The following is a 224,749-nucleotide window of genomic DNA, read 5'->3' as shown; positions in this document are numbered from 1 at the left end:
TGCAGGACCAGGGCGGCATCGGCCACGAGGCGCTCATGGCCGCGCGCAACCAGCTGCTCGGCATGGCCGCGCAGAATTCCAAGCTGATGCAGACCCGCCCCAACGGCCTCAACGACGAGCCGCAATTCAAGCTCATCGTCGACGACGAGAAGGTGCGCGCCCTGGGCCTGTCGCAGAGCGACGTGAACCAGACGCTGTCCATCGGCTGGGCCTCCAGCTACGTCAACGACTTCATCGACCGCGGTCGCGTGAAGAAGGTGTACCTGCAGGGCGAAGCCAGCGCGCGGATGAATCCCGAGGACTTCAACAAGTGGTACGTGCGCAACAGCGCCGGCGAGATGGTGCCGGTGTCGGCCTTCGCCCGTGGCGAGTGGATCTACGGCTCGCCCAAGCTGGAGCGCTACAACGGCATCTCCTCGCTGGAGATCCTCGGTTCCGCGGCCCCCGGCTACAGTACCGGTGACGCCATGGCCGAGATCGAGCGCATGGCCAAGGACCTGCCGCAGGGCGTGGGTATCGCCTGGACCGGTCTGTCCTACGAGGAGCGGTTGTCGGGCTCCCAGGCGCCGGCGCTCTATGCGCTGTCGCTGCTGGTGGTGTTCCTTTGCCTCGCGGCGTTGTACGAGAGCTGGTCGATCCCGATCGCGGTCATCCTGGTGGTGCCGCTGGGGGTGGTGGGGGCCTTGCTGGCCACCTACTTCCGTGGCCTGGCCAACGACGTCTTCTTCCAGGTCGGTCTGTTGACGACCATCGGCCTGGCGGCGAAGAACGCCATCCTGATCGTGGAATTCGCCAAGGAGCTGCACGAGGGCGGCAAGAACATCGTCGATGCGGCGGTGGAAGCCTCGCGCATGCGCCTGCGGCCCATCATCATGACCTCCATGGCCTTCATCCTGGGCGTGGTGCCCCTGGCGATCTCCTCGGGCGCGAGCTCCGGCAGTCAGCACGCCGTGGGTACCGGCGTGATCGGCGGCATGCTCACCGCCACGGTACTGGCGATCTTCTGGATTCCCATGTTCTACGTGGTGGTCAGCAGCCTGTTCAAGGACAAGGCCACCAAGGACCAGGAAGCCCATGGCAAGGAAGGACACTGATATGAAGAAGTCTCTCTTGGCGGTGGTCGTGGGCCTGCTGGCCGTGTCCGGCTGCAGCCTGATCCCCGATTACCAGCGGCCCAATGCGCCGGTGGAGAATGCCTGGCCCCATGGCCAGGCCTACGATGCCCTGACGGTCAATCGCGACCAGCAGGCGGCCGACATCGGCTGGCGCGATTTCTATCGCGACCCGGCCCTGCAGCAGCTGATCCAGCTGTCGCTGGACAACAACCGCGACCTGCGCCAGGCCGCGCTGAACGTGCGCCTCTACCAGGCGCAGTACCGCGTGCAGCGCGCCGAGCTGTTTCCCGACATCGCGGTCAGCGGCACCGGGACCCGTACCCGCCAGCCGGAGGACCTGAGCCAGGTCTCCGCCATCCGCGAACTGCTCGCCGGCAACAGCGCCAATGGCGCGGGTGGCGGCGGTGGCGGCAGCATCAGCAGCCAGTACAGCGTGACCCTGGGTTTCACCTCCTATGAGCTGGATCTCTTCGGTCGCCTGCGCAGCCTCAGCGAGCAGGCGCTGCTCAACTACTTCGCCACCAGCGAAGGACGCCGCAGCACCCAGATCTCGCTGGTCTCGGAAGTGGCCAACGCCTACTACGCCTGGCTCACCGACCAGCGCATGCTGCAACTGACCCGCGAGACCCTGGCGGCCTATCAGCGCTCCTACGACCTGACCCGCCAGACCGTGGAGAACGGCGTGGCCAGCGGCCTGGACCTGCGCCAGTCGCGCACCGCCCTGGAAGGGGCGCGGGCGAATCTGGCGCAATACACCCGCCAGGTGGCCCAGGATCGCAATGCCCTGACCCTGCTGCTGGGCACCTCGATCCCGGCGGAGCTGCCGCAGGGCAAGGGCCTGGATGGCACCGATCTGCTCGCCGACCTGCCCGCCAACCTGCCGTCGGATCTCCTGCAGAAGCGTCCGGACATCCTTCAGTCCGAGTTGCAGCTGCGCGCCGCCAACGCCAATATCGGCGCGGCCCGGGCAGCCTTCTTCCCGCGCATCAGCCTGACCGCCCAGGGCGGTACGGCCAGCCGCGATCTGAACGGCCTGTTCGACGCCGGCTCCGGCTACTGGACCTTCTCGCCGAGCATCAACATCCCGATCTTCACGGCCGGCAGCCTCAAGGCCAGCCTGGATGCGGCCAGGATCCAGAAGGACATCAACGTCGCCACCTACGAGAAGTCGATCCAGACCGCCTTCCGCGAGGTGGCCGATGCCCTGGCGGCGAAGGGCACCTACGACGACCAGTTGCAGGCCCAGCAGGACCTGGTGCAGGCCAGCCAGGAATACTACGACCTGGCCAACCTGCGCTATCGCCAGGGCATCGACAACTACCTCACGGTGCTCGACGCCCAGCGCTCGCTGTACAGCGCCCAGCAGCAGCTGATCACCGATCGGCTCAACCAGCTCAACAGCGAGGTCACCCTGTACAAGGCCCTCGGCGGTGGCTGGCTGGAACGCAGCCAGACGCGACCGCCACTGGCCGCCAAGCCCTGACCCTGCTCCAGCAGACGCCGGCCCCGTGCCGGCGTCTGCTGGTCCGGGATACCGGTCTATCGACGCCGCTGGGGGGCTGGGTATACTGCCCCCTGTCCCTTTCTTCGGAGTCTCTGCATGCGCTATCGCCTGTTGCTCGGCCTGCTCGCCGCCACTGGTCTGACCCTGGCCGGCTGCGCCAGCAGCCCTCAGCAATTGAGTCCGCAACCCCAGATCACCGCGCCGATCGCGCCGGTCGGCCAGGGCCAGCCGGTCTCGGTCCGGGTGGTCGACGGCCGTTCCTCCTTCACCCTCGGCACCCGTGGCGGTCTCTATCCCGACACCAGCGTGGTGGTGGTGCAGACCCAGGACGTGATTCCCAAGCTGCAGGCCGAAGCCGAGAAGGCGGTCCGCCAGATGGGCTTCACCCCGTCGCCCAATGCCGGTCCCGGTGCGCCCCAGCTGACCCTGACCCTGGCCGAACTGAACTACCAGTCGCCCAAGGAGCTGTACGTCACCGCCTCCGACGTCGCCGCGGCCTTCCAGGTCGACGTGCGCAACAGCCAGCGCGGCTACCGCGGTCGCTATGGCGCCAGCCTCAACCAGCGCTTCGGCATGGCGCCCAACGCCGAGGCCAACACCAAGCTGGTCAGCGATGTGCTGAGCGACGCCCTGACCCGGGTGTTCAAGGATCCGACCGTGGTCCAGGTGCTCAGCGGTCGCTGAAAACCCATGACCCACGAAAAAGCCCGGCACTGCCGGGCTTTTTCGTGGATGGCTGACCGCTATTCCAGGCCGGCCAGCACGCGGTACTTGTTCAGCACCGGCTGGGCGTACTGGCGCACCAGTTGCGCCTGGTATTCCGCCGGGCACTCGGCCAGGCGCTTTGCCCATTCGCCGCGGGCGACCTCGACTTCCTCGCTGGGAAACAGGGTGTCCACCGCGGGCACGGTCAGGTCCGGATCGCGGCCCTCCCAGGCGGCATAGGCCAGGTAGCTGGCCGGGAACAGCCGATAGTTGCCGAGGATCTGCCGGTCCATTTCCTGGGCCAGCGCCTTGGCATCCTCGAACTCACCCGTGACCGGCTCGCCAAAGGCCACGTGCACCCGGCCCTTGTAGCCGGTGATGCCCCGCGCGATGCTGACGTCGTCCTCGCCCGGCGCCTTGGCGTAGCTGCCGGTAGTGGCGCGGATGTGCAGTTCGCGGGCCTTGGCCTGGTCGCAGGGATCGAATTCGTAGCTGATCGACACCGGTACGATGTTCAGCGCCTTGACCAGCTCGGCGAAGGGCTCGTCCTTGCAGCTCATGTGGAACATCTTGAGGATGGCCGAATCGGTGCGGTCGTCGCCGTCCTTGGCCCGGCCCTCGGCCTGGGCGATCCAGATGGACTGGCCGTCCTGGCGGATCGAGTGATTGATGTAGGCGGACAGATTCTGGTAAGCCGCCAGCTTTTCGCGCCGGCCGCTGATGGAGCGGTGCACGATGAAACTCTTGTTCAGCCGCATCAGGTCGCTGACGAAGGGCTTCTGCAGGAGGTTGTCGCCGATGGCGATGCGCGGCGTTGGCAGACCGGCGTGGTAGACGGCATAGTTGACGAAGGCCGGGTCCATCACGATGTCGCGGTGGTTGGCCAGGAACAGATAGGCGCGACCGCTGCGCAGCTGGTCGATACCGGAGTAGGTGACGCCGTCCGAGGCCTTTTCGATGGCGCGATCCACATAGGGTTCGAGCTTGTCCTGCAGTGCCGCGACGCTCTGGATGTCGCCCAGTTCCTGGCGCAGGCGGGTGCGCAGCAGGGGCCGCACGATCCAGCCGAGTCCCTTGGACAGGCGCGGGAAACGGTAGCCGGCGAGGATGGCGATGAAGTGGTCGTCGTCGATCAGGCGGGCCAGGACCCCGGGGACTTCCGCGTCGTTATAGGGTCGAATGGCTTCGAACTCGCCCATGGTGTTCTCTTGTAGAAATTCCGGCGGCCATAGTAGTGGGCGTGGCGCCAGATGCAAGCGCCAGGGGCCGGATGGGCGGCAGGTTGGCGGTCAAGGAGTGCAGGCAGATGCTGGAAAGCCAGGAATACGATTGCCCTTATTGCGGCGAACCGGGCGAAGTGGTGCTCGACCTCAGCGGCGGTGATCAGGACTACTACGAAGACTGCGCCGTCTGCTGCCGGCCGATCCGCTTCGGCCTGCATACCGATGGCGAAGCCTGGCATCTCGAGGTTCGGCGGGAGGACGACTGATGCGCCGCATCTACGAGCCGGGTTCGCTGCACGAGGGCGAGTTGCTCCTCGCGGTGCTGGCCAGCGAGGGCATCAGCGGCTTTCTCGCCGGGCGCCATCTGCTCGGCGGTATCGGCGACCTGCCGGCGGCCGGGCTGCTCGGCCTGCTGGTCGAGGATGAGGAGGCCCTGCGCGCGCAGGCGCTGATCGCCGCGTACAATGCCGCCACGCCCCTGCCGGGAGAGGATCCTTCCCCCGAGCAGGGCATTCTCGTCTGCTAGCAAGGTTTTCATGTCCGGACGCTACGCCCTGTTCCGCTGGCCCGCCGAATTCGCCGCCCTGCCGGGATTCCCCGAAAAGCATCCGCCGCGCTGGAACATCTCCCCCCATCAGCAGGTGCTGCTGCAGCGGCGAACCGCCGAGGGCGAGCGGGTCGACAGCGGCCGCTGGGGGCTGACCCCGCCCTGGCTCACCGATCTCTCCCGCACCCCCACCCATGCCCGCGCCGAAAGCCTGGCCACCCAGCCGATGTTTCGCGAGCCCTTTCGCCTGCGGCGTTGCCTGCTGCCGGCCAACGGCTTCTACGAATGGCGCGGCAATCACCGCAAGCGGCCCTACTGGATGCTCAATGGCGAACCCCTGGCCTGGTTCGCCGCGCTCTGGGAGGCCTATCCGGCCGGGGATCAGCTCTGGCTGTCGGTGGCCATGGTCACCCAGGCCGCCGGTCCGTTGCGGCGGCCGATCCTGCTCGATGAAGCGGGGCGCGCCCTCTGGCAGGATCCGGACAGCACGCCCGAAGCCCTGCAGCAGCTGTTGGCCGCGGGCGGCATGCCGCTGCGCGAGCGGGTGTTGGCCGATATCGTCAACCGGCCCGAGGTGGACGGACCGGAGTGTCTGACACCGCTGTAGACGGGACCCTCACCCCGGCCCTCTCCCAGGGGGAGAGGGGGTGGCTCGGCACCTGAGGGGAGGGGGCTAGACCCGGAATCGTCCCGCCAGCTGGCGTTGCTGTTCGGCCAGTTCGCGCAGCTGCTGGCCGGCGCGGGAGGCGCTGTCGGCTTCGCCGTGGACCGCCTGGGCGCTCTGGCCGATGTTGACCACGTTGCGTTTGATGTCCTCGGCCACCGCGCTCTGTTCTTCCGCCGCGCTGGCGATCTGCAGATTCATGCTGGTGATCTCGCCTACCGCCGCCAGGATGGTGTCCAGGGCATGCCGGGTGGCTTCGGTCTGGGCGACCTGGGTGCTGGTCTGGGCGCCACTGGCCTGCATCACCGTCACCGCCTCGCGGGTGCCCTGCTGCAGGCGCTGGATCATGCTCTGGATCTCGCCGGTGGCCACCTGGGTCTTTTGCGCCAGGTTGCGCACCTCGTCGGCCACCACGGCGAAGCCGCGGCCCTGCTCGCCGGCGCGCGCCGCCTCGATGGCGGCGTTGAGCGCCAGCAGGTTGGTCTGCTCGGCGATGCCGTTGATGGTGGTCAGGATGGAACCGATGTTCTCGCTGTCCTCGGCGACCCGGCGGACCTGTTCCACCGCACGCTCGATCTCCTGGGCGAGGGCGGCGCTGCTGGCGACGTTCTGCTGCACCAGGCGCTGGCCCTGGTTGACCGCGCCGTCCGCCTCGGTGGCGGCCCGCGCCGCGCGCCCGGCGTTGCCGGCCACGTCCTGGGCGGTGGCGGTCATCTCCTGCATGGCGGTGGCCAGCTGCTCGATCTCCTGCAGCTGGCGCTCCACGCCGTCGCGGGTGCGCTGGGCGATATGGGAGGTGTGCTCGGCGGCCGAGGCCACCTCGCCCACCGAATGGATCAGTTGGCCGATCAGGCCCTGCAACGAGGCCAGGAAACGGTTGAAGCCGCCGGCCATGGCGCCGACCTCGTCGCGGCGCTCGGTGGCCAGGCGCTGGGTGAGGTCACCGTCGCCCTGGCCGATGGCGTCGAGCATGGTCACCATCTGCCGCAGCGGCCGGGCGATGCGCAGGCTGATCAGCCAGAGCACCAGCAGACCGGCACCGGCGACCGCCAGGCCCACCAGCAGCATGCCGACCACGTCCTGGTGGCGTTGGCTGCCGAGGGTGTCCTTGAGGCTGTAGAGGTCGGCCAGCACGGCTTCGCGGGGCAATTCGATGATCAGCGTCCAGACCTGGCGGTTGTCGCCGGCGAAGCGCAGCGGCAGATAGACCTGGTAGCGCTCGCTCCGGGCGTCGAAGCGGCGGGTGACGCCGTCGCCCAGGTCCTTGAGGCCGGCCAGGGCCGCGCCCAGCGCCGGTTCGGCCGGCTTGCCCAGCTGGCTGGCATCGGCGGTGTAGGCGACCAGGGTGCCACGGCCGGCCACCAGGGCCATGCGGCCCACGCCGCCATAGAGGCGGCCGTTGGCCTTGACCAGCTGGCGCTGGATGAAGTCCAGCGGCACGTCGGCACCGACCACGCCCTTGAAGGCGCCGCCGACCAGGATCGGCACGTTGAAGGAGGCGATCAGCACCTGCTGTTCGTTGACCGTGTCGGGCATGGGATCGAGCACGCAGGTCGTCCGATTTTCCCGCGGACAGAGGTAGTACTCGCCTTCGCGCACGCCCGAGGGCAGGCGGGTCTGGCTTTCCACGGTTGGCCCGATCGGCTCCACCGTCACGTCGCCGTCGAGGGTCTTGTGCCACCAGGGGGTGAAGCGCCCCTGCTCGTCGTAGCCGGCCGCGGCGTCGCCTCGATGGCGGTCGTCCTGGCCGTCGATGGCATTGGGCTCCCAGACGGTATAGAGGCTGAGCAGACCGGGCTGGCGCTTGAGGGTCTGGCCCAGCAGGCGCATCAGGCCCTGGCGATCCAGGCCGACCTGCTGCTCGCCCGGGCTGCCCATGGCTACGTTGAGTTGCGCCAGCTGACTGGCCAGTTGCAGGGGGATGTCCAGCTGCCGCTGCAGCTGATTGCCCACGGCCTCGGCCTCGGCCGTCAGCCGGGCTTCGGCAGCCGTGGCGGCCAGGGCCTCGGTGTGGCTGTCGACCAGGGCGCGGGTGCGCTGACCGGCGAACAGGGTGTAGGCGATCAGGGCAGCGACCACCGCCAGGATGCAGGCACCGGCCAGCAGGGTGATGGAGGTGCGGATGGAGCGGGACTTCATGGGGGACTCCGGGAACGTTCGATGCCGGGGCTATCGGCGGTGACGCCTATCCATTGAGGCCTCCGGTCGCCTGGCAGGAGAGCGTTGCCGGGCGTTACCGGACGTTGCCGGGTCTGACGCCCCTCTCTAGACTGTATCCGCCTCGATACCTGGAGATTCACATGCGCCGTATCCTTCCCCTCGCAGGCCTGTCCCTGAGCCTGCTGCTGGTCGCCTGCCAGACCGTCAACACCACCTCGGGTGGTGCGGTCGGGGTGCAGCGCAAGCAGTACATGTTCAGCATGCTGTCCGAGCAGCAGGTCAACCAGATGTACGCCCAGTCCTATGCCAAGACGGTCAGCGAGGCCCAGTCCGCCGGCAAGCTGGCCAACGACACGGCCGACGGCAAGCGTGTCGCCGCCATCGCCAAGCGGCTGATCCCGCAGACCGCGGCCTTCCGCCCGGATGCGGTGAACTGGGACTGGCAGGTCAACCTGGTGCAGAGCGACGAACTCAACGCCAACTGCGGCCCGGGCGGCAAGATCTTCGTCTACAGCGGGCTGATCGATCAGCTCAAACTGACCGATGACGAACTGGCCGCGGTGATGGGCCACGAGATCGCCCACGCCCTGCGCGAGCACAGCCGCGAGCAGATGTCGCGGGCCTATGCCATCCAGATGGGCGAGAACCTCGGTGGCGCCCTGCTGGGCGTGGGCCAGGGCGGCATGCAGCTGGCCGACCAGGTGTCCCAGGTGGCCCTGACCCTGCCGTTCAGCCGCGGCAACGAGAACGAGGCGGATCTCATCGGCCTGGAGCTCTCGGCGCGCGCCGGCTACAACCCCAATGCCGCCATCACCCTCTGGCAGAAGATGGCCCAGGCCAGCCAGGGCAAGCAGCCGGCGGAATTCCTCAGCACCCACCCCTCCGACGCCAACCGCACCAAGGCCCTGCAGGCGGCGATCCCCAAGGTGATGCCGCTGTACGAGGCAGCGAAGAAGGGTTGAGGGCTTGGGGAGGGGGTTTCCCTCACCCCAGCCCCCTCACAGAGGGAGAGGGGGCTCCACCGTTGCCCCGGTTCACTACGACCTGTTGGGCTTCGACGATGGAGCCGTTTCAACCCAACCTACGGCTGCCGCGTAGGTTGGTGCTGAGCGCAGCGAAGCCCAACGCCCAAACTTGTCGCTACCGCCGCCGGGCGCTGTAGACCTTGAAGCCGTCGCGTTCGGCCAGGGTGCGGCAGTTGCCGAAGGCCGCCTCGATCAAGGGTGGATAACGCAGGAAGCTGTTGGCCACCAGGCGCAATTCGCCGCCGGGACGCAGATGACGCACCGCCTCGGCCAGCAGGGTCTCGGTGGTGCGATAGTCGGTCTTCACGCCACTGTGGAAGGGCGGATTGCTGACGATGGCGGCGAGGCCGGTGGGCGCCGCGGCGATGCCGTCGCCGGCGATCACCGTTCCGGCCAGGCGATTGGCCGCCAGGGTCCGGCGACTGCTGGCCACGGCGAAGGCATCCACGTCGAGCAGGTGCAGGCTGCTGGCGGGATAGCGGCGCGCCAGGGCGGCGCCGACCACGCCGGCGCCACAACCAAAGTCCAGCATCGCGCCTTCGGGCAGATCGTCGAGCTGCTCCAGCAGCAGCGCCGTGCCCACGTCCAGCCGGCCATGGCTGAACACGCCCGGCAGGCTGAGAATCTCCAGCTTCACCCCCGCCCGCTCCAACAGGTGACGTTGCAGCCAGGCGTCCGGCTGCGGATCGGCCGAGGTACGCGGGCCGTGCACCACCCACAGTTGGCAATGGCGGGCGCTGTCGAGCTTGCTGGCCTGGCCCAGGGCGCCCAGCTGGCGCGCCGCGCGTTCGATGCCGGCCTTCTTTTCCCCGACCAGGAAGAGACTGCCATCGGCCGGCAGGCGCTGGCTCAGGGCGGTGAGCAGGAAGTCGGTGGCCTCGCGGGACTTGGGCAGGAACAGCACGGCATTGGCGAAGTCGCCCGCCGGGGGTTCGATCCCCAGGCTGACGCGCCCCGGATAGCGCCGCGTCAGGTGTTCGGCCTCGCCCGCATGCCAGCTCCAGCCGCTGGCCGCGGGCAGGGTGCCGAGCAGGTCATCGGCCGGCAGGCCGGCGAGCAGCAAGGCGCCGCCAAAGCGCTCGGGGTGACGGAGGAGGACTTCGCTGCGCGGATCCATGGGGCTACCTGGCGAAAAAAGCGCGAACTTTAGCAGACCACTCGTTGCGGCGTGCCGGCGAAATGGCCTTCGGCATTGGCGGCGAGCTGGCCGATGATCCGCTGGCGCGCCTCGCGACTGCCCCAGGCGTTGTGCGGGGTGACGATCAGTCGCGGAATGTCGCCGGCCAGCAACGGATTGCCGTCGCGCGGGGGCTCGACGCTGAGCACGTCGGTGGCGGCGCCGGCCAGGTGGCCGCGTCTCAGGCAGTCGGCCAGGGCCTGTTCGTCGACGATGCCGCCGCGGGCGGTGTTGACCAGGAAGGCCGTGGGCTTCATCGCCGCCAGTTCCGCCGCCCCGATCAGGCCACGGGTCTGCTCGGTCAGCGGGCAGTGCATCGTCAGGGCATCCACCTGGGGCAGCAGCTCGGCCAGCGGCAGGCTGCCCGGGCGGGCGGGACGACCGGGCAACTGGCCCACCAGGGTCTGCATGCCGAAGGCTTCGGCCAGCCGCTTGACCGCGCTGCCCAGTTCGCCGAGGCCGAGCAGGCCGAGGGTCTTGCCTTCCAGCTCGACGATGGGGTGATCGAGCAGGCAGAACTGGCTGGCGGTCTGCCAGTGACCGGCACGCACGTCGGTCTGGTAGTCCGGCAGCCGGGTGGCCAGGGCCAGCAGCAGCGCCAGGGTGTGCTGGGCGACCGAGGCGGTGCCGTAGCCCTGGCAGTTGCAGACGCGCACGCCCTGGGCGCGCGCGGCTTCCAGGTCGATGTTGTTGGTGCCGGTGGCGCTGACCAGTACCAGCTTCAACTCGGGGCAGGCGGCCAGGATGGCGGCGTCCAGCACCACCTTGTTGACGAGGGCGACCTGGGCGCCGGCCAGCCGCGCCGCGACCTCGTCCGGGGCGCTCGCCGGATGCAGTTTCAGCTCGTCGAACACCGCGCGCAAGGGCGCCGGGTCCAGATCGCCGAGGTCGAGAGAGGCATAGTCGAGGAACACGGCGCGAACGGGCATGACGACTCCAGCGGAAAGGGAAGGGAGGTCCGAGCCTAGCAGCCGCGGGTCGTCCAGGAAAACCGCCCGGGCGCGGCTGGAGTATGCTGAAGGGATGAATTATCTCGCGCACCTGCACCTGGGCGGCCCCAGCCGCGAAGATCGCCTCGGCAGTCTCTATGGCGATTTCGTCAAGGGCTCGGCGGACGCCTGGCCCGCCGGAATCGCCGCCGGTATCCGGCTGCACCGGCGCATCGACGTCTATACCGACGACCATCCCCTGGTGATCCGGGCCAAGACCCGGTTGCCCGCGGCGCGGCGGCGGGTGGCCGGACTGCTGGTGGATGTCTTCTTCGATCACTGCCTGGCGCGCCTCTGGCACGACTATGCCGAGCAGCCGCTGCCGAATTTCGTCGCGGACTGCTACCAGACCCTGCTGGAGGAGCCGGAGCTGCCGCCCCGGCTGGCCCGCATCGCGCCCCTGATGGCGCGTCAGGACTGGCTGGGCAGCTACACGGACTTCGCCGTGCTGGAGCGGGTGGTGGAAGGCATGGCGCGACGGCTGTCGCGCCCGGAACTGCTGGCCGGCGCCTTCGCCGAGCTGGAGGCCGTCTACGATGGCCTGCTGGCAGATTTTCGCGACTTCTATCCGCAGCTGCAGGCCTTCGCCGCCGCCGAGCGCGCGGCGCGCGTTTCCCGCTGAATCCCGAGGCAGTCGGCGATGGCCGCCTGGCACTGACCCGCCAGCACCTGGCGCGCCTGGCCCTGGGACAGGATGGCTGGCAGTAACTCGATCCTCAGGGTGGTCCCGCCGTTGTCCAGCAGTCGCAGCAGATGACTCACCAGGTCGTCGTCGCCGATGAAGGCCGCGGCCCGGTCAGGCTCGCCGTGGCGCCAGTAGCTGAGCGCCACGGGTTGCAGCGGGGTGCCGGTGGCGATGGCCGGACTCAGCAGCCGGCCATGAAAGGTGCGCAGCACGCTGCCGTCGGTGGTGGTGCCCTCGGGAAAGAGCGCCAGCGACAGGCCCTGGGTCAGGCGCGCGGTCAGGGCCTCGCCCAGGGCATCGCCGCGTTCGGCGCCACGGCGGATGAACAGGGTGCCGGCCTGGCGCGTGAGCCAGCCGGCGAACGGCCAGTCCGCCACCTCCGCCTTGGACAGGAAGCCCAGCGGTCGCAGGCTGCCGAGGGCGACGATATCCAGCCAGGACACGTGATTGGCCAGCCAGAGGTGGGTGCCGCGTGGCACCTCGCCCCGGACCTCCAGGCGCAGCCGCAGGGCCCGGGCCAGCCGCTGGAAGAAGCGTCGCGTCAGCCGTTGCCGCAGCCCCAGGCAGGGCCGGCGACTAAGCGCTATCGCGAGTGCCACCGTTAGGGCGAACAGCGCCCCGAGCAGTAGCGCGGCCAGTACCGGCAGCAGCCGCACGGCGAGGCGCAGTCGCCTCATACCGCGGCCTTGAAGTGGCGGGCATAGCGCGGGCAGAGGTCTTCGCGCCTGAGCAGGATGAAGACGTCGGCCACGCCGAATTCCGGATCCCAGCAGGGCGCGCCGCAGACCTGGGCGCCCAGCCGCAGATAGGCCTTGAGCAGGGGCGGCAGCTGCACCACCAGGTTGTCGGGCACGGCGACGAAGGGCAGCGGGCGCCGCGGCGTGGCGCGGATCGCCGGAATGCGCTCGTCCCGCGCGGCCTGGCGCAGCAGGGCGGCGGCCTGCAGACCGCCATCGGCCATGGGCACGCTGGCGCAGCCCATGAGGTAGCGATAGTCGCCACAGGCCATGATCTCCGCCAGTTCCGCCCACAGCAGGGCGATGGCGGCACCGGTGCGATGCCCGGGTGCCACGCAGGTGCGGCCGATTTCCAGCAGCGGACCCTGCAGGCCGTCCAGGCCTTCCAGCTGGAATTCGCTTTCGCTGTAGAGACTGCCCAGGCGCTCGCGGCGGCGGCCGTCGAGCAGTCGCGTGGTGGCGATCAGCTCGCCGCTGCGCAGGTCGCGCACCCCCAGGTGCAGGCAGTGGGCGTCGTAGGCGTCCTGGTCGAGGTTGTCGGCGAAATGCACGCCGTAGGTGCTGCCGAAGACCGCGGCGCGCAGGCGCTGGGCGGCGCGGATATCCGCGGCGGTCGACAGGCGTTCGGCGCGCAGCGCGGGCGGTGCGGACACTGGAATCGGCATGGCAGGGCTCCGGCAGTGGGGATGCAGCAAACCCTAGGTAGCCGGGATGACAGCCCCGTGAAGCGGCCATGGCGATCTCGTGACGAGCGGTCGGGCACCGTTGCAGGGGCGCCCTCCAGATGCCTCCGGGCGCCAGGGGACTGACCGAACGCATTCGCAATTGCTAGGTTGGACGCGTAGACTGATGCGTCAATCCTATTTTTTCCCAGCATGAAGGTTCTGGCCATGCAGATCGCGGCGAACACGGCAGTATCCATCGACTACACCCTGACCAACGACGCCGGCGAAGTCATCGACAGCTCCGCTGGTGGTGCTCCGCTGGTATACCTGCAAGGTGCGGGCAACATCATTCCCGGCCTCGAGCGCGCCCTGTCCGGCAAGCAGGCTGGCGACGAGCTGAAAGTGGCCATCGAGCCGGAAGACGCCTACGGCGAATACACCCCGGAACTGGTTGCCACCCTGGGCAAGGAAATGTTCGAAGGCGTGGACGAGCTGGAAGTGGGCATGCAGTTCCACGCCTCCGGCCCGGACGGCGCCATGCAGATCGTCACCGTGCGTGACATCGACGGCGACCAGGTCACCGTCGACGGCAACCATCCGCTGGCCGGCCAGCGTCTGAATTTCGACGTCAAGGTGGTCAACGTGCGTGCGGCCAGCGACGAAGAAATCGCTCATGGCCACATCCATGGCGAGGGTGGTCACCAGCACTAAGCCTGGCGACCGCTTTCCACCACGCCCGTGTCCGGCCTTGCCGGCGCGGGCGTTGTCGTTTGTGGCGTCCGTGCAGTGCGGCCCTCACCCCCAATCCTCGCCCCGGGGGAGAGGGAGATGATCGGGTGGTGTGGACGGGAGGCGCCGTAGGTTGGGTTGAGGCGGCTCCATCGCCGAAGCCCAACAGCCGGAAACGGTGGTGTCCGGTGTGATGGCCTGGTCGTTGGGCTTCGCTGTGCTCAACCCAACCTACGGCGGGGAGCTGAGCGGGCGGGATTCAGGAACGCACCACCAGCGCCTGGTCGCCCCCTTCACGTACCCAGAACAGCGTGGCCCCGGCCACGGCGGCGGGCATGAACAGGGCGTTCAGGCCGGGCACCAGCAGCGCCAGGTAGGTCACCCCGCCAAAGCCCAGGCAGCGCAGGCGGCGGGTACGCAGCCAGGTGAGCATGCTGCGGAAATCCAGCTTGTGGTTGTCGGCGGGGAAGTCGATGTACTGCACCGCCATCATCCAGACGCCGAACAGGATCCACAGCGGCGCGGCGATCAGGTTGAGACCGGGGATGAAGGTCAGCACCAGCAGGCCCAGGGCGCGCGGCAGGTAGTAGCCCAGCTTGCGCAGTTCGCGCTGCAGGGTGCGCGGCACCATGGTGACCAGTTCGGCGAGATTGAACGGCGGGAAATCGTCCTGGCCACGCACCATGACCTCGACCTTTTCCGCGAGAAAGCCGTTGAAGGGCGCCGCCACCAGGTTGGCCAGCATCGTGAAGGTGAAGAAGATGATCGCCAGCAGCAGGAGTACGAACAGCGGCCAGAGCAGCCATTCGACGAAGCTCGCCCAGGCCGGCAGGCTCGGCATCAGTTGCTCCAGCCAGCCCTCGAAGCCGCGCACGGCAAAGGTGAGGATGGCGGCGTAGAGCAGCAGGTTGATGGTGAGGGGGATGACCACGAAGCGGCGCATGCCGGGGCGAGTCACCAGGCGCAGCCCTTCGGCGAAATAGGCGGAGCCGGACAGCGGAGCGACAGCCATGAAGATTCCTGACAGATGGCGGGAATGCACAGCTTACCTCAGGGCTCCATTGCCGAAGCGGTCGACATAGGCGCGCCCTATGGTCTGGATTTAGAATGGTCGCTTCTGTGAAGGGGCGGCACCCGTTAGGCTGAGCCCCATCCCTGGACCCGGTGTCCGCCTATCGGCGCCGGTCGCGCCGTCGCCAGGAGCGACCGGCGCTTGCGGAACGGCTCCGCACGCACACCGGCCGGCATGCCCAGAGGGCGCGCCGGCCACTCTACTCTTAGGTCTGCCGGAGACCCCGGCAGGGAGAATGTCATGTCTGAAGCCAGCACCACGCGCCATTCGCGCCTCATCATCCTCGGTTCCGGTCCGGCCGGTTACACGGCCGCGGTCTATGCCGCCCGTGCCAACCTCAAGCCGCTGCTGATCACCGGCATGCAGATGGGCGGCCAGCTGACCACCACCACCGAGGTCGACAACTGGCCGGGTGACCCCCACGACCTAACCGGTCCGGCGCTGATGGAGCGGATGCGCGAGCACGCCGAACGCTTCGAGACCGAGATCGTCTTCGATCACATCAACGCCGTGGACTTCGGTGGCAAGCCCTACACCCTCAAGGGTGACAGCGCCACCTACACCTGCGATGCCCTGATCATCGCCACCGGTGCCAGCGCCCGCTACCTGGGCCTGGCCAGCGAAGAGGCCTTCATGGGCAAGGGCGTGTCCGCCTGCGCCACCTGCGACGGCTTCTTCTATCGCAACCGCGAGGTGGCGGTGGTCGGCGGCGGCAATACCGCGGTCGAGGAAGCCCTGTACCTGGCCAACATCGCCAGCAAGGTGACCCTGATCCACCGCCGCGAGACCTTCCGCGCCGAGAAGATCCTGCAGGACAAGCTGCGCGCCCGGGTCGCCGAAGGCAAGATGGCGCTCAAGCTCAACGCCAGCGTCGACGAGGTGCTGGGTGACAACATGGGTGTCACCGGGGTGCGCATCAAGAACAACGATGGCAGCAGCGAAGAGCTGCAGGTGGCCGGTCTGTTCGTCGCCATCGGCCATACCCCCAACACGGGGTTGTTCGAAGGCCAGCTGGAGACCCACGACGGCTACCTGGTGGTGAAGGGCGGGCGCGAGGCCAATGCCACCGCCACCAACGTGCCGGGCGTGTTCGCCGCCGGCGACGTGGCCGACCACACCTACCGCCAGGCCATCACCTCGGCCGGTGCCGGCTGCATGGCGGCGCTGGACGCCGAGCGCTACCTGGACGGGCTGGGCGATCTGCAGGTCCTCTAGGGCTTAGCTGCAAAAGAAAAACCCCGGCACTGGCCGGGGTTTTTCGTTTCCGGGGTCTTCCGGCGTGCGGCAAGGTCTGGCTTGGCTAGCTGGGCGACCCCTCTGGAAATGCCAAAAGCCCCGGTTGTTTGGCCGGGGCTTTCGGTTGTCGGGGTTCCCTCACCCCAACCCTTTCCCTGGGGGAGAGGGGGAAGGCGTGCCTCTTACTTGCCGTATACCGGCAGGCGGGCGCAGACGGCCTTGACCTTCTCGCGCACGGCGTCGATCACCGACTCGTCGCCCATGTTGCCGAGGATGTCGCAGATCCAGCCGGCCAGCTCGCGGCACTCGGCTTCCTGGAAGCCACGGGTGGTGACGGCCGGGGTGCCGATGCGCAGACCGGAGGTGACGAAGGGCGAGCGCGGATCGTTCGGCACCGAGTTCTTGTTCACGGTGATGAAGGCGCGACCCAGGGCGGCATCCGCGTCCTTGCCGGTGATTTCCTGCTTGATCAGGCTGAGCAGGAACAGGTGGTTGTCGGTGCCGCCGGAGACGACGTCGAAGCCGCGCTCGATGAACACGCCGGCCATGGCCTGGGCGTTCTTGATCACCTGCTGCTGATAGGTCTTGAACTCGGGCTGCAGGGCTTCCTTGAAGCACACCGCCTTGCCGGCGATGACGTGCATCAGCGGACCGCCCTGGGCGCCAGGGAAGACCGCCGAGTTGAGCTTCTTCTCGATGGCTTCGTTGGCCTTGGCCAGGATCAGGCCGCCGCGCGGGCCGCGCAGGGTCTTGTGGGTGGTGCTGGTGACCACGTCGGCGAAGGGGACCGGGTTCGGATAGACACCGGCGGCGACCAGACCGGCGAAGTGGGCCATGTCGACGAACAGGTAGGCACCCACGGTGTCGGCGATGGCGCGGAAGCGGGCGAAGTCCAGCACCTGGGAGTAGGCGGAGTAGCCGGCGACGATGACCTTGGGCTGGTGCTCGCGGGCCAGTCGCTCGACTTCGGCGTAGTCGATCAGGCCCTGCTCGTCGATGCCGTACTGCACGGCGTTGTACAGCTTGCCGGAGGAGGACACGGTGGCGCCGTGGGTCAGGTGACCGCCGTGAGCCAGGCTCATGCCGAGGATGGTGTCACCGGCTTCGATCAGCGCCAGGTACACGGCCGAGTTGGCCTGGGAGCCGGAGTGCGGCTGGACGTTGGCGTAGTCGGCGCCGAACAGCTGCTTGGCGCGGTCGATGGCCAGTTGCTCGACCACGTCGACGTATTCGCAGCCGCCATAGTAGCGCTTGTGGGGATAGCCTTCGGCGTACTTGTTGGTCAGCACGCTGCCCTGGGCTTCCATGACCGCCGGACTGGTGTAGTTTTCCGAAGCGATCAGCTCGATGTGATCTTCCTGACGCTGGGCTTCCTGCTGCATGGCGGCATACAGGTCGGCGTCGAAGCGGGCGAGGGTGGTTTCACGGCTGAACATGGCGGCAGGGTCCCCTGAGGCATGGCGAAGAGCGAGCCCGATCGGGCTCGTGAGGGGCAACATTCTACCCCATCGCGGGAACTCTGAGGTATGAGCGCCGGTCATGCAGCGCCGCCATTGGTCTCATGTCAGGACCGGAAACAGCCCCTGATGCTCCAGTCGTTCGCGCAGCAGATCCGGCGGCAGCGGACGGTCGAAGAGGAAGCCCTGCACCTCGTCGCAGCCATGCAGGCGCAGGAATTCCAGTTGCGCCGGCTCCTCGACGCCCTCGGCGATCACCGAGAGATTGAGGCTGTGGGCCATGGCGATGATGGCCCGGGCGATCTGCGCATCTTGCTCGCCGTGGGGCAGGCCGTCGACGAAGCTGCGATCGATCTTGAGGATGTCGATGGGGAACTGCTTGAGGTAGTTGAGCGAGGAATAGCCGGTGCCGAAGTCGTCCACCGCGATGCACAGGCCCAGGCTCTTGAGTTCGCCGAGCAGCTGCAGGGCCTCGCCGACGTCGCGCATCAGGATGCTCTCGGTCAGCTCCAGTTCCAGGCAGGCCGGCGCCAGGCCGGTCTCGGCGAGGATCTCGGCGATGCGCTGGCCGAGCTGGCCGTCGCCGAACTGGCGGGCGGAGAGATTCACCGAGACCTTGGGAATGCGCACCCTGGCGGCGTGCCATTCGCGCATCTGCCGACAGGCCTCGCGGATCACCCAGTCCCCGACCTGGACCACCAGGCCGATCTCTTCCAGCACCGGGATGAATTCCGCCGGCGAGACGTGGCCGCGCACCGGATGCTCCCAGCGCAGCAGCGCCTCGACCCCGGTCAGGCGCCGGTTGTCGCAACGGTACTGCGGCTGGTAGTGCAGGCGGAATTCGCCCTGCAGGAGGGCGTGCCGCAGATCGGCTTCCAGTTCCAGGCGTTCCAGGGCGCGGGCGTTCATCTCGGCCTGGTAGAACTGGAAGTTGTTCTTGCCCATCTCCTTGGCGTGGTACATGGCCGTGTCGGCATTCTTCATCAGCTGGCTGAGTTCATGGCCGTCCTGGGGCGAGAGGGCGATGCCGATGCTGGCGGAGACGAAGAATTCGCGGCCTTCGAGCACGAAGGCCTCGGACAGCTGGGTGAGGATCTGCTCGCCGACGCGGATCGCCTGGGCCAGGGCGACCTCGCGGGTTTCCAGGCCGGACAGCAGCAGGGTGAATTCGTCGCCACCCATGCGCGCCACGCTGTCCTCGGTGCCGACGCAGGCGGTCAGGCGCATGGCCACGTCCTTGAGCAGACGGTCGCCGGCGGCGTGGCCGAGGCTGTCGTTGATCGGCTTGAAGCGGTCGAGGTCGAGGAACATCAGCACCACCCAGCTGCCGTTGTGGCGGCTCTGCTGCAGGGCGTTGTGCAGGCGGTCCTGGAACAGGGTGCGGTTGGGCAGCAGGGTCAGGGCGTCGTAGTAGGCCAGGCGGTGGATGCGTCTTTCGCTGGCCTTGCGCTCGCTGATGTCGACGAAGAAGCAGACATAGCTCATCAGGTCGCCGTCGTCGTCGCGGATGGCGGTGATGCCGACCCAGGAGGGATAGGGCTCGTTGTCCTGCCGGCGCTGCCAGAGTTCGCCTTCCCAGCTCTCCTGGGTACGCAACTGCTGCATCACGTGCTGCAGCTGGTTGGCTTCCTGCTTGTCCGCGCAGAGCATCATCGGCTGCTGGTCGAACACCTCTTCGGGGCTGAAGCCGGTGATGCGGGTGAAGGTGCGGTTGACCCGCACGATGTAGCCCGCCGGGTCGGTGACCAGGATGGCGCCGGCCGAGTGGTCGAACACCGTGGCCGCCATGCGCATGTCCTTTTCCGTGCGGCGCTGGGCGGAAATGTCGCGGCAGATGCCGAGCAGGCCGGCGAAGCGCTCGTGGTCGTCCCACAGCGGCTTGAGGCGCAGCTCGATCTGCAGGGTGTGACCCTGGGCGTGCAGGCAGTCGAGCAACAGCGGCGCGAAGTGTTCCCGGCGCAACTCGGCCAGGGCGCGCGGATCGTCGAGGCTGCGCAGCAGCCGCTGCAGGGTGCGGCGCACCGCCTGCCACTGGCGCGAGTGCACCACCAGTTCGGCCAGGGTGCGCTGTTGCAGCTCGCCGACGGGATAGCCGAGCAATTCCTCCACCGAGGGGCTGATGTAGTTGAGCACCAGCTGGGCGTCGGTGGTGAAGATGACGTCGCTGATGCTTTCCGCCAGCTGCCGGTAGCGATTCTCGCTCTCGCGCAGGCGCTCGCTGGCCCGGACCATGTCGGTGACGTCCAGGGCCAGCCCGACCACGCTCGCCGCGGTGCCGTCCGCCGCCCGGGCGAGGCGCTGCTCGCGCACGTCGAACCAGCGCCAGCCGCCGTTGCGGTGCTGCCAGCGCAAGAGACTGCTGCTGGGCTGGTCGGAGAGCGTCGGCCGCATGCTCACCACCCGCTCGTGCAGTTCGAGGTCATCCGGGTGCAGGCGCGCGCGACCGAGGCTGGCGAAGGCCTCCGGCGGATAGCCGAGCTTGAGCGCCAGCGAATGACTCTCGTAGGTCAGCTCGCCGCTGGCCACGTCATAGGTGTAGAGGGTGTCGGGGATGGCGCTGATCAGATTCGACCAGAAGCTGTCGCGCTCGAGCAGGCGCAATTCGCCGAGCTTGCGCTGGGTGATGTCGTTGAGGCTGAGCAGGGTGGCGTCGAGGTGCCGGGGGTCGGCCGGCAGGTGCATGGTCAGCCAGAGGTGCCGTTCGCCTGCGGCAGTGCCGATGCAGGTCTCGAGTTCCAGTACCTGCTGCCCCGAGAGCAGGCCGGCCAGCAGGCGGTATCTCTTGCCACCGAGCTGGACGCGGGAGTCACCCACCAGCCGCGCCCAGGCCTGGTCGAGGTGATCGATGCCGAGCATTTCCAGGGCGCGCTGGTTGATCTCGGTGATGCGCACCTGGCGACCCAGGCTATCCAGGACCTCGGGCTCGCGGGCGAACAGCTCCGCCAGTTGCTCGGGGCGCTCCAGGCCCAGGGCCTGCATGTGGGGCTGGACGGCGCTCAGGTCCACCACGCAGATGCCGGTGTGCACCCCATTGAAGATGCTCTCGTAGCGCTGCCGGGTGGTCTGGATGGTCTCCAGGTTGCGCTGCTGCTCGGTGACGTCGCGCAGGACCCAGACGAAGCCGTCCTGGGTCTGGGTGCGGTCGCGCAGGACCCGGGCACTGGGCTGGCTGTCCGCTAGGGCGTGGCAGCTGACCGCGAAGCGGCGCGGCTGGCCCTCCACCGTCAGGGTGACCAGGGCGCCGCTGTCCTGCTCGGTGGGCGTCAGGGCGACCAGCTCGGGCAGCAGGCTGGCGAGGAAGAATTGCTGGGCGTCCTCGGCGGCGATGCCCAGCAGGCGGGCGGCGGTGGCGTTGACATGGACCAGGCGACCGTCGGCCTGGGTCATGCAGACGGCTTCCTCGATGCCGTTGAGCGCGGTGCCGGCGAGGCGCAGGTCCCGCCGCGAGGCGAGGGTGAGGGCGCGCAGGCCCTGTTCTTCGCGCAGCAGCAGGTAGAGCAGGATGGCGGCCACCAGGCCGGACAGGCTGAACAGCGCCAGGCGGCCGAAGGAAGCCCCCAGCAGGGTGGTGCCCACGTCCTCGGCGGGATGGCTGCCCACCACCTGCCAGTTGCTGTAGGCCAGTTCCTGGCGTACCTCGTCGAGGCCGTTCGCCGCCGGGGTCGCCCCACCGCGGAACAGCAGGGTGCCCTGGGAGCGATCTTCCAGCCGCCAGGCGAGGCCGGACGGTACCCGGGTCGGCCGCCACAGGGGTTCGAGCAGGGGCGCGCTGGTCAGCACCCACCAGCCGTCCTGACGCTGCGGATCGCCGGCGAGCAGCACATAGAGGGGCGCGGCGGTGGCCTGAGCGTTGTAGCCGTAGCGGAAGTCGGCCTGACCGGCGCGCGCGATCAGTTGCTGGATGAAGGCGGCATCTGGCGTATCGCCCAGGCGCGCCGCGCGCAAATTGGTGTTGGCCGGCAGCCAGCGTACCTGTTGCAGTCCGGGAAAGAAGTCCTGGAGGCCGAGCAGCAGATTGGGGGCCAGTGGCAGGGTGGGGTCCAGCGACCAGCGCAGGGTGCTGCGCACCGCCTGGGCCTTGAGCGCCAGGCCGAATTCGACGGTGTTGGCCAGTTGTCGGGTCAGGCCATCGAGCTGTTCGCGCCGCAGCGACTCGCGCTCGGCCACGCTGGCGAAGGCCTGCCAGAACATCAGGGCCAGCATGGCCACCAGCGAGAGGATCAGCAGGCCGCGGGTCAGGCGTCGCGAAGCGGGGGCGAGCGGCTCTTCCGGCAGCGAGGAGGGCGGGCTGTTCACGACGGACTGCGTTCCTGCAGAGGCGATGGCCGTTCGGCTGCGCCCGGTTCCGCGGGGCAGGGATGGCCTATGATAAGGGACCGGACGGTGTCTCCGCCGGTTTTTTCCGCGTGATCAGCGCCGGCGCTTTCGTCGCGCGGGGTTTCGACAGCGTTCGCTGCTGACGCCATACTGTGTCCCCTGTTTTTCATTCCGGTCCCAAGGTCCCACCATGGCTCAATACGTCTACACCATGCATCGGGTCGGCAAGGTCGTGCCGCCCAAGCGTGAAATCCTCAAGAACATCTCCCTGTCGTTCTTTCCCGGCGCCAAGATCGGCGTGCTCGGTCTGAACGGTGCGGGTAAATCGACGCTGCTGCGCATCATGGCCGGCGTCGATACCGAGATCGAAGGTGAAGCGCGGCCGATGCCCGGTATCAATGTGGGTTATCTGCCGCAGGAACCGAAACTTGATCCCGAGCAGACGGTTCGTGACGTGGTCGAGGAAGCGGTCGGTCAGATCAAGCAGGCCCAGGCCCGGCTGGACGAGGTCTATGCCGCCTATGCCGAGCCGGATGCCGACTTCGACGCCCTGGCCGCCGAGCAGGCCAAGCTGGAAGCCATCCTCCAGGCCGCCGACGGCCACAACCTGGACCGCCAGCTGGAAGTCGCCGCCGACGCCCTGCGCCTGCCGGCCTGGGACGCCAAGGTCGGCGTGCTCTCCGGTGGCGAGAAGCGTCGCGTGGCGCTGTGCCGCCTGCTGCTGTCGGCCCCCGACATGCTGCTGCTGGACGAACCCACCAACCACCTGGACGCCGACTCCGTGGCCTGGCTGGAGCACTTCCTCCACGACTTCCCCGGTACCGTGGTGGCCATCACCCACGACCGCTACTTCCTCGACAACGTCGCCGGCTGGATCCTGGAACTGGACCGTGGCCAGGGCATCCCCTTCGAGGGCAACTACTCCGGCTGGCTGGAATCCAAGGCCGCGCGCCTGACCCAGGAAGCCAAGCAGGAAGCCGCCCATGCCAAGGCCATGAAGGCCGAACTGGAATGGGTACGCTCCGGTGCCAAGGCCCGCCAGTCCAAGTCCAAGGCCCGCCTGCAGCGCTTCGAGGAAATGCAGTCCCAGGAATTCCAGAAGCGCAGCGAGACCAACGAGATCTACATCCCCGCCGGCCAGCGCCTGGGCGACAAGGTCATCGAGTTCAAGAACGTCAGCAAGGGCTATGGCGATCGCCTGCTGATCGACGACCTGAGCTTCGTGGTGCCCAAGGGCGCCATCGTCGGCGTCATCGGTGGCAACGGCGCGGGCAAGTCGACCCTGTTCCGCATGATCATGGGCAAGGAGCAGCCGGATTCGGGCAGCATCGAGATCGGCGATACCGTGCAACTGGCCAGCGTCGACCAGAGCCGCGAAAACCTGTCCGACACCAAGACCGTCTGGGAGCAGGTCTCCGACGGTTCCGACGTGATCAAGATCGGCAACTACGAGGTGCCCTCGCGCAGCTACGTAGGTCGCTTCAACTTCAAGGGCGCCGACCAGCAGAAGTTCGTCAAGGACCTCTCCGGCGGTGAGCGTGGTCGTCTGCACCTGGCGCTGACCCTCAAGCAGGGCGGCAACGTGCTGCTGCTGGACGAACCCTCCAACGACCTGGACGTGGAAACCCTGCGTGCCCTGGAAGACGCCCTGCTGGACTTCCCTGGCGCGGCCATCGTGATCTCCCACGATCGCTGGTTCCTCGACCGCATCGCCACCCACATCCTCTCCTACGAGGATGATTCCAACGTGGTGTTCTTCGAGGGCAACTACACCGAGTACGAAGCCGATCGCAAGAAGCGCCTGGGCGAGGCCGCGGCCCAGCCCAAGCGGGTGAAGTACAAGAAGCTGGCCTAAGCGCCAGGACCAGCGCCGGCGGGGCAACCTGCCGGCGTTTTCTTTTGTGCCCTCTGCAGACGCCAGCGTCCTACGGCTGCAGCGGGGCTGCCTGCCCGATGGAGCCGGATCCGATGATCTCCAGCCGTTCCCGCCTGTTGCTTTCCCTGCTCACCGCGGCCCTGGCCACCCCGGCCCTGGCCGACGAGGTCCAGGTCGCCGTGGCCGCCAACTTCAGCGCGCCGCTCAAGGCCATTGGCGAACAATTCGCCCGGGACACCGGCCATCAGGTGGTGATTTCCAGCGGCGCCACCGGCCAGCTCTACACCCAGATCAGGAATGGCGCGCCCTTCGCAGTCTTCCTCTCCGCCGACGACAGCACCCCGGCCAAGCTGGAAAGCGAAGGCGCGGCGGTCAAGGGTTCGCGCTTCACCTATGCCATCGGCACGCTGGCGCTCTGGTCGCCCAAAACCGGCTATGTGGATGGCGAAGGCGCGGTGCTCAAGCAGAACGCCTTCACCCACCTGGCCGTGGCCAATCCCAAGACCGCGCCCTATGGCCTGGCCGCCGCCCAGGTGCTGGCCAAGCTGGGCCTGACCGAAGCGGTCGCGGCCAAGCGGGTGGAAGGCCAGAACATCACCCAGACCTACCAGTTCGTCGCCACCGGCAATGCCGAGCTGGGCTTCGTCGCCCTGTCGCAGATCTACGGGGACGGTAAGGTCAAGGACGGCTCGGCCTGGATCGTGCCGGCCGAGCTCTATGAGCCGATCCGCCAGGACGCCGTGTTGCTGGACAAGGGCCAGGATCAGCCGGCGGCCAAGGCGCTGCTGGCCTATCTCAAGGGACCCCAGGCGGCCACGGTGCTCAAGGCCTACGGCTACCGGCAGTGATCCCATGAGCCTGAGCGCGGCGGACTGGGCGGCGATCCGCCTGACCCTGGAGCTGGCCAGCGTGACCACGCTGCTGCTGCTGGTGCTGGGTACGCCCCTCGCCTGGTGGCTGGCACGCACCCGCTCCCGGCTCAAGGGCCCCGTCGGCGCCCTGGTGGCGCTGCCGCTGGTGCTGCCGCCCACCGTGATCGGCTTCTACCTGCTGCTGGCCATGGGGCCGGAGGGCTGGGTAGGGCAACTGACCGAGGCGCTGGGGCTGGGGCGCTTGCCCTTCACCTTCGCCGGGCTGGTGGTGGGTTCGCTGTGCTATTCGCTGCCCTTCGTGGTGCAGCCGCTGCAGAATGCCTTCGAGGCCATCGGTCCGCGCCCCCTGGAAGCAGCGGCCACCCTCAGGGCGAGCCCCCTGGATACCTTTTTCCACGTGGTGCTGCCGCTGGCGCGACCGGGCTTCGTCACTGCCGCCATCCTCGGCTTCGCCCATACCGTGGGCGAATTCGGCGTAGTGCTGATGATCGGCGGCAACATTCCCGGGCGCACCCAGGTGGTCTCCACCCAGATCTTCAATCACGTGGAAGCCATGGAATATCCCCAGGCGCACCTGCTGGCCGGCGGCATGCTGGCCTTTTCCTTCGTGATCCTGCTGCTGCTCTATGGCCGCCGCGGGCGGTCGGCCTGGACATGAGTCTCGTCGCGCGCTTCGAACTGCGGCATGCCGACTTCATGCTGGATGTGGACCTCGCCCTGCCCGGTAGCGGCGTCACCGCACTGTTCGGCCCTTCGGGCTCGGGCAAGACCAGTTGCCTGAGGTGCGTGGCCGGACTCGAACCCGCCGCCCGTGGCCGCCTGGTGGTGGCGGGGGAGACCTGGCAGGATAGCGACCGCGGCCTGTTCCTGCCGCCCCACAAGCGCGCCCTGGGCTATGTCTTCCAGGACGCCAATCTGTTCGAGCACCTGGACGTGCGCCGCAACCTGCTGTTCGGCTGGAAGCGGGTGGCGCCCGCCGCACGTCGACTGGAACTGGAGCAGGTCGTCGAATTGCTGGGCATCGAGGGGCTGCTCGCGCGGATGCCGGCGCGCCTCTCCGGTGGCGAGCGCCAGCGGGTCGGCATCGCCCGCGCGCTGCTGACCAGTCCACGGCTGCTGCTGATGGACGAACCCCTGGCGGCGCTGGACGCCGAGCGCAAGGCCGAGATCCTGCCCTACCTGGAACGCCTGACTCTCGAGCTGGCGCTGCCGATCCTCTATGTCAGCCATGCCCCCGACGAGGTGGCGCGGCTGGCCGATCACCTGGTGTTGCTGGAGCGGGGCCGGGTGCTGGCCAGTGGGCCGACCAGCGAGGTGCTGGCGCGCCTCGACCTGCCCATCGCCCTGGCCGATGACGCCGGGGTGGTGCTGGCAGGGCGGGTGCTCGGCCATGACCCGGACTACGGCCTGCTCAGCCTGGGCCTGGCCGGCGACCAGCGCGTGCTGCTGGCCCATGCCCCGCTGCCGCCCGGCCAGGCGTTGCGCATCAAGGTGCTGGCGAGGGATGTCAGCCTCAGCCTGGAACGCCAGCACAGCAGCATCCTCAATGTGCTGCCGGCCACCATCGCCGAGATCGCCCCGACCCGTTCGCCAGCGCAGGTGCTCTTGCGCCTGGACCTGGGCGGCACGGCGCTGCTGGCACGGATCACCCGCTATTCGCTGGAGCGGCTGGCGTTGCAGCCGGGGAGTCGGGTCTGGGCGCAGCTCAAGTCGGTGGCGGTGCTAGCCTGACCCTGGGGCCGGTCCGAGCCGCTCCAGCAGAAAGTCCACCAGCGCCCTGACCGCCGCCGGCAACTGGCGATCCGGCGGATAGAGCAGCCAGGCGGTGCCCTGGTAGGGGCCGAGGTATTGCCAGTCGGAGAGCACCCGCCGCAGGCGGCCGTCGGCCAGGCCGGCTTCGGCGGCGAAGGCCGGCAGGCAGGCGATGCCCAGGTCGGCGAGGGTGGCCTCCAGGCGCACGCCGCTGTGGTTGCAGGCCAGGCGGCCGCGCACCGTCACGCTTTCCACCCGGTCGCCGCGGCGCAGTTGCCAGCGCTGGTCGCCCGGGGTTTCGCCAAGGTAGAGGCAGTCGTGCTCGGCCAGCGCCTGGGGCTGCTGCGGCATACCGCGGCGCCCGAGATAGGCCGGGCTGGCGCAGAGCACGAAGTCCATCTCGCGCAGCGGCCGGGCGACGAAGCCGGCGGGTGGCTGCTCGGTGATGCGCACCAGCAGATCCTGGTCGTCGGCGATGGGGTCCAGCGGGCGATCGTCCAGGCGCAGTTGCAGATCCACCTGCGGATAGCGCTGGAAGAACGCCGGCAGCAGCGGGGCGATCAGCCGGTAGCCGACCGCCTTGGGCACTGCCAGGCGCACCTGGCCGCGCGGTTCCTCGCTGTGCTGCAGGCCGCTGTCCAGCGCGGCACCGGCGGCGGCCAGCAACTGGCGGCAGTGGCCGAGCACCTCGCGGCCGGCTTCGCTCAGGCGCAGCTGGCGGGTGGTGCGCTGCAGCAGGCGCACCCCCAGCTCCCGTTCCAGGCGCGCGACCTGACGACTGACCGCCGAAGGCGTGGCGTCCAGCAGGCGGGCGGCAGCGGTGAAGCTGCCGGTCTCCACCACCTTGGCGAAGGCGACCATGCAGGGCAGCAGGGGAAGGGCGCGCAGGGGATCCATGCCAATGTCCGCAGGCAGCAATAGGGTTGGAAAGGCTGCCATTGCTTCCCTGGAGGAACAAGAGCTATGCACGCCGACGGGCTTATCGCGCCTGTCCGGGGTGGGCACACTGGCGGCCTGATCCAGGGAGAAGCCGTCATGTCGCCACGCCCCACCTTCGGCCTCGCCGAAGGCCTGCTGCTCGCCACCGCCCTGGTCTGGGGGACCAGCTACGCCGTGGTCAAGGACGCCGTGATGCTCTATCCGGTGCTCGGTTACCTGGCGCTGCGCTTCTGTCTCACCGCGGCGCTGCTGTTGCCCACCCTGAGGGGCGAGGGCCGACGCGCCTGGCGACCCGGGGTGCCGACCGGTCTGCTGCTATTGGCGATCTTTCTCGCCGAAACCTATGGCGTGGCCCTGACCAGCGCCAGCAACGCCGCCTTTCTCATCAGCCTGTGCGTGGCCCTGACGCCCTTCGCCGAATGGTGGCTGCTCGGCCAGCGCCCCGAGGCCCGTGCCCTGGGCGCCGCGGGGTTGGCGGTGGCGGGCGCCGGGCTGCTGACCCGCGGCGTGACCCTGAGCTTCAACCTGGGTGATGGCCTGATCCTGCTGGCCGCCGTATTGCGTGCGATCAATGTCTGCGTGGTGCGCCGGCGTCTGCAGCGGGCCAGCGCCCCGGTGCCGGCCCTGGCGCTGACCGCGGTGCAGACCGGCGTGGTCGGCCTGGCCTGTCTGCTGCTGTTCGCCCTGGGCCCGGGTCTGGCGCCGCTGCCCGTGCAAGCGGGCTTCTGGCTCGCCACCGGCTACCTGGTACTGTTCTGCACCCTGGGCGCCTTTCTCGCCCAGAACTTTGCCCTGGGCCGCACCAGCGCCACCCGCGTCGCCCTGCTGATGGGCGCCGAGCCGCTGTTCGGCGCACTGTTCGCCAGCTTCTGGCTGGACGAACGCCTGGGCCTCTGGGGTTGGCTGGGTGGCCTGCTGATCGTCATCGCCTCGCTGTGGGGGACGTTGCCGCGGCGCGCGCCAGACCACTCGGTCCCGGTTATTCGAACACGATCCGCGGAAAATAGAAGCTGACCACCCAGTTGGGCACGTCGACGATCTCGCTGATGCGCAGATCGCCGCAGACCGAGCAGAGCAGATAGGCCTGTTCCGCCGGCAGGTTGCGGGTCTGCCCGAGCCAGTCGATGGCGCCGCTGACGGCCATGCGCGCCGCCGCCAGCAGGTCGGGCCCGATCCCGGTGAAGACCTCGTAGCCGGCGCCGTCGAGGTGCCGGGTGACCGGTCCCGGGGTGCTGAAGCGTGGCATGGCCAGCGGTTGCCCCTTGATCAGCTCGAAGGTGGCGGTGACCGCCATGGCGGTCTCGATGGCGGTGCCGCAGACCTCGCCATCGCCCTGGGCGGCATGGGTGTCGCCGATGGAAAACAGCGCCCCGGCGACCTCCACCGGCAGGTAGAGGCTGGTGCCGGCGGCCAGGTCGCGGATATCCAGATTGCCACCCACCCGTCGCGGTGGCACCACCGAGTGCAGGCCCGGCGCCGCGGGCGCCACCCCCAGGGTGCCGGCGAAGGGCTTGAGCGGGACCCGCGCCAGCTCGCCGAAGGCGGCCGGCGCCTGACCGCCGCGGTCGTAATGCCAGAGCTGCAGCACCGGGTCCGGAAACTGGTCGGCGAGCAGGCCGAAGCCGGGAATGTTGGCGGTCCAGCCAAAGCCGCTGGGGGTGAAGCTGTCCAGCGTCACCTTGAGCACGTCGCCCGGCTCGGCACCGTCGATCCACAGCGGACCGCAGACCGGATTGACCCGCTCGAAGGGCAGGGTGGCGATGTCGGCGGCGCTGGACTGGCCGTGGAAGTGGCCGTCCGCCGCGTCACGGCAGGCAAAGCTGACCGTCTCGCCCGGCGCGACCTCCAGCGCCGGGGCGAGGCTGTGGTCCCAGCCGCAATGGCAGTGCTGGCTGTGCAGGGTCTTGATCATCTGGAGCCTCCGCGGCGGGTCTGTGCCTAATGGACGGCGTCGTTGGCCTTGAATTCCGTGGTCCGGCCGCTGAGCCTGAGGAACGCCAGCACGGCCAGACCCAGCACCATCCAGCAGCTGCCGCCGACCTTGGCGTAGACGTCGGCGTTGAACAGCACATAGGCGAGGATGATGAAGCCGACCAGCGGGACCAGCGCATGGAGCAGCGGGCGACCGGCGCCGCGATGGTGCCAGGCCACTGCCACATGCAGGAGCAGGAAGGCACTCAGCGCACCGAAGTTGCACATGGAGGCGAGCAGATTGATCTGGCCGACAAAGAACAGCCCCAGTACCAGGCTCAGGGCCGCCACCAGCAGGATGGCGCGCTGCGGCACCCGGGTCACGGGATGGATCTGGCGCAGGAACTGCGGCATCTGGCGATCACGGGCCATGGCGAACAGCAGACGCGAGGTGGCGGCCTGGGCCACCAGGGCGTTGGCGATGGCGGCGCCGATGGCCACCGCCAGGGCGATCACTACCTGCAGCCAGGGGCCGGCGATCAGCCGACCGATCTCGTAGAAGGCGTTGTTCGAGGCGTCGGCGTCGGGATACTGGATCAGGTTGGGTTGCAGCAGGGCGGCCAGCCAGGTCTGCACCATGAACAGCGCAGCTACCAGGGTCAGGGCCAGCAGGGTGGCGCGGCCCACCACGCGGCTGCCGCCACGGGTTTCCTCGGAGAGGGTGGAGATGGCGTCGAAGCCGAGAAAGGACAGCACCGCCACCGACAGCGCACTGAAGATCAGCGGCAGGGAGAATTCCTGGGGGTTGTACAACGGCTTCAGGCTCCACTCGGCGCCGTTCACGCCGTGGCTGATGGCCAGCGACGCCAGCACCACGAACACCAGCAGCACCGCCAGCTGGCCATAGAGGAACAGCCGGTTGGCGCGGGCGGTGGTCTCGATGCCGCGCAGGTTGACCAGGGTGTTGAGGCCGACGAAGAAGAGGATCCACAGCGGCTGGGGAATCGCCGGGATGACGTTGGCCATGGCGTTGGCGCCGATCACATAGAGCAGGGTGGGCACCAGCAGGTAGTCGAGCAGGATGGCCCAGCCGGCGAGAAAGCCCAGGGCCGGGTGCAGGCCGCGGCCGACGTAGGCATAGACCGAGCCGGCCACCGGGAAGGCGCGCGACATCTGCTGGTAGCTGACCGCGGTGAACAGCATGGCGACGAAGCCGATCAGGTAGGTGAGGGGCACCATGCCGTGGCTGGCGTCGAACACCCCGCCAAAGATGGAAAAGGGTGCGATGGGCACCATGAACACCAGGCCGTAGATGAGCAGGTCCTTCAGCCCGAGCTGGCGTTTGAGTTCCTGGGTGTAGCCGAAGCGAGCGAGGTCGGCGGTGTCGCCGGACGGAGCGTGCTGAGTCATGGGGGCTTCCTCGAAGGGGCGGGGTAGGCTCGACTCTAGGCCAGGGGGAGGGCCGGCCCCATCCACAAAAGTGCTAGGTTTGCAGTCGGCCGGGGACGACTGGCAGAGCCTTTGCTTCGCTTTGCCCATCGCCATCAGGGAGGAGCTCCAAGATGCATGCCGATCTGCTCGCCGTCAGCAGCCGCCTCGCCGGGCTGCCCACGCTCGACGCCTGTCTGGATGCCGTCCAGGCCAGTGCCGACCACCTGGGGTGCAAGGCGCTGATCTACGACTATGCCCCGGTGCCCCTCAGTCACGACGGCGTGCTCATCACCCCCTCGGTGTTCAAGGTGCGCAACGCCCCGGCGGACATGCAGGCCTTCTGGTGCGAGCGCGGCTACTACCAGATCGATCCGGTGCAGCAATGTGCCAGTCGGCGCGCGGCGCCCTTCGTCTGGTCGTTTCGCAGCGAAACCCGCAGCGCCCTGCGCGAGTACCTGGGTGACAGTCATCGACCGGTCACCTGCTATGTCCGCGACAGCGGCCTGGCCACCGGGGTGACGGTGCCGCTGCACCTGCCGGGCGGTGCCTTCGCCACCCTGACCGGCATCCTCGATGCCGATGCGCGGGATGCCGAGGCCGCCGGCGAAGCCTGCCTGGGCGCCTTCCTGGTGCTGGCCCACGCCTTCCAGGCCCGGGCCGACGAATTGCTCGCGCCCGCCGAGCGCCGCTGCGGCCAGGTCCGGCTGACACCGCGCGAGCGCGAATGCCTGCAATACTCGGCCAAGGGCCTGACCGCCAAGCGCATCGCCGCGACTCTCAATCGATCCACCGCCACGGTCAACCTGCACCTCAACTCCGCTGCCGGCAAACTGGGCGCACGCAATCGGGTGGAGGCGGTGGTGAGGGGCTTGCACTATCGCCTGGTCGAGGTCTGAGCGACTTGGCCGGATTCGTGGGCCGTTCGACCTTGTGACACCTCCGCTGGGGCCCGACACTGGGGCCTCATCTGCCCCAGGAGAGTCCCATGAGCGCCGCCCGTCCTCCCGTCCCGCCTTTCACCCTCGAATCCGCCCAGCAGAAGGTCCGCGCCGCCGAAGACGGCTGGAACAGCCGTGATCCGGCCAAGGTGGCCCTGGCCTATACCGCCGACAGCCGCTGGCGCAATCGCAGCGATTTTCTCCAGGGCCGCGCCGCCATCGAGGCCTTCCTCACCCGCAAGTGGCAGCGCGAGCACGAGTACCGGCTGATCAAGGAACTCTGGGCCCATGACGGCGCGCGCATCGCCGTGCGCTTCGCCTACGAATGGCGGGACGAAGATGGCCAGTGGTACCGCGCCTACGGCAACGAGAACTGGCACTTCGACGACCAGGGCCTGATGGCCGAAAGACATGCCAGCATCAACGACCTGCCGATCACCGCGGCCGAGCGCCTGTTCCATTGGCCCCAGGGGCGGCGTCCGGATGACCATCCCGGCTTGAGCGACCTGGGTCTCTAACCCGAGGCGGGCGGCTACCCCGGGCGGGCCGGGTCCTGTACAAGGACCTCTGGCCGCCAGGACCCCAAGACGATGCACTACCGCAACCTGCTCCGCCGCCTCGACCTGGTCTCGCTGCAGCTGCTGCTGGCGGTGCACGAGGAGGGCACCCTGACCCGCGCCGCCGAGCGCGAGATGATCGCCCTGTCCGCCGCCAGCAAGCGACTGCATGACCTGGAGCGCTCGCTCGACATCGAGCTCTTCGAGCGCAACGCCAAGGGCACCACCCTCACCCCGGTCGGCGAGACGCTGCTGCATTACGCCAAGCGCATCCTCGCCGACGTCGAGCGCATCAGCATCGATGTCGGCGAACACCTGCAGGGCGTGCGCGGCTACGTGCGGATGATGGCCAACATCTCCGCCATCATCGAATTCCTCCCCGAGGACCTGCAGGCCTTCACCGTCGGCCATCCCCAGGTCAAGGTCAGCCTGGACGAACGACCCAGCGCCGGGGTGGTGAAGGGCGTGCTGGAAGGCGCCGCCGACCTGGGCATCTGTTCCTCGGACACCGACACCCGTGGCCTGCTGGCCGTGCCCTACCGGCAGGACACCCTGGTGGTGGTGATGCGCCCGGATCATCGCCTGGCCGCACGCGCGCGGCTGGCCTTCGCCGAGACCCTGGACGACGACCACGTCGGCCTGCACGCCGACAGCTTCATCAACCTGCGCACCAAGGCGGCCGCCCGCAGTCACGGCAAGGCCTTGCGCCTGCGCATCCATGTGCCTGGCTTCGATGCCGTGTGCCGCATGGTGCAGGCGGGCTTCGGCCTGGGCGTGCTGCCGCTGCAGGCCTTCGAACTCATCGGGCGACCGCTCGGACTGATCGCCGCGGCGCTGGATGACGACTGGTCCCAGCGCAGCCTGGCACTGGTGGTACGCGACGTCGAGACGCTGTCGCCGGTCAGCCGGCTGCTCTACGACCACCTGCTGGGCGTGTGAATCGGGTCTTCGCGATCTGCGAAGACCCCTTGCCGAAAGACGTTAACCACCGGCTGCACTATTGTCCTAGCATCGGCCTCATTCCAATAACAAAGAGGCTCGCCCGCCATGACGGCTCTCACCGGACTCCGTGTCATCGAGATCGGCACGCTCATCGCCGCCCCCTTCGCCGCCCGCCTGCTGGCCGAATTCGGCGCCGAAGTGATCAAGATCGAAGCCCTGGACAAGGGCGATCCCCTGCGCAAGTGGCGCAAGCTGCACGAGGGCACCTCGCTCTGGTGGTACCTGCAGTCGCGCAACAAAAAGTCGCTGGCCCTGAATCTGCGCTCCGCCGAGGGCGTGGCTCTGGTCAAGCAGCTGGTCGAGGGCGCCGACGTGCTCATCGAGAATCTGCGCCCGGGCGCCCTGGAAAAGCTCGGCCTCGGCTGGGACGTCCTGCACGCCCTCAATCCCAAGCTCACCCTGGTGCGCATCTCCGGCTACGGCCAGACCGGCCCCTATCGTGATCGTCCCGGCTTCGGTGCCATTGGCGAGGCCATGGGCGGCATCCGCTACACCACCGGTACCCCGGGCGTGCCGCCGGCGCGGGTCGGGGTCAGCCTGGGCGATTCCCTGGCTTCCATGCACGCGGTGATCGGCGCCCTGATGTCGGTGCTGCGGGTCAAGACCGGCCAGGGCGACGGCCAGGTGGTCGATGTCTCCCTGGTCGAGAGCGTGTTCAACGTCATGGAAAGCCTGGTGCCCGAATACTCCATGCTCGGCCATGTGCGCGAGCGTACCGGCGGGGCCTTGCCCGGTATCGCGCCATCCAACACCTATCCCACCGGCGACGGCGGTTTCGTGGTGATCGCCGGCAACAGCGACCCGATCTATGTCCGGCTGATGCAGGCCATCGGCCGACCCGATCTGGCCGAGCGCCCGGACCTTGCGCAGAACGACGGGCGCGCCCGCCACTGCGAGCTGATCGACGAAGCCATCGCCGCCTGGACCGGCAGTCGCGGCATCGACGAGGTGCTGGAGATCCTCGAAGGCGCCGAAGTGCCGGCCGGCCGCATCTATTCCGCCGCCGACATCGTCGCCGATCCCCATTACCAGGCGCGGGAGATGCTGCTGGACACCACCCTGCCCGACGGCGCCACCCTGAAGATGCCGGGCATCGTGCCCAAGCTGTCGGCCACTCCGGGCCAGGTCAACTGGCAGGGTCCGACCCTCGGCCAGCACACCGATGGGCTGCTGGCCGAACTGGGACTGAGCGAGGCGGATATCCAGCGACTGAGAAAGGGCGGGGTGGTGCAATGAGTGCCGAACGCCTGATCGTCCAGGAAGTCGCCCCCCGCGATGGCTTGCAGATCGAGCCGAGCTGGGTGGACACCGCCGACAAGATCGCCCTGATCGACCGGCTATCCGCGCTGGGTTTCTCGCGGATCGAAGCCGGCTCCTTCGTCTCGCCCAAGGCGGTGCCGATGCTGCGCGACGGCGAGGCGGTGTTCCAGGGCATCGCTCGCCGACCCGGGGTGACCTATGTCGCCCTGGTGCCCAATCTCAAGGGCGCCCAGCGTGCCCTGGCGGCAGGCGCCGACGAGCTGAATCTGGTGCTCTCCGCCAGCCAGACCCACAATCGCGCCAATATGCGCATGAGTTGCGAGCAGTCCCTCGCCAGCTTCGCCGAGGTGGTGCAGCTGGCCCAGGGGCAGGCGGTCTCGCTCAACGGCACGGTGGCGACCACCTTCGGTTGCCCGTTCGAGGGGCGCATCGACGAAGGCTGGGTGTTCGAACTGGTGCAGCGCTACCTGGCGCTGGGCATGACCGGCATCACCCTCGCCGACACCACCGGCATGGCCAATCCGCGGCAGGTCGCGCGGATCGTCCGCCAGGTGCTGGAACTGATCCCGGCGTCCGCCCTGACCCTGCACTTCCACAACACCCGCGGCCTGGGGCTGAGCAATGTCCTGGCCGCCTACGAAGCCGGCGCCCGGCGCTTCGACGCCGCCCTCGGCGGACTTGGCGGCTGCCCCTTCGCCCCGGGCGCCTCCGGCAACATCTGTACCGAGGACCTGGTGAATCTCTGCGCCGAGATCGGCGTGGACACCGGCATCGATCTGCAACGGCTGATCGAGTTGTCGCGCACCCTGCCGGCCCTGCTGGGGCACGACACCCCCGGCCAGGTGGCCAAGGCCGGGCGCAATTGCGATCTGCATCCGCCGCCCGCGGCCACTGGCTGAGCCGCACCCGCTTTCATTCGTTCGCCCTGACTACAACAACAAAGGAGCGCCAGCCTGGCCGCTCCCGGGAGACCGCTATGCCCTTATCCGCAACCTCCGCCGCCGCCGTGGCGGCCGCCGAACAGGCCATCGTCCGCAAGGTCGCCTGGCGGCTCATGCCGCTGATCATGGTCTGCTACCTGTTCGCCTTCTTCGATCGCATCAACATCAGCTTCGCCAAGTTCCAGCTGCAGGCCGACCTGTCGCTGAGCAACACCGCCTATGGCCTGGGCGCGGGACTCTTCGTGGTGGGCTATGTGCTGTTCGAGGTGCCCAGCAACATGATGCTGTACAAGGTCGGCGCCCGGCGCTGGATCGCGCGCATCATGATCTCCTGGGGCATCGCCACGGCGCTGATGATGTTCGTCACCGCCGACTGGCAGTTCTATGTGCTGCGCTTCCTCATCGGCGCCATGGAAGCCGGCTTCGCGCCGGGCATCCTCTACTACCTGACGCTGTGGTTTCCGCAGAGCTATCGCGGGCGCATCACCTCGACGCTGTTTCTCGCCTCGGCCTTCGCCGGGCTGATCGGCGCCCCGGTCTCGGGGGTGATCCTGGGGCAGATGGACGGCCTGCTCGGCATGCGCGGCTGGCACTGGCTGTTCCTGGTCGGAGGCATCCCCTGCGTGCTGCTGGGCGTGCTGGTGCTGCGCCTGCTGCATGACCGCATCGCCGATGCGCCCTGGCTCAACGCCGACGAGAAGACCTTCCTGGCCAGCCGCATCGCCCGTCATGAAAACAACAGCCATGGCTCGCTGCTGGCAGCGGTCCGGTTGCCGGGCTTCCTGCTGCTCGGACTGATCTACTTCCTGATCCAGGTCGCCTCCTATGGCCTCAACTTCTGGGCGCCGCAGCTGATCCGCAGCGCCGGTACCGAAAGTCCGACCGTCATCGGCCTCCTGACCGCCGTGCCCTATGTCTTCGGCGCCATCAGCATGGTGGTGGTGGGACGGCTGTCGGACGCCAGCGGCGAGCGGCGCAAATTCGTCTGCGGCCTGGTGATCGCCGGCGCCCTGGGATTCTTCAGCGCGGGACTCTTCGCCGACCACACCACCTTCCTGATCCTCTCCCTGGCCCTGATGGGTGCCGGCATCATCGCCGCCATCCCGACCTTCTGGTCGCTGCCGCCGAAACTGCTGGCCGGTGCGGGCGCAGGCGCTGCGGGAGGCATCGCCCTGATCAACACCCTGGGGCAGCTCGGCGGCATCGTCAGTCCGGTGATGGTGGGCTACATCAAGGACCTGACCGGCAGCACCACCCCGGCGCTCTACCTCATCGGCTGCACCAGCCTGCTGGCTGCCGGGCTGCTGTTCTGGGCGCTGCCACAGAGCCTGCGGACCTCGGACAAGATCGGTGCCCGCAAGCCCGAGCCCGCGCCGGTCGAGGACGCCGCGCTGCTGGGCGACAAGCGTCCCCACAATGCCTGAGGCTAGAGGTCCGGCGCGCGCCAGCGCCGGACCAGCCGCAGCACCAGCACGAAGAACACCGGCACGAAGACCAGCGCCAGGGTGGCGCTGAGCATGCCGCCGATCACCCCGGTGCCCACCGCCTGCTGGCTCGCCGAGCTGGCTCCGCTGGCCAGGGCCAGGGGCACCACGCCGAGGATGAAGGCCAGCGAGGTCATGACGATGGGCCGCAGGCGCAGGCGGGCGGCGCGGCAGGTGGCCTGGTACAGGTCCATACCTTCGTCGTGCAGGCGCTTGGCGAATTCGATGAGCAGGATGGCGTTCTTCGCCGTGAGACCGATCACCGTGATCAGGCCGACCTTGAAGAAGACGTCGTTGGGCATCCCCCTCAGGGTCACCGCCAGCACCGCGCCGAGCACGCCCAGGGGCACCACCAGCAGCACCGCGGTGGGAATCGACCAGCTCTCGTAGAGCGCCGCCAGGCAGAGGAACACCACCAGCAGCGACAGCCCCAGCAGCACGGGCGCCTGGCCGGCGGAGAGGCGTTCCTGCAGCGACAGCGCCGTCCACTCCAGGGCGAAACCACGGGGTAGCTCGGCGGCCAGGCGTTCCAGCTCGGCCATGGCCTCGCCGGTGGTGTGACCGGGCAGCGGCTCGCCGGCCAGGCTGATGGCCGGGTAGCCGTTGTAGCGCGACAGCTGTGCCGGGCCCTGGGTCCAGTCGGCGCTGACGAAGGCGGACAGCGGCACCATGCGCCCGCGTTCGTTGCGTACCTCCAGGCGCAGCAGGTCGTCCACCTGGCTGCGGCTGCCCAGTTCGGCCTGGACGATCACCTGCTGCATCCGGCCGCGATTGGGGAAGTCGTTGACGTAGCTGGAGCCCAGGGCGGTGCCGAGGGTCTCGCCGAGGGCGGCGAAGCCTACCCCAAGGGCGGCGGCCTGGCGGCGATCCACCACCAGCTGCACCTGGGCGCTGTCGGCCAGGGCGGTCTCCCGCACGTAGGCGATGATCGGATTGCCCGCCAGGCTGGCCTGCAATTCGTCCCGCGCCGCCTTGAGCGCCGCCTGGCCGCGGTTGGACCTGTCCTGCAGGCGCACCTCGAACCCGCTGGAGGTGCCCAGGCCTTCCACCGGCGGCGGCAGCACGGCAAAGCCCTGGGCTTCGCTCTCGCCGGCCAGGGCGGCGTTGGCGCGCGTGGCGATGGCCGCGGCGGAGTCGGTCGGGCCGCGGGCGGACCAGTCCTTGAGGGTGGTAAAGGCCAGGGCGGCGTTCTGGCCGCTGCCGGAAAAGCTGAAGCCGAGCAGCACCAGGTCGTTGGCTACCCCGGGTTCGGCGGCGTAGTGGCGCTCCAGGCGTTCGAGCACCTTGAGGGTGCGCTCCTGGGTGGCCCCCGGCGGCAGCTGGATGTCGGTGATCAGATAGCCCTGGTCCTCGGTGGGCAGGAAGGCGCCGGGCAGGCGGCCATAGAGCGCCACCAGGGTCGCCAGCAGGACGGCGAACAGCAGGAGATTGGGCAGCAGCCGGCGGATGGCGCGGGCCACCCAGCCTTCGAAGCCGCCGGTCAGGCGCTCGAAGCCCCGGTTGAAGGCGCCAAAGAACCCGCCGCGGGCATGGGCGCCCTGGGGAATCGGCTTGAGCAGGGTGGCGCACAGCGCCGGGGTCAGGCTCAGGGCGAGAAAGGCGGAAAGCAGGATAGCCACCGCCATGGACGCCGAGAACTGGCGATAGATGACGCCCACCGAACCGCTCATGAAGGCCATGGGCACGAAGACCGCGGTCAGCACCAGGGTGATGCCGACGATGGCGCCGGAGATCTCGCCCATGGCCTTGCGCGTGGCGGCACGCGGATCGAGGCCTTCGCTGGCCATCAGTCGCTCGACGTTCTCCACCACCACGATGGCGTCGTCCACCAGGATGCCGATGGCCAGCACCATGCCGAACAGCGTCAGCACATTGATGGAATAGCCCAGCGCCAGGAGCACGGCGCAGGTGCCCAGCAACGCCACCGGCACCACCAGGGTCGGGATCAGGGTGTAGCGCAGATTCTGCAGGAACAGGTACATCACCGCGAACACCAGCGCCATGGCCTCCATCAGGGTATGGATGACCTGGGTGATGGAGATCTCGACGAAGGGCGCCGTGTCGTAGGGGATGTCGTATTTCATCCCCGGCGGAAAGTACCGGGACAGTTCGGCCAGCTTGGCGCGCACCGCCTTGGCGGTGGCCAGGGCGTTGGCGGTAGGCGCCAGCTGCAACCCGACCGCCACCGAGGGTTTGCCGTCCAGGCGGGTGCCGAAATTGTAGCTCTGGCTGCCCACCTCGACCCGGGCGACGTCGCCCAGGGTCACGCTGGAGCCATCGGCCCCGGCGCGCAGCAGGATGCCGGCGAATTCCGCCGGATCGCTCAACTGGCCCTTGATCAGCACCGGCGCGCTCAGCTCCTGGCCCGCGGGCGCGGGCAGCTCGCCGAGACTGCCGGCCGCCACCTGGACGTTCTGCTCGGCGATGGCGCGGGTCACGTCGGCCGGGGTCAGGCCGACCGCCACGAGGCGACTGGGATCGAGCCAGACGCGCAGGGCGTGCTCGGCGCCGAACAGCTGGGCCTTGCCCACCCCGTCCAGCCGCCGCAGTTCGTTGACCACGTTGCGCGCCAGGTAGTCGCTCAGCGCGGTGGTGTCGAGGCGCGCATCGGTGGCGGTGAGGGTGACGAACAGCAGGTAGCCGGCGGAAGTTTCCTCGATCTGGATACCCTGCTGGGTGACCGCCCGCGGCAGGCGCGGCTCCACCACCTTGAGGCGATTCTGGATGTCCACCTTGGCCAGCTCCGGATCGGTGCCGGGCTGGAAGGTCACGGTCAGGGTGGCGCTGCCCTGGCTGCTGCTGGACGAGAAGTAGAGCAGGTGATTGACGCCATTGAGCTCCTGCTCGACCAGGCTGACCACGCTTTCGTCCAGGGTCTGCGGCGAGGCGCCCGGATAGCTCAGGGTCAACTCGATCTGCGGCGGCGCCACGTTGGGATACTGGGCCACCGGCAATTGCGGCAGGGCGAGCAGGCCGGCGAGCAGGATGAACAGCGCCACCACCCAGGCGAACACCGGGCGGTCGATGAAGAAATTGGCCATCAGCGCGCCTCCGCCGGGGCGGCCTGGGTTTCCTGGGGTTCCACCAGCAGCCCTGGCTGCGCCTGTTGCAGGCCCGAGAGCAGGACCCGCTCACCGGCGGCCAGGCCGGATTCCACCACCCAGCGACCCTCCACCACTGGTCCCAGGCGCACCTCGCGCAGGGCGAGCCGGTCTTCGGCGTCCACCACCCAGACCTGGGCCTGGCCACCGGCGCTGCGCTGCACCGCCCGTTGCGCCACGCTCAGGCCCTGGTCGAGGCGCGCCTGCTCCAGACGTACCCGCACGAAGCTGCCCGGCAGGAGCTCGCGGCGGGGATTGGGAAACTGGCTGCGCAGGGTGATCTGGCCGGTGCTGGCATCCACCGCCAGATCGGCGAACAGCAGGCGGCCGCTCTCCGGGTAGGGGCTGCCGTCTTCCAGCAGCAGGGTCACCCGCGCCTGGTCCGGCGCCACCTGCTGCAGCCGGCCGTCGCTGAGGGCATCGCGCAGCGCCTTGAGCTGGCGGGTCGACTGGGTGACATCGGCATGGATGGGGTCCAGCTGCTGGATGAGCGCCAGCGGCGTGGCATCGCCCTGGCCGACCAGGGCGCCTTCGCTGACCAGCGCCTTGCCGATGCGCCCGGCGATGGGCGCGGTGACCGTGGCATAGCCCAGATTCAGCCGTGCCCGCTTGAGCGCCGCCTGGGCGGCCGCCACCTCGGCCTGCGCCTGCAGACTGGCACCCTGGGCATCGTCCTGCGCCTGGCGACTGATCGCCTCGCTCTCCACCAGCGCCGCATAGCGCTCGGCCAGCCGGCGGGCCTGGAAGGCGCTGGCCTCGGCCTTGCGCAGGGCGGCCGCGGCGCTGTCCACCTCGGCCTGCAGCGGCGCCGGATCGATACGGAACAGCACCGCGCCGGCCTTGACCTCGCTGCCCTCGCGAAACACCCGCTGCAGCACGATGCCGGCGACCCGCGCCCGTACCTCGGCGGTCCGTGGCGCCACCAGGCGGCCACTGAGTTCGCTGGCAATGGCCAGGGGCGTGGGGTGCAGCGTCTCCACCTGCACCCTGGGCGCCGGCGGGGCGGCGGTATCCGGGGCCGGACGGTCGCAGGCGGCGAGCAGCAGGCAGAGCAGCGCGAGGCTGCCGAGGGCAGGGCGGGGCAGGGACATCGGGGCTTCCTCCAGGAGAGCGCCATGGTAGGCGTCTCGCTCGGGCCTCCCTGTAAACGTCTGTAGGTCTCTTGTGAAAGAGTGTTAAGCCCGGCGCCCGCCTGCCCGGGGCTCGGCTATGCTCGGCACTTTCCCGCCACGAAGACCTGCCGTGATCCCCTTGCTCATCGTCGAAGACGACATCGCCCTGGCCGAGCTCATCGCCACCTACCTGGGCCGCCAGGGCTATGCCGTGACGGTGATCGGTCGCGGCGACGAGGCGCTGGCCGCGGTGCAGCGCCTGCGCCCGCAACTGGTGGTGCTCGACGTCATGCTGCCGGGGCTGGACGGCCTGCAGGTCTGTCGCCAGCTACGCGCCGCCCAGCCCAGCCTGCCGATCCTGATGCTCACCGCCCTGGACGACAGCCACGACCAGGTGCTGGGGCTGGAAATCGGCGCCGACGACTATGTCAGCAAGCCCTGCGAACCGCGGGTGCTGCTGGCACGCATCCGCACCCTGCTGCGCCGCTGCCAACTGGTCGAGGCGCCCGCCGATGACCGCCTGACGATCGGGCAGCTGCAGCTGCTGCCGGGCGAACGCCAGGTCTGGTGGCGCGACCAGCTGGTGGAGCTGTCATCCACCGAATTCAACCTGCTGGCGATCCTCATGCGCCATGCCGGCGAGGTCCTCAGCCGCGACCAGCTGATCCAGCAACTGCGCGGCATCGAATTCAACGGTGTCGACCGCTCGGTGGACGTGGCCATCTCCAAGCTGCGCCGGCGCTTCGAAGAGCATCCCGGCGACGCCCGGCGGATCAAGACCGTCTGGGGCAAGGGCTATCTCCTCTCCCGGGCCGAGTGGGAATAAATGCTCAAGATCCTCGTCCGCCTCTATCTCATCCTGCTGGTGACCTACGGCGCCGCCAGCTACCTGGTGCCCGAGGCGCTGCTCCAGGTGTTCTCCGAGCGCTACAGTCGCTACACCCTCGAGCAACTGCACGGCCCGCTCAGTCTGGTGCAACGCACCTTCAACCAGGCGCCGTCGGAGCGCTGGCCAGCCCTGCAGCAGGAGTTGGCCGGGGAACTGGCGCCCATCAGCCTGCGCCTGGTCTCGCGCGACGATCCCGCGCTCAGTCCGGCGGAGCGCGCGGACCTGGCCGCCGGTCAGCGGCGGGTACGGCTGGGCGACTATGGCGAACCCAGCGCGGCCCTGGTGCCGCTGCCGGCGGATCAGGTGCTGTGGATCGGCATCCCCGAGGCCCCCACCGACATCGCCCTGACCTACTGGGCGATGAATGCCCTGATCGGCGCGGCCCTGCTGGTCTGTCTCTATGTCTGGCTGCGACCGCACTGGCGCGACCTGGAGCGGCTGCGGCGTACCGCGGCGCGGCTGGGCAAGGGCCATCTGGGCGAGCGCACGGCCATCTCGCCGCGCTCGGACATCGGCGAGGTGGCGCGAGCCTTCGACGACATGGCCCAGGAGCTGGAGGCGCTGATCGTCCAGCAGCGCGACCTGCTCAACGCTGTCTCCCACGAATTGCGCACGCCGCTCTCGCGCCTGGAATTCGGCCTGGCGCTGTTGCAGGCCGATCCGCTGCCCGCCGAGACCCACCGCCAGCTGGAACAACTGGTGCGTCATGTCCGCGAACTGGATGCCCTGGTCGACGAATTGCTGTCCTTCGCCCGCCTGCAGAGCAGCCAGCAGCCGCCCGAACGCCTGAGCCTGGAACTCGAGGCCTTTCTCGACAGCGTGCTGGCCGACTTCGCCGAGGAGCAGGAGCGCCGTGGCGTCGCGATGCACCTGGACGTGGCGCAGGCGCCGAGGCAGGTCGAGCTGGCGCCACGCCTCACCGCCCGCGCCCTGCAGAATCTCGTCGGCAATGCCCTGCGTTACTGCCAGCGCGAGGTCTGGGTAACGGTCCGCGGCGATGGCGAAGCGCTGCTGATCGCCGTCGAAGACGATGGCGAAGGCATTCCCGCGGCGGAGCGCGAACGGGTCTTCGAACCCTTCTACCGCCTGGATCGCAGTCGCGACCGCGCCACCGGCGGCTTCGGTCTGGGTCTGGCCATCAGCCGGCGCGCGGTGGAAAACCAGGGTGGCCGGCTGGACCTGAGTGCCGGCGCTAAGGGCGGCGCTCGATTCGAGATCCGCCTGCCGCTGCCGCCGCGCCTGGGGCTCGCCTGAGGCCGCCTCGGCCCCTACACTTGGCGCCCCCGCCCGTTTCGGAATCGTCATGGCAGAGCCCTTCGACCGCCACCCGCTGCAACCCCTGCTCGACCGTATCGCCGCTGCCGCGCCGCGCCATTTCGGCGAAGGCGAGGTGGCCGACTACATCCCGGCCCTGGCCGAGGTGGCGCCGGATCAATTCGGCATCGCCGTCTGCGACGTCAAGGGTCAGGTCTGGCGCGCCGGGGCGGCCGACACGGCCTTTTCCATCCAGTCCATCTCCAAGGTGCTCAACCTGGTGATCGCCATGCAGCGCCTGGACGAGCCGGACATCTGGACCCGCGTCGGCCGCGAGCCCTCTGGCCATGCCTTCAACTCCATGGCCCAGCTGGAAGAAGAGAAGGGCGTGCCGCGCAATCCCTTCATCAATGCCGGCGCCGTGCAGGTCTGCGAATTGCTGGTGTCGCGCATCATGTCGATCCACTGGATGATGCGCGAGCAGGCGCGGCGTCTGGCCGGCAATCCGGCGATCAACTTCGACGACCGCGTGGCCCGTTCGGAGATGGACCACAAGGCGCGCAACGCCGCCCTGGCCTATCTGATGAAGGCCTACGGCAATCTGCATAGCGAGGTCGATGACGTCCTCGACGTCTATTTCCACGGCTGCGCCCTGGCCATGAGCTGCGTCGACGTGGCCCGCGCCTTCGCCTTCCTCGCCAACGGCGGGGTCAATCCCCAGGATGGCCAGGTCGTGGTGACGCCCCAGCAGACCCGCCAGCTCAACGCCCTGCTGCTGACCTGCGGCCTCTACGATGCGGCGGGCGATTTCGCCTGGCGCGTCGGCCTGCCGGGCAAGAGCGGGGTAGGGGGCGGCATCGTCGCCATCGTGCCGGGGCAGATGAGCATCTGCGTCTGGTCGCCACGGCTGGACAGCTACGGCAACTCGGTCGCCGGCCTGCGCGCCCTGGAGACCCTGGTGGAAGGGCTGGGCGTGGCGCCGCTGGGTTAATAGGCCATAGACAGGCTGAGGGTCACCTGGGGCACCACGCCGTCGGTCTCGCCCTCCGGACCGCTCAACTCGCGCAGGGCGCCGTCGCGATAGAGCGCCAGGGCTTCGGCGCGAGCGCTCCAGCGCGTCTCGCCCCAGCGAAAGGGCTGCTCCAGCGCCAGGCCGGTACGGGCGTAGAGACGGTCGCCGGAATCCGGGCCATAGAAGCCGTTCCAGCCCACCCCCAGGGCACTGGGGAAACTCAGGCGCAGGCCGCTGGCCGAGAGATCCAGTCCGGGTTCCAGGCTGCCCTGGGTGTAGAGACCGCTGTCGCCCTGGGTGCGGGTGGTCACCGCCAGACCCGGACGCCAAGCGCCCAGGCCCGACTCGGCCTGGTAGGCCAGGGTCAGGCTGGCTTCCTGAGTGGTGGCGGCGACGTCGTTGGGGCTGCTCTTCACCGTATAGACGAAGCCGACCCTCAGGCCCTTGGCCGGTGACACCACCAGGCCCACCAGGTTGTTGCTCTCGTACCAGCGCCGCGGGCTGACCCGCTCCTCGCTGGAGGGGCTGTGCAGGCCATTGCTGCTGCTGAACACCAGCCAGGCATCGGCATTGCCGTCGCTTCCCTGGTGCAGATCCAGGGCGAAGCCTGCCTGCAGGTGCAAGGGGATGCGATCGAGGCTGGACGCGTCGTCATCGTAGTTGCCGCGGGAGAAGTCGCCGTTGCGCACGTCCACGCCGAGTAGCGGATGGAAGCGCCCGGAGGTCTCGCTGACCTCCACGCTGCCCAGGGCGGCGTCTTCGCTCTCGATGGACGGTACGCTGCGGGGCGCGGCCTGGGCCGCCGCGGCCAGGCAGCTGGCTAGCAGACAGACGCAACGCAAGGGTGAAAAGGATGGCATGGCGGGCGACTCCGGGGGCGCGGGGCGCTCCGGGCGCGGCGCCATGAGCTATCGGACCGGACCGTCGCAGAGCGGGTTCCGAGGCCCTAGAGCACCGGCGAAAACACCCGCGCCACCCGCATGGCCACCCGCCGCCAGCGGCGCAGGGCGGCGTTGTCCTCGGGGGTGAGTTCACGCGAGCGACTGAAGTCCTGCTCCAGCATCTTGCGCACCTCCCAGGCGAAGGCGACGTCCATGACCATCACCATGACCTCGAAGTTGAGGCGGAAGGAGCGGTTGTCCAGGTTGGCGCTGCCCACCGCGGCCACGTCCTCGTCGATCAGCACCACCTTCTGGTGCAGGAAGCCTGGTCCGTAGCGGAACACCCGCACCCCGGCATGCACCGCTTCGAAGGCATAGAGATAGGAGGCGGCATAGACCACCTTGTGGTCCGGTCGCGAGGGCAGCAGGATGCGCACGTCGACCCCGCGCAGGGCGGCCAGGCGCAGGGCGGCCGAAACGGCTTCGTCGGGAATGAAGTAGGGCGTGGTGATCCAGACGCGGTGGCGCGCCGAGTGGATGGCCTCGACAAAGAACAGCGAGCAGGTTTCCTGATCGTCCGCCGGCCCGCTGGGCACCACCTGGCAAAGCACGCCGCCCTCTTCGTAGCGCTCCGGCAGCAGCAGGGTGGGCAGCTTTCTGGTCACCCAGTACCAATCCTGGGCAAAGGTCTCCTGCAGGGTGGCCAGGGCCGGGCCGCGCAATTCCAGGTGGGTATCGCGCCAGGGCGCCAGGGGCGGCTTGAGCCCCATGTATTCGTCGCCGACGTTGAGTCCGCCGGTAAAGCCCACCTCGCCATCGACGATGACGATCTTGCGGTGATTGCGGAAATTCACCTGGAAACGGTTGATCAGTCCGCGGCGGTTGCTGAAGCCCTTCACCTCGCAACCGGCCTCGCGCAGCTTTTCCACATAGGCGCGCGGCAGCGCATGGCTGCCGATGGCGTCATACAGCAGAAAGACCTGGACCCCGGCCCGGGCCCGGTCGAGCAGGGTGTTCTGCAGGGCCAGGCCGAGGGCGTCGTCGTGGATGATGAAGAACTGCACCAGCACCACCTTCTGCGCCCCGCGGATGGCCGTGAGGATGGCGGCGAAGGTTTCCTCGCCGTTGATCAGCAGGCGCACCTGGTTGTTGGCGACGCAGGGGGTGCCGGTGAGGGCGGTCATGGCCTTGAGCTTGCGATTGGCCGCGCTGCACTGCTGGGCGGCCATGGCCTCGGCGATCCAGGGCCGCCAGTCCAGTTCGGCGGCCTGGCGCGCCATCTCCTCGTCGGCCTGGCGCCGCGCCTTCACATAGCTGTCGAAGCGCCGCCGGCCAAAGACCAGGTAGGGGATCAGGCTGAGAAAGGGCATGAACACCAGCGCCATGGCCCAGGCCATGGCGCCTTGGGCGGTACGCACCGTGATGATGGCGTGGATCGCCGCGCTGATGCCGATCAGTTCGAGGGCCAGGGCGATGTAGTGGAGATCGAGGGGCAGGGAAGGCACGCGGGCAGCTCTCGCTCCGGGGTGGATGTCAGAGAGGTTGGACCGCCCTGAGCACCACGAATTTCGGCGTGGCCGCGATCTGTTCGACGCGCTTGAACAGCCGCTTGAGCTTGACGTGGTAACCCAGGTGGCGATTGCCCACCAGCCAGAGTTCGCCCTGCTCAGTCAGCGCCGCTCGCGCCTGCTGGAACATGCGCCAGGCCAGGAAATCGCCCACCACCTGCTGCTGGTGGAACGGCGGGTTGCAGAGGATCAGGTCCAGCGACCGCGGCGGCTGGTCGGCCAGGCCATCGGCCGCGTGGATCGCCACCGTTCGCTCGCCGAAGGCCGCGCTCCAGTTCTCGCGTGCCGACTGCACCGCCATGTAGGACTCGTCCACCAGGGTGAATTGCGCCTCGGGGTTGGCCAGGGCACAGGCCAGCGCCAGGACGCCGTTGCCGCAACCGAGATCGGCCACCCGGGCCTGGCCCAGCTGCTGGGGCAGGTGCGGCAGGAAGGCCCGGGTGCCGATGTCCAGGCCCTCGCGGCAGAAGACGTTGGCGTGGTTGACCAGGGTCAGCGGCGGGACGTCCAGGCGATAACGACTCGGGTAGGGCGAGGCCAGCGCCGGCCGCGCCTCGGGGGTGGCGAACAGCAGCCGCGCCTTCTTCACCGCCAGTGAAGCCTGCACCGGGCCGATATGCCGCTCCAGCAGGTCGCCGGCGGCGCGGGGCAGGTGCTTGAGCATGCCGGCGGCGATCACCCGGGCGCCCGGTGCCAGTTGGCCCCGCAGGCGGATCAGTTGTTCCTCCAGCAGCGCCAGGGTCTTGGGTACCCTTATCAGCACCAGATCGAAGGGACCGCTGGTCGCCTCGCTGGCCGGGACGAAGGTCACCGCCTCGGCGGCAAGGCCGTTGCGCGCCAGGTTGGCCGCCAGCGCCAGGGCCGCCAGGTGCGAGTCGCCACTGGAGGTCACCCGGGCATGGCCGGCGAGACTGGCGGCCAGGGCGCCGAAACCGTCGTTGAGCACCAGCACCCGGGCAGCGGGGTCCAGGCCGCTCTCGGCGACCTGCTGCAGCAGGTATTCGTCGGCGGCGTCGAAGGCCTGCAGGGGATCGTCGCGGCGTGGTGGCTGACGGTCGAGTTCGAGGATGGCGAAGGGCGAGACGAGAGAAGGCATGGTTTCTGTCGGTGTTTATCGGCGGCTCAGTGCGGGACAATGGCGCAAAGAACCTGCTTACGATCTGCTGCGCGTCGGCCAAACGGCGTTGAAAATAGCTTCGGAATGCTCATTTACCACTCGTAAACTCCGCTTCCTCAGCTATTTTCGCCTTGTTTGGCTCTAGCTCGCGAGATCGTAAACAGGCTCTAAGCAATCGGGAAAAGAGGCCAGTATGACCGCCACCGAAGACAAGTTCACCCGCGAGACGATCACCGCCGTCTGGCCTTGGAGCGACAACCTCTTCAGTCTGAGGACCACCCGCGATGCGCGCTATCGCTTTCGCGCCGGCCAGTTCGCCCGGCTGGGCGTGCGCAAGGCCGATGGCGACATCGTCTGGCGGGCCTACTCCATGGTCTCGGCGCCCCACGATGACTTCCTCGAATTCTTTTCCATCGTGGTGCCGGGCGGCGCCTTCACCAGCGAACTGAGCCGCCTGCGCGAGGGCGACGAACTGCTGGTGGAAAAGCAGCCCTATGGCTATCTCACCCTGGAGAGATTCGGCGGCGGTCGCGACCTCTGGCTGCTGGCCACCGGTACCGGTCTGGCACCCTTCCTGTCGATGCTGCAGGAACCCGACACCTGGGAGCGCTTCGAGCGCATCGTGCTGGTCTACAGCGTGCGCGAAGCCCGCGACCTGGCCTACCAGGAGGTCATCCGCGGTTACGGCCAGGTGGAGCACCTCGAAGGCCTCACCGACCGCCTGGTCTATGTCCCCGTGGTCACCCGCGAGGAGCATCCCGGCGCCCTGCGCGGCCGCATCACCACCCTGATCGAAAACGGCGAGCTGGAACGCGCCGCCGGCGTCGAGCTCTCGCCCGAGCACTCGCGCATCCTCATCTGCGGCAATCCGGAGATGGTCGACGACACCCGCCAGCTGCTCAAGACCCGCGATCTGCAACTGGCCCTGAGTCGCCGACCCGGCCAGGTAGCCGTGGAGAACTACTGGTAAAGACCGCGTCGCACCGGCGTCTTTACGTTTTCTTCACAATTGGAAAAGGTTGGGCCTTTAGTTTTGGGCCCGCCTTGCTCTAGGATCGGAATTTCCAAGACTACCTTCCGAGTTCCGATGAGCAGTGACAGATCCGAGCCGCCCCCGGCCCTTGTGCCAGGTGCGGCTGACACCCCCTCCCGCCTTATTCCCTCCGTGGCCGTTCGGCCCCTTCAGACGGAGGTCCGCTGCTGATGGAATGGATCGCCGATCCCACCGCCTGGTTGGGACTTCTCACCCTGATCGTCCTGGAAATCGTCCTGGGCATCGACAACCTGGTCTTCATCGCCATCCTCGCCGACAAGCTGCCGCCCGCGCAGCGTGACAAGGCGCGGGTGATCGGCCTGTCGCTGGCGCTGATCATGCGCCTGGGCCTGCTGGCCAGCATCTCCTGGATGGTGACCCTCACCGAACCGCTGTTCGAGGTCTTCGGCAAGGCCTTCTCCGGCCGTGACCTCATCATGCTGTTCGGCGGTATCTTCCTGCTGTTCAAGGCCACCACCGAGTTGCACGAACGCATCGAGGGCCATACCCACAAGACCGGTGGCAATCGTGCCTACGCGGCCTTCTGGCCGGTGGTCGCGCAGATCGTGGTGCTCGACGCCGTGTTCTCGCTGGACGCCGTCATCACCGCCGTGGGCATGGTCGAGCACCTGAGCGTGATGATGATCGCCGTGATCATCTCCATCGGCCTGATGCTGGTGGCGAGCAAGCCGCTGACCGCCTTCGTCAACGCCCATCCCACGGTGATCATGCTGTGCCTGGGCTTCCTGATGATGATCGGTCTGAGCCTGACCGCCGAAGGCCTGGGCTTCCACATTCCCAAGGGTTATCTCTATGCCGCCATCGGCTTCTCGATCCTCATCGAGCTGGCCAACCAGGTGGTGCGCTGGAAGCGCAAGCGCCAGTTGCACGAGCGCCTCGGCATGCGCGAGCGGACCTCCCAGGCGGTGTTGCGCCTGCTTGGCGGTCGCCTGCGCGAAGACGAGGTGGACGAGGACATCGCCGAGCTGATGGAAGGCGAGAAGGGCGAAGGCCCGGTCTTCGATCGCCGCGAGCGGCTGATGATCAGTGGCGTGCTGCAACTGGGCGAGCGTCCGGTGCGCACGGTGATGACCGCCCGCGCCGACGTCGACATCCTCGATGCCGATGCCGCCCCGGAGCGCCTGCGCGAGCAATTGCTGGCCTCGGCCCACTCGCGCCTGCCGCTGGTGGTCAACGGCAACATCGATGAGCCCCTGGGCTATGTGCACAAGAAGGAGCTGTTCGCCGACATCCTCCAGGGCCAGTCGCCGGACCTGCGCGCCCGGGTGCGCACCCCCATCCACCTGCCGGCCCAGGCCACGGTGCTGGGCGCCCTGGAACAGCTACGCGCCGCCTCGACCCACGTGGCCTTCGTGGTCAACGAATTCGGTGGCTTCGAAGGTCTGCTGACCCTGACCGACATCCTCGAGGCCATCGCCGGCGAAATGCCGGACGCCAGCGAGGAAAGCCTGCCGGAGCTGGAAAAGGTGGAAAACGGCTATCGCGCCAGCGGTGGCCTGACGCTGCATCCCCTGGCCCAGCGCACCGGCTTCCAGATCGCGGAAAACGAGGACTATCAGACCCTCGGCGGTCTGGTCGTGGACCTGCTGGGGCGCCTGCCGGTGGCTGGCGATCGCCTGGAATACCAGGGCTGGCAACTGACGGTGGAGTCGGTCAAGGATCGGCGGATCGGCTGGATCCGCCTGGAGCGACCCGCCTCCTAGCGAGGCGGGTTCGACGCGGACACTACAGCGGGTTGACCGGCGGTTCCTGCTTTACCACAGGGGCCGCGGTCGCCTGGCTGTTCTGTTCCTTCAGCAGGTCACGGATCTCGGTCAGCAGCACCTGATCCTTGGTCGGACCGGACGGCGCGGCATCCTGGTGCAGACGCAGGCGGTTGAGCACCTTGATCGCCATGAAGATGGCGAAGGCGATGATCACGAAGTCGAAGATGGTCTGCAGGAACTTGCCGTAGGACATGACCACGGCCGGCTGGTCACCCACGGCGGCCCTCAGGGTGATCGCCAGTTGCGAGAAATCCACGCCCCCCAGCAACAGGCCCAGCGGCGGCGTGATGATGTCGGCTACGAAGGACGACACGATCTTGCCGAAAGCCGCGCCCAGGATGATGCCGACCGCCAGGTCGACCACGTTGCCTCTCATGGCGAATTTCTTGAACTCGGCAATGATGCTCATGCTGCACTCCTTTGGATGGTTTCGAAGAGACGATAGACGATTGTGCTCGCTTCGCTCGGGTTTGGAACCCTGCGAGCGGTCCGGAGGTTCCCCGGCAGCGGCAAATCGCCGCGGAATCGGCAGCTGGTCGTGGCTGTCGCACTTTGTCCAAAGGGCCGGGTCCACCCCTTACGTCGAGGGCTGCAACCCTCGCGACTTCCACCTCTCGCCTCAAGGAGCCCCTGATGGTTGCCAAACACGACCTGCACAAAGACTTTCCCGAATACGCCGAGCAGCTGGACAGCCGTCCCCAGACCGATGCGGCCTTCGCCAAGCTGCTGGAAGACTACGCCAAGCTCGACCAGCAGATCCTCGATCTGGAGGAAGTGGAGGAGTCCAGCGGCGACGAGGAATTGGGTCGCCTGCGTCGCGAACGGGTCCTGCTCAAGGACAAGATCGCTCAGCAACTGAAATACCCGTCCTAGCCGTGCCGGGCTCGGCCTGTGGTGCCGAGCCCACGTTTATGCGATTGGCAAGGGCCGCCGGCGTTGCCATCATGGCCTCCTAGGAGAGGACCGATGACCGACGAAGTGGCGATGTACCAGCAGTGGCACCTGTGGATCACCGAGGCAGCCGTGGAAGCCCAGCGCCGTCGCGTGCAGCTCGAATTCGCCGAATACAGCCGCCTGCTGGCCAACCTGCAGCTGCTCGAACAGGAGCGCTGGCAACAGGCATTGCCGGTCTGGCTACGGGGCGACGTGGAGATGGTGTCGACGCTCAAGCACTAGCGCCAGAACCTCGCGGCAGACACTGATGGCCAGGCGCTGAACGACCGGCGGTACCTGGCGGTCAATGGGGTACCCCAGGCGAATTTCGCCGGGTGAGCGAGGTTTATCCGGCCTACCTGGCCCTCCCAACGAGGATGTCCCCATGAAGCGTACCGCCCTGATCGCCCTGATGATGTTCGCCGCTGCACCCGTATTCGCCAAGGATCTGTGTGCGGTCCAGCTGCAGAAGCTGGACGACGCCAGCAAGATGAAGACCAACATGATCGGCCCGGGCAGCTCCCAGGCCCAGCAGATCGCCAGCTTCCGCAAGAACGCCATGGAAGCGCAGAAGGCCGGCGACGAGAAGAAGTGCATCGCCCAGGCCAACCAGGCCCTGACCATGCTGCGCCAGCCGGGTGGCGAGGGCAACTAAGGCTCTAGCCCAGGATTCGGAGAGGCGCGCTCCCCCCGGGAGCGCGCCTTTTTACTGTCTATGCATCCAGTCGTGATATGCTGGGAATCTTCCCTTCTCGACTGGAGAATTCCGCCATGGCCAAGGCCAAGCGTCTCTACGGCTGCACCGAATGCGGCGCCACCTTTCCCAAGTGGGCGGGCCAGTGTGGCGAGTGCGGTGCCTGGAACACCCTGGTGGAAACCGTCGTCGAGACCTCCGCCGTCCCTTCCGGTCGCGCCGGCTGGGCTGGGGCGCAGGCGACCATCAAGACCCTGGCCGAGGTCAGCGTCGAGGAAACCCCGCGCTTCACCACCGACTCCACCGAACTCGACCGGGTACTGGGTGGCGGCCTGGTGGATGGCTCCGTGGTGCTGATCGGCGGCGATCCCGGCATCGGCAAGTCCACCATCCTGCTGCAGACCCTCTGCCACCTGGCCGCGCGCATGCCGGCGCTCTATGTCACCGGCGAGGAATCCCAGCAGCAGGTAGCCATGCGCGCCCGCCGCCTGGGGCTGCCGGAAGACAAGCTCAAGGTCATGACCGAGACCTGCATCGAGACCATCGTCGCCACCGCCCGCCAGGAAAAGCCGCGGGTCATGGTGATCGATTCCATCCAGACCATCTTCACCGAGCAACTGCAATCCGCCCCCGGCGGCGTGGCCCAGGTGCGCGAGAGCGCGGCGCTGCTGGTGAGATTCGCCAAGCAAACCGGCACCGCCATCTTCCTCGTCGGCCATGTCACCAAGGAAGGCGCCCTGGCCGGACCGCGAGTGCTCGAGCACATGGTCGATACCGTGCTCTATTTCGAGGGCGAGTCCGACGGCCGTCTGCGCATGCTGCGAGCGGTCAAGAACCGCTTCGGCGCGGTCAACGAACTGGGCGTGTTCGGCATGACCGACAAGGGCCTCAAGGAAGTCTCCAACCCCTCGGCGATCTTTCTCAACCGTGCCCAGGAAGCGGTGGCCGGCAGCGTGGTCATGGCGACCTGGGAGGGCTCGCGGCCGATGCTGGTGGAGGTGCAGGCCCTGGTGGACACCAGTCACCTGGCCAATCCGCGGCGGGTCACCGTGGGCCTGGATCAGAATCGCCTGGCCATGCTGCTGGCGGTGCTGCACCGCCACGGCAGCATTCCCACCTACGACCAGGACGTCTTCATCAACGTGGTCGGCGGGGTCAAGGTGCTGGAGACGGCAGTGGATCTGGCGCTGATGTCGGCGGTGATCTCCAGCCTGAGGGACCGCGCCCTGCCGCACGACCTGCTGGTGTTCGGCGAGATCGGCCTGTCCGGCGAGATCCGCCCGGTGCCCAGTGGCCAGGAGCGTCTCAAGGAAGCCGCCAAGCACGGCTTCAAGCGTGCCATCGTACCCAAGGGCAATGCCCCCAAGGATCCGCCGCCCGGTCTGCAGGTAGTGGCCGTGACCCGGCTGGAGCAGGCGCTGGATGCGCTCTTCGAATAGCCTTGGGCAGCATTTGTAATATTTTTTAAAACTCTCGGTGGGGCAGGGTGGTCTATCAGGCGCTTCCACGAACCCGGATACCCGCCATGTCCCGTCTGCTCCCGCTTTCCCTGTTCCTTGCCGGCCTTGCCGCCAGTGCCCTGGTCCAGGCCGCCGATCCCAGCAGCTCTGCTCCGGCCAGCCTGGAGGTGGATCAGCTGGAGTGGCAGCATGCCGACGAAGGCAGCGTCTTCAACTGGGACCTGGAAGGCTGGGTCCTAGGCGGCGGCGCCAATCGCCTGGATTTCCGCAGCCAGGGCGAGCGTACCAACGGCCACACCGAGCAGGCCGAGGTGCAGGCGCTCTGGGGACACAGCCTGGCCAAGGGCTGGGGTAGCGTGGCCGGCATCCGCCAGGATTTCAAACCCGGCTCGCCGCAGACCTGGGCCGCCCTGGGCATCCAGGAACACGATCCCGAGGATCTCGACATCGAGATCACCGCCTTCTTCGGCGAGAACAGCCAGACCGCCCTGCGCCTGGAAGCCGAATACGACTGGGCCCTGACCCAGCGGCTGATCCTCCAGCCCCATACCGAACTCAATTTCTACGGTCGCAACGACGAGTCCCGCGGCCAGGGCGCCGGCTTTGCCGAAAGCGAGGCGGGCTTGCGCCTGAGATACCAGGTGACCCCGGAGGTCGCGCCCTATGTCGGGGTGTCCTGGAACGCCACCCACGGCAATACCGCCGCCATGGCGCGGGAAGAGGGCGAAGACACCCACGACGCGCGGCTGGTCGTAGGTCTGCATCTGGAGTTCTAGACCTCGTTGGGCTTCGCTTTCGCTCAACCCAACCTACAAGGCTACCGATACCGTAGGTTGGGTTGAGGCGGCTCTATCGTCGAAGCCCAACAGGCGGATTCAAGCCCAAACACCGTTGGGCTTCGCTTTCGCTCAACCCAACCTACGCGGCTACCGTTGCCGTAGGTTGGGTTGAGACGGCTCCACCGTCGAAGCCCAACAGGCGGATTCAAGCCCAAGCACCGTTGGGCTTCGCGTTCGCTCAACCCAACCTACACGGCTACCGTTGCCGTAGGTTGGGTTGAGACGGCTCCACCGTCGAAGCCCAACAGGCGAATTCAAGCCCAAGCACCCTCGGGCTTCCCTTTGCCTTAACCCAGCCTGCCAAGACCTCGCTCAGGGCGTGCCCAGCGCCGCCAGCTCGCGCTCCAGCAGGTTCTCGTCGCCCAGGTTCAGCTCCACCAGGCGGCGCAGGTGGCTGATGGAATCCAGGTCGATCTGGCGGCAGGCGAAGGCCAGCTGCTCGGGGGTTTCCCGCACCAGTTCCACGTCCATGGTCACCTGGGTCTCGTCGTTCAGCAGGATGCGCAGCTGATAGGCGGCGCTTGGCTGGGCCGACCAGTCGGTGGGCCGCGCCAGCAGCACGCCCTTGAGCGAGATGTCGTCCACGGGCGCTGCCCACTGGTGCTCACCCTGGTGCAACTGCGCAGGGGCATCGAAGGTGAAGCGGGTAAAGCGGCGACGCTCGTTGGTGTCGTTCATGGAAAGGCTTCCTGAGGTTTCCTGATCACTGTAGACGACCGTGGCCGTCCCGTATCGACTGCGCCTGGAAGGGTAGCCGGCTGCGGCCAGTGGAGCCACAACGAGAGGGCTCATTGGTCGCCAGGGTGCGAGCAGTGGCCTCTGGTCAGACGTTGGACGTGCCCTCGGGGCGCCAGCCGTACTCGCGCGCATGGCGGACAAGGTCGGCCGGCTTCTGGATGTCCAGCTTGCGGCGGATGCTCAGGCGATGGGTCTCCACCGTGCGCACGCTGAGCCCCAGTTGCTGGGCCATGGTCTTGTTGTTGAGACCCTGAGCCATCAGCAGCAGCACCTGGCGTTCCCGCGGGGTGAGGTCGCCCTCGCTGGCGCCGCCTTCGCCCAGGCGGGCGGCGATGGCGCTGCTGTAGAAGCGCCCGCCGACCGCCAGGGCTTCCACGGCGGCGATGATCTCCTCCGAGGGTGCATCCTTGAGCACATAGCCGGCCGCGCCGACCCGCAGCGAGGTGCTCACGTACTCGCGATTGTCGTACATGCTCAGGATCAGTACCCGGGCACGGGGGGCGCGCTCGGCGATCAGCGCGGTCAGCTCGAGGCCGTTGATGTCCTTGAGGCCGATGTCCACCAGCAGGATGTCCGGATCGAGACGCGCCAGCAGGTCGAGGGCTTCCGCGCCGCTGCCGGCCTCGCCGACCACGACGAAGCGCTCGATGGTGCCCAGCAGCGCCCGCACGCCGGCGCGGACCAGGGCATGGTCGTCGACCAGGAGGATGCGGATGGGCGTCATGTCGGGCTTTCCTCGTCGGCCGGGAGGTCCGAGCGTAGCAGAACCACGTCGAGGGTCGTGCCGCCGGGCCCGGACTGGATGGCGCAGCGACCGCCGAACAGCTCCACCCGCTCGCGGATGTTGCGCAGGCCGATGCCGCCGCTGAGGCGCTCCACCTGGCCGGTATCGAAACCGCGGCCGTCATCGTGCACGGTCAGGCAGATCCAGCGCCCGCGCCGTTGCAGGTCGATGACCACCCGCCGGGCCCCGGCATGGCGTTCGATATTGGTCAGGGCCTCCTGGACGATGCGAAACAGGGCGACGTCCATGTCGCCGCCGGCGGGACTGTCGTCCAGGGTCTGCCGGTAGTCCACGTCCAGGCCGCTGCGCTGGCGGAATTCCTCCACCAGCTGGCCGAGCGCGGCGGGCAGGCCGAGGGTGTCCAGCAGGGAAGGGTGCAGGTCGTGGGAGATGCGGCGGATCTCGCCGATGGCGGCGGCCAGGCGCTGGGTGCCCTCGCGCAGGGTCTCGCCGGCGCTGGGCTTGCCCGCGCCCAGTTCGCGGCTGGCCAGCTCGAACTGGAACTTGATGGATACCAGCAACTGGCTGATGCCGTCGTGCAACTCGCGCGACAGCCGCGACCTTTCCTCTTCCTGGGAGGTGATGAGTCTCTGGGTCAGCTGCTTGAGCTTGCGATCGGCCAGGCGGTGTTCGCTGACGTTGAGCGTCAGGCCACCGGCGAACACCAGCAGCACCGCCACCAGGGCCACCCCGGCGCTGGCCAGCAGGGTGGTGCGGATGCCGGCGGCCACGTCGTGGCGGACCTGGGCGAGGGCGGCGTCCACGTCGTCCAGGTAGAGACCGGTGCCCAGCACCCAGCCCCAGCGTTGCAGCTGGGTCACGTAGGCGAGCTTTTCCGCCATCTGCCCGCTGGAGGGCTTCTGCCAGCCATAGCGCTGGAAGCCGTCGCCTTCGCGGGCGCTCCTGAGCAGCGCCTGGATCACCAGCAGGCCGGTACCGTCGGTCAGCTGCCAAAGATCCCGGCCGACCAATTCGGGCTGGCGCGGATGCATGAGATTGCGGCCATGCTGGTCGTAGACGAAGAAATAGCCGTCGCTGCCGAAATTCAGACTGGCCAGCAGCGCCAGTACCCTGGCCTTGGTCTCCTCGTCGTCGCGACCGCTGCCGTACAGCGGCTGGATGGCACTGACGCCCATCTCCACATAGTTGCGCAACTCGGTCTTCTTGCTGCCGAGGATGCTGTGTTCGAGCAGCCGGGCCTGCTGCTCGCCCAGGCGCTGGCTCTGTTCCAGGACCACCAGGCAGACCGCGGCCACCGCCAGCAGCAAAGGCAGCAGTCCGAGGGCGACCATCTTGTATTTGAGTTGCATCGGCACCTGTCCGGACTACCCGCTACGTAGAACTACGTAGCGGGCCTTGGGTAGTTCTGCGAATTTCGCTGTCGCGTCGAGCCGCCGATAGTAATATGGCTCCGCTGTGGGCTCTCACAATAACAAGTATCGCCGCGGCCACTGGTGCGCGGCAGGAGAACAAGCATGACCCGAATGGCCAGCCATCTTGCCTGGTTCGCCGTTGCCGTACTGGGCGCCTTCGCGCTGGGTACCGTGGCGCTGAGTCGAGGCGAAGCGATCAACGCCCTCTGGATCGTGGTCGCCGCCGTGGCGATCTACCTCGTTGCCTACCGCTACTACAGCCTGTTCATCGCCACCAAGGTGATGGGGCTCGACGCCAGAAGAGCCACGCCCGCCGTCCTCAACAACGACGGCCTGGACTACGTCCCCACCAACAAGCACATCCTCTTCGGCCACCACTTCGCCGCCATCGCCGGCGCCGGTCCGCTGGTCGGTCCCGTGCTCGCCGCCCAGATGGGCTATCTGCCCGGCACCCTCTGGCTGATCGCCGGAGTGGTCTTCGCCGGCGCGGTGCAGGACTTCGTGGTGCTGTTCCTCTCCACCCGCCGCAACGGTCGCTCCCTGGGCGACATGGTGCGCGAGGAGATGGGCCGCATCCCCGGCACCATCGCCCTGTTTGGCTGCTTCCTGATCATGATCATCATCCTCGCGGTGCTGGCGCTGATCGTGGTCAAGGCCCTGGCCGAGAGTCCCTGGGGCATGTTCACGGTGATCGCCACCCTGCCGATCGCCATGTTCATGGGCGTCTACATGAGATACATCCGCCCCGGGCGCATCGGCGAGATCTCGCTGGTCGGCGTGGTGCTGCTGCTGGCTTCCATCTGGGCCGGTGGCGTGGTCGCCGCCGATCCGGTCTGGGGTCCGGCCTTCACCTTCACCGGCGTGCAGATCACCTGGATGCTGATCGGCTATGGCTTCGTCGCCGCCGTGCTGCCGGTCTGGCTGGTGCTGGCGCCGCGTGACTACCTGTCCACCTTCCTCAAGATCGGCACCATCATCGCCCTGGCCATCGGCATCCTGGTGACCATGCCGATGCTCAAGATGCCGGCCCTGACCCAGTTCGTCGACGGCACCGGTCCGGTGTGGAAGGGCACCCTGTTCCCCTTCCTGTTCATCACCATCGCCTGCGGCGCGGTGTCCGGCTTCCATGCCCTGATCAGCTCGGGCACCACGCCCAAGCTGATCGCCAAGGAAACCCACGCCCGCTACATCGGCTACGGCGCCATGCTGATGGAGTCCTTCGTCGCCATCATGGCCATGGTCGCCGCCTCGGTGATCGAACCGGGCGTCTACTTCGCCATGAACAGCCCGGCCGCCGTGGTCGGCGCCGACGTGGTCTCGGTGGCCGCCAAGATCAGCACCTGGGGCTTCGTGGTGACGCCCGAGATGCTGCAGGCCACCGCCGCCGAGATCGGCGAGCACACCATCCTGGCCCGTGCCGGTGGTGCGCCGACCCTGGCGGTGGGCATCGCCCAGATCATGCACAACGTGCTGCCGGGCGAGAACACCATGGCCTTCTGGTACCACTTCGCCATCCTGTTCGAGGCGCTGTTCATCCTCACCGCGGTGGACGCCGGCACCCGCGCCGGCCGCTTCATGCTGCAGGACCTGCTGGGCAGCTTCGTGCCAGCGCTGAAGCGCACCGATTCCTGGACCGCCAACGTCATCGGCACCGCCGGTTGCGTCGCCCTCTGGGGTTGGCTGCTGTACCAGGGCGTGGTCGATCCGCTGGGCGGCATCAACACCCTCTGGCCGCTGTTCGGCATCTCCAACCAGATGCTCGCCGGTATCGCCCTGATGCTGGGCTCGGTGGTGCTGATCAAGATGAAGCGCCAGCGCTATGTCTGGGTCACCCTGGTGCCGGCGGTGTGGCTGCTGATCTGCACCACCACCGCCAGCCTGATCAAGCTGTTCGATTCGAATCCGGCGGTCGGCTTCCTGGCCCTGGCCAAGAAATACAGCACCGCCATGGCCCAGGGGCAGGTGATCGCCCCGGCCAAGAGCATGGAACAGATGCAGCACATCGTCTTCAACGCCTACACCAACGCCACCCTGTCGGTGCTGTTCCTGGTGGTGGTGATGAGCATCCTGTTCTTTTCCATCAAGGTCGGTCGCGCCGCCCTGGCCAAGCCCGAGCGCAGCGACCGCGAGACCCCGTTCCAGCCGGCCACGGGCGTTTAAAGGAGAATCCTCATGTTCAATGACCTGGGTCGCATGGGTAAGTACCTGGGGCAGGCCGCCAAGATGCTGGTGGGCATGCCCGACTACGACACCTATGTCGAGCACATGCGCGGCAAGCATCCGGACCAGCCGGTGATGAGCTACGAAGCCTTCTTCCGCGAGCGCCAGGAAGCGCGCTACGGTGGCGGCAAGTCCGGCGCCATACGCTGCTGCTGACCCAGGGTCACCCTCAGAACCTGTTCACGATCTGCTGCGCGTCGGCCAAACGGCGTTGAAAATGCCTTCGGAATGCTCATTTACCACTCGTAAACTCGAGCGCGAGTCCGATCCGCTTCCTCAGGCCTTTTCGCCTTGTTTGGCTCTAGCTCGCGAGATCGTGAATAGGTTCCAAGGCCGGGCTCCAAGCCCGGCCTCTTTCTGTCTGGAGTCCTTTCATGCGTGAACCCATCCCCGTCACCGTCCTGACCGGCTTTCTCGGTGCCGGCAAGACCACCCTGCTCAAGCACATCCTGCAGGCCGAGCACGGCCTCAGGATCGCCGTGATCGAAAACGAATTCAGCGCCCTCGACGTCGACGGCGAACTGCTCGAAGACGCCGGCGCCGTGCAGCTGATGAAGGTCGCCAACGGCTGCGTCTGCTGCACCGGCAGCAAGGACCTGGCCTATGCCCTGACCGTGCTGCTGGAGCGGCTGGACAGCGGCGAACTGGATTTCGAGCGGCTGGTGGTGGAATGCACGGGCCTGGCCGATCCCGGTCCGGTGGCCCAGACCTTCTTTACCGACGAGCTCTTGCGCGAACGCTATCTGCTCGACGGGGTGCTGACCCTGGTGGACGCCGTCCACGCCAGCGAGCAACTGAGCGATCCGCTGCTGCAGGCGCAGATCGGTTTCGCTGATCGCCTGCTGCTGACCAAGCTCGACCTGGCCGAGCCGGCCGCCGTCGAGGCGCTGGAGAACCGCCTGCAGCGCATCAACCGGCGCGCCCCCATCCGCCATGTCGATCACGGCCGCATCGAGCTGGCCGAGTTGCTCGACATCCGCGGTTTCAACCTGCACGACGAGGACCTGGCACCGCCGACGCTGTTCCGTCCGCTGCGCCCGGTGTCGGAAGCCGTCAGCCTCACCGAGCGCATCCAGTCCATCGCCATCCGCGAGTCGCGTCCCTACGACCAGGACAAGATCGGCAAGGTGATGGAGATGCTGCTCGATACCCTCGGCTGCGACCTGCTGCGCTACAAGGGCCTGCTCAACATCGCCGGCGAGGAGCGCCGCCTGCTGTTCCAGGGCGTGCAGCAGATCTATGCCGCCGACTGGGAGCGTGACTGGCTGGCCGACGAGGAACGCGAGAGTCGCGTGGTGCTGATCGGCATGGACCTGCCGGAAGAGCGCATCCGCGCCGCCTTCGAGCGGGCGGTGGCGCGCGCCTGAGGCGGGCTGGGCCACCAGCAACAGAATCAGGACGGGTAGCGCGGCGGGGCGAAGAACCCCAAGGCGCCTTCGATGCGGGCTTCAGCGATCCGGGCTTCCGTCCATGCCTGAGCGCGGTGTCGGCCCAGGGAGGCGGCGTGGCGGGAACCCGATCGATGGCGACGGGCGAGGCATAGCGCCACCGAACGAAATATCCCTCACCGAGGACTCTGCATGCTCCTGCTATGGCAAGCCCTGGCCACCGGCGGCCTGATCCTGCTGGGCGCGCTGCTGATCGATCACCTGCTGCCGCACCGGGAGACGCGCGCGCGGCGCTGGTGGCGGCGGATTGCCCTGGTCGTCATGGGCAGTCTGGCCGGTATCGCTGGGCGGCTGTTGGTGGGCTGGCCTTAGGCGTCGCTGTCCGCGGCCTGGCCGGTGCGGCTGGCCAGCCGCTCCAGGGCGGCCTTGAGCTTGGGGTCGCGGATCCCGGCCGCGACTTCGCGCAGGCTGTCGGCGCCCACCTGACTGACCTGGCGCACCGGTCGGGCGCGGGTGGCAACGCCGGGATTCGGCTGCATCTTGAACTGCAGGCGCATCAGGCCGGCGAATTCCGGCGCCTGCTGCAGCAGTCTGAGCAGGCGCCGCTGCTGATAGCGCAACCGGGTCGCCCAATGGGCGTCGTTGACCACCAGCAACAGGGTGCCCTCGCGCCAGCTGGCCACCCGGCAATGGGGTCGGGCGGCGGGTTGCAGCTGTTCTTCCAGCAGCTGTTGCAACCGGCCCAGTCGCTCGGCCTCGCGAAACAGCGCCTTGAGCGGTTTGGCCTGGCGCAGCAGGGCGGCGGGAGCGACGGCGGAGAGGGGGCGAAAGGCCATGCGCAGGACTCGCGATGGGCGAAGAGGAGACGCCGATGGTAACAGATCGCTCTGGCGTCCTGGCGGCCGGGGGCCCGTCGTTCTTTCCTCATCGGCATTTCCGAGTAGAATGCCCGATTACCATCGCGGGACACCGCGGGTTTCAACCCCCGCGCCCAGGCGTCTGGCCAGGCTCTGCAGAGGCCTTGCCGCCCGTTTCGCTCCCCTCATTCCAGCGGAAGAATTCCAGTCGATATGTTTGCGCCTTTGTTGAAGAAATTCTTTGGAAGCAAGAACGAACGAGATGTCAAACGCCTAGGCAAGGTCGTGGTGGCCACCAATGCGTTGGAATCCCAGATTGCCTCCCTGAGCGACGAGCAACTGCGCGCCAAGACCGAGGAATTCAAGCAGCGCGTCGCGCAGGGCGAGTCCCTCGACGTGCTGATGCCCGAGGCCTTCGCCGTGGTCCGCGAGGCCGGCAAGCGGGTCATGGGCATGCGCCACTTCGACGTCCAGCTGATCGGCGGCGCCGCGCTGCACGAAGGCAAGATCGCCGAGATGCGTACCGGTGAGGGCAAGACCCTGGTGGGCACCCTGCCGGTCTATCTCAACGCGCTGTCCGGCAAGGGCGTCCACGTGGTCACGGTGAACGACTACCTGGCCCGCCGCGACGCCAACTGGATGCGGCCGCTGTACGAATTCCTCGGCCTGTCGGTCGGCATCATCCTGCCGTTCCAGCCGCCGGAAGAGAAACGCGCCGCCTATGCCTCGGACATCACCTACGGCACCAACAACGAATTCGGCTTCGACTACCTGCGCGACAACATGGCCTTCAGCATGGCCGAGAAGTACCAGCGCGAGCTGAACTTCGCGGTGGTCGACGAGGTGGACTCCATCCTCATCGACGAAGCCCGGACCCCGCTGATCATCTCCGGCCAGGCCGAAGACAGCTCCGAGCTCTACCAGAAGATCAACCTGCTGATCCCGCGCCTGCAGCAGCACATCGAGGAAGAGGAAGGCAATCCGACCCAGGTCGGTCACTACACCATCGATGAAAAGACCCGCCAGGTGGAGATCACCGAGCTGGGTCACCAGTTCATCGAGGAGATGCTCACCGAAGCCGGACTGCTGGCCGAGGGCGAGAGCCTCTACTCCGCGCACAACCTGGGCCTCCTGACCCACGTGTTCGCCGGCCTGCGCGCCCATACCCTGTTCCATCGCAACGTCGAGTACATCGTCCAGCAGGACCAGGTGCTGCTGATCGACGAGCACACCGGCCGGACCATGCCGGGCCGTCGCCTCTCCGAAGGCCTGCACCAGGCCATCGAGGCCAAGGAAGGACTGCCGATCCAGCCCGAGAGCCAGACCCTGGCCTCGACCACCTTCCAGAACTACTTCCGCCTCTACAACAAGCTCGGTGGCATGACCGGCACCGCCGACACCGAGGCCTTCGAATTCCGCCAGATCTACAACCTCGACGTGCTGGTCATCCCGACCCACCGCGAAGTCGCCCGTAAGGACTTCAACGACCTGGTCTATCTGACCCAGGCCGAGAAGTACCAGGCCATCATCGAGGACGTGAAGCAGTGCCAGGCCGAAGGCCGTCCGGTGCTGGTGGGTACCGCCTCCATCGAGAGTTCCGAGTACGTCGACCAGTTGCTGACCCAGGCCGGCATCGAGCACAAGGTGCTCAACGCCAAGTACCATGAACGCGAAGCCGAGATCATCGCCCAGGCCGGTCGTCCGGGCGCCGTGACCATCGCCACCAACATGGCCGGTCGCGGTACCGACATCCTGCTCGGCGGCAATTGGGAAGTGGAAGTCGCGGCCCTGGAGAGCCCCACCGAGGAGCAGATCGCCGCGATCAAGGCCGCCTGGCAGGCGCGCCACAAGCAGGTCATCGATGCCGGCGGCCTGCACGTGATCGCCTCCGAGCGCCACGAATCCCGCCGGATCGACAACCAGCTGCGCGGCCGTGCCGGTCGCCAGGGCGACCCGGGTTCCAGCCGCTTCTACCTGTCGCTGGAAGACAGCCTGATGCGCATCTTCGCCTCCGACCGGGTGAAGAACTTCATGAAGGCCCTGGGCATGCAGGGCGGCGAGGCCATCGAGCACCGCATGGTCACCAACGCCATCGAGAAGGCGCAGCGCAAGGTCGAGGGTCGCAACTTCGACATCCGCAAGCAGCTGCTGGAATACGATGACGTGGCCAACGAGCAGCGCAAGGTGATCTATCACATGCGCGACACCCTGCTGGCCAACGAAGACGTCGGCGACACCATCAAGGGCTTCCGCGAGGAGACCCTGACCCAGGTGATCAACGAGCACATCCCGCCGCAGTCGCTGCCCGAGCAGTGGGACGTCCCCGGCCTGGAAGCCGAGATCTACAGCGTCTTCGGTCTGCAACTGCCCATCGGCCAGTGGCTGGACGAGGACGACAAGCTGTACGAGGACACCCTGCGGGTGAAGATCCTCGAGCAGCTCGAAGCCGCCTACATGGAAAAGGAAGACATGGCCGGGCGCGAGGCCCTGCGCAACTTCGAGAAGCAGATGCTGCTGCGGGTGGTCGACGACCTCTGGAAGGACCACCTCACCACCATGGACCACCTGCGCCACGGCATCCATCTGCGCGGCTACGCCCAGAAGAACCCCAAGCAGGAATACAAGCGCGAGTCCTTCACCCTGTTCCAAGAACTGCTGGACAGCATCAAGCGCGACACCATCCGCGTGCTGTCCCATGTCCAGGTACGCCGCGAGGATCCGGCCGAGGAAGAGGAGCGCATGCGCCGCGAGGCCGAGGCCATGGCCGAGCGCATGCAGTTCCAGCATGCCGAGGCGCCTTCGCTGGTCGACCCCGAGGTGCTCGAGGACGAGCAGGGCGAAGACACCGTGGTGCCCTTGCAGCCCCAGCGCAATGACCAGAAGATCGGTCGCAACGAGCCGTGCCCCTGCGGTTCCGGCAAGAAGTACAAGCAGTGCCACGGCAAGCTCGACTGAGGGCCTGCCCAGGCAGCCGGGGCGACGGCAGCCTGTCGGCATAGCCGCCGACAGGCTGTAAACTCCACCCGCTAGGCTGTCTGCGCCCCTTGCCCAGGCTGGGCGAGGCGGGCGCGGGAAGGCTGCTTTCCACGCCGCGACCGGTTTTCCGCTCGCGGCGTTTCCTTTTCTTTCACTGGAGTTTTCCCATGGCTGTCGGTCTCGGTCCGCTCTCCACGCTGCACCCGGTTCCCGGTTTCGAACTCGGTATCGCCTCCGCCGGCATCAAGCGTCCCGGGCGCAAGGATGTGGTGGTGATGCGCTGTGCCGAAGGCTCCAGCGTGGCCGGGGTCTTTACCCTGAACGCCTTCTGCGCCGCGCCGGTGATCGTCTCCCGCCAGCGCTTCGCTGGTCCGGTGCGTTACCTGCTGACCAACACCGGCAACGCCAACGCCGGTACCGGGCAGCCCGGTCTGGCCGCGGCCGAGCGCACCACCAAGACCCTGGCCACCCTGGCCAGCGTCGGCGAGGAAGCGGTACTGCCGTTCTCCACCGGGGTGATCGGCGAACCGCTGCCGGTGGAAAAGATCGAAGCCGCGCTGCCGGCCGCCCTGGCCGATCTGGCCGAGGACAACTGGGCCGCCGCCGCTACCGGCATCATGACCACCGACACCCTGCCCAAGGGCGCCAGCCGCCAGTTCCAGGTGGACGGCGTGACCGTCACCGTGACCGGCATCAGCAAGGGCGCCGGCATGATCAAGCCGAACATGGCGACCATGCTCGGCTACGTGGCCACCGACGCCAAGGTCGCCCGGGGCCTGCTGCAGGATCTGCTGGCCGACGCCGCCAACCGCTCCTTCAACCGCATCACCATCGACGGCGACACCTCCACCAACGACTGCTGCATGCTGGTGGCCACCGGCCAAGCGGCCATGGCGGAAATCACCCAGGCCAGCGGCGCGGCCTTCGAGCAGCTGCGCGACGCGGTGTTCGCGGTGTTCGCCGAACTGGCCCAGGCCATCGTGCGGGATGGCGAGGGTGCCACCAAGTTCGTCACCGTGCAGGTCAATGGCGGTGGCAATGCCCAGGAGTGCCTGGACGTCGGCTACGCCGTGGCCCATTCGCCGCTGATCAAGACCGCGCTGTTCGCCTCCGATCCCAACTGGGGGCGCATCCTGGCCGCCGTCGGCCGGGCCGGCGTGCCCCAGCTGGACGTCAGTCTGATCGACGTCTTCCTTGGCGGCGTGCAGATCTGCCAGCAGGGCGGTCGCGCGGCCACCTACACCGAGGAGCAGGGCGCGCGGGTCATGGCCCAGGCGGAGATCGAGATCCGCATCGAGTTGGGCCGTGGCAATCACAGCGAGACCATCTGGACCACCGACCTGTCCCACGACTACGTGAAGATCAACGCCGAGTACCGTACCTGACGGCTATCCGACGCCTTGGCGTCCGCTCCAGCGGGCGCCTGCGGCGGTCCTCGCGGGCCGCATCGTTTCGAGGAATCCCCGCATGTCCCAGCTGCAACTCGTGATCGGCAACAAGAATTTCTCCTCCTGGTCGTTGCGGGCCTGGCTGGCCATGGAGCTCAGCGGCGCCGCCTTTGAGGAGGTGTCGATTCCGCTCTATGCGCCCAACAGCCGCGCCCTGCTCAAGGCCCAGTCGCCCACCGGCAAGGTGCCGGTGCTCAAGCTGGCCGAGGGCACCATCTGGGATTCCCTGGCCATCGTCGAGTATCTCGCCGAAGCCTATCCCGATGCCGGGCTGTGGCCGACGGACACCCTGGCCCGCGCCCATGCCCGGGCGCTGTGCGCCGAGATGCACAGCGGCTTCCTGGCCCTGCGCCGCGAGCTGCCCATGGATCTGCGCCGTCGCCAGCGGCTGAAGTCGACCACCGCCGAGGCGGTGGAAGACATCCAGCGCATCCAGCGCCTGTGGCGCGAATGCCGCGAACGCCATGGCCAGCAGGGCCCCTATCTGTTCGGCACGCCGACCATCGCCGATGCCTTCTATGCCCCGGTCGCCAGTCGCTTCCGCAGCTACGGGGTGGAACTGTCGGCCGAGGCGGCCGCCTATGTCGAAACCATCTACGCCTGGCCGGCCTTCCAGCGCTGGCTGGCGGAGGCCGAAACCGAGGAGCAGAGCGCATGACCCGTCTGCATGTCGTCGCCGCGGTGATCCGCGACCCCCAGGGGCAGATCCTTATCGCCCAACGCCCCGCGCACAAGCACCAGGGCGGCCTCTGGGAATTTCCGGGGGGCAAGGTCGAGGCCGGTGAAGCGCCGGCCGCAGCCCTCGCGCGCGAACTGGCCGAGGAGCTGGGCATCCAGGTGACAACGGCGCGGCCGTTGCTGCAGGTGCGCCACGACTATCCCGACCAGGCGGTGCTGCTGGATGTCTGGCAGGTGGATGCCTTCACCGGCGCCGCCCATGGCGCCGAAGGCCAGCCGCTGGCCTGGGTCGCCCCGCGTGACCTTGCCGACTACGACTTCCCGGCGGCCAACCGGCCCATCGTCCAGGCAGCGCGGCTGCCGGAGCGCTACCTCATCACCCCCGGCGAGCTGACCACCGCGGAATTGCTCAATGGCCTGCACCGGGCGCTGGACAGCGGTATCCGCCTGGTCCAGCTGCGCACGCCGGACAATTTCGATCCGCAGTACCGCGACCTGGCCGGCGACGTCCAGGGGCTCTGCACCGGGCGCGCCCAGCTGATGCTCAAGGGGCCGCTGGAGTGGCTGGGCGATTTTCCCGCCGCGGGCTGGCACCTGACCGCCGAGCAGTTGCGCCGCTATGCACCCAACGGCCGGCCCTTCCCGGCGCAGCGCCTGCTGGCGGCTTCCTGCCATGACGCCGAGGAGCTGGCCCTGGCCCAGCAGATGGGGGTGGATTTCGTCACCCTGTCGCCGGTGATGCCCACCACGAGCCATCCCGGCGCCCCGACCCTGGGCTGGGTCAAGGCCCAGCAGCTGCTGGCCGACTGCAACCTGCCGGCCTATCTGCTGGGAGGGCTGGGCGAAGACGACCTCACCAGCGCCTGGCAGGCCGGTGCCCAGGGCGTGGCGGCGATCCGGGCGTTCTGGCCTGGCCCCGCGTAGATCGGGTTGAGCGCAGCGAAGCCCAACAGGGATGCACCGTGCCCTTGATTGTTGGGCTTCGACGGTAGAGCCGTCTCAACCCAAACTACGATTTAAGCCGTAGGTCGGGTGGAGCGCAGCGAAGCCCAACAGGGATGCACCGTCCGTGATTGTTGGGCTTCGACGATGGAGCTGTCTCAACCCAACCTACGATTTCGGCTATAGGTTGGGTTGAGCGCAGCGAAGCCCAACAGGGATGCACCGTGCCCGTGATTGTTGAGCTTCGACGATGGAGCTGTCTCAACCCAACCTACGATTCCTGACGTAGGTTGGGTTGAGCACAGCGAAGCCCAACGGGGGTGTAGCGTGCCCGTGACTGTTGGGCTTCGACGATGGAGCCGTCTCAACCCAACCTACGATTTCAGCCGTAGGTTGGGTTGAGCGCAGCGAAGCCCAACGCGGACAGACCGTGCCCATGCCCGCGACCTTTGGGCCTCCGCGGTAGAGCTATCCCAGCCATCTGCGAAGCCCAAGAAAAAGCCCGCCAATTGGCGGGCTTTTTCTGGCGGCGGGAAAATTACAGCCGCGGATAGTCGATGTAGCCCACCGGGCCCTTGCTGTAGAAGGTGTCCGGATGCGGCTCGTTCAGCGCGGCGTCCTGTTCCAGGCGCTGCGGCAGGTCCGGGTTGGCGATGAAGGGCACGCCGAAGGCCACCGCATCGGCCTTGCCTTCGTCCAGCCAGGCATTGGCCTTGGCCTTGTCGAATTTCTCGTTGGCGATGTAGACGCCACCGAAGGCCGCCTTGAGGTCCGGGCCGAGGCTGTCGCTGCCGGCCGCTTCGCGGATGCAGATGAAGGCGACCTGGCGCTGGCCGAGCTCGCGGGCGACATGGCCAAAGGTGGCGGCGGGGTCGTTGTCGCCCATGGTGTGCATGTCGCCACGGGTGGACAGGTGCACGCCGACGCGATCGGCACCCCAGACGTCGATGCAGGCATCGGTCACCTCCAGCAGCAGCCGGGCGCGATTCTCGATGGAGCCGCCGTAGTTGTCGGTACGCTGGTTGGTGTCGCTCTGCAGGAACTGGTCGAGCAGATAGCCGTTGGCCCCGTGGACCTCGACGCCGTCGAAGCCGGCGCGCTTGGCGTTCTCGGCACCATGCCGGTAGGCGGCGACGATGCCGGGGATCTCGGCGGTTTCCAGCGCCCGCGGGGTGACATAGTCACGCTTGGGACGCAGCAGGCTGACGTGGCCCTGGGCGGCGATGGCGCTCGGTGCTACCGGCAATTCGCCGTCGAGGTAGCTGGGATCGGAGATGCGGCCCACGTGCCAGAGCTGCAGCACGATGCGGCCACCGGCCTTGTGCACGGCCGTGGTCACCCGCTGCCAGCCGGCCACCTGCTCGTCGGACCAGATGCCGGGGGTGTCGGGATAGCCCACGCCCATGGGATCCACCGAGGTGGCCTCGGTGATGATCAGGCCGGCGGACGCGCGTTGCACGTAGTACTCGACCATCAGGTCGCCCGGGATCCGGCCCGGTTCGGCACGGCAGCGGGTGAGGGGCGCCATGATGACGCGGTTGGGCAGTTCCAGGGCGCCGATCTTGATCGGGTCGAACAGCTGAGTCATGGCTAGCTCTCTTGATTAGCTGGCGGTCGCCAGGCCGCTCTTGCGGGCCTGGCTGGCGGTCAGCAGGGTGGCGATAAGGGCCAGCAGGGCGAGCCCGCTGGCGGCAAGGGGTACCGCGGTAAGGCCCAGGCCGTGGTCGATCACCAGGCCGCCGACCCAGGCGCCGAGGGCGTTGCCCACGTTGAAGGCGCCGATGTTGAGGGTCGAGACCAGATTCGGCGCGTCCTTGCCAAAGGTGACCACGTTGATCTGCAGGGCTGGCACGGCGGCAAAGGCGGCCGCGGCCCAGAGGAAGAGGGTGACCTCGGCGGGCAGGAAGGCATGACCGGTCCAGCGCAGGGCGGCGGAAGTCAGCGCCAGGGCGACGAAGATGCCCACCAGGCTGGTGGCCAGGCGCCAGTCGGCCAGGCGACCGCCGATGAAGTTGCCCAGGGTCAGGCCCAGGCCGATCAGCAGCAGGGTGCCGGTGACGCCCCGCGGCGACACGCCGGTGACTTCCTGCAGCAGCGGCGCCACATAGGTGAAGAGGGCGAACATGGAAGCGGCGAAGAACACCGTCATCGACAGCGCCAGCCAGAAGCCCAGGCCGCGCAGGGCGAGCAACTCCCGGCGCAGGTCGGCGCGCGGCTGGTTGCGGTCGGTCGGCAGGACCCGCCAGAGGCCGATCAGGGCGACCACGCCGATCACCACCACCGCCCAGAAGGTCGAGCGCCAGCCGGCCGCCTGGCCCAGGGCGGTACCCAGGGGCACGCCCAGCACATTGGCCAGGGTCAGGCCGGTGAACATCAGGGCCACCGCCGAGGCACGGCGATTCTCCGGGACCAGGCTCGCGGCGACGACCGCGCCGATACCGAAGAAGGCGCCATGGCAGAGGGCGGTGACCACCCGCGCCAGCATCAGCATGTTGTAGCCGCTGGCCACGGCGCAGAGCAGGTTGCCAAAGATGAAGATGCCCATCAGGGCGAGGAGGGCACGCTTGCGCGGCCAGTGGGCCGTGGCCAGGGCCATGAAGGGGGCGCCGACGGCCACGCCCAGGGCATAGCCGGTGACCAGCCAGCCGGCGCTGGGGATGGACACGCCGAGGTCGGCGGCGACATTGGGCAGCAGCCCCATGATGACGAATTCGGTGGTACCGATGGCGAAAGCGCTCAGCGCCAGCACGATGAGAGAAGCGGGCATCAGGATTCCTTGCAGACTAGAGTTCGCGGGCGAGACGTTGCAGAAAGGCCTGGATGGCGGCCTCGTCGCGTTGGTAGAACACCCATTGACCAATGCGCCGCGTGGTGACCAGGCCGGCCCGGGTCAGTACCGCCAGGTGCGCCGAGACCGTCGACTGCGACAGCCCGGCACGGGCCTCGATCTGCCCGGCGCAGACGCCCGTACCCAGATCGTGGTCCTGGTGCGGGAAGTACTGCCGGGGATCGCGCAGCCAGCCAAGGATCTGGCGGCGCAGGGGATTGGCCAGGGCTTTGAGGATCTCGTCCATCACGGTCGCATCGTCATCTTGGGTTGTAGCGAACCTTAGATCGTAAAAAATCGATATGCAAGCTATCCATTTTCGATTCTGCCTATCGTGGACTTAGAGGCTCACTATCGCGATAAGTGTCCGTGGGCGCCGCTTCGTTCAGTTGCGATTCAGATCGGCCGGCTAGAATTGCCAGGTGCGGCCCTGTCCGCCGCGATGGATCTTCAAGGAGTAAAGACATGGCGCTGCCCACCCGTATCCTTCTCGCCAGCCTGGCCCTGGCCACCCTGGCCGGATGCGCTTCCCCCAATCCCTACGAAAACCAGGGTCAGGCCAGCGGTGGCACCTCCAACACCGCCAAGTACGGCGGCCTGGGCGCTCTCGCGGGCGCCGTTGCCGGTGCCGCCATCGATCACAACCATCGGGGCAAGGGGGCGCTGATCGGCGCCGCGGCCGTGGGCGCGGCGGCAGCGGGCTACGGCTACTACGCCGACCGCCAGGAAGCCGAATTGCGGCGGCAGATGGAAAACACCGGCGTCGAGGTGCAGCGCCAGGGCGACGACATCAAGCTGATCATGCCCGGCAACATCACCTTCGCCACCGACTCGGCCGACATCGCCAACAGCTTCTACAAGCCGCTGAACGACCTGGCCAATTCCTTCAAGCAATTCGACCAGAACAGCATCGAGATCGTCGGCTATACCGACAGCACCGGCAGCCGCGCCCACAACGTCGAGTTGTCCCAGCGCCGGGCGCAGAACGTCGCCGGCTACCTGACCGCCCAGGGCGTACCGGCGGCGCGGCTGAGCACCCGGGGCGCCGGTCCCGATGCGCCCATCGCCAGCAACGCCACCGCCGATGGCCGGGCGCAGAATCGTCGCGTCGAGGTCAATCTGCGGCCCCTGCCGGGAGCCACCGGTACCCCCGCCCAGTAACGACCGCTCGTCGCCCGCGCTCTGCAGTTTCCGCGCCCTTGTGAAGCGCGGCGGAAACTGCTTTGCCATTTTGCGCTCTGATAGACGTCGCAAAGGGAGCCTCCCGCCGATTGGCAGGAGGCAGGCCCCTGTCCGGCTGCTACGCTAGTAGGGTTGAGAGCGACGCCCTTCTTGGGGTCACGACGGGAAGAGGTAGCCAGCCCGCATGGCTGCTGCACGGCGGCAGAGGCCGCGGGGAGAAAAGGCTTGATGGAGTGCCCGTTGCCGCAGACAGAGCAAGGTCCGGTATTGCTGGTGGTCGACGACCGCCTGGAGAACCTGCTCGCCATGCAGGCGGTGCTGGAGGTCGGGAACTGGCGGGTGATCACCGCCGCCTCGGGCGAGCGCGCCCTGCAATACCTGCTCGACGAAACCGTGGACCTGGTGCTGCTCGACGTCCAGATGCCGATCATGGACGGCTTCGAGGTGGCGCGCATCATGCGCAGCAACCTGCGCACCCGCTTCACTCCTATCATCTTCGTCTCCGCCGAAGCCCACTCCTACGAATCGGTCCTGCGGGGCTATGCCACCGGCGCGGTCGACTATCTGCTCAAGCCGGTCGATCCCAACATCCTCAGGCACAAGGTGCGCTCGCTGCTCGACCACGAGCGCAATCGTCGCGAATTGCTGCAGGCCACCCAGCAGCTGGAGCTGGCCAAGTCCTTCAGCGACTCGCTGCTCGACAATGCCGCCGAGGGCATCCTCACCGTCAACGAGCAGGGCCGGGTGACCTTCGCCAACGCCGCCATCGCCCGCATGCTGAGATGCAGCGTCAGTGACCTGGTGCATGCCAACTTCCTCGATTTCCTCGAAGGCGGCAGCGGTCTCGACGACTGGCAGACCTCGCCCTTCATGGAACACTACGACCGCCGCGAGACCTATCGGCTGCACGACGCCCGCCTGCGCACCAACCGCGGCGACAGCCTGCCGGTGGCGCTGTCCTGCGCGCCGCTGCCGCGCATGCAGCGGGCCATGGTCATCATCGCGCTGGACATGTCGCGTATGCGCGAGCTGCAAGACCAGCTGGAATCCCAGGCCGTCACCGATGCCCTGACCGGCCTGCTCAATCGCCGCGGCTTCAACCAGACCCTGGAAGCGGCGCTGGCGCGCAGCGGCCGCAACGGCAAGCGCATGGCCGTGCTCTACATCGATCTCGACGGCTTCAAGCGCATTAACGACTCCCTCGGTCACGAGGCCGGGGATCGGGTGCTGTGCATCGTCGCCGAGCAGCTGAAGAGCTGCATGAGACCCTACGACATCCTGGCGCGCATGGGTGGCGACGAATTCACCGCGCTGCTCGATTCCCTGGAGCATCCCGAGGATGCCGCCCGGGTCGCCGAGAAGCTGCTGGAGCTGCTGGCCACGGTGCATCGCATCGACGGCATGGAAGTCAGCCTGGGCGCCAGCATCGGCATCGCCAGCTATCCCGATTGCGGCCATACCGTGGACGGCCTGCTGAGATCCGCCGACATCGCCATGTACGAGGCCAAGCGCGGCGGCCGTCAGCAGTACCGCTTCTTCTCGCCGGAAATGAACGGCCGCGCCCGTTCCCGGCTGATGCTCGAAGAAAGCGTACGCAACGCCATTGACAACAAGGATTTCGTGCTCGCCTACCAGCCGCAGGTCTATCTGCGCGATGGCCGCCTGCGCGGCTTCGAAGCGCTGCTGCGCTGGGAGCACACGGTGGCCGGCAAGGTCTCGCCGAGCGTCTTCATTCCGCTGCTGGAGGAGACCCGGCTGATCAACCGCATCGGCGACTGGATCTTCCGTGAAGGCGCGACCAAGCTGCAGTCATTGCAGGAGATCTATGGCGACGAACTGCTGCTGAGCATCAACCTCAGCCCGGTGCAATTCGGCATGCCGCAACTGGCCGAGAGTCTGCGCCAGATCATCGAGACCCATAATCTGCGACCCGAGCAGATGGAGATCGAGGTGACCGAATCGGCCTTGATGCACGACATCGACTACACCCGGGCACAGCTGTCGCAACTGCGCGCCCTCGGCGTGCGCATCGCGGTGGACGACTTCGGCACCGGCTACTCCTCGCTGGCCTATCTGCGCCACTTCGAGCTGGACACCCTCAAGATCGACCAGCTGTTCATCGCCAACATGCTCGATTCCTCCCGCGACGCCGCCATCGTCAGCACCATCCTGGAACTGGGCCGCAATCTGGATCTGGAGGTCATCGCCGAAGGCGTGGAGACCCTGGAACAGCGTGACTGGCTGATCGAGCATGGCTGCGAGATCATGCAGGGCTTCCTGGTGTCCCGCCCGCTGAGCGCCGAGGTGACCGGTCGTTTTCCCCAGCAGGTGGACTGGACCGCCCGACGTCCCGAGCCCTCGCTATAGGCGCGTTGACGGCCTGCTACGAGGGCAGGCCTCCGTCCATCGGCGCACGCCGCCGACCAGGCGCCGCGCCAGAGCCGACGGTTCTTCCGTAGCCGGCGTCTGGCCAGCCAAACCACTCCCGCCACTGAACGAACCCTCGTCCGAGCCTTCTTATGCAAGGGCCACAGGCACGGAGTAGGAAGCATGCGGGGCGCCGTCTTTCCATGGCGGGAAAACAACAGGTTCGAATTGCTGGTGGACGGCGGTCGGTTCTTTCCGGCCATGCTCGAATCCATCGCCGGCGCCAGTCGCCAGATCGATGTCGAACTCTATCTGGTGGAAGCCGGCAGCTGCGCCGAGCAACTGCTCGTGGCCCTGACCGAGGCGGCCCGGCGTGGTGTCGCGGTGCGCTGCCTGTTCGATGGCTTCGGTACCCTGCGGATGGACGCCGGCCTGCGCCGGCAGCTGGAGGAAGCGGGCGCCGAGCTGCGCGTCTTCAATCCCGTGCGCTTCGGTCACGGCCTGCACAATCTGCACCGCGATCATCGCAAGATCTTCATCATCGACGGCGAAGAAGCCTTCGTCGGCGGTAGCGGCGCGACCGACGACTTCTGGGACCCGGCCAAGAGCGACTGCAACTGGCACGAGGTGATGGTGCGCATCCAGGGTCCGCTGGTGCAGGACTGGCTGGCGCTGTTCGAGCGCCAATGGGAAGCGGTCGGTCGCCGTCGCGCCTGGAAGCCGCGTCCGCGGCGGGGACGCGAGCGTCCGCCGCCACCGCCGGTGGCCCAGGAAGGGCAGGGCCGGGTCGCCTATGCCGATGCTCGCCAGCACCGCGACATCCTCCAGGCGTTGATTCGTGCCCTGGTGGGTGGCCAGGAGCGCATCTGGTTCGCCACCCCCTATTTCCTGCCGACCTGGCGCGTGCGCTGGGCGCTCCGACGCGCGGCCCGGCGCGGTGTCGACGTGCGCCTGCTGCTCACCGGTCGCCACACCGACAATCCCCCGGTACGGTTCGCCGGCCAGCGCTACTACCGCAGCCTGTTGCGCGCGGGAGTGCGTATCTACGAATACCAGCCGAGATTCATCCACGCCAAGATGGTGCTGGTGGACCACTGGGTCAGCGTCGGCTCCTGCAACTTCGACCACTGGAATCTGAGATTCAACCTGGAGGCCAATGTCGAGGCGGTGGACCGCGGGCTGAGTCAGGCGGTGGCGGCCAGCTTCGTCAAGGATTTCGCCCAGAGCCGGGAGATCACCCTGGAGTTCTGGCGCAGTCGCCCCTGGTGGCGTCGCGCGCGCGAGTGGCTCTGGGGTTCGCTGGATCGCCTGGTGATCGGTGTACTGGGGCGCGGTTAGCAGCCCCGGTTGTCAGGTGCGGGTAACATAACCGATCCGGTGCCGCAGGCCGGACCCATCGTCCCGCGGACGAGGCCAGACGAGTAACGCCTTAGTGCAGACTTTAGATAAACACCGCTTCATCGGTCTGGAGTGGCTCAGATTCCTGATGGGTTTCTATGTGGTCGTCTACCACACCATCCATTTCTATCCCGAGCGCAAGACCATTCCCCTGCTGGACGAGATCACCAGCATGGGCTTCTTCGCCACCAGCACCTTCTTCGTGCTCTCCGGTTTCCTGCTCGCCCATGTCTATTGCGGCCGCGGCAGCCTGCGCGAGCCGGCGCGCAGTTTCTGGATCAAGAGGTTCGCCAATCTCTATCCGATCCATATCTTCGCCCTGCTGCTGGCGATGGCGGTGGTGACCTGGATCGGCAGTCTGGGCATTCCGCCGGGCGCGGCCACGGCCAGTATCCGCTTCGTGGTGTTCGACACCAACGAGCCCCTGGCCCGGACCAACCCCGAGCTGTTCCAGCACTTCATGACCAACGCGGAGCTGGCCTTCAATGCCGTGCTGCAGCTGTTCATGCTGCAGGCCTGGAATCCCTACTACCTGACCTTCAACGCGCCGCTCTGGTCGATCTCGGCGCTGTTCTTCTTCTACCTGACCTTTCCCAACCTGGCCCCCCGGCTGATGACCAGCGAGCGTCCCTGGCAGCTGTTGCTGCTGGTCTGGGTGCTCTATCTGATCCCGCCGCTGCTGGTGATCCTGCATCAGAACTACGGCATGCCCTTCACCGGGCTCCTGCAGCGGGTACCGCTGTTCCGCCTGCCGGAATTCCTTGCCGGCATCCTGCTGTATGCCCTCTTTCGCCGCCAGCACGCGCGGGGCTGGGCGCCTTCGGAACGGCAGCGACTGCTGCTGGCGAGCTACCTGATCCTGAGTTTCGCCCTGGGCACGGCCCTCTTCACCCACGGGCCCAAGTTCTGGTACTTCCTGTTCCACAACGGCCTGTTCCTGCCGTCGCAGCTGATCCTGGTCTATCTGGCCGCGCTGGCGCAGGAACCGGCCAGCGAGCGCATCCGCCACTGGTCGCCGCGACTCGGCGGTGCTTCGCTGTCGATGTTCGCCCTGCATGTACCCCTGTCGGGGATCTACATGACCCTGGAACAGCTGATCGGCGGCGACCTCAAGGCCTGCCTGAGCGGCAATCGCGAGGTCTGCATCGCCGCCGCCGGGGCCTACACCAACTCCATCGCCTGGTACTGGCTGTTCCTGCTGGCGGTGGTGGTGCTCTGCGTGCTGTTCCAGGAGCGGCTGGTGGTGCCGACCCGCAAGCGCATCCTCGCGGTGCTGCTGCCGCGGCTGGCGCCGCAGCAGAAACCACCCCAGGCTAGCGGCGGAAGCCTTCGGCCATGACGAAGAAGCGCGCGTTCAGCGCCGCCAGCGGCTCGCGCAGCTGCTCCAGCTGATCGGCCGCACCGAACACCTCGAAGCGTTCCAGGGTGGCGATGGCCTGGGCCTGCTCCAGCAGGTCGCCGACGTTGTCCAGGTGCGCCAGCAGCGCCTGGGCATCGCGATAGCCTTCGCGGCAACGCGCCGTGGTGCCGTCGTAGCAGAAGCCGTAGTAGAGGCAGCCGGGTTCGTTGCGGGTGCGCTGCAGCATGGCCTCGCCCAGGCGCTTGAAGGCTTCGAGCTGATCGGGCTGGACGGCGAAGACGGGGGCCAGGCTGCAAACGGAATCGCTGGAGAGAGTGGGCATGGGGGCTCCGGGGTCGGGGATGGTCTGCATGCGACCCCGGCCGATCGGCAAGGCTCCCGCCGGCTGACGGACGTGCGCCCAAAGAAAAAGCCCAGCACGGGGCTGGGCTTTTCTACCGCGACGAGCGCTTAGATCTCGACGGCGAGGCTGTCGGCGATCTTCTTCTGCCAGACCTGCGGACCGGTGATGTGCACCGATTCGCCACGGGTGTCCACGGCCACGGTCACCGGCATGTCCTTCACCTCGAACTCATAGATGGCCTCCATCCCCAGTTCCGGGAAGGCCAGCACCTGGGCGCCCTTGATGGCCTGGGCCACCAGGTAGGCGGCGCCGCCGACGGCCATCAGGTAGACCGCCTTATGGTCCTTGATCGCCTCGATGGCGATGGGGCCACGCTCGGACTTGCCGATCATGCCCAGCAGGCCGGTCTGGTCGAGGATCTGGCGGGTGAACTTGTCCATGCGGGTGGCCGTGGTGGGACCGGCCGGGCCGACCACCTCGTCGCCCACCGGATCGACCGGGCCGACGTAGTAGATGAAGCGACCCTTGAGGTCCACCGGCAGCGACTCGCCCTTGTTGAGCATGTCGACCATGCGCTTGTGGGCGGCATCGCGACCGGTCAGCATCTTGCCGTTGAGCAGCACGGTCTCGCCCGGCTGCCAGCTCTGTACCTCTTCCGGAGTCAGGGTGTCGAGATCCACGCGCCGGGCGCTCGGACCGGCTTCCCAGACGATTTCCGGATAGGCGTCCAGCGGCGGCGCTTCCAGGCTGGCGGGACCGGAGCCGTCGAGCACGAAATGGGCGTGACGGGTGGCGGCGCAGTTGGGGATCATGCACACCGGCAGGGAAGCGGCGTGGGTCGGGTAGTCCTTGATCTTGACGTCCAGTACCGTGGTCAGGCCGCCCAGGCCCTGGGCACCGATGCCCAGCTGGTTGACCTTGTCGAAGATCTCCAGGCGCAGTTCTTCCAGGCGATTCTGCGGACCGCGGGCCTTCAGCTCATGGATGTCGATCTCGTCCATCAGCGATTCCTTCGCCAGCACCGCGGCCTTTTCGGCGGTACCGCCGATGCCGATGCCCAGCATGCCCGGCGGGCACCAGCCGGCGCCCATGGTCGGCACGGTCTTGAGCACCCAGTCGACGATGGAGTCGGACGGGTTAAGCATGGCCATCTTCGACTTGTTCTCGGAGCCGCCGCCCTTGGCCGCGACATCGATCTCCACGGTGTTGCCGGGGACGATCTGGTAGTGGATCACCGCCGGGGTATTGTCCTTGGTGTTCTTGCGGGCACCGGCCGGGTCGGCCAGGATCGAGGCGCGCAGGACGTTTTCCGGCAGGTTGTAGGCGCGACGCACGCCCTCGTTGATCATCTCGTCCAGGCTCAGAGTGGCGCCGTCCCAGCGCACGTCCATGCCGACCTTGGCGAAGACGGTGACGATGCCGGTGTCCTGGCAGATCGGCCGGTGGCCGGTGGCGCACATCCGCGAGTTGATCAGGATCTGGGCGATGGAATCGCGCGCGGCGGCGGATTCTTCGCGCAGATAGGCCTCGTGCATGGCCTGGATGAAATCGACGGGGTGGTAATAGGAGATGAACTGCAGGGCGTCGGCAACGCTCTGGATCAGATCATCCTGCTTGATCACGGTCATGTACGCGCTCCTCTTGGCGGTTTCTTGCGTCTCGGCCACGGGCGGTGGCGAGACGGGCGCGCAATTCGGGTCGCACGGACCGGGCCGCGAAGGAGCCCGATCGGAGGGGTGGCCTGACACACTGAGAGAGGCCCACCCGGCCAGGGCGGCCGACCCGAGAGCGGCGCGGCAGTATAGCCTTTAAGCGGCCGGACGGCACGCCACCTGGGGCGACGGTGGGCGATCAGCGCCTAGCGGCGGTCCAGGGCGTCCGGATTGACCAGGTCGGTCGGGCGCTCACCGGTGAGGGCAGCGATCAGGTTGTCCACTGCGCGTTCGGCCATGGCGTAGCGGGTCTCGTGGGTGGCCGAACCTATGTGCGGCAGGGTGACCACGTTGGGCAGCTCGAACAGCGGCGAGGCCTCCAGCGGTTCACGGGTATAGACGTCCAGGCCCGCGCCGCGGATCTGGCCCTGGCGCAGCGCCTCGATCAGCGCCGGCTCGTCGATGACCGGGCCGCGCGCCAGGTTGATCAGGATGGCGCTGGACTTCATCAGCCCCAGTTCGCGGGCGCCGATGAGGCCTTCGGTGGCAGCCGACAGGGGCACCACCAGGCAGACGAAGTCGGCTTCCCCGAGCAGTTGGTCCAGCTCGCGGCGCTGGGCACCCATCTGCTCTTCCAGCTCGGGCTTGGCGCTGTTGGCGGTATAGAGGATCGGCATGTCGAAGCCGAAGTGGCCACGCTTGGCGATGGCCGCACCGATGCGACCGGCGCCGACGATGCCCAGCGTACGGCCATGGATGTCGGTGCCGAAGTGTTCTTCGCCGATGCCCTTGCGCCAGTGTCCGGCCTTGACGAAGGCGTCCAGCTCCGGCACCCGCCGGGCGGCGCTCACCAGCAGGGTGAAGCCGAGGTCGGCGGTGGTGTCGGTGAGCACGTCCGGGGTGTTGGTGAGCAGGATGCCGCGCTCGGTCAGGTAGTCCACGTCATAGCTGTCGTAGCCGACCGAGACGCTGGCGATGGCTTCCAGGGTAGTGGCCATTTCCAGTTCCTTCTCGCCCAGCTTGCGACTGGCGCCGATCAGGCCCTGGGCCTTGGCTGCGGAAGCGGCGAACAGGTCGATGTTGGCACTGGCGGGAATCACCTCGACGGTGAAGTGTTCGCGCAGGCGTTCCACCAGCTGTTCGGGCAGGCGGTTGAAGACCACTACGTGCTTCTTGCTCATCGATACCTCGGCGTGTGGGAAAAGGGGTCAGGCGAGACCGGCGGCCGCGAAATGCGGCAGCGCGGGATGCTGCTCCAGCAAGGCGGCGAGACCTTCGCGGGTGGGCTCCTCATTGAAGTCCAGGCCCAGGGCCTCGCGGTGGATGCCGGTGGCGGCCAGCCACAGGCAGTCGATGTCCGCCGCCACCGCGCCGGGCACGTCGGTCACCAGGGAATCCCCCACGAACAGCAGGCGATGGGCGCCCCGGGTGGCCAGTTCCCCGGCTGCGCAGCGGAAGGCATAGGGATCGGGCTTGCCGTACCAGGTGACCTCGCCACCCAGGGCGGCGAAGCGATCGGCCAGCTTGCCGGCCGCATAGAAGGGTAGACCCCCGGACACCACGTTGCGATCCGGATTGGCGCAGAGAAAGGGCTTGTCCAGGGCGGCGGCCAGGGGCGCGAAGCGGGCTTCCAGCTCGTCTTCCGGGAAGCTGCCGACGCCGAGGATGATGGCTGCCTGGTCGATGTCCTCGACGAAGCGCGCGCGGATTTCCGCGGGCCAGCCCGTCTGGCCGGTACCGGGGCCGGAGAGGTAGATACCGCCTGCGCGGAATTTCGGGTCCTGCTGAAAGGCGTCGATGGCCAGCTGGCCCGAGGTGGTGATGCCGGCGAAGAGCTCGCGCGGCACGCCCAGCTTGCCCAGTTCTTCGACCATGCCGTCCGCATCGCGCGAGGCATTGCTGAGGAACCACACCGGCTTGCCCTCGGCGGCGCGACGCTCCAGCCAGGCGCGGGCGCCGGGAAAGGTCTCGTAGCCGTCGATCAGCACGCCCCAGAGGTCGAGGATGAAGCCGTCGTAGGCGGCCAGGGCCTCGTCCAGTTGATCGAGGCGGAGCAGGGTGGGAGCGGTCATGCGGCGGATCCGATGGCGAAAAGGGGAAAGGACAAGCCTAACCCGTTTTGCCGAGCGGCTGCCGAAAACACAGACACCGGCCTGGGCCGGTGTCTGTTTGGTGCCAACTGGCGGTGCTTAGCGCGTGGGCGCCTTGCCAGCCTTGGCGACTTCCAGGGCCTGGGTGTCGACGCGGCCGTAGATGTCTTCGAAGCGGACGATGTCGTCCTCGCCCAGGTAGCCACCGGACTGCACTTCGATCAGCTCCAGCGGTACCTTGCCGGGGTTGGCCAGGCGGTGCACGGAGGTCATCGGCAGGTAGGTGGACTGGTTCTCGGTCAGCAGGAAGACCTTGTCGTCACAGGTGACCTCGGCAGTACCGGAGACCACGATCCAGTGCTCGGCACGGTGGTGGTGCATCTGCAGCGACAGCTGGGCGCCCGGCTTGACGGTGATGCGCTTGACCTGGAAGCGCTGACCCATGTCGATGGAGTCGTAGGAACCCCAGGGACGGAAGACTTCCTGGTGGGCCTTGACCTCGTTGCGATTCTGCTTCTCGAGGGTGTTGACCAGCTTCTTGACGTCCTGGACCTTGTCCTTGTGGGCGATCATGACGGCGTCCTTGGTTTCCACCACGACTACATCGTCCAGACCGACCAGGGTCACCAGCTTGCCATTGCCGTGTACCAGGCAGTTGCGGCTGTCATGCAGGACGACGTCGCCCTTGATGACGTTGCCGTTGCTGTCCTTGGCATGCACGTCCCACAGCGCGGACCAGGAACCGACATCGTTCCAGCCGGCGCTCATGGGCACCACGCAGGCGCGGGTGGTCTTTTCCATCACGGCGTAGTCGATGGAATTGTCCGGGCAGACGGCGAAGGTGGCGGCATCGATGCTGATGTTGATGCCGTCGATGCTGCTGCGCTCCAGCGCCAGCAGGCAGGTGTCGTAGATGTCGGTGTCGTGCTTCTTCAGCTCTTCCAGGAAACGGCTGGCGCGGAACAGGAAGATGCCGCTGTTCCAGCAGTAGTCGCCGGAGGCCACGTATTCGGTGGCGGTGACGGCATCGGGCTTCTCGACGAAGCGCTCGACGCGGGACACGCCCTGGGGCAGACCGTCGTTGGAACCGGTCTTGATGTAGCCGTAGCCGGTCTCGGGCGCAGTGGCCGGAATGCCGAACAGCACCATCTCGCCACGCTCGGCGGCGGCGGCGGCCTGTTGCAGGGCGGCCTTGAATTCGGCTTCGTCCTCGATCACGTGATCGGCGGGCAGCACCAGCATCAGGTCGTCCTTGCCGTCAGCGACCAGTTGCATGGCGGCGATGGCCACGGCCGGCGCGGTGTTGCGACCGAAGGGCTCCATGATCAGCGCCTGGGGCTTGCACTCGACGGCCTTGAGCTGCTCTTCCACCAGGTAACGGTGTTCGGCGTTGCAGACGATGATGGGGCAATCGATGCTGCCCTCGCAGCCCAGGCGATTGATGGTCTCCTGGAACATGGTCTGTTCGCTGGTCAGCGCCAGGAACTGCTTGGGATAGAGTTTGCGCGAGAGGGGCCAGAGTCGCGAACCGCTACCACCGGACAGGATGACGGGAATCATGGGCGTTACTCCTTCAGCGTCTGCTGATTTGTGGCCGCTGTCCCTGAGGTCGGGACGAAGCGTCCATGCTTCGAAAGATCAACCGGCCGAGATGTCGACCGGTACAAATTGAACGTGCGGACTGATTGCCATTGGCCAGCATGACCCAGGGCAAGGACCAGACAAAGACAGAATCAAACGAAAGTGGTTCTCAGCGAATTTTCCTTTTTCCGGAAAGGCAGCGGTTTTGAGATGTCCGGCAACTTTTCGCGCCTGAAACGTCTCCGCTACGGGGCTGAAACCTTTTTTATTGGAGGGAGATGACAGTCTTTCACGGATGGCAGGCGTCGAATGTGACCCTCTAGCCAGTTCGATGGCCCGGCAAGCGGGCAATTGTGCCATCCGTCGATTCTCTCGGCTAATCCGCCGCTGTCTCGCGCAGGAACACCAGCTTGTCCGCCGAGGAGCGCTCGGTCGAGTAGCGGTAACCCTGCTCGTCGAAATCGCGCAACTCGTCCACCGCGGTGACGCGCTGTCTGATCACGTGCCGCGCCATCAGGCCCCGGGCCTTCTTGGCGTAGAGGCTGATGATCTTGTAATCGCCATTCTTGAGATCGCGAAACTCCACATCCACGACCCGGGCCTGCAGGCGCGCGCGGCGTACCGCGCTGAAATACTCGTTCGAGGCCAGATTCAGCAGGACCTCGTCACCCTGGGCTGCAAGATCGGCGTTGAGCCAGTCGCTGATGCGCTCGCCCCAGAAGGCATAGAGATCCTTGCCCCGGTCGTTGGCGAAGCGGGTGCCCATCTCCAGGCGATAGGGTTGCATGAGGTCGAGAGGACGCAACAGGCCATAGAGACCGGACAGCATGCGCAGGTGCCGCTGGGCGAAGTCGAAGTCGTCCTCCTGGAAGTCCTCGGCGGCAAGGCCGGTGTAGACGTCGCCCTTGAACGCCAGCAGCGCCTGCTTGGCATTCTCCGGCGTGAAATCCGGGGTCCAGCTGCCGAAGCGGGCAACATTGAGGGTGGCGATCTTGTCGGATACGCCCATCAGCGCGGCGACCTCCGCCGGTGCGAGCTGCCTGAGCCCCTCGATCAATTCGCAGGAGTGCTCCAGGTATTGCGGCAGGGTATGGCGGGACGTGCTCGGCGGTGTGCTGTAGTCCAGCGTCTTGGCGGGGGAAATCACCATCAGCATCGGCTTGGCTCCTCTTGGCGAGGCGCCATTCTAGAAGCCTCCGCCGCTGGGCTCCAGTGGGCCTTGCCGATGGGATCGATAGGTATTGACCACGTTCCCGGAGCGAGGTTGCCAGGCCAGGCGGCAGTAAATACCGGTCCGCGAAAAAAACCGGGTGCGGCCAAAAAAAGCCTTTGTGCCCCCGGTCTTTTGCGTTATTACCGAAGTGTCCGTCGCATCTCTCGGGTCCCGTGCCCTCATGTTGGCCGGTCCGTGAACCCGTTGCTGGAGCGACGGCACCTTTCGCAGCGGAGCGTCGTCTGGCGCTCCGTCGACAGGCTTGCGAGTCAAGCGTTTCTACGAGGTGACCGAGTATGGATGATCACGGACGTTCCCGCCCCACCCAGCCCACCCTCTATGTGCTCGACACCAACGTACTGATCCACGACCCCAACGCGCTGCTCAATTTCGAGGAGCACCACGTTGCCATTCCCATGACGGTCCTGGAGGAACTCGACAAGCTCAAGACCGGCAAGCACAACGTTGCCGCGGAATGCCGGCAGGCGATCCGCCTGATCGACAGCGTGCTCGCCGAGTCCTCGCCCGAGGACGTCGAGCGGGGCGTGCCCATCCCCCGTGGCAAGGGCGAGGCCAAGGGGCGCTTGTCCATTCTCATGAGTCGCCGCGCCGGGCCCATGGCCTGCCTGCCGGACGACATCAACGACAACCGCATCATCAACCAGCTCGTCGAACTGCGCACCCAGCATCCCCAGGAGCGGGTGGTCCTGGTCACCAAGGACATCAACATGCGCCTCAAGGCGCGTGGCTGCGGCATCGCCGCCGAGGACTACCAGACCGACCAGTTGCTCGACGACGTCTCCCTGCTGTCCCAGGGTTACCACAATCTGCCGGGCTCCTTCTGGGACAACGTGAGCAAGGTGGAAAGCCGGCAGGAGCTGGGTCGCGTCTGGCATCGCGTGCAGCTGACGGCCGAGATGCCACCCTTCAACGTCAATGACTTCGTGCTCGACGAGCAGGGTTTCGTCGGCTGGGTCAAGGCGGTGCGCGACGGCGAGGTCATCCTGCTCGACATGCACCAGGAGCCCCTGATGCACCAGGAGGCCTGGGGGCTGAAACCGCGGGACATCTACCAGGCGCTGGCGCTGTTCGCCCTGCTGGAGCCTGACATCCACCTGGTCAACCTGACCGGCGCGGCGGGTTCGGGCAAGACCATCCTGGCGCTGGCCGCGGCCATCGAACAGACCATGGTCACCAAGAGGTACCGGCGGATCATCGCCACCCGCAGCGTCCAGGGCCTGGACGAGGACATCGGCTTCCTGCCCGGGACCGAGGCCGAGAAGATGGAGCCCTGGCTGGGCGCCATCACCGACAACCTCGAAGCCCTGCACATGGATGACCACAATCCCCACGGCAGCGTGGACTACATCCTCAGCAAGGTACCGCTGCAGTTCAAGTCGCTGAACTACATCCGCGGTCGCAGTTTCCAGCAGAGTCTGATCCTCATCGACGAATGCCAGAACCTCACCCCGCACCAGATGAAGACCATCATCACCCGCGCCGGCAGCGGCTCCAAGGTGATCTGCCTGGGTAACCTCGCGCAGATCGACACGCCCTATCTCTCGGCCACCAGCTCCGGCCTCACCTACCTGTCCGAGCGCTTCAAGGGCTTCAACCACGGGGTGCACATCACCCTGCAGGGCGTGCCCCGGTCCATCCTCGCCGAGTACGCAGAGTCCCATCTGTAACGTCCCTGATCCCCGTCCGGTCACGGGCGGGGATCAAATCCCCAGCCGCGGGTCTACAATGGCAGGTCCTTTCCAGGAGTCATGCCGTGCTGACCCATCTCGATTCCCAAGGCCGTGCCAACATGGTCGATGTCACCGACAAGCAGGTGACCTTCCGTGAAGCCACCGCCGAAGCCCGGGTGCGCATGCGTCCGGAAACCCTCGACCTGATCCAGAGCGGCGGCCACCCCAAGGGCGACGTCTTCGCCGTGGCGCGTATCGCCGGCATCCAGGCAGCCAAGAAGACCGCCGACCTCATCCCGCTCTGCCATCCGCTGATGCTGACTGGCGTCAAGGTCCAGCTGGTCGCCGAAGCCCCCGATGGGGTGCGGATCACCGCCACCTGCAAGCTGTCCGGCCAGACCGGAGTGGAGATGGAGGCCCTGACCGCCGCCAGTGTCGCGGCCCTGACCCTTTACGACATGTGCAAGGCGGTCGATCGGGGCATGACCATCGAGGCGGTACGGCTGCTGGAAAAGAATGGCGGCAAGAGCGGTCATTTCCGCGCCGAGGAGCAACCGGCATGATCCGCGTGCAATTCTTCGCCCGCTATCGTGAAGTGCTGGGCCTCGCCGAGGACAGCCTGCCCTGGGAGCCTGGACTGGCCACCGTTGGCGACCTGCGCGAACATCTGGTCCAGCGCGGCGGGGTATGGGCCGAGACTCTGGGCGAGCGGGGGTTGATGTGCGCCCGCAACGAGGAGCTCTGCGGGCTGGCCGAGCCGTTGCGCGAGGGTGACGAGGTCGCCTTCTTTCCGACCGTGACCGGAGGTTGAGCATGGCTATCCGTGTGCAGGCCGCCACCTTCGATCCCGGACAGGAACTCAACGCCCTGCATGCTGCCAACACCGGCGTCGGTGCCGTGGTGGGCTTCGTGGGCTACGTACGGGATTTCAACGACGGCCGGGACGTCGGCGGATTGTTTCTCGAGCACTTTCCCGGCATGACCGAAAAGGCCCTGGCGCGCATCGTCGAAGAAGCGAATCAGCGCTGGCCGCTGCTCAGGATCGACATCCTGCATCGCATCGGCCGACTGGAGCCAGGCGAGCCCATCGTCTTCGTCGGTACCGCCAGCGCCCATCGCCAGGCCGCCTTCGAGGCCTGCAATTTCGTGATGGACTATCTCAAGACCCGGGCACCCTTCTGGAAGAAGGAAGACACGTCCGAAGGACCGCGCTGGGTGGAAGGTCGCGCCAGTGACCAGGATGCCGCCGGGCGTTGGGCAAAGCGGTGACAAGGTAGCGTGGAAAACCGCGTTGGCCTTTTCCGCCTGGCACCCAACGGGCCAGGTGGATAAAGCTGCGCCGTTATCCACCCTACGGAGGTGCCGGCTGCCCTGGCGAGACCGGCAGGCCACCCTGCGGCAGTGACGCTGGTTTCAGCGCTGCCGCGGCACCGGCTTGAGCAACTCGGCCGGAGGCATTTCGCAGGAGATCTTGCGGCCCAGCAGGGTTTCGATGGGCGGCAGGGCGAAGGCGTCGTCCTCGCCGGCGAAGCTGATGGAGGTCCCGGTGGCGCCGGCACGACCGGTACGACCGATGCGGTGCACGTAGTCGTCCGGATCTTCCGGCAGGGTGAAGTTGATCACGTGGCTGATACCGTCGACGTGAATGCCGCGACCGGCCACATCGGTGGCCACCAGCACGCGGATCTTGCCGGCACGGAAGCCTTCAAGGGTCTTGATGCGCTTGTGCTGAGGCACGTCGCCGGACATCTGGGCGGCGCTGATGCCGTCCTTGGTCAGGCGTTCCTCGATGCGCCGCACCTCATCACGCCGGTTGGCGAACACCATCACCCGCTCCCAGTTGTTCTGGGCGACCAGGTTGTAGAGCAGCCGGTACTTGTCGCTGGAGGACACGGCATAGACGTGCTGCTCGACGGTGTCGCTGGCCACGTTCTCCGGCTCGATCTCGACGATGGCCGGGTCGGTGGTCCACTGCCGCGCCAGATTCATCACGTCTTCGGTGAAGGTGGCGGAGAACAGCAGGGTCTGGCGTTCGCTCTTGGGCGGGGTCTGGCGAATGATCTGGCGAACCTGGGGAATGAAGCCCATGTCCAGCATGCGGTCGGCCTCGTCCAGCACCATGACCTCGACCATGTCCAGGTGCACCTCGCCGCGCTGGTTGAAGTCCAGCAGGCGGCCAGGGGTGGCGACCAGGATGTCGCAATAACGCGCTTCCAGCTGCTTGAGCTGCTTGTCGAAGTCCATGCCGCCGACAAAGCTCATGACGTTGAGCCCGGTGTACTTGGCCAGGTCGAGGGCATCGTTGGCGATCTGCACCACCAGTTCGCGGGTCGGCGCGATGATCAGTGCCCGCGGCTCGCCCATGTATCTTTCCTTGGGCGGCGGAGTGGTCAGCAACTGGGTGATGGTCGAGATCAGGAAGGCAGCGGTCTTGCCGGTGCCGGTCTGGGCGCGGCCGATGGCGTCCTTGCCCTTCAGGGTGAAACCCAGCACCTGCGCCTGGATCGGCGTGCAGTAGGGAAAGCCGAGGTCATGGATGCCGTGCATCAGCCGCGGATCCAGCTTGAAGTCATGGAAGCGCGTCTTGCCTTCCTGCGGCTCGACCGCGAAGTCTTCCAGTTTCCAGGTGTCGACCGGCTTGGGCTTGCGCGGGCTGCGCTCGCGGCGCGGCTTGGCGGATTTTTCCGCCTGGGCGCGAGGTTCCTGTTTTTCGGCCTGGGCACGAGGCTCCTGGCTGCGGGCTTCGTCGGGATTGCGCGGTTTGCGTGGCGCACGCTCGGCCTGCGCTTCGGGCGCCACAGCGGCGGGGGAGGAGTGAGCTGCTACAGCGACGCTGGGGGTAGCTTGGGGCGCAGGGGAGGGAGTCGGCTGAGCGACCTCCTGATCCTTGCCCAGAAATTTTTTGAGTGCCTTGAGCACGGAGGGTCTCGATCATCGAAAGCGGAATGAGACCGCAGTGTAAAGCAACCTACGTGCCCGGCAACAACTACCTGCCGAACGCAAGCGCAATCCGCTCAGCCACTGATCCGATTGCGCCCGGCATCCTTGGCCTGGTAGAGCGACTTGTCCGCACGTCCGACCAGCTCATCCAGGGAGTCGGCCTTGCGCATCTGGGCCAGACCGATGGAGACGGTCACCCCCGGCAGCCGGCCGCAGGGCGAATAGAAGTCCTTGACCTCGGCGAGGCTCTGGCGCAGGCGCTCGGCGATGGCGATGGCTTCGTCGCGATCGATTTCCGGCAGCAGGATGACGAACTCCTCGCCGCCATAGCGCGCCATGCTGTCCTTGGGTCGCAGCTGGTCGCGCAGGGTGTTGGCGACCAGGCAGAGGGCATAGTCGCCCGCCAGGTGGCCATGGGTATCGTTGTAGCGCTTGAAGTGATCGACATCCAGCATCAGCAGGCTCAGCGGCTGCCGGTTGAAGGCACAGCGGGTGCTCTCACGCTCGAACAGCTGCTCGAGGCGCCGACGGTTGAAGAGGCCGGTCAGGGTGTCGACATTGGCATTGCGTTCGGTGTCGACGATCAGCTGGTTGCCGCGCCGCATCCGCTCGCAAAGGATGCCGAGCAGGTTGTGCATGGCCTTGGCGGAGCGTTCGATCAGCTCCAGCACCAGATCGCGATGCAGGCAGAGCACCAGGGTGTCGGCTTCGGCGATGACATGGGCGCTGGGCCGCTCGCTGTCCATGAAGCTGATTTCGCCCGAGCACTCGCCCGGACCCAGCAGATAGATGGGCGGATTTTCCGGCGAGCCCAGATGGACCCGCAGACGACCTTCCAGAATGAGGTACATGTACTGGTTGATCATCGCGGGCGAGAGCAGGCACTCACCGGCAACCAGGCTACGGGTAGCCGAGCGGGCGATCAGGGCTTCCAGCAGATGAGTCTCCACGCCCTTGAACAGGCGCAGGTCCTTCAGGGAAGCGACCGGTACTTCGGTCAGCCAGACCGATAAGGGGGCAGCCATCAAAGGATCACCCCGGGGACTGAAAGGAAAACTCGGGCCATAGCTGCTCCATGCACATCACGACCTTCAGGCACCCCTACTGGACCGGACGGGTACCCCAAAGTTCGTTCGCCTGGCCCTTTCCAGCCCTCCATTCGCCCCCGGATTCCGCAATTTGTCGACCGGTTTCCAAAAACGAAGCGGTCCGGTGATTCGCCCTTTATTTTCCGCCGAGACGTGCCAGCAGCCAGTCCTGGATATCCTGAATTTCCGCCGGAATCACCTCGTGGCGCATGGGATAGCTGTGCCAGAGCGCTTTCACGCCCGCGGTCACCAGTGCCTCGTAGGCTGCGCGTCCGAGGGCCAGGGGAACCACGTCGTCCTGACTGCCATGCAGGCACAGCACTGGGGTGGTCCCGCCGCGATTGACCTGGGCGTCTTCGAAGCTGGGCGCGTAGGTCGACAGTGCCATGACGCCGCCCAGGGTGGGGCAGGGAGTGTTATAGGCGGTATGCAGCACCACGGCGCCCCCCTGGGAGAAACCGGCCAGCACGATGCGCTCGGCGGGAATTCCCTGGGCCCGCTGGGCCTCGATCAGGGCCCGCACCGTGGCGGCCGAAGTTTCCAGCTGGGCGCGGTCGATGGCCCGGGCCGGATTCATGGCCAGGATGTCGTACCAGGACGGCATGGCCCAGCCGCCATTGATGGTGACTGCCTGGGTCGGTGCCTGGGGCAGGACGAAGCGGGTCGAGGTCAGGGTGCGCTGCAACAATTCGGCAACGGGTTCGAAGTCATGCTGGGTTGCACCCAGGCCATGCAACCAAATGACGCAGCTATCGGCGGTTCCGCTGGGCGATTCCAGCACAAGAGGCGAATTTTCCAAGGCTTTGCTCCAGTTTGGTGCCACTGAAAATGGGTGTGGTAACAGATGGTGCACAAAACGCGTGTCGCATTTTCGTAATTTAGTTGTTCGGTTTTTTGCTGGAAGTCAGATGACTGCCGGGTTTGAGCCAAGTGAGCAGCTGTCGCCTTCACTGGTCCGCAAATTGCCTCACCTAGCATGCGGCCAGGTAGTGCACTAACAGGTAACACTGACTCACTGCTTCGTCATGCCTTCCAGTGCGTCTCCTTCTTCCCTTGATGAAGGACGCCCAGGGATCGGGTGGGCGGGTTCCACGGCAATCAAGCGAGAGACATCGTGCTGCCGTGCGACTGGAACGTAATTCATAAACAAAGTGGAGCTTATCGATGAAGATGGTGAAGTCTACCCTGGCAATTCTGACCACCGCCGCTGCTCTTGGCCTGTCCGGCATGGCTCACGCAGGCGCTACCCTGGATGCGGTGAAGAACAAAGGTTTCGTGCAATGCGGCGTCAGCGATGGCCTGCCGGGCTTCTCCTACACTGATTCCAAGGGTGACTACAAAGGCATCGACGTCGACGTCTGCCGCGCCGTGGCCGCTGCGGTCTTCGGTGACTCCACCAAGGTTCGCTTCACCCCCCTGACCGCCAAGGAGCGCTTCACCGCGCTGCAATCCGGCGAGATCGACGTGCTGTCGCGCAACACCACCTGGACCAGCTCCCGCGATGGCGGCATGGGCCTGATCTTCGCCGGCGTCACCTACTACGACGGCCAGGGCTTCCTGGTGAACAAGAAGCTGGGCGTGAAGAGCGCCAAGGAACTGGACGGCGCCACCGTGTGCATCCAGGCCGGTACCACCACCGAACTCAACCTGGCCGACTACTTCCGTTCCAACGGCATGAAGTTCACCCCCATCACCTACAGCACCTCGGACGAGAGCGCCAAGTCCATGGAAGCCGGTCGTTGCGACGTGCTGACCTCCGACCAGTCCCAGCTCTATGCCCAGCGCAACAAGCTGGCCAGCCCGGACGACTACGTCGTGCTGCCCGAGGTGATCTCCAAGGAGCCCCTGGCGCCGGCCGTCCGTCGTGGCGACGAAGACTGGCTGACCGTGGTCAAGTGGTCGCTGTTCGCCATGGTCAACGCCGAGGAACTGGGTCTGACCTCCGCCAACGTGGAAGCCCAGGCCAAGGATTCCAAGAATCCTGACGTGCGTCGTCTGCTGGGTGCCGATGGCGAATTCGGCAAGGATCTGAAGCTGCCGAAAGACTGGGCGGTGAAGATCGTCAAGCAGGTCGGCAACTACGGCGAAGTCTTCGAGCGCAACGTCGGCATGGGTAGCGATCTGAAGATCAAGCGCGGCCTCAACGCCCTGTGGAATGCAGGCGGTCTGCAGTACGCCCCGCCGGTCCGTTGATCTCGGCGCCTTAGTCGCCGACCACCTTCCGGATGTGCAGATTCTCGCCCTGCAGCGCTCCCCGCGCTGTGGGGCGAGAATTTAATGAGGCTTCTAGTAGATGCAAAACGTTAGCAAACCGTCCTCGCCGGTCCGTGGGTCGCTGCTCACCGATCCGCAGGCACGCTCCTGGCTGTTCCAGATCGTGGCCGTGGTCGCCGTCGTGGCCTTCGGCTGGTTCCTGTTCAGCAACACCCAGGCCAATCTCGCCAACCGGGGTATCACCTCCGGCTTCGGCTTCCTGAACAACACCGCCGGTTTCGGCATTCCCCAACACCTGATTCCCTACAGCGAAGGCGACACCTACGGGCGGGTCTTCCTGGTCGGGCTGCTCAATACCCTGCTGGTGTCGGTGATCGGCATCATCCTGGCGACCATCATCGGCTTCAGCGTGGGTGTGGCACGCCTGTCGAACAACTGGCTGCTGCGCAAGGTCGCCACGGTCTACATCGAGACCTTCCGCAACATTCCGCCGCTGCTGCTGATCTTCTTCGTCTATTTCGCCGTGCTCGCGCCCCTGCCGGGCCCGCGTCAGAGCCTGAGCCTGGGTGGCGCGCTGTTCGTCAACAACCGCGGCCTGTACATGCCGGCGCCGATCGCCGATGCCGGCTTCGTGCCCGGTCTGATCGCGCTGCTGATCGCCATCGTCGCCAGCGTGGTGGTGGTGCGCTGGGCGCGCAAGCGCCGGCACGCCACCGGTCAGCGCTTCCCGGTGCTCTGGACGGTATTGGCGCTGCTGATCGGCATCCCGCTGCTGGCGACCCTGGTCTTCGGCAAGCCGCTGCACTGGGAGGTGCCGGAACTGCAGGGCTTCAACCTGCGTGGCGGGTGGGTGATCATTCCCGAACTGGTGTCCCTGGCGCTGGCCCTGTCGGTCTACACCGCGGCCTTCATCGGCGAGACGGTGCGGGGCGGCATCCAGGCGGTCAGCCATGGCCAGACCGAGGCGGCCAGCTCCCTGGGCCTGCGTCCGGGTCTGACCCTGCGGCTGGTGATCATTCCCCAGGCCCTGCGGGTGATCATTCCGCCGCTGACCAACCAGTATCTGAACCTGATGAAGAACTCTTCGCTGGGCGCCGCGGTGGGCTATCCGGAGATGGTGGCGCTGTTCGCCGGCACCGTCCTGAACCAGACCGGTCAGGCCATCGAGACCATGGCCATCACCATGAGCGTGTACCTGGCCATCAGCATCAGCATCAGCATCCTGATGAACTGGTACAACAAGCGCATCGCGCTGATCGAGCGTTAAGGAGCGCGTATGAGTAATCAGACCCATACCTTCAAACCGGACCTGCCGCCACCGCCCTCCAGCGTTGGTGCCTTGGCCTGGATCCGTGGCAACCTGTTTTCCAGTGTCGGCAATACCATCCTGACGCTGTTCGGTCTCTACATCGTCTGGCTGATCGTGCCGCCGGTGGTGAACTGGGCCTTCCTCAACGCCACCTGGAGCGGCAGCACCCGTGCCGACTGCGTGCCGGGCGGCGCCTGCTGGGTGTTCATCAAGGAGCGCTTCGGCCAGTTCATGTACGGCTTCTACCCCGGCGATCAGCGCTGGCGCGTGGATCTGACCGTGGTGATCGCCGTGGTCGGCGCCATCCCGTTGTTCCTCGACAGCTTCAAGCACAAGGCCCGCTACGGCCTGGCGCTGCTGGTGATCTATCCACTGGTGGCCTTCTGGCTGCTGTATGGCGGCTTCGGTCTGCGCGTGGTGCCCTCCAGCGAGTGGGGCGGCCTGATGCTGACCGTGGTGATCGCCGCGGTGGGCATCGTCGGCGCCTTGCCGCTGGGTATCCTGCTGGCCCTGGGGCGACGTTCCAAGCTGCCGGCGATCAAGGTCATCTGCGTGACCATGATCGAGTTCTGGCGTGGCATCCCGCTGATCACGGTGCTGTTCCTGTCCTCGGTGATGCTGCCGCTGTTCCTGCCCGACGGCATGAACCTGGACAAGCTGCTGCGCGCCATCGTCATGGTGATCGTCTTCGAAGCGGCCTATATCGCCGAGGTGGTGCGGGGTGGCATGCAGGCCATTCCCAAGGGGCAGTACGAAGCCGCCGCCGCCATGGGCCTGGGCTACTGGCGGACCACCGGCCTGGTGATCCTGCCGCAGGCGCTCAAGCTGGTAATCCCGGGCATCGTCAACACCTTCATCGCGCTGTTCAAGGATTCGAGCCTGGTGGTCATCATCGGCCTGTTCGACCTGCTCAACAGCATCAAGCGCGCCACCTCCGACCCGGCCTGGCCTGGTCTGTCCACCGAAGGCTATGTGTTCGCCGCCCTGGTCTTCTGGATTTTCTGTTTCGCCATGTCCAGCTACTCCTCCCGTCTGGAGCGCAAGCTGAACACCGGCCACAAGCGTTAGGAGTCAACAGATGAATGTAAGCAACAAGCAGCCGGTCGACAGCAGCAAGGTCATGATCCAGCTCAAGGACGTGAACAAGTGGTACGGCCAGTTCCACGTACTCAAGGACATCAACCTGACCGTCACCCAGGGTGAGCGCATCGTCCTGTGCGGACCGTCCGGTTCGGGCAAGTCCACCACCATCCGCTGCATCAATCGCCTGGAAGAGCACCAGAAGGGCCAGATCATCGTCGACGGCACCGAGCTGACCAACGATCTCAAGCAGATCGAGACCATTCGCAGCGAAGTCGGCATGGTGTTCCAGCACTTCAACCTCTTCCCGCACCTGACCGTGCTGCAGAACTGCACCCTGGCGCCCATGTGGGTGCGCAAGTTGCCGAAGAAGCAGGCCGAAGAGATCGCCATGCACTACCTGCAGCGGGTGCGCATTCCCGAGCAGGCCAACAAGTTTCCGGGCCAGCTGTCCGGCGGCCAGCAGCAGCGCGTGGCCATCGCCCGGGCACTGTGCATGCAGCCGCGCATCATGCTGTTCGATGAGCCGACCTCGGCGCTGGATCCGGAGATGGTGAAGGAGGTGCTGGACACCATGATCGGTCTGGCCCAGGACGGCATGACCATGCTCTGCGTGACCCACGAGATGGGCTTTGCCCGCACCGTGGCCAACCGGGTGATCTTCATGGACAAGGGCGAAATCGTCGAACAGGCCGCACCGGACCAGTTCTTCGACAACCCGCAGAACGAGCGTACCCGCCTGTTCCTAGGGCAGATCCTGCACTAAGCGCAGCCGGGGCGGAGGCCTGTCCGCCCCGGTCGTCCTGCGAACCCAGTCACGGGCGTTCGGCGGGAAGGCGGGCAAAGGACGGCAAGGCGCGGTATCCTCGATGTTTGGCGCCCGGTTTCCGGGGTCGGCGGTCAAGGCCCGCCTTGCCGTTCACCGGCTTCATTGTCGATTTCGTAGCGTATTGCCAGAACAGGCGGTGCGCTGGGCAGTCGAAGCCGTCATCATAGAGAGACGCCCGTGAACTCCATTTCCCATCCGCTCATGCTGACAAAAGCCAAGGCCTGGGGCGCCCATGCGGTGACCTCCAGTGGTGTGATCCTGGCGCTCCTGGCGCTGCTCGCTCTGGTCGACGGTCAACCCAAGGGTTGCCTGATGTGGCTGGGCATCGCCCTGCTCGTCGACGGTCTCGACGGCACCCTGGCGCGCAAGTTCGAAGTCAAGCGGGTACTGCCCCATTTCGACGGCTCGGCGCTGGATCTGGTGGTCGACTACCTGACCTATGTGTTCATTCCGGCCATCTTCATCTATCGCTTCGTGCCCTTGCCTCCACACTTCGAGCTGGTGGCGGTGGGCATCATCCTATTGTCGTCGCTGTTCTGTTTCTGCAATGTGAACATGAAGAGCGCCGACAACTATTTCGTCGGCTTTCCCGCGGCCTGGAACGTGGTGGCGCTGTATTTCTACGTGCTGGACCTGGCGCCCTGGTTCAGCATGGCGGTGGTGCTGGTGCTGGCCGCCCTGACCCTGACCCGGGTCAAGTTCCTGCATCCCTTCCGCGTGCGTCAGCTGATGGCCCTGAACATCGCCGTGACCTCCATCTGGCTGCTCAGCAGCGCCATGATGGTGTTCGTGCATCCCGACAAGCCGCTGTGGTTGATGGTCCTCTGGTTCGCCAGCGGCATCTACTTCGTCGGCGTGTGCGTCTGGCGTACCGCCCGGGAGTGGTTCGCCTGACGGTGAGCGACGACCCCCTACCACCCGCGCGCACCTGGTATGTCTACCTGGTGCGCGCCGAGAATCAGGCGCTCTATTGCGGCATCAGCGATGATCCCGAGCGCCGTTTCGCCCAGCACCGCAGTGGCCGCGGTGCCCGCTTCTTCGCCTCCAGCCCGGCCCAGGCGCTGGTCTATGTGGAAGCCTGTGGCGACAAGTCGGCCGCGCTGCGCCGTGAAATCCAGATCAAGAAGCTACCCAAACGAGCCAAGGAAGCCCTGGTGCTGGCCCTGTCCGGCACCTTGCCCGTGGCTGATTCAGGAGTGCTGTCATGTCCGAGCTGATTCTGCATCACTATTGGCAATCGCCTTTCGCCGAGAAGGCGCGCCTGCTGCTGGGCTTCAAGGGGCTGGCCTGGCGTTCGGTGATCATTCCGCGGATGCTGCCCAAGCCCGAGCTGGTGGCGCTCACCGGCGGCTATCGCAAGACGCCGGTGCTGCAGGTGGGCGCCGATGTCTATTGCGACACGGCGCTGATCGCCCGCCGCCTGGAGGCGGAGAAGGCGGTGCCGGCGCTGTTTCCGGAAGGCCAGGAAGCGGTCGTGGCCGCCTTTGCCGGCTGGGCGGATTCGGTAGTGTTCCAGCACGCGGTGGCGTTGATGTTCCAGCCGGAGATCATGGGACCGCGCCTGGCTAGCCTGCCGCCGGAGCAGGCCCAGGCCTTCATGGATGACCGCAAGGCGCTGTTCAGCGGCGGTAGCCTGAGTCGTTTGACGCCCGAGCAGGCCCGGCAACAGCTGCCGACCCTGCTGACCCGGCTGGAGACCCAGCTGGGGCGCAGCGCCGGCGAATTCCTGTTTGGCGCGCCTTCGGTGGCCGACATCGCCCTGGCGCACAACTTCTGGTTTCTCAAGAGCACGCCGCAACTGGCGCCTCTGATCGACGAGCGTCCCGAGATCGCCGCCTGGTTCGCTCGGGTGCTGGGGTTCGGTCATGGTACCCACGAAGAACTCGGCGCCGCCGAGGCGCTGGAGATCGCCAGGGCCGCGGAGCCGCTGGCCTTGCCGCGCGACCAGGCCGTTGCCGTGGAAGGCTTCGCCTGGGGTGACCGGGTGAGCGTGGCGGCGACCGACTACGGGGTGGATCCCGTGACGGGCGAACTGGTGCATGCCGACAGCGAAGCCCTGGTGATCCGCCGCCACGATGAGCAGCTGGGAGCTATCCAGGTGCATTTCCCGCGACTGAATTTTCGCGTCAGCGCGGCGGGCTAGCGAGCCTGGAATGCAAAACGGCGCCTCAGGGCGCCGTTTTGCATTCCAGGGCCAACCGCTCAGTCGGGGCGCCGCATGCGGAACAGCGCGGCCTCGGTGATCTCGAAATAGTCGGCCGGGCCACCACCGCGCACGATGGGGCGAGCGGCCGCGGTCTGGTAGATGCCGTCCTTGAGCAGGCGCTTGTCGATATGGGCGGCGACCACCTCGCCCAGCACCAGCCACTGATCCAGTTCATCCCCGGCGGCGGTCTTGAGGCGGACGATCTGGCTCAGCTTGCACTCGAAGGCCACCTGGGCACGGGCGACACGCGGCACCTTGATGACACTGGAGGGCGCGGGTTCGAGGCCAGCCAGGGCGAATTCGTCCACCTCGGGCCCGACCATGGCGCTGCTGGTGTTCATCTCCTCGGCCAGTTCGCGGGTGGCCAGATTCCAGACGAATTCGCCGGTGCGCTCGATGTTGGCGACGCTGTCCTTGTAGCCCTGGCTGGAAAAGCCGATCAGCGGCGGCTTGTAGTTGAAGGCGTTGAAGAAGCTGTAGGGCGCCAGGTTGAGGACGCCGCTTTCGCTCTGGGAGGAGATCCAGCCGATGGGGCGCGGCGCGATGATGGCGTTGAAGGGGTCGTGGGGCAGGCCGTGGCCCTGGCTGGGTTCGTAGAAGTGGTAATCGATGCTCATCGGGATTCCTTCAAGGGGTGAGTTTTAGGATCTCGGCCTGGATCTGGCCGGCGTCCAGGGTCAGGCGACCGACGCTGATCGGCAGTCGGAAACGCCGTGGGCCAGCGCTGCCGGGGTTTACGTAGAGTACGCCAGCCCGCTCTTCGATCAGCGGCTTGTGCGAGTGGCCGCTGACTACCACCCGCACCTGGGCGCCAGCGGCCGCCAGGTCGAGCTCGGGCAGGATGTGCAGCATATGGATGTCGACGTCGGCCAGGGTCAGGGTGACGCGCTCGGGGATGTCGTCGGCCCAGGGCACGTCGTCGTTGTTGCCCCGGACCACCGCCAGCGGCGCCAGCTCGCGCAGGGCGTCGAGGATCTCGGGCTTGCCGATGTCACCGGCGTGCAGGATGAAGTCGCTGCCGGCCAGGGCTTCCAGCGCCTGGGGCCGAAGCAGGCCATGGGTATCGGCGATCAGGCCGACGCGATAGGGATTGGCCATTACAGCTCCTTTAGTTGGCCTGGACGATGTCCAGGGCCTCGGCGCGTCCCAGCGGCTGACGCATACGCTGGGCCAGGATGGCGGTGGCGCGTTCTCGCTGGCAGGCCACTACGCCCACCACGAGGTCCTCGGCCAGCAGCAGGGCGACAAAGGTCTGGTCGCCCAGGCTGCCGTCGAGATGCATGTCGTCCCACTGACGGGGATGGCCGAGGTATTCGTAACGCTTGCCATGATGCAGGGTCCAGAAGAAGGGCACATCCGCGTAGTTTTCGGCGTGGCCCAGCAGGTTGCGCGCCGCCAGGCGGCCGTGTTGCTGGGCCAGGCGCCAGTGTTCGATACGGGTGGGTTGGCCGGCATGGGGAAAGGTGGCCAGATCGCCAACGGCATAGAGCCCCGCGGCGGCCTGGAGCTGGGCATCGACCGGGACGCTGCCGTCGTCCGCCAGGGGCAGATTGGCCAGGAAAGCGGTCGCCGGGGCGATGCCGGTACCCACCAGTACCAGGTCGGCGGGCAGTTGGGTGCCGTCCTTGAGTCTGACCTGGCGCACCTGATCGTCGCCGGCAAAGGCCACTACCTCATTGGGGGCGTGGAAGGTCACGCCATTGGCCTCGTGCAGGGTCTTGAAATGTTGGCCCAGGGTCTCGCCCATCTGCCTGACGAAGGGCAGGGAGGCGGGGGAGACCACGTCCACCGCCAGGCCCTGCTTGCGCAAGGCGGACGCGGCTTCCAGACCGATGAAGCTGGCACCGACGATCACCGCGCGGCCTCTTTCAGGCAGGTCGGCCAGGATGGCGGCCGCGTCGGCGCGGGTCCGCAGCAGGTGGATGCCCTTGAGCTGGGCACCCGGCACGTTCAGTGGCCTGGGTTCGCCACCCGTGGCGAGCACGCAGCCGTCGTAGCTCAAGGTCTGGCCGTTGGCGAGTTCCAGCTGGCGGGCCTGGGGATCCAGGCGCGTCACCTCGGCGTGCAGGCATTCGATGCGCTGCTGGCGGAAGAAGTCGGCTTCGCGCAACGCAGTGGCTTCATCGGGAGCCTTGTCGCCCTGGAGGACGAATTTGGACAGGGCGGTCCGGTCATAGGGCTCGCCTGGTTCGCGGCCGATCAGCAGCAAGCGCCCGCCATAGCCGAATTCGCGCAGGGCGGCGGCCGCAGCGGTACCCGCGGCGCCAGCGCCGACGATGACGAACAGACGGTCGTCGGCCGGGGTTTCGGCCGCTTGCGCGGGCAGGGGGTCGCGGCCGACCCGCACCTCGCCATCGCGCACCTCCACCGGATAGCGCTGCAGGGCATCCAGCGCCGGCGGTTCGCACAGGCTGCCATCCTCGATGGCAAAGCTCGCCTTGTGCCAGGGACATACCAGGCGACCCTGGCAGACCGCGCCGTCGGCTAGCGGCGCGCCGGCGTGGGGGCACTTGGCCTGAAAGGCGTGCACCTCGTCACCGACGCGCAGCAGCAGGATCTCGGTGTCTTCGATCTTGACCGCGGTGCCACGGTCTTCGCGCAGGTCGGCGAGGCGCGCGACCGGGTGCATGGCTTTCATGGTGGACTCCGGCGCCGTCTGGGGGGCGCTCTCAAATCAGGCTCAGCAGATTCGAGAGAGCGCAGCGGCGCCGGGTTCCGCTCAGGTGGCGGGCGGCAGCGGATGACGGTGCGGAACGTCGGGTGCGTCCAGCGGATCGGCGTGGACCAGCACCTCCGCCTGGGGGTATTCGGCGCGGATGGCGGCTTCCACCTCGTCGCACACCACATGGGCGCGGGACAGGCTCATCTCGCCGGGCAGCTCCAGGTGCAACTGCACGAACCAATGATTGCCGGAGAGGCGGGTACGCAGGTCGTGGGCGCCCTCCACCCCGGGGACTTGGCAGGCCAGCTGCAGCATGTGCTCGCTGATGTCGGCGGGCAGTTCCTGGTCCATCAACACGCCAAAGGAGTCGCGGGCGATGCCGTAGGCGCTCCAGAGGATGTAGAGGGCGATGGCCAGGCCGAACAGCGGATCCAGCCAGTACCAGCCGAAGCCGGTCAGCGCCAGGGCGACCAGGATGCCGACGTTGAGCAGCAGGTCGGAGCGATAGTGCAGGGCATCGGCGCGGACCACTGTGGAGTCGGTGAGGCGGATGACGTGCTGCTGGTAGGCCACCAGCACGGCGGTCAGGGCCAGGGAAAACAGGGTGACGGCGATGCCCAGGGCGTGGGCGCCCAGGGGCTCGGGTTGCTGCAGGCGCCCGATCGCCTGCCAGGCGATGAGCACGGCGCTGACGCCGATGAAGACCGCCTGGGCGATACCGGCGAGGGACTCGGCCTTGCCATGGCCATAGCGGTGGTCGTCGTCCGCCGGCTTGAGGGCGTAGTGTACCGCCAGCAGGTTGAACACCGAGGCCAGGCCATCGAGCAGCGAGTCGGTCAGGCCGGCGAGCAGGCTGACCGAGCCGCTGAACCACCAGGCCACGGCCTTGGCCAGGATCAGCGTCATCGCCACCGCTACCGAGGCGGCGGTGGCGCGACGCAGGAGCCGCTCGGTGCCGTGCGGGTCGCTCATCAGGCGCGTGGGGCGAGGCCCAGGCTGGCGAGTTGCTCGTTGCTGCCGCTGCGCTGCAGCAGGCGCGGATCGTCCAGCGGCAGGCTGTGGCCGGTGGCCTGCTGGATGATGGCCTTGAGGCGCGCGCGATCGACGCTGCCGTCCGGATTGACCGCCTTGTTCAGCTCGCCCGGATCGACCTCGGCGCGCTTGTTGTCGGGCAGGTAGATGGCGCCGGTGGCGAAGTCCACGCCAAAGGCGATCAGGCCGGGAATGATGTAGAACAGTAGGCCGATGGCATCGAGGGCAACGATGCCCGGATCGATCCGGCCACTGCCGGTGATCTGGCCGCGGCGCTCGGGATAGAACAGCGAACCGCAAGCGGTCAGCTGAGTGAACAGGGCGGCGGCGAGGACGCCACACACCGCGCGGGTACGCATCGACATAGACAACCTCCGGTTGGATGAGGCCGCCACTATAGCGGCCGGAATCACGGCGGGCGAGACGCTTTAGAGCGACAAACAAAACTACTGCGCGTCTGCCATACAGGCGCGTGCAGTGCTCGGAATCCTCATGTACCGCTCGTACACTGCGGTTCCTGCGCGCCGCGCGCACCTGCCTGACAGCCGCTCGCTACATTTTGTTAGCCGCTCTTATACTGCCCGCCCCGTTGAGACCACCGGCCGTGCCCAATGACGCCCTTGCCCATCGATGTTGTCCTGCCCGCCCTGCGCCAGGCCCTCGCCCACCGCGACGACTGCGTGCTGGAAGCGCCGCCGGGGGCTGGCAAGACCACCCGGGTGCCGCTGGCGCTGTTGCAGGAACCCTGGCTGGCCGGCCAGCGCATCCTGCTGCTGGAACCGCGCCGGCTGGCGGCGCGCGCCGCCGCCGAGCGCCTGGCCGCGGAACTGGGCGAGGGCGTCGGCGAGACGGTGGGCTATCGCATCCGCCTGGAAAGCCGGGTGGGTCCGCGCACCCGCATCGAGGTGGTCACCGAGGGCATTCTCACCCGGCGCCTGCAGGACGATCCGGCGCTGGAGGGTGTCGGCCTGGTGATCTTCGACGAATTCCACGAGCGCAGCCTGGACGCCGACCTGGCCCTGGCGCTGACCCTGAGCGGCCGCGAACTGCTGCGTGACACCCCGCTCAAGCTGCTGGTGATGTCGGCCACCCTGGAAGGCGAACGCCTGGCTGCTCTGCTTGGCGGCGCGCCGGTGGTGCGCAGCGAAGGCCGGATGTTTCCGGTGACGACCCGCTGGAGCCGGCCGCTCGGCCAGGACGAACGCCTGGAGGCGCGGGTGGCCGCCACGGTGGTGCAGGCGCTGGACGAGGAAGCCGGCAGCCTGCTGGTGTTCCTGCCCGGCCAGGCGGAGATCCGCCGCACCGCCGAGCGCCTGGCGGACCAGCTGCCCGCCGGGGTATTGCTCTGTCCGCTGCACGGCGAGCTGGAGCTGGCGGCCCAGCGCGCGGCCATCGAACCGGCGCCAGCGGGTGCGCGCAAGGTGGTGCTGGCCACCAATATCGCCGAGACCAGCCTGACCATTGAAGGGGTGCGGGTGGTGGTGGACGCGGGCCTGGCGCGGGTGCCGGCCTTCGATCCCGGCAGCGGCATGACCCGCCTGACCACCCGCCGCATCTCCCGTGCCTCGGCGACCCAGCGCCAGGGCCGCGCCGGCCGCCTGGAGCCGGGGGTCTGCTATCGACTCTGGTCGGAAGAGCTGCACCAGCAATTGCCGGCCTACGACAGCGCCGAGATCCTCCAGGCCGATCTGGCCGGCCTGGCCCTGCAACTGGCGCGCTGGGGCATGAACGCCGAGGAGCTGGCCTGGCTCGATCCGCCACCCGCCGCCGCCCTGGCCCAGGCGCGCGATCTGCTGCTGCGCCTGGGCGCGCTGGACGAACAGGACGTGCTCACCCCTCACGGCCAGGCCATGAGCGGCCTGCCGGCCCATCCGCGGCTGGCACACCTGCTGCTGCGTGGGCAGGCCTGGGGCCTGGCCGAGCGCGCCTGCGAGATCGCCGCATTGCTGGGCGAGCGCGACCTGACCCCGGGGCAGGGCGCCGATCTGCATACCCGCCTCTTGCTGCTGGCCGGTGAAGGCCGTGGTCCGCGTGGCGGCGTGGCGCGCATTCGGCAACTGATCCGCCAGTATCGCGGCCTGTTGCGTGGCCCGGCCGGGCAGCCGGTGGCCGATCCCGAGCACCCGCGCTGGACCGGTGCCCTGCTGGCCTGCGCCTATCCGGATCGCATCGCCCAGCAGCGCAAGGCCGGCGGCCAGGACTATCGCCTGGCCAATGGCCGGGCCGCCAGCTTTGGCGAACCGGACGGGCTGATGAAATCGCCCTGGCTGGTGGTGGCCGACCTGGGCAGTCGCCAGGGACAGCGCGAAGAGCGCATCTACCTCGCCGCCGAACTGGATCCGGGGCTGTTCGAGGGGCCGCTGGCCGAGCAGGTGGTCGGTCACGACGAACTGGACTGGGATGACCGCGAAGGGGTGCTGCGTGCCGAACGCCAGCGCCGGATCGGCCAGTTGGTGCTGAGTCGCGAACCCCTGAAGAATCTGGACGCCGCCGCCCGCAGCCGGGCGCTGCTCGGGCTGGTGCGGCGCAAGGGCCTGGAGTTGCTGCCCTGGACGCCGGAGTTGCGCCAGTGGCAGGCGCGGGTGGCGCTGCTGCGCCAGCTGGATCTGCAGCAGAAGGGGGCCAGCGACTGGCCGGAGGTGAGCGACGCCGCCCTGCTGGCCAGCCTGGAAGACTGGCTGCTGCCCTATCTGGAGCGCGTCACCCGCCTGGCCCACTTCGCCAATCTGGACCTGGCCGCCATGCTGCAGGGCCTGCTGCCCTGGCCGTTGCCGCGCCAGCTGGACGAGCTAGCCCCGCGCACCCTGGCGGTGCCCTCCGGTTCCAGCATCCGCCTGGACTACAGCGAGCAGCCGCCGGTGCTGGCGGTGCGGCTGCAGGAACTGTTCGGCCTGGCCGACACCCCGCGCCTGGCCGGTGGACGGCTGGCGGTCAAGCTGCACCTGCTCTCGCCCGCGCGGCGACCGGTGCAGGTCACCCAGGACCTGGCCAGCTTCTGGGCCAATACCTATGGCGAGGTGAAGAAGGATCTCAAGGGCCGCTATCCCAAGCACTACTGGCCGGACGATCCCCTGATCGCCGAACCCACGGCGCGCGCCAAGCCGCGGGGGACCTGAACGAAACCCCGGAGCGGGCAACACCCTAGGGGCAGGGCGGAGCCGCCTGGACGTGGGCCCGGCCTGGCTGGCCTGGTGCTCCAGACGCTCAACCGTTGCTACCGGCCGGACGTTTGCGCAGATGATTCGTCGGCAGCGCCGTGGTGTATTTCACCTGGCTCAGGGCAAAGCTCGACCTGATGCTGGCCACGACCGGGATGGACGTCAGGCAGTCGAGCAGGAGCGTCTGGTATTTGCTCAAGTCTTCGCTCACCACCCGCAACATGAAGTCCGCCTCGCCGCTCATGAGGTAGCACTCCATCACCTCCGGGCGTTCCTTGATCGCATTGGTGAAGATCTCCAGGGACTGCTTGTCCTGAAGCTTGAGCGACACATGCACGAAGACGTTGATGGCGAGGTTGAGCGCCGCCGGATCGACCAGCGTCACGGCGCCGCGCAAGACGCCGCGCTCCTTCATTTCGGCGACGCGTCGCCAACAGGGTGAAGCGGAAAGGCCCACGATGTCGGCCAGCTCCGCATTGCTGAGCTCCGCATTTTCCTGCAGCGCATCGAGGATGCGCAGACTGGCTTCATCGAGCGTTGCTCGGCTCATGGTTAGATTTTCCCGTGGTGTTCGATTATTCGGTAGAACTTACCCATCTTCCCGTTCTGCAGGAACAGATAGGTGCGTTTTTTCGCTGGAATCGCCGCATCATGACCCTAGGCAATCTGCTTGCGACAGGGTGGCACCATGAGCGCTTCAATCCAGCATCTGGCGAAAAGCCGCACCAAGGGCCGGGGCATCTCCTCCACCTACCTGTACCTGGGACTCATGGTGCTGCTGTGGGGCAGTAGTTGGCCGGTGACGAAGCTCGCGCTGCACAGCGTGCCGCCGCTCTGGCTGGCGACCCTGAGATTCGCCAGCGCCGCGCTCTGTCTGTTCGCTTATCTCGGCGTGCGTGGGCAACTCAAGCGGCCCACCCGGCAAGACCTGCCCATCGTCGCCAGCGTGGGCCTGTTGCAGATGATGACCTTTACCGGACTCGGCATGGTGGCGATGGTGCATGTCGACACCAGCAAGGCCGTGCTCCTGGCTTACACCACGCCGCTGTGGTGCGTGGTCGTGGCCTGGGTACTGTTTCGGGAAGCGCCGACCCGGCTGCAGCTTGCCGGGCTGCTGGTGGGGATGGCGGGTGTCGTCGCGGTCTGCTCCCCTGGAGAGCTCGACTGGACGCAGCCGGACACCCTCGTGGGGGCGGCCTTCCTGCTGCTGGCGGCGGTGAGCTGGGCGATCGTCATCCTGCATGTGAAGCGCCACCGCTGGGTGACCCCGGCCTTGCTCCTGGCGCCCTGGCAGATGCTGTTGGCCACCATCCCCCTGGCGATCGCCGCCTGGCTCGTCGAGGGGCCGCCCGTCGCCATCGCCTGGGATCGAACGCTGGTCGAGGCGCTGTTGTTCATCGGTCCGATCGCGACGTCGGCCTGCTTCGTCATCTCGGCGGAACATGGGCGGAGGATCTCCACGTTCGGCATGTCGAATTTCACCCTGGGGGTGCCGCTGGTGGGGACCGCCTTCTCCTGCCTGGCGTTTGGCGCGACCGTCTCCCCGCTGTTTCTCGCCGGGCTCGGCCTGGTGATCCTGGGGGTCGGGATCTCGGCCCTGGCCACGCGCAACGGGCGTCGCTAGCGGGGCGTCCAGCCAACGGCACACCCTTGGCTGGACACCCTCGCCCACGCAGTCAGGGAGCCCCTGTTATCCCGAAGGGTCACTGGGTCTGCCAGGCCTTCTGCAGGTTGGACCAGAAGGCCCCGCCATCCTTGAAGGGCACGTTTGCCGCGCCGAAGTCATAGCTGTTCAGGGTGTTCTTGGCGGGTACCGGCAGGCGGGTTGCGGCCCAAGGAGTCGCTAGCGTGAAGCGGCAGGGGGAATAACCGATCCGATCAGGTGCAGGTCCTCGACGCCCTGGCCAGGAATGTAGCGGTCGAGAGGATTAGGCAAGACCTCCAGACGATCCGGCAGTGGGGGCGCCCGACACCGGCGCTAGCATGGCCGCTTCCAACGATGGGAGTGGACCATGAACGAGCACAAGACCCTTTTCATCACCGGCGTGAGCAGCGGCCTGGGCAACGCCCTGGCACGGGAAGCCCTTGCGGCCGGCCACCGCGTCATCGGCACGCTGCGCCGGGACGCCGATCTTCAGGCCTTCGCCGCCTTGTCGGACCGGGCCCATGGCGTGCTGCTGGATGTCACGGACCACGCTCGCCTGGGGACGGTGGTGGCCGAGGTTCAGGCAGCCCACGGTCCGGTGGATGTCCTGGTCAACAATGCCGGCTATGGCCACGAGGGCATTCTCGAAGAATCGCCGCTGGACGAGCTGCGCCAGCAGTTCGAGGTCAATGTCTTCGCGGCGGTCGCCGTGACCAAGGCCTTCCTGCCGTCCTTCCGCGAGCGCCGTCGCGGGCATATCATCAATATCACCTCGATGGGTGGCACCATTACCCTGCCGGGTATCTCCTACTATTGCGGCAGCAAGTTCGCCCTGGAAGGTATCTCGGCGGCCCTCGGCCAGGAGTTGGCACCGTTCGGCGTCTGGGTCACCGCCGTGGCACCCGGCTCCTTTCGCACCGACTGGGCGGGCCGCTCGATGCGTCGCAGCGCACGCGGCATCGCCGACTACGATGAACAGTTCACGCCGATCCGGGCGGCGCGGGAGGCCAAGAGCGGCAAGCAGCTGGGCGATCCGCGCAAGGCGGCCCAGGCGCTGCTGCAGCTCATCGCCCTGCCAGCGCCGCCAACGCAGCTGCTGCTGGGGAGCGATGCCTTGCACCTGGTGCGCGAACGCCTGGCCGCGGCCAGCCGGGAGATCGAGCGCTGGGAGGCCCTGACCCTTTCCACCGACGGCTGAGGCGGAGGCCCCATGAATCCTAGCGATCCCCTTTCCAGCCGGCTGGTGGCGCTGCTGGGCAGGCTGGCGCCCCAGGAAGGCTACAACCTCAGCGCCCTGGAGGATGTGCGCTTCCTGCGTTCGGATCGCCCGCTGACCGGGGTACCCGTGCTCTACGATCCCGGGGTCGTCATCGTCTGCCAGGGCGGCAAGCGCGGCTATTTCGGTGACCGCGTCTATCAGTACGATGCCCAGCACTACCTGGTGGTCTCCGTGCCCGTGCCCTTCACCATGGAGACCGATGCCAGCCCGGAGGCGCCGCTGCTGGCCATCTATCTACGGCTGGATTTCCGGCTGCTCGGCGACCTGGTCCTGCAGCTCGACAGCGAACTGGGGCCGGCGCTGGAGGCGCCCCGCGGACTCTATGCGTCGCCGATCGATGAATCGCTGCGCGCCTCGACGCTACGCTTTCTGGAGGTCCTGAGCGTGCCGACCGACGCCCGACTGCTGGGGCCGGCGCTGCTGCGCGAACTCTATTATCGGATCCTCACCGGCGCCCAGGGCGGCTCGCTGCGCGCGGCGCTGGATCGCCAGGGGCGTTTCGGCCGCATCGCCCGGTCGTTGCGCACCCTGCACGCCCGCTATGCCGAGCGGCTGGACGTCGCCGCGCTGGCGCAGGAAGCGCGCATGAGTCAGCCCAGCTTCCATCGGCACTTCCGCGACGTCACGGGTACCACGCCCATGCAGTATCTGAAGTCGACCCGTCTGCACCAGGCGCGGCTGTTGATGCTGCGCGACGCCCTCCCGGCGGCGAACGCGGCCTTCGCCGTGGGTTACGAGAGCGCTTCCCAGTTCAGTCGCGAATTCAAGCGGCTGTTCGGCCGCACCCCGCTGGCGGAGATCGACTGGATGAAGGCCACCTATGCGCTGCCGGCACCGCCTGCGACGGCGGTCTATGTCGCTTCCCACTAGGGCTGTCCGTCCGAAAAGCCCGGTCGACGCCGCCGTACCGGAACCAAGCGGCAGCCGCCCCCGGTCTGAATGCAGACGGGCACTGCCTGCCCGCCCAACCGGAGCGACCCCCATGGCCGACAAGACCCTGCACGACCTTTCCAAAGCGATGCGCGATCTGGATTTCTGCATGCTGACCACCGGCACCGGGCGCCTGACCAGTCGGCCGATGAGCAACAACGGCGACGTCGAATACGACGGGGACTCCTGGTTCTATGCCTACGAGGACTCGGCCAAGATCCGGGACATCGAGCAGGATCCGGCGGTGGGGCTGAGCTTCAGCGAAGGCAAGAGTCTGCTGGGCAAGCCCGGCATCTTCATCGGCATCGAAGGGCATGCCGAGCTGATCCGCGACAAGGCGCAATTCGAGGCGCACTGGACCAAGAGTCTGGACCGCTGGTTTCCCCAGGGCACCGACACGCCCGGCATGATCCTCATCAAGGTGCATGCCGAGCGCATCCGTTACTGGGATGGCGAGGAGCAGGGCGAGTTGCGCCCCTGAGGTCCTAGAAGCAGGTGGCGAAGGTCTCCACGACCTGCAGACCTTCGTCCACGATGCAGCCCTGGCGCCACTTGTCGAAGGTCAGGCAGGGATGGGAGGTGCCCAGGGCGATGATGTCGCCGATGGCCAGCGCGGTCCCCGGGGCGACGACCATGAAGGCGTGCTGGTCCATGATGGCGGTGACCGTGCAGACGCTGACGTCGACCGACTCGGCAGCGGTCTGGCCGGGCCGGTAGCGGCGTAGCGGCAGCGGCAGTCCGGCATCGTGGGCGATGTCGCGCTTGCCCAGGGCCAGGATGGCGAATCCGGGTTCGGGCAGGGACTGCACGTGAGCCCAGACCTCCAGCGCCGGTTGCAGGCCTTCGTGCAGACCGGTGCGGGCCAGGACGCCACGCTGGGCATCGCGATAGATCCCGTGGTCATGGACCACATAGCTGCCGGGGCGCATGACGGCGAGAAAGCGCTCGCGCACTGCCAACTGGTCGAAGGCGGCGGCGATCAGGTCGTACCAGGCCGAACCCGAGGCGGTGACGATGGGCCGGTCGAGGGCGAAGGCGCCCTGGCCGCGCAATTCCTCCGCCAGGCGCACCAAGGAATCGGCGAAGGCGCGGATGTCGGTGGCCGCCTCGGCGCCGTGGATGACGCCCTCGTAGCCTTCGATGCCGGTCAGGCGCAGCGCCGGTTGCCCGGCGATGGCCCGGGCCAGTTCTCGTACCTCGGCTTCGCTGCGGCAACCGCAACGGCCGCCGGGTACGCCGTATTCGATCATCACCTGCAGCGCCAGCCCGCGTGCGCCAAAGAAGGCGCCCAGGGCGGTGACCTGGTCGGGATGATCCACCAGGCAATGGAAGTCGAAGTCCGGATCGGCAGCGAGCAGTTCAGCGATCAGCGCCATGTTCGGTGCGCCCACCAGCTGGTTGGCCATCAGCACCCGGCGCACGCCATGGGCCTGGGCGGCGCGGGTCTGCACCGCGGTGGCCAGGGTCATGCCCCAGGCGCCCGCGGCCAGCTGCCGCTGGAACAGCTCCGGCGCCATGCTGGTCTTGCCATGGGGCGCGAGTTCGGCGCCGCGGTCGCTGGCGAAGGCTTGCATCCAGCCGATGTTGTGCTCGAGTGCGTCCTGGTGGATGACCAGGGCGGGCAGGGCGATGTCGCTGAGCAGGTTGGCGCCAGGACTGGCGGCGCCTTTCTCGGGGGCGATGAGGGGGGTCATGGAATCTCCTGGCCGCCCAGGCGCTGGGACAGGCGGCGGGCGCTATCGACCAGCACCTGGCGGTACTCGGCATGGTGGGCCTGGGCGTCGGCGCGGGGCGCCACGATGCACAGGGTGGCGATGCTCAGGCCGCTGGCGTCCTGCACCGGGGCGGCGAAGCAGTGGGTGTAGGTGTCGGCGATGCTGTCGAAGGAAAAGAAGCCTTCGGCGCAGGCGCTGCGGATCTCGGCGATAAAGGTCGCCGGGGGCAGGCGGCTGCCGTCGGGCAGGATGAAGTCGTCCGGATCAATCAGGGCGAGGATCTCGGCATCGCTCAGATGACCGAGCAGCAGTCGCCCGGACGCGGTCCAGGGAATGGGCGCGTCCTCGCCGACATTGGACGAGATGCGAAAGGCGCGGGCGCCTTCCTTCATCAGCGAGACGGTGTACTTGCGGCCGTTGAGCTGGCACAGCTGGGCGGTCTCGCGGGTCTGGGCGACGATGTCGTCCAAGAGCAGCCCGGCCTCGCGGGCCAGGTCGAAGTGGCGCAGGTGCGCCTGGCCGAGAAAGTACAGCTCGCGGCCCAGGTAGACCTGACCGTCGCGGCCCACGGCATCGAGCATGTGCCGCTCCAGCAGCAGGCCGACCAGGTCGTAGACGGTGGACTTGGGAATGCCGAGGCCGGCGGCGATCTCGTTGGGTCGCAGCGGCCGACCTACCCGCTTGAGGTGATCGAGGATGTCGAAGGCGCGGTCCAGGCCGCGGGCGCGCTGGCGGGTAGGTTCGGTCATCGGTGCGGTTTGTCTCAGGCCTTGGGTTTGTAGGCGATGCAGTCGATCTCGACCTTGCAGTCCACCATCATGGATGATTGCACGCAGGCGCGCGCCGGGGCCTGGCCGGCGAAGTACTCGGCGAACACCTTGTTGAAGCTCCAGAAGTCGCGCGGATCGTCCAGCCAGACGCCGGCGCGCACCACATGCTCCAGACCGTAGCCGGCTTCGTGCAGGATGGCGATCAGATTCTGCATGGTCTTGTGGGTCTGGGCGACGATGCCGCCGTCGATGATCTCGCCATTCTCCATGGCCACCTGGCCGGAGACGTGCAGCCAGCCATCGGCTTCCACCGCACGGGCGAAGGGCAGGGGTTGGCCACCTGCGCCGCGTTCGCCGGCGCCGTATCGAGTGATGCTCATAAGGTTGCTCCTGTTACGGGGAAGGATTCAGAAAGAGGTCCGGCCGAGAAATTCGGCGAGACGGGTGGAGCGGGGCCGCTCGAACAGATCGCGGGGCGGACCCTGCTCCTCGATGCGGCCTTGGCTCATGAAGACGATGCGATCCGACACCTCGTAGGCGAATCTCATCTCGTGGGTCACTAGCAGCATGGTCATGCCGTCCTGGGCCAGGTCCTTGATCACCGCCAGCACCTCGCCGACCAGCTCCGGGTCCAGCGCCGAGGTGGGTTCGTCGAACAGCATCAGGCTGGGATTCATGGCGATGGCGCGAGCGATGGCCACCCGCTGCTGCTGGCCGCCGGACAGCTGGCCGGGATGATAATCGCGGCGCTCGATCAGGCCGACCCGGCGTAGCCACTGCTCGCCGATGGCCACGGCTTCGTCCTTGTTCATCTTCTTGACCTTGCGCAGGCCGAGGGTGACGTTTTCCAGGGCGGTGAGGTGGGGAAACAGATTGAATTGCTGGAAGGCCATGCCGGTGAGCGACCGCTGGCGGGCGATCTCGCGCTCCGGCAGGCGCTGGCGGCGACCGCCTTCCTCGCGATAGCCGATGGCCTCGCCGGCCAGCCGGATGCTGCCGCCCTGAAAGTCTTCCAGCAGGTTGACGCAGCGCAGCAGGGTGGTCTTGCCCGAGCCGCTGGAGCCGATCAGGGTGACCACGTCGCCGCGCTCCAGGGACAGGTCGATGCCCTTGAGCACCTCCACGGCGCCAAAGCTCTTGTGCAGGTCGTTGATGCTCAGCAGGGGGGCGTTGGAATCGGTCATGGCAGGGTCACCCGTTTTTCCAGATAGCGGCCGAGCCGCTCGATGGCGAAGTTGATGAGAAAGAACAGCAGCCCGGCGAACAGATAGAACTGCAGGGTCATGAAGGTGCGGGCGATGACCTGCTGGCTGCTCAGGAGCAACTCGGCCACGCCGATCACCGAGAGCAGGGTGGAAGCCTTGACGATCTCGGTGGAGGCATTGACCCAGGTCGGCAGGATCTGGCGCAGCGCCTGGGGCAGGAGCACCTCCTTGAGACTCTGGGCGAAGGTCAGGCCGATGGCCTTGGCCGCTTCGTGCTGGCCACGGGGGATGGCCTGCAGGGCACCGCGGACGATCTCCGCCACGTGGGAGCCGCAGAACAGCAGCAGCGCCGCGGTGCCGGCCTGGAAGGGCGTGGGCCGCAGGCCCAGCGCCGGCGCCATGTAGTAGCAGGCCAGCACCAGCACGAACACCGGGGTGCCGCGGATCAGGTCGGCATAGACGCGAAAGGGCAGGCGCAGCGGCCAGCGGCCATAGGTCAGCGCCAGGCCGCCGAGGGTACCGAGCAGGGTGCCGCCGAGCACCGCCATCACGGAGCAGGCCAGGGTGGTGGCGAAACCGGCGGCCAGGGTCTGGCGCGCGTTCCACAATTCCAGGAACCAGGAGGGGGCTTCGTACACGATCGGGCTCCTAGCGGGTCAGGCTCAGCCGTCGCTCCAGCTGGCGCAGCAGCAGGGCGATGACGTAGCAGGTGAGGATGTAGAGGGCGCTGGTCACCAGCCAGGTCTCGATGACCCGGTAGCTTTCCAGGTTGATCTTGCGCGCCTGGTAGGTCAGTTCCGGGACGGCGATGGCCGCCGCCAGCGAGGTGTCCTTGAACAGCGAGATGAAGCTGTTGGAAAGCGACGGCAGCACGTTGCGCAGCATCACCGGGATGATGACGTAGGCCTTGATCTGCCATTCGCGCAGGCCGATGGCCAGGCCCGCCTCGCGCTGGCCCCTGGGAATGGCCATGAGCCCGCCGCGAAACACCTCGGCCAGGTAGGCGCCGGCATAGAGCGCCAGGGTGATGAGAAAGGAGCTGAGCTTGTCCAGGCGGATGCCGATGCTGGGCAAGGCGAAGTACAGCAGCAGGATCAGCACCAGGATCGGGGTGTTGCGCACCAGGGTGACGTAGCCCGCCGCCAGCCAGCGCAATGCCCGCACCGGCGAGAGCAGGGCGAAGGCGGTGGCCAGGCCGATCAGGCAGCCGATGGCGATGCCCACCAGCGCCAGCTGCAGGCCGAGGGCGAGCCCGGCCAGCAGGTGGTCCAGGTTCTGCCATACGGGGGCGAAGTTGAGGGTGTAGTTCATGCTCGACGTCTACCTAGAGGGCGCGGACGGGCCGCGCCGGGGCCAGGATCACTTGAACTCGACGGGGAAACCGATCGCCGGAGAGGGCAGCTCGACGCCGAACCACTTCTTGAAGGAGGCCTGGTAGGTGGGAAATTCCACACCGGTCATGGCCTCGTGCAGGGCGGTGTTGACGAAGTTCAGCCAGTCCTGATCACCGCGCTTGACCGCGCAGGCGTAGGTCTGGGGACTCCAGGCGTAGTCGGGCGAGCGGTAGCGACCGGGATTCTGGGTCATCAGGTACTTGACCGAGGACTGGTCGGTGGCCACGGCATCGGCACGCCCGGTGCCCAGGGCCTGGTAGAGCAGGTCGACGCTGTCGTACTGGTCGACCTTGGCGCCGGGCAATGCCTGGTGCACCAGTTCCTCGGCATAGACGTTCTGCAGCACGGCCACGGTCAGGTCGCTCTTGGCCGCCTTGAGGTCGTCGATCTGCTGGTAGCGGCTGTTGGCCGGCAGGAGCAGGGCCACGCCTTCGCGGTAGTAGGGCAGGGTGAAGGCCACCTGTTGGGCGCGGCTGGCGGTCACGGTGATGAACTGGCAGCTGATGTCGACCTTGTCGGTGAGCAGGTTGGGGATGCGCGCATCCGAGCCTTGCACGACGAACTCGACCTTTTCCGGATCGTTGAACAGGCCCTTGGCGATCACCTTGGAGATATCGATATCGAAACCCTGCAACTTGCCGTCGGCGCCCTGGAAGTGCCAGGGGGCGTTGGTGCTGCCGGTGCCCACGACCAGATGGCCGCGCTTGAGCACGTCATCCAGCTTGGCCGCCTGGGCGCCGGTCATGGCGACCAGGCCGACCAGCAGCGCCAGCGTTTTCCACCCCTTCGTCTTGCCTGTCATCGCGCGTCTCCTTTTCCGTTATAGCGGAAGTGTGTTCGTAACAACGGAATAGATTGCAGCGACTGTGCCAGCTATTCGCATGACGTTGCAAATCAAGGGCTTGGCGTGAGGAACAGGCAGCGGAAGGGGTTCCCGGTGCGCCAGGGGGCACCGGGAGGTGGCGGAAGGTAACGGGGATGCACCAGCCAGAGGCGTTACCCGGTAGCGCTTAACCGGAATGGGGGAAGGTCGACCGCAGATCCCCAGCGCGCGGCAGGAAGCGACCATGACGCTCGCCAATGGCCTGCCCGGGTGCATAGGCCAGGTGCCCATTCACCCAGACCGCCTCGATGCCTTCGGCAGGCCGTTGCGGCTCGCTGAAGTCGGCCACGTCGCGGATGCGGGCGGGGTCGAACAGCACCAGATCGGCCTGGGCGCCGGGCTCGATCAGGCCGCGACCCGCCAAGCCGAAGCGGGCGGCGGAGAGGCCGGTCATCTTGTGCACGGCGGTGTGCAAGGGAAAGAGGCCGAGGTCGCGGCTGAAGTGACCGAGCACCCGCGGAAAGGCGCCCCAGAGGCGTGGATGGGGGAAGGGGTCCTCGGGCAGGCCATCGGAGCCGATCATGCTCAGCGGATGGGCGAGGATGAGGTGCACGTCGGCTTCGCTCATGCCGTAGTAGACGGCACCGGCCGGTTGCAGGCGGAGAGCGGTTTCCTGCAGGTCCAGGCCCCAGTCGGCGGCGATGGCGGCCAGGTCGCGGCCGCCGCAGTCGGGATGCGGGGTGGACCAGGTGATGGTGATGCGGTGGCGGTCGGTAACCTGCTTGAGATCCAGGGTGGAGGAGCTGGCCGCATAGGGATAGCAGTCGCAGCCGACCGGCTGACGGTGGGCGGCCCGCTCCAGGGCGCCGAGCAATTCCGGGGCGCGCCCCCAGTTGTCCACCCCGGCGCACTTGAAGTGGGAAACCACCACCGGCGCCCGGGCCTGGCGACCGATGTTCAGGGCTTCGTCCAGGGCCTCGTGCACCGCGGCGAATTCGCTGCGCAGGTGGGTGGCATAGAGGCCGCCCACGGCGTCTAGCTCGGCGGCCAGCTCCGCTACCTCCGCGGTCGGCGCCGCCGCGGCGGAGGCATAGGCCAGGCCACTGGAAAGGCCCAGGGCACCCGCGGCCAGGCTGTCGCGCAATTCGAGACGCATGGCGGCAATTTCGGCCGGGGTAGCGGCACGCTGGAGATCGTCCAGATGGTTGCTGCGCAGCGCCGTGTGGCCGACCAGGGCGGCCACGTTGACGCCGGGGCAGGCCTGCTCCACCGCCGCGCGGTAGGCGGCAAAGGTGGGATAGCCGAAGGCCGCGGCCGGGCCGAGCAGATTCAGCGGATCCGGCGGCTCGCCGCGCAGGCGCACCGGGGCGGCGCTGATGCCGCAGTTGCCCACCACCACCGTGGTCACCCCCTGGCTGAGCTTGGGCAGCTGCTGCGGCCGGCGGATGACCATGGTGTCGTCGTGGGTGTGGACATCGATGAAGCCGGGGGCCAGCACCAGGCCGCTGCCGTCGCGGACCTCCCGTGCCGGTTGCCCGGCCAGATCGCCCAGCGCCTGGATGCGCTCGCCGGCGATGGCCACGTCGAGAACGCGGCCCGGACGGTCATGGCCGTCCAGCACAAGGGCATTGAGAATCACTACATCATGCATGCCAGAGCCATCCTACAACCGTTGGGGAGCACCTTTCGACCGCCGGGTGGCAAAGGGCCATATAAGCGAGACGGCAGGCCGATAGCGAGAGAACTGTTACAGAAAACTCTGTCTATTACGTCACAAATTGGGCGGTACAGCCCGAGTGACCCCTTCTGCCGCCCGTGAGCTCGCCATGAATCTGCTGACCCCTGTCGTAAGTCTAATGAATCGCCTGAGATTCCCCGCCAAATTCGCCTGCCTGGCGGCCATCGTCCTGGTGCCCCTGATCTTTCTCAGTGTCTACCTCTATCAGGACATCCAGGAACAGCGGGTCGGCCTGGTCCAGGAAATCGACGGTCAGCGCTATCTGACGCAACTGACCCCCATCGCCCGCCTGAGCATGTTGCAACGCGCCCTGACCAAGCGGCTCCAGGATGGCGATGCCTCCGCCCAGCAGGATTGGCAGAACAACCGTGACAACCTGCTCAAGGCCTATGACGATCTGGGCCGGCTGGATCGCGAACTCGGCACCCAGCTGGAAACCGGGGATCGCCTGAACCAGCTGCGGCGGGGCGCCGAGCGTCTGATGCAGGGCGCCACGGGCACCCCGCTGGAGGTGTTCGAGGCCTGGAACGAGCAACTGATCCAGACCCTGAATCTCTTCTATTACGTCTCGGCCACCTCCGGCCTGGCGCTGGACTCGGATTACACCAGTCTCTTTCTCATCGACATCAGCTCGCTGCGCCTGCCGCGGGAAATCAACCTGATCGGCCAGCTGCGCGGGCTGGCCACTGGTCTGAGCGCCAACAATCGCTTCGATCCGGCCAGTCTGAATCTGGCGCGTACTGTGGTGAATCAGGAGCGGCAGACGTCCGACGAGCTGGAGCAGGGCCTCAGACTCCTGGCGCGTCAGGCGCCAGACCTGGCCCAGCGCCTCAAGGCCTCCCTGGCCCAGGCGGCGGACGACTATGCCAACTTCCGTCAGGGCATGCTGGCCGCCATGACCAATGAGGGTACGGTTTCCGGTCGCGCCCTGGGTACCCAGGGCAATGCCGTGGTCGCCCGCTACTACAAGGTGCAGGACGAGGCGCAGGGCCAGCTCTCCCAGTTGCTGGCCGAGCGTCTGGCCCAGGCGACCACGCTGCGCAATCTGGTCGTGGGCATGATTCTGGGTGCCCTGCTGCTGCTGATCTACACCTTCGCCGGTATCTACCAGGCCCTGCGCCTGGGAATCGCCGAGCTGGTCGGAGTGACCGCCGCCGCGGCCCAGGGCGATCTGAGTCGCCGCGCCGCCCTGCGCGGGCGTGACGAGATCGCCGACATCGGCCGTAGCCTGGACGCGATGCTGGAGGCCTTCGGTCGCTCGCTGCGCGAGGTCGATCAGGCCTCCAACGCGGTGGCCGAGGCCTCGGGATCCCTGGCCGGCTCCATTGGCCAGGCGCGTTCGACCATGCAGACGCAACAGGGCGAGACCGATCAGGTGGCCACCGCCATCACCGAGATGACCGCCAGCGTGGCGGACGTCGCCAACAACACCGAAGGCGCCGTGGCCGCCGCCCAGCAGGCCGATCAGGCCACCCGGGAAGGCGCCCGGGTGATGCAGCAGACGCAACAGGCCATCGAGGCCCTGGCCGCCGAGGTGGACCTCAGCGCCACCAAGGTCGCGGCCCTGGAAAGCCACAGCCAGGCCATCGGCGGGGTCATCGCGGTGATCCGTACCATCGCCGAACAGACCAACCTGCTGGCGCTCAACGCCGCCATCGAGGCCGCTCGGGCCGGCGAGCAGGGCCGCGGCTTCGCCGTGGTGGCCGACGAGGTCCGCACCCTGGCCTCGCGCACCCAGACCTCCACCGAGGAAATCCGCCGCATCATCGAGCAGTTGCAGGCCGCCACCGGCGAGGCCGTCGGGCAGATGCAGGCCAGTCGCGGCCATGCCCTGACCGGCGTCGCGGCCGCCGAGCAGGCCAGCGTCAGCCTGAGCAGCATCGGCGCCGCCGTGGAGCGCATCGTCGACGTCAACGTGCAGATCGCCAGCGCCGCGGAACAGCAGGCCGCGGTCTCCGAAGACATCAACCGCAACACCACCGGTATCCGCGCCAGCACCCTGCAGGTCCTGAGCGGCATCGAGTCCGATGCCGGCACCGCCGAACGCCTTGCCGGTCTCTCCCAGGACCTGCGCGGCATCGTCTCGCGCTTCCGCCTCAGCGCCTGATCACGCCACTCATCGGTGCGGCTCAGGTCGGACTTTACAACCTGGCGGTTGCGGATAACTGTATAAATAGACAGTTATCCGCAGGAGCGCCTTGTCATGTCCGTTACCGTCCTGGGTTGCCTGGAGTCGTCCGAGATCCGGCTGCCGCTCTATGATTTTCGCCTGCCGTGCGGCTTCCCGTCGCCGGCCCAGGATCATCTGGAGCGCCAGGTCTCGCTGGACGAACTGGTCGACCTGCGCGCGCCCCACACCTATGTCATCCAGGTCAGTGGCGACAGCATGACCGGCGCCGGCATCTTCGCCGGCGATCTGGTGATCGTCGATCGCGCCCGGCCGGCACGGGTCGGCGACATCGTGGTGGCGGTACGCGATCGCGAGCCCACCCTCAAGCGCCTCGGTCGGCGCGGCGCCCACTTCGTGCTGCTGGCGGAAAATCCCGCCTATGCGCCGCTGGTCATCGGCGAGCGCGACGACTTCGAGGTCTGGGGTGTGGCCACCCACAGCCTGAGGCGCTTCGGCCATGCCTGAAGCGGTGCTGGCGCTGATCGACTGCAACGCCTTCTATTGCAGTTGCGAACGGGTCTTCCGCCCCGATCTCGCGCAGCGACCGGTGGTGGTGCTGTCGAACAACGACGGCTGCGTGATCGCCCGCTCGCCCGAGGCCAAGCGCCTGGGCATCGCCATGGCCGCGCCCTGGTTCCAGGTGCGCGAACTGGCCCGGCGCGGCGAGGTCGAGGCCTTCAGTTCCAACTACGCCCTCTATGGCGATCTCAGCGACCGGGTGATGCGCACCCTGGCGACCCTGGTGCCGCGCCTGGAGCGCTACAGCATCGACGAGGTGTTCGCCGATCTGACCGGCCTGCCGGAACCCCTGGACGCCCTCGGCCACCGCCTGCAGGCGCGGGTGCAGAAGTGGACGGGCATTCCGGTCAGCGTCGGCATCGCCGGCACCAAGACCCTGGCCAAGCTGGCCAACGCCGCCGCCAAGCGCTGGCCGGAGCGCACCGGCGGGGTGCTGGACCTGCGCGACCCGGCGGTGCACGACTGGGTGCTCAGGCATTCGCCCATCGAAGACGTCTGGGGCGTCGGCCGGCGCCTGGCCGCGCGCCTGCGCGGGGAGGGTGTCAGCAACGCCTGGGAACTGGCCGGGCAGGATGCCTGGTCGCTGCGCCAGCGCTACAGCGTGGTGCTGGAAAAGACCGCGCGGGAATTGCGCGGACTGGCCTGCCTGAGCCTGGAGGAACTGGAAGCGCCGCGGCAGACCATCTGCAGCAGTCGCATGTTCGGTCACCGCCAGTACCAGTTCGGCGCCCTGGCCGAGGCGGTGGCCAGCTACACCGCCCGCGCTGCGGAAAAGCTGCGCGCCCAGGGTTCGCTCTGTCGCACCCTGAGGGTCAGCATCCAGACCGGCATGCACGGTGCCGACGAGGGCCGCTACGCCAATGCCGCCCTGCTCAACCTGCCGGTGCCCAGCGACGATACCCGCGTGCTCAACGACCAGGCCCAGGCGGGCCTACGCGAGATCTTTCGCGACGGCTTCGGCTATGCCAAGGCCGAGGTGCTGCTGCTCGATCTCTGCGGCCGAAGCGAGGTGGCGGCGGATCTCTTCGCTGCCGCTCCGGATCCGGCCGCAGCCCGCCTGATGGCGACCCTGGACGCCATCAACGGCCGGTTCGGTCGCGAAACCCTGAGACCGGCGCGGATTCCGCGCGATCCCGCCTGGCAGATGCGCCGCGACCTGCTCAGTCCGCGCTACACCACCCGGCTCGATGAACTCTGGACGCTGGGCTGAGCGATCAGCGTCCGTCTAGCCGGCGCGTGCCGCCCGCCGCCCGCGCCACCAGTAGCCAACGCCCAGCAGCAGGAACCACAGCGGACTGGCCAGCAGCGCCTGGCGGGTATCGTCCTGCAGGGTCAGCAGCACCAGCACCGCGGCGAAGAAGGCCAGCACCCCGTAGCACACCCAGCGCCCGCCGGGCAGGCGAAAGGCCGAGGCGGCGTGGCGCTCCGGACGGTTGCGGCGGTACGCCAGCCAGGCCAGCAGGATCAGCGACCAGACGAACATGAACAGCACCGCGGCCAGGGTAGTGACCAGGGTGAAGGCGGTGACCAGGTTGGGGATCAGGTAGATCAGCACGGTGCCCAGCAGCAGGCACAGGCAGGACAGCACCAGCCCGCGCGCCGGCACCGCCGCCCGCGAGAGGCGGGTGAGACCGCGCGGCGCGTGGCCTTCGCGGGCCAGGCCATAGAGCATCCGGCTGGTGGAGAAGATGCCGCTGTTCGCCGAGGAGGTGGCCGAGGTCAGCACCACGAAATTGATCAGGCTGGCGGCCATGGGCACGCCGGCCAGCACGAAGAGTTCGACGAAGGGACTCTTGTCCGGCACCACCTGGCGCCAGGGCGTCACCGCCATGATCACCACCAGCGCCAGCACATAGAACACTAGGATGCGCACCGGAATGGAGTTGATCGCCCGCGGCAGGTTGCGCCGGGGATCGGCCGTCTCGGCGGCGGTGGTGCCCACCAGCTCGATGCCGACGAAGGCGAAGACGGCGATCTGGAAACCGGCGAAGAAACCGCCCAGGCCCATGGGAAAGACGCCGCCGTCGTTCCACAGATTGGCCAGGCTGGCGACGTTGCCCGAAGGCGACCGGAAGCCCCAGAGCACCAGGCCGAAGCCGGTGACGATCAGGGCGCAGATGGCGACGATCTTGATCAGCGCGAACCAGAATTCCAGTTCGCCGAACAGCCGCACCGTGACCAGGTTGAGCCCCAGCAGGAGCAGCACGCAGAGCAGCGCCGGGATCCAGGGCGCGAGGCCGGGCAGCCAGAACTGGGCATAGGCGGCGATGGCGATGACATCGGCGATGGCGGTGACAATCCAGCAGAACCAGTAGGTCCAGCCGCAGAAGAAGCCGGCCCAGGGCCCGAGCAGATCGGTGCAGAAGTCGATGAAGGACTTGTACTCCAGGTCCGAGAGCAGCAGTTCGCCCAGCGCGCGCATGACAAAGAACAGGGCGCTGCCGATGATCAGATAGACCAGCAGGATCGAGGGCCCAGCCAGGGCGATGGTCTTGCCCGACCCCATGAACAGACCGGTGCCTATGGCGCCGCCGATGGCGATCAGTTGCAGATGGCGATTGGACAGGCTGCGTTGCAGCCCCTCGGGCGGGGTAGAAGACGCGGACATGACGAGCGGATACCTGACAGCGACAGCGGGGGCCACACGGTAAGAGATGCACGGCGGGCATGCCAGTCGTTTCACCGGGACAGCATGCCGCAGGGCCGGCCCGCCACTGACGGGCACGGCGGCGCCGTCGGTCACCTGGAGCTCTGGCAGGGAGGCTCGTACCTGCCTATCATGGCCATCCGGGCGCCCGCAGCGGACCCGGACGGCCACGAGATCCCTCAGCGCCTCTGCCAGTGAGTCGTCCCTTGTCCTATCTCGAAAGTTTCGCCTGGGAAACCACGCCACTGGGCGCGCGCGCCAGCTGGCCCGTGGCCCTCCGGACCACCTACGATCTGCTGATGGCGTCTCCCTTCGCCATGTGCGCCACCTGGGGCGCCGAGCAGACGCTGATCTACAACCAGGCCTACGCCCCCTTTCTCGGCGCCCGCCATCCTGCCGCCCTGGGGCAGCCGATCGATGAGGTCTGGGCGGAGTTGTGGGACGAGATCGCGCCGCTGATCGCGCGGACGCTGTCCGGCGAGGCGCTGCACTTCGTCGACAAGCACTTCGTGATGACTCGCAACGGCTATCCCGAGGACACCTACTGGAGCTTTTCCTACAGCCCGCTGCGTGACGGCGAGGCCATCGTCGGCATGCTCAACATCACCACCGAGACCACCGCCGGCGTCCAGGCCCACCATCAGCGCGATGTGGCCGAAGCCGCCCTGCGGCGGCACAACCTGACCCTCGAACAGGAACTCTCGGCACGCATCGACGAGCGCGACAGCGCGCGCGCCGCGGAGAGCAGCGTGCTGGCCGCCGCCGAGCGCGTGCAACTGGCCCTCGCCGCCGGCGCCATCATCGGCACCTGGTACTGGGATCTGCCCACCGACAGATTCACCGTCGACGAGGCCTTCGCACTCAATTTCGGTCTCGATCCGGCACTGGGCCGCGATGGCCTGAGCCTGGCGCAGGTGGTGGCCACCGTCCACCCGGACGACCAGGCCGGCCTGGCCGCGGCCATCGCCGACGTCATCGGCCGCGGTGGCCGCTATGCCCACCAGTACCGGGTCCGCCGCAGTGACGGCCGCTACTACTGGCTAGAGGCCAACGGCCACGTCGAACTGGCGCCGGACGGCACCCCGCTGCGCTTTCCCGGCGTGCTGCTGGACGTGGACGGCCGCCGGGCCCTGGCCGACGAGCGCGACCGCGCCCTGGCGGAGTTGCGCGACCTCACCGCCACCCTCGAGCAGCGCGTCGAAGAGCGCACCGAAGAATTGCGCCGCTCGGAAGAGGCCCTGCGCCAGTCGCAGAAGATGGAAGCGGTCGGCCAGCTCACCGGCGGCCTGGCCCATGATTTCAACAACCTGCTCGCGGGGATCTCCGGCAGCCTCGACCTCATGAGCCTGCGCATCGGCCAGGGGCGCTTCACCGAACTGGAAAAATACCTGACGGCCGCCCAGGGCAGCGCCAAGCGCGCCGCGGCCCTGACCCACCGGCTGCTGGCTTTCGCCCGCCGCCAGACCCTGGCCCCCGAGGCCACGGTGGTCAACCAGCTGGTGGGCGGCATGCTCGACCTGGTGCAGCGCACCGTGGGGCCGGCCATCCAGGTGCAATTCACCAGCCTGCCGGACGACCAGCCGCTGCTGGTGGACCAGTCCCAGCTGGAGAACGCCCTGCTCAATCTGTGCATCAACGCCCGCGATGCCATGCCCAACGGCGGGCGCATCCTCATCGCCGCCAGTCATCGCACCCTCGGCGAAGCGGATATTCGCGACTTCGAACTGGCACCTGGACGCTATCTGCACCTGAGCGTGACCGACACCGGCAGCGGCATGACGCCGGAGGTCGCCGCCAAGGCCTTCGAGCCCTTCTTCACCACCAAGCCCATGGGGCAGGGCACCGGCCTTGGGCTGTCGATGATCTACGGCTTCGCCCGCCAGTCCGGCGGCCAGCTGCGGCTGCGCTCGCAGCCAGGCGAAGGCACCACCGTCTGCCTGTACCTGCCCCTGCGACCGGTAGAACGCCCATGCGGCCTGCCCCTGGCAGAGGGCCAGCCCGGTCTGCTGGAAGGCGCCCATGCCACGGTGCTGGTGGTCGACGACGAACCCACGGTGCGCATGCTGGTGACCGATCTGCTGCGCGAACTGGGCTACGTCATCATCGAGGCCGCCGATGGCGCCGGCGGCCTGGAAGTGCTGCACTCCGATGCCCGCATCGATCTGCTGGTCACCGACGTCGGCCTGCCCGGCGGCATGAACGGCCGCCAGCTGGCCGACGCCGCCCGCGTCCAGCGCCCGGCGCTCAAGGTGCTGTTCATCACCGGCTTCGCCGAAACCTCGCTGCTCAGCGACGGCCACCTGGAACCGGGCATGGCGATTCTGACCAAGCCCTTCGCGGTGGAGGCCCTGGCGCAGCGGGTGAAGGGGCTGGTGTCGGGGTAGGTTTCGCGCGCGCAAAAGCCCTTGGCAGAGCCCGGAAACGCAACGGCCCCCAATCAGCGTGTCCGCAAGGACTGATTGGAGGCCGTCTGGAATCTGGAGCGGGCGAAGGGAATCGAACCCTCGTCATGAGCTTGGGAAGCTCAGGTAATGCCATTATACGACGCCCGCGTGGGGTGCCTTTGTACCAGAAGCCTGCCTCCGGGTGAAGAGGCGGGAGTCGTCTGGCTGTTTCGTGGTCCAACGGACAGGACCGCACGCTGCGGTGATCGGGGACCCTTGTCCCCCAGAGAGGAGGGCGCGCATGTCTCGTAACCCGGGCACCTACCAGGGGGTGATTCCCCCCTACATTCTTGGCCGCATCATCGATCATGGCGACGAGCACCAGCGTTCCTGCGCCCTGACCACCCTGAGTCACGTCCAGAGTCTGCTGCACAATCCCGGCCGCCCCGGGGTACGCCAGGCGCCGGTCGGGCCGCTGCCGCGCACCGATGACGCCAGTCCGCAGCGCAGCATCTTCGATGCCGGCAATGCCATGCAGCTGCCCGGGCGCCTGGTGCGCCAGGAAGGGCAGCCGGCCTTGAGCGATGTGGCGGTGGATGAGGCCTACGACTACCTGGGCGCCACCTTCAAATTCTTCAACGAGGTCTTCGGACGCAACTCCATCGATGGCCAGGGCCTGCCGCTGGCCGGCACCGTCCACTATGGCCAGGAATACCAGAACGCCTTCTGGAACGGCGAGCAGATGGTGTTTGGTGATGGCGATGGCGAGATCTTCAATCGCTTCACCATCGCCCTCGACGTCATCGCCCACGAACTGGTGCATGGCGTCACCGAGAGCGAGGCGGGGCTGGTCTACTTCAACCAGTCCGGCGCGTTGAACGAGTCGGTGTCCGATGTCTTCGGCATCCTGGTCAAGCACTACGAACTCAAGCAGAGCGCCGCCGAGGCCGACTGGATCATCGGCGCCGGGCTGCTGACCCGGAAGATCAAGGGCAAGGGCCTGAGGTCCATGGCCGAGCCGGGCACTGCCTACGACGATCCGACCCTGGGCAAGGATCCCCAGCCCGGGCACATGCGCGACTACATCGAGACCCGTGAAGACAATGGCGGTGTCCACCTCAACTCGGGCATTCCCAACCGGGCCTTCTACCTGGCGGCGATGGCCCTGGGTGGCTATGCCTGGGAAAAGGCCGGGCCGATCTGGTACGACACCCTCTGCGACAGCCGCCTGGCCAACGATGCGGATTTCGCCGCCTTCGCCCGCCTCACCGTGTCCAACGCCGGTCGCCGTTTCGGCGCCGAATCGGCCGAGGTCCGGGCGGTCGAGGAGGCCTGGGCCGGCGTGGGCGTCACCCTTAGCTAGAGGAGCAGGGCAATGCGCGAACTTCCCCCGCTGGGCAAGGACACCGTGGTGCGACTCTCGCGACAGGGAGGCTTTGCGCCCCTGCATGCGCTGAGCAAGCCGCGGGAGATCGAATTCGGCCAGTACGACAGCGCCCAGCGCGGGCGCATCTGCTCGGTCTTGGAACGCTGCCTGCCGGAATCCGGCGAACCGACCCAGGTCGGGCGCGGCGATCAGCGCTATTTCAAGGTGGAACTGCGCTTCCGCCCGCAACCCGCCGAGCAGCAGGACGAATTGACCCTGCTGATCCCCGAAGACCGGGCGCCCAGCGAGCTGGTACGGCTCTGGGACAAGGGGCTGGTGGAATAACCTGAATGAGCGGGCAGGAGTGGCGAGGTGTTGAGGGCGTCCTCAAGAACTCCGGCTGTCTTTGTCTCTCGCCCCGCTGCTTACTCGTGATATTTAGAGCTAGGCGGCTCAGACCATTTTTGGGTAAAACTAGCTGATTGACCCCTTTATGGTTACATCGCGAAAAATGACCCCAAAGCAGGTAAAAACGGCCCGTACGCTTGCGGTGGTAATGGGCGACTTGGTGCATAGCGAGCACGCCGCCGATATCGCGCAGTTACACAAGGCTTTCAATGAAGCGGTCGTGCAGTGCAACAGGCGTTATGCCGATGTCCTGGCATCACCGCTGACCATCACCCTTGGAGACGAATTTCAGGGGCTGATGACGTCCCTGAATGCTGGCGCCCGGCTGTTGCGTGACATCAGGCTGGATCTCCTGCAGCGTGATATCGACTGCCGGTTCGTGCTGGGGCTGGCTCGGATAGAAACGGTCGTGAATCCGCAAAACGCTTGGAACATGATGGGGCCGGGTCTTAGCCGCAGTCGGCACAAGCTCAATGAAAAGCGTACGCTCTGCCGTTATGGTTTCTCGCTGCCCCAGGAGTCACTGTTGGAAACCGCTCTCGATGCGCTAGGAGTTGGCCTGACGGTTATCGAGAAGGGTTGGACGCAACGCCAATTGAGCGATATCGCGGCACTGTTGAACGGACAGTCGCCTGCGGCGCTGGCAGAGCAACGTCAGGTATCGGTCCATAGTATCTACAAGGTACGCACCTCCGGTCACTTCGACGCCTATAGCCAGCAGTGGAACGCCGTGCTGGAGGTGCTGGCGGACCTGGATCGCAGGGAGGCCTAACGATGAACGGGTTGCTGCAAGGATTGCATGCACTGGCTTATACGCTCTTTGCCTTGGCCCTGTTGACCGAGCTCGGCAATGTCTTGTGTCGCAGGATGCTCATCCGCATGCGACGGCCAAGGGTGCCAGACTCATCCACCGATGACGCCTTTTCCGCGGGACGCCTCATCGGTTGGCTCGAGCGGCTGGTGTTGGCTGCGGGACTGCTGAGCAACAGCTGGGAAATCCTCGCGGCGGTGATAGCGCTCAAGACCGTCGCTCGCTTCAAGGAGCTGGATCAGCGGGACTTTGCCGAATACTTTCTGGTCGGTTCGCTGTTCAGCATTCTCTGGGCCATCGTGATTACCGGGGCCTGGATGCTCTATGACCAGCATTGGGGAATCGGTATGAGAGCCACCCTGCTGGATTGGCTCAGCGCCTCCTCCCTACCGCCTTTGATCGAAACAGCAAAGGCCAGCGGCTGACCTCAGGGCACCGACCAGACCTCGCCCGGCGCCAGTGTCCGGAACGCCTCGTCCGCCAGGCCATGCAGGACCCGGGCATGGGCCAGGTCGCGGGGCGGGGCGAATTGTCCTTCGTCGCTCAGGGAAAAGGTGCCGAAGTGGATGCCCAGACTGCTCACGGCGCCCAGTGCCTGATGAGCGCGTACCGCGTCGTCGGGATTCAGATGGCTGTCCCGCATGAACCAGCGCGGTTCGTAGGCACCGATGGGCAGGGCGGCGAAGCGCGGCGCGCCAAGGCGTTCGCGGATCTGCGCGAAGTGCGGGCCCCAGCCGGTATCGCCGGCGAAATAGACCGGTCCGGTCGGGGCCTCTAGCACGAAGCCACCCCACAGCCGGCGATTGGTGTCGAAGCGACTGCGTGCCGACCAGTGCTGGCCCGGCACCAGGTGCAGGCGCACGTCGTCCTTGAGCGGCAGACTCTGCCACCAGTCCAGCTCGCTGATGGTGACGAAACCGGTCTCGCGGCGGATCAGCTCGGCGTTGCCCAGAGGCGTCACCACCGGCGTCAGGGGCGCGCGCTCGGCCAGGCGCCTCAGCGTTGCCAGATCCATGTGGTCGTAGTGGCTGTGGCTGACGAAGATCAGGTCCAGCGGCGGCAGGTCGTCCAGGGCCACGCCGGGGGCGTGATAGCGTCGCGGACCGATGAAGCTGAAGGGACTCACCCGCTCCGACCAGACCGGATCGGCGAGGATGTTGAGGCCCTGATGCTGGATCAGCAGGGTGGCATGGTTGACGAAGGTCACCCGCAATTCGCCACCCTCGACCCGGGCCGCTGGCCGCGTCGGCACGGCCGGCCCTTCCTGCCAGGTCCACTCGGGACGGGTGCGGCTGAACTGCCATTTCAGCAGGGTCCAGAGACTCTTGTCCTCGCGCGGCGCCAGGTTGTGGAAGCGCTCGCCGTCGAAGTGATCGGAGCGCGGGCCTTCGTAGGCGGACGAGGCGCAACCGGCCAGGGTGAGCAGGTGGATCAGCCACAGCGGACGAAAGATGCGCATGGGACCTCGGACGAATAGACTGGGCGGTCCAGATTACCCTTTGGCTAGCCGCCGTCGATCCCCATGTCGCGAAATACCCGTTCCACCCCCGGCCAGCGGCCCCGTCGCCAGGCCAAGGCGCCGCCGGTCACGCCGCGGCTGCTGCTGCTCAACAAGCCCTTCAATGTGCTCACCCAGTTCGCCGATGCCGATGGCCGCGCGACGCTGAAGGCCTATGTCGAGGTACCGGGTGTCTATCCGGCTGGCCGTCTGGATCGTGACAGCGAAGGCCTGCTCCTGCTGACCAACGATGGCCAGTTGCAGGCGCGCATCGCTGATCCCCGGCACAAGCTGCCCAAGACCTACTGGGCCCAGGTGGAGGGCACACCTGGAGAAGAGCAGCTGCAGCGCCTGCGCCAGGGCGTCGAACTCAATGACGGCCCGACGCTGCCGGCCGAGGCCCGCCTGCTGGCGGAGCCGCCAGCGCTCTGGGAGCGCGATCCACCGGTGCGCTTTCGCAAGAGCGTGCCGACCGCCTGGATCGAGCTGACCATCCGCGAAGGGCGCAATCGCCAGGTGCGGCGCATGACCGCCGCGGTGGGCCTGCCGACCCTGCGCCTGGTGCGCGTCCGCATCGGCCCCTGGACGCTGGACGATCTGGCGCCGGGAGCGTGGCGCGAGGTGCCGGCGCAGCTCTAGCGCCGGAGCTCAATCCTGCCGCTGGCTGGCGGCTTCCTGCAGATCGCCGGCGATGTCGGCGAGGCGGCGACTGACCTCTTTCAGGACCTGCGGATCGATCTCGCGCGCGGGCTGCCCCGGTTCGGTCAGCAGCTGACCGGCCAGCAGGGCGCTCAGGGCGCTGACTTCGCTGGCCTGATGGCGCAGCTCGTGGGTGTGCTGCACGGCGGTGTCGCGCAGGAGGTTGGTGCTCAGGATCAGGCGTCCCAGTTCGTCATCGCGTCCGCCAGGCAGGCGCTCGCCGAAACGCCCGCGCGCCAGCAACCCCAGTTGCCGGGCGCAGGCCACCAGCGGATCCACCAGCCGGCGCTCCACCAGCCGTACGCCAAGGAACAGCAGGCCGCCACCACAGAGCAGCAGGGCCAGACCAGCGAGCAGGATGTCGCGCTGGGCCTCGGCGCGGATGGCGGCGATCTGCGCGGCGGTGCGGCCATGCAGTTCATCGACCAGGGCGGCGAAGCCCTCGGCGGTCTCGCGGTCGATACCGCGGACCTCGGCATCGCCGCGGCGCGGATCGCGATCATGGGCGAGATAGGCGGCCTGGCCGGCGCGATAGCGCTCGCCCAGGTGTTGGTGCTGGGCCCGCAGCGCCTGGAGCCGCGGTTGCAGCTCGGGGTCGACGCGGGTGGCCAGCTGTTGCAGCCGCTGATCGACCTCGGTTTCGCGGGTCAGAAAGGCCTGCCAATAGCGCTCGGCGGTGGCGGCATCACCACCGCGCAGGAGAAAGTTCTTCCACTCCTGCACCTGGATCTTGAAGGTCAGGTGGGTGTCGTCGATCTCCACCAGCCGCTCCAGCGGGCCCTCGATCAGGCGCTGGTAGCGGTGCAGTTCGCGGGAGAGCAGGCCGAAGCCGGCCAGGGCGATCAGCAGCATCAGCAGCAGGCTGCCGCCGAACAGGAGCAGGCTCTGACTGCGGAGCGAGCGGGCGAAGGGCATAGGGACTCTCGACAGGAAACGCAGAGCCGCAGCTTAGGGCGCTCGCCGGGCGAAGGCCAGCCTCAGGTCGAGACCAGCAACTGCGCCGCGACGGCGAACATCACCAGCGCCACCAGCAGATCGATCAGCCGCCACACCCCCGGACGGGCCAGGTAGGGGGCGGCCCAGGCCGCGCCCAGGGCGAGTCCGAAAAACCACAGCATGGAGGCCGTGGCGGCGCCGAACACATAGGCCAGGGGCGCGGCCTGTTGGCTGCCCAGGGAGCCCACCAGCAGCACCGTGTCCAGATAGACATGGGGATTGAGCAGGGAGACGGCGGCAGCGGCCAGCAGCGCCTGGCGTCGACTGCGCGGCTCGGCCGCGGCCAGGGTGCCCATGGCTGCCGGGCGCCAGGCCCGCCGCAGCGCCTGGGCGCCATACCAGAGCAGAAAGGCCGCGCCGCCCCAGCGCAGGATGTCCACCAGCAGTGGGCTGTGCTGGATCAGCGCGGCCAGGCCCAGCACCCCGGCGGCCACCAGGATCACGTCGCAGGTCAGGCAGAAGGCGGCGATGGTTAGATGGTGCTCGCGGCGCAGCCCCTGGGCCAGCAGATAGGTGTTCTGCGCGCCCAGCGCCATGATGAGACTGGCCATGGTCAGGAGGCCGGTGAAGTAGCTGTTCATCGCGAAGGTATCGCCCTGTCGTCCTGGAATGGCTGCCACCTTGCCGTCTCGGGGTGTATAAGAAAAACCAATATTCCTTATGCAGCATTAGCTGAATCGATGATCGACTACAAGTTGCTGGAAGCCCTGGCGGTGGTGGTGGAAGAGGGCGGCTTCGAACGGGCGGCGCGGCGGCTGGGCCTGTCGCAATCGGCGGTGTCCCAGCGCATCAAGTTGCTCGAAGCCCGGGTCGGCCAGGCGGTGCTGGTGCGGGAGACACCGCCGCAGCCCACCGCGCCGGGTCTGCGGCTGTTGCGCCATATCCAGCAGGTCCGGCTGCTGGAAGCCGATCTGGGCAGCGAGGTGCCGGGACTGGCCGAAGAGGCGCCGCAGCGCCTGCGCATCGCCCTCAATGCCGACAGCCTGGCCAACTGGTGGCCGCTGGCGGTCGGCCCCTGGGTCCATACGCAGAGGGTGTTGCTGGATCTGGTGGTGGAGGATCAGGACGTGGTGCTCAGACGGATGAGGGCCGGCGAGGTGGCGGCCTGTCTCTGCGCCAATGGCCAGCCACTGGCCGGGGCGCGGGTCAGCGCCCTGGGCGCCATGCGCTACCGGGCTCTGGCCAGTCCGGAATTCCGCGCCCGGCACCTGGCCGCGCTGCCGGATCCCCAGGCCCTGGCACGCGCGCCCGCCATCGTCTTCGGCCCGGATGATCGCCTGCAGCATCGCTATCTGGAGCAACTCGGCGTCACCCAGAGCTTCGACTACCACCTCTGTCCCTCCGCCGAGGGCTTTCTGCAGATGACCCTGGGCGGCATCGGCTGGGGCCTCCTGCCGGATATCCAGAGCGCGGCCGCCCGGGCGCGCGGCGAGCTGGTGGACCTGGCGCCCGGTCACTGGGTGGATGTGCCGCTGTTCTGGCATCACTGGCGCAATGGCGGCGCTGCCTTGCAGGCCCTGACCCGCCATCTGGAGAGCGTCGCCGGCCAGTGGCTGGTGCGCGACTAGCGGCGCCTGTCGAAGGCTTTGGTTACACTGGCCCTTGGGTCGCCCTCGGCGACCGCGGACCGGTTCGGGAATCCCAGCGACATGCGTATCTTGATCACGGGCGCCAGCGAGGCGCTCGGTGCGGGTCTGGCCTGCGATCTGCTCGACCGCGGCCAACTGGTGCGGGTGCACGGCCGCCCCGGCGCGACCCTGGACGCCCTGGTCGAGCGCGGCGCCGACTACCATCCGGCCCTGCTCGACCAGCCCGCCCAGGTGCTGGCGCTGTGCGACGACATCGACGCCATCGCCCACTGTACCGACGTGGCCGGCGTGCCGAGCGCGGCCGACCTGGACCACGGCCAGGTACTGATCGAGGCCGCCTTGCAGCAGCAGGTCGCGCAATTCGTCTATGTGTCGTCCGCGCGCCTCTACGAAAGAGGCGGCGAGGCGCTCAAGGAAGACCAGGTGCCGGCCAAGCCGAAGAGCCGCGAGGCCCAGTGCCGCCTGCAACTGGAGCGCCTGGCGCTGGCCGCCGGTGAATTCGGCCCCCAGGTCACGGTGTTGCGGCCGGCCCAGGTGCTCGGCCTGGCCGATCGCGATTGGGCGCGCTGGTTGCTGGAACGGGCCAAGGCCAGGCAGCTGGGACGCAGCGGCAACGGCCTCAACCGCTGGGACTTCACCAGCGCCGGCAATCTGCGCAAGGCCCTGGTGACCCTGCTGCTCCGGCAACCGGCCGCTACTCGCGGCAAGGTCTTCAACCTCAGCGATGGCCAGCCACTGGTGTGCTGGGACGCGATCAACTTCCTGCTGCGCCGCTTCGAGTTGCCGCCGGTGATCGAGCGCAAGGCCTTCGATCCCCGGCGTCTCTATGCGCGGTTGCGCACCCCGGGTCATGAATCCTGCTGGCCCGGATTGCTCGACAGCCCTTTTACCCTGGACATCCGCGCCGCCCAGGAGGCCTTCGGCTACCTGCCCGAGGCCAGTTCCTGGAGCGCCTTGGAAGAGTATCGCCCGCGGGCGCCCCTGGCCCAAAGCGGACCGGTCTAGCGGCAATCCTCAGCGCACCCCGGGCATGGAATGATGGCACTTCGCTATCGACGCAGACTGCGTTTCGGCGCACGCTCCCGGGGCCAATCCGCGTGCGGGCTGCCTCGCGTCGCTGGCGACGGCCGTTATACTGGCCGCGATTCCGTCTTCCTGCCTCTGCTCACAGGTCTGCCATGCGCAACGATCTTCTCGATGAAATGGATAACGTCCCGAGTCTGACCCCGGAGCGCGACGATCGCCGTCCCGGCAGTCGGCGCCCGGTCGAAGCCGAAGAGGTCTATCGCGAACCCGCTGCCGGTCACCCGCGCCCGGTACGCCGCGGGCCCTCCACCGCCCCCCTGTGGGTGCTGGTCGCGGCCCTGACCCTGGCCCTGGCCGGGGTCGCCTGGTGGAGTCATCAGCAATTGCTGCTGATGCAGGAGCAGGTGGTGGCTACCCAGGAAAACTTCGCGCGCATCAGCGAAGACGCCCAGGGTCGCCTGAGAGACATCTCCGGCAAGCTGGTGGAAAGCGAATCCTCCGGCACCACCAGTCGCGAGGCCCTGCTGCTGCAGGTCAAGACCCTGCAGACCAGGGTCGCCGAACTCACCCGCCAGCAGCAGGGAGTGACGGACAACCAGCAGGCCCAGGACAACCGCCTGCAGAATCTCTCCACCGCGGTGCAGACGGTGCAGACCGGCAATGGCGAGGTGGATACCCGGCTCAAGGCCCTGGCCGAGGAGCAGACCGCGCTGAAGAACGGCCTGGCGCAGACCGCCAGCCTGACCGAGCAGGTCGCCAGCCTCACTGCGCAGAACAAGGCGCTGCAGGCTGACATCGCCGCCTTGAAGAAACCCAGCGCCCAGAATCAGGCCCTGGGCGAAATGCAGCAGGACCTGCTGGTGCTGCGCAGCGAACTGGACGCCCGCCCGGTGGGCCCGGACAGCAAGGAATTCGACGCCTTCCGCCTGCAGACCACCCGCAATATCACCACCCTGCAGACCCAGGTGCAGAATCTGCAGCAGCAGATCAGCGCCGGGGCGCGTTGATCGGGTCGATCTCGCTGCGCTGCCATTCCTGCGGCCAGAGCTCGCCATCGAGTTGATCGAGGCGGCGCTGCAGGACCTTCTGCTTGAACACCTCGAGGATCTCCACCAGCACCTCGTCCAGGGCATTGTCCTGGGCGCCGCTGGGCAGACTCTGATCGAAGCCGTGATCGGCCAGGCGACTGGCCAGGGCGCGGAAGTCGCGGGTGCGCAGGCTGGCCGCCGCCTCCCTGACCAGGCCGTTGACGATATCGGTGAGCACCCCGTCCAGGGTGTCGGCCAGGCGCTCGCCCATGGGCAGGCGCTTGAGCCGGGCCAGGTCGGGATTCTCCTCCAGGGCGCGTTGCACCACGTCGCCGACCAGGCGCTCCAGGGTGGCGCGATTCTGGCTGTAGCCCTGTTCCACCATCGCCTGGATGCGCAGCGCCATGCCGTCGATCAGCCGCTGCTTGCGCGGGCGGATGACGCGGTCGATCACGCTCTGGGAGAAGTCGTCGCGGGTGTTGAGCTCGTCCTGCAGTTCGCCGCAGATCTTGATCATCACCCGATCCGACAGGTCTTCCATGAGCAGCTGATAGTAGTGGTTGAACAGCCGATAGGGCCGCCAGCCGCGCATGTCGATCAGCCCCAGGCGCTGCAGGCGCAAGAGCAGCGAGACGATGCGCAGCGCCCGCAGCAGGCGGAAACCGCCCAGGGGGATGCAGCCGAGCACGTCGTACCAGTGGATGAACGGATAGTGGTACCAGCGGGCATGGCGGCGCTCGACCACCGCCACCAGCCAGCCGAGCAGCACATCGGCGATGAAGAAGGCGACGAACACCAGGTCGATGCGGATGAAATGGGCGTGGATGCGCTCGCCGTAGAAGGCGTGAAAGCCGGGCAGCACCGCGGCCAGCGCCTGGTTGAGCGGCCCCAGGGCATAGAGGCTGTCGAACAGGATCAGCGCCAGGTTCACGCAGACCAGGATCAGGATCAGGCCGTCCCAGAGCGCCAGCAGGCCCTCGTGGCGGCGCGGCGGTGGCGCGATGGGTGCGGCCGGCGCGCTCATGGCCGCGCGGCCTGCCAGAGCACCTCGCTCACCCCCTGGCGCCGGGCGACGATGCGCGCGGCGACGAACAGCAGGTCGGACAGGCGATTGAGATAGGGCAGGCCCTGGCCTTCCAGCGGCTCCACCGCGTGCAGGCTGCGGCAGCGCCGCTCGGCGCTGCGGGCCAGGGTGCGGCAGACATGGGCCTGGGCCACGGCGCGTGAGCCGCCGGGCAGGATGAAATTCTCCAGCGGCCCCAGTTCGGCGTTCCAGCGATCGATGGCGCCCTCCAGGCGTTCGATCTCCACCGGTTGCAGGGCGCGATAGCTGGGCATGGCCAGTTCGCCACCGAGATCGAACAGCCGGTGCTGGCAGGGCGCCAAGGCGTCGCTCACCTCGGCCAGGCGGGCATCGTCCGCCAGCTCGGCGAGCAGCAGGCCCAGGGCACTGTTGAGTTCATCGACCGCACCGATGGCCTCGATGCGCGGATGGTCCTTGGGTACCCGGCTGCCGTCGGCCAGGCCGGTGTCGCCGGCGTCGCCCTGGCGGGTGTAGATCTCGGTGAGGCGAAAACCCATGGCGCAGCTCCTGATGAGGTCCTAGGCGGCGTCGAAATCGGCCTGGACAAGGGGCAGGCGCAGGGTGAAGCAGGTCCCTACGCCGGGCGTGGAGTGCACCTCCATCTGCCCCTTGTGGTTGTTGGTGATGATGAAGTACGACACCGACAGGCCCAGGCCGGTGCCCTGGCCGACTTCCTTGGTGGTGAAGAAGGGCTCGAAGATGCGCTTGCAGATGTCCTCGGGGATGCCGATGCCGTTGTCTTCCACCTGGATCTCGGCCCAGCCGCCGCGCAGCTTGGTGCGCAAGGTGATGCGGCCGTATTCGCCTTCTTCCTCGTCGTCGCGCAGGTGGATGGCCTGGGCGGCGTTCTTCAGCAGGTTGAGCAGCACCTGCTCCAGTTCGTTGCCGATCACCGGCACCGGTCCCAGCGCCGGATCGAATTCGCGGATGATCGACAGGGTGCGGAAGTCGAAGCCCTCGGCCAGGTCGAAGTCGTTGCCGGCGATCTCGATGGCCTGATCGATCAGCGGCGGCAATTCGCTGGCTTCCATCTTGCGATTGCTGCGCCGGCTGAAGGCGAGCATGTGGCTGACGATCTTGGCCGCGCGGCTGCCGGCCTGGTGGATGCCGTCGAGCAGCCGTGGAATCTGCCGGCTCTCCAAATAGCAGTTCACCGCGTTGAGTTCGACGCCGGATTCGGCGGCCTGCTCGAGATTCTTCGGCAACTCCGGCGACAGCCGCCGGCGGATGTTCTGCACGTTGTGCAGGATGGCGCCCAGGGGATTGTTGATCTCGTGGGCCATGCCGGCGGCGAGGCCGCCCACCGAGAGCATCTTTTCCGACTGCACCATCATCTCTTCCATGTTGAGGCGCTGGGTGATGTCGTCGATGCGGATCACCACGCCACGCCCGGCGCCGCCCATCAGCGGGTAGAAGGTCAGGGTGTAGTGGCGCGGGGTATCGGTCAGGGCCCAGGTCACCCGCTCCACCTTTTCCACCCGCAGCAATTCGGCGGTGCGACTCAGTTGCGGCAGGAACGGCTTGAGCGAGGGAAAGGCGAGAAACACCGGCTGGTTCAGGGCTTCGTCCAGCTGGGTGCCGGAGAGGTGGGTGGCCTCCTGGTTCCACTGGGTGACGTAGAACTGCTCGTCCACCGCGATCAGCGCCGAGGGCATGGAGTCGATGATGCTGTTGAGGTAGTTCTGGAAGCCGGTGAGCTTCTTCTCGATCTTGCCGCGGACCTGCACCTCCAGTTCCAGCTTGCGGTTGGAGCGGCGCGTCTCCTCGGCCAGGCTCTGGGCCTGCAGCACGGCGTACTGGGCGTCGTCGCGGGCGCGCTTGAGTTGCTGCTCGCGGCCCTGGATGCGGCCAAGCATGGTGTTGAAGGATTCCGCCAGGCGGCCCAGTTCGTCTTCGCTGCCCTTGCTGGCGCGCAGCGAATAGTTTTCCTCGCGGGTCACCTGGCGCGAGAGTTCTTCCAGTTCGCGGATCGGCAGGGTGATGAGGCGCTTGATCTGCCGGGCCACCACCAGCCAGAGCAGGATGCTGAAGGTCAGGATCGCCAGGCTAGCGGTCAGGGTACCGCGATAGAAGGCACCTGGCAGCTCGCTGCTGGCCACCAGCAGCAGATGCCCGGGCGCGCCCTCGGGACGCGGCAGCTCCACCAGCAGATTGGTGCGGAATTCGCGCAGGCGCCAGGTCTGCAGCTCTTCGAAGCGCGCCGGCACCTGCAGGCGATCGCCGTTGTGCAACTCGGCCAGGCGCTGGCCCTGACTGTCGTAGACCGCGGCCAGGCGCAGCGGGGCATAGCCGTCCAGTTGCCGCAACTGCGCCTGGGCCGCCTCCGGCGAGGCCAGCACCTCGCGACTGAGCACCGGGCTGGCGAACAGCCGGCCCAGGGTCTGCAACGCCTGGGGCGCCACGCTTTCCTGGGAGATCCAGTAGGCGGCGCTGATAAAGGTCACGTTGGCCACCACCAGCACCGCGATCATCATCACCAGCAGGGCGGCCAGCAACTTGCGGCCGACCGGGAGATTCTTCAGGCGTTTGGCGAGGATCATGGCGCAGTCGTGGCAACAGGGGAGCGGGCAGGGTAGCCCGCAGCTAGTCCTCGGGCAATCCGCGCTCCGCGAGCCGGGCCCGCAGTCGCTGCTGTAGCTCGGTCAGGTGCGGCACCGGCAGGCGCAGCCGTCCGGCGATCGGCAGGGCGTGGCCGAGCAGGTAGCTCACCTCGGTGCGCTGGCCGCGCTCCACGTCCTGCAGCATCGAGGATCTGTTGTTGGCCGTGGCGGCGATCACCGCCTCGACTTCCTGCTGCAGCCCCTGGGCCGCCGGAGCAAGGCCCATGGCTTCCAGCAGGGCCGCGAGTTCGTCGCAGAGCGCCGCGACCTCCGCTGCGTGCTGGCGCAGCTCGCCGTTGCGGCAGCGATACAGCACGGTCAGCGGATTGATGGCGCAGTTGATCGCCAGCTTGCGCCACAGCCGGGCATCGATGTCGTCGGTCCAGCGCACCGGGAAACCCAGTTGCGCGAGGGTGTCCAGCCAGGGCGGCGGGGTATGGCTGCCGAGCTGGTCACCGATCCAGACCTGCCCGGCGCCGGCCGCCACCACATGGAAGTCGGTCTCGCGATAGGCCCCCTCGGTGGTGCTGGCTCTCAGGCAGCGTGCCCGCGGGACCCGGGCGGCCACGGCGTCCTGGCTGCCCAGGCCGTTCTGCAGCAGCAGGATCTCGGCTTCCGGTTCCAGCCGCGCGGCGACGCTGGCGATGGCTTCTTCGGCATCGTAGCTCTTGCAGGCGAGGATCAGCCGGCGGATCGGATTGCCGGCCTCGGGCGTCTCGGCCGGCAGCGGATAGAGGCTGGTGGTGTCGCCTTCGCTGAGTTGCAGTCCGCCGCGGGCGCGATAATGCGCCAGGCGCGTACGATCGCGCAGGATCAGCCGGACCGGTTCGCCACCGCGAAACAGCCGCGCTGCCCAGAGACCGCCGAGACTGCCGGCGCCCAGTACGTGCCAGCTCACAGCTGTGACTCCAGCATCGATGCCTTGCGCATGGTCAGGATTCCTGAGGAAGAGGGCCAGTCGTTATAATGGTCGGTCAGGCTGCAGCGTCAAGGCTGCCCCATCGCAACCGAGGAGAAAATCCATGCCTTCCTTCGACGTGGTATCGGAGCTGGACAAGCACGAAGTCACCAACGCCGTGGACAACGCCATGAAGGAGCTCGAGCGCCGGTACGACCTGCGCGGCAAGGGCAGCTTCGAGGCCAAGGACCTTACCGTCACCCTGACCGCCGATGCCGACTTCCAGCTCGAACAGATGCTGGAGATCCTCAAGGTCAACCTGGCCAAGCGCAAGATCGACGTCCAGTGCCTGGAGGTCAAGGATGCCTACGCGTCCGGCAAGACCGTCAAGCAGGAGACCACCCTGCGCGAGGGTATCGACAAGGAGCTGGCGAAGAAGATCGTCGCCCTGATCAAGGACAGCAAGATCAAGGTCCAGGCCGCCATCCAGGGCGAGCAGGTGCGCGTCACCGGCAAGAAGCGCGACGAATTGCAGGAGGTCATCGCCCTGCTGCGTGGCCAGTCCCTGGGCATGCCGCTGCAGTTCGACAACTTCCGCGACTGAGTCCGGCTTCGGAACCTCTCGGTCTACCGTCCGTCGCACATAGGGCGCCGCCATTCAGGCCGCGCCCGACTTTTTTCTTGTGCGTGGAGAGGTAGACGATGGATTTGAGTGCCCAGACCGATCACCTGCTGACGGCCTTCATGGCCTGGCTACCGGTGATCCTGCAATATTGCGGCAACGTAGTGCTGGCCCTGGTCACCCTGTGGCTCGGCTGGTGGATCATCAATCGCCTGACCGGGCGCCTGGCCGCGCTGTTCACTGCGCGACACATGGACCAGGCCCTGGAAACCTTCGTGGTGACCCTGGTCAACATCGGTCTCAAGGTGATGCTGGTGATCAGCGTCGCCTCCATGATCGGCATCGCCACCACCTCCTTCGTCGCCGCCCTGGGCGCCGCCAGCCTGGCCATCGGCCTGTCGCTGCAGGGCAGCCTGGCCAACTTCGCCGGCGGGGTGCTGATCCTGCTGTTCCGGCCGTTCAAGATCGGCGACTACATCGAGGCCCAGGGCGTGCAGGGCACCGTGGATTCGATCCAGATCTTCCACACCGTGCTGCGTACCGGCGACAACCGCACCGTCACCGTGCCCAACGGCAACCTGTCCAACGGCATCATCACCAACCAGTCGCGCCAGGCGACCCGGCAGATCGTCTTCGACGTCAAGGTCGGCTACGACGCGGATCTGCAGAAGGCCAAGCAGGTGCTGGCCGACATGGCCAAGGATCCGCGGGTGCTGGAGACGCCCCCGCCCGCCATCGTGGTGGCCGGCCTGGGCGATACCTTCATTACCGTGTCGCTGCGCTGCTGGACCGCCAACAGTGACTTCTGGGGCACCCAGTTCACCTTCAACGAGCAGATCCGCGACCGCCTGCGCGCCGAGGGCATCGACATCGCGCTGCCCAGCCGGGTGGTCAAGGTGCTCGACGACAGGGGTGACGAGCGCGCCGCAGCGGCGGCGCGCGGCGAAGCCTAGGGCTGGACGGGGCGGCCCAGGGCCGCCTCAGTGGCCGCTGCCGGAGGGACCGCTGGGGATCGCGGTCCGCCGCTGGCGCAGCCAGAGCACCGCGATCAGCAGCAGCGTCGGCACCCCCATCAGCGCGGTCAGCGAGAAGAACGAGCTGTAGCCGACGTGCTCGACCATGGCCCCCGAATAGCCGCCCAGCAGGCGCGGCAACAGCAGCATTAGCGAGCTGAGCATGGCGTACTGGGTGGCCGAGAATCTGAGGTTGGTCAGACTCGACAGGTAGGCGACAAAGGCCGAGGTGGCCATGCCGCCACTGACGTTGTCGGCGCAGATGGTGGCGATCAGCAGCGGCACGTTGGCGCCGGTGGAGGCGATCACCACGAACAGCAGATTGGTCAGGGCCGACGCGGCGCCGCCGAGGAAGAGAATCGGCAGGATGCCGGCCCGGGTGATCAGCACGCCACCCAGCCCGGCACCGAACAGGGTCATGAATACCCCGAAGATCTTGCTGACCCCGGCGATGGTTTCCTTGCTGTAGCCCACGTCGATATAGAAGACGCTGGCCATCACGCCCATGACCGTGTCGGACAGCCGATAGGTGGAGATCAGGCCGAGCAGCAGCAGTGCCTGCCACTGGTAGCGCTGGATGAATTCGGTGATGGGCGTCAGCACCGGCGCCATCAACCGGCGCCCCGGCGCGGTGAGGCACAGCCAGACGATCAGGCCGTACATCAGACCGCGCGGCCAGTAGCCGCCGGCCAGTGCCGACAGGCCGCCGGTGGCGGCCACGATCAGCACGATCAGCAGGATCACCGAGACCATCTGGTGGACGAAGTCGAAGCGCGGCAGCTCTTCGGCATTGGCCGCATCGCGCAGCCGCAGGGGCTCGCGCATGCGGCGCATGAGATCGCTCAGCGGCTTGGAACAATAGCGCCCCCAGGGCGACAGGCAGCCGACGATGAACAGGCTGTAGAGCAGGGCGCGCGGCCAGGCCTGGGCGATGGCGGCATTGATGGCGGCCGGGATGGAGACCAGCATCACCAGCAGCAGGGCGACCGCCACCAGCTGGTGATTGAAGCCGAAGCGCGATTCCGCCATGGCCATGGGCGCCACCGGCTCGGGTTCGCGGATCAGCACGCTGGTCACCAGGCCCGGCAGCACCAGCAGGGCGAACAGCATGTAGGTGGTGGCCCAGGCGCTCTGGCTGTAGCCCAGGCGGGACGAGCCCAGTTCCTCGGCGAGAAACAGCGCGCCGGCGCTGGCCAGCAGGGCGGCGATGCGATAGCCGGTCATGTAGCAGGCGGCGAGGGCGGCCTGGCGATCGTCGTCGGCGATTTCCAGGCGATAGGCGTCCACGGCGATGTCCTGGGTGGCCGAGGCGAAGGCCACCAGCACGGCCAGGGCGATCAGTTGTTCCAGGTGCTGCTGCGGATTGCACAGCGCCATGCCGACCAGCCCCAGGCCCACCAGGATCTGCGACAGCACCAGCCAGGAGCGTCGCCGGCCGAGCTTGCCGATCAGCGGCAGCTTCCACAGGTCGAGCATGGGCGACCAGACCCACTTGAAGGCATAGGCCAGGCCGATCCAGCTGGCATAGCCGATGGTCTCGCGACTCACGCCCGCTTCGCGCAGCCAGACCGACAGGGTGGAAAACACCAGCATGGCCGGCAGGCCCGCGGCGAAACCCAGCAGCAGCAGGGCCAGGCAGGCCCTGGATTTGTAGGTGGTGACGGCTTCTCGCCAGAAACGTGCAAACATGCCCTTGGGCTCGGAAAAAACGCGCACTCTACTCGACACTCTCAGCTGGATTCCACCGGTACCGACGCATGTCCACCCGGTCCTCTTGCAGCAGCACCCCCTCGGCCCGCAACCGCTTGCGTTGCTCCCGGCCAGAGGGGCTGTCGTGGGTCAGGCTCGGCCGGCCATCCGCCGCGATCACCCGATGCCAGGGCAGGGCGCTGCCCTCCGGCAGACGCCCCAGCACCCAGCCCACCCAGCGGGCTCCACGACCGAGCCCGGCGAGCTCCGCCAGTTGGCCATAGCTGACCACCCGCCCCGCGGGAATGGCGGCCAGTGCCAGGAAGACGGCCTGGCGACGGGATTCGAGGGGAGGGGGTGCACGCATGACGCCCTGCTGCTCCGGGGGAGAAGAGTGCCAGTGTGCCGAAAAGTTTGGTTACGGTGGTGCTGAAACGTGTCGAGCTGCCACATTCTCCCAAGACGTCCGACCTTTGGGCAGTATTTCCGGAAACTTGCCTAACTTTTACCCAGGAACGGTTGCGCGAGCCTCTGGCACCCGGATAATCGCGCCCCTCTCGTTTCGTTACCTTTCCACCCAAGTCCACCCAAAGGTGTCCTGGTGCCCATGCGTTTTCGATTGCTCTCCTCGCTCGCGCTGTTGTCACTCGCCTCTTTCGCCCATGCCGACACCGTCTGGCTCAAGAATGGCGATCGTCTGACCGGAACCATCAAGCTGCTGGACAGCAAGAAGCTGCTCCTGCAGACCGAATACGGCGGCAACATTCCGCTGTCCTGGGACAAGATCAAGACCCTGCAGCGTGACCAGCCCGTCATCGTCCAGCGCGGCAAGTACGAACCCGACTTCCCGGTGGAAAGCCTCAAGCCGGCCGACGACGGCCAGGTGGTGGTCACCACCACCGATGGCCAGCAGACCGTCCCCCTGGCCAGCATTACCCAGATCGTGCCGCCGCGGCCCTTCCTGCGCGACTTCGCCTGGAAGGGCAACATCGACGCCGGCCTGGACTACATCAGCTCGTCCGAGGACAGCCAGAAGTACGATATCGACTTCAAGACCCAGGCGCGGCACGGCATGTGGCGGCACAACGCCAACGGCAGCTACGACCGCTACAAGGCGAACGATACCGTCTCGACCAACAAGTACGATCTGCAATACGCCCTGGATCGCTTCTTCGACGAGAAATTCTTCTGGCAGGGCCGCGCCGAGTACAAGCGCGACTGGATCCAGGCGCTGGCCAAGCAGCGCACCCTGGGTACCGGTCCCGGTTACCAGTTCTGGGACAACGAGCTGGGCGCCTTCTCGCTCACCGGCCTGCTCAACCACAATCGCTACCAGTATGCGGACGGCGGCTCCGACCAGTTCCTCTCGGCGAGCGTGAAGTGGGACTACAACCGCTATCTGTACGGCCAGACCATCCAGTTCTTCACCACGGGTGAGCTGGGCCGGCCGCTGGACAACACCGCCAACTTCACCTTCGATGGCGATGTCGGCCTGAGATACAAGGTGACCAACTGGGCGTCGCTGAACCTCAAGGCGTCCAAGGAGCTGACCAGCGGTGCCGAGGGCAACGTCAACCAGACCGAGTACACCGCCGGTGTCGGCGTGTCCTGGTAACCCGATGTTTCCCTGAACCTCCGCAACACCCTCAAGGCCGCGACTTTCGCGGCCTTGTCGTTTCTGCCGGGCGCCGGCTGCCCACCTTGAAATCGGCTCGACCGCCTCCATCTCCTGTCTTTCAACCGGTTTCTACCGTGAAGGACCTGAGATGCGCGTGACCGCCTTACTCTTCTTGCTGTTCCCCTTTGTGGAACTGGCCGTACTCATCAAGATCGGCAGCGAAATCGGCGTGCTCGCCACCTTCGCCCTGCTGCTGCTGAGCTTTCTGGTCGGCGTCGCCCTGCTGCGCGTCGCCGGCTTCACCACCCTCTGGCGCATCCGCATGCGGCTGGCCCAGGGGCAGATGCCCGAGCAGGAAGTCATCCAGGGCCTGACCCTGGCGATCGCCGGTGCCCTGCTGATCTTCCCGGGCTTCATCAGCGACGTCCTGGCGCTCGTCTGCCTCCTGCCGGTGACCCGCAAGGCCCTGCTGGGCGCGGTGATCGGCCGGGTGACCCGGCGCAACCCCGGTGCCCAGGGCTATCAGCCGGGCCCCGGTCAGGGCGCACCCCATCGCCCCGAGGTGATCGAGGGTGAAGTGGTGCACCGTGACGAGCAAAAGCGCTAAAAATTTTGCCTTCCGCCCTTGAAATGCCTGGCGACAACCTCATGTAGCGGACACCGCAAGGTTGTCGCCGCAAGGCGAGCAGGTTTCGCGTCCTGTCATGCACGGGGCGCACCCGGCGCAGCCGGTAAAAACAAACTGCCGATGCAGTCATCGGCGCTGGAAACACTTAGAACTTTGGGAGATACGACAATGGCGCTTCGTCCTCTGCATGATCGCGTTGTGATTCGTCGCAGCGAAGAAGAGACCAAATCCGCTGGCGGCATCGTGCTGCCGGGCTCGGCTGCCGAAAAGCCGAACCGCGGTGAAGTGGTTGCCGTAGGCACTGGACGCGTGCTGGACAACGGCGACGTCCGTGCCCCGGCGGTGAAAGTGGGTGACAAGGTGGTTTTCGGTCCCTATTCCGGCAGCAACGCCATCAAGGTCGATGGCGAAGAACTGCTGGTGATGGCTGAGTCCGAAATCCTGGCCGTCATCGAAGGCTGATCCCCGCTCACTTTTCGAATTTCTTAGAGGAAACAGAACATGGCTGCAAAAGACGTCAAATTCGGTGACTCCGCGCGCAAGAAGCTGCTGACCGGTGTCAACACCCTGGCTGACGCCGTCAAGGCCACCCTGGGCCCGAAAGGCCGTAACGTGGTTCTGGAGCGTAGCTTCGGTGCTCCCCTGATCACCAAGGACGGCGTGTCCGTCGCCAAGGAGATCGAGCTCAAGGATCGCATCGAGAACATCGGCGCCCAGCTGGTGAAAGACGTGGCCTCCAAGGCCAACGACGCTGCCGGTGACGGCACCACCACCGCCACCGTGCTGGCCCAGGCCATCGTCACCGAAGGCCTGAAGTCCGTGGCCGCCGGCCTGAACCCGATGGATCTGAAGCGCGGCATCGACAAGGCCACCGCTGCCGTCGTCGCCGAGCTGAAGAACCTGTCCAAGCCCTGCGCCGACAGCAAGGCCATCGCCCAGGTAGGCACCATCTCCGCCAACTCCGACGACAGCATCGGCAACATCATCGCCGAAGCCATGGAGAAGGTTGGTAAAGAAGGCGTCATCACCGTCGAAGAAGGCTCGGGCCTGGAAAACGAACTGTCCGTCGTCGAAGGCATGCAGTTCGACCGTGGCTACCTGTCGCCCTACTTCATCAACAAGCCGGACACCATGTCGGCCGAGCTGGACAGCCCGCTGCTGCTGCTGGTCGACAAGAAGATCTCCAACATCCGCGAACTGCTGCCGGTGCTGGAAGCTGTCGCCAAGGCCGGTCGCCCGCTGCTGATCGTCGCCGAAGACGTCGAAGGCGAAGCCCTGGCCACCCTGGTGGTCAACAACATGCGCGGTATCGTCAAGGTCGCTGCCGTCAAGGCGCCGGGCTTCGGTGATCGTCGCAAGGCCATGCTGCAGGACATCGCCATCCTGACCGGCGGTACCGTCATCTCCGAAGAAGTCGGCCTGAGCCTGGAAAGCACCACCCTGGAGCACCTGGGTCAAGCCAAGCGTGTGGTCCTGAACAAGGAAAACACCACCGTCATCGACGGCGCTGGCGTCGAAGCCGACATCCAGGCCCGTATCAAGCAGATCCGTGCCCAGGTCGAAGAAACCTCTTCCGACTACGACAAGGAGAAGCTGCAAGAGCGTCTGGCCAAGCTGGCCGGCGGTGTTGCCGTGATCAAGGTTGGCGCTGCCACCGAAGTCGAGATGAAAGAGAAGAAGGCCCGCGTCGAAGACGCCCTGCACGCGACCCGCGCTGCCGTGGAAGAAGGCGTGGTGCCTGGCGGCGGTGTCGCCCTGGTCCGTGCCCTGGACGCTCTGAAAGACCTGAAAGGCATCAACGAAGAGCAGAACGCCGGTATCAACATCCTGCGTCGCGCCGTCGAAGCCCCGCTGCGCCAGATCGTGGCCAACGCCGGTGACGAAGCCTCCGTCGTGCTGGACAAGGTCAAGCAGGGCAGCGGCAACTACGGCTACAACGCCGCCACCGGCGAATACGGCGACATGCTGGAATTCGGCATCATCGATCCGGCCAAGGTGACCCGCAGCGCGCTGCAGGCCGCTTCCTCCATCGCCGGTCTGCTGATCACCACCGAAGCCATCGTGGCTGAGCTGCCGAAAGACGACGCAGCCCCGGCCATGCCCGATATGGGCGGCATGGGTGGCATGGGCGGCATGATGTAACAACCGCTCCGGCCTCCGGGCCGAGCCCAACCCCGGTGCTCCTCGCGGACACCGGGGTTTTTTATGGCCGGCTTCCGGCCCGCCCGGCGCTGGCCGAGGTCGTCGGGGCCGGTTAGGCTCTGTGCCGAACAGACGACAACGAGGCCCCCGGTGGGCTCGGGCAAGAGGTCAGCGACATGCGTATCCTGGTGGTGGAAGACAACCGCGACATCCTCAGCAATCTGCTGGACTACCTCAGCCTCAAGGGCTACAGCGTGGATTGCGCCCAGGATGGGCTGTCCGGCCTGCACCTGGCCGCGACCGAGCACTATGACCTGCTGATCCTCGACATCATGCTGCCCGGCATCGATGGCTATACCCTCTGCCAGCGACTGCGCCAGGATGCCCGCCGCGATACCCCGGTGATCATGCTCACCGCCCGCGATCAGCTCGATGATCGCCTGGAAGGCTTTCGCTCCGGCGCCGACGACTATCTGGTCAAGCCCTTCGCCCTGTCCGAACTGGCCGCTCGCGTCGAGGCGGTGATGCGCCGGGCCAAGGGCGGCGGGCGCCGTCAGCTGCAGGTCGCCGATCTCAGCTATGACCTCGACACCCTGGAGGTCAGTCGCGCCGGCAAACCGCTCAAGCTCAATCCCATCGGCCTCAAGATTCTCGCCCTGCTGATGCAGAAGTCGCCCCACGTGGTGCGGCGCGAGGTGCTGGAGGAAGCGGTATGGGGCGAGGACTACCCCGACAGCGACAGCCTGCGCAGCCACGTCCACCAGTTGCGTCAGGTGATCGACAAGCCCTTCGAGCAGCCGCTGCTGCGTACCATTCACGGCGTGGGCTACAAACTGGTCGAGCAGGACTAGCCATGGAATATCACCTGAGCCTGTCGCGGCGGATCGTCATCGCCTTCGTGCTGATGACCTTTCTGGTGGGTGGCGTCTTTGCCCTGGGGATCGTCGCCGCGGTGCATACGGTCGAGGAACGCCTGATCTCCACCGATCTGCACAATGAACTGGAGCGCATGGTGCAGCGCGACATGAAGCGCGGCGGCCAGCCGGTGCTGGACCCGGACATGCGCCTGTATTTCGTGCCCCTCGCCGAGGTGGCACAGCTGCCGGCGCACCTGCGCGAGCTGCCGGCCGGCTTCAGCGAGGTGGAAGAGGACCAGCAGTATTTCTATGCCTATGTGGCCGAGCTGGAGGGCAATCACTTCGTCCTGCTGCAGAACCAGAGCGATTTCGAGGCGCGCGAACGCCTGCTCTACAAGGTGGTGCTGGTCGGCTTCCTGATCAGCGTGGCCCTGGCCTGGCTGCTGGGCTGGGCGCTGGCGCGGCGGGTGATCGCCCCGGTGGTACGCCTGGCGCGTCAGGTACGCCGGCGTGATCAGCTGCTGGATGTGACGCCGCCGCTGGCGCCGGACTATGCCAAGGACGAGGTCGGCGAGCTGGCCGGGGCCTTCGACGATGCGCTGGAGCGCCTGCGTGCTGCCCTGGCGCGGGAGCGGCTGTTCACCAGCGACGTCAGCCACGAATTGCGTACCCCGCTGATGGTGATCAATTCCTCCTGCGAATTGCTCGAGGCCACGCCGGATCTGCCGCCGCGGGCGAAGGGTCCGCTGGAGCGGATGACCCGTGCGGCGCGGGAGATGCAGGAGCTGGTGCAGACCTTTCTGGCCCTGGCGCGCAACCAGGGCGACAACGACACCCAGGCTCCGCGGGCCAGTCTGGCCGACGTGGCACGGCGGCAGACCCAGGAGTGGCAGGCGGCGGTGGAAGCCAAGGGCCTGCAGTGGCGGCTGAACGTGGCGCCGGGAGCCGATCAGGCGCTTTGGCACGAACCCTTTCTGCGCTCGGTGATGAGCAATCTGCTGCGCAACGCGCTGCATTACACCGAGCGGGGTTACATCGGCCTGCACGTCGGGACGGCAGGCTTCGCGGTGGAGGACAGCGGTGTCGGCATTCCCGAGGAGCAGCGCGAGGCGATGTTCCAGCCCTTCGTGCGGGGCGCCGAGGGACGTGGCGAGGGCCTCGGACTGGGCCTGTCGCTGGTGCGCAGGATCTGCCAGCTGCAGGGCTGGCACGTGACCCTGGGTGACAGCGCCGCAGGAGGTTGCCGCTTCGAGATAGCGCTCGGCAGCGACAGACTAGCGGACTGAGGTTACAGAAATTTCACAAAGGCTTGACCGGGGTTTGACAGCGGCCTGGGTAGGGTGGCGGCACTTCTCCACTCCCTCAGGAGCCACCTCCGTGAAAGCGCCTATCGACCTGCCCTTTTCGCAAAAGTACGACGCCGACCACGCCCGCCAGTATTACCTCAAGCATCAGGACGGTCTGGCCCGGCGTCTGTCCAACTGGCGCGACCAGCAACTGGCGCGGCAGGCCCTGAACATCGCCGGCCAGCCCAATCTGGTGCTGGATCTGCCCAGTGGGGCAGGGCGCTTCTGGCCCTTGCTGGCGGAAAAGCGCAATCGCCTGATCATCGGCGCCGATTATTCGGAAAACATGCTGGCCACCGCCCGTGAACAGCAGCCCGCGGACGTCGTGGCCCGGGTGAAGACGCTACAGACGTCGGCTTTCGCTATCGACCTGTCCGACAATTCTGTAGATTGCATTTTCTGTATGCGCCTGTTTCACCACGTGGGCGAATCGGCGGACCGGCTGGCACTGCTGCAGGAGTTCCACCGGGTGACCCGCGACAGCGTCATCCTGTCGCTGTGGGTGGACGGCAACTTCAAGGCCTGGCGGCGTCAGGCGCTGGAGCGCCGCCGCAAGGCCCGGGGCCGCGACCGTGGCGGTTACCAGAACAGATTCATCGTCGAGCGCAGCCAGTTCGAGGCGGAGGTCGCCCAGGCCGGCTTCGTCGTCGACCGCGCCCTGGATTTCCTGCCGGGCTATGCCATGTGGCGGGTCTATGTCCTGCGCAAGGCCAATTGACGCTATTCAGAATAAGAGAGGCAGCTGATGGGAGCCGTAACGCAAGGCGAAGAGCGTTTCGATCGCTGGTGGAACACCGCGGGTGACTGGGTGGAAGCCCCCAACGTCCGCCGCGGTGGCGAGAGCGGTGTCCAGCGCCTGCAGCTTCCCGACGGTACCCTGGCCTACGTCAAGCGCCAGGTCGGCCATCTCTATCGCAGCCTGCGGCATCCCCTGGGGCGTCCCACCGCCCTGCGCGAGCGCGATGCGCTGATCGCCTTTCGCGACCTGGGCATCCAGGTGCCCGAATTGCTGTTCTGCGATGCCCGGCATGCCCAGGGCGGCTGGCGCGCGCTGCTGGTGAGCGCCGCTCTGGAAGGCTATCAGGACCTCGATCAGTGGTACGCCGAAGGTGGCGGCCAGCACCTCAGCGAAGCCGAGCACGAGCGTTTCCTGGCCACCCTGGGCGAAGTGCTGGCGCGCATGCACCGGCACCGCTGGCAACACGGTTGCCTCTATCCCAAGCACATCTTCGTGGCCGAACGCGTCGGCCCTCAGGGTAAGGAATTCTCCGTCGCCCTGCTCGATCTGGAGAAATGTCGCCAGCGTATCGGCATAGACACGGCCGCCCGTCGGGATATGCTGCAATTACGCCGCCATTCGTCGTGGAATGCTGCGCAGTGGCGAACTCTCCTCTACGTTTACCAACAGGCGTTGGGACGGAAGATCAGAGGGTTAGAGCCATGACTTCACAAATTACTCGAGGTTTGCTGATTGCGGCTTTCTGCGCGGTCACCACGTTTGCCTATGCGAGCTGGCTGCGGCCGGCGGCGGTAGTGGTCGGCAGTGAAGGCCTCGAGTATTGCCAGACGCCGGTGGCTCGCAGCCTGACCACCTCCAGCACCGGTAGCCAGGACCTGCTGCTGTTTCTCTTCGGCATGACCCAGACCCACAACCGCTAGCCCCTCGGGCGCTCAAGCGCCTTTCGCTTCCTCGGCAAGTTGGGCATCCTGTCGTCTGACTTCTAGCTGCCGAGCCCCCGCCGATGATGGCCGATAGTTTTTCCGAGCAGGCCGTGCAGAGCCTGCTGGACACCGACTTCTACAAGCTCACCATGATGCAGGCCGTCCTGCACAACTATCCCAATGCGGAAGTCGAGTGGGCTTTTCGCTGCCGCAACGACGAAGACCTGCGGCCCTATCACGCGGCCATCCAGGCCGAGATCGATGCCCTCGCCGATGTCGCCATCAGTGACAGTCAGCTGGCCTTTCTCGAGCGCATCCCCTTCATCACCCCGGATTTCATCCGCTTTTTGCGGCTGTTTCGTTTCAATCCCTCCTATGTGTTCCTGGGCGAGGAAGAAGGGCGCTTCACCCTGACCCTGAAAGGCCCCTGGTTGCACCTGATCCTTTTCGAGGTGCCGATCCTGGCGCTGATCAGCGAGGTGCGCAATCGCCAGCGCCATGCCGATCTGCCGCTGCAGGTGGCGCGGGATCAGCTCTATCGCAAGTTCGACTGGCTGGCACGGGAGGCGGGCGCCGACGAACTGGCCGAGTTCAAGATGGCCGACTTCGGCACGCGGCGGCGCTTCTCCTACGGGGTGCAGGAGATGGTGGTGCGCAGCCTGAGGGACGACTTCCCCGGTCGCTTCGTCGGCACCAGCAACGTGCACCTGGCCTGGAAGCTGGACGTCGCGCCCCTGGGCACCATGGCCCACGAGTGGCTGATGGCGCACCAGCAACTGGGTCCGCGGCTGATCGACAGCCAGATCTCCGCCCTCGACTGCTGGGTGCGCGAATATCGTGGTCAACTCGGCATCGCCCTGACCGACACCATCACCATGGATGCCTTCCTGCGCGATTTCGATCTCTACTTCGCCAAGCTGTTCGACGGCCTGCGCCATGACAGCGGCGATCCCCTGCAGTGGGCGGAAAAGGCCATCGCCCATTACCAGCAGCTGGGCATAGATCCCCTGACCAAGACCCTGGTGTTTTCCGATTCGCTCAATCTGGAAAAGGCCCTGGCGCTGTTTCGCGCCCTGCGCGAGCGGATCAACGTCAGCTTCGGCATCGGCACCCACTTCACCTGCGACATCCCGGGGGTGCAGCCGATGAACATGGTGCTCAAGATGAGCCGCTGCAACGGCCAGCCGGTGGCCAAGATCTCCGACGCCCCGGGCAAGGCCCAGGGCGGCGAACCGGACTTCCTGCACTATCTGCGGCACGTCTTCCAGGTCAACGGCGCCTGAGCTCGGGCGCCTTGCCGGGACCGGACCTCAGGACGAGCAGCTGATCTCCAGGTGCTTGCCCCAGTCCGGCGGCCGCAGGGCGAAGCGCTCGCGTCCCGGCTGGGCCTCGAAGGGGCGTGACAGCACCTCGTGCAGCAGGCGCACCTCGCGGTAGTCGCCCGCTTCGGCCTGCTCGATCGCCTGCTGGGCCAGGTAGTTGCGCAGCACGAACAGCGGATTGACCGCGCTCATGCGGGTGGTGCGCTCGGTCGCCGCGCCGCCCTCGGCATCCAGGCGGGCGCGATAGGCCTGGCTCCAGTCGTCGAAACCGCGCAGGTCGATGAAGTCCTCGCGCACCCGGGCCAGCGCCGCGGCGGGTTCGTCTTCGCCCAGGTGACGGAAGAACAGGTGATAGTCCACGCCGCCCTGCTGCATCAGGGCCAGCAGGCGCTCGACCAGCTCCTGGTCTTCGTCCCGGGCGTCCTGCAGCCCCAGCCGACGGCGCATCAGGTCGAGATAGTGCGCCTGGTACAGCGGCAGGAAGAGGGCGATGCTCTCCTGCAGCGTCGCCACCGCCACCTTGGGCGTCAGCGCCTGGGCCAGGGCCGCCAGGTTCCAGTGGGCGATGGGCACCTGGTTGCTGTAGGAGTAGCGTCCCGTGTGATCGGAGTGATTGCAGATGAACTGGGCGTCGAAGTCGTCGAGAAAGGCGAAGGGGCCAAAATCGAAGGTGAGACCCAGGATCGAGAAGTTGTCGGTGTTCATCACCCCGTGGCAGAAGCCATAGGCCTGCCAGTAGGCGATCAGCCGGGCGTTGCGCTCCACCACCTCGCGAAACAGCGCCGCCCAGGGATCGGGGCTCGCGAGCAACTCGGGGAAGTGCGCGTTCAGGACGTGTTCGCCCAGCTGCTCCAGCAGTTGATGCTGGCGGGTGTAGTAGAAGTATTCGAAATGGCCGAAGCGCACGTGGCTGGGCGCCATGCGCAGCAGGGTGGCGCCGGTCTCCAGCCGCTCGCGCACCACCTGGGTGGCGGAGCCGATCACGCACAGGGCGCGGGTGGTCGGGATGCCCAGGGCGTGCAGGGCCTCGGAAGCGAGGAATTCGCGGATGGAGGAGCGCAGCACGGCGCGGCCATCGCCCATGCGCGAGAAGGGTGTCAGGCCGGCGCCCTTGAGGTGCAGGTCCCAGTGCTCGCCGCGGTCGTTGACCGCCTCGCCCAGCAACAGGCCGCGGCCATCGCCGAGGCGGGGGTTGTAGGAGCCGAACTGATGGCCGGAATAGACCATGGCGCGAGGCTCGGCGCTGTCCCAGAGCTGGGCGCCGGCGAACACCTGGGTGAATTCGGGCGTCTCGGCCACCGCCGGATCCAGGTCCAGCAGGGCCAGGGCGGCGGGCGAGGCGACCACCAGCCGCGGATCGTCCAGCGGCCGGGGGTCGATACGGGTGGAGAAGTCATCGCCCAGGCGGGCGAATCTGTTGTCGAAGGTCAGGTCGAGCAGCTGTTTCATGGGTCTCCCGAATTATCCGCGCAGGGGCCGTCAGGCCTTGGATGGCTTGGGATCCTCGGCCTCCTGCTGGGCATCCCCTTCAGGTAGGAGAGACTTTTTACCCAGTTGTTTCTCCGCTCCGTGTCGATTCTTCAGGGTGATTTCCATCTGCGGCGTCGACAGCAGGTTGATGCCGGCCTCGCGCAGCAACTGGTCGACCCGGCGGATCAGCTCATCGGTGGCGGCACTGCGATCGCCCAGTTCCCGGACGTAGATGCGCAGTTCGTGATCCAGGGTGGTGGCGCCGTAGTGGGTGACGAACAGCGAGGGTTCGGGATCGTGCAGTACCCGCGCATTCTCCTTTACCGCCTGCATGATCAGCTGTTGCGCCTGGGCCAGGTCGCTGCCGCGATTGACGCCGAAGGTCAGCACGATACGGGTGACGGTGTCGGTCAGCGTCCAGTTGATCAGCTGGCTGGTGACGAAGGTCTTGTTCGGCACCACCACCGACTTGCGGTCGGCATCGGTAATATGGGTGGCGCGGATGCGGATCTTGTTCACCGTGCCGGTCACGTTGCCGATGGTGATGAGATCGCCGACGCGCACCGGGCGCTCGAAGAGGATGATCAGGCCGGAGATGAAGTTACCGAAGATCTCCTGCAAGCCGAAACCCAGACCGACCGAGAGTGCGGTGGCCAGCCACTGCAGCTTGTCCCAGCTCACCCCCAGGGTCGCCAGGGTGGTCACGGTGCCGAAGCCGACGATGACGTAGGAGAGCAGGGTGGTGGTGGCGTAGGCGCTGCCCTGGGCCAGATTCAGGCGGGACAGCACCAGCACCTCCAGCAGGCCCGGCAGGTTGCGCGCCAGGGCGACGGTGAGGCCGGCGATCACCAGGGCGATGATGAACACCCGCAGCGTCAGGGGGACCTGGGTGGCGGCGGCGCCGGTGCCGCTGGTGTACTGGTAGAGGGTGACGTTGTCCAGGTAGGAGAACACCGCCACCACGTCGGCCCAGACCAGGTAGAGCACGCCGAGGAAGGCCAGCAGCAGGGTCAGGCGCAACAGCCGCGAGGACTGCTGGTTGACCTGCTCCATGTCCAGGGTCGGCTCCTGCACCACCTCGACGCCCTCGGCGTCTTCCTGCTGCGCCTGGCGCTTCTGGATGGCACGCTGGTAGGCCAGGCGCCGCGCGGCCACGCTCAGGCCACGGGCCAGGGTGGCTTCGAGGATGATCCAGGCCATCAGCACATAGAGGGTGTCCACCAGGCGATCGGTGAGCTTGAGCGCGGTGTAGTAGTAGCCGAAGAGCACGGCGAAGAACAGCACGGCCGGAATGGCGGTGATCATCAGGCCGAGCAGCAGGCGGAAGAACGGCAGGCGCTCGCGGGCGGTGGCATTGAGCAGCGAGCGACCGAGCATCCAGGCCAGGCTGGCATAGGCGACCAAGACGATGAGGATGCCGAGGACATCGTCGGCCAGGCCGGCGAGCTGACGCTCGGCGATGGCCACCACCGCCATCAGCGCCAGGGCCAGCAGGCCCACCCGCCTGACCAGCCGGCGCAGCGACTGCGCCTGGGGCCGGGCCCAGCGGAAATGGGTCTCGGCCACGCCGCCGGAGGCCAGCAGGCGATACACCGTGTAGAACACCAGCCAGCCGGCGGCGATCTCCAGCAGCGCCGCGCCGATGGCGGCGTTGACCCCGCGCTCGTCACCCTCCAGGGCCACCCCGCCCAGCCAGAGCACCAGACTCGCCGGCAGGCCCAGCAGGATGGTGAGCAGGATCGCCTGGGGCGTATGCAACTGGCTGTCGCGCTGATAGTGGCCGATGTCCTGGTTGAGCTTGTTGACCCGTCCATAGAGGCGCGGGCGCTGCCAGATCAGGGTGGCGAAGGCCAGCACCAGCGGCAGCAGCAGCAGCGGCCGCTCGGCCAGGCCGACATAGAGCTCATGCAGGCTGGAACCCCAGGGCACGTCGCGCAGCTGCTGCAGCAGCTTGCGGGGCGCGGTCTTGACCCAGTTCCAGTCCAGCGGCTTGTTGCTGGGAATCCAGAACATCTGCTCGTCGAGGGTGCTGCGCAGGCTGGTGATGGTGCTGCGCAGCTGGTTCTGGTTGAGCTGCAGATCGATGGATTCGCTGAGCAGCGCATTGAGTTCGGTGTTGAGGCGCTCCTGCAATGCGCTGCGGGTCTTGAGCAGGTCGAGCAGTTGCTGACGCAACTGCGGGGTGGCCTTTTCCGGCGGCTGCTGGGCCAGCAGGGTGTCGACGTAGCCTTCCGGATTGGCGATCTGCGCGCGCTGCTGATTGAGTTCGAACTGATAGAGGCGCAGGTCGGCGATGTCGTCGGTGAGGTCCTTGTTGACCTTGACCGAGGGCAGCGCCGCCCGCTGCTGATAGAGCAGCTTGGACAGCAGCACGCTGCCCTTGAGCACGCCGATCTGCTGTTCCATGTTCTCGCTGGTCTGCTTGAGCTGGTCCAGCTGCTGGCGCGACTCGAGATTGCGGCGGTTGAGGTCGTTGAGGCGATCGGTGGCGCGCAACAGGTAGTCCGACAACTGCAGATTGAGTCCGGTCTCCTGGGACAGCACATCGTCCCCGGCGGTCTTTTCCGATTCGCGCGAGGCTTCGGCCAGGGTCTTTTCCGATTGCTGACGGCGCTTGCCGCTGATCAGCGTCTGCAGGTCCAGGGTCTCCTGCTCGTAGCGCTTGACCTGCTCGGTGAAGAGTTCGCGACGGATGGCCCCCAGATCCTGCAGCACGCTGTTGCCGCCCAGTTCCTGCCGCAGCAGCTGGATCTGCGCATTGGCGGTCGCCTGCTCCGCCAGCAACTGACCGCGCCGCTCGGCGGTGAGCGGCTTGGCGTTCTCGCGCCCGGTCTTGAGCAGATCGGCGATCTGCTGCAGGCGCGTCTGCAGATTGGCGATGTCCACCTGGGCGCGTTCGGGGCGGGTCTGGGCATTGATCACCAGACTGTTGGCCGCATTGAGGTCGTCCTGCACGCTGTTGAGCGCCAGGCTGGTCTCGCTCAGGCGCTGCTCCAGGGCCTGGGGCGTGGCGCCGGCATAGCGCTGTTCGGCCGGCTTGATCGGTTCGGCGCGCAGCCGCGCCAGTTGCCGCTGGGCATCCTTGATCTGCTGCGGCGCCTGGGCCAGTTGCTGGCGCAGATCGGCCAGCTGCTTGACGTACTGGTCACGCTGGTCGAGCAGCTTGAGGGTCTGCTGCAGACTGTCCTGGGCGGCGCTCTGCTCGGGAGCGGGCAGCTTGCGATCGGCCAGACCGTTCAGACTCTGCTGAACCTGCTGGGCATCCGGCGGCCCGGAATCCTGAGCCACGGCGGGAAGGGTAAACAGGCAACCGCAGAGAGCGGCGGCGCGAAGCAGAGCGGACAGGCGGTGCATGCGGCGGGCGTCGGGCAGTGGAAAGGCGCGAGGTTAAAGCCAGGCTGCCCGGGGTGCAAGGTAACGTCCCTCAAGCCGCGAACCCTGTTCATCCACCGTTAAAGAAAGAGCGCGGGCCCGCTGTTGCGGCCTTCGGGAAACTTCACGCCGACCTTGCGCACGCGCTTGTTCTCGATGGCCGCGACGATCCAGACCAGGCCGTTCCATTCCACCAGGTCGCCGACGATGGGTTCGCCGCCGATCTCGTGGGTGATGAAGCTGCCGAGGCGCTGGTTGCCATCCACCTCGCCCAGTTGCAGGCCGTACAGCGCGGCCACGGCGCTGAGCTCGGCGTCGGCTTCCAGGACGAAGTCGCCGAAGAATCTCTGGGTCTGCTGCGGCGCCTGGCTGAACAGCCGGCCCAGGGCCGGCAGGTCGTGCTCATGGCCGACCACGCAGAGGATGTCGCCGGCTTCCAAGGTGGTACTGCCGGAGGGGTGGAGCAGGGTCTCGCCGCGGAACAGCGCGGCGATACGGGTACCCTCGGGCATCTTCAGCTCGCGCAGGGCAGCGCCGATGCACCATTTCTCGGCGCCCAGGCGATAGATGAACAACTCCCATTCGCTGGTCGGATGGACCTGCAGACCGGCGCGGGAGAAGGGCGCCGGCTCCGGTGGCACCGTTACCTTGAGCAGCTTGGCCGCCAGCGGCAGGCTGGAGCCCTGCACCAGCAGCGACACCAGCACGATGAAGAAGGCCACGTTGAAGAACAACTGGGCCTGGGGCAGCCCGGCCATCATCGGGAACACCGCCAGGATGATGGGAACCGCACCGCGCAGCCCGACCCAGGCGATAAAGGCCTTTTCGCGGTCATGGAAGGCACGGAAGGGCAGCAGGCCGATGGCCACCGACAGTGGGCGCGCGACCAGAATCATCCACAGTGCCAGGCCCAGGGCGGGCAGGGCGATGGGCAGCAGGTTGTGCGGCTCCACCAGCAGGCCCAGCACCAGGAACATGCCGATCTGCGCCAGCCAGGCCATGCCGTCGAGCATGTGCAGCATGCCGTGGCGGCTGCGGATCGGCAGATTGCCCATCAGCAGGCCGGCCAGGTAGACCGCGAGGATGCCACTGCCGTGGGCGGCGTTGGTCAGGGCGAAGATCAGCAGGCCACCGCTGATGGCCAGCAGCGGATAGAGGCCGTCGGCGAGGTGGATGCGGTTGATCAGCTGCAGCAGCAGCCAGCCGCCGCCCAGGCCGATCACCCCGCCGATGGCGAATTCGCTGACGAAATGGCCCAGCAGACTCCAGCTGAAGCCGCTCTGGCCGCTGGCGAGCATCTCGATCAGGGTGACGGTGAGAAACACCGCCATGGGGTCGTTGCTGCCGGATTCGATTTCCAGGCTGGCGGTGACCCGTTCGTTGAGGCCGCGGCCGCCCAGCAGGGAAAACACCGCCGCGGCATCGGTGGAACCGACGATGGCGCCGATCAGCAGGCCCTGCAGCAGGCTGAGGTCGAACAGCCAGGCGGCGGCGACCCCGGTCAGGCCGGTGGTGATCATCACCCCCACGGTGGCCAGCGACAGCGCCGGCCAGAGCGCCACGCGGAAACTCGACACCCGGGTGCGCATGCCGCCGTCGAGCAGGATCACCGCCAGCGCCAGGTTGCCCACCAGGTAGGCCATCGGGTAGTTGTCGAAGGCGATGTGGCCGGGGCCGTCGACGCCGGCGAACATGCCGACCACCAGGAAGATCACCAGGATCGGGATGCCGACCCGCGAGGAAATCGAGCTGACCAGAATCGACAGGCCGATCAGCACCGCACCGATCAAGAACAAGCTGTTGATGGTGACAGCGTCCAAGCGTGACTCCTGGGGTAAAGAATTGAAGAACCAGGGGATTTAACCCGCTGGGTGGCCGGGGTGTCAAAGCGCGACGCCGCTGGTGCCCTAGGAAGACGGTACACTGTAGGGCTGACGCTGGAGTATCCCATGAATTACCGACACGCCTTCCACGCCGGCAATCACGCCGATGTCTTCAAGCACGCCACCCTGTTGCGCCTGGCCGCGCTGCTGGCGCGCAAGGAGACGCCCTTCGCCTATCTGGACAGCCATTCCGGTGTCGGTCGCTACGACCTGGCCGGCGACCAGGCCAGTCGTACCGACGAATGGCGCGAAGGCATCGGACGGCTGTGGGCCCTGGAGTCCGCGCCGGCGGCCTTTGTCGGCTATCGCGAGGCGGTGGCGGCGCTCAATCCCGACGGCGCGCTGCGCTACTACCCCGGCTCGCCCGAGCTGATGCGCCAGGCCCTGCGTACCCAGGATCGCCTGCTGCTCAACGAGCTGCACCCCGAGGATGGTCGCCTGCTCAAGGAAAACATGGCTCGTGATCGCCGTGTGGCGGTGCACCAGAAGGATGGCTGGCTGCTGCCCAGGGCGCTGCTACCGGTCCCCGAGCGCCGGGCATTGCTGCTGATCGATCCGCCCTTCGAGAAGGGCGACGAGCTGGAGCGTTGCGTCAAGGCGGTCGCGGAGGCCATCGGCCGGATGCGCCAGACGGTGATCATGCTCTGGTATCCGATCAAGGATCGCCGTCAGCTCAGACGCTTTCATGCCGGTCTGCAGGCCAGTGGCGCGCCCAAGCTGCTCAACGTCGAGTTGCTGATCCGCGCGGCGGACGACCCCACCCGGCTCAATGGCTCGGGGCTGGCCATCGTCAACCCGCCGTGGGGTCTGGAAGAAGAATTGCGCGACTTGCTGCCCTGGCTGGCCGAGCATCTGGCCCAGGGCGAAGGCAGCTGGCGGCTGGACTGGCTGATCGCCGAATAGCGAGGCCCGGCGCCGTTGGGCTTCGCTGTGCTCAACCCAACCTACGGGAAAGGTTGGCGTAGGTTGGGTCGAGGCGGTCCTACCGCCGAAGCCCAACAAAAGGATGTCGAGCCTGGGGACATTGGGCTTCGCTGCGCTCAACCCAACCTGCGGGAAAGGTCGGCGTAGGTTGGGTTGAGGCGGCTCTACCGCCGAAGCCCAACAGCATCGTGTTGGGCCTGGGGACGTTGGGCTTCGCTGTGCTCAACCCAACCCACGGGAAAGGTTGGCGTAGGTTGGGTTGAGGCGGCTCTACCGCCGAAGCCCAACAGCATCGTGTCGAGCCTGGAAACGTTGGGCTTCGCTGCGCTCAACCCAACCTACGGGAAAGGTTGGCGTAGGTTGGGTTGGGGCGGCTCTACCGCCGAAGCCCAACAGCATCGTGTTGGGCCTGGGGACGTTGGGCTTCGCTGTGCTCAACCCAACCTACGGGAAAGGTTGGCGTAGGTTGGGTTGAGGCGGCTCTACCGCCGAAGCCCAACAAAGAAAGCCGCCGCAGCGGCTCGGGATCAGACCGCCAGGCTGGGCGGCAGGCAGACACCGGTGCCGGCCAGGCCGCAATAGCCGTTGGGATTCTTCGCCAGGTACTGCTGGTGATAGGCCTCGGCGTAGTAGAAGGGTGGTAGCGGGGCGATCTCGGTGGTGATCTCGCCATAACCGGCCTCGGCCAGTTGCGCCTGGAAGGCGGCCTGGCTGGCTTCGAAGGCTTCACGCTGACTGTCGTCGGTGTAATACAGCGCCGAGCGATACTGGGTGCCGACGTCGTTGCCCTGGCGCATGCCCTGGGTCGGATCGTGGGCTTCCCAGAAGATCTTCAGCAGCGCCTCCAGTGAGGTCTGCGCTGGATCGAACACCACCAGCACCACTTCGGTATGACCGGTCAGGCCGGAGCACACCTCTTCGTAGGTCGGATTGGGGGTATGGCCGCCGGCATAGCCGGCCGCGGTGGTCCAGACCCCTGGCTGTTGCCAGAAGCGTCGCTCGACGCCCCAGAAGCAGCCCATGCCCACCACCAGACTCTGCAAGCCGGCGGGGAAGGGGCCTTGCAACGGATTGCCGTTGACATAGTGGGCCGCGGGCACGGCCATGGCCGTCTCGCGACCGGGCAGTGCCTGCTCGGCGGCGGGCAGATGGGTCTTCTTGGTCAGGATTTCGGAACGCAGGACCATAGGATACCTCGTGGGAAAGGGCCAGGCGAAAAGCTCAGTGTACGCAAAATCGCGGCAGCGGGGTCGAGTCCGCGCGGCGGGTCAGCGGGTCGGCAGATAACGCGCCAGGGCGGCGTCGAGCTGGTCGGCCGGGATGGGCTTGTCGAACAGATAGCCCTGGCCGATATCGCAGCGATGGTGGCGCAGGAAAGCCAGCTGTTCGGTCGTCTCGATGCCCTCGGCAACCACCTGCAGCCGCAGGTTGTGGGCCATGGCGATCACCGCGGAGGTGATTTCCATGTCGTCCTGGTTGTCCGGGATGTCCTTGATGAAACTCCTGTCGATCTTGATGATGTCGATGGGGAATTTTTTCAAGTAGCTGAGCGACGAATAACCGGTGCCGAAGTCGTCCATCGCCAGGCTCATGCCCAGGCGCTTGAGGGCTTCGAGGGTGTTGCGGGTGGCGTCGGTGGCATCCAGCAAGAGGCTTTCGGTCAGCTCCAGCTCCAGACGCTTGGGCGCGATGCCCTCCTCGTCGAGGATGGTGACGAAGGACTGCACCAGATCGGGATCGGTGAACTGCTTGGGCGACAGGTTGATGGCGATCTGCAGATCGTCGAAGCCGGCGGCGTCGAGGCGGTGCAACTGGCGGCAGACCTCGCGGATGACCCATTTGCCGATGGGCACGATGAGTCCGGTTTCCTCGGCGATGCTGATGAACTGGTCCGGACGGATCATGCCCTTTTCCGGGTGCTGCCAGCGGATCAGGGCTTCCAGGCCAAGCAGCTTGGCGCGTTTCAGGCAGACCTTGGGCTGGTAGTGCACCAGCAGTTCGTTCTGCTCCAGGGCCCGGCGCAGGTTGTTCTGCACGAACAGCTTGTTGCTGGCCTCGGCGATCAGCGCCTCGGTGAACACCTGGACCTGGTGGCCGCCGGTGGCCTTGGCCCGGTGCAGGGCGAGGCCGGCGTGCTTGATCAGGGTCTGCGGATCGGTCTCGTGCGGCCGCGCGGTGGTCAGGCCGATCGAGCAGCTGATCAGGGTCGGGTGGCCCTCCACATAGAGTGGCGGATCCAGGGCCACCAGGGTGTCGCGGGCCAGGCTGTCGGCGGCGAGCGCATCCATGCCTTCGAGCAGTACGGCGAATTCGTTGCTGGCGATGCGCGCGATCAGAGCGCCCTTGCCCAGGGCGCTGCGCAGGCGCCGGGCCAGACCCACCAGCAGCTGGTCGCCGATGCGATGGCCGAGGCTGTCGTTGACCCTCTTGAAGTTGTCGACGTCCACCAGCAGCAGCGAGTGTTCGCGGCTCGGATTGGACTGCTCCAGGCGCGCTTCCAGGCGGGCGATGAAGTGGCTGCGGTTGGCCAACCCGGTGAGGCTGTCGCGAAACACCAGTTCGTCGTTGTGCTGCTGGGCGAAGCGGGTCTTGCTGGTGTCCTGGAAGATGCCCAGATAGCCCTGCAGGTCGCCGTTGGGCTGCTGGATCTTGGACAGCGACAGCTGGCCCCAGTAGGTCTCGCCGTCCCGCCGATAGCAGCGCAGTTCGCCTTGCCAGCTGTCCTGGTGCGCCAGCCGCTGCCAGGCTTCGTAGAGCAGCTCGCCCCAGTTTTCCAGGGCCGGCAGGGATTCGACGTGCAGACCCTGCAGCTTGCCGATGGGGTATCCGGTGATCCGCGCGAAGCTGTCGGTGGCGTGCTCCAGGCAACCGCTGGCATCCAGCAGCAGGAAGGCATCGTTGCTGGCTTCCATCACCCGGGTCAGGGGGTGGGCGACCTTGGGCAGGCGTTCCGGCTGCTGGAGGAGGGCGGCCAGGCACTCGGCCAGGCTGCGGGCGAAGGCGACGTCCTCGGCTTCCCAGGTGGCCGGGCGATCGCGTCGCAGGCAGAGCAGGCCGGTCAGTTGACCGTCATGCAGCAGCGCCACGTCCAACGCCGTTCCGCCCCCGGTATGGGTCGGGTGCAGTACCTGACTGGCGTCTTCGATCACGCCCTGCTCGCGCAAGCGGCGCCGGTGGTCGCTGCACAGCGTCGGCAGGCGCTCTTCCTTGCACAGGGTCACGAGGCCGTTGCCCTCGTAACGCCACAGGCTGAGTTCGTCCGCGGCAAAGGCGGCCGGGCCCTCGGTGCGCAGCAATTGCACCAGTTCATCGTCGACCGGTGCCTGGCGCAGGGCCAGACGGGCCAGTTCGAGCAGCAGGGTCTGTCGCGCCTGGGCCATCCCCAGCCGTTGCTGGCTGTGGTCCTGGCTGTCCTGCAGGAGCGCCAGGGTAGAGCGCAGGGCGAGGTTATGGGCTTCCCATTCGCCGGCCAGGGCGTCGTCGTTCATCACCCGCAGCAGATAGCCGCGCAGCAGCGGGCGACCGTGGCGCTGCAGGCTTTCGCCCACCTCGACCACCTGGTACGGGGCCGTAGGGGAGTGGAACAGGTAGCGCACCTGATAGCTGCCATGTGCGGCCAGTTGCAGCTGGATGTCTTCGTGCAGCCGATGACGGACGCTGGGCTCCATCAGGCTGGCATAGGGGGCATCGATGAGCGAGCACAGCGCCTGGGCGGGCAGGCCGAGGCTGGCTTCACAGCGGGAATCGAGATAGAGCATCGCCCAGGAGGCTTCATTCAGACGCTCGAAACGCAGCAAGCCCAATCGGGCAGGAGCGCTGAGCGCGCCCGCCTGATCGGCTACCGCGGCATCGGCAGCATCGGAGTGAATACTCATGCGAGGGTCCGCGTCCTTGTGAAGACGGAAAGATGTCCTAGGTTTATCGGAAAGGACAGACAAATCATTAATCCTTTTTCCTTTCCGCCTCGCCAGCACGCTGGGAATGGCTGTCAAGGTTGCCCGATAGAGGCCAGCCCATGCAAGGGGCGGCGCTCGGGGCGCTCATCCTACCTTTTTCCTGGATCTTTCGGTTGATCTGGCAGCAAAAACCCCGCCTGAGCGGGGTTCTTGCGCTACACCAGAAGACGGTAGCGGGAAGCCGTTACCGTCCTGTGGCGGTTTACAGCAGCAGGCCGCGGATTTCCGCCAGCAGATCGCCCAGGCGCTTGGTGAAGCGCGCGGCGGCCGCCCCGTTGATCACGCGGTGATCGTAGGACAGCGACAGCGGCAGCATCAGGCGCGGCTGGAAGGCCTTGCCGTCCCAGACCGGCTGCATGCTGGCCTTGGACACGCCGAGGATCGCCACTTCCGGGGCATTGACGATCGGCGTGAAGCCGGTACCGCCGATGTGACCCAGGCTGGAGATGGTGAAGCAGGCGCCCTGCATGTCGTCACCGCTGAGCTTCTTGGTCCGCGCCTTTTCCGCCAGCTGGGCGGCTTCGGCGGCGAGTTGCAGGAGGCTCTTCTGGTCGACGTTGCGGATGACCGGTACCAGCAGGCCGTCCGGGGTGTCCACGGCGAAGCCGATGTGCACGTACTTCTTGCGGATCACCGCCTTGCCGCTGGGCGCCAGGGAGGCGTTGAAGTCCGGCAATTCCCTGAGCACATGGGCGCAGGCCTTGAGCAGGAACGGCAGGATGGTCAGCTTGACGCCGGCCTTTTCCGCCACGGCTTTCTGGCCAACGCGGAAGGCTTCCAGATCGGTCACGTCGGACTGGTCGAACTGGGTGACGTGGGGCACGTTCAGCCAGCTGCGATGCAGGTTGTTGGCACCGACCTGCATGAGGCGCGTCATCGGCACCTCTTCGATCTCGCCGAACTTGCTGAAGTCCACGGTGGGGATCGGCGGGATGCCGGCGCCACCGGTGGCACCTGCAGCCGCGGCCGGAGCCGCCTTGCTCTTCTGCAGCTGATCCTTGACGTAGGTCTGGACGTCTTCCTTGAGGATGCGACCCTTGGGGCCGGTCGGGGTGACCTCGCCCAGATCGACACCGAACTCGCGGGCGACCATGCGCACGGCCGGACCGGCATGGACCTTCTTGCCCTTGCCGGCGGCAGGCGCGCTGGCGGGAGCGGCGGCCTTGGCCGGAGCCTCGGCTTTCTTCTCGGCAGCCGGAGCGCTGGCGGCGTTGCCGGCAGCCGGCTTGGCCGCCTGCTTGGGCGCGGCACCGGCCACCTTCAGGGTCAGGATCAGATCGCCGGTCTTGGCCTGGTCATTGACCTTGATGGCGACGCTTTCCACCACGCCCGCCTTGGGCGCCGGGATTTCCATGCTGGCCTTGTCGGACTCCAGCACGATCAGCGACTGCTCGGCCTTGACTTGGTCACCGGCCTTGACCAGCACCTCGATGACGTTGGCACTGCCGGTGGAGCCGATGTCGGGGACCTTGATCTCCTCGACCGATTCACCGGCCGGCTCGGCGGCGGCTTCCTCGTGCAGCTCGGGCTCGGCAGCTTCCTTGGCGGGCTTGTCGCCGGCCTTGGACTCGACGCTCTTGCTCGGCTTGGCATTGGCGGCGCCCTTGAGCACCAGGATCAGATCGCCGGTGCCCACTTCGTCGCCGACTTTGACGGAAACGCTCTCCACCACGCCGGCGGCGGGAGAGGGGATTTCCATGCTGGCCTTGTCGGATTCCAGGGTGATCAGCGTCTGCTCGGCGGCGATGGTGTCGCCGGGCTTGACCGCCACCTCGATGATGCTGGCCTTGCCGCTGGAGCCGATGTCGGGGACATGGATCTCCTGGGCTTCGCCTTCGCCGGCGGACGCCGAGGCGTCCTCGTCGCCGGCCGGCGTCGGGGTTTCGCTTTCCTCGACCTGGGTCTGCTTGGACTCGGCCTTGGGTTCGGCGGCGGGTTCGCTGCCGGTGGCGGCGTCCTCGCCTTCCAGGTCGATCAGCAGATCACCGGTCTTGAGAGTGTCGCCGACCTTGATGTGCAGGGCGGCGATCTTGCCGGCCTTGGGGGCCGGGATCTCCATGCTGGCCTTGTCGGACTCCAGCACCACCAGGCTCTGTTCGGCCTCGACGGTATCGCCGACCTTCACCAGCAGCTCGATGACTTCGCCGTCGCCACTGCCGATGTCGGGTACGCGGATGGTCTCGCTCACAGTTGTTTCCTCTTATCCGTGTGCCGCATCAGCAATCCAGGGGATTGCGCTTCTCGGTGTCGATGCCGAACTTGGTGATGGCGTCGGCCACGACCTTGCGTTCCAGCTTGCCTTGGTTGGCCAGCGCCTGCAGAGCGGCGACGGCGACCCAGCGACGGTCGACCTCGAAGTGATCACGCAGCTTCTTGCGGCTGTCGCTGCGACCGAAGCCGTCGGTACCCAGCACCTGGAATTCGGTGGGGACCCACTGGCGGATCTGGTCGGCGAACAGCTTCATGTAGTCGGTGGAGGCGATGACCGGACCCTGGCGCTCGCCCAGGCACTGCTCGACGTAGGTCAGGCGGCGCTCTTCCAGCGGGTGCAGGCGGTTCCAGCGATCGACGGCCAGGCCTTCACGGCGCAGTTCGTTGAAGCTGGTGACGCTCCAGATGTCGGCGCCGACGCCCATCTCGCGCAGCAGGCTCGCAGCCGCGCGGACCTCGTTGAGGATGGTGCCCGAGCCCAGCAGCTGGACGCGGTGCTTGAAGTCGCCCTGTTCTTCTTCCAGCAGGTACATACCCTTGATGATGCCGTCTTCGACGCCCTGGGGCATGGCCGGCTGCTGGTAGTTCTCGTTCATCACGGTGATGTAGTAGAAGACGCTCTGCTGCAGTTCCATCATCTGATGGATGCCTTCGCGCATGATCACCGCCAGCTCGTAGGCATAGGTGGGATCGTAGCTGCGGCAGTTGGGGATGGTGCCGGCCAGGATGTGGCTGTGACCGTCCTCGTGCTGCAGGCCTTCGCCGTTCAGGGTGGTACGGCCGGAGGTGCCGCCCAGCAGGAAGCCGCGGGTCTGGGCATCGCCCGCCGCCCAGGCCAGGTCGCCGATACGCTGGAAGCCGAACATCGAATAGAAGATGTAGACCGGCAGCATGGGCTGGTTGTAGTTGCTGTAGGCAGTACCGGCGGCGATGAAGGAGGACATGGCGCCGGCCTCGTTGAGGCCTTCCTGGAGGATCTGGCCGTCCTTCTCTTCGCGGTAGTACATCACCTGGTCGCGGTCGACCGGTTCATAGAGCTGGCCGTGGGGCGAGTAGATGCCCAGCTGGCGGAACATGCCTTCCATACCGAAGGTACGGGCCTCGTCGGCGAGGATGGGCACGATGCGCTTGCCCAGGTCCTTGTCCTTGACCAGTTGCGACAGGATGCGGCCGAAGGCCATGGTGGTGGAGATCTCGCGATCGCCGGAGCCGTCCAGCACCGCCTTCAGGGTTTCCAGGGGCGGGGTGGGGATGCTCAGGCTGCGCGCGCGGCGCTGGGGCAGGTGACCGCCCAGGGACTCGCGACGACTCATCAGGTACTTCATCTCGGCGCTGTCGTCGGCCGGACGATAGAAGGGCAGTTCGCTGAGCTGGGAATCGTTCAGCGGGATGTCGAAGCGATCGCGGAATTTCTTCAGCGACTCCACATCCACCTTCTTGGTGTTGTGCGCGGTGTTCTTGGCTTCGCCCGCACCGGTGCCGTAGCCCTTGATGGTCTTGGCCAGGATGACGGTGGGCTGGCCCTTGTGGTTGACCGCCTGGTGGTAGGCCGCATAGACCTTGTAGGGGTCGTGACCGCCCCGGTTGAGCTTCCAGATCTCGTCGTCGGACAGGTCCTCGACCATCTTCAGCAGCTCGGGATTGGCGCCGAAGAAGTGCTTGCGCACATAGGCACCGTCCTTGGCCTTGTAGTTCTGGTATTCACCATCGACCACGGCGTCCATGCGCTGCTGCATGCGGCCTTCGGTGTCGCGGGCGAACAGCGGATCCCACATGCGGCCCCAGAGGACCTTGGTGACGTTCCAGTCGGCGCCGCGGAAGATGCCTTCCAGTTCCTGGACGATCTTGCCATTGCCGCGGACCGGGCCGTCGAGGCGCTGCAGGTTGCAGTTGATGACGAAGATCAGGTTGTCGAGGTTCTCGCGGCCGGCCAGGGAGATGGCGCCCAGGGTTTCCGGCTCGTCGCACTCGCCGTCGCCGATGAAGCACCAGACCTTCTGCTTGCCGGCGGGGATGTAGCCGCGGTTCTCCAGGTACTTCATGAAGCGCGCCTGGTAGATGGCGGTGATCGGACCCAGACCCATGGACACGGTCGGGAACTGCCAGAAGTCGGGCATCAGGTGCGGATGCGGGTAGCTCGACAGGCCCTTGCCGTCCACTTCCTGGCGGAAGTTGTTCATCTGGTCTTCGGAGAGACGGCCTTCCAGGAAGGCACGGGCGTAGACGCCGGGGGACGCGTGGCCCTGGTAGTAGATCAGGTCGCCGCCGTGCTCTTCGTTGGGCGCCTTCCAGAAATAGTTGAAGCCGATGTCATAGAGGGTGGCGCTGGAGGCGAAGGTGGAGATGTGACCACCCAGATCCGGATCCTTGAGGTTGGCGCGCATGACCATCGCCAGGGCGTTCCAGCGAACCAGCGAGCGGATGCGTCGCTCCATGAACAGGTCGCCCGGCATATGGGCTTCCCTGGTCACTGGAATGGTGTTGCGATAGGGGGTATTGATGGAGTAGGGCAGCTGGGTACCACTGCGGGTAGCCAGTTCGCCCATGCGGGTCATCAGATAATGAACGCGCTCCTCGCCTTCGTGGTCGAGGACGGACTCCAGGGCGTCCAGCCATTCCTGGGTTTCGACGGGATCGAGATCTTGCATGGCTTGCTCCAGGGCGGAAAGGCTTCCAAAATCGGTCGCCTCAGGGTCGCCGCCGGCCTCTTGGGGGCAGCGAAAATTCTTGGATTTATGACCGGACGGTTCCGATCGGCGTGTAGTTTTACTACAAATTCAAATCCGTTTCAGCTCCGAGCTGTAATGCGATAAAAAACAATTCGACGTTTGTCGAACGCGCTGCTCGAGGGCTCGCGAACTCCGAACCGCGGACGTGAAAACGGTTCCCGCTCGGACCAGGTGGTCCGTCGGAATGTCCCTGGCATGGGGTTCGCGGCAGGGTGGTGGGGTTCGACCGTCCCTGCGCAGGACTGCCCATGATACCCCTCCTTCGTCCCGAACTGCCTCCGACTCTCGTCGCATGTGCCGAGCTCGCCGACCGGCGCCTGGCCGACGCCCTGGCCACGCTGCCCGAGGCGGCGGCCCGCCAGGCGAACTGGTCCGCGCCGCTGCGCGCCGAGTGGCGGCGGGTGGCCGCCCTCAGCGATTTCGTCGTCGAGCAGTTCTGCCGGCTGCCCGAGCCTTGCCTGGCGCTGGTCGACAGCGGCGATCTGGAGCTGTCGCTGGCGCCGGGGGCCATGGCGCAGCGCCTGCGCGAGGCCCTGGCCGACTGCCCGGACGAAGCCGAGCTGGGGCGCCGACTGCGGCGGTTCCGCATGCTGCAGCAGGTGCGCATCGTCTGGCGCGACCTGACCCGGCGCGCCGATCTGGTGGAGACCTGTCGCGACCTTAGCGACCTGGCCGACGCCTGCATCGACCAGGCCTGCGCCTGGCTCTACGCCCAGCAGTGCAGCCAGTTCGGCGTGCCGACCGGACGCCACAGCGGTCAGCCCCAGCAGCTGGTGGTGCTGGGCATGGGCAAGCTGGGCGCGGGAGAGCTGAACCTGTCGTCCGATATCGACCTGATCTTTGCCTATGGCGAGGGCGGGGAGACGCGCGGCGCGCGGCGCGAGCAGGACAACCAGGAATTCTTCACCCGCCTCGGACAACGCCTGATCAAGGCGCTGGACGCCACCACCGTGGAGGGCTTCGTCTTTCGCGTCGACATGCGCCTGCGGCCCTACGGCAGTGCCGGCGCCCTGGTGCTGAGCTTTGCCGCCATGGAGCTCTACTACCAGGACCAGGGCCGCGACTGGGAACGCTACGCCATGATCAAGGCGCGGGTGGTCGGCGGCGACCAAGCCAGCGGCGCCGAGTTGCTGACCCTGCTGCGGCCCTTCGTCTATCGGCGCTACCTGGATTTCTCCGCCATCGAAGCCTTGCGCAGCATGAAGCAGCTGATCCGCCAGGAGGTGCGCCGGCGCGGCATGACCGACAACGTCAAGCTGGGCGCGGGCGGCATCCGCGAAGTGGAATTCATCGCCCAGGCCTACCAGCTGATCCACGGCGGGCGCGATCCGGCACTGCAGCAGCGCCCGCTGCTCAGGGTGCTGACCAGCCTGCGCGAGCGCGACTATCTGCCGGCCGCGGCGGAAGCCGAGTTGCGCGAGGGTTACTGCTTCCTGCGCTATGTGGAGCACGGACTGCAGGCCATCGCCGACCAGCAGACCCAGACCCTGCCGGTCGATCCCCAGGGCCGGGCGCGGGTGGCCTTTCTCATGGGTCATGCCGAATGGGATGACTTCAGCGCGACGCTCGACGGCTGGCGCAGCCGCATCGACTGGCACTTCCAGCAGACCATCGCCGATCCCGAGGAGGAGACTCAGAGCGCCGAGCTGGAAGACAGCTGGCTGCCGCTGTGGGACGACCTGCTCGACCCCGAGGAAGCCCTGGCGCGACTGCGGGCGGCGGGCTTCCAGGCGCCGGAGCAGGCGCTGGAATTGCTGGCCAGCCTGCGTGCCAGCGGCCAGGTGCGGGCCATGCAGCGCGCCGGTCGCGAGCGACTGGATGCCTTCATGCCGCGGCTGCTGGATGCGGTCAGCGCCGACGAGCAACCCGATCGGGCGCTGGAGCGGGTGCTGCCGCTGGTGGAAGCCGTGGCGCGACGCTCCGCCTACCTGGTCCTGCTCAGCGAGAATCCGCCGGCCCTGGCGCGGCTGCTGGAACTCTGCGGCGCCAGTGCCTGGGTGGCCGAGCAGATCACCCGCTATCCGGCGCTGCTCGACGAATTGCTCAACGAGGGCCGGCTCTATCATCCGCCGCAGAAGCCGGAACTGGCCGCCGAATTGCGCGAGCGCCTGATGCGCCTGCCCGAAGAGGACCTGGAGCAGCAGATGGACGTGCTGCGTCACTTCAAGCGCGCCCACAGCCTGCGGGTGGCGGCGGCGGAGATCGCCGGCAGCCTGCCGCTGATGAAGGTCAGCGACTATCTCACCTGGCTCGCCGAGGTGATCCTCGAAGAGGTGTTCGGCCTGGCCTGGCGCCAGCTGGTGCAGCGCCATGGCACGCCGCAGCGGCGCGACGGCTCGCCCTGCCAGCCGGACTTCGTCATCGTCGGCTACGGCAAGGTCGGCGGCATCGAACTCGGCCATGGCTCGGACCTCGACCTGGTGTTCATCCACGACGCCGATCCCCTGGCCGAGACCGATGGCGCCAAGCCCACGGATGGCGCCCAGTTCTTCAATCGCCTCGGTCAGCGCATCATCCATCTGCTCACCACCACCACCCCGGTGGGCACCCTCTACGAGGTGGACATGCGCCTGCGGCCGTCCGGCGCGGCGGGCCTGCTGGTGAGTTCGCTGGAGGCCTTCGAGCGCTACCAGCAGAGCGAGGCCTGGACCTGGGAACACCAGGCCCTGGTGCGCGCGCGGGTGGTGGCGGGTTGCCCGCGGCTTGGCGAGCGCTTCGACGCGGTACGGGCGCGCATCCTCGGTCGGCAGCGGGAGCTGGCGACCCTGCAGGCCGACGTGGCCGGCATGCGCGACAAGATGCTGGACAACCTCGGTACCGCGGTGACCGCCGGTGGACTGGGGCCGAATGCGCGCCGGCCGGAGCAGCGGTTCGACCTCAAGCAGGATGCCGGCGGTATCGTCGATATCGAATTTATGGTCCAATATGCCGTTCTGGCCTGGTCGTGGCAGCATCCCGAATTGCTGCGTTTTCCCGACAACATCCGCATCCTGGAATCCCTCGAAGCGGCTGGTCTGGTACCGGCCACGGACGCCATTGCCCTGCGCGAAGCCTACAAGGTCTACCGCGCCGCGCTGCACCGCCTGGTGCTGCAGAAGCAGCCGGGCAAGGTGCCGGCCGACGGCTTTCTCGCCGAGCGCGACGAAGTGCGCCGTATCTGGCACGGCCTGGGGCTGGACACGCCGTCCGGCAATCCGGCCACCTTTTAGGCCGCCATCAGTAAGGAGAGGCAAGATGTCGATGTCCGTGCGCGAGCTTTCCATCAGGCCCGTCCTGAGGGAGTGGGAGTCGGTCACCCGCTAGGTGCCGATCGCCTTCCAGCATGAATATTCTGATCATCGGACCCAGTTGGGTCGGCGACATGGTGATGGCGCAGACCCTCTTCGTCTGCCTCAGGCAACAGCATCCCGACTGCCAGATCGACGTCCTCGCCCCCGAGTGGAGTCGCCCGCTGCTCGAACGCATGCCCGAGGTGCGCGAAGCCCTGAGCTTTCCCCTCGGCCACGGCGCCTTCGAGCTGGCCACCCGCCGGCGTATCGGCCAGCAGCTGCGCGGTCGCTATGACCAGGCGATCCTGTTGCCCAACTCGCTGAAGTCGGCGCTGGTGCCCTATTTCGCCGGCATTCCCACGCGCACCGGCTGGCGTGGCGAGATGAGATTCGGCCTGCTCAACGACATTCGTACCCTCGACAAGGCGCGCTATCCGCTGATGATCGAGCGCTTCATGGCGCTGGCCCATGCGCCCGGTGCCGAGTTGCCCAAGCCCTATCCCAGGCCACGTCTGGCGATCGACCCGGCCAGCCGCGACGCCGCCCTGGCGCGCTTCGGCCTGAGCCTGGACCGGCCGGTGCTGGCGCTCTGTCCGGGCGCCGAATTCGGCGAGGCCAAGCGCTGGCCGGCCGAGCACTACGCCGCCGTGGCCGACGCCCGGCTGCGCCAGGGCTGGCAGGTCTGGCTGTTCGGCTCGCAGAAGGACGCCCCTGGCGGCGAAGAGATCCGCGAGTGGGTCACCCCCGGCTTCGAGGAAGATGTCTACAACCTCGCCGGGCGCACTTCCCTGGCCGAGGCCATCGACCTGCTCTCCTGTGCCGGTGCGGTCATCAGCAACGATTCCGGCCTGATGCACGTGGCCGCCGCCCTGGATCGCCCGCTGGTGGCGGTCTATGGCTCCACCTCGCCGGGCTTCACGCCGCCGCTGGCCAGTCAGGTGGAGGTGGTGCGCCTGGGTCTGGAGTGCAGTCCCTGCTTCGACCGCACCTGCCGCTTTGGCCATTACGATTGCCTGCGCCTGCTGCAGCCGAGCCTGGTGCAGGAGGCGCTCGGCCGCCTGGTCGCCGATCCGGTCGAGGTGGGCTAGATGCGCGTGCTGCTGATCAAGACCTCCTCCCTCGGCGATGTCATCCATACCCTGCCGGCCCTGACCGATGCGGCCCGGGCCATCCCCGGCATCTGCTTCGACTGGGTGGTGGAGGAGGGCTTCGCCGAGATTCCCGCCTGGCACCCGGCCGTGAGCCAGGTGATCCCGGTGGCCCTGCGCCGCTGGCGCAAGCAGCCCTTTTCCGCCTGGGCCAGTGGCGAGTGGGGCGAATTCAAGGAGCGCGTGCGCGAGCAGCGCTATGACCGGGTGATCGATGCCCAGGGGCTGCTCAAGAGCGCCTGGCTGACCCGCTACGCCGAGGCGCCGGTGGCCGGTCTCGACCGCAACTCCGCCCGCGAGCCCCTGGCCAGCCGCTTCTACGACGAGCGCTACCACGTGGCGCGGGGACAGCATGCCCTGGAGCGGATCCGTCAGCTGTTCGCCCAGGCCCTGGACTATCCGCTGCCGGCGGGCGTGGGTGACTACGGTCTGGATCGGCAACGCCTGGCCGGTCCCAACGAGACGCCCTATGTGGTGTTCCTGCACGGCACCACCTGGGTCAGCAAGCACTGGCCCGAGGCGCACTGGCGCGAACTGGCCGAACGCATGAGCCGGCTGGACTGGCCGGTGCGACTGCTGTGGGGCAACGAGGCGGAGCATGCCCGGGCCGAACGCATCGCCGACGGCCTGGATGGCGTCCAGGTGCTGCCGCGACTGAATCTCGCCGGGGTGGCCAAGGTGCTGGCCGGCGCCCGTGCCTGCGTGGCGGTGGATACCGGCCTCGGCCATCTGGCCGCGGCCCTGGACGTGCCCACCGTGTCGCTCTATGGCCCGACCAGTCCGAAGAAGGTCGGCGCCTATGGCCGCTCTCAGGTGCACCTGAGCGCCGTGGGGCTGGACGGCACCGACGAGCCGCGCGACCAGCCATCGGCCAGTCTCGCCGCCCTGACCCCGGAACGGGTCGAACTGGAACTGGAAACCCTGCTGTTGGAAGACCTCCCCGCATGACCCTGGCTTTCGTGCTCTACAAGTACTTTCCCTTCGGCGGCCTGCAGCGGGACTTCCTGCGCATCGCCCAGGAGTGCCAGCGCCGCGGCCATGCCATCCGCGTCTACACCCTGATCTGGGAAGGCCCGGTGCCGGAGGGCTTCGACGTGCGGGTGGCCAGGGTCAGCGCCCTGTTCAATCACCGGCGCAACGAGAAATTCCACGCCTGGCTGCAGGCCGACCTCGCCCGCGATCCAGTGGACCGGGTGATCGGTTTCAACAAGATGCCGGGGCTGGATGTCTATTACGCCGCCGATCCCTGTTTCGAGGACAAGGCCCAGACCCTGCGCAATCCGCTGTATCGCCAGTGGGGTCGCTATCGCCACTTCGCTGAATACGAGCGCGCGGTGTTCGCCCCCGAGTCGTCGACCGAGATCCTGATGATCTCCGAGGTGCAGCAGCCGCTGTTCGTCAAGCACTACGGCACGCCGGCGCCGCGCTTCCACCTCCTGCCGCCGGGCATCGCCGCCGATCGCCGCGCGCCGGCCAACGCCGCCGAGATCCGCGCCGACTTCCGGCGCGAATTCGGGCTGGAGGAGGGCGAGCTGCTCCTGGTGCAGATCGGTTCCGGCTTCAAGACCAAGGGGCTGGATCGCAGTCTGCGCGCCCTGGCCTCTTTGCCCAGGGAGTTGCGCAAGCGCACCCGGCTGTTCGCCATCGGCCAGGACGATCCCAAGCCCTTCCTGCTGCAGGCCAAGGCCCTGGGCGTGAGCGAGCGGGTCGAGATCCTCAAGGGGCGCAGCGACATCCCGCGCTTCCTGCTCGGCGCCGATCTGCTGATCCACCCGGCCTACAACGAGAACACCGGCACCGTGCTGCTAGAGGCGCTGGTCGCCGGACTGCCGGTGCTGGTCACCGACGTCTGCGGCTATGCCCACTACATCGACGAGGCCCGCGCCGGCGAGGTGGTGCCGTCGCCCTTCGCCCAGGCGACCCTGGACCGGATGCTCGCCGAGTTGCTGGCCGATCCCGAGCGCCGCGCGGTGCAGGGCCGCAATGGCCTTGCCTTCGCCGACAGCGCCGATCTCTATTCGCTGCCCGAGCGCGCCGCCGATGTCATCCTGGGGGTGGCATGACCCTGGAATTGCGTGAGCCCTTCGCCAGCCTCTGGGCCGGCCAGGATCCCTTCGTCGCCGTGGAGGCCCTGCAGGGTCAGGTCTATCGCGAGCTGGACGGGCGCCGCACCCTGCGCACCGAGGTCGCCGGGCGCGGTTACTTCGTCAAGATCCACCGCGGTATCGGCTGGGGCGAGATCGCCAAGAATCTGCTGCAGGCCAAGCAGCCGGTGCTGGGTGCGCGCCAGGAATGGCAGGCCATCGAGCGGCTGCACCAGGTCGGCGTGCCGACCATGACCGCCGTGGCCTTCGGCGAACGCGGCGCCAATCCGGCGACCCAGCACTCCTTCATCATCACCGAGGAGCTGGCGCCCACCGTCAGCCTCGAAGACTTCAGCCTCGACTGGGTCCGCCAGCCGCCCGAGCCGGCGCTCAAGCGGGCGCTGATCGCCGAGGTGGCGCGCATGACCGGGGCCATGCACCGGGCCGGCGTCAACCATCGCGACTGCTACATCTGCCATTTCCTGCTCGACACCGCCCAGCCGGTCACCGTGGCCAATCTGCGACTCTGGCTGATCGACCTGCACCGCGCCCAGTGCCGCACCCAGGTGCCCCGGCGCTGGCGCGACAAGGACCTGGCCGGACTGTATTTCTCCGCCCTGGGCATCGGCCTGACGCGGCGCGATTTCCTGCGCTTCCTGCAGGGCTACTTCCAGCGCCCGCTGCGCGAGATCCTGCGCGACGAGGCCCCGCTGCTGGCGCGTCTGGAGCGCAAGGCCGCCGCCTTGCTGGAGCGCAAGGAACGCTACGGGGACCGGCTCTGATGGCTGACTGGCGCATCGATTCCAGCGTCGCCCACCTGCCCGAATTCGCCACCCTGGACGCGGTGTTCGCCCTCGGCGGCGAACGCCTGACCAGCGATCCGCTGTCGGAAGTGGTGCGCATCGAGCGCGACGGCATCCGCTATTACGTCAAGCGCTACCACGGCGCCGGCAAGGGATTGCGGCGCTATGTCGGGCGGCCGCGGGTCAAGGCCGAATGGCAGAATCTCAAGCGTTTCGCCAAGTGGGGCATCGCCACCGCGCCGGTGGTGGCCTGGGGGATGGAGCGCTCATCCCGGGGATTCACCCGCGGCGCCATGATCACCCGCGAGATTCCCGACACCCTGGACCTCGCCGAACTGGCCAGGCGCGAGGATCCACGGCTGCGCGACCGGGTCTGGGTGGACAACGTCAGCCGTCAGCTGGCCGCGGCGACCCGTACCCTGCACGACCACCATTTCGTCCACAACGATCTCAAGTGGCGCAACCTGCTGGTGGATGGCCAGGGCGTGCTCTATCTCATCGACTGCCCGGCCGGTGCCTTCTGGGTCGGCCACTGGTTGCGCTGGCGCATCGTCAAGGACCTGGCCTGCCTGGACAAGGTGGCCAAGTACCAGCTGTCGCGCACCCAGCGCCTCAGGTTCTATCTGCAATACCGCGGCCGCGCGCGTCTCAGCGACAACGACAAGGGGCGCATCCGCGAGGTGCTGGACTATTTCAAGGGGCGGGAATGAACGAGGTATGGGCGGCCGAGGATCGGGCCGTGCTGGCCAGCCAGGGCCTGGACAGCTTCACGGCGCTGTGGGCGCTGGAGCTGACCGCGGTGGACGAACCCAACCAGGGGCGCGGCGGTTTCAGCCAGGTGTTTCGCCTGGACGTCGCCGGCCATGGCTACTACCTCAAGCGCCAGCGCGACTACCTGACCCGCACCCTGGCCCGCCCGCTGGGCGAGCCGACCTTCGCCCGCGAGAGTCGCAACATCCGCCGCTACGCCGAGCGCGGCATCCCGGCGCTGGAGCTGGCCTACTACGGCGAGCGCCGCGATGACCAGGGCTGGCGCGCCATCCTGCTGACCCGGGCGCTGGATGACTGGCGCGATCTCGACAGCTGGTTGCGCGTCTGGGCGCACCTGGCCCCCGAGGAGCGCCAGGCGGTGCTGGTCGCCGTCGGCGAACTGGCTCGCCAGCTGCACGGCGCCGGCCAGGTGCACGGCTGCTTCTATCCCAAGCATCTGTTCCTGCAGCGCCAGGGCGAAGGCCTGGTGGCGCGGCTGATCGATCTGGAAAAGACCCGGCCGCTGCTGTTCGGCCGACGCGATCGCCTGCGCGATCTCGAGCCCCTGCTGCGCCGCGCGCCGCAATGGCGCGAGCCGGACATCGCCCGCCTGCTGGCGAGTTATCTGGACCAGCCGCTGGACAGCGCCGCCGTGCGGGACTGGAGCCAGCGTCTGGCCGGGCGCCGGCGTCACAAGGAACGCAAGGCATGACCCTGGAACAATTGGCCAGGGCCGGTCGCGCGCCGACCCTGCCGCTGCGCATCGAACTGCCCGGGGGCGAGCTGGAACTGCTGTCGCTGCTCCGGGTGCTGCCCGGTCAGCGCTATGTCGGCGAAGCCCGCTGGCAGGGCCGGCGGGTGCTGGCCAAGCTACTGGTCGGCGAGCGCGCGAGCCGGCAATTCGCCCGCGAGCGCGAGGGCTGTCGCCTGCTGGCGGCCGCCGCGGCGCCGACTCCCGCGCTGCTGGACAGCGGCGAGACGAGCGGGCAGGGCGCCTGGCTGCTGTTCGACTTCATCGAGGCGGCGCCCAGCGTCGAGCAGCTCTGGCAGCCGCTCGCCACCGAACCACCCCTGTCGCCGGCACAGGACGCCTTGCTCGGCGCGGCCCTCGCCACCCTGGCGCGGCTGCATGCCCAGGGCCTCTGGCAAGCCGATCTGCACCTGGACAACCTGCTGGTCAAGGACGGCGCCGCCCTGGTCATAGATGCGGCGGACATCCAGGCCGAGAGCGTCGGCCAGCCGCTGTCCCAGGCGCGGGTGCAGGAGAATCTGGCGGTGTTCTTCGCCCAGTTGCCGGCCGTTCTGGATGCCCGGCTGGAAGAGCTGCTGATCCACTACCTGCTGGTCAATGCCGAGCACGCCCTGCGCCTCGAGGCCCTGCTGGCACGCATCGCCGAGATCCGCCGCTGGCGGCTGGCCGACTACCTGAAGAAGAGCGGTCGGGAGTGCACCCTGTTCGCCGTTACCCGCAGCGCCTTCGGCCTGATCGCCGTGCGCCGCCCCTGGCTGAGTCGCCTGGAAGGCCTGCTGGCCGATCCCGACGCCGCCCTGGCCGGCCTGCCGACCTTCAAGGACGGCGGCGCCGCCACCGTGGCCCGCGTGCAGTGGCAGGACCAGGACCTGGTGCTCAAGAGATACAACATCAAGGGCTTCGGCCACTGGCTGACGCGTTTCTGGCGCCCGAGCCGGGCCTGGCACAGCTGGCGCGAAGGCCATCGGCTGCGGTTCCTCGGCATTCCCACCCCCGAGCCCCTGGCCGTGCGCGAGCGACGCTTCCTCGGCCTGCGCGGGCGCGCCTATCTGGTCACGCCCTTCGTCGACGGACCCAATCTGCTGGAGCGCTTCGCGCCCTATGTGGAGTCGGCGCCGCCGGCGGTCGAGCTGGAGGCCCTGCTGGCGCTGGTCGAGGCCCTGCGTCGCGAGCGCCTCGGCCATGGCGATTTCAAGGGCACCAACCTGATCTGGCATGAAGGTCGCTGGCTGGTGATCGACCTCGACGCCCTCCAGGCCCATGCCAGCGACCGCGCCTACGCCGGCGCCTATGCCCGCGACCGCGCCCGGCTGCTGCGCAACTGGCCGGCCGACAGCGCCCTGCATCAGCTGCTCGACGAGCGCCTGCCGCCGGCCTGAACGGCTCCGTTCGATAACCGACCCGTTTCGCGCAGGAATGGACCGTTCAGTTAATTAGCTGGCTACCTTTGTGGCAGAATGCCGCAGCCTGAGGGGCCGGCCAGGGCGACCGACCCGTACGTGACGCCCGGCCTTCATAACGAGAACGAGATCCCTACAAGACGAACCCGCCAACGGCGGGCTTCTGGCGTGCATGTATTTCAAGGAGACAACGATGAGTGGCAACGGCGGCGCCTCGAGCGCCTGCAAATTCCTGGTATCCGCACTGGGCGTGCTGATCGCACTGCTGGGCCTGGCGCTGGGCGGTAGAGGCCTCTACCTCGCCACCCTGGGCGGCAGTCTCTACTTCGTCCTGGGCGGTGCCCTGATGACCCTGGCCGGCGGCCTGATCGCTGCACGGCGGCCGCTGGGCGCCTGGCTGTACGGCCTGTTCCTGCTGGCGACCCTGGCCTGGGCGCTGGCCGATGTCGGCCTGGTGTTCTGGCCGCTGGTGTCGCGCCTGCTGATGTTCGGTGCCATCGGCGCGGTGGTGGCCCTGGCCTATCCGGCGCTGGTGCGCAGCCGCGGCGGCGTAGCTGGCAAGGGCGGCTACGTGCTGGCCGGTCTGCTGGTGGTAGCCTGCGCGACGGGCTTCGCCGGGATGTTCAAGCCGCACCCGCTGGTGGCTGCCGCCGACGCCCCTGCCGTCACGCCGGTCGCCCCCGCGGCGGCGCAGAAGGACTGGCGCCACTGGGGCAACACCACCGCGGGCACCCGTTTCGCCGCGCTGGACCAGATCACCAAGGCCAACGTCGGCGACCTGCAGGTCGCCTGGACCTTCCAGACCGGTGACGTGCCCCAGAGCAACGGATTCGGCGCCGAGGACCAGGCGACGCCGTTGCAGGTCGGCAATAGCGTCTACCTCTGCACCGCGCACAACCAGGTATTCGCCCTGGATGCCGATACCGGCGCCAAGCGCTGGTCTTTCGATCCTAAGGCCAGCGCGCCCAACTGGCAGCGCTGCCGCGGAGTGGGCTACTACGAGGACGCCCCTGCCGCCCAGGCCAGCGCCGAGGCGCCGGCAACGCCCGCGCCGGCGGCGGCCGCCTGCCAGCGGCGCATCCTCACCACCACCATCGACGCCTGGCTGTTCGCCCTCGACGCCGACACCGGCAAGCCCTGCGCCGACTTCGGTGACAACGGCATGGTCGACCTCAAGGCCGGCATGGGCCAGGTCAAACCGGGCTTCTACACCCTGACCGCCGCGCCGCTGGTGGCGGGTGAGCTGATCGTCATCGGCGGTCGGGTGGCCGACAACATCGAGGTCAACGAGCCCAGCGGCGTGATCCGCGCCTTCGACGTCCACACCGGCAAGAAGGTCTGGGCCTGGGACCTGGCCAAGGAGAAACCGGATACCCCGCTCGACCCCAGCATCGACTACACCCGCGCCACGCCCAACGTCTGGACTTCCATGGCCTATGACGCCACGCTCGGGCTGATCTATCTGCCGACCGGCAATACCACCCCTGATGCATGGGGTGGCGAGCGGACGCCGCAGGACGACAAATACAGCTCGGCGGTGGTCGCCCTGGACGCCAAGACCGGCCAGGAACGTTGGGTCTACCAGACCGTGCACCATGACCTCTGGGACTACGACCTGCCGTCGCAGCCAACTCTGGTGGACGTGCCGGACGGGCAGGGCGGGACCCTGCCGGGGCTGATCCAGACCACCAAGGCCGGCCAGGTCTTCCTGCTCAATCGCGAAACCGGCCAGCCCATCGCCGAGGTGCGTGAGCAGCCGGTCAAGGCACCGGTGCCTGCCGTGGATGGCGAGCGTCACGCGCCGACCCAGCCGGTCTCCGTCGGCCTGCCCTCGATCGGCACCGAGACCCTCAGCGAGTCGGCCATGTGGGGCGCCACCCCCTATGACCAGCTGCTCTGCCGCATCCAGTTCAAGCAGATGCGCTACGACGGCCTGTTCACCGCGCCCAGCACCGACGTCTCCCTGCAGTGGCCCGGTTCGCTGGGCGGCATGAACTGGGGCAGCAACTCCATCGATCCCACCACTGGCTACCTGTTCGTCAACGACATGCGCCTGGGCCTGTGGACGCGGTTGATCCCGCGCGCCCAAATGGAGAACGACAAGGCCGGTGGCGTCGAGATGGGCGCCGCCTCCCAGACCGGTACCCCCTACGGCTCGCTGCGCAATCGCTTTCTCTCGCCGCTGGGCATTCCCTGCCAGGCACCGCCCTACGGCACCATGACCGCCATCGACCTCAAGACTCGCCAGGTCGCCTGGCAGGTGCCGGTCGGTACCGTGCAGGACACCGGGCCGCTGGGCATCAAGCTGCACCTGCCGATCCCTATCGGCATGCCCACCCTGGGTGGCTCCCTGGCGACCCAGTCCGGCCTGCTGTTCTTCGCCGGCACCCAGGACTACTACCTGCGCGCCTACGACAGCGGCACCGGTCGCGAGCTCTGGCGTGCCCGCCTGCCGGTGGGCAGCCAGGGCACGCCCATCACCTACGTCTCGCCCAGGACCGGCAAGCAGTACCTGGTGATCAGCGCCGGTGGCGCCCGGCAGTCGCCGGATCGGGGCGACTACGTGATCGCCTACGCCCTGCCCGACAAGCGCTGATCCAGGCCGCTCGACCACGCGAAGCCCGCCGGAGCGATCCGGCGGGCTTCGCCGTTTTTGCCTCCCCACCTGAACCGTCTGGCCACAATGTGCCGTGGCGCGATTACCCCCGGTGGCGGTGAACGGCTATAATTCGCCGTTTTTGAGGCGAGGCGGGCCTGCAGCGGCCTCGCGAAACCCCGGCGAACTCCCCTGGCTTCGCCCTGTACAGAGGCTTTACCTGTGTCCCTGACCGTCCTAGGCCTGTCCGGCGCCCTCAGCCACGATCCCTCCGCCGCGCTCTATATCGACGGCAAGCTGATCGCCGCGGTGGAAGAAGAACGCTTCGTGCGCGACAAGCATGCCAAGAATCGCATGCCCTACGAGTCGGCCAAGTTCTGCCTGGAACAGGCCGGGATCACCCCCGCCGACGTCGACGTGGTGGCCATTCCCTATGCGCCCATCAGTCTCTTCGGCGAAGCCCGCTGGCACTACGCCAAGCGCTACGCCTACGCCCCGGATCGTGCCCTGGACGCCATCCTGTTCGGCAATCGTCGCTACCACCGCTACCAGAAGCGCATCGAGTGGTGCCTGGTGCAGCTCGGCTTCGACCTGAAGAAGGTCAAGCTGGAAGCCGTCGAGCACCACTTGGCCCACGCCTCCAGCGCCTATCACTGCTCGGGTTTCAGCGAGAAGACCGCGATCCTCGGCATCGATGGCAAGGGCGAGTACGCCACCACCTTCTTCGGCTACGGCGAGAACGGCAAGATCCACAAGATCAAAGAGTTCTACGATCCGGACTCCCTGGGTGGCCTCTATGGCGCCCTCACCGAATTCCTCGGCTTCGAGATGCTCGACGGCGAATTCAAGGTCATGGGCATGGCGCCCTATGGCGATGCCAGCAAGTACGATTTCTCGCGCCTGGCGAAATTCGAGAACGGCGAGCTGATCATCAACACCGATTACGCCAACGTCATCGGTTTCCGCCGCTACAAGGAAAAGGGCAAGGGCTACTACTTCTCGCCCAAGCTGATCGAGTGGCTGGGACCCAAGCGGGAAGGCGACATCGCCGACGATCCCTACATCCACTACGCCGCCAGCATGCAGGCGCTGTTCGAACGCCTGGCGCTGGAGATGATGGACTACTACCTGGGCGACATCATCCGCCAGACCGGGAAGATCGCCTTTGCCGGCGGCTGCGCGCTGAACGTCAAGCTCAACCAGAAGATCATCGCCCGTCCCGAGGTCAAGGAGCTGTTCGTCCAGCCGGCCTCGGGCGACGCCGGCACCGCCGTCGGCGCTGCCGCCTACGTCTCCCACGCCCGTGGCGTGCCGGTGGAAAAGATGGAGCACGTCTATCTCGGCCCCGGCTACAGCAACGAAGACGTCATCGCCGCCTGCGCCCGCCATCCCAACGCACCCAAGTGGGAGCGGATCGACAACATGCCCCAGCGCATCGCCGAGATCATGGTGGCCGGCAATCCGGTGGCCTGGTTCCAGGGTCGCCTGGAATTCGGTCCGCGCGCCCTGGGCGGTCGCTCCATCATCGGCTGCCCCAGCGTGCCGGGCGTGGCCGATCGCATCAACGCCCAGATCAAGTTCCGCGAGCGCTGGCGGCCATTCTGCCCGTCCATGCTCGACACCGTGGCGCCGCAGATGCTCAAGGTCGACCATCCCTCGCCCTTCATGACCTTTACCTTCGAGGTCAACGAGGAATGGAAGAGCCGGGTCCCCGAGGTGGTCCACGAAGACGGTACCTCACGCGCCCAAGTGCTGGAGCGCCGGCACAATCCGCGCTGGTACGACCTCATGGTCGAGCTGGAAAAGCTCACCGGCAACGGCGTCTCCCTCAACACCTCGCTCAACCGCCGCGGCGAACCCATGGTCTGCTCGCCCACCGACGCCCTGAACATGTTCTTCGGCTCGGATCTGCAGTACCTGATCATGGAAGACGTCCTGGTGATCAAGGAGGGGGCCGGCCTATGACGCGTTCCGCCGAACCGCGGGTGCTGCAGTTCTGCCATGGCTACGACGGTCCCTTCCTCGACTGCGCTCGCCAGACCGCCAGCCTCTTCGCGGGCAGCGGCTATCGCGTCACCACGGTTTTTCTCACCGGCACGGCCGATGCCGAGGTGGCCGCCGGCTGCGGCAGCGACGAGGTGCTGTTCCTCGAGTACTCCTCCAAGGACGTGCGCGGTCTCAAGCTCGGCGCCATCCAGGCGCTGCGCGAGATCGTCCGCTCGCGGGGCATCCGCTTCGTCATCGCCCATCGCTTCAAGCCGATCTGGATCGCCTGCCTGGCCACCAATCTGCCGGTGATCGGCGTCCACCATGCCTTTGGCGACTACGACCGGCTCGGCCGGCGGCTGTTCGCCAAGCTGATGAGCAAGCGCCTGACCCTGCTGGGCGTCTCCGACGCGGTGCGCGACGAGTTGCGCCAGCGCCTCAAGGACTGGCCGGCCGAGCGCATCGAGACGCTCTACAACCGCCTGGACGTCGAGGCGGTGGAGCGCGAACTCCTGCCGGCCGACGAGGCCCGCGCCGGGCTCAAGCTGCCCCAGGATGCCTGGATCGTCGGCAACGTCGGTCGCCTGCATCCGGACAAGGACCAGGCCACCCTGCTGCGCGGCTTCGCCGCCGCCCTGCCGAATCTGCCGGCCAATGCCCTGCTGGCGATCCTCGGCAAGGGCCGCCTGGAAGAAGACCTCAAGGACCTGGCCCGCGAACTGGCCATCGCCGACCGGGTGCTGTTCCTCGGCCAGGTGGAAGGCGCCCGGCGCTATTTCAAGGCCTTCGACGTCTTCGCCCTGAGTTCCGACCACGAGCCCTTCGGCATGGTCCTGCTGGAGGCCATGGCTGCCGGCGTTCCCCTGATCGCCACCTCCTGCGGCGGCGCCCGGGAAATCGTCGAGGGGGTAGGCTTCCTTTTCCCCCTGGGCGACGCCGAAGCCCTCGGCCAGGGCCTGCAGCACCTCGGCCGCCTGGCGCCCAGCCAGCGACGCGCCTGCGTGCAGCACATGCGCGAGCGCCTGGCCGAACGCTTCTCCGACGAGGCCGTGCGCCGCGACTTCTGGCGCCTGCCGATGGTCGCCGCCTTCAAGGCCCCGGCGCCGTGAAAGTCCTGTTCCTGGTCCAGAAGGAGCAACGCATCCTGCTGGACCACTTCTATGCCAGCATCGCCGCCCATTGCGACTGCGACCTGCGCTGGCTGAGTGACGAGGAGCAGGCCGATCTGCGTGGCTATTTCCGCCGCGCCGTGCCCCAGCCCGAGCGCTACGACCGCATCCTGCTGTTTCTGCGATTCAAGAAGCAGCTCAAGCAGATTCCCTTCATCCGCAGCCTGCCCAATCTGGTGGAGCTGGAACACGACGCCTACCAGAATTTCATCCCCTGCAAGTACACCGGCAAATTCAGCCGCTACTACCGGGCCATGCCCCACGTCCGGGTACTGGTCTCCGGCGCCGGGGTGGCGCGGCGGCTGCAGGAGGAGGGCGTGGACGCCCACTTCGTACCCAAGGGCTACGACGACAGCCGCCTGCGCGACCTGGGTGTCGAGCGCGACATCGAACTGGGCTTCGTCGGCAGCCTCGGCAGCGTGGCCTACAGCGGGCGCAAGCAGCTATTGGAAGACCTCGCCAGGGTCGAGCCGCTGCTGATCACCAAGACCCGCTCGGGCGACGAATACCTGCAGACCCTCAACCGCATCCGCTTCTTTGTCGGTGCCGATGTCGGCATGGGCGAATACATGATCAAGAACTTCGAGGCCATGGCCTGCGGCTGCGTGCTCTTCACCTTCGATCAGGGCGAAGAAGAGAACCGGGCGCTGGGTTTCAGGGATGGCGTCAACGTGGTGCTCTATCGCTCGCTGGACGAATTGCGCGAGAAACTCGCCCAGCTGCGAGGCGATCCGGCGCACGCCGCGGCCATCGCCACGGCGGGAGAGGCCCTGGCACGTCACTCTTTCGCTTTCGGCCACTTGGGTGAGCGCATCGTTTCGGCTATAACCCCAGCGCTGCGACCGGCAGTCGCTCCGGGGTTCCTGCACCGCCTGCTAGGCAGGCTGGGACGCTGATGCGCTGCCCGAGGTCCGGCTTTCGACTCAACTGGCAGAAAGGGTAGAACGTGCAGTTTTCCGCCGACAGCGACATCTCCGTGGTCGTCACCAGTTGCGGGCGCTTCGACCTGCTCCGGCAGACGCTGGCGACCTTCGACGAATTCAACACCGCGCCCATCCGTCGCGTCTTCATCACCGAGGACTCCGGCGACGAAGCGGTGCGCGACTGCATCCCGGAGCTCTGGCGCGAGCACACCGAATTCATCGTCAACAACCCCAAGCTCGGCCAGATGCGCAGCGTCGACGCCGCCTATGCCCGGGTCGAGACCAGCTGGATCTTTCACTGCGAAGACGACTGGGCCTTCTATCGCCCGGGCTTCATCGAGGATTCCCAGGCGCTGCTGGAGGCCGATCCCCAGGCGCTGCAGGTCTGGCTGCGCAGCCATGCCCATGACCTGGCGATCCACAGTCCTTACGTCTATCTCAAGCCGCGGCAGGTGCAGGCCGGCATCGCCTTCTACGAGGTCGGCTCGCACAAGCCCGAATGGCAGGGTTTTTCCTTCAATCCCGGTCTGCGCCGGCGCGCCGACTATCTCCTGCACGCACCCTATGGCGACCTGAGCGGCGAGAAGGAGCTGTCCCGGCGCTATGCCGACGCCCATCGCCATGCGCTGATCCTGGAAAACGATGCCGTGCTGCACACCGGCTTCGGCCAGCACGTGGTCAGCGACAAGGACCGCAACGACAAGCAGAAGCGCCGGCGGATGGAACGCATCAAACTGGCACTGGCCTTCCTGGTCGGCGCACTCCTGGGAGCCCTGTTGTGGTGACACCCTTGCTCGATCGCCTCCAGCAGAGTCGTTATTTCACCCTGGCGGTGCTGGTGTTCATGGCCGCCTACCTGTGCATCCCCACGGCCAAGTGGATCAACAGCTACTTCTATGCGGCGATCGCCCTGCCGGCGCTGATCCTCTTCGTCCTGCGGCCGCGGCTGATCGACTGGCGTTCGCCGCTGCTGCTGCTCTGGCTGGTGTTTCTCGCCTGGTTCATCGTGCCGGGGGCACGGGCCGAGGAGGGACAGTTCTTCAAGCACATCGTCTATGTGCTGCTGTTCGTGCTGACCGTGGCCTGCCTGGTGGACGGCGACTTCTTTCGCCAGCCCGGTTTCGTGCGCCTGGCCTTCTGGGTGGTCTGCGCCTATGCCGTGGGCTCCAGCCTGGTGTTCTGGCTGACCGGCCACTATGCCGTCGGCCAGCGGGTCATCCACCTGCCGGGACGCATCTCCAACCCCATCTATGTAAGCATCTGGATGGTCTGCCTGGGCGGCCTGGCCGCGCCCACCTGGATCCGCGAGCGGCGCTGGATCGAGTTGCTGGCGGCGGTGGTGGTCACCATCGTCGGCATCTCCTTCGCCCTGCAGACCCGCACCGGCCTGGTCGGTATCGGCTTTCTGGCCGCCCTCGGCGTGCTGTTCGCCTTTCCGCGCTTTCCGCTGCGCACCCTGGCGCTGGTGGTCCTGGTCAGTGCCCTGATCGCCGGGGTGGTCCAGGTGGTGCACACCGAAGCCTGGTTCGTCGCCTTCTGGGGCCGGGCGGATTCCGGACGCATCGAGCTGTTCCACTTCATGATCAAGGACTGGGAGTCCTGCGGCTGGTGGCTGGGCTGCGGCCTGGGGTATCAGAGTCACGACCTGCTGCATGGCACCGAGGCCATCCAGCATCCGCACAACATCTTCGTCTCCTTCGGCATCTACACCGGGCTGGTGTCGCTGCTGATCTTCGGCGTGCTGATGCTGGCCAGCCTGGGCGCGGCCCTGCGCCAACGCGATCCCTGGGGACTCTATCTGGCCGTGGCCCTGCTGATGCTCAACTTCGACGGCGCCAAGCTGATCGGCAATCCGGACGAGTTGTGGCCGCTGGTGCTGTTGCCCGCGGCGATGATCGTCGGGGCCGAGGTGCAGCGCCGGCGCAAGCTGGCGCTGGGACAGGCGGTGCCGGTCTAGTCCTGCAGCTGGCGGTCGAGTTCGCGCCAGTCCAGGGGCTGGCGGCAGGCCTCGGCATAGGCCCTGAGGAAGGGTTCGCGACCGGGCTCGAACAGCCAGTCGCGGTCTTCGCCGTAGCGCAGCAGGTGATGGAAGTTGCGCACCCGCAGGCGCAGCGGCAGACGCCGCGCGTGGCAGCGCAGATCGGCGATGTCGATCAGGCCCAGTTCGCCTTCCGGCGTCAGCACCACGTTGCCCAGGTGCAGCGAGCGGAAGTAGACGCCGCTGTCGTGCAATTCGGCGATGAAGCGACCCAGGGCGGGGCGCAGCGCCGCGGCCTCGTCCGAGGTGCGCAGTTGACGCAGGGTAGCGCCCGGCAGCGGGCTGTAGTGCACCAGATCGCGCTGCAGCGAGGCGGCGCGATAGACCTCCAGCACCTGCGGACAGGGAATGCCGCGCTCGGCCAGTTGGCGGGCGTTGTCGGCAAAGCGCTGGGCATAGGGAAACAGCGCCGCCGAGGTCAGCAGCCGCTTGCGGCGAAAGAGCTTGAGATAGCTGCCATCGGTGAGGCGCAGGACCTTGTCGCCATGGTGATCGGCTTCCACTACCTGGGCGGCGTCGCGCAGTTCGAGATAGCGCGAATGTTCGAGAGGCTTCATGCAGGACCCGTCAACGTCAGGGCGTGCATGTTACCCGAAGGTGGCAGGCTGTGAAGTGACCCTTGCGACCTATCCGGCCGCTTGTTGCTAGAATCAGATTTTTGCCGGCAGCTTTACATGCGCCCAACACGCCAACTCCTGTATTTCGTCTACGGCGGTGCCCAGGCCTATCGGCAGGAGCTGAAGTTCAGCCTGCTCAGCGCCCTGCACTGGCGGCAGGGCCAGGACATCGCTCTCCGTATCCTGACCGATCGGCCGCAGGACTACCGCGGCTGGCCGGTGGACGTGGTGGCCATCGAGGCCGCGACGCTCAGGGCGTGGCAGGGGCAGCACGGCTATCTGCATCGCAGCAAGGCCTGCGCCATCGCCTGGGCCTTGCCGCGGGCCGACAAGACCCTGTTCCTGGACAGCGACACCGTGGTCCAGGCGCCGCTGGCCTCGCTGTTCGACGGCATCGACAGCGAACGCGGACTGCTGGACATCGAGGAGTGGCCCTGGCGCAAGGCCCGTACCCGTCCGGAATTCGCCCGCTTCGCGGCGGCCCTGGCCGCACGTGGCCAGGAGCCGGCGGAAGAGACCCGGCTCTACAACAGTGGCGTCTGCGGTCTGGCGCGGGTCCATCTGCCGCGGGTCGAGCAGGCCATCGCCCTGATCGACGACTGGCATGGCCACGACGAGGAGGTCCATACCCTGGAGCAGATCGCCCTGTCGTTCAGCCTGGCGGATCTGGCCATCGGCGAGGCGCGCGGCCCCGTGCGCCACTACTACGCGGAAAAGCGCTTCCTGCACTTCATGCTGGCGCACTTCTTTGAGCGCTATGGCGAGGACTATTCGTCGGAGCTGCAACGGCACTGGCAGGAGGTGCCCCTGACCAAGCCGCTGCCCGATGTCTGGACCCGCTTGCGGGTGAAGTGGCAACTGGCCGGACTGGACAAGCAGCGGGCGAGCCTGGGACGCAAGCTGCTCTACGGCTGTCTGGCGCCCCAGGATAGCTATGCCCGTGCCTGCCGCCATGTCTGGTGGGAGCGGGCGCTGAGCGAGCGTCTCGGCGGTGGCGATCGCCAGGCCTTCGCCGAAGGCATCTGGCCCAACGACCTGCCGCGTCCGCACCTGGCCGACGAAGCCAGCGCGGCCCTCGATTACCTGCGCAAGCGGGTGCGCGGCTAGGCCGCCATCCCCGGGAAACTCCATGCGAACGCTCTTTCTCGTCGTCCTCTATGGCTTGCGCCCCAAGGAGTCGGCCACCCTCGACAGCCTGCTGGCCCAGCCTCCGGCCAGCCTGCCGGCCGACAGCGCCCTGCTGGTCTGGAACAACGGTCCCCGGACGCTGGAGGAGGCGGAGCGCCAGTCGCTGCTGGCGGCACCGGGTTGGACGACGGTCCTGATCGAGGAAGACCTCGGCAATCCGCCCCTGAGCCGGGTCTACAACCAGGCACTGCGGCTGGGCGTCGAGCGCCTGGTGATCTTCGACCAGGACACCGTGGTGGACGCACGCTATCTGCAGGCGCTTGGCCAGGAGGCCGAGTTGCTGGTGCCCCTGGTGCTGGGGGCGGGCGCCATCCGCTATCCCCATCAGCACAAGGCGGTGGTGACCGCAGAAGGGCCGCTGGATCCCCAGGCCACCGTGACCATCAGCTCGGGGCTGTGCCTGACGCAGGGCCTGGCCGCGCGTATCGCGGCCCGCCACGGCGATGTCTTCGACGAGCGCTTCGCCCTCTACGGCGTCGATGTCTCCTTTTTCCTGCGGGTGCAGGCGCTGGCGCGGGAAGAGCCGGTGGAGCTGCGCTGCGCGGGCATCCTCGACCATTCGCTGTCCGAACTGGAAGCGGAAACCCCGGCCCAGCGGCGCTTTCGCGACATCGAGAAATTCCATGTCGCCCTGCTGCTGCGCCTGCACTACAAGGGCGCCTCGCGCGGCAAGGTGCTGCGCTACCTGGGGCGCCAGTTGCTGGGCAATCGGCTGTATCTGTACGGCGTGCTGCCGCAGATGCTGCGGACCGTCCTCAGCGGCCGGCATCCCCGGGCGTAGCGCCTGGCAGCGGCCGGATCACCGCCTCGTGGCGGCTGTAGTAGAGGCTGTCGGCGGGGATGTCGCGCATCACCAGGGCGCCGGCGCCGACCACCACGTTGTCACCGATGGTCAGGTGGTCGCCGACGATGCAGACGTGGGCGCCGAGGCTGACGTTGTCACCGATGAAGATGCCCACCAGTTGCGCCGGGTCGTCGCTCTTGATGCCGATGGTGGTGTGCTGGCGGATCATCACGTTACGGCCGATCACCGCCAGATTCGACACGCAGATGCCCATGCGATGGGGCAGGCGCAGCCCGGGGCCGATACGCGCGCCCAGCAGGATCTCGATATTGTGCCGACGGATCAGCCGGCGATTGATCCGCTCGGCCAGCTTGCGATAGTTGAGCAGGCCGCGCGGCCGGCAATAGAGGAATTGCGCCAGGCGATACCAGAACAGGAAGCTCGGACTCTCTCCGGCCGTGACGCGCCGGAACAGCCGCTTGAGCCGCAAGGGCTTGCCCGGCGCATCCAGCACCTCGACGCGCCAAAGGTCCTTGAGTTCGGCAAAGGTGGCGATCAGCGGTGGCATGACGGGCGTTCCGGAGCGGGGGAGGGCAAGCCTAGCGGAAAATCCCGCCGCTGGGTCGGCGGCGGGTGCGTGTTAACATGGCGCTTTTGCGTCACGACGAGACCATGAGCCAAGACTCCCCTGCGCAGACCTCCAGTCTGAAGATCTATTTCCGCCTGCTCGGCTACGTGCGGCCCTATATCGGCATGTTCGCCCTGAGTATCGTCGGCTTCCTGATCTTCGCCTCCACCCAGCCGATGCTGGCGGGCATCCTCAAGTACTTCGTCGATGGCCTGAACAACCCCGACGCCTCCATGTTCCCGGGCTGGCCCATCGTCGGCGGCCTGCACCTGGTGCAGGCGGTGCCGCTGATGATCATCCTGATCGCCGCCTGGCAGGGGGTCGGTTCCTTTCTCGGCAACTACTTCCTGGCGCGGGTCTCCCTCGGCCTGGTGCACGACCTGCGGGTGGCGCTGTTCAACCACATGCTGCGCCTGCCCAATCGCTACTTCGACGCCAACAACTCGGGTCACCTGATCTCGCGCATCACCTTCAACGTCACCATGGTGACCGGCGCCGCCACCGAGGCGATCAAGGTGGTGATCCGCGAAGGCATGACCGTGGTCTTCCTGTTCGCCTCGCTGCTGTGGATGAACTGGAAGCTGACCCTGGTGATGGTGGCCATCCTGCCGCTGATCGCCCTGATGGTGACCAGCGCCAGTCGCAAGTTCCGCAAGCAGAGCAGCAAGATCCAGTCGGCCATGGGTGACGTCACCCACATCACCTCCGAAGCCATCCAGGGCTATCGGGTGGTGCGCAGCTTTGGCGGCGAGACCTACGAGCAACGGCGCTTCCTCGACTCCAGCCTGGCCAACACCGACAAGCAGCTGACCATGACCAAGACCGGCGCGGTCTATACGCCCATGCTGCAGCTGGTCATCTATTCCGCCATGGCGGTGCTGATGTTCCTGGTGCTTTGGCTGCGCGGCGAAGCCTCCGCCGGTGACCTGGTGGCCTACATCACCATGGCCGGCCTGCTGCCCAAGCCGATCCGCCAGCTCTCCGAGGTCAGCTCCACCATCCAGCGTGGCGTGGCCGGTGCGGAAAGCATCTTCGAGCAGCTCGACGAGCCCGCCGAACGCGACGACGGCCGTGAAAAACGCGAGCGCGTCCGGGGTCGACTGGAGGTGCGCAACCTGACCTTCCGCTATCCGGGCACCGACAAGCCGGTGCTGGAAGGCATCGACTTCGTCGCCGAGCCCGGCCAGATGGTGGCCCTGGTGGGCCGTTCCGGCAGCGGCAAGTCGACCCTGGCTAACCTCATCCCGCGCTTCTACCAGCACGAGCAGGGCGAGATCCTACTCGACGGCCTCGAGATCCAGGACTATCGGCTGACCAACCTGCGTCGGCACATCGCCCTGGTAACCCAGCACGTCACCCTGTTCAACGACAGCGTCACCAACAACATTGCCTATGGCGATCTGGCCGGGGCGCCCATGGAACAGGTCAAGGCGGCGGCCGAGGCGGCCTATGCCGACGAATTCATCCAGCGCCTGCCGCAGCAGTACGACACCCAGGTCGGCGAGAACGGCGTGCTGCTCTCCGGCGGTCAGCGCCAGCGCCTGGCCATCGCCCGCGCCCTGCTGAAGAACGCGCCACTGCTGATCCTCGACGAGGCCACCTCGGCGCTGGACACCGAATCCGAGCGCCACATCCAGGCGGCACTGGATCGCGTCATGCAGGGTCGGACCACCCTGGTGATCGCCCACCGCCTCTCCACCATCGAGAAGGCCGACCTGATCCTGGTGATGGACCATGGCCGCATCGTCGAGCGCGGCAGTCATGGCGAGCTGCTGGCGCTGAATGGCTACTATGCGCGGCTGCACGCCAAGCAATTCGAGGAGGTCGCGCCGCCCGCGCCGACGATCGAATGCTAATGCTGAACCGACTGCGTTTCTGGCGTGAGCGCGGCTGGACCGCGATTTCCGCCGCCGATTACGCCGCTACCTGGCAGCGTTATGGCGGCAGCGTCGCCAGTCACCCCGAGGTGGTCGCCCGCCTGGCCGACCTGGCCGGCATCCCGGTGCGCTACCTGGGCTGGCCCGGCGCGGATGGCCTGCAGGCCGCCGTGCCCTGCTGGGGGCGCGAACTGGCGCTGTCGCGCACGGTGCTGAAGAAGCGTCGCCAGCGCGCCCTGTTCGACCTGGGCAACGCCGAGATCATCCTGCCGGCCGCGCCGGGTGCCCTGGCACCGCTGCGCCAGCGCGCCCGCTATCTGTCGCCGCTGTGCGACGAGCGCTTCGCCGGTCTGCGCCGGCAGAGCGAAGAACTGGCCATGCTCCGCGAGCCGGAAGCCTGGTCGAAGAAATTCCGCTACAACCAGCGACGCGAGCAGCGCCTGTTCGAAGACGCCGGCGGGCGCGTGGTCCCCATGGCCGAGCTGGACAGCGCCGAGCAGGCGCGGATCTATGCCGAGCTGTTCGAGGCGCGCTGGGGCTTCGAGGTACCGGGCAAGGCCCGGCTGGCCGAGGTGTTCGGCCTGCTGCGGGAGTTCATGACCGGTTCGCTGCTCATGCTCGGCGAACGTCCGGTGGCGATCCAGGTGCTCTATCGGGTGGAAGCGCCCGAATGGATCAGCGTCGAATACGTCAACGGCGGCGTCGATCCCGCGGCCAGCGACCTGAGTCCCGGCAGCGTCCTCACCTATTTGAACACCCAGGCCGCCTGGCAGGACGCCCGCGCCCTCGGCAAGGCGTTGCGCTACTCCTTCGGCCGCGCCGATCGCGACTACAAGGACCGCTGGTGCCACCGCGTCACCGTCTTCGAGAGCTGAGATGACCGCCCGCAAACAAGCCCTGCTCAAGCGTCATCGCCGCCACAAGCGGCTGGTCCTGGCGGTTATCGCCGTCGTGCTGCTCGGTTGCCTGGCGCTCGGGCCCTGGTGGAGCGCGCCGCTGCTGGCGCTGCTGGTCTGGCTCGGCCACGAGGCCTGGTTCGCCGATCACCTCTTCTATTCGCCGCGCGACAACTACAGCTACCAGTTCCCTGCCGACACCCTGGTGCTGGGCCTGCACCTGCAGCACGGTCGCTTGGCCGCGGTGGAATTGCCGCCGGGCGAGCTGACGCTGTTTCTGGAGTGTCGGCTGCGGGCCGGCTGGCTCGGTCGCCTGCTGGATCCCCAGGTGCACCTGCGCGCGGGCGACGAAGCCGATCGGCAGGACTTCGAACGCGGCGTGGCCGGGCGGCGCTATATCAATCTCAGCGGTTACGCCGAGTCCCTGCGGCGCGGCGAACTGCAGCTCTGGACGCGCTTCTGCCGGCTGCAGGGCGAGTTGCGCCTGCACGTCTTCGCCCAGCCGGATTTCCGCAGCAAGAGCGTCATGGTCATCGCGCCCCACGCCGATGACGCCGAACTGGCGGCCTTCGGCCTCTACAGCCAGGCGCGGGAAGCCAGCATCGTCACCCTGACCCAGGGCGAGATCGAGGCCGGGCACTACCAGCGCCTGGGCCTCGATCGCCAGGCCGCGGCCCGGCTCAAGGGGCGCCTGCGCACCTGGGACAGCCTGGTCACGCCGCTGTGGGGTGGGGTACCGCCGCAGCGATGCGTGCAACTGGGCTACTACTGCCTGCAGCTGCCAGCCATGCGCCAGGCGCCGGAAGACGCCTTCGGCTCCCGCGAGTCCGGCGACAGCGACGTGCGCAGCGCCCGTCGCCACAATCCCCTGCAGTTGCCCGGCGATGTCGACGGCGCCCCCACCTGGCGCAATCTGGTGGCCGATCTGGTGGCCCTGCTGGAGCACTTCCGCCCCGAGGTGGTGGTGCTGCCGCATCCGCAGATCGATCCCCATGCCGATCACGTCGCCAGTACCCAGGCCCTGCGCGAAGCCCTGACCCTCAGCCACTGGCAACCCGAACTCGAACTGCTCTACGCCAACCACCTGCACGACAACGACCGCTGGCCCATGGGCCCGGCCGAGGGCGGCATCGCCCTGCCGCCGGCCATCGAGACACCGGCGCCCCTGGTGCCCTGGAGTCCGCTGCTGACCCCCGAGCGGCGGCTGGACAAGGCCATGGCCCTGGGCATGCAGCACGACCTGCTGGTGCCGCTGCCGGCGAAGAAACGCCTGCGCCGGGCCATCCAGTGGCTGCTGGCCGGACGCCGCTGGCCGCGCACCGGCGAAGACGAGTTCTTCCGCAAGGCCGTGCGGCGTCACGAGCTGTTCTGGATAAGCCGCCGCGACGAGCCCTGACCCCGGCGTCTCCCGCCGGCAGGCGCTTCCGGGGCGCCTTGGCCCCTATGCTATGATCGCCGCCATTTTCGCGCTTTGGAGCCTGTCCCTATGAAGCTGACCATGCCTCGCTTCGATCTCGCGCCGGTCCTGGTGGTCGGCGACGTGATGCTCGACCGCTACTGGCACGGCACCACCTCGCGGATCTCGCCCGAGGCGCCGGTACCCGTGGTGCGCGTCGACCAGCACGAGGATCGTCCCGGTGGCGCGGCCAACGTCGCCCTCAACATCGCCGCCCTGGGCGCGCCGGCCTACCTGGTCGGCGTCACCGGCCAGGACGAAGCCGCCGATGCCCTCACCGACAGCCTGAGAGCCGCCCACGTGCAGGTGCGCTTCCAGCGTATCGCCCAGCAGCCGACCATCGTCAAGCTGCGCATCATGAGTCGCCACCAGCAGCTGATCCGGGTCGACTTCGAAGAGCCCTTCGACACCGATGCCCAGGCGCTGGCCTCGGACACCGCCGCCATGCTGGCCGGGGTCAAGGTGCTGGTGCTGTCCGACTACGGCAAGGGCGCCCTGAAGAATCACCAGGCCCTCATCCAGCTGGCCAAGGCGCGCAACATCCCGGTGCTGGCCGACCCCAAGGGCAAGGACTTTTCCATCTATCGCGGCGCCAGCCTGATCACGCCGAATCTCTCCGAATTCGAAGCCATCGTCGGCGTCTGTGCCGACGACGCCGAGCTGGTGGCCAAGGGCAGCGAATTGATGGCGCGCCTGGATCTGGGGGCGCTGCTGGTGACCCGCGGCGAGCACGGCATGACCCTGCTGCGTCCCGCTCAGCCGGCGCTGCACCTGCCGGCGCGGGCGCGCGAGGTGTTCGATGTCACCGGCGCGGGCGACACCGTGATCTCCACCCTGGCCGCGGCCCTGGCCGCCGGCGAGGACCTGCCCCAGGCCGTGGGGCTGGCCAATCTGGCCGCCGGCATCGTCGTCGGCAAGCTGGGTACCGCCGCCATCAGCGCCCCCGAGCTGCGCCGTGCGGTGCAGCGTTCGGAAGGCTCCGAGCGCGGCGTCCTGACCCTGGAACAGCTGCAGCTGGCCATCGAGGACGCCCGTGCCCATGGCGAGAAGATCGTCTTCACCAACGGCTGCTTCGACATCCTCCACGCCGGTCACGTGACCTACCTGGAGCAGGCACGCGCCCAGGGCGACCGCCTGATCGTCGCGGTCAACGACGACGCCTCCGTGACCCGCCTCAAGGGCCCGGGCCGGCCGATCAACAGCGTCGATCGGCGCATGGCGGTGCTGGCCGGCCTCGGCGCGGTGGACTGGGTCATCCCCTTCAGCGAGAACACCCCGGAGCGCCTGCTGGAGCAGGTGCGTCCGGACGTGCTGGTCAAGGGTGGCGACTACAAGAGCGTCGAAGAGGTGGTCGGCGCCCAGATCGTGCAGGCCTACGGTGGCGAGGTCCGCATCCTCGGCCTGGTGGAGAACAGCTCCACCACCGCCATCGTCGAGCGCATCCGCAACCGCACCTGAGCGCGGACTCCCGGGTTAAGCTGGGCGCAGAACCTCCCCGGAGCTGCGCCATGTCCTCGACGCCCCTGCTGATCCTTGGTACTGCCGTTTCCGCTGATCCGAACACCGACCAGAATGCCGGCCAACCGCTCGGCCATCCGCTCAAGCTGGCCAATCGGCACGGTCTGATCGCCGGCGCCACCGGCACCGGCAAGACCGTGACCCTGCAGTGCCTCGCCGAAGCCTTCAGCGACGCCGGCGTCGCCGTCTTCGCCGCCGACATCAAGGGCGATCTCTGCGGCCTCGGCGCGGCCGGCGCGCCCCAGGGCAAGCTGGCCGAGCGCATCGCCGCCCAGGGTCTGCCGCACCAGCCCCAGGCCTATCCGGTCACCCTCTGGGACGTCGACGGCAAGCGCGGTCATCCACTGCGGACCACCCTGAGCGAGATGGGCCCGCTGCTGCTGGGCAACCTGCTGGAGCTGACCGACAGCCAGCAGGCGGCCTTGCACGCCGCTTTCAAGGTGGCCGATCGCGAAGGCCTGCTGCTGCTCGATCTCAAGGACCTCAAGGCGGTCCTCAATCACCTGCGCGAACAGCCCGAGGCCCTGGGCGAAGACCGCGCCCTGTTCACCGGCGCCTCGGCCCAGGCGCTGCTGCGCCGGTTGGCGACCCTGGAGCAGCAGGGCGCCGAGGCCTTCTTCGGCGAGCCGGCGCTGCAACTGGAAGACGTGCTGCGCCCGGAGGCCGACGGCCGCGGACGCATCCATCTGCTCGACGCCAGCCGCCTGGTGCACGAGGCGCCCAAGGTCTATGCCACCTTCCTGATCTGGCTGCTGGCGGAGCTGTTCGAACAGCTGCCCGAGCGCGGCGATGCCGACAAGCCGGTGCTGGCGCTGTTCTTCGACGAGGCCCATCTGCTGTTTGGCGACACCCCCAAGGCCCTGCGCGATCGCCTGGAGCAGGTGGTGCGGCTGATCCGCTCCAAGGGCGTTGGCGTCTATTTCGTCACCCAGTCGCCCAGCGACCTGCCGGACGCCATCCTCGCCCAGCTGGGATTGCGCATCCAGCACGGCCTGCGCGCCTTCACCGCCAGGGAGCAGAAGGCGCTGCGCGCCGTGGCCGACGGCTTCCGGCCTAATCCGGCCTTCGACAGCCTGCAGGTGCTGACCGACCTGGGCATCGGTGAAGCCCTGGTGGGCAGCCTGGAAGACAGGGGCACGCCGGCGATGGTCCAGCGCGTGGCCATCGCCCCGCCGCAATCCCGGGTGGGCCCGCTGAGCGAAGCCGAGCGTCAGACGCTGATCCGTCAGTCGCCCCAAGCGGGTCGCTATGACCGGGCCGTGGATCGCGAATCGGCCTACGAGATCCTGCGGGATCGTCAGGCCGAGCGGGTCCCGGCCGAAGCGCCGGCCGCGGAAAGGACCAGGGCCGGGCAGGGCGGTGCGCTCGGCGATCTGGTGGGCGAACTCGCGGGCAAGGCGCTCAAGAGCGCGGCGCGCCAGGCGGCCAATCAGCTCGGGCGTCAGCTGGTCCGGGGGCTGCTCGGCTCCCTGCTGGGTGGCAAGCGCCGCTAGCCGATCCGCAGGCAAAAAAAGACCCCGCCTGGGCGGGGTCTTCTGACTTCACGCAGTGGTTACATGCGCGGGGCGACGGGGTTGGCGTCGTTGGAGATGGTCACTTCCACGCGGCGGTTCAGGGCGCGGTCGGAGGCGTTGCTGTTGCTGGCCACCGGGAAGTTCTTGCCATAGCCACGGGCCTGGATGCGGCTCGGCTCGACGCCGGCGCTGACCAGCGCGGTCTGGATGGCCTGGGCGCGACGCTCGGACAGCTGCTGGTTGTAGGAGTCGCTGCCGACGCTGTCGGTGTAACCCTCGACGATCACCTTGCGCTCGGGATTCTGCTTCAGGTAATCGGCCAACTTCTGGGCGTTGGCATAGCCCTGGGGCTTGAGTTCGGCCTTGTTGAAGTCGAACAGCACGTTGCCGAAGGTCACCACGGTGCCGCGCTCGGTCTGCTTGGCCTGCAGGGCGTCCTGCAGCTGCTTGAGCTGGGCGGTACGGGCGTCCAGGCGGGCCTGGGTGCGCTCGGCGTCGACATTCTGCATCTGGGCTTCGGTCATGCGCAGCTTGATGGTCTGCATGGCCGTCTGGATGCGCTGGTTGGTCAGGTAGGCCAGCTGGTCGACGGTCTTCTCGTTTTCACCGTCCTTGTAGGCCTTCTCGGTCTTCTGCAGCCAGGTACCGGCGTCCTTGGTCTCCAGGGCGGCCAGCTGGGCGGCCTGCGGCTGGGATTCCAGCGCGGAGTAGTCGGACTTGGCCTGTTCCAGATTCGGGTTGGGCGGCGTGGAGCAGGCGGCCAGGGCCAGGCTGAGCAGCGACACGGCAGGGATCAGAATGTGTTTACGCATGATGGTCGTCCTTTGAATTCGTGAAGGGAGGAAAGGGGCGGTCGCTTACTGCTGGACCTTCTTCTGCAGGTTCTGCTGGAGCTGCAGGTTGATCTGACCTTCCTCACGGATCTGCTGGATGCTGTTCTGGGCATCCTTGAGTGCGGCGTCGGCCTTGGCGGCCTGGGTCTTGCGGGTGGCCAGGCGGGCATCCCACTCGGCCTGTTCGGCCAGTTGCTTGGCTTCGTCGTACTTCTCGTTGGAGAGGGCGGTCTGGGCCTGGGTCCACTTGTCCTGGGCCGACTTGGTCTCGATGGGGGCGAACTGGTTGCCACCGGAGCTCACGGCCTCGTTGACGGCGGACTGGGTCACGGCCATCTGGGCGGTCGGCGGATTGCCGGCGCAACCGGCCAGCAACAGCGAGCTGCCCAGGGCAAGGGCTGCAAGTTTCAGGGTGCAGGCTTTGGAAAGGGACTTTTGGGCAGTGGCACTCTTCATGGATTCAAGCTCCGTTGTTGATCCGAAAAGCGCGCCGCCGGCACGGGCAGGGCGGGCGCCTGGTCAGTTGAAAGCCGCACGTGGAAGCAGGTCCGATCCGTCCCCCAAGGGGCCGTGACGGGTACTGGTAACCAGCCCTCGTCCAGCGCTGCGGTCTGACTCTGTGACCGCTCATCCGACAAAAATGTTCACTGGCTATCGAATTTCGCCGTGCGCGGAGGCCCTTGGCAGAGCGGTAGCGGCGTAGGTAAAGCTGCAGGTCAGCGGCTAGCCAGCCGTTTCGGACTGCAGACGATGCAGGTGCTTGCGCGCCAGTTCGAGGAAGCGCGGGGTGGTGCCGGCATCGGCGTAGAGGGGATCGCCGAGTTCATCGGTGGCCACCACTTCCTCGCCCTGCACATAGGGGAAACTGGCTTCCAGTTCTTCGAAGGCGGCCGCCAGCAACTCGCCGAGCAGGGCTTCGGGCGTGCGCTGGGGATAGAGTTCGCAGAGCGCCTCGAGACGGGCCGCGGTCTCGACTTCCAGGTCGAGGCGGTAGCTGCGGGTGGTGCCGGAGGTGGTGGCCTGCTGCTCCCATTGGTGAGCGAGTTCGCGAATCTTCATGAGCATCTCCCGTGGCTTAGGCAAAGGTCGGATATTCAGGTCGAGCGAGGCTGGGCACCCTGCTACAACCGGGGCTTGCAACCGTGACAGCAGGGTGCTGTCCTCTGCGCTAGACCGCAGCGGTTGCCGTGAGGTCCGAACCGGTACTTTCGAGGAGCACGAGATGGTGGAAATCGACGTTCGCCTGCGCGAGCAGGTGCGGTTGCTGGGCGAGCTGCTGGGGCAGACCATCGCCGACCAGCATGGCGCGGCCTTTCTCGACAAGATCGAGCGGATCCGCAAGGGCGCCAAGGCCGCCCGTGGCGGCTCCGCGGAGGGTGCCCGCCAACTGGGCGACACCCTGGATACCCTGGCCGAAGACGAGCTGCTGCCAGTGGCACGGGCCTTCAGCCATTTTCTCAACCTGGCCAACATCGCCGAGGAATATCACCGGGTCAGGCGGCGCACCGAAGACGAGCCGCCACCCTTCGAGCAACGGGTACTGCCGGAATTGCTGGAGCGCCTGGGCGCGGCCGGGCATTCCGGTCAGGCGCTGGCCGAGCGGGTCGCGGCGCTGGACATTGATCTGGTGCTGACTGCCCACCCTACCGAGGTCTCCCGGCGCACCCTGATCCAGAAATACGACGAGATCAGCGCGCAACTGGCGGCCCTCGACCATCGCGACCTGACCGCTGCCGAGGTGGCAGCCATCGAAGCACGGTTGCGCCGGTTGATCGCCGAGGCCTGGCACACCGAAGAGATCCGCCGCCAGCGCCCGACGCCGGTGGACGAAGCCAAGTGGGGCTTCGCGGTGATCGAGAATTCGCTCTGGCAGGCGATACCCAGTCTGCTGCGCAAGCTGGATGCCGGCCTGCTGGAACGCACCGGCCAGCGGTTGCCGCTGATGGCGGCGCCGGTGCGCTTCTCGTCCTGGATGGGGGGCGACCGCGACGGCAATCCCAATGTCACCGCCGCCATCACCCGCGAGGTGCTCCTGCTGGCGCGCTGGATGGCCGCCGATCTCTATCTGCGCGATGTCGATCGGCTCGCCGCGGAGCTGTCCATGCAGGCGGCGAGTCCGGCCCTGCGCGAGCAGGCCGGCGATCACCCGGAACCCTATCGCAAGGTGCTCAAGGTGCTGCGCGAACGGCTGCAGATCACCCGCAGCTGGGCGGCCCATGCCATCACCGATCCCCATGCCGGCGCCCGCCATATCCTCAGCGACAACGCCGAGCTGATCGCGCCGCTGCAGCTGTGCTACGACTCCCTGCAGCACTGCGGCCTGGGGGTCATCGCCGACGGCTCGCTGCTCGATACCCTGCGCCGGGCCCGTACCTTCGGCCTCTATCTGGTGCGCCTGGACATCCGCCAGGATGCCGCGCGCCATGCCGCGGCCATGGCCGACATCTGCCGCTACCTGGACCTGGGCGACTATGCCGCCTGGAGCGAGGCGCAGCGCCTGGAATTCCTCCGCGGCGAATTGGCCAGCCGGCGGCCCCTGCTGCCGGTGGACGCCGAGCTGGAGGACGATACCCGGGAGGTGCTCGCCACCTGCCGCGTGATCGCCGCCTCGCCACCCGACGCCCTGGGTTCCTATGTCATCTCCATGGCCGGCGCGGCGTCCGACGTGCTCGCCGTGCAGCTGCTGCTGCGCGAGTGCGGGGTGCGCCAGCCGATGCGCGTGGTGCCGCTGTTCGAAACCCTCGACGATCTGGATCACGCCGGCACCGCCATCGCCAGCCTGCTCGACCTGCCCGACTACCGTGCGCGCCTGGCCGGTCCCCAGGAGGTCATGATCGGCTATTCCGACTCGGCCAAGGACGCCGGCACCCTGGCGGCCGCCTGGGCCCAGTACCGCGCCCAGGAGGCCCTGGTGGACATCTGCGCCAGTCGTGGCGTCGAACTGCTGCTGTTCCATGGCCGCGGCGGCACCGTGGGGCGTGGCGGTGGCCCGGCCCATGCGGCCATCCTCTCGCAACCGCCGGGCTCGGTGGCCGGGCGCTTCCGCACCACCGAACAGGGCGAGATGATCCGCTTCAAGTTCGGTCAGCCGGCCATCGCCGAGCAGAATCTGGCGCTGTATCTGGGCGCCGTGCTGGAAGCCACCCTGTTGCCGCCACCGGCGCCCGAGCCGGCCTGGCGCGAGCAGATGGATCGCCTCGCCCGCGACAGCCTGCAGGCCTATCGCGGGGTGGTGCGCGAGGATCCGCATTTCGTCAGCTATTTCCGCCAGGCCACCCCGGAGCAGGAGCTGGGCCGGTTGCCCCTGGGCAGTCGCCCGGCGAAGCGCCGCGAAGGCGGCGTGGAAAGCCTCAGGGCCATCCCCTGGATCTTTGCCTGGACCCAGACCCGGCTGATGCTGCCGGCCTGGCTCGGCTGGGAGACGGCGCTGGAAGAAGCCGAACGCCGTGGTGAATCGCCGTTGCTGCGCGAGATGCGCGAGCGCTGGCCGTTCTTCCAGACCCGCATCGACATGCTGGAGATGGTGCTGGCCAAGGCCGAAGCCGAACTGGCGCGGCTCTATGACCAGCGCCTGGTGGAAGCCGATCTGCAGGTGCTCGGCAGCCAGTTGCGCGAGCGGCTGCGCCAGGCCGGGGTGGCGGTATTGCGCCTGACCGGGCAGGACGAATTGCTCGAGCAGCATCCGGAAACCCTGGTGTTCATCGCCGTGCGCAACACCTATCTCGATCCGCTGCATCTCCTGCAGATCGAGTTGCTGGCCCGGGCGCGGGCGGCGGGCGAAAGCCAGCCGGCCGCACTCGATCAGGCCCTGCTGGTGAGCGTGGCCGGGATCGCCGCCGGACTGCGCAATACCGGCTGAACAGACTGTCGCCTTTGCCGGGGTCCGGAGTTGTCTGGACGGCCCCGGCACCTGCGACGCTTGGTAACTTGTGCGGCCAGGGGGCGCTGTGTATGGTTGGTCCCTTTGGCCGTCTCGTGTCGTCGACAACAATCATCGCGACAGCGCCCCGCGCGGGCTGCCAGTCCGAGACCATTCTAAGGAGCAACAGATGCGCGTAATCCTGCTGGGAGCGCCCGGTGCCGGCAAAGGTACTCAGGCCCGGTTCATCACTGAGAAATTCGGCATTCCGCAGGTTTCCACCGGCGACATGCTGCGTGCCGCGGTCAAGGCCGGCACGCCCCTGGGCCTCCAGGTCAAGGACATCATGGACAATGGCGGCCTGGTCTCCGACGAGATCATCATCGCCCTGATCAGCGAACGCATCCTCGACGCCGATTGCGCCAAGGGTTTCCTGTTCGACGGCTTCCCGCGCACCATTCCCCAGGCCGAAGCCCTCGAAGCCGCCGGCGTCAAGATCGACCACGTGCTGGAAATCGCCGTCGATGACGAGGAAATCGTCCAGCGCCTGTCCGGTCGCCGCGTGCACCCGGGTTCGGGTCGCGTCTATCACGTCGAGCACAATCCGCCGAAGGTCGCCGACACCGACGACCTGACCGGCGAGCCGCTGGTACAGCGCGAGGACGACCGCGAAGCCACCATTCGCAAGCGTCTCGACCTCTATCATTCCCAGACCAAGCCGCTGGTGGACTTCTACCAGAAGCTGGGCGCCGCCCAGGGCACGCCGAAGTGCAGCCGCATCGAGGGCGTGGGTTCGGTGGATGCCATCACCGCCAAGGTGCTGCAGGCCCTGAACTAGCGGCCGGTAACGGCCGCCTGTGCCTGCAGGCGGTCTGGTCAAGGCGCCGTCCTGGCGTCATGACCGATGGGCGGGTCCCCTCGCGTCCCGTCTTCCTCTAGAATGCGCAGCCCTTTTCCCTAGTCGCGGATTCGCCCCATGTCCATCCTGCTCGCCCTCGACACCGCCACCGAAGCCTGTTCGGTCGCCTTGCATCTGGGCGACGAGATCATCCATCGCTACGAGATCGCGCCGCGCCTGCATGCCCAGCGGGTCCTGCCCATGGTGCAGGAGGTGCTGGCCGAGACCGGTCTGAGCCTGGCGCAGGTGGACGCCATCGCCTTCGGTCGCGGTCCGGGCGCCTTCACCGGCGTACGCATCGCCATCGGCGTGGTGCAGGGCCTGGCCTTCGGTCTGGATCGGCCGGTACTGCCGGTGTCGAATCTGGCGATCATCGCCCAGCGCGCCTGGCGCGAGCGTGGCGTGACCCAGGTGGCCGCCGCCATCGATGCGCGCATGGACGAGGTCTACTGGGGTTGCTATCGCCTCGCCGGCGACGCCATGGTGCTGGCGGGGACGGAAGCCGTGCTGGCACCCGAAGCCGTCGTCCTGCCGGCCGGCGCCACCGGTGACTGGTTCGGTGCCGGCACCGGCTGGGGTTATGTCGGCCGCATGGCCGTGCCGCTGACCGAGCGGGATGCCACCCTGTTGCCCCATGCGCAGGACCTGGCGGTCCTGGCGGCCACGGCCTGGCAGCGCGGTGAAGCCGTGTCGGCCGAATCCGAAGCGGCGCAACCCGTCTATCTGCGTGATCGGGTCGCCACTCCCAAACAGTCGGTCTGACGTCAGGAAACCCGGCGTAATAGTCTGACGTCCAAGCTGTAGATGCCGCTCGTCCGCCGGTCGCGACGGGCGTCCGGCCCTTGATTGTCATAGCTTTCGACCCTACTTAGAGTAGTGCCATCCGTTCGGGACCTGCCATGCGCATTGACAGCGGCTATTCCTCCTCTGCTTATCCTCTGAATCGTTCCTCGCGCGCGGTCACACCCGTACGCGAGGTGGCGAAGGACGAGGACGCCCGTCAGAACGCCATTGCCCGCGAGACCACGGGTAATGCCCGGCCCGACGTCGCGCCCGTTCGCCGCGTCGAGGCGGCCGCGGCAACCGATACCGGCAACGGCGGCGGCAATGGCCTGGTGCTCAGCGAGCGGGAAGGGCGCTTCGCCAGCCAGCTCACCGCGCGCGCCCAGCAGGCCCTGGCCAGCTACGGCAGCACCGCTGCCCTCGGCGCCGAGGCGGACGGCTCCTCCAGCGTCGTGGGCCTCGATCTCTACGCCTGATGCTGCCGTATTTTCTCGGCTGCCCCTCTTGGAACGACAACGCCTGGCGTGAAAGCCTCTACCACGGCCTGCGTCCGGGTGATTTCCTGCCGCGCTACGCCCAGGTGTTCAATGCCGTGGAAGGCAACACCACCTTCTATGCCTGGCCAGCGGCGGACACCATCCGCCGCTGGGCCGAGCTGATGCCTGCCGACTTCCGCTTCTGTGCCAAGTTTCCCCGCGACATCAGCCATGCCGAGGATCTGCGCGTGCAGCTCGCCAGCGCACGCACCTTCCTCGAGCTGCTGGCGCCCCTCGGCGAGCGGGCCAGTCCGCTGTGGCTGCAGCTGCCCGCCGGCTTCGGGCCCGATCGGCTCAAGGAACTGCAGGTCTTTCTCGCGGCCATGGCGCCGCGTTGCGCCCTGGCGGTGGAGGTCCGGCACCTGGCCTTTTTCGACAAGGGCGAGTCCGAGCGGGCCCTGAACCGCCTGTTCATGGACCTGGGCGTGGAGCGTGTCGGTCTGGATTCCGCGGCCCTGTTCAGCGCCGATCCGAGCGAGCCGGCCGTGCGCCTGGCCCAGGCCAAGAAGCCGCGGGTACCGGCGCGCGCCCTGGCGTTCAGCGAGCATCCCCAGGTGCGCTTCATCGGCCGCCTGGAGCTGGCCGCCAACGACTATTACCTGGCCAAGTGGGTCACCCGGGTGGCCGACTGGATCGAGGCGGGTAAGGTGCCCTATGTCTTCCTGCACACCCCGGACAACCGCCAGGCGCCCGAACTGGCCCTGAGATTCCACGCCCAGCTGCGTGAGCGCCTGCCCGGCTTGCCCGCGTTGCCCGAGTTGAGCACCGCCGACACCGAACAACTCGGCCTGCTCTAGCCCGAGCCGTCTGCCGCGATACGTTTGGCGACGTTTTCGCCGGCATTCCCGTTGTCCGCTCCGGTCAGATGAAGTCTCTCGCTTCACGATCCCCCTTCGGCGCGCCGCATGAAAGCCAGACACCTGCTCGGTCTCGTCATCCTGCTCTATGGCGGTCTGCACACCGCCTTCGACCAGGGCTGGCTGCGCCTTCCGCCGGCCTACAACCCCTGGGCGCCGCTGGATATCCAGGCCCCCACCAATGCCGTCACCCGACTCAAGCTCTGGCGACTGCAGGCCGATGCCGACTATTGCGCGACGTCCCTGGCCACCTCGGCGCTCAACTATCGTGAATTGCGCGGCAATGCGGGTTCGGCCGGCTGCCCGCTGGAGCGGACGGTGCGCATCCAGCGCGGCGAAGGGGTAAGACTCAGCGGCAGCTTCCTCGCCAGCTGTCCCCTGGCGGTGAGTTTCGCGCTGTTCGAGCGGCAGGCCCTGCAGCCGGCGGCCGAAGCCGTCTATGGTCAGCGAGTGGCCGAGGTGGAGCACTATGGCAGCTTCGCCTGCCGCAACATCTATGGCCGCGCCAGCGGCCGGCGCAGTCAGCACGCTACTGCCAATGCCCTGGACATCGCCGGGCTGCGCCTGGCCGACGGTCGGCGGATCAGCGTGGCGCGGGACTGGACCGGCGATCCCCAGGCCCAGAGCTTCCTGCGGCTGGTGCGTGATGGCGCCTGCCGCTCTTTCAATACCACCCTGGGACCGGACTACAACGCGGCGCACCGCGATCATTTCCATGTCGACATGGGTGGCTTTCGCGTCTGCCGGTAGAATGGCCGGTCTTTTCGCCAGCGAGTCGCCCATGTCCACCGCCTGCCCCGCGCTTATCGTCGAAGCCCTGGAACCCGCCTTCATCGAGGCCGCCGCTGCCTGGGCCGCGCGCCTGGGTCTGCCCCTGGGCACCGCCACGACCGAGGAATTCGCCCTGCAAGTTGGTACTCAGGGCCTGCAACTGGTGCAGCGCGGCCCGGAGGCACCGGGTCCGGTACGGGTGGACTTCGTCGAGGGTGCGGCGGCGCACCGGCGCAAGTTCGGCGGCGGCGCCGGCCAGATGATCGCCAAGGCGGTCGGGGTCGGCCCAGGCGTGCGCCCGCGCATCCTCGATGCCACCGCGGGTCTGGGCCGCGATGCCTTCGTGCTGGCGACCCTGGGCTGCACGGTGACGCTGCTGGAACGCCAGCCGCTGATCGCCGCCCTGCTCGAAGACGGTCTCGCCCGCGCCGCTCGGGATCACGAAGCGGCCGGCATTGCCGCTCTCATGACCCTGGTGCAGGCCGACTCCACCACCTACCTGCAGCGCGGGGAGGGCGAGGCGCCCGAGGTGATCTACCTGGATCCGATGTTCCCCCACCGCGACAAGAGCGCCCTGGTGAAAAAGGAGATGCGCCTGTTCCGGCCGCTGGTGGGCGACGACCTGGACGCCCCGGCGCTGCTGGCCGCGGCCCTGACCCGCGCCAGTCACCGGGTGGTGGTCAAGCGCCCGCGCAAGGCGCCGGCCATCGAAGGCGTGAAGCCGGGCTATGTGCTGGAGGGCAAGTCCAGCCGCTATGACATCTATCCGAAGAAGAGCTTCAAGTCCGCCTGAACGAAAGCGCCCGCGGGCGGAAGGACTCCGGCCGCGGGCGCTGCTATCACCGACCTCAGACGGTCGCGGGCTTGGGCGCGCGGCGCTTGCGCCAAGCACGGTAGAAGGGCAGGGCCACCATCAGGATGCAGATGATCCAGATGACCTGGCTGATGCCGCTCTGCCAGAGGATGCCCACTTCGCCGTTGGAGATCGACAGGGCGCGTCTCAGACTCGTCTCCATCAGCTCGCCGAGGATGAAGCCCAGCAGCAGCGGCGAGAGCGGGAAGTCCAGTTTGCGCATGATGTAGCCGAAGATGCCCACGCAGACCATCAGCACCAGGTCGAAGGTAGTGGCGTGCACCGCGTAGACGCCGATGCCGGTGATGATGGCGATGGCCGGGGCCAGCGACCAGTTCGGCACATCGAGGATCTTGGTGAACATCTTCACCATGGGCACGTTGAGGATCAGCAGCATCACGTTGGCGATGAACAGCGAGGCGATCAGCCCCCACACCAGATTCGGCTCGTTCTGGAACAGCAGCGGGCCGGGGGTGATGTTGTACAGGGTCAAGGCGCCGATCATTACCGCGGTGGTGCCCGAGCCGGGGATGCCCAGGGTCAGCATGGGAATCATGTTGCCGCACACCGCCGCGCCGATGGCGGTTTCCGGCGCAGCCAGGCCACGCAGGTCACCCTTGCCGAACTTGCCATCGGCACCGGCCATGCGCTTCTCGGTGGTGTAGGCCAGGGCACTGGCCAGGGTCGCGCCGGCACCCGGCAGGACGCCGATGATGAAGCCGCTCACCGAACTGCGCAGGTTGACCATGAACACGCTGCGGGCTTCGCGCACGTTGAACAGCATGCGCCCGGTGGCCTTGACCGCGACCTGGCCATGATGGGTCTGCTCCAGCAGCAGGAGCAGTTCGCTCACCGAGAACAGCCCCAGCACCAGGATCACGAAGTCGATGCCATCGGCCAGGTGCACGTTGTCGAAGGTGAAGCGATAGACGCCGCTGTTGGCGTCGATGCCCACGGAGGCGATGGCCAGGCCGAAGAGCGCGGCGACCAGGGTCTTGACCGGCTTCTCGGCAGCCATGCCGGAGAGGCTGAGGATGGCCAGGGCCATCAGCGCGAAGTATTCCGCCGGACCGAAGGCGATCGCCCACTTGGCCAGCAGCGGCGAGAACAGCACCATGCCGCAGGTGGCGATGAAGGCACCGATGAAGGAGCTCCAGGCCGACAGCGACAGGGCCACGCCCGCCATGCCCTGGCGTGCCAGCGGATAGCCGTCCAGACAGGTCATCATGGTCGCGGCTTCGCCGGGGATGTTCAGCAGGATCGAAGAGATCCGGCCGCCGTATTCGCAACCCAGATAGACCGCCGCCAGCAGGATCAGCGACGTCTCCGGCGGCAGGCCCAGGGCGAAGGCCACCGGGATCAGCAGGGCGATGCCGTTGATCGGGCCGAGACCCGGCAGCAGGCCCACCACGGTGCCGATCAGGGTGCCGATCAGCGCCACGATCAGGTTGGTCGGCGTCATGGCGACGCCAAAGCCCTGCATCAGAAAATTCAAGGTTTCCATGTCAGCCCTCCAGGAATTCCAGCACGCCAAGGGGTAGGGGGACTTCCATCACCCGGTCGAACAGCACATAGAGACTGACCGAGAGCAGCAGGCTGACCAGGGCACAGGGCATCAGGCGGCCGCCATAGAGCAGGCCGCAGAGGGTGGCGGTCAGGAAGGCGCTCAAGGGGAAGCCCAGCGGCTGGAAGGTCAGGGCGTAGCCCAGCAAGATGACGCAGCAGGCCACCACCTTGCGCAGCGACGAGGCGTCCAGCGGCTTCTGGTCTTCGCCATCGCCAATCGGCGTGGGACGGATGATCAGATAGGCCAGGCCCAGGCTCATCAGCCCGAACATCAGCATCGGATAGGCCCGCGGACCGACCGGCTCGTAGGAGAAGGGCGCCTGGTAATCCCGGGCGATGAACAGCATGATGAGTCCGGCCACCAGCCAGACCGCCATGAAGGCGCGTTGGAAGATCATGTCGACATCCTCGAAGGCGCCCGGAGGGCGCCAGGGGCGGGGGCTCTGTTACTGGATCAGGCCGAATTCCTTGGCCATGCCGCGGTAGCGCGCGACTTCCTTCTGCACATAGGCGTCCAGTTCGGAGCCGGTCATGGCGAAGGGGAAGAGCTCGCGCTGGTCACGCAGCTTGGCGAAGTCGTCGGACGCCAGCAGCTTGTCGAAGCTGGCTTTCCACCAGTTGTACTGCTCGTCGGTGACCTTCGGGCCGACATAGAAGCCGCGGACCACCGGCCAGACGATGTCGTAGCCCTGCTCGCGCGCGGTGGGGATGTCCTTCATCGCCGGTTCGTCGAAGCGCTGCTCGGCGAAGACCGCCAGCAGGCGCATATTGCCGGCCTCGACATGGGGCATGGAGTCGGAGATGTCGGTGCTACCGACCTGGATGTGGCCGCCCAGCAGCGCGGTGGCGATCTCGCCGCCGCCTTCCAGGGCCACGTAGCGCAGGTCCTTGGGATTGATGCCGGCGGCCTTGGCGATCAGCGCCGTCTGCATCCAGTCCTGGCTGCCCACGGTGCCGCCGGAGCCGATCACCACCTTGCTCGGATCCTTCTTCAACGCCTCGACCAGGTCACCAAGGGTCTTGTAGGGCGAATCGGCCTTGACCGCGATGGCACCGTAGCTGGCGCCTACCGCCGCCAGCCAGCGCACGGCCTTCTCGTCGAAGCGACCGAACTTGCCCTGGGCCAGGTTCAGCAGCGAACCGCTGGAGAAGGCGACGATGGTGTCGCCATCCGCCGGCCGCTGGGCTACCACGGTGTTGTAGGCCACCGCGCCCACGCCGCCGGGCATGTAGGTCACGCGCATGGGCTTGTCCAGCAGCTTGGCTTCCACCAGGCCGCTCTGGGCCAGCTTGCAGGTCAGGTCGAAGCCACCACCCGGGGAGGCCGGGGCGATGCATTCGGGACGCTTGGGTTCGGCCATGGCCTGGGCGGACAGCAGCACGGAGGCGGCCAGGGTCAGGGTGAGGGTGCGCAAGGTGGTGCTCATCGACGTCTTCCTTTTGTTGTTATTTCAGAAGCTGACAGGCGGACACGGCTCAGGCTCGCCAGGGCGGCGATCGTTCGGAGAGGGGGTACGGGAGCACGTGGAGCTGCGCGAGGGCGAGCATGGATGTCGTTCCGCTTGTTATTGTTGTTGGCCAACCAGGGGTGGCGCTTGGGCAAGCATCATGCGGTTCTGGGACCGCTACCTTTCACTCTAGACCGCCAAGCTTTCAACAGCCTTTCAGGCGTGAAAGGCGGCGATAGTGCGGTGCCGGCTGCAGGCCAGCCGGCCGCTATCCGGTAAACTCGGATTTTTTGAGCGGGAGCTGTCAGCGTGCGCATCCTATTGGTCGAAGATCATCCGCCACTGGCCGAAAGCGTCGCCCAGGCGCTCAAGAATGCCGGACTCAACGTCGATCTGCTCAATGATGGCGTGGCCGCCGACCTGGCGCTGCAGAGCGAAAGCTATGCCCTGGCCATTCTCGACGTCGGCCTGCCGCGCATGGATGGCTTCGAGGTGCTGGCGCGCCTGCGCGAGCGTGGCGATCGTCTGCCGGTGCTGATGCTCACCGCCCGCGGCGAGGTCAAGGACCGGGTGCAGGGCCTCAATCTCGGCGCCGACGATTATTTGGCCAAGCCCTTCGAGCTCACCGAGCTGGAAGCCCGGGTCAAGGCCCTGCTGCGCCGCAGCGTGCTGGGTGGCGATCGCCAGCAGCGCTGCGGTCCGCTGATCTACGACCTCAATACCTCGCGCTTCACCCTGGGCGAGGAGGCGCTGTCGCTTACCTCCCGCGAGCACGCCGTGCTGGCCGCGCTGATCGCCCGCCCCGGCCGGGTCATGAGCAAGGAGCAACTCGCTGCCCAGGTCTTCGGCCTGGACGAAGAGGCCAGTCCCGAAGCCATCGAGATCTATGTCCACCGCCTGCGCAAGAAGCTGGAAGCCGGCGCGGTACGCATTGTCACCTTCCGCGGCCTGGGCTATCTGCTGGAAGAGCAGCATGGCTGAAGTGGCAAAGGCGGCCGGCAGTCTGCGTGGGCGACTGCTGCTGCGACTGGTCGTGCTCTTGGCGGTGATCCTGGCGGTCAGCAGCCTGGCCGCCTATCTCAATGGCCGGCGCCTGGCCGACGTGGCCTATGACCGGACGCTGCTGGCTTCGGCCCGCACCATCGCCGCGGGCCTGTCGGCGTCCAATGGGACCCTGCGCGCCGATGTGCCCTACATCGCCCTGGACAATTTCGCCTACGACAACGTCGGGCGCATCTTCTACCAGGTGCTGGATACTCGTGGCCGGCTGATCTCCGGCTACGAAGAGATTCCGCCCCCGCCGCCGGGCACGGCCCTGACCCGCGAATACCCTGCGCTGGCGCGCTTCTACAACAGCACCTATCGCGGCAAGGACGTACGGGTGGTCAGCCTGGCCCAGCCGGTCAGCGAACCGGATCTCACCGGCATGGCCGAGATCCGCGTCGCCGAGACCGCCGAAGCTCGCGAGGAGGTGGCCCGCAGCCTGCTCACCGACACCCTGATCCGCCTCGGACTGATGGGGCTGGGTGCCATCCTGCTGGTGTGGATGGCGGTCGGTGCCGCCCTGCGGCCGCTGGAGCGCCTGCGCCAGGCCGTGGAAGAGCGTGGGGTCGACGACCTGCGACCGTTGCCTGAGGTACGGGCGCCCCAGGAATTGCTGCCACTGGTGCATGCCCTGGAGGGCTTCACCCTGCGCCTGCGCCGCCTGTTCGAGCGCCAGGCCGACTTCATCGCCAATGCCGCCCACGAATTGCGCACCCCGCTGGCGGCGATCAAGGCGCGGGTCGAGCTGGGCCTGCGCGAACACGAGCCCCAGGCCTGGTACGCCACCCTGGAAGAGACCCGCGCGAGCACCGATCGCCTGGCGCGCCTGGCCAACCAGCTGCTGTCGCTGGCACGGATCGAGAGTGGTGCCCAGGCCATCGCCGAGGGGGGCGCCGAACGCCTGGAGCTCAGCGAACTGGCCCGGGAGCTGGCCATGGCGCTGGCGCCGCTGGCCCATGCCAAGGGCGTGGCCCTGGCCTTCGAGCCCTTCGCCAGGGCGCCGGTGATAGGCGAGCCGACGCTGCTCAACGAGCTGCTCTGCAATCTGGTGGAAAACGCCCTGGCCCATAGCCAGTCCGGCGGCAACATCGTGGTGCGGGTGCTGGCCCCGGCGGTGCTGGAAGTCGAGGATGACGGCCCCGGCATTCCGGCCAATGCGCGGGCCAAGGTCTTCGAGCGCTTTCAGCGCCTGGATCCGCAGTCCGGGGGCGCCGGGCTGGGGCTGGCCATCGTCGGTGAGATCTGCGCCGCCCACCGGGCGCGCATCCAGTTGCTGGACGGCGCGCTCGGCGGGCTACGGGTGCGGGTCGAATTTCCCGCCGAAGAAGCCTAGGCTCAGCCGAGCAGGGTGCGCGACTGTTCCACCGCGTCCCAGAAGGACTGATCCTGGGCAGGATCCGGCTGGTTGTTCAGTCCCAGACGGATGCCGGCCGGCAGCGTCTGCACCGCGATTTCCTGCTGACCCTGGCGCTGCGCATGCAGCTGGGTCGCGACCTGCACGATATCGGCATAGTCGGCCACCGCGGGCTGGCGCTCCAGCGCCAGATACTCCTGGGGCACGCAGGCGATGTCGGCCGGGAAGTCCCAGACCTTGAGAATGCGTTCGCCGATCTGCGGATGGATGCGCGCCGTCACCTGGTCGAGGGTGATGGCGTTGGCCAGCAGGTCTTCCTGTTCTTCGGCATAGGTGAGGATCGGCAGCACGCCGATCTGGTGCACCAGACCGGCGAGCAGGGCGCGATCGGCCATCAGGCGCGTGTACTTCTTGCACAGCGCATGGCTGATGGCGGCGATCTCGGTGCCCTGGCTCCAGACCTCGCGCATCTTGCGATCCACGGCGTCGCTGGTGGCCTGGAACATCTGCTGCATGGCCAGGCCCGTGGCCAGGTTCGCCGTGTAGTTGATGCCCAAGCGCCCGACCGCCATCTGCAGGTCGGTGATCTCCTTGCTGGTACGCAGCAGCGGGCTGTTGACCACCTTGATCAGGCGCGCCGTCAGGGCGGCGTCCATGGCGATCACCCGGCTCAGCTCGGCGACACCCACGTTGGGGTCTTCGGCCGCTTCTCTGACCTTCAGCGCCACCTCGGGAAGGGTGGGCAGCACCACGCGATCGGTGTCTATCGCGTGCAGAAGATCCTGGACAACTTTTTCGGCAAGAGGAGTCATGACGTACCTGTGTGAGGAGCGGAAAAGGCGATCCCAACCTTCAGCGCTTTATTTCACGATCGCTATCGAGTGAGTAGGGCAAATCGAGTAAACGGCAGTTTGGCCCGCCCGAGCTGCCCACCGAGACGCGTCCATCCTCGGCGGCATCGCCCTGCAGCACCGCCAGGAATTCACAGCCCTCGGCGCTGGGCGCGGCGAGCACCACCTCGCCCACGCTGCTGCCATGCACCGGCGAGAACAGCTCGGTACCCACGGCGGGGGGCTGGTCGCTGCCGGCGAGTCGATAGAGGCGCCGCTTGAGCTTGCCCAGGTACTGCATGCGCGCGACGATTTCCTGGCCGGTGTAGCAGCCCTTGCGAAAGCTCACGCCATCCAGCGCCTGCAGATTGATCATCTGCGGGACGAACAGCTCGCGGGTCGCGCCGAACACCTGCCCCACGCCGGCCCGCACCTGGGCCAGCAGCCATTCGTCGAGCGCGACCTCCGGCAAGGCCGGCGCCGCTGCGTCCGCCGCGCGCCAGGTCTCGACCCGGCCATCCTCCAGCCGCAGGGCGAAGCCGCCGTCGAGCGGCGCCACGGCATTGGCCCGGTCATCCAGCACCACCTCGGGACAGGCGCTGGTGAAACCGGCGGCAGAGAGCCCCAGGCGTTGCCATTGGCCGCTCTCGTCGGTCAGCGTCGACTTGGAAAAGACCGCATACTTCTTCAGATCGGTCAGCAGGGGCTCGACCAATTCCGCGGCCATCGCCAGCAGATAGCCGTCGGCCTGCTTGACGATGCGGAAGCTGGACACCAGGCGCCCCTTGGGCGTGCAGCGACCGCCCAGGCCGGCCTGGTCGTCAGCGAGATAGTTGAGGTTGCAGGTCACCTGCCCCTGGAGAAACTTGGTCGCATCGACCCCACGGATGGCCAGGACGCCTTCGTGGGTCAAGCGGCAGAAATACGGCGAGTCGGCCATTGCGGCAGCAGCTCCGTGTCGAGTGAAGCCGCTCATCATAGGCGCGCCCAGGGTGAATGTCAGGCGCACTGCGCGGCGGGGCGCTTCGGGCTTATACTGCGCCGATTGTCGCAGGAGTCCCCATGAGTACCGAAGCTACCGAACTCAACAGATTGTACTGGCACAGCCGTCGCGGCATGCTGGAACTGGATGTATTGCTGGTGCCCTTCGTCAAGGAGGTCTATTCCTCCCTGGGCGCGGAAGACCAGGCGCGCTATCGCAAGCTGCTCGAGTGCGAGGATCAGGACATGTTCCACTGGTTCATGCAGCGCGGCGAACCGGAAGACACCGATCTGCAGCTCATCGTGCGCATGATCCTGGACCGTGTCCAGCCGGCTTGAGCCCTTCGAATGCCGCTGGAGCGCCTCTGCCGGCCTCCTGCGGCTGCATGCCCTGGCCGCGTTCGCCGCGGGGATCTGCCCCTGGCTGGCGGCCATTCCCTGGACGCTCAAGCCCCTCCTGACGCTGCTGGTGCTCTGGTCGTGGCAGCGCGTACGCCAGCGCCAGCTCCAGCAGCGCTACCCAGGCGTCCCACGGCGGCTGCGCCATGGCGCCGAGGGCTGGCAGCTCTGGTCGCCAGCGACCGGCTGGCAGGCCATCCAGGTGCGCCCGGACAGCCTGGCCCTGCCGCGGCTGGTGGTCCTGCGCTATCGGCTGCCCGAGGAAAGACGCACCCGCAGTCTCTGCATCGCCCGCGACAGCCTTGCCGCGGACGCCCATCGCCGGCTGAGGGTCAGGCTTCGCTTCGCGCCGCGCCGGTTCGCGGCACCAGAATAGTGTCCCGGGCCGTGCTGGCGAGCTGCGGATAGTCCAGGGTGAAGTGCAGGCCGCGACTCTCCTGGCGGGTGAGGGCGCTCTCGATGATCAGCTCCGCCACCTGGGCCAGGTTGCGCAATTCGATCAGGTCGCGACTGACCCGGTAGTTGCTGTAGAACTCGTCGATCTCGTCCATCAGCAGCCGAATGCGATGGCGCGCGCGCACCAGTCGCTTGGTGGTGCGCACGATGCCGACGTAGTCCCACATGAAGCGCCGCACCTCGTCCCAGTTGTGTGCGATCACCACGTCCTCGTCCGAGTCCGTCACCTGGCTGGCATCCCAGTCGGGCAGGTCGCGCGGCATGGCGATCTCGGCTTCCTGCGCCTGGATGTCCAGCGCCGCCGAGCGGGCGTAGACGAAGCACTCCAGCAGCGAATTGCTGGCCATGCGATTGGCGCCGTGCAGACCGGTACAGCTGGTTTCGCCGATGGCGTAGAGGCTGGCGAGATCCGAGCGCCCGTGCTCGTCGACGCGCACCCCGCCACAGGTGTAGTGCGCGGCCGGCACCACGGGAATCGGATCGCGGGTGATGTCGATGCCCAGTTCCAGGCAGCGGCGATGGACCGTGGGGAAGTGCTCCTGCACGAAGTCCGCCGGCTTGTGGCTGATGTCGAGAAAGACGCAGTCGATGCCCAGGCGCTTCATCTCGTGGTCGATGGCGCGCGCCACCACGTCGCGCGGTGCCAGGTCGGCGCGGGGGTCGAAGCGCGGCATGAAGCGTTCGCCATCCGGCAGGCGCAATACGGCACCCTCGCCACGCAGGGCTTCGGTGATCAGGAAGCTCCGCGCATGGGGATGATAGAGGCAGGTGGGATGGAACTGGTTGAATTCCAGATTGGCCACCGAGCAGCCGGCGCGCCAGGCCATGGCGATGCCGTCGCCGCTGGCGCTGTCCTGGTTGGTGCTATAGAGGTAGGCCTTGCTGGCGCCGCCGGTGGCCAGCACCGTGAAGCGCGCATGCAAGGTATCCACCTGATCGCTGGTGCGGTCGAGCACATAGGCGCCCAGGCAGCGAGCGCCCGGCCGGCCGAGCTTTTCCGTGGTGATCAGATCCACCGCCACGCGCTGGCTGAGCAGCTGGATATTGGGACGGCCTTCCGCGGTGCGCAGCAGGGTGTCGAAGATCGCCATGCCGGTGGCATCGGCGGCGTGGATGATGCGGCGGTGGCTGTGGCCGCCTTCCCGGGTCAGGTGAAAACCCAGGCCGCCCTTGCCTGCGTCCTGCTCGCGGGTGAAGGGCACGCCCTGGTCGATCAACCATTGCATGGCCTCGCGACTGTGCTCGACGGTGAAGCGCACGGCGGCCTCGTCACACAGCCCGGCGCCCGCGACTAGGGTATCCTGCACGTGCGCCTCGACGGTGTCGCCCTCGTCCAGCACGGCGGCGACACCCCCCTGCGCCCAGTAGGTCGAGCCATGTGCCAGCTCGCCCTTGCTCAGTACCGCGATCGACAGCGTCGCGGGCAGATTGAGCGCGAGCGTCAGGCCCGCGGCGCCACTGCCGATTACCAGGACATCGAATTCCAGATGACGCGCCATGACGTTTCCTTCTCACCGAGACGGCGAGTATAGGAACAAGGCGGCTGACGGCATAGCCATCGGCGGGGGAGGGGCAGGGAACTCGCGGGCGCAAAGCGGGGTCTATGTACAGATAATCGCTCATCCGTGCGGCCGGAGTGCCTGAACGAGAATGGGCCATCTGCCAAAGCTAAATCAGTGATACCCAGGAGCGATCAGCAGCCATTTCAGTGCTCGCTCATCAACTGCTGTGGAGGGGAGAACTTTCGTGCAACAGCCCAGTCTAGCAGCGCGCGTCGATAGTGAAAGCAAGGACGATACCGAGCTGCAAGCCAAGGATAGCAAGCAAGCCCTGCCCACCCAGGAGCAGGATCAACAACTGGTCGAGCGCGTACAGCGCGGCGACAAGCGTGCCTTTGACCTGCTCGTACTCAAGTATCAGCACAAGATTCTCGGTCTGATCGTGCGTTTCGTCCACGATACCCAGGAAGCCCAGGACGTCGCTCAGGAGGCTTTCATCAAAGCCTATCGCGCGCTCGGGAACTTCCGTGGCGATAGTGCTTTCTACACCTGGCTCTATCGCATCGCCATCAATACGGCAAAGAACCATCTGGTTGCCCGGGGTCGTCGTCCACCGGACAGCGACGTCAGTGCCGAAGATGCGGAATTTTATGAAGGCGACCATGCTCTAAAGGATATCGAGTCCCCGGAGCGGTCCCTTTTGCGGGATGAGATCGAGGCCACCGTGCATCGGACCATCCAGCAACTCCCGGAAGATCTGCGCACCGCGCTGACCCTTCGTGAGTTCGAAGGCCTCAGCTACGAGGACATTGCCAATGTAATGCAGTGTCCGGTGGGAACGGTCCGGTCCCGGATTTTCCGGGCTCGGGAAGCGATAGACAAAGCATTGCAGCCCCTGCTGCGTGATGCATAGACAGCGGCGACAGCTTTTAGAGAGGTAATACGTATGAGTCGTGAAGCCCTGCTGGAATCCCTGTCCGCTGTTATGGATAACGAAGCGGACGAATTCGAAACCCGGCGCGTCATCGCCGAGGTCAGCAAGGACCCGGAATTGCGCGCCACCTGGTCGCGCTACGCCATGGTCAGCGCGGTGATCCGCGGTGAGCCCATGCTGCCGAATCTGGATATCGCCAAAGGCGTCACCACCACGCTGGAGCGTGATGAGGTCGCCGCAGCGCCGGCAGCAGCACCTGTTGCTGCTCAGGCGAGCAAGGGTCGCTGGTCGAGCCTGGGTCGTGTCGCGGTCGCCGCGTCCGTGACCTTCGCCGTGCTGGCAGGCGTGCGGATGTACAACCAGTCCGACGTCTCCACCCAGGGTCTGGCCCAGCAGGCGCCAAGCCAGCTGACCGTGCCACAACCCGCGCGTAGCCCGGCCGTACTGGCCAGCTTCAGCGAAGAAAGCACCAAGGCCAACGCTGAAATCAAGGCTGACAAGCCTGCGGCAGGTGAGAAGCAGGACGCTCCTGCCCAGCGTTGATCCGCTGGCTTCACCTCGAAACGGCGCCCGGAGCCCAGCTCCAGGCGCCGTTTTTTTTGCCCTGGAGATTTTCGACCAGGTCGCAAAAAAGCTTCGAAAGCTATCGTTCAGCAAGGGCGTGGTATTTCTGCTGCCAGTCGTCACTGACAGTGCCTCCGATCCCGGAAAGGCAGGTCGCCAGCGATGTGTTCAAGTCATTGGATAGAGTGGAGCTGCATGCGCATGCGCAATCTAAAGCATTACACGGCGGCCCTCATGGGGCTCTGGCTGATGGGACTGACGGCCATGGCTCGGGCCGATCTGCCGGATTTCACCGGGCTGGTCGAGGCCGCGTCTCCCGCAGTCGTCAACATCAGTACCCGTCAGAAAATTCCCGAAGGTCGCGGCGCCGGCTCCATGACCATGCCGGACCTGGAAGGTCTGCCGCCGGGCATCCGTGAGTTCTTCGAGCGCAGCATTCCGCAGATGCCGCGCAGTCCCCGGGGCAAGCAGGAGCAGGCCCAGTCGCTGGGTTCCGGCTTCATCATCTCGCCCGATGGCTACATCTTGACCAACAACCATGTGGTCGCCGATGCCGACGAGATCCTGGTGCGCCTTTCCGACCGCAGTGATCACACCGCCAAGCTGATCGGCGCGGATCCCCGCACCGACGTGGCCCTGCTGAAGATCGACGCCAAGGACCTGCCTACCCTCAAGCTGGGCAATTCCGACCAGCTCAAGGTCGGTGAGTGGGTGCTGGCCATCGGTTCGCCCTTCGGCTTCGATCATTCGGTCACCGCCGGTATCGTCAGCGCCAAGGGTCGCAGCCTGCCCAATGAAAGCTACGTGCCCTTCATCCAGACCGACGTGGCCATCAACCCGGGCAACTCCGGCGGCCCCCTGTTCAACCTCAAGGGTGAGGTGGTCGGGATCAATTCGCAGATCTTCACCCGCTCCGGGGGGTTCATGGGTCTGTCCTTCGCCATCCCGATCGATGTCGCCATGAACGTGGCCAATCAGCTGAAGACCGAAGGCAAGGTCAGCCGCGGCTGGCTCGGCGTGGTCATCCAGGAGGTGGACAAGGACCTCGCCGAATCCTTCGGCTTGGATCGTCCGGCGGGCGCCCTGGTCGCCCAGACCCTGGACGACGGCCCCGCAGCCAAGAGCGGCATCAAGGTGGGTGACGTCATCCTTTCGGTCAATGGCCAGAAGATCGAGGAATCCGCCGACCTGCCGCACCTGATCGGCAACCTCAAGCCGGGTGCCAAGGCGGACATGGAGATCATCCGTGAAGGCAAGCGGCAGAACCTGAGCGTCACCGTGGGCGACATGCCCAAGGACGACCAGGCCGCTTCCGGTGGCGAGCGTGGCTCCGACCGGGCCAGCAATCGCCTGGGCATCGCCGTGGCCAACCTGACGCCCGAGCAGAAGAAGACCCTGGATATCCAGGGCGGCGTGGTCATCAACAAGCTGAGTGGCGACGGTCCTGCCGCGGCCATCGGCCTGCGTCCGGGCGATGTCATCACCCACCTGAACAACCAGCCGATCGAATCGGCCCCGGCCTTCGAGAAGATCACCTCGGCGCTGCCGGCGGGTCGTTCCATCTCGATGCGCGTGGTGCGCGACGGTCGCGCCAGCTTCATCACCTTCAAGCTGCCGGGCAAGTAACGGCAAGGCAGGCGAGCAGGGGCGGGCGACCGCCCCTTCTTTTTGTCCGCTCGAACGGCGCGAGTCCCCTTGTTTGCCGCATTCAGGTAAACTCCCCCGCTATTTTCCCGGCGGATGTTCCGCCGCTGGCTATTCGAGTGCTGATTCGTGAGTGATCTGAGCCATATCCGCAATTTCTCCATCATCGCCCACATCGATCACGGCAAGTCGACGCTTGCGGATCGGTTCATCCAGATGTGTGGTGGTTTGAGCGACCGAGAAATGGAGGCCCAGGTCCTGGATTCCATGGATCTCGAGCGTGAGCGTGGCATCACCATCAAGGCCCACAGCGTCACGCTGTACTACAAGGCCGAAGACGGTAAGACCTACCAGCTCAACTTCATCGATACCCCCGGCCACGTCGACTTCACCTATGAAGTCAGCCGCTCGCTGGCCGCCTGCGAAGGCGCGCTGCTGGTGGTGGACGCGGGGCAGGGCGTCGAAGCCCAGTCGGTCGCCAACTGCTACACCGCCATCGAGCAGGGCCTCGAGGTCATGCCGGTGCTGAACAAGATGGATCTGCCCCAGGCCGATCCGGACAAGGTCAAGGCCGAGATCGAGCACATCATCGGCATCGATGCCACCGACGCCGTGCCCTGCAGTGCCAAGAGCGGCATGGGCGTGCCGGAGGTGCTCGAACAGCTGGTCAAGGTCATTCCGCCGCCGGAAGGCGAGATCGAGGCGCCCCTGCAGGCGCTGATCATCGACTCCTGGTTCGACAATTACCTGGGCGTCGTCTCGCTGGTGCGCGTCAAGCACGGGCGGGTCAAGAAGGGCGACAAGATCCTGGTCAAGTCCACCGGCAAGGTGCACCAGGTCGACAGCGTCGGCGTCTTCTCGCCCAAGCACACCGAGATGCCTGATCTGAAGGCCGGTGAAGTGGGCTTCATCATCGCCGGCATCAAGGAAATCCTCGGTGCCCCGGTTGGTGACACCCTGACCCTCAGCGCCACCCCTGACGTGGCCATGCTGCCGGGCTTCCAGCGGGTCAAGCCGCAGGTCTATGCCGGTCTGTTCCCGGTCAGCTCCGACGATTTCGAGGACTTCCGCGAAGCGCTGCAGAAGCTCACCCTCAACGACGCGGCCCTGCAATACGAGCCGGAAAGCTCCGAGGCCCTCGGCTTCGGCTTCCGCATCGGCTTCCTCGGCATGCTGCACATGGAGATCATCCAGGAGCGCCTGGAGCGCGAATACGATCTCGACCTCATCACCACGGCGCCGACCGTGGTCTTCGAGGTGGTGCTCAAGGATGGCAGCACCATCTATGTCGACAACCCCTCGAAACTGCCGGATCTGGCCTCCGTCGCCGAGATGCGCGAGCCCATCGTGCGCGCCAACATCCTGGTACCCCAGGAGCACCTGGGCAACGTCATCACCCTGTGCATCGAGAAGCGTGGCGTCCAGCGCGACATGCAATTCCTCAGCAGCCAGGTGCAGGTCAGCTACGATCTGCCGATGAACGAGGTGGTACTGGACTTCTTCGACCGCCTGAAGTCGGTGAGCCGCGGCTATGCGTCGCTCGATTACAGCTTCGATCGCTTCGAGGCGGCCAGCCTGGTCAAGCTCGACGTCCTCATCAACGGCGAGAAGGTCGACGCCCTGGCCCTGATCGTCCATCGCGACAAGGCGCACTACAAGGGTCGCGCCCTGACCGAGAAGATGAAGGAGCTGATCCCGCGGCAGATGTTCGACGTGGCGATCCAGGCAGCCATCGGTGGTCAGATCGTCGCCCGTACCACCGTCAAGGCGCTGCGCAAGAACGTTCTGGCCAAGTGCTATGGCGGTGACGTCTCCCGTAAGCGCAAGCTGCTGGAAAAGCAGAAGGCGGGTAAGAAGCGCATGAAGCAGGTTGGTAGCGTAGAGATTCCTCAAGAGGCCTTCCTGGCCGTGCTCAAGGTGGATAGCTGAAGCCCATGTCCTGGAACTTCCCTCTGTTGCTGGTTCTCGCGGTCGCCGTCTGCGGCGCCCTGGCGCTCATCGATCTGCTGGTGCTCGCACCGCGTCGTCGCAAGGCGATCCAGACCTACGGGCAGCAGGTCAGCGAGCCTGATCCCGTGGTCCTGGAGCAGTTGAACAAGGAGCCGGCACTGGTCGAGTACGGGAAGTCCTTCTTTCCCGTCCTGGCCATCGTGCTGATCCTGAGATCCTTCCTGGTGGAGCCGTTCCAGATTCCTTCGGGCTCCATGAAGCCGACCTTGGAAGTGGGCGACTTCATCCTGGTGAACAAATTCGCCTACGGCATCCGCCTGCCGGTGATCGACCTCAAGGTCATCCCGATCGGTGATCCGCAGCGTGGCGACGTCATGGTGTTCCGCTATCCCAGCGATCCCAGCGTCAACTACATCAAGCGCGTGATCGGGGTGCCGGGCGATACCATCCGCTATACCAGCGACAAGCAGCTGTACATCAACGGCCAGCGTGTCAGCGAGGAACTGGTGGGTGACGAGCCGGGCTCGCTGGGCAGCGTCAAGCTGTTCAAGGAACAACTGGGCAAGGCCGAACACCTGATCCGCGAAGAGATGACCCGCTACCGCATGGAGCCCGACCACGAGTGGAAGGTGCCGGCCGGTCACTACTTCATGATGGGTGACAACCGCGACAACTCCAACGACAGCCGCTACTGGGACGATCCCAGCATTCCCCGTGACCTGCTCGGCATGGTTCCCGACCGCAACATCGTCGGCAAGGCCTTCGCCGTCTGGCTGAGCTGGCCGGAGCCCAAGCTGCAGAGCATGCCCACCCTGTCTCGCGTAGGTATCATCAGATGAATGAACGCAGAGTATCCGGTCTCCCGTCGCGTCAGCAGGGTCTGTCGTTTCTCGGTGGTCTGCTCGGACTCTGCGTCATCGCCTTCCTGGCCAGCACTGCCATGAAACTCGTCCCGCATTACCTGGACTACAATGCTCTGACCAAGGTCATCGAATCCATCGGCGACAGCCCCGATAACCAGATTCGCAGCGTGTCCGACGTCTACAGCTACGTGGGGAAGGGTATGCAGGTGAACGACATCCGTGATCTCGATCTGCAAAAGGCCATGCGCGTCGAAGCCGACGGCAACCACCTGCAGATCCACCTCGACTATGAAAAACGTGAACACCTGATCCGCAACATCGATCTGGTCGTTCGTTTCAATCGTGATTTCCGTATAAATCTCCCGTGACTTTATCTCTAGATCGCCTCGAGCGTCGGCTGGGTTATACCTTCCAGGACCCGGACCTGATGCTGCTCGCCCTTACGCACCGCAGCTTTGCCGGTCGCAACAACGAACGCCTGGAATTTCTCGGCGACGCCATCCTCAACTTCATCATCGGCGAAGCCCTCTACGATCACTTCCCCCAGGCTCGCGAAGGCCAGCTGTCCCGCTTGCGGGCCAAGCTGGTGAAAGGCGAGACCCTGGCGCTGCTGGCGCGCAGCTTCGAGCTCGGTGACTACCTGCGCCTGGGTTCCGGTGAACTGAAGAGCGGCGGCTTTCGTCGCGAATCCATTCTCGCCGATGCCATGGAGGCCCTGATCGGCGGCATCTATCTGGATGCCGGCATGGATGCGGCGAAAGACCGGGTCATGGCCTGGCTGGGTCCGCAACTGCGCGAGCTGACGCCGGTGGATACCAACAAGGATCCCAAGACGCGGCTGCAGGAGTTTCTCCAGGCGCGTGCCTGCGACCTGCCGCGCTACGAGGTGGTCGCCATCGAAGGAGAGCCCCATTGCCGGGTCTTCTTCGTCGAATGCGAGATCGCCATGCTCAACGAAAAGACGACGGGGCAGGGCGCCAGTCGCCGCATCGCCGAACAGATAGCCGCTTCGGCGGCCTTGATCGCCCTGGGCGTGGAGAATGGTCATGAATGATGAGCTGAAGGCATCGCGCTGCGGCTACGTAGCCATCGTGGGTCGCCCCAACGTCGGCAAGTCCACGCTGCTCAACCATATCCTCGGGCAGAAGCTGGCCATCACCTCGCGCAAGCCGCAGACCACCCGCCACAACATGCTCGGCATCAAGACCGAGGGCGAGGTCCAGACCATCTATGTGGATACCCCTGGTCTGCACAAGGAAAACCAGAAGGCGCTCAACCGCTTCATGAACAAGACGGCCGTCACCGCCCTGCGCGATGTGGACGTCGTGGTGTTCGTGGTCGATCGCACCCGCTGGACCGACGAAGACCAGATGGTGCTGGAGCGGGTGCGCTTCGTGAAATGCCCGGTGCTGCTCGCCGTCAACAAGATGGATCGCCTGGAAGACAAGGCCGACATGCTGCCGCACCTGCAATGGCTGCAGGAGCAACTGCCGGAAGCCGCGCTCATTCCGATTTCCGCCCAGCACGGTCACAATCTCGACGCCCTCGAAGAGCTGGTCGCCGAGCGCCTGCCGGAAGGCGACCACTTTTTCCCCGAAGACCAGATCACCGACCGATCCAGTCGCTTCCTCGCGGCCGAGCTGATCCGGGAAAAGATCATGCGCCAGCTGGGGGCGGAATTGCCCTATCAGGTCGCGGTCGAGATCGAGGAATTCAAGTACGACAACGGCGTGCTGCACATCCATGGCCTGATTCTGGTCGAGCGTGATGGCCAGAAGAAAATCCTCATCGGTCAGGCCGGCGAGCGCATCAAGCGGATCGGCCAGGAGGCCCGCCACGACATGGAAACCCTGTTCGACGCCAAGGTCATGCTCAATCTCTGGGTCAAGGTCAAAGGCGGCTGGTCCGATGACGAGCGTGCCCTGCGCTCTCTGGGTTATTCCGACCTCTAGCGATGCAGGCGTCCGAGCCGCTGTTCGTCCTGCATTCGCGTCCTTACCGGGAAAGCAGTGCGCTGGTGGATGTGTTCGGCGCCTTTGGCCGGGTCCGTACCGTCTTGCGTGCGGCCCGCTCCCGCTCCGGGAGTCTGGCCAGACCCTTCATTCCGCTCGAGGCGCAGATCAGCGGGCGAGGGGAGTTGAAGAATCTGCAGAAGGTGGCCGCCCTGGCGCCGCCCTATCTGCTCCAGGGGCAGGCCCTTTTCAGTGGCTTCTATCTCAATGAGCTGCTGGTCCGGCTGCTACCCGCCGAAGATCCCTATCCCGCCCTCTTCGAACTCTATGGTCTGACCCTGGCCGCTCTGGTCCAGGGGCGTCCGGTCGAACCCCTGTTGCGTACCTTCGAATGGCGTCTGCTCGACCTGCTGGGCTACGGCTTTTCACTGTCCCAGGCCCTGGATGGTCGAGCCATCGAAGCCCGGCGCCTCTATCACTTCATTCCGGATCAGGGCTTCGAGCCCGTCGACGAGGTTCGCCCGGGCTGTCTGGCCGGCGCGGAAATCCTGGCACTGGATCGCGGCGAATGGGACGATCCCACGGTAGTTCGCGCTGCCAAGCGCTTGATGCGCCAGGCCCTGGCGCCGCACCTGGGCAGCAAACCCCTGATGAGTCGCGAATTGTTCGCCAAGCCAAGTGAATAAGCCATGAAAGAGTTCAGTCGTGTTCTGTTGGGCGTCAACATCGATCATGTCGCCACCCTTCGCCAGGCCCGGGGTACGAGATACCCTGATCCGGTCAAGGCGGCACTGGACGCCGAAGAGGCAGGCGCGGATGGCATCACCCTGCACCTGCGTGAGGATCGTCGCCATATCCAGGAGCGGGATGTCCGCCTGCTGCGTGACCTCCTGCAGACCCGCATGAATCTCGAAGTCGCCCTGACCCCTGAGATGCTGGCGTTCGCTCGGGAGATCCGGCCCGAGCACGTCTGCCTGGTGCCGGAGCGTCGGGAAGAGCTGACGACCGAAGGTGGCCTGGATGTCTTGGGTCAGGTCCAGCGCATCCGCGACGCCATTGCCGCGCTGCCGGCTTCGGAAGTGTCCCTCTTTATAGACCCGGATCTGCAGCAGATTCAGGCGGCCAAGGACAGCGGCGCCCCGGTGATCGAATTGCACACCGGTCGTTATGCCGAGGCTGACACCCGGGAAGAGCAGACCCTTGAGTTGCAGCGCCTGGCCAAGGCGGTGGAATTCGCCACCGGGCTCGGGCTGGTGGTCAATGCCGGCCACGGCCTGCACTACCATAATGTCCAGCCGATCGCGGCGCTGCCAGGTATCAACGAGCTGAACATCGGTCACGCCATCGTTGCCCAGGCGGTCTTCGTCGGCTTCAAGCAGGCGGTCAAGGACATGGCTGAGTTGATCCGCTGTAACGCGGTCGTAAAATAACTGTTGACCTGCTCTGAAACTCCCCTATAATGCGCCCCACTTCCGGCGCAGATGCTGAAGGGGCTTGAAAATCAAGCACTTAGGTCTGAGTCGGGCGAGGGGTCCACG

200 protein-coding genes, 1 tRNA gene, 1 other RNA gene and 4 pseudogenes (1 of these 206 cut by a window edge) are annotated in these 224,749 nt (G+C 67.0%); 128 read left to right on the top strand and 78 right to left on the bottom strand.

Features of this window, described 5'->3' with window-relative positions; all coding sequences use genetic code 11:
• From FHR73_RS20060 to FHR73_RS20050, 3 genes are all read left to right on the top strand, one after another.
• Positions 1–1,094, top strand: the 3' portion of a protein-coding gene (locus FHR73_RS20060; RefSeq protein ID WP_183633620.1) for an efflux RND transporter permease subunit. It extends 2,044 nt beyond the left edge of the window; 1,094 of the gene's 3,138 nt are visible here — the last part of the coding sequence; the start codon falls outside the window, past its left edge; the stop codon is at positions 1,092–1,094.
• A 1-nt stretch (position 1,095) separates the two neighbouring features.
• Positions 1,096–2,598 (top strand): efflux transporter outer membrane subunit, encoded by a 1,503-nt coding sequence (locus tag FHR73_RS20055; RefSeq protein WP_183633619.1) that lies wholly within the window; start codon positions 1,096–1,098, stop codon positions 2,596–2,598.
• Positions 2,599–2,715: 117 nt separating this feature from the next.
• The gene (locus FHR73_RS20050; protein ID WP_007161696.1) at positions 2,716–3,303 is read left to right on the top strand and encodes a YajG family lipoprotein; all 588 of its coding nucleotides are present in this window, start codon (positions 2,716–2,718) and stop codon (positions 3,301–3,303) included.
• A gap of 59 nt (positions 3,304–3,362) precedes the next feature.
• On the opposite strand, the gene FHR73_RS20045 is transcribed toward FHR73_RS20050, so the two are convergent.
• Entirely contained in the window at positions 3,363–4,523 is a 1,161-nt protein-coding gene (locus tag FHR73_RS20045) for a 1-acyl-sn-glycerol-3-phosphate acyltransferase (protein ID WP_183633618.1), read from the bottom strand.
• 107 nt (positions 4,524–4,630) lie between these two features.
• Here FHR73_RS20045 and FHR73_RS20040 point away from each other — a divergent pair, with 107 nt between their 5' ends.
• The 3 genes from FHR73_RS20040 to FHR73_RS20030 are packed head-to-tail and all read left to right on the top strand — an operon-like array spanning position 4,631 to position 5,701.
• Entirely contained in the window at positions 4,631–4,813 is a 183-nt protein-coding gene (locus tag FHR73_RS20040) for a CPXCG motif-containing cysteine-rich protein (protein ID WP_183633617.1), read from the top strand.
• A complete protein-coding gene (locus tag FHR73_RS20035) occupies positions 4,813–5,073 on the top strand; it encodes a putative signal transducing protein (protein WP_007162730.1) in 261 nt (86 codons plus the stop codon). Before FHR73_RS20040 ends, FHR73_RS20035 begins: the two co-directional genes overlap by 1 nt.
• Positions 5,074–5,083: 10 nt before the next feature.
• On the top strand, positions 5,084–5,701 hold the full coding sequence (locus tag FHR73_RS20030) for an SOS response-associated peptidase (RefSeq protein WP_183633616.1): 618 nt from the start codon (positions 5,084–5,086) through the stop codon (positions 5,699–5,701).
• A gap of 66 nt (positions 5,702–5,767) precedes the next feature.
• Here the strand turns inward: FHR73_RS20030 and FHR73_RS22945 are convergent, their stop codons facing one another.
• Positions 5,768–6,652, bottom strand: a complete 885-nt coding sequence (locus tag FHR73_RS22945) for a methyl-accepting chemotaxis protein (RefSeq protein WP_409258703.1) — start codon at positions 6,650–6,652, stop codon at positions 5,768–5,770.
• Positions 6,626–6,826 (bottom strand): annotated as a pseudogene (locus tag FHR73_RS22940) (HAMP domain-containing protein); the annotation flags it as partial. The pseudogene FHR73_RS22940 and the gene FHR73_RS22945, both read right to left, overlap by 27 nt.
• Positions 6,827–8,058: 1,232 nt before the next feature.
• Here FHR73_RS22940 and FHR73_RS20020 point away from each other — a divergent pair.
• On the top strand, positions 8,059–8,880 hold the full coding sequence (locus FHR73_RS20020; protein WP_183633614.1) for a M48 family metallopeptidase: 822 nt from the start codon (positions 8,059–8,061) through the stop codon (positions 8,878–8,880).
• 178 nt (positions 8,881–9,058) lie between these two features.
• Here FHR73_RS20020 and FHR73_RS20015 read toward each other — a convergent pair whose 3' ends face one another.
• On the bottom strand, positions 9,059–10,060 hold the full coding sequence (locus tag FHR73_RS20015) for a methyltransferase (protein WP_183633613.1): 1,002 nt from the start codon (positions 10,058–10,060) through the stop codon (positions 9,059–9,061).
• A 29-nt stretch (positions 10,061–10,089) separates the two neighbouring features.
• Positions 10,090–11,049, bottom strand: coding sequence for a 2-hydroxyacid dehydrogenase (locus tag FHR73_RS20010; protein ID WP_183633612.1), 960 nt, complete (start codon positions 11,047–11,049; stop codon positions 10,090–10,092).
• Between the two features lie 94 nt (positions 11,050–11,143).
• Here FHR73_RS20010 and FHR73_RS20005 point away from each other — a divergent pair, with 94 nt between their 5' ends.
• Entirely contained in the window at positions 11,144–11,731 is a 588-nt protein-coding gene (locus tag FHR73_RS20005; RefSeq protein WP_183633611.1) for an ACP phosphodiesterase, read from the top strand.
• Here the strand turns inward: FHR73_RS20005 and FHR73_RS20000 are convergent.
• Positions 11,674–12,471 (bottom strand): 1-acyl-sn-glycerol-3-phosphate acyltransferase, encoded by a 798-nt coding sequence (locus FHR73_RS20000; RefSeq protein ID WP_183633610.1) that lies wholly within the window; start codon positions 12,469–12,471, stop codon positions 11,674–11,676. The genes FHR73_RS20005 and FHR73_RS20000 overlap by 58 nt on opposite strands.
• Positions 12,468–13,196 carry a GNAT family N-acetyltransferase gene (locus tag FHR73_RS19995; protein ID WP_183633609.1) on the bottom strand — a complete coding sequence of 243 codons (729 nt, stop codon included), beginning with the start codon at positions 13,194–13,196 and terminating at the stop codon, positions 12,468–12,470. Before FHR73_RS19995 ends, FHR73_RS20000 begins: the two co-directional genes overlap by 4 nt.
• A gap of 225 nt (positions 13,197–13,421) precedes the next feature.
• Between FHR73_RS19995 and FHR73_RS19990 the strand changes: the two genes are divergently transcribed.
• Entirely contained in the window at positions 13,422–13,907 is a 486-nt protein-coding gene (locus FHR73_RS19990) for a peptidylprolyl isomerase (protein ID WP_017639847.1), read from the top strand.
• 277 nt (positions 13,908–14,184) lie between these two features.
• Here FHR73_RS19990 and cysZ read toward each other — a convergent pair whose 3' ends face one another.
• Complete coding sequence (gene cysZ / locus FHR73_RS19985) at positions 14,185–14,937, bottom strand: sulfate transporter CysZ (protein WP_183633607.1); 753 nt, start codon at positions 14,935–14,937, stop codon at positions 14,185–14,187.
• Positions 14,938–15,237: 300 nt separating this feature from the next.
• Between cysZ and trxB the strand changes: the two genes are divergently transcribed.
• Complete coding sequence (trxB, locus tag FHR73_RS19980; protein ID WP_183633605.1) at positions 15,238–16,212, top strand: thioredoxin-disulfide reductase; 975 nt, start codon at positions 15,238–15,240, stop codon at positions 16,210–16,212.
• Between the two features lie 203 nt (positions 16,213–16,415).
• Here the strand turns inward: trxB and glyA are convergent, their stop codons facing one another.
• Together glyA and FHR73_RS19970 are read right to left on the bottom strand one after the other, a co-directional pair.
• Positions 16,416–17,669, bottom strand: coding sequence for a serine hydroxymethyltransferase (gene glyA, locus FHR73_RS19975; protein WP_183633603.1), 1,254 nt, complete (start codon positions 17,667–17,669; stop codon positions 16,416–16,418).
• Between the two features lie 123 nt (positions 17,670–17,792).
• Positions 17,793–21,986: an EAL domain-containing protein gene (locus FHR73_RS19970; RefSeq protein ID WP_183633601.1), complete on the bottom strand. Its 4,194-nt coding sequence runs from the start codon at positions 21,984–21,986 to the stop codon at positions 17,793–17,795.
• 211 nt (positions 21,987–22,197) lie between these two features.
• Here FHR73_RS19970 and ettA point away from each other — a divergent pair, with 211 nt between their 5' ends.
• The 4 genes from ettA to modC all read left to right on the top strand — a co-directional run bounded on the left by ettA (position 22,198) and on the right by modC (position 26,486).
• Positions 22,198–23,862, top strand: a complete 1,665-nt coding sequence (ettA, locus tag FHR73_RS19965) for an energy-dependent translational throttle protein EttA (RefSeq protein ID WP_145007694.1) — start codon at positions 22,198–22,200, stop codon at positions 23,860–23,862.
• Positions 23,863–23,975: 113 nt separating this feature from the next.
• Positions 23,976–24,731 (top strand): molybdate ABC transporter substrate-binding protein, encoded by a 756-nt coding sequence (gene modA / locus FHR73_RS19960; protein ID WP_183633599.1) that lies wholly within the window; start codon positions 23,976–23,978, stop codon positions 24,729–24,731.
• A 4-nt stretch (positions 24,732–24,735) separates the two neighbouring features.
• The gene (gene modB, locus FHR73_RS19955) at positions 24,736–25,413 is read left to right on the top strand and encodes a molybdate ABC transporter permease subunit (protein ID WP_144956162.1); all 678 of its coding nucleotides are present in this window, start codon (positions 24,736–24,738) and stop codon (positions 25,411–25,413) included.
• A complete protein-coding gene (modC, locus tag FHR73_RS19950) occupies positions 25,410–26,486 on the top strand; it encodes a molybdenum ABC transporter ATP-binding protein (protein WP_183633598.1) in 1,077 nt (358 codons plus the stop codon). Before modB ends, modC begins: the two co-directional genes overlap by 4 nt.
• On the opposite strand, the gene FHR73_RS19945 is transcribed toward modC, so the two are convergent.
• Positions 26,478–27,404 (bottom strand): LysR family transcriptional regulator, encoded by a 927-nt coding sequence (locus FHR73_RS19945; RefSeq protein ID WP_183633597.1) that lies wholly within the window; start codon positions 27,402–27,404, stop codon positions 26,478–26,480. The genes modC and FHR73_RS19945 overlap by 9 nt on opposite strands.
• A 138-nt stretch (positions 27,405–27,542) precedes the next feature.
• Between FHR73_RS19945 and FHR73_RS19940 the strand changes: the two genes are divergently transcribed.
• On the top strand, positions 27,543–28,460 hold the full coding sequence (locus FHR73_RS19940) for a DMT family transporter (protein WP_183633596.1): 918 nt from the start codon (positions 27,543–27,545) through the stop codon (positions 28,458–28,460).
• Here FHR73_RS19940 and FHR73_RS19935 read toward each other — a convergent pair.
• Positions 28,426–29,358 (bottom strand): acetamidase/formamidase family protein, encoded by a 933-nt coding sequence (locus tag FHR73_RS19935; protein ID WP_183633595.1) that lies wholly within the window; start codon positions 29,356–29,358, stop codon positions 28,426–28,428. The two genes, FHR73_RS19940 and FHR73_RS19935, sit on opposite strands and share 35 nt — an antisense overlap.
• Positions 29,359–29,384: 26 nt before the next feature.
• Positions 29,385–30,767: an APC family permease gene (locus FHR73_RS19930; protein ID WP_183633594.1), complete on the bottom strand. Its 1,383-nt coding sequence runs from the start codon at positions 30,765–30,767 to the stop codon at positions 29,385–29,387.
• A 152-nt stretch (positions 30,768–30,919) separates the two neighbouring features.
• Between FHR73_RS19930 and FHR73_RS19925 the strand changes: the two genes are divergently transcribed.
• From FHR73_RS19925 to FHR73_RS19900, 6 genes are all read left to right on the top strand, one after another.
• A complete protein-coding gene (locus FHR73_RS19925; protein WP_183633593.1) occupies positions 30,920–31,684 on the top strand; it encodes a LuxR family transcriptional regulator in 765 nt (254 codons plus the stop codon).
• An 89-nt stretch (positions 31,685–31,773) separates the two neighbouring features.
• Positions 31,774–32,244 carry a nuclear transport factor 2 family protein gene (locus FHR73_RS19920; protein WP_183633591.1) on the top strand — a complete coding sequence of 157 codons (471 nt, stop codon included), beginning with the start codon at positions 31,774–31,776 and terminating at the stop codon, positions 32,242–32,244.
• 72 nt (positions 32,245–32,316) lie between these two features.
• Positions 32,317–33,222: a LysR family transcriptional regulator gene (locus FHR73_RS19915; protein WP_183633589.1), complete on the top strand. Its 906-nt coding sequence runs from the start codon at positions 32,317–32,319 to the stop codon at positions 33,220–33,222.
• Positions 33,223–33,330: 108 nt separating this feature from the next.
• Positions 33,331–34,521 (top strand): CaiB/BaiF CoA-transferase family protein, encoded by a 1,191-nt coding sequence (locus FHR73_RS19910; RefSeq protein WP_183633587.1) that lies wholly within the window; start codon positions 33,331–33,333, stop codon positions 34,519–34,521.
• Positions 34,518–35,444, top strand: coding sequence for a hydroxymethylglutaryl-CoA lyase (locus FHR73_RS19905; RefSeq protein ID WP_183633586.1), 927 nt, complete (start codon positions 34,518–34,520; stop codon positions 35,442–35,444). The genes FHR73_RS19910 and FHR73_RS19905 overlap by 4 nt, the downstream gene beginning before the upstream one ends.
• Before the next feature lie 77 nt (positions 35,445–35,521).
• Positions 35,522–36,910 (top strand): MFS transporter, encoded by a 1,389-nt coding sequence (locus FHR73_RS19900; RefSeq protein ID WP_183633585.1) that lies wholly within the window; start codon positions 35,522–35,524, stop codon positions 36,908–36,910.
• Positions 36,911–36,912: 2 nt separating this feature from the next.
• Here the strand turns inward: FHR73_RS19900 and FHR73_RS19895 are convergent, their stop codons facing one another.
• Both FHR73_RS19895 and FHR73_RS19890 read right to left on the bottom strand, forming a co-directional pair.
• Positions 36,913–40,011, bottom strand: coding sequence for a multidrug efflux RND transporter permease subunit (locus FHR73_RS19895; RefSeq protein ID WP_183633584.1), 3,099 nt, complete (start codon positions 40,009–40,011; stop codon positions 36,913–36,915).
• Positions 40,011–41,162 carry an efflux RND transporter periplasmic adaptor subunit gene (locus FHR73_RS19890; RefSeq protein ID WP_183633583.1) on the bottom strand — a complete coding sequence of 384 codons (1,152 nt, stop codon included), beginning with the start codon at positions 41,160–41,162 and terminating at the stop codon, positions 40,011–40,013. The genes FHR73_RS19895 and FHR73_RS19890 overlap by 1 nt, the downstream gene beginning before the upstream one ends.
• A gap of 118 nt (positions 41,163–41,280) precedes the next feature.
• Between FHR73_RS19890 and FHR73_RS19885 the strand changes: the two genes are divergently transcribed.
• The 3 genes from FHR73_RS19885 to glsB are packed head-to-tail and all read left to right on the top strand — an operon-like array spanning position 41,281 to position 44,317.
• On the top strand, positions 41,281–42,009 hold the full coding sequence (locus tag FHR73_RS19885) for a response regulator transcription factor (protein WP_221191635.1): 729 nt from the start codon (positions 41,281–41,283) through the stop codon (positions 42,007–42,009).
• On the top strand, positions 42,010–43,326 hold the full coding sequence (locus tag FHR73_RS19880) for an ATP-binding protein (RefSeq protein WP_183633581.1): 1,317 nt from the start codon (positions 42,010–42,012) through the stop codon (positions 43,324–43,326). It abuts the gene before it with no gap.
• 49 nt (positions 43,327–43,375) lie between these two features.
• Entirely contained in the window at positions 43,376–44,317 is a 942-nt protein-coding gene (gene glsB, locus FHR73_RS19875) for a glutaminase B (RefSeq protein WP_183633579.1), read from the top strand.
• Here glsB and FHR73_RS19870 read toward each other — a convergent pair.
• The 3 genes from FHR73_RS19870 to FHR73_RS19860 all read right to left on the bottom strand — a co-directional run bounded on the left by FHR73_RS19870 (position 44,314) and on the right by FHR73_RS19860 (position 47,883).
• Positions 44,314–45,198, bottom strand: a complete 885-nt coding sequence (locus FHR73_RS19870) for a hypothetical protein (protein WP_183633577.1) — start codon at positions 45,196–45,198, stop codon at positions 44,314–44,316. The genes glsB and FHR73_RS19870 overlap by 4 nt on opposite strands.
• 86 nt (positions 45,199–45,284) lie before the next feature.
• A complete protein-coding gene (gene cls / locus FHR73_RS19865) occupies positions 45,285–46,724 on the bottom strand; it encodes a cardiolipin synthase (protein WP_183633575.1) in 1,440 nt (479 codons plus the stop codon).
• Positions 46,725–46,752: 28 nt separating this feature from the next.
• Entirely contained in the window at positions 46,753–47,883 is a 1,131-nt protein-coding gene (locus tag FHR73_RS19860) for a class I SAM-dependent methyltransferase (protein ID WP_183633573.1), read from the bottom strand.
• Positions 47,884–48,097: 214 nt separating this feature from the next.
• Here FHR73_RS19860 and FHR73_RS19855 point away from each other — a divergent pair, with 214 nt between their 5' ends.
• Positions 48,098–48,874 (top strand): ferredoxin--NADP reductase, encoded by a 777-nt coding sequence (locus FHR73_RS19855; protein ID WP_183633571.1) that lies wholly within the window; start codon positions 48,098–48,100, stop codon positions 48,872–48,874.
• A 233-nt stretch (positions 48,875–49,107) separates the two neighbouring features.
• Positions 49,108–50,661, top strand: coding sequence for a TerC family protein (locus tag FHR73_RS19850; protein ID WP_183633569.1), 1,554 nt, complete (start codon positions 49,108–49,110; stop codon positions 50,659–50,661).
• 22 nt (positions 50,662–50,683) lie between these two features.
• Here the strand turns inward: FHR73_RS19850 and mscL are convergent, their stop codons facing one another.
• The gene (gene mscL / locus FHR73_RS19845; protein WP_183633567.1) at positions 50,684–51,133 is read right to left on the bottom strand and encodes a large-conductance mechanosensitive channel protein MscL; all 450 of its coding nucleotides are present in this window, start codon (positions 51,131–51,133) and stop codon (positions 50,684–50,686) included.
• 224 nt (positions 51,134–51,357) lie between these two features.
• Here mscL and FHR73_RS19840 point away from each other — a divergent pair, with 224 nt between their 5' ends.
• The 5 genes from FHR73_RS19840 to FHR73_RS19820 all read left to right on the top strand — a co-directional run bounded on the left by FHR73_RS19840 (position 51,358) and on the right by FHR73_RS19820 (position 54,587).
• Complete coding sequence (locus FHR73_RS19840) at positions 51,358–51,597, top strand: YdcH family protein (protein WP_007162691.1); 240 nt, start codon at positions 51,358–51,360, stop codon at positions 51,595–51,597.
• A gap of 93 nt (positions 51,598–51,690) precedes the next feature.
• On the top strand, positions 51,691–51,900 hold the full coding sequence (locus FHR73_RS19835; RefSeq protein WP_183633565.1) for a hypothetical protein: 210 nt from the start codon (positions 51,691–51,693) through the stop codon (positions 51,898–51,900).
• A 142-nt stretch (positions 51,901–52,042) separates the two neighbouring features.
• On the top strand, positions 52,043–52,312 hold the full coding sequence (locus tag FHR73_RS19830; protein WP_183633563.1) for a hypothetical protein: 270 nt from the start codon (positions 52,043–52,045) through the stop codon (positions 52,310–52,312).
• 116 nt (positions 52,313–52,428) lie between these two features.
• A complete protein-coding gene (radA, locus tag FHR73_RS19825; RefSeq protein ID WP_017639095.1) occupies positions 52,429–53,790 on the top strand; it encodes a DNA repair protein RadA in 1,362 nt (453 codons plus the stop codon).
• An 86-nt stretch (positions 53,791–53,876) separates the two neighbouring features.
• A complete protein-coding gene (locus tag FHR73_RS19820; RefSeq protein WP_183633561.1) occupies positions 53,877–54,587 on the top strand; it encodes a copper resistance protein B in 711 nt (236 codons plus the stop codon).
• 375 nt (positions 54,588–54,962) lie between these two features.
• Here FHR73_RS19820 and FHR73_RS19815 read toward each other — a convergent pair whose 3' ends face one another.
• The 3 genes from FHR73_RS19815 to FHR73_RS19805 form a co-directional block, all read right to left on the bottom strand.
• Entirely contained in the window at positions 54,963–55,328 is a 366-nt protein-coding gene (locus FHR73_RS19815) for a PilZ domain-containing protein (RefSeq protein WP_183633559.1), read from the bottom strand.
• 145 nt (positions 55,329–55,473) lie between these two features.
• Positions 55,474–56,112: a response regulator transcription factor gene (locus FHR73_RS19810; RefSeq protein WP_183633557.1), complete on the bottom strand. Its 639-nt coding sequence runs from the start codon at positions 56,110–56,112 to the stop codon at positions 55,474–55,476.
• Entirely contained in the window at positions 56,109–57,482 is a 1,374-nt protein-coding gene (locus FHR73_RS19805) for a cache domain-containing protein (RefSeq protein ID WP_183633555.1), read from the bottom strand. Before FHR73_RS19805 ends, FHR73_RS19810 begins: the two co-directional genes overlap by 4 nt.
• Positions 57,483–57,647: 165 nt before the next feature.
• Between FHR73_RS19805 and FHR73_RS19800 the strand changes: the two genes are divergently transcribed.
• From FHR73_RS19800 to FHR73_RS19785, 4 genes are all read left to right on the top strand, one after another.
• Positions 57,648–59,705: a carbon starvation CstA family protein gene (locus FHR73_RS19800; RefSeq protein WP_183633553.1), complete on the top strand. Its 2,058-nt coding sequence runs from the start codon at positions 57,648–57,650 to the stop codon at positions 59,703–59,705.
• A 12-nt stretch (positions 59,706–59,717) separates the two neighbouring features.
• The gene (locus FHR73_RS19795) at positions 59,718–59,921 is read left to right on the top strand and encodes a YbdD/YjiX family protein (RefSeq protein ID WP_007162682.1); all 204 of its coding nucleotides are present in this window, start codon (positions 59,718–59,720) and stop codon (positions 59,919–59,921) included.
• 218 nt (positions 59,922–60,139) lie between these two features.
• Positions 60,140–61,132, top strand: coding sequence for a GTPase (gene yjiA / locus FHR73_RS19790; RefSeq protein WP_183633551.1), 993 nt, complete (start codon positions 60,140–60,142; stop codon positions 61,130–61,132).
• A 213-nt stretch (positions 61,133–61,345) separates the two neighbouring features.
• A complete protein-coding gene (locus FHR73_RS19785; protein ID WP_183633549.1) occupies positions 61,346–61,525 on the top strand; it encodes a hypothetical protein in 180 nt (59 codons plus the stop codon).
• Here the strand turns inward: FHR73_RS19785 and FHR73_RS19780 are convergent.
• Positions 61,522–61,989, bottom strand: coding sequence for a DciA family protein (locus FHR73_RS19780; RefSeq protein WP_183633547.1), 468 nt, complete (start codon positions 61,987–61,989; stop codon positions 61,522–61,524). The genes FHR73_RS19785 and FHR73_RS19780 overlap by 4 nt on opposite strands.
• A 234-nt stretch (positions 61,990–62,223) precedes the next feature.
• Between FHR73_RS19780 and secA the strand changes: the two genes are divergently transcribed.
• From secA to FHR73_RS19760, 4 genes are all read left to right on the top strand, one after another.
• Positions 62,224–64,965, top strand: a complete 2,742-nt coding sequence (gene secA, locus FHR73_RS19775) for a preprotein translocase subunit SecA (protein ID WP_183633545.1) — start codon at positions 62,224–62,226, stop codon at positions 64,963–64,965.
• Positions 64,966–65,153: 188 nt separating this feature from the next.
• The gene (gene argJ, locus FHR73_RS19770; protein ID WP_183633543.1) at positions 65,154–66,371 is read left to right on the top strand and encodes a bifunctional glutamate N-acetyltransferase/amino-acid acetyltransferase ArgJ; all 1,218 of its coding nucleotides are present in this window, start codon (positions 65,154–65,156) and stop codon (positions 66,369–66,371) included.
• Positions 66,372–66,453: 82 nt separating this feature from the next.
• Positions 66,454–67,092, top strand: coding sequence for a glutathione S-transferase family protein (locus FHR73_RS19765; protein WP_183633541.1), 639 nt, complete (start codon positions 66,454–66,456; stop codon positions 67,090–67,092).
• Positions 67,089–68,036, top strand: coding sequence for a Nudix family hydrolase (locus FHR73_RS19760; protein WP_183633539.1), 948 nt, complete (start codon positions 67,089–67,091; stop codon positions 68,034–68,036). The genes FHR73_RS19765 and FHR73_RS19760 overlap by 4 nt, the downstream gene beginning before the upstream one ends.
• Positions 68,037–68,592: 556 nt before the next feature.
• Here FHR73_RS19760 and FHR73_RS19755 read toward each other — a convergent pair.
• Genes FHR73_RS19755 through FHR73_RS19745 form a run of 3 tightly spaced genes read right to left on the bottom strand, consistent with a single transcriptional unit; the run spans position 68,593 to position 71,128 of the window.
• Complete coding sequence (locus FHR73_RS19755) at positions 68,593–69,642, bottom strand: alkene reductase (protein ID WP_183633536.1); 1,050 nt, start codon at positions 69,640–69,642, stop codon at positions 68,593–68,595.
• A 15-nt stretch (positions 69,643–69,657) separates the two neighbouring features.
• Complete coding sequence (locus tag FHR73_RS19750; protein WP_183633534.1) at positions 69,658–70,821, bottom strand: MFS transporter; 1,164 nt, start codon at positions 70,819–70,821, stop codon at positions 69,658–69,660.
• Positions 70,822–70,837: 16 nt separating this feature from the next.
• Positions 70,838–71,128 (bottom strand): helix-turn-helix transcriptional regulator, encoded by a 291-nt coding sequence (locus FHR73_RS19745; protein ID WP_183633532.1) that lies wholly within the window; start codon positions 71,126–71,128, stop codon positions 70,838–70,840.
• 195 nt (positions 71,129–71,323) lie between these two features.
• Here FHR73_RS19745 and FHR73_RS19740 point away from each other — a divergent pair.
• The 4 genes and pseudogenes from FHR73_RS19740 (at position 71,324) to FHR73_RS19725 (ending at position 77,167) form a co-directional block, all read left to right on the top strand.
• Positions 71,324–72,042 (top strand): annotated as a pseudogene (locus FHR73_RS19740) (OmpA family protein).
• Positions 72,043–72,291: 249 nt separating this feature from the next.
• Entirely contained in the window at positions 72,292–74,430 is a 2,139-nt protein-coding gene (locus tag FHR73_RS19735) for a bifunctional diguanylate cyclase/phosphodiesterase (RefSeq protein WP_183633530.1), read from the top strand.
• Between the two features lie 183 nt (positions 74,431–74,613).
• The gene (locus FHR73_RS19730) at positions 74,614–75,768 is read left to right on the top strand and encodes a phosphatidylserine/phosphatidylglycerophosphate/cardiolipin synthase family protein (RefSeq protein ID WP_183633528.1); all 1,155 of its coding nucleotides are present in this window, start codon (positions 74,614–74,616) and stop codon (positions 75,766–75,768) included.
• A gap of 94 nt (positions 75,769–75,862) precedes the next feature.
• Positions 75,863–77,167 carry an acyltransferase gene (locus FHR73_RS19725; RefSeq protein ID WP_183633526.1) on the top strand — a complete coding sequence of 435 codons (1,305 nt, stop codon included), beginning with the start codon at positions 75,863–75,865 and terminating at the stop codon, positions 77,165–77,167.
• On the opposite strand, the gene FHR73_RS19720 is transcribed toward FHR73_RS19725, so the two are convergent.
• The 6 genes from FHR73_RS19720 to yaaA all read right to left on the bottom strand — a co-directional run bounded on the left by FHR73_RS19720 (position 77,142) and on the right by yaaA (position 84,010).
• Positions 77,142–77,510, bottom strand: coding sequence for a putative quinol monooxygenase (locus FHR73_RS19720; protein WP_183633524.1), 369 nt, complete (start codon positions 77,508–77,510; stop codon positions 77,142–77,144). The genes FHR73_RS19725 and FHR73_RS19720 overlap by 26 nt on opposite strands.
• A 128-nt stretch (positions 77,511–77,638) precedes the next feature.
• A complete protein-coding gene (locus FHR73_RS19715; protein ID WP_183633522.1) occupies positions 77,639–79,159 on the bottom strand; it encodes a fumarate hydratase in 1,521 nt (506 codons plus the stop codon).
• A 230-nt stretch (positions 79,160–79,389) separates the two neighbouring features.
• Positions 79,390–80,364 carry a D-glycerate dehydrogenase gene (locus FHR73_RS19710; protein ID WP_183633520.1) on the bottom strand — a complete coding sequence of 325 codons (975 nt, stop codon included), beginning with the start codon at positions 80,362–80,364 and terminating at the stop codon, positions 79,390–79,392.
• A gap of 27 nt (positions 80,365–80,391) precedes the next feature.
• Positions 80,392–81,255, bottom strand: a complete 864-nt coding sequence (locus tag FHR73_RS19705) for a TIGR01459 family HAD-type hydrolase (RefSeq protein WP_183633518.1) — start codon at positions 81,253–81,255, stop codon at positions 80,392–80,394.
• Between the two features lie 117 nt (positions 81,256–81,372).
• Positions 81,373–82,833, bottom strand: coding sequence for a mannose-1-phosphate guanylyltransferase/mannose-6-phosphate isomerase (locus tag FHR73_RS19700; RefSeq protein ID WP_183633516.1), 1,461 nt, complete (start codon positions 82,831–82,833; stop codon positions 81,373–81,375).
• A 397-nt stretch (positions 82,834–83,230) separates the two neighbouring features.
• On the bottom strand, positions 83,231–84,010 hold the full coding sequence (yaaA, locus tag FHR73_RS19695; RefSeq protein WP_183633514.1) for a peroxide stress protein YaaA: 780 nt from the start codon (positions 84,008–84,010) through the stop codon (positions 83,231–83,233).
• Positions 84,011–84,363: 353 nt separating this feature from the next.
• Here yaaA and FHR73_RS19690 point away from each other — a divergent pair, with 353 nt between their 5' ends.
• The 4 genes from FHR73_RS19690 to moaE all read left to right on the top strand — a co-directional run bounded on the left by FHR73_RS19690 (position 84,364) and on the right by moaE (position 87,027).
• A complete protein-coding gene (locus FHR73_RS19690) occupies positions 84,364–85,755 on the top strand; it encodes a PhoH family protein (protein WP_183633512.1) in 1,392 nt (463 codons plus the stop codon).
• Positions 85,756–85,841: 86 nt separating this feature from the next.
• On the top strand, positions 85,842–86,321 hold the full coding sequence (gene moaC, locus FHR73_RS19685) for a cyclic pyranopterin monophosphate synthase MoaC (RefSeq protein WP_133862103.1): 480 nt from the start codon (positions 85,842–85,844) through the stop codon (positions 86,319–86,321).
• Entirely contained in the window at positions 86,318–86,569 is a 252-nt protein-coding gene (locus tag FHR73_RS19680) for a MoaD/ThiS family protein (protein WP_183633510.1), read from the top strand. The genes moaC and FHR73_RS19680 overlap by 4 nt, the downstream gene beginning before the upstream one ends.
• A gap of 2 nt (positions 86,570–86,571) precedes the next feature.
• Entirely contained in the window at positions 86,572–87,027 is a 456-nt protein-coding gene (moaE, locus tag FHR73_RS19675; protein ID WP_183633508.1) for a molybdopterin synthase catalytic subunit MoaE, read from the top strand.
• Positions 87,028–87,171: 144 nt separating this feature from the next.
• On the opposite strand, the gene rhlB is transcribed toward moaE, so the two are convergent.
• The 3 genes from rhlB to FHR73_RS19660 all read right to left on the bottom strand — a co-directional run bounded on the left by rhlB (position 87,172) and on the right by FHR73_RS19660 (position 90,585).
• Positions 87,172–88,677 (bottom strand): ATP-dependent RNA helicase RhlB, encoded by a 1,506-nt coding sequence (gene rhlB, locus FHR73_RS19670; protein ID WP_183633506.1) that lies wholly within the window; start codon positions 88,675–88,677, stop codon positions 87,172–87,174.
• A 95-nt stretch (positions 88,678–88,772) separates the two neighbouring features.
• Positions 88,773–89,723 (bottom strand): GGDEF domain-containing protein, encoded by a 951-nt coding sequence (locus tag FHR73_RS19665; protein WP_183633504.1) that lies wholly within the window; start codon positions 89,721–89,723, stop codon positions 88,773–88,775.
• A gap of 199 nt (positions 89,724–89,922) precedes the next feature.
• Positions 89,923–90,585, bottom strand: a complete 663-nt coding sequence (locus tag FHR73_RS19660) for an alpha/beta hydrolase (RefSeq protein ID WP_221191634.1) — start codon at positions 90,583–90,585, stop codon at positions 89,923–89,925.
• Between the two features lie 365 nt (positions 90,586–90,950).
• Here FHR73_RS19660 and FHR73_RS19655 point away from each other — a divergent pair, with 365 nt between their 5' ends.
• From FHR73_RS19655 to FHR73_RS19625, 7 genes are all read left to right on the top strand, one after another.
• The gene (locus tag FHR73_RS19655) at positions 90,951–91,979 is read left to right on the top strand and encodes an amino acid ABC transporter substrate-binding protein (protein ID WP_039976150.1); all 1,029 of its coding nucleotides are present in this window, start codon (positions 90,951–90,953) and stop codon (positions 91,977–91,979) included.
• Between the two features lie 100 nt (positions 91,980–92,079).
• Positions 92,080–93,267: an amino acid ABC transporter permease gene (locus FHR73_RS19650; RefSeq protein ID WP_183633502.1), complete on the top strand. Its 1,188-nt coding sequence runs from the start codon at positions 92,080–92,082 to the stop codon at positions 93,265–93,267.
• 9 nt (positions 93,268–93,276) lie between these two features.
• Positions 93,277–94,377 (top strand): amino acid ABC transporter permease, encoded by a 1,101-nt coding sequence (locus FHR73_RS19645; protein ID WP_183633500.1) that lies wholly within the window; start codon positions 93,277–93,279, stop codon positions 94,375–94,377.
• 10 nt (positions 94,378–94,387) lie between these two features.
• Positions 94,388–95,155: an amino acid ABC transporter ATP-binding protein gene (locus FHR73_RS19640; RefSeq protein WP_039976153.1), complete on the top strand. Its 768-nt coding sequence runs from the start codon at positions 94,388–94,390 to the stop codon at positions 95,153–95,155.
• A 264-nt stretch (positions 95,156–95,419) separates the two neighbouring features.
• A complete protein-coding gene (gene pcsA, locus FHR73_RS19635) occupies positions 95,420–96,112 on the top strand; it encodes a phosphatidylcholine synthase (protein WP_133862217.1) in 693 nt (230 codons plus the stop codon).
• A gap of 2 nt (positions 96,113–96,114) precedes the next feature.
• Positions 96,115–96,435 (top strand): GIY-YIG nuclease family protein, encoded by a 321-nt coding sequence (locus FHR73_RS19630; protein WP_178083926.1) that lies wholly within the window; start codon positions 96,115–96,117, stop codon positions 96,433–96,435.
• Positions 96,423–97,361: a glutathione S-transferase family protein gene (locus tag FHR73_RS19625; RefSeq protein WP_183633498.1), complete on the top strand. Its 939-nt coding sequence runs from the start codon at positions 96,423–96,425 to the stop codon at positions 97,359–97,361. Before FHR73_RS19630 ends, FHR73_RS19625 begins: the two co-directional genes overlap by 13 nt.
• A gap of 59 nt (positions 97,362–97,420) precedes the next feature.
• Here the strand turns inward: FHR73_RS19625 and FHR73_RS19620 are convergent, their stop codons facing one another.
• The 5 genes from FHR73_RS19620 to FHR73_RS19600 all read right to left on the bottom strand — a co-directional run bounded on the left by FHR73_RS19620 (position 97,421) and on the right by FHR73_RS19600 (position 101,483).
• The gene (locus FHR73_RS19620) at positions 97,421–98,041 is read right to left on the bottom strand and encodes a flavin reductase family protein (protein WP_183633496.1); all 621 of its coding nucleotides are present in this window, start codon (positions 98,039–98,041) and stop codon (positions 97,421–97,423) included.
• Between the two features lie 10 nt (positions 98,042–98,051).
• Positions 98,052–98,522, bottom strand: a complete 471-nt coding sequence (locus FHR73_RS19615) for a metallophosphoesterase family protein (RefSeq protein ID WP_183633494.1) — start codon at positions 98,520–98,522, stop codon at positions 98,052–98,054.
• A 10-nt stretch (positions 98,523–98,532) separates the two neighbouring features.
• Positions 98,533–100,062 carry an apoptosis inducing factor family protein gene (locus FHR73_RS19610; protein ID WP_183633493.1) on the bottom strand — a complete coding sequence of 510 codons (1,530 nt, stop codon included), beginning with the start codon at positions 100,060–100,062 and terminating at the stop codon, positions 98,533–98,535.
• Positions 100,063–100,143: 81 nt separating this feature from the next.
• Entirely contained in the window at positions 100,144–101,058 is a 915-nt protein-coding gene (locus FHR73_RS19605; protein ID WP_183633491.1) for a cation diffusion facilitator family transporter, read from the bottom strand.
• Positions 101,058–101,483: a hypothetical protein gene (locus FHR73_RS19600; protein ID WP_027598502.1), complete on the bottom strand. Its 426-nt coding sequence runs from the start codon at positions 101,481–101,483 to the stop codon at positions 101,058–101,060. Before FHR73_RS19600 ends, FHR73_RS19605 begins: the two co-directional genes overlap by 1 nt.
• A gap of 127 nt (positions 101,484–101,610) precedes the next feature.
• On the opposite strand from FHR73_RS19600, the gene FHR73_RS19595 reads away from it, so the two are divergent.
• Both FHR73_RS19595 and hrpB read left to right on the top strand, forming a co-directional pair.
• A non-coding RNA gene (locus FHR73_RS19595) (sX9 sRNA) lies at positions 101,611–101,686 on the top strand.
• Positions 101,687–101,729: 43 nt separating this feature from the next.
• A complete protein-coding gene (gene hrpB, locus FHR73_RS19590) occupies positions 101,730–104,234 on the top strand; it encodes an ATP-dependent helicase HrpB (protein ID WP_183633489.1) in 2,505 nt (834 codons plus the stop codon).
• An 88-nt stretch (positions 104,235–104,322) separates the two neighbouring features.
• Here hrpB and FHR73_RS19585 read toward each other — a convergent pair whose 3' ends face one another.
• Positions 104,323–104,826 carry an Lrp/AsnC family transcriptional regulator gene (locus FHR73_RS19585; protein ID WP_133862081.1) on the bottom strand — a complete coding sequence of 168 codons (504 nt, stop codon included), beginning with the start codon at positions 104,824–104,826 and terminating at the stop codon, positions 104,323–104,325.
• A 138-nt stretch (positions 104,827–104,964) separates the two neighbouring features.
• Between FHR73_RS19585 and FHR73_RS19580 the strand changes: the two genes are divergently transcribed.
• The 4 genes from FHR73_RS19580 (at position 104,965) to FHR73_RS19565 (ending at position 108,611) form a co-directional block, all read left to right on the top strand.
• The gene (locus FHR73_RS19580) at positions 104,965–105,900 is read left to right on the top strand and encodes a DMT family transporter (RefSeq protein ID WP_183633487.1); all 936 of its coding nucleotides are present in this window, start codon (positions 104,965–104,967) and stop codon (positions 105,898–105,900) included.
• Positions 105,901–106,288: 388 nt separating this feature from the next.
• Positions 106,289–107,119, top strand: coding sequence for an oxidoreductase (locus tag FHR73_RS19575; protein ID WP_183633485.1), 831 nt, complete (start codon positions 106,289–106,291; stop codon positions 107,117–107,119).
• A 12-nt stretch (positions 107,120–107,131) separates the two neighbouring features.
• The gene (locus FHR73_RS19570) at positions 107,132–108,070 is read left to right on the top strand and encodes an AraC family transcriptional regulator (protein WP_183633483.1); all 939 of its coding nucleotides are present in this window, start codon (positions 107,132–107,134) and stop codon (positions 108,068–108,070) included.
• 112 nt (positions 108,071–108,182) lie between these two features.
• On the top strand, positions 108,183–108,611 hold the full coding sequence (locus FHR73_RS19565) for a pyridoxamine 5'-phosphate oxidase family protein (protein WP_183633481.1): 429 nt from the start codon (positions 108,183–108,185) through the stop codon (positions 108,609–108,611).
• A 4-nt stretch (positions 108,612–108,615) separates the two neighbouring features.
• On the opposite strand, the gene FHR73_RS19560 is transcribed toward FHR73_RS19565, so the two are convergent.
• From FHR73_RS19560 to FHR73_RS19525, 8 genes are all read right to left on the bottom strand, one after another.
• Positions 108,616–109,824 (bottom strand): amino acid deaminase, encoded by a 1,209-nt coding sequence (locus FHR73_RS19560; RefSeq protein ID WP_183633479.1) that lies wholly within the window; start codon positions 109,822–109,824, stop codon positions 108,616–108,618.
• Positions 109,821–110,594, bottom strand: coding sequence for an IclR family transcriptional regulator (locus FHR73_RS19555; RefSeq protein WP_183633477.1), 774 nt, complete (start codon positions 110,592–110,594; stop codon positions 109,821–109,823). Before FHR73_RS19555 ends, FHR73_RS19560 begins: the two co-directional genes overlap by 4 nt.
• 14 nt (positions 110,595–110,608) lie before the next feature.
• On the bottom strand, positions 110,609–110,995 hold the full coding sequence (locus FHR73_RS19550) for a RidA family protein (protein ID WP_058768196.1): 387 nt from the start codon (positions 110,993–110,995) through the stop codon (positions 110,609–110,611).
• Between the two features lie 27 nt (positions 110,996–111,022).
• Entirely contained in the window at positions 111,023–111,799 is a 777-nt protein-coding gene (locus FHR73_RS19545) for an amino acid ABC transporter ATP-binding protein (protein WP_183633474.1), read from the bottom strand.
• On the bottom strand, positions 111,796–112,458 hold the full coding sequence (locus FHR73_RS19540; RefSeq protein WP_068383001.1) for an amino acid ABC transporter permease: 663 nt from the start codon (positions 112,456–112,458) through the stop codon (positions 111,796–111,798). The genes FHR73_RS19545 and FHR73_RS19540 overlap by 4 nt, the downstream gene beginning before the upstream one ends.
• Before the next feature lie 10 nt (positions 112,459–112,468).
• Positions 112,469–113,131 carry an amino acid ABC transporter permease gene (locus tag FHR73_RS19535; RefSeq protein WP_183633473.1) on the bottom strand — a complete coding sequence of 221 codons (663 nt, stop codon included), beginning with the start codon at positions 113,129–113,131 and terminating at the stop codon, positions 112,469–112,471.
• 48 nt (positions 113,132–113,179) lie between these two features.
• On the bottom strand, positions 113,180–113,959 hold the full coding sequence (locus tag FHR73_RS19530) for a transporter substrate-binding domain-containing protein (RefSeq protein ID WP_236712125.1): 780 nt from the start codon (positions 113,957–113,959) through the stop codon (positions 113,180–113,182).
• A gap of 265 nt (positions 113,960–114,224) precedes the next feature.
• On the bottom strand, positions 114,225–115,688 hold the full coding sequence (locus FHR73_RS19525; RefSeq protein ID WP_183633471.1) for an amidohydrolase family protein: 1,464 nt from the start codon (positions 115,686–115,688) through the stop codon (positions 114,225–114,227).
• A gap of 175 nt (positions 115,689–115,863) precedes the next feature.
• On the opposite strand from FHR73_RS19525, the gene FHR73_RS19520 reads away from it, so the two are divergent.
• The 3 genes from FHR73_RS19520 to FHR73_RS19510 all read left to right on the top strand — a co-directional run bounded on the left by FHR73_RS19520 (position 115,864) and on the right by FHR73_RS19510 (position 119,674).
• Positions 115,864–117,882: a methyl-accepting chemotaxis protein gene (locus FHR73_RS19520; RefSeq protein ID WP_183633469.1), complete on the top strand. Its 2,019-nt coding sequence runs from the start codon at positions 115,864–115,866 to the stop codon at positions 117,880–117,882.
• 96 nt (positions 117,883–117,978) lie between these two features.
• Positions 117,979–118,410, top strand: a complete 432-nt coding sequence (locus tag FHR73_RS19515; RefSeq protein ID WP_183633468.1) for a LexA family transcriptional regulator — start codon at positions 117,979–117,981, stop codon at positions 118,408–118,410.
• A complete protein-coding gene (locus tag FHR73_RS19510) occupies positions 118,403–119,674 on the top strand; it encodes a Y-family DNA polymerase (RefSeq protein ID WP_183633467.1) in 1,272 nt (423 codons plus the stop codon). The genes FHR73_RS19515 and FHR73_RS19510 overlap by 8 nt, the downstream gene beginning before the upstream one ends.
• A gap of 15 nt (positions 119,675–119,689) precedes the next feature.
• Here FHR73_RS19510 and cycA read toward each other — a convergent pair whose 3' ends face one another.
• The gene (cycA, locus tag FHR73_RS19505; protein WP_183633466.1) at positions 119,690–121,072 is read right to left on the bottom strand and encodes a D-serine/D-alanine/glycine transporter; all 1,383 of its coding nucleotides are present in this window, start codon (positions 121,070–121,072) and stop codon (positions 119,690–119,692) included.
• 338 nt (positions 121,073–121,410) lie between these two features.
• On the opposite strand from cycA, the pseudogene FHR73_RS22935 reads away from it, so the two are divergent.
• Positions 121,411–121,722 (top strand): annotated as a pseudogene (locus FHR73_RS22935) (PAS domain-containing protein); the annotation flags it as partial.
• A gap of 84 nt (positions 121,723–121,806) precedes the next feature.
• A pseudogene (locus FHR73_RS19500) lies at positions 121,807–123,495 on the top strand (ATP-binding protein); the annotation flags it as partial.
• 94 nt (positions 123,496–123,589) lie between these two features.
• Here the strand turns inward: FHR73_RS19500 and FHR73_RS19495 are convergent.
• Positions 123,590–123,663, bottom strand: a tRNA-Gly gene (locus FHR73_RS19495).
• Between the two features lie 133 nt (positions 123,664–123,796).
• Between FHR73_RS19495 and FHR73_RS19490 the strand changes: the two genes are divergently transcribed.
• The 4 genes from FHR73_RS19490 (at position 123,797) to FHR73_RS19475 (ending at position 126,505) form a co-directional block, all read left to right on the top strand.
• Complete coding sequence (locus FHR73_RS19490) at positions 123,797–124,858, top strand: M4 family metallopeptidase (protein WP_183633464.1); 1,062 nt, start codon at positions 123,797–123,799, stop codon at positions 124,856–124,858.
• Between the two features lie 12 nt (positions 124,859–124,870).
• Positions 124,871–125,206 (top strand): protealysin inhibitor emfourin, encoded by a 336-nt coding sequence (locus FHR73_RS19485; RefSeq protein ID WP_007161915.1) that lies wholly within the window; start codon positions 124,871–124,873, stop codon positions 125,204–125,206.
• Between the two features lie 166 nt (positions 125,207–125,372).
• The gene (locus tag FHR73_RS19480; RefSeq protein ID WP_260175755.1) at positions 125,373–126,041 is read left to right on the top strand and encodes a SatD family protein; all 669 of its coding nucleotides are present in this window, start codon (positions 125,373–125,375) and stop codon (positions 126,039–126,041) included.
• Positions 126,042–126,043: 2 nt separating this feature from the next.
• Complete coding sequence (locus FHR73_RS19475) at positions 126,044–126,505, top strand: hypothetical protein (protein ID WP_183633463.1); 462 nt, start codon at positions 126,044–126,046, stop codon at positions 126,503–126,505.
• A 2-nt stretch (positions 126,506–126,507) separates the two neighbouring features.
• Here the strand turns inward: FHR73_RS19475 and FHR73_RS19470 are convergent, their stop codons facing one another.
• On the bottom strand, positions 126,508–127,539 hold the full coding sequence (locus FHR73_RS19470) for an MBL fold metallo-hydrolase (protein WP_183633462.1): 1,032 nt from the start codon (positions 127,537–127,539) through the stop codon (positions 126,508–126,510).
• A 63-nt stretch (positions 127,540–127,602) separates the two neighbouring features.
• Between FHR73_RS19470 and FHR73_RS19465 the strand changes: the two genes are divergently transcribed.
• Positions 127,603–128,217, top strand: coding sequence for a pseudouridine synthase (locus tag FHR73_RS19465; protein WP_183633461.1), 615 nt, complete (start codon positions 127,603–127,605; stop codon positions 128,215–128,217).
• A gap of 9 nt (positions 128,218–128,226) precedes the next feature.
• Here the strand turns inward: FHR73_RS19465 and FHR73_RS19460 are convergent, their stop codons facing one another.
• Both FHR73_RS19460 and FHR73_RS19455 read right to left on the bottom strand, forming a co-directional pair.
• Positions 128,227–129,192: a hypothetical protein gene (locus tag FHR73_RS19460; protein ID WP_183633460.1), complete on the bottom strand. Its 966-nt coding sequence runs from the start codon at positions 129,190–129,192 to the stop codon at positions 128,227–128,229.
• Positions 129,193–129,254: 62 nt separating this feature from the next.
• Positions 129,255–129,854, bottom strand: coding sequence for a LysE/ArgO family amino acid transporter (locus tag FHR73_RS19455; RefSeq protein ID WP_183633837.1), 600 nt, complete (start codon positions 129,852–129,854; stop codon positions 129,255–129,257).
• 99 nt (positions 129,855–129,953) lie between these two features.
• Here FHR73_RS19455 and FHR73_RS19450 point away from each other — a divergent pair, with 99 nt between their 5' ends.
• The 3 genes from FHR73_RS19450 to FHR73_RS19440 all read left to right on the top strand — a co-directional run bounded on the left by FHR73_RS19450 (position 129,954) and on the right by FHR73_RS19440 (position 132,895).
• On the top strand, positions 129,954–130,841 hold the full coding sequence (locus FHR73_RS19450) for a LysR family transcriptional regulator ArgP (protein ID WP_183633459.1): 888 nt from the start codon (positions 129,954–129,956) through the stop codon (positions 130,839–130,841).
• Positions 130,842–130,922: 81 nt separating this feature from the next.
• Positions 130,923–131,867, top strand: coding sequence for an NAD(P)-dependent oxidoreductase (locus FHR73_RS19445; protein WP_183633458.1), 945 nt, complete (start codon positions 130,923–130,925; stop codon positions 131,865–131,867).
• Between the two features lie 173 nt (positions 131,868–132,040).
• On the top strand, positions 132,041–132,895 hold the full coding sequence (locus tag FHR73_RS19440; RefSeq protein ID WP_183633457.1) for an ATPase: 855 nt from the start codon (positions 132,041–132,043) through the stop codon (positions 132,893–132,895).
• Here FHR73_RS19440 and FHR73_RS19435 read toward each other — a convergent pair.
• The 4 genes from FHR73_RS19435 to FHR73_RS19420 are packed head-to-tail and all read right to left on the bottom strand — an operon-like array spanning position 132,876 to position 137,498.
• A complete protein-coding gene (locus FHR73_RS19435; RefSeq protein ID WP_183633456.1) occupies positions 132,876–133,940 on the bottom strand; it encodes an ion transporter in 1,065 nt (354 codons plus the stop codon). The genes FHR73_RS19440 and FHR73_RS19435 overlap by 20 nt on opposite strands.
• On the bottom strand, positions 133,937–134,497 hold the full coding sequence (locus tag FHR73_RS19430; RefSeq protein WP_183633455.1) for a cob(I)yrinic acid a,c-diamide adenosyltransferase: 561 nt from the start codon (positions 134,495–134,497) through the stop codon (positions 133,937–133,939). The genes FHR73_RS19435 and FHR73_RS19430 overlap by 4 nt, the downstream gene beginning before the upstream one ends.
• 21 nt (positions 134,498–134,518) lie before the next feature.
• The gene (locus FHR73_RS19425; protein ID WP_183633454.1) at positions 134,519–136,540 is read right to left on the bottom strand and encodes an ATP-binding protein; all 2,022 of its coding nucleotides are present in this window, start codon (positions 136,538–136,540) and stop codon (positions 134,519–134,521) included.
• A 43-nt stretch (positions 136,541–136,583) separates the two neighbouring features.
• Positions 136,584–137,498 carry a putative 2-dehydropantoate 2-reductase gene (locus tag FHR73_RS19420; RefSeq protein WP_183633453.1) on the bottom strand — a complete coding sequence of 305 codons (915 nt, stop codon included), beginning with the start codon at positions 137,496–137,498 and terminating at the stop codon, positions 136,584–136,586.
• A 124-nt stretch (positions 137,499–137,622) separates the two neighbouring features.
• On the opposite strand from FHR73_RS19420, the gene FHR73_RS19415 reads away from it, so the two are divergent.
• Both FHR73_RS19415 and FHR73_RS19410 read left to right on the top strand, forming a co-directional pair.
• A complete protein-coding gene (locus FHR73_RS19415; RefSeq protein WP_017640080.1) occupies positions 137,623–138,102 on the top strand; it encodes a YajQ family cyclic di-GMP-binding protein in 480 nt (159 codons plus the stop codon).
• A gap of 98 nt (positions 138,103–138,200) precedes the next feature.
• Positions 138,201–139,073, top strand: a complete 873-nt coding sequence (locus tag FHR73_RS19410; protein ID WP_183633452.1) for a mechanosensitive ion channel family protein — start codon at positions 138,201–138,203, stop codon at positions 139,071–139,073.
• 27 nt (positions 139,074–139,100) lie between these two features.
• Here the strand turns inward: FHR73_RS19410 and FHR73_RS19405 are convergent, their stop codons facing one another.
• Entirely contained in the window at positions 139,101–140,822 is a 1,722-nt protein-coding gene (locus FHR73_RS19405) for an AmpG family muropeptide MFS transporter (RefSeq protein ID WP_183633451.1), read from the bottom strand.
• A 28-nt stretch (positions 140,823–140,850) separates the two neighbouring features.
• Entirely contained in the window at positions 140,851–141,189 is a 339-nt protein-coding gene (locus tag FHR73_RS19400; RefSeq protein WP_183633450.1) for an MGMT family protein, read from the bottom strand.
• Positions 141,190–141,429: 240 nt separating this feature from the next.
• Between FHR73_RS19400 and FHR73_RS19395 the strand changes: the two genes are divergently transcribed.
• The 10 genes from FHR73_RS19395 (at position 141,430) to pncB (ending at position 150,358) form a co-directional block, all read left to right on the top strand.
• Positions 141,430–142,437: a DUF481 domain-containing protein gene (locus FHR73_RS19395; protein WP_183633449.1), complete on the top strand. Its 1,008-nt coding sequence runs from the start codon at positions 141,430–141,432 to the stop codon at positions 142,435–142,437.
• Between the two features lie 151 nt (positions 142,438–142,588).
• Positions 142,589–143,047: an FxsA family protein gene (locus FHR73_RS19390; protein ID WP_183633448.1), complete on the top strand. Its 459-nt coding sequence runs from the start codon at positions 142,589–142,591 to the stop codon at positions 143,045–143,047.
• 189 nt (positions 143,048–143,236) lie between these two features.
• On the top strand, positions 143,237–143,530 hold the full coding sequence (locus FHR73_RS19385) for a co-chaperone GroES (protein ID WP_007161933.1): 294 nt from the start codon (positions 143,237–143,239) through the stop codon (positions 143,528–143,530).
• A 39-nt stretch (positions 143,531–143,569) separates the two neighbouring features.
• A complete protein-coding gene (gene groL / locus FHR73_RS19380; protein WP_183633447.1) occupies positions 143,570–145,210 on the top strand; it encodes a chaperonin GroEL in 1,641 nt (546 codons plus the stop codon).
• Positions 145,211–145,386: 176 nt separating this feature from the next.
• Positions 145,387–146,061 carry a response regulator transcription factor gene (locus tag FHR73_RS19375; protein WP_133863004.1) on the top strand — a complete coding sequence of 225 codons (675 nt, stop codon included), beginning with the start codon at positions 145,387–145,389 and terminating at the stop codon, positions 146,059–146,061.
• Positions 146,062–146,063: 2 nt separating this feature from the next.
• Positions 146,064–147,353 (top strand): HAMP domain-containing sensor histidine kinase, encoded by a 1,290-nt coding sequence (locus FHR73_RS19370; protein WP_183633446.1) that lies wholly within the window; start codon positions 146,064–146,066, stop codon positions 147,351–147,353.
• A 91-nt stretch (positions 147,354–147,444) separates the two neighbouring features.
• Positions 147,445–148,131, top strand: a complete 687-nt coding sequence (locus tag FHR73_RS19365; RefSeq protein ID WP_183633445.1) for a class I SAM-dependent methyltransferase — start codon at positions 147,445–147,447, stop codon at positions 148,129–148,131.
• Between the two features lie 27 nt (positions 148,132–148,158).
• Entirely contained in the window at positions 148,159–148,857 is a 699-nt protein-coding gene (locus tag FHR73_RS19360; protein WP_183633444.1) for a lipopolysaccharide kinase InaA family protein, read from the top strand.
• Positions 148,854–149,072 carry a hypothetical protein gene (locus FHR73_RS19355; RefSeq protein WP_183633443.1) on the top strand — a complete coding sequence of 73 codons (219 nt, stop codon included), beginning with the start codon at positions 148,854–148,856 and terminating at the stop codon, positions 149,070–149,072. Before FHR73_RS19360 ends, FHR73_RS19355 begins: the two co-directional genes overlap by 4 nt.
• Positions 149,073–149,155: 83 nt before the next feature.
• Positions 149,156–150,358 (top strand): nicotinate phosphoribosyltransferase, encoded by a 1,203-nt coding sequence (gene pncB, locus FHR73_RS19350; protein WP_183633442.1) that lies wholly within the window; start codon positions 149,156–149,158, stop codon positions 150,356–150,358.
• 27 nt (positions 150,359–150,385) lie between these two features.
• Here pncB and selO read toward each other — a convergent pair whose 3' ends face one another.
• From selO to FHR73_RS19335, 3 genes are all read right to left on the bottom strand, one after another.
• Positions 150,386–151,846: a protein adenylyltransferase SelO gene (selO, locus tag FHR73_RS19345; protein ID WP_183633441.1), complete on the bottom strand. Its 1,461-nt coding sequence runs from the start codon at positions 151,844–151,846 to the stop codon at positions 150,386–150,388.
• A 30-nt stretch (positions 151,847–151,876) separates the two neighbouring features.
• Positions 151,877–155,221 carry a mechanosensitive channel MscK gene (gene mscK, locus FHR73_RS19340; RefSeq protein WP_183633440.1) on the bottom strand — a complete coding sequence of 1,115 codons (3,345 nt, stop codon included), beginning with the start codon at positions 155,219–155,221 and terminating at the stop codon, positions 151,877–151,879.
• A gap of 98 nt (positions 155,222–155,319) precedes the next feature.
• A complete protein-coding gene (locus FHR73_RS19335; RefSeq protein WP_183633439.1) occupies positions 155,320–157,059 on the bottom strand; it encodes a potassium/proton antiporter in 1,740 nt (579 codons plus the stop codon).
• Between the two features lie 129 nt (positions 157,060–157,188).
• On the opposite strand from FHR73_RS19335, the gene FHR73_RS19330 reads away from it, so the two are divergent.
• Positions 157,189–158,025: a 23S rRNA (adenine(2030)-N(6))-methyltransferase RlmJ gene (locus tag FHR73_RS19330; protein ID WP_183633438.1), complete on the top strand. Its 837-nt coding sequence runs from the start codon at positions 157,189–157,191 to the stop codon at positions 158,023–158,025.
• A gap of 548 nt (positions 158,026–158,573) precedes the next feature.
• Here FHR73_RS19330 and msrA read toward each other — a convergent pair.
• The 4 genes from msrA to aceE form a co-directional block, all read right to left on the bottom strand.
• On the bottom strand, positions 158,574–159,233 hold the full coding sequence (msrA, locus tag FHR73_RS19325; RefSeq protein ID WP_183633437.1) for a peptide-methionine (S)-S-oxide reductase MsrA: 660 nt from the start codon (positions 159,231–159,233) through the stop codon (positions 158,574–158,576).
• 81 nt (positions 159,234–159,314) lie between these two features.
• Positions 159,315–161,921 carry a bifunctional diguanylate cyclase/phosphodiesterase gene (locus tag FHR73_RS19320; protein WP_183633436.1) on the bottom strand — a complete coding sequence of 869 codons (2,607 nt, stop codon included), beginning with the start codon at positions 161,919–161,921 and terminating at the stop codon, positions 159,315–159,317.
• 283 nt (positions 161,922–162,204) lie between these two features.
• Complete coding sequence (gene aceF / locus FHR73_RS19315) at positions 162,205–164,190, bottom strand: dihydrolipoyllysine-residue acetyltransferase (RefSeq protein WP_183633435.1); 1,986 nt, start codon at positions 164,188–164,190, stop codon at positions 162,205–162,207.
• Between the two features lie 28 nt (positions 164,191–164,218).
• Positions 164,219–166,861 (bottom strand): pyruvate dehydrogenase (acetyl-transferring), homodimeric type, encoded by a 2,643-nt coding sequence (gene aceE, locus FHR73_RS19310; protein ID WP_183633434.1) that lies wholly within the window; start codon positions 166,859–166,861, stop codon positions 164,219–164,221.
• A 329-nt stretch (positions 166,862–167,190) separates the two neighbouring features.
• Here aceE and glnE point away from each other — a divergent pair, with 329 nt between their 5' ends.
• The 14 genes from glnE to FHR73_RS19240 all read left to right on the top strand — a co-directional run bounded on the left by glnE (position 167,191) and on the right by FHR73_RS19240 (position 185,778).
• Positions 167,191–170,151, top strand: a complete 2,961-nt coding sequence (glnE, locus tag FHR73_RS19305) for a bifunctional [glutamate--ammonia ligase]-adenylyl-L-tyrosine phosphorylase/[glutamate--ammonia-ligase] adenylyltransferase (RefSeq protein WP_183633433.1) — start codon at positions 167,191–167,193, stop codon at positions 170,149–170,151.
• A gap of 113 nt (positions 170,152–170,264) precedes the next feature.
• Positions 170,265–171,299: a lipopolysaccharide heptosyltransferase II gene (gene waaF / locus FHR73_RS19300; RefSeq protein WP_183633432.1), complete on the top strand. Its 1,035-nt coding sequence runs from the start codon at positions 170,265–170,267 to the stop codon at positions 171,297–171,299.
• Positions 171,300–172,307, top strand: coding sequence for a lipopolysaccharide heptosyltransferase I (gene waaC, locus FHR73_RS19295; protein WP_183633431.1), 1,008 nt, complete (start codon positions 171,300–171,302; stop codon positions 172,305–172,307). It abuts the gene before it with no gap.
• Positions 172,304–173,422 (top strand): glycosyltransferase family 4 protein, encoded by a 1,119-nt coding sequence (locus FHR73_RS19290; protein WP_183633430.1) that lies wholly within the window; start codon positions 172,304–172,306, stop codon positions 173,420–173,422. The genes waaC and FHR73_RS19290 overlap by 4 nt, the downstream gene beginning before the upstream one ends.
• The gene (gene rfaP / locus FHR73_RS19285) at positions 173,419–174,225 is read left to right on the top strand and encodes a lipopolysaccharide core heptose(I) kinase RfaP (protein WP_183633429.1); all 807 of its coding nucleotides are present in this window, start codon (positions 173,419–173,421) and stop codon (positions 174,223–174,225) included. Before FHR73_RS19290 ends, rfaP begins: the two co-directional genes overlap by 4 nt.
• Positions 174,225–174,956, top strand: a complete 732-nt coding sequence (locus FHR73_RS19280; RefSeq protein ID WP_183633428.1) for a lipopolysaccharide kinase InaA family protein — start codon at positions 174,225–174,227, stop codon at positions 174,954–174,956. The genes rfaP and FHR73_RS19280 overlap by 1 nt, the downstream gene beginning before the upstream one ends.
• Positions 174,953–175,708: a lipopolysaccharide kinase InaA family protein gene (locus tag FHR73_RS19275; RefSeq protein ID WP_183633427.1), complete on the top strand. Its 756-nt coding sequence runs from the start codon at positions 174,953–174,955 to the stop codon at positions 175,706–175,708. Before FHR73_RS19280 ends, FHR73_RS19275 begins: the two co-directional genes overlap by 4 nt.
• Positions 175,705–177,126 carry a phosphotransferase gene (locus FHR73_RS19270; RefSeq protein ID WP_183633426.1) on the top strand — a complete coding sequence of 474 codons (1,422 nt, stop codon included), beginning with the start codon at positions 175,705–175,707 and terminating at the stop codon, positions 177,124–177,126. The genes FHR73_RS19275 and FHR73_RS19270 overlap by 4 nt, the downstream gene beginning before the upstream one ends.
• Before the next feature lie 214 nt (positions 177,127–177,340).
• Positions 177,341–179,743, top strand: coding sequence for a membrane-bound PQQ-dependent dehydrogenase, glucose/quinate/shikimate family (locus tag FHR73_RS19265; RefSeq protein ID WP_183633425.1), 2,403 nt, complete (start codon positions 177,341–177,343; stop codon positions 179,741–179,743).
• A 222-nt stretch (positions 179,744–179,965) separates the two neighbouring features.
• Positions 179,966–181,708 (top strand): carbamoyltransferase, encoded by a 1,743-nt coding sequence (locus FHR73_RS19260; RefSeq protein ID WP_183633424.1) that lies wholly within the window; start codon positions 179,966–179,968, stop codon positions 181,706–181,708.
• Positions 181,705–182,838 carry a glycosyltransferase gene (locus FHR73_RS19255; RefSeq protein ID WP_183633423.1) on the top strand — a complete coding sequence of 378 codons (1,134 nt, stop codon included), beginning with the start codon at positions 181,705–181,707 and terminating at the stop codon, positions 182,836–182,838. Before FHR73_RS19260 ends, FHR73_RS19255 begins: the two co-directional genes overlap by 4 nt.
• Positions 182,835–183,794 (top strand): glycosyltransferase, encoded by a 960-nt coding sequence (locus FHR73_RS19250; RefSeq protein WP_183633422.1) that lies wholly within the window; start codon positions 182,835–182,837, stop codon positions 183,792–183,794. The genes FHR73_RS19255 and FHR73_RS19250 overlap by 4 nt, the downstream gene beginning before the upstream one ends.
• A gap of 50 nt (positions 183,795–183,844) precedes the next feature.
• Entirely contained in the window at positions 183,845–184,606 is a 762-nt protein-coding gene (locus FHR73_RS19245) for a glycosyltransferase family 2 protein (protein ID WP_183633421.1), read from the top strand.
• A gap of 5 nt (positions 184,607–184,611) precedes the next feature.
• Entirely contained in the window at positions 184,612–185,778 is a 1,167-nt protein-coding gene (locus FHR73_RS19240) for an O-antigen ligase (protein WP_221191633.1), read from the top strand.
• Here the strand turns inward: FHR73_RS19240 and FHR73_RS19235 are convergent.
• Positions 185,775–186,416 carry a lipopolysaccharide kinase InaA family protein gene (locus tag FHR73_RS19235; protein WP_133862979.1) on the bottom strand — a complete coding sequence of 214 codons (642 nt, stop codon included), beginning with the start codon at positions 186,414–186,416 and terminating at the stop codon, positions 185,775–185,777. The genes FHR73_RS19240 and FHR73_RS19235 overlap by 4 nt on opposite strands.
• A 117-nt stretch (positions 186,417–186,533) precedes the next feature.
• On the opposite strand from FHR73_RS19235, the gene FHR73_RS19230 reads away from it, so the two are divergent.
• Positions 186,534–187,583 carry a hypothetical protein gene (locus FHR73_RS19230; RefSeq protein WP_183633419.1) on the top strand — a complete coding sequence of 350 codons (1,050 nt, stop codon included), beginning with the start codon at positions 186,534–186,536 and terminating at the stop codon, positions 187,581–187,583.
• 22 nt (positions 187,584–187,605) lie between these two features.
• A complete protein-coding gene (locus FHR73_RS19225; RefSeq protein ID WP_183633418.1) occupies positions 187,606–188,445 on the top strand; it encodes a hypothetical protein in 840 nt (279 codons plus the stop codon).
• Here FHR73_RS19225 and FHR73_RS19220 read toward each other — a convergent pair.
• Positions 188,420–189,016: a serine acetyltransferase gene (locus FHR73_RS19220; protein ID WP_183633417.1), complete on the bottom strand. Its 597-nt coding sequence runs from the start codon at positions 189,014–189,016 to the stop codon at positions 188,420–188,422. The genes FHR73_RS19225 and FHR73_RS19220 overlap by 26 nt on opposite strands.
• Positions 189,017–189,120: 104 nt before the next feature.
• On the opposite strand from FHR73_RS19220, the gene msbA reads away from it, so the two are divergent.
• The 5 genes from msbA (at position 189,121) to FHR73_RS19195 (ending at position 196,316) form a co-directional block, all read left to right on the top strand.
• A complete protein-coding gene (msbA, locus tag FHR73_RS19215; RefSeq protein ID WP_183633416.1) occupies positions 189,121–190,932 on the top strand; it encodes a lipid A export permease/ATP-binding protein MsbA in 1,812 nt (603 codons plus the stop codon).
• Positions 190,932–191,828 carry a GNAT family N-acetyltransferase gene (locus FHR73_RS19210; protein ID WP_183633415.1) on the top strand — a complete coding sequence of 299 codons (897 nt, stop codon included), beginning with the start codon at positions 190,932–190,934 and terminating at the stop codon, positions 191,826–191,828. The genes msbA and FHR73_RS19210 overlap by 1 nt, the downstream gene beginning before the upstream one ends.
• Before the next feature lies 1 nt (position 191,829).
• Positions 191,830–193,245, top strand: coding sequence for a PIG-L deacetylase family protein (locus FHR73_RS19205; protein ID WP_183633414.1), 1,416 nt, complete (start codon positions 191,830–191,832; stop codon positions 193,243–193,245).
• Positions 193,246–193,335: 90 nt separating this feature from the next.
• The gene (gene hldE / locus FHR73_RS19200) at positions 193,336–194,763 is read left to right on the top strand and encodes a bifunctional D-glycero-beta-D-manno-heptose-7-phosphate kinase/D-glycero-beta-D-manno-heptose 1-phosphate adenylyltransferase HldE (protein WP_160924561.1); all 1,428 of its coding nucleotides are present in this window, start codon (positions 193,336–193,338) and stop codon (positions 194,761–194,763) included.
• Positions 194,764–194,813: 50 nt separating this feature from the next.
• The gene (locus FHR73_RS19195; RefSeq protein ID WP_260175754.1) at positions 194,814–196,316 is read left to right on the top strand and encodes a DUF853 domain-containing protein; all 1,503 of its coding nucleotides are present in this window, start codon (positions 194,814–194,816) and stop codon (positions 196,314–196,316) included.
• A gap of 59 nt (positions 196,317–196,375) precedes the next feature.
• Here the strand turns inward: FHR73_RS19195 and FHR73_RS19190 are convergent, their stop codons facing one another.
• From FHR73_RS19190 to FHR73_RS19180, 3 genes are all read right to left on the bottom strand, one after another.
• Positions 196,376–197,149, bottom strand: a complete 774-nt coding sequence (locus FHR73_RS19190; protein WP_183633413.1) for an OmpA family protein — start codon at positions 197,147–197,149, stop codon at positions 196,376–196,378.
• Between the two features lie 45 nt (positions 197,150–197,194).
• Positions 197,195–197,626, bottom strand: a complete 432-nt coding sequence (locus tag FHR73_RS19185) for a DUF4398 domain-containing protein (protein WP_007161972.1) — start codon at positions 197,624–197,626, stop codon at positions 197,195–197,197.
• A gap of 267 nt (positions 197,627–197,893) precedes the next feature.
• Positions 197,894–198,229 carry a pilin assembly protein gene (locus tag FHR73_RS19180; RefSeq protein ID WP_133862969.1) on the bottom strand — a complete coding sequence of 112 codons (336 nt, stop codon included), beginning with the start codon at positions 198,227–198,229 and terminating at the stop codon, positions 197,894–197,896.
• A 163-nt stretch (positions 198,230–198,392) separates the two neighbouring features.
• On the opposite strand from FHR73_RS19180, the gene ppc reads away from it, so the two are divergent.
• The 7 genes from ppc to FHR73_RS19145 all read left to right on the top strand — a co-directional run bounded on the left by ppc (position 198,393) and on the right by FHR73_RS19145 (position 205,667).
• Positions 198,393–201,029 carry a phosphoenolpyruvate carboxylase gene (gene ppc, locus FHR73_RS19175; RefSeq protein ID WP_183633412.1) on the top strand — a complete coding sequence of 879 codons (2,637 nt, stop codon included), beginning with the start codon at positions 198,393–198,395 and terminating at the stop codon, positions 201,027–201,029.
• 190 nt (positions 201,030–201,219) lie between these two features.
• The gene (adk, locus tag FHR73_RS19170; RefSeq protein ID WP_133862967.1) at positions 201,220–201,867 is read left to right on the top strand and encodes an adenylate kinase; all 648 of its coding nucleotides are present in this window, start codon (positions 201,220–201,222) and stop codon (positions 201,865–201,867) included.
• Between the two features lie 138 nt (positions 201,868–202,005).
• Positions 202,006–202,689 (top strand): tRNA (adenosine(37)-N6)-threonylcarbamoyltransferase complex dimerization subunit type 1 TsaB, encoded by a 684-nt coding sequence (tsaB, locus tag FHR73_RS19165; protein ID WP_183633411.1) that lies wholly within the window; start codon positions 202,006–202,008, stop codon positions 202,687–202,689.
• A 137-nt stretch (positions 202,690–202,826) separates the two neighbouring features.
• Positions 202,827–203,186 carry a hypothetical protein gene (locus FHR73_RS19160; protein WP_183633410.1) on the top strand — a complete coding sequence of 120 codons (360 nt, stop codon included), beginning with the start codon at positions 202,827–202,829 and terminating at the stop codon, positions 203,184–203,186.
• Positions 203,186–204,043, top strand: a complete 858-nt coding sequence (locus FHR73_RS19155) for a DUF72 domain-containing protein (RefSeq protein WP_183633409.1) — start codon at positions 203,186–203,188, stop codon at positions 204,041–204,043. Before FHR73_RS19160 ends, FHR73_RS19155 begins: the two co-directional genes overlap by 1 nt.
• Positions 204,044–204,151: 108 nt before the next feature.
• The gene (locus FHR73_RS19150; protein ID WP_183633408.1) at positions 204,152–204,853 is read left to right on the top strand and encodes an extensin family protein; all 702 of its coding nucleotides are present in this window, start codon (positions 204,152–204,154) and stop codon (positions 204,851–204,853) included.
• A gap of 31 nt (positions 204,854–204,884) precedes the next feature.
• A complete protein-coding gene (locus FHR73_RS19145) occupies positions 204,885–205,667 on the top strand; it encodes a class I SAM-dependent methyltransferase (protein ID WP_183633407.1) in 783 nt (260 codons plus the stop codon).
• 55 nt (positions 205,668–205,722) lie between these two features.
• On the opposite strand, the gene FHR73_RS19140 is transcribed toward FHR73_RS19145, so the two are convergent.
• The 3 genes from FHR73_RS19140 to FHR73_RS19130 are packed head-to-tail and all read right to left on the bottom strand — an operon-like array spanning position 205,723 to position 208,720.
• The gene (locus FHR73_RS19140) at positions 205,723–207,231 is read right to left on the bottom strand and encodes a tripartite tricarboxylate transporter permease (RefSeq protein ID WP_183633405.1); all 1,509 of its coding nucleotides are present in this window, start codon (positions 207,229–207,231) and stop codon (positions 205,723–205,725) included.
• A gap of 1 nt (position 207,232) precedes the next feature.
• Positions 207,233–207,691 (bottom strand): tripartite tricarboxylate transporter TctB family protein, encoded by a 459-nt coding sequence (locus FHR73_RS19135; RefSeq protein WP_183633403.1) that lies wholly within the window; start codon positions 207,689–207,691, stop codon positions 207,233–207,235.
• Positions 207,692–207,739: 48 nt separating this feature from the next.
• The gene (locus FHR73_RS19130; protein ID WP_183633401.1) at positions 207,740–208,720 is read right to left on the bottom strand and encodes a tripartite tricarboxylate transporter substrate binding protein; all 981 of its coding nucleotides are present in this window, start codon (positions 208,718–208,720) and stop codon (positions 207,740–207,742) included.
• 330 nt (positions 208,721–209,050) lie between these two features.
• Here FHR73_RS19130 and FHR73_RS19125 point away from each other — a divergent pair, with 330 nt between their 5' ends.
• Positions 209,051–209,722 (top strand): response regulator, encoded by a 672-nt coding sequence (locus FHR73_RS19125; protein ID WP_007161984.1) that lies wholly within the window; start codon positions 209,051–209,053, stop codon positions 209,720–209,722.
• Entirely contained in the window at positions 209,715–211,118 is a 1,404-nt protein-coding gene (locus FHR73_RS19120) for a sensor histidine kinase (RefSeq protein ID WP_183633399.1), read from the top strand. Before FHR73_RS19125 ends, FHR73_RS19120 begins: the two co-directional genes overlap by 8 nt.
• A 2-nt stretch (positions 211,119–211,120) precedes the next feature.
• On the opposite strand, the gene FHR73_RS19115 is transcribed toward FHR73_RS19120, so the two are convergent.
• Together FHR73_RS19115 and FHR73_RS19110 are read right to left on the bottom strand one after the other, a co-directional pair.
• A complete protein-coding gene (locus tag FHR73_RS19115; RefSeq protein ID WP_183633397.1) occupies positions 211,121–211,951 on the bottom strand; it encodes an HDOD domain-containing protein in 831 nt (276 codons plus the stop codon).
• Positions 211,952–211,991: 40 nt separating this feature from the next.
• Positions 211,992–212,909, bottom strand: coding sequence for a folate-binding protein YgfZ (locus FHR73_RS19110; RefSeq protein WP_183633395.1), 918 nt, complete (start codon positions 212,907–212,909; stop codon positions 211,992–211,994).
• 122 nt (positions 212,910–213,031) lie between these two features.
• On the opposite strand from FHR73_RS19110, the gene FHR73_RS19105 reads away from it, so the two are divergent.
• Both FHR73_RS19105 and FHR73_RS19100 read left to right on the top strand, forming a co-directional pair.
• A complete protein-coding gene (locus FHR73_RS19105; RefSeq protein ID WP_183633393.1) occupies positions 213,032–213,289 on the top strand; it encodes a succinate dehydrogenase assembly factor 2 in 258 nt (85 codons plus the stop codon).
• Entirely contained in the window at positions 213,273–213,725 is a 453-nt protein-coding gene (locus FHR73_RS19100) for a protein YgfX (protein WP_183633391.1), read from the top strand. The genes FHR73_RS19105 and FHR73_RS19100 overlap by 17 nt, the downstream gene beginning before the upstream one ends.
• Here the strand turns inward: FHR73_RS19100 and nadB are convergent.
• Entirely contained in the window at positions 213,682–215,304 is a 1,623-nt protein-coding gene (gene nadB, locus FHR73_RS19095) for an L-aspartate oxidase (RefSeq protein WP_183633389.1), read from the bottom strand. The two genes, FHR73_RS19100 and nadB, sit on opposite strands and share 44 nt — an antisense overlap.
• A gap of 331 nt (positions 215,305–215,635) precedes the next feature.
• Here nadB and rpoE point away from each other — a divergent pair, with 331 nt between their 5' ends.
• From rpoE to pdxJ, 10 genes are all read left to right on the top strand, one after another.
• Positions 215,636–216,217, top strand: a complete 582-nt coding sequence (rpoE, locus tag FHR73_RS19090; protein ID WP_026083736.1) for an RNA polymerase sigma factor RpoE — start codon at positions 215,636–215,638, stop codon at positions 216,215–216,217.
• 33 nt (positions 216,218–216,250) lie between these two features.
• Positions 216,251–216,781: a sigma-E factor negative regulatory protein gene (locus FHR73_RS19085; protein ID WP_183633387.1), complete on the top strand. Its 531-nt coding sequence runs from the start codon at positions 216,251–216,253 to the stop codon at positions 216,779–216,781.
• 222 nt (positions 216,782–217,003) lie between these two features.
• Positions 217,004–218,428, top strand: a complete 1,425-nt coding sequence (locus tag FHR73_RS19080; RefSeq protein WP_183633385.1) for a DegQ family serine endoprotease — start codon at positions 217,004–217,006, stop codon at positions 218,426–218,428.
• Between the two features lie 147 nt (positions 218,429–218,575).
• The gene (gene lepA, locus FHR73_RS19075; protein ID WP_183633383.1) at positions 218,576–220,375 is read left to right on the top strand and encodes a translation elongation factor 4; all 1,800 of its coding nucleotides are present in this window, start codon (positions 218,576–218,578) and stop codon (positions 220,373–220,375) included.
• A gap of 5 nt (positions 220,376–220,380) precedes the next feature.
• The gene (gene lepB, locus FHR73_RS19070) at positions 220,381–221,235 is read left to right on the top strand and encodes a signal peptidase I (protein ID WP_183633381.1); all 855 of its coding nucleotides are present in this window, start codon (positions 220,381–220,383) and stop codon (positions 221,233–221,235) included.
• Positions 221,232–221,627, top strand: coding sequence for a DUF4845 domain-containing protein (locus FHR73_RS19065; RefSeq protein ID WP_183633379.1), 396 nt, complete (start codon positions 221,232–221,234; stop codon positions 221,625–221,627). Before lepB ends, FHR73_RS19065 begins: the two co-directional genes overlap by 4 nt.
• Positions 221,624–222,313 (top strand): ribonuclease III, encoded by a 690-nt coding sequence (rnc, locus tag FHR73_RS19060; protein ID WP_133862948.1) that lies wholly within the window; start codon positions 221,624–221,626, stop codon positions 222,311–222,313. The genes FHR73_RS19065 and rnc overlap by 4 nt, the downstream gene beginning before the upstream one ends.
• Entirely contained in the window at positions 222,306–223,211 is a 906-nt protein-coding gene (era, locus tag FHR73_RS19055; protein WP_133862947.1) for a GTPase Era, read from the top strand. Before rnc ends, era begins: the two co-directional genes overlap by 8 nt.
• A gap of 2 nt (positions 223,212–223,213) precedes the next feature.
• Complete coding sequence (recO, locus tag FHR73_RS19050) at positions 223,214–223,897, top strand: DNA repair protein RecO (protein ID WP_183633377.1); 684 nt, start codon at positions 223,214–223,216, stop codon at positions 223,895–223,897.
• A gap of 3 nt (positions 223,898–223,900) precedes the next feature.
• A complete protein-coding gene (pdxJ, locus tag FHR73_RS19045) occupies positions 223,901–224,641 on the top strand; it encodes a pyridoxine 5'-phosphate synthase (RefSeq protein WP_183633375.1) in 741 nt (246 codons plus the stop codon).
• Positions 224,642–224,749: the final 108 nt, after the last annotated feature.

Origin of the sequence: Pseudomonas sp. AS2.8, assembly GCF_014190935.1 — a bacterium.
Taxonomy (GTDB): Bacteria; Pseudomonadota; Gammaproteobacteria; order Pseudomonadales; family Pseudomonadaceae; genus Chryseomonas.
Note: the sequence above shows the minus strand (reverse complement) of the source record. Positions and strands in the feature narration are given on the sequence as shown.

What these genes read in the sequence shown, in the direction of transcription:
- FHR73_RS19785 (WP_183633549.1), top strand. Translation starts at nt 61,346, where the DNA reads ATGCTCCTGCTATGGCAAGCCCTGGCCACCGGCGGCCTGATCCTGCTG.
- cycA (WP_183633466.1), bottom strand. Translation starts at nt 121,072, where the DNA reads ATGTCCGCGTCTTCTACCCCGCCCGAGGGGCTGCAACGCAGCCTGTCC.
- FHR73_RS19485 (WP_007161915.1), top strand. Translation starts at nt 124,871, where the DNA reads ATGCGCGAACTTCCCCCGCTGGGCAAGGACACCGTGGTGCGACTCTCG.
- FHR73_RS19475 (WP_183633463.1), top strand. Translation starts at nt 126,044, where the DNA reads ATGAACGGGTTGCTGCAAGGATTGCATGCACTGGCTTATACGCTCTTT.
- FHR73_RS19885 (WP_221191635.1), top strand. Translation starts at nt 41,281, where the DNA reads ATGCTCGGCACTTTCCCGCCACGAAGACCTGCCGTGATCCCCTTGCTC.
- FHR73_RS19565 (WP_183633481.1), top strand. Translation starts at nt 108,183, where the DNA reads ATGGCCGACAAGACCCTGCACGACCTTTCCAAAGCGATGCGCGATCTG.
- glyA (WP_183633603.1), bottom strand. Translation starts at nt 17,669, where the DNA reads ATGTTCAGCCGTGAAACCACCCTCGCCCGCTTCGACGCCGACCTGTAT.
- FHR73_RS19710 (WP_183633520.1), bottom strand. Translation starts at nt 80,364, where the DNA reads ATGAGCAAGAAGCACGTAGTGGTCTTCAACCGCCTGCCCGAACAGCTG.
- nadB (WP_183633389.1), bottom strand. Translation starts at nt 215,304, where the DNA reads ATGGCGCGTCATCTGGAATTCGATGTCCTGGTAATCGGCAGTGGCGCC.
- FHR73_RS19575 (WP_183633485.1), top strand. Translation starts at nt 106,289, where the DNA reads ATGAACGAGCACAAGACCCTTTTCATCACCGGCGTGAGCAGCGGCCTG.
- FHR73_RS19765 (WP_183633541.1), top strand. Translation starts at nt 66,454, where the DNA reads ATGTCCCAGCTGCAACTCGTGATCGGCAACAAGAATTTCTCCTCCTGG.
- FHR73_RS19490 (WP_183633464.1), top strand. Translation starts at nt 123,797, where the DNA reads ATGTCTCGTAACCCGGGCACCTACCAGGGGGTGATTCCCCCCTACATT.
- waaF (WP_183633432.1), top strand. Translation starts at nt 170,265, where the DNA reads ATGAATATTCTGATCATCGGACCCAGTTGGGTCGGCGACATGGTGATG.
- FHR73_RS19650 (WP_183633502.1), top strand. Translation starts at nt 92,080, where the DNA reads ATGCAAAACGTTAGCAAACCGTCCTCGCCGGTCCGTGGGTCGCTGCTC.
- modC (WP_183633598.1), top strand. Translation starts at nt 25,410, where the DNA reads ATGAGTCTCGTCGCGCGCTTCGAACTGCGGCATGCCGACTTCATGCTG.
- FHR73_RS19620 (WP_183633496.1), bottom strand. Translation starts at nt 98,041, where the DNA reads ATGAGCATCGATTACCACTTCTACGAACCCAGCCAGGGCCACGGCCTG.
- FHR73_RS19480 (WP_260175755.1), top strand. Translation starts at nt 125,373, where the DNA reads ATGACCCCAAAGCAGGTAAAAACGGCCCGTACGCTTGCGGTGGTAATG.
- FHR73_RS19110 (WP_183633395.1), bottom strand. Translation starts at nt 212,909, where the DNA reads ATGGCCGACTCGCCGTATTTCTGCCGCTTGACCCACGAAGGCGTCCTG.
- FHR73_RS19135 (WP_183633403.1), bottom strand. Translation starts at nt 207,691, where the DNA reads ATGATCTTCCAACGCGCCTTCATGGCGGTCTGGCTGGTGGCCGGACTC.
- FHR73_RS19840 (WP_007162691.1), top strand. Translation starts at nt 51,358, where the DNA reads ATGGTTGCCAAACACGACCTGCACAAAGACTTTCCCGAATACGCCGAG.
- msrA (WP_183633437.1), bottom strand. Translation starts at nt 159,233, where the DNA reads ATGGTCCTGCGTTCCGAAATCCTGACCAAGAAGACCCATCTGCCCGCC.
- FHR73_RS19360 (WP_183633444.1), top strand. Translation starts at nt 148,159, where the DNA reads ATGGGAGCCGTAACGCAAGGCGAAGAGCGTTTCGATCGCTGGTGGAAC.
- pdxJ (WP_183633375.1), top strand. Translation starts at nt 223,901, where the DNA reads ATGAAAGAGTTCAGTCGTGTTCTGTTGGGCGTCAACATCGATCATGTC.
- FHR73_RS20010 (WP_183633612.1), bottom strand. Translation starts at nt 11,049, where the DNA reads ATGCCCGTTCGCGCCGTGTTCCTCGACTATGCCTCTCTCGACCTCGGC.
- FHR73_RS19105 (WP_183633393.1), top strand. Translation starts at nt 213,032, where the DNA reads ATGAGTACCGAAGCTACCGAACTCAACAGATTGTACTGGCACAGCCGT.
- mscL (WP_183633567.1), bottom strand. Translation starts at nt 51,133, where the DNA reads ATGAGCATCATTGCCGAGTTCAAGAAATTCGCCATGAGAGGCAACGTG.
- FHR73_RS19940 (WP_183633596.1), top strand. Translation starts at nt 27,543, where the DNA reads ATGTCGCCACGCCCCACCTTCGGCCTCGCCGAAGGCCTGCTGCTCGCC.
- FHR73_RS19830 (WP_183633563.1), top strand. Translation starts at nt 52,043, where the DNA reads ATGAAGCGTACCGCCCTGATCGCCCTGATGATGTTCGCCGCTGCACCC.
- FHR73_RS19375 (WP_133863004.1), top strand. Translation starts at nt 145,387, where the DNA reads ATGCGTATCCTGGTGGTGGAAGACAACCGCGACATCCTCAGCAATCTG.
- FHR73_RS19460 (WP_183633460.1), bottom strand. Translation starts at nt 129,192, where the DNA reads ATGCCCTTCGCCCGCTCGCTCCGCAGTCAGAGCCTGCTCCTGTTCGGC.
- FHR73_RS19750 (WP_183633534.1), bottom strand. Translation starts at nt 70,821, where the DNA reads ATGCCCGCTTCTCTCATCGTGCTGGCGCTGAGCGCTTTCGCCATCGGT.
- FHR73_RS19815 (WP_183633559.1), bottom strand. Translation starts at nt 55,328, where the DNA reads ATGAACGACACCAACGAGCGTCGCCGCTTTACCCGCTTCACCTTCGAT.
- FHR73_RS19275 (WP_183633427.1), top strand. Translation starts at nt 174,953, where the DNA reads ATGAACGAGGTATGGGCGGCCGAGGATCGGGCCGTGCTGGCCAGCCAG.
- msbA (WP_183633416.1), top strand. Translation starts at nt 189,121, where the DNA reads ATGAGCCAAGACTCCCCTGCGCAGACCTCCAGTCTGAAGATCTATTTC.
- FHR73_RS19615 (WP_183633494.1), bottom strand. Translation starts at nt 98,522, where the DNA reads ATGGCCAATCCCTATCGCGTCGGCCTGATCGCCGATACCCATGGCCTG.
- FHR73_RS19555 (WP_183633477.1), bottom strand. Translation starts at nt 110,594, where the DNA reads ATGACCGAACCTACCCGCCAGCGCGCCCGCGGCCTGGACCGCGCCTTC.
- FHR73_RS19800 (WP_183633553.1), top strand. Translation starts at nt 57,648, where the DNA reads ATGACCCGAATGGCCAGCCATCTTGCCTGGTTCGCCGTTGCCGTACTG.
- FHR73_RS20015 (WP_183633613.1), bottom strand. Translation starts at nt 10,060, where the DNA reads ATGGATCCGCGCAGCGAAGTCCTCCTCCGTCACCCCGAGCGCTTTGGC.
- tsaB (WP_183633411.1), top strand. Translation starts at nt 202,006, where the DNA reads ATGTCCATCCTGCTCGCCCTCGACACCGCCACCGAAGCCTGTTCGGTC.
- FHR73_RS19220 (WP_183633417.1), bottom strand. Translation starts at nt 189,016, where the DNA reads ATGCCACCGCTGATCGCCACCTTTGCCGAACTCAAGGACCTTTGGCGC.
- FHR73_RS19160 (WP_183633410.1), top strand. Translation starts at nt 202,827, where the DNA reads ATGCGCATTGACAGCGGCTATTCCTCCTCTGCTTATCCTCTGAATCGT.
- waaC (WP_183633431.1), top strand. Translation starts at nt 171,300, where the DNA reads ATGCGCGTGCTGCTGATCAAGACCTCCTCCCTCGGCGATGTCATCCAT.
- FHR73_RS20000 (WP_183633610.1), bottom strand. Translation starts at nt 12,471, where the DNA reads ATGAGGCGACTGCGCCTCGCCGTGCGGCTGCTGCCGGTACTGGCCGCG.
- hldE (WP_160924561.1), top strand. Translation starts at nt 193,336, where the DNA reads ATGAAGCTGACCATGCCTCGCTTCGATCTCGCGCCGGTCCTGGTGGTC.
- FHR73_RS19410 (WP_183633452.1), top strand. Translation starts at nt 138,201, where the DNA reads ATGGATTTGAGTGCCCAGACCGATCACCTGCTGACGGCCTTCATGGCC.
- FHR73_RS19645 (WP_183633500.1), top strand. Translation starts at nt 93,277, where the DNA reads ATGAGTAATCAGACCCATACCTTCAAACCGGACCTGCCGCCACCGCCC.
- ppc (WP_183633412.1), top strand. Translation starts at nt 198,393, where the DNA reads ATGGTGGAAATCGACGTTCGCCTGCGCGAGCAGGTGCGGTTGCTGGGC.
- FHR73_RS19290 (WP_183633430.1), top strand. Translation starts at nt 172,304, where the DNA reads ATGACCCTGGCTTTCGTGCTCTACAAGTACTTTCCCTTCGGCGGCCTG.
- FHR73_RS19190 (WP_183633413.1), bottom strand. Translation starts at nt 197,149, where the DNA reads ATGCGTAAACACATTCTGATCCCTGCCGTGTCGCTGCTCAGCCTGGCC.
- FHR73_RS19600 (WP_027598502.1), bottom strand. Translation starts at nt 101,483, where the DNA reads ATGTCGATGCGTACCCGCGCGGTGTGTGGCGTCCTCGCCGCCGCCCTG.
- FHR73_RS19880 (WP_183633581.1), top strand. Translation starts at nt 42,010, where the DNA reads ATGCTCAAGATCCTCGTCCGCCTCTATCTCATCCTGCTGGTGACCTAC.
- FHR73_RS19700 (WP_183633516.1), bottom strand. Translation starts at nt 82,833, where the DNA reads ATGATTCCCGTCATCCTGTCCGGTGGTAGCGGTTCGCGACTCTGGCCC.
- FHR73_RS20030 (WP_183633616.1), top strand. Translation starts at nt 5,084, where the DNA reads ATGTCCGGACGCTACGCCCTGTTCCGCTGGCCCGCCGAATTCGCCGCC.
- FHR73_RS19730 (WP_183633528.1), top strand. Translation starts at nt 74,614, where the DNA reads ATGCGGGGCGCCGTCTTTCCATGGCGGGAAAACAACAGGTTCGAATTG.
- FHR73_RS19705 (WP_183633518.1), bottom strand. Translation starts at nt 81,255, where the DNA reads ATGACCGCTCCCACCCTGCTCCGCCTCGATCAACTGGACGAGGCCCTG.
- FHR73_RS19450 (WP_183633459.1), top strand. Translation starts at nt 129,954, where the DNA reads ATGATCGACTACAAGTTGCTGGAAGCCCTGGCGGTGGTGGTGGAAGAG.
- FHR73_RS19735 (WP_183633530.1), top strand. Translation starts at nt 72,292, where the DNA reads ATGGAGTGCCCGTTGCCGCAGACAGAGCAAGGTCCGGTATTGCTGGTG.
- FHR73_RS19180 (WP_133862969.1), bottom strand. Translation starts at nt 198,229, where the DNA reads ATGAAGATTCGCGAACTCGCTCACCAATGGGAGCAGCAGGCCACCACC.
- FHR73_RS20045 (WP_183633618.1), bottom strand. Translation starts at nt 4,523, where the DNA reads ATGGGCGAGTTCGAAGCCATTCGACCCTATAACGACGCGGAAGTCCCC.
- FHR73_RS19945 (WP_183633597.1), bottom strand. Translation starts at nt 27,404, where the DNA reads ATGGATCCCCTGCGCGCCCTTCCCCTGCTGCCCTGCATGGTCGCCTTC.
- FHR73_RS19990 (WP_017639847.1), top strand. Translation starts at nt 13,422, where the DNA reads ATGCAGATCGCGGCGAACACGGCAGTATCCATCGACTACACCCTGACC.
- pcsA (WP_133862217.1), top strand. Translation starts at nt 95,420, where the DNA reads ATGCTGACAAAAGCCAAGGCCTGGGGCGCCCATGCGGTGACCTCCAGT.
- FHR73_RS19550 (WP_058768196.1), bottom strand. Translation starts at nt 110,995, where the DNA reads ATGAGCATCACTCGATACGGCGCCGGCGAACGCGGCGCAGGTGGCCAA.
- FHR73_RS19760 (WP_183633539.1), top strand. Translation starts at nt 67,089, where the DNA reads ATGACCCGTCTGCATGTCGTCGCCGCGGTGATCCGCGACCCCCAGGGG.
- groL (WP_183633447.1), top strand. Translation starts at nt 143,570, where the DNA reads ATGGCTGCAAAAGACGTCAAATTCGGTGACTCCGCGCGCAAGAAGCTG.
- FHR73_RS19535 (WP_183633473.1), bottom strand. Translation starts at nt 113,131, where the DNA reads ATGAACTACACCCTCAACTTCGCCCCCGTATGGCAGAACCTGGACCAC.
- FHR73_RS19145 (WP_183633407.1), top strand. Translation starts at nt 204,885, where the DNA reads ATGTCCACCGCCTGCCCCGCGCTTATCGTCGAAGCCCTGGAACCCGCC.
- glnE (WP_183633433.1), top strand. Translation starts at nt 167,191, where the DNA reads ATGATACCCCTCCTTCGTCCCGAACTGCCTCCGACTCTCGTCGCATGT.
- FHR73_RS19435 (WP_183633456.1), bottom strand. Translation starts at nt 133,940, where the DNA reads ATGAGCGCGCCGGCCGCACCCATCGCGCCACCGCCGCGCCGCCACGAG.
- FHR73_RS19520 (WP_183633469.1), top strand. Translation starts at nt 115,864, where the DNA reads ATGAATCTGCTGACCCCTGTCGTAAGTCTAATGAATCGCCTGAGATTC.
- FHR73_RS19255 (WP_183633423.1), top strand. Translation starts at nt 181,705, where the DNA reads ATGACGCGTTCCGCCGAACCGCGGGTGCTGCAGTTCTGCCATGGCTAC.
- aceE (WP_183633434.1), bottom strand. Translation starts at nt 166,861, where the DNA reads ATGCAAGATCTCGATCCCGTCGAAACCCAGGAATGGCTGGACGCCCTG.
- FHR73_RS19625 (WP_183633498.1), top strand. Translation starts at nt 96,423, where the DNA reads ATGTCCGAGCTGATTCTGCATCACTATTGGCAATCGCCTTTCGCCGAG.
- argJ (WP_183633543.1), top strand. Translation starts at nt 65,154, where the DNA reads ATGGCTGTCGGTCTCGGTCCGCTCTCCACGCTGCACCCGGTTCCCGGT.
- FHR73_RS19665 (WP_183633504.1), bottom strand. Translation starts at nt 89,723, where the DNA reads ATGGCTGCCCCCTTATCGGTCTGGCTGACCGAAGTACCGGTCGCTTCC.
- FHR73_RS19640 (WP_039976153.1), top strand. Translation starts at nt 94,388, where the DNA reads ATGAATGTAAGCAACAAGCAGCCGGTCGACAGCAGCAAGGTCATGATC.
- FHR73_RS19085 (WP_183633387.1), top strand. Translation starts at nt 216,251, where the DNA reads ATGAGTCGTGAAGCCCTGCTGGAATCCCTGTCCGCTGTTATGGATAAC.
- FHR73_RS19405 (WP_183633451.1), bottom strand. Translation starts at nt 140,822, where the DNA reads ATGTTTGCACGTTTCTGGCGAGAAGCCGTCACCACCTACAAATCCAGG.
- FHR73_RS19855 (WP_183633571.1), top strand. Translation starts at nt 48,098, where the DNA reads ATGACCGCCACCGAAGACAAGTTCACCCGCGAGACGATCACCGCCGTC.
- rfaP (WP_183633429.1), top strand. Translation starts at nt 173,419, where the DNA reads ATGACCCTGGAATTGCGTGAGCCCTTCGCCAGCCTCTGGGCCGGCCAG.
- FHR73_RS19585 (WP_133862081.1), bottom strand. Translation starts at nt 104,826, where the DNA reads ATGAGCCGAGCAACGCTCGATGAAGCCAGTCTGCGCATCCTCGATGCG.
- selO (WP_183633441.1), bottom strand. Translation starts at nt 151,846, where the DNA reads ATGAAACAGCTGCTCGACCTGACCTTCGACAACAGATTCGCCCGCCTG.
- FHR73_RS19225 (WP_183633418.1), top strand. Translation starts at nt 187,606, where the DNA reads ATGCGAACGCTCTTTCTCGTCGTCCTCTATGGCTTGCGCCCCAAGGAG.
- FHR73_RS19115 (WP_183633397.1), bottom strand. Translation starts at nt 211,951, where the DNA reads ATGACTCCTCTTGCCGAAAAAGTTGTCCAGGATCTTCTGCACGCGATA.
- FHR73_RS19605 (WP_183633491.1), bottom strand. Translation starts at nt 101,058, where the DNA reads ATGAGCGACCCGCACGGCACCGAGCGGCTCCTGCGTCGCGCCACCGCC.
- trxB (WP_183633605.1), top strand. Translation starts at nt 15,238, where the DNA reads ATGTCTGAAGCCAGCACCACGCGCCATTCGCGCCTCATCATCCTCGGT.
- FHR73_RS19430 (WP_183633455.1), bottom strand. Translation starts at nt 134,497, where the DNA reads ATGGGTTTTCGCCTCACCGAGATCTACACCCGCCAGGGCGACGCCGGC.
- FHR73_RS20040 (WP_183633617.1), top strand. Translation starts at nt 4,631, where the DNA reads ATGCTGGAAAGCCAGGAATACGATTGCCCTTATTGCGGCGAACCGGGC.
- FHR73_RS19610 (WP_183633493.1), bottom strand. Translation starts at nt 100,062, where the DNA reads ATGAAAGCCATGCACCCGGTCGCGCGCCTCGCCGACCTGCGCGAAGAC.
- FHR73_RS19395 (WP_183633449.1), top strand. Translation starts at nt 141,430, where the DNA reads ATGCGTTTTCGATTGCTCTCCTCGCTCGCGCTGTTGTCACTCGCCTCT.
- FHR73_RS19415 (WP_017640080.1), top strand. Translation starts at nt 137,623, where the DNA reads ATGCCTTCCTTCGACGTGGTATCGGAGCTGGACAAGCACGAAGTCACC.
- FHR73_RS19580 (WP_183633487.1), top strand. Translation starts at nt 104,965, where the DNA reads ATGAGCGCTTCAATCCAGCATCTGGCGAAAAGCCGCACCAAGGGCCGG.
- FHR73_RS19890 (WP_183633583.1), bottom strand. Translation starts at nt 41,162, where the DNA reads ATGTCCCTGCCCCGCCCTGCCCTCGGCAGCCTCGCGCTGCTCTGCCTG.
- FHR73_RS19560 (WP_183633479.1), bottom strand. Translation starts at nt 109,824, where the DNA reads ATGACCCCCCTCATCGCCCCCGAGAAAGGCGCCGCCAGTCCTGGCGCC.
- FHR73_RS19330 (WP_183633438.1), top strand. Translation starts at nt 157,189, where the DNA reads ATGAATTACCGACACGCCTTCCACGCCGGCAATCACGCCGATGTCTTC.
- FHR73_RS19915 (WP_183633589.1), top strand. Translation starts at nt 32,317, where the DNA reads ATGCACTACCGCAACCTGCTCCGCCGCCTCGACCTGGTCTCGCTGCAG.
- modA (WP_183633599.1), top strand. Translation starts at nt 23,976, where the DNA reads ATGATCTCCAGCCGTTCCCGCCTGTTGCTTTCCCTGCTCACCGCGGCC.
- FHR73_RS19860 (WP_183633573.1), bottom strand. Translation starts at nt 47,883, where the DNA reads ATGCCTTCTCTCGTCTCGCCCTTCGCCATCCTCGAACTCGACCGTCAG.
- FHR73_RS19400 (WP_183633450.1), bottom strand. Translation starts at nt 141,189, where the DNA reads ATGCGTGCACCCCCTCCCCTCGAATCCCGTCGCCAGGCCGTCTTCCTG.
- FHR73_RS19320 (WP_183633436.1), bottom strand. Translation starts at nt 161,921, where the DNA reads ATGAGTATTCACTCCGATGCTGCCGATGCCGCGGTAGCCGATCAGGCG.
- moaE (WP_183633508.1), top strand. Translation starts at nt 86,572, where the DNA reads ATGGCTATCCGTGTGCAGGCCGCCACCTTCGATCCCGGACAGGAACTC.
- FHR73_RS19925 (WP_183633593.1), top strand. Translation starts at nt 30,920, where the DNA reads ATGCATGCCGATCTGCTCGCCGTCAGCAGCCGCCTCGCCGGGCTGCCC.
- recO (WP_183633377.1), top strand. Translation starts at nt 223,214, where the DNA reads ATGCAGGCGTCCGAGCCGCTGTTCGTCCTGCATTCGCGTCCTTACCGG.
- FHR73_RS19835 (WP_183633565.1), top strand. Translation starts at nt 51,691, where the DNA reads ATGACCGACGAAGTGGCGATGTACCAGCAGTGGCACCTGTGGATCACC.
- yaaA (WP_183633514.1), bottom strand. Translation starts at nt 84,010, where the DNA reads ATGCTGATGGTGATTTCCCCCGCCAAGACGCTGGACTACAGCACACCG.
- FHR73_RS19470 (WP_183633462.1), bottom strand. Translation starts at nt 127,539, where the DNA reads ATGCGCATCTTTCGTCCGCTGTGGCTGATCCACCTGCTCACCCTGGCC.
- FHR73_RS19230 (WP_183633419.1), top strand. Translation starts at nt 186,534, where the DNA reads ATGCGCCCAACACGCCAACTCCTGTATTTCGTCTACGGCGGTGCCCAG.
- FHR73_RS22945 (WP_409258703.1), bottom strand. Translation starts at nt 6,652, where the DNA reads ATGGCCGGCGGCTTCAACCGTTTCCTGGCCTCGTTGCAGGGCCTGATC.
- FHR73_RS19755 (WP_183633536.1), bottom strand. Translation starts at nt 69,642, where the DNA reads ATGACTCAGCTGTTCGACCCGATCAAGATCGGCGCCCTGGAACTGCCC.
- FHR73_RS19140 (WP_183633405.1), bottom strand. Translation starts at nt 207,231, where the DNA reads ATGGAAACCTTGAATTTTCTGATGCAGGGCTTTGGCGTCGCCATGACG.
- FHR73_RS20055 (WP_183633619.1), top strand. Translation starts at nt 1,096, where the DNA reads ATGAAGAAGTCTCTCTTGGCGGTGGTCGTGGGCCTGCTGGCCGTGTCC.
- modB (WP_144956162.1), top strand. Translation starts at nt 24,736, where the DNA reads ATGAGCCTGAGCGCGGCGGACTGGGCGGCGATCCGCCTGACCCTGGAG.
- FHR73_RS19900 (WP_183633585.1), top strand. Translation starts at nt 35,522, where the DNA reads ATGCCCTTATCCGCAACCTCCGCCGCCGCCGTGGCGGCCGCCGAACAG.
- cysZ (WP_183633607.1), bottom strand. Translation starts at nt 14,937, where the DNA reads ATGGCTGTCGCTCCGCTGTCCGGCTCCGCCTATTTCGCCGAAGGGCTG.
- FHR73_RS19935 (WP_183633595.1), bottom strand. Translation starts at nt 29,358, where the DNA reads ATGATCAAGACCCTGCACAGCCAGCACTGCCATTGCGGCTGGGACCAC.
- FHR73_RS20020 (WP_183633614.1), top strand. Translation starts at nt 8,059, where the DNA reads ATGCGCCGTATCCTTCCCCTCGCAGGCCTGTCCCTGAGCCTGCTGCTG.
- FHR73_RS19390 (WP_183633448.1), top strand. Translation starts at nt 142,589, where the DNA reads ATGCGCGTGACCGCCTTACTCTTCTTGCTGTTCCCCTTTGTGGAACTG.
- FHR73_RS19185 (WP_007161972.1), bottom strand. Translation starts at nt 197,626, where the DNA reads ATGAAGAGTGCCACTGCCCAAAAGTCCCTTTCCAAAGCCTGCACCCTG.
- FHR73_RS19150 (WP_183633408.1), top strand. Translation starts at nt 204,152, where the DNA reads ATGAAAGCCAGACACCTGCTCGGTCTCGTCATCCTGCTCTATGGCGGT.
- pncB (WP_183633442.1), top strand. Translation starts at nt 149,156, where the DNA reads ATGATGGCCGATAGTTTTTCCGAGCAGGCCGTGCAGAGCCTGCTGGAC.
- radA (WP_017639095.1), top strand. Translation starts at nt 52,429, where the DNA reads ATGGCCAAGGCCAAGCGTCTCTACGGCTGCACCGAATGCGGCGCCACC.
- hrpB (WP_183633489.1), top strand. Translation starts at nt 101,730, where the DNA reads ATGACGCCCTTGCCCATCGATGTTGTCCTGCCCGCCCTGCGCCAGGCC.
- FHR73_RS19210 (WP_183633415.1), top strand. Translation starts at nt 190,932, where the DNA reads ATGCTGAACCGACTGCGTTTCTGGCGTGAGCGCGGCTGGACCGCGATT.
- FHR73_RS19065 (WP_183633379.1), top strand. Translation starts at nt 221,232, where the DNA reads ATGAATGAACGCAGAGTATCCGGTCTCCCGTCGCGTCAGCAGGGTCTG.
- FHR73_RS19445 (WP_183633458.1), top strand. Translation starts at nt 130,923, where the DNA reads ATGCGTATCTTGATCACGGGCGCCAGCGAGGCGCTCGGTGCGGGTCTG.
- FHR73_RS20005 (WP_183633611.1), top strand. Translation starts at nt 11,144, where the DNA reads ATGAATTATCTCGCGCACCTGCACCTGGGCGGCCCCAGCCGCGAAGAT.
- FHR73_RS19895 (WP_183633584.1), bottom strand. Translation starts at nt 40,011, where the DNA reads ATGGCCAATTTCTTCATCGACCGCCCGGTGTTCGCCTGGGTGGTGGCG.
- FHR73_RS19655 (WP_039976150.1), top strand. Translation starts at nt 90,951, where the DNA reads ATGAAGATGGTGAAGTCTACCCTGGCAATTCTGACCACCGCCGCTGCT.
- FHR73_RS19530 (WP_236712125.1), bottom strand. Translation starts at nt 113,959, where the DNA reads ATGACCGGCGCCCAGGCGGCCAAGCTGGATGACGTGCTCAAGCGCGGC.
- FHR73_RS19195 (WP_260175754.1), top strand. Translation starts at nt 194,814, where the DNA reads ATGTCCTCGACGCCCCTGCTGATCCTTGGTACTGCCGTTTCCGCTGAT.
- FHR73_RS19680 (WP_183633510.1), top strand. Translation starts at nt 86,318, where the DNA reads ATGATCCGCGTGCAATTCTTCGCCCGCTATCGTGAAGTGCTGGGCCTC.
- FHR73_RS19280 (WP_183633428.1), top strand. Translation starts at nt 174,225, where the DNA reads ATGGCTGACTGGCGCATCGATTCCAGCGTCGCCCACCTGCCCGAATTC.
- adk (WP_133862967.1), top strand. Translation starts at nt 201,220, where the DNA reads ATGCGCGTAATCCTGCTGGGAGCGCCCGGTGCCGGCAAAGGTACTCAG.
- FHR73_RS19570 (WP_183633483.1), top strand. Translation starts at nt 107,132, where the DNA reads ATGAATCCTAGCGATCCCCTTTCCAGCCGGCTGGTGGCGCTGCTGGGC.
- FHR73_RS19930 (WP_183633594.1), bottom strand. Translation starts at nt 30,767, where the DNA reads ATGACTCAGCACGCTCCGTCCGGCGACACCGCCGACCTCGCTCGCTTC.
- FHR73_RS19525 (WP_183633471.1), bottom strand. Translation starts at nt 115,688, where the DNA reads ATGCATGATGTAGTGATTCTCAATGCCCTTGTGCTGGACGGCCATGAC.
- FHR73_RS19465 (WP_183633461.1), top strand. Translation starts at nt 127,603, where the DNA reads ATGTCGCGAAATACCCGTTCCACCCCCGGCCAGCGGCCCCGTCGCCAG.
- FHR73_RS19810 (WP_183633557.1), bottom strand. Translation starts at nt 56,112, where the DNA reads ATGACGCCCATCCGCATCCTCCTGGTCGACGACCATGCCCTGGTCCGC.
- FHR73_RS19510 (WP_183633467.1), top strand. Translation starts at nt 118,403, where the DNA reads ATGCCTGAAGCGGTGCTGGCGCTGATCGACTGCAACGCCTTCTATTGC.
- yjiA (WP_183633551.1), top strand. Translation starts at nt 60,140, where the DNA reads ATGCGTGAACCCATCCCCGTCACCGTCCTGACCGGCTTTCTCGGTGCC.
- FHR73_RS19870 (WP_183633577.1), bottom strand. Translation starts at nt 45,198, where the DNA reads ATGCCATCCTTTTCACCCTTGCGTTGCGTCTGTCTGCTAGCCAGCTGC.
- FHR73_RS19780 (WP_183633547.1), bottom strand. Translation starts at nt 61,989, where the DNA reads ATGGCCTTTCGCCCCCTCTCCGCCGTCGCTCCCGCCGCCCTGCTGCGC.
- FHR73_RS19385 (WP_007161933.1), top strand. Translation starts at nt 143,237, where the DNA reads ATGGCGCTTCGTCCTCTGCATGATCGCGTTGTGATTCGTCGCAGCGAA.
- FHR73_RS19515 (WP_183633468.1), top strand. Translation starts at nt 117,979, where the DNA reads ATGTCCGTTACCGTCCTGGGTTGCCTGGAGTCGTCCGAGATCCGGCTG.
- ettA (WP_145007694.1), top strand. Translation starts at nt 22,198, where the DNA reads ATGGCTCAATACGTCTACACCATGCATCGGGTCGGCAAGGTCGTGCCG.
- FHR73_RS19995 (WP_183633609.1), bottom strand. Translation starts at nt 13,196, where the DNA reads ATGCCGATTCCAGTGTCCGCACCGCCCGCGCTGCGCGCCGAACGCCTG.
- FHR73_RS19120 (WP_183633399.1), top strand. Translation starts at nt 209,715, where the DNA reads ATGGCTGAAGTGGCAAAGGCGGCCGGCAGTCTGCGTGGGCGACTGCTG.
- FHR73_RS19690 (WP_183633512.1), top strand. Translation starts at nt 84,364, where the DNA reads ATGGATGATCACGGACGTTCCCGCCCCACCCAGCCCACCCTCTATGTG.
- FHR73_RS19795 (WP_007162682.1), top strand. Translation starts at nt 59,718, where the DNA reads ATGTTCAATGACCTGGGTCGCATGGGTAAGTACCTGGGGCAGGCCGCC.
- FHR73_RS19745 (WP_183633532.1), bottom strand. Translation starts at nt 71,128, where the DNA reads ATGGACGAGATCCTCAAAGCCCTGGCCAATCCCCTGCGCCGCCAGATC.
- FHR73_RS19270 (WP_183633426.1), top strand. Translation starts at nt 175,705, where the DNA reads ATGACCCTGGAACAATTGGCCAGGGCCGGTCGCGCGCCGACCCTGCCG.
- FHR73_RS19920 (WP_183633591.1), top strand. Translation starts at nt 31,774, where the DNA reads ATGAGCGCCGCCCGTCCTCCCGTCCCGCCTTTCACCCTCGAATCCGCC.
- FHR73_RS19130 (WP_183633401.1), bottom strand. Translation starts at nt 208,720, where the DNA reads ATGAGCACCACCTTGCGCACCCTCACCCTGACCCTGGCCGCCTCCGTG.
- FHR73_RS19545 (WP_183633474.1), bottom strand. Translation starts at nt 111,799, where the DNA reads ATGACCGATTCCAACGCCCCCCTGCTGAGCATCAACGACCTGCACAAG.
- secA (WP_183633545.1), top strand. Translation starts at nt 62,224, where the DNA reads ATGTTTGCGCCTTTGTTGAAGAAATTCTTTGGAAGCAAGAACGAACGA.
- FHR73_RS19080 (WP_183633385.1), top strand. Translation starts at nt 217,004, where the DNA reads ATGCGCAATCTAAAGCATTACACGGCGGCCCTCATGGGGCTCTGGCTG.
- FHR73_RS19265 (WP_183633425.1), top strand. Translation starts at nt 177,341, where the DNA reads ATGAGTGGCAACGGCGGCGCCTCGAGCGCCTGCAAATTCCTGGTATCC.
- FHR73_RS19805 (WP_183633555.1), bottom strand. Translation starts at nt 57,482, where the DNA reads ATGCAACTCAAATACAAGATGGTCGCCCTCGGACTGCTGCCTTTGCTG.
- FHR73_RS20035 (WP_007162730.1), top strand. Translation starts at nt 4,813, where the DNA reads ATGCGCCGCATCTACGAGCCGGGTTCGCTGCACGAGGGCGAGTTGCTC.
- FHR73_RS19425 (WP_183633454.1), bottom strand. Translation starts at nt 136,540, where the DNA reads ATGATCCTCGCCAAACGCCTGAAGAATCTCCCGGTCGGCCGCAAGTTG.
- FHR73_RS19440 (WP_183633457.1), top strand. Translation starts at nt 132,041, where the DNA reads ATGCGCAACGATCTTCTCGATGAAATGGATAACGTCCCGAGTCTGACC.
- FHR73_RS19905 (WP_183633586.1), top strand. Translation starts at nt 34,518, where the DNA reads ATGAGTGCCGAACGCCTGATCGTCCAGGAAGTCGCCCCCCGCGATGGC.
- mscK (WP_183633440.1), bottom strand. Translation starts at nt 155,221, where the DNA reads ATGCACCGCCTGTCCGCTCTGCTTCGCGCCGCCGCTCTCTGCGGTTGC.
- lepB (WP_183633381.1), top strand. Translation starts at nt 220,381, where the DNA reads ATGTCCTGGAACTTCCCTCTGTTGCTGGTTCTCGCGGTCGCCGTCTGC.
- FHR73_RS19355 (WP_183633443.1), top strand. Translation starts at nt 148,854, where the DNA reads ATGACTTCACAAATTACTCGAGGTTTGCTGATTGCGGCTTTCTGCGCG.
- FHR73_RS20050 (WP_007161696.1), top strand. Translation starts at nt 2,716, where the DNA reads ATGCGCTATCGCCTGTTGCTCGGCCTGCTCGCCGCCACTGGTCTGACC.
- glsB (WP_183633579.1), top strand. Translation starts at nt 43,376, where the DNA reads ATGGCAGAGCCCTTCGACCGCCACCCGCTGCAACCCCTGCTCGACCGT.
- FHR73_RS19235 (WP_133862979.1), bottom strand. Translation starts at nt 186,416, where the DNA reads ATGAAGCCTCTCGAACATTCGCGCTATCTCGAACTGCGCGACGCCGCC.
- FHR73_RS19370 (WP_183633446.1), top strand. Translation starts at nt 146,064, where the DNA reads ATGGAATATCACCTGAGCCTGTCGCGGCGGATCGTCATCGCCTTCGTG.
- FHR73_RS19155 (WP_183633409.1), top strand. Translation starts at nt 203,186, where the DNA reads ATGCTGCCGTATTTTCTCGGCTGCCCCTCTTGGAACGACAACGCCTGG.
- era (WP_133862947.1), top strand. Translation starts at nt 222,306, where the DNA reads ATGAATGATGAGCTGAAGGCATCGCGCTGCGGCTACGTAGCCATCGTG.
- FHR73_RS19455 (WP_183633837.1), bottom strand. Translation starts at nt 129,854, where the DNA reads ATGAACAGCTACTTCACCGGCCTCCTGACCATGGCCAGTCTCATCATG.
- FHR73_RS19820 (WP_183633561.1), top strand. Translation starts at nt 53,877, where the DNA reads ATGTCCCGTCTGCTCCCGCTTTCCCTGTTCCTTGCCGGCCTTGCCGCC.
- FHR73_RS19850 (WP_183633569.1), top strand. Translation starts at nt 49,108, where the DNA reads ATGGAATGGATCGCCGATCCCACCGCCTGGTTGGGACTTCTCACCCTG.
- FHR73_RS19715 (WP_183633522.1), bottom strand. Translation starts at nt 79,159, where the DNA reads ATGACCGTGATCAAGCAGGATGATCTGATCCAGAGCGTTGCCGACGCC.
- FHR73_RS19910 (WP_183633587.1), top strand. Translation starts at nt 33,331, where the DNA reads ATGACGGCTCTCACCGGACTCCGTGTCATCGAGATCGGCACGCTCATC.
- FHR73_RS19720 (WP_183633524.1), bottom strand. Translation starts at nt 77,510, where the DNA reads ATGCCCACTCTCTCCAGCGATTCCGTTTGCAGCCTGGCCCCCGTCTTC.
- FHR73_RS19205 (WP_183633414.1), top strand. Translation starts at nt 191,830, where the DNA reads ATGACCGCCCGCAAACAAGCCCTGCTCAAGCGTCATCGCCGCCACAAG.